The organism is Pseudomonas sp. AC211, assembly GCF_979258055.1.
The window spans coordinates 1,774,915-2,001,145 of record NZ_OZ409830.1; the positions used below are offsets into that span (position 1 = coordinate 1,774,915).

Sequence of the window (226,231 nt, forward strand, 5' to 3'; positions counted from 1 at the left end):
CGGCTTTCATCAAGGCGTCGTTGGGTTCCAGCACGCCGGTCATGGCCGGCTCGTGCGGCGGGGTCCAGGCCAGCGGGTCGATGGGGCTGGGTTTAATCAGCAGGTACACCACCACAATCACCAGCAGCAGGGCCACCAGGCCCAGAAACTTTTTCATGACATATCCTTGTTCTGATTATTGTCGGACAAAACGCCCGCAGCATAGGAGCGCCGCCAGTGCAGGGCAAGCCGTGAATCACCGCTCGAATCACCGGCCATAGCCGGGCTCGATATATACTGCGCGGCAAATTTAAGGAGAGGCATGTGGCCATCGAAATCAATTGGATCCCCGATGACGCCAGCTTGGCGCAGTTATGTGCCCAATGGCGACGTCTGCCCTATGTGGCCCTCGACACCGAATTCATGCGGGTCGACACCTTTTATCCCATCGCCGGCCTGCTGCAGGTGTGCGACGGAAGCCAGGTTTTTCTGATTGACCCGCTGCTGATTCAGAACTGGGATGCCTTTGCCGAGCTGCTGTCCGACCCTGCCGTGCTCAAAGTGCTACACGCCTGCAGCGAAGATCTTGAGGTTTTTTCCCGCCTCACCGGCACCTTGCCGCTGCCACTATTCGACACTCAGATTGCCGCCGCTTACTTGAATATCGGCTTCTCCATGGGCTACTCGCGCCTGGTGCAGAGCGTGCTGGACATCGACCTGCCCAAAGGCGAAACGCGCTCCGACTGGTTGCAGCGGCCGCTCTCCGAGACGCAAATCAGCTACGCCGCCGAAGACGTGCTTCACCTGGCCGAAGTGTTTCAAGCTCTGCGCGCGCGGTTGGCCCCGGACAAGTTCGACTGGGTGCTGGAAGACGGCGAAGAAATGGTCAGCAACCTGCGCCGCGAAATCGACCCCAACGAGGTGTACCGCGACGCCAAGCTCGGCTGGAAACTGCCGCCGGCCAAACTCGCCGTGCTGCGCGAGCTCTATGCCTGGCGTGAGCAGCAGGCGCGGCTGCGCAACCTGCCGCGTAACCGGGTGATCCGCGAGAACTCACTGTGGCCCATGGCGCGCACCCAGCCAGACAACCTTGTGGCGCTGGCGCGCATTGAAGACATGCACCCGAAAACCGTGCGCCAGGACGGCGAGTTTCTGCTCGGTCTGATCAAACAAGCCGCCGCCAAACCCGCTGAGCAATGGCCAGAGCCGCTGCCGGAGCCGCTGCCGGTGGAAGCGGCGGCCTTGCTGAAAACCTTGCGCGCCGTTGGCCAGCGTGAAGCCGAGCGCCTGGATATCGCGCCGGAAATCATGCTGCGCAAAAAAGTACTCGAGGCGCTGCTTAAAAGCGGTTACCCCAACGGCCCATACCAACTGCCCGAGTCCCTGCGCGGTTGGCGACGTGAATTGATGGGCCAGGAGCTGCTCGACAGCCTGGCGACCCATACCCAGGAACAACAGGCATGAAACAGATTTGCTCGATTTACCGCAGCCCGAAGAAAAACGAGATGTACCTGTATGTGCTTAAGGCCGATGCCTTGAAGAAGGTGCCAGAGTCATTGTTGGTGGCGTTTGGGCCGCCCAAGCATGCGTTTGATTTGGTGTTGAGTCCGGAGCGGCAGCTGGCGCGCGAGGATATTAATAAGGTGCTGGAGAATCTTGAGGGGCAGGGGTATCACTTGCAGATGCCGCCCGCGGAGGACGAGTACATTCAGCATCTACCCGAAGAACTCTTGCGCCGAAACGACCCGGTGTAACCGGGCGACCTCCTGGGCGTCGGCCAGGCGGCGTTGCGTCCTCACGCTAAATGCTCACGTACTCCGGACGCTCCGCTTCAACGCTCCGTTGCAGCGAGCTTCTGAGCGTCGGCCATGCCGCGTTGCGTCCTCGCTTTAAATGCTCACGTGCAGGAGCACGCTCCGCTTTAAAGCTCCGGGGCGCCTTGCCTGGCTCTAGCTCAGAAGCTCGGAAGGGGCCAAAGCGAAAGCAAAGGCAAAGGCAAAGGCAAAATCAACGTCAAAAGCCAGCGGAACTTGGCGAATCCATTTTTTAGGCGCTGCTTCAGGCAGCCCGTGTCTTAAGGTTTTTCTGTCACATGCGCGTTTTAGTTGCTGAACATGATCACGCTTTGTATGCGCAGTTGCTGCGCGGGGCTCAACCGGATCTGGAGCTGGTGGCCAGTGATGATCCAACCGAGTTGGCGCGCTTGGCGCCGGAGTGCGAGGTGTGGTTGGGGGAGCCGGGGTTGTTGGCATCGGTGTTGCGTAAGGGGCATGTGCCGCAGTGGTTTCAGTCGACCTGGGCGGGCATTACGCCGTTGTTGGCGAAGGATTTACCGACTAGCTATCGCCTGACGCGTGCGGTGGGAATTTTCGGGCAGGTGATGGCCGAATACGTGCTCACGTATATGTTGGCGCACGAGCGCGAGGTGTTGGCGCGGCTGGCGGCTCAGGTGGAGCGGCGTTGGGATAATCACGCGCCGCGCAGCCTGGCTGGGCGGCGGGTGCTGATTGTCGGTACGGGTGATATCGGCCTGAGCGTGGCGCAGTTCTTGGCGCCGTTTGGGGTCGAGTTGTATGGCGTGGCGAGTTCGTCACGTGAGCTGGCGCCGTTTAAGGAAGTGGCGGCGATGGATCAACTGCCGCGTTTAGTGGCGCAGGCGGATTACGTGATCAATCTGCTGCCTGATACGCCCAGTACGCACGATATTTACAACACGACACTGTTCGCTCAGTTCGTGCCGACGGCGTTGTTTATTAACGCCGGGCGCGGGGTGGCGGTGGTCGATGCGGACTTGGTGGCGGCGCTGCGGGATGGGCATCTGGCCGGCGCCATTATTGATGTGTGCCGTCAGGAGCCGTTGCCGGCGCGCCATCCGTTCTGGACTGCGTTCGGCTTGTTGCTCACCGGCCACAGTTCGGCGCCGACCCAGCCGCCGTTGATGGCACAGCTGTTTCTGGACAACTTGCAGCGCTTGCAAAGCGGCGAACCGCTGCGCGGCGAAGTGGACTTTTCCAAGGGCTATTAAGAGTGGTTCGCAGGCCCGTCAAACGGCCTGCAACCGTTTGGCAATGCGGCCTTGGCCGGTGCCGAGGCAGGCGCTAGACTGCCGGCCTTTTTCACCAGCCCGTACCTTGCCATGGCCGCCAAAGTCGAACCTTTCTGGAAACGCAAAACCCTCGATCAGCTCGACCAGGACGAGTGGGAGTCGCTGTGCGACGGTTGCGGCCTGTGCTGCCTGCAAAAGCTCGAAGACGAAGAAGACGGCAGCGTTTACTACACGCGCATCGCCTGCAAATTGCTCGACCTGAAAACCTGCCGCTGCAGCAACTACCCCAAACGCCGCGACTTTGTGCCCGACTGCATCCAGCTCACCCCCGGCCAGGCCAGCGAATTCCAGTGGCTGCCGCCGACCTGCGGCTATCGCCTGGTAGCCGAGGGCAAAGACTTGGAAAGCTGGCACCCATTGGTGTGCGGCGACCCGGAAATGGTCCACAACGCTGGCATTTCTCAGGTCGGCGCGATGCTCAGTGAGACGGCCGTCCCGGAAGATGACTGGGAAGACTATATGATCTTCCGCTCGGGCTGAGCCTGGCCCGTGGTCCCAGGCGACCCATTATTCATCTCGGTGAATCAAACAACCGAGGCCCGGTCATAGGGACGTACCGCGCCGCATCAACAAGGAATTGTCTGCAATGCCCAGCCTCCGTCATGCGTTTGTTTCCGCCGTTTTACTCCTCGCCAGCAGCCCGCTCTGGGCGGTGGAAAAAGTCGACCTCGATTACACCGTGCGTTTGCTGCCCGACAGCGACCAGGCCGAGGTGCGCCTGACCCTGGCCAAAGGCGAGGCGGTGCGCAGCCTGAGTTTCAACCTGGGCAAAAAGGGCTACTTCAGCGACTTCACCACCGACGGCACCTGGCAGCTCAACGCGGCGCAAGCGGGCGAGCAGCAGCAGGGCGTCTGGCAGCCGGGCAAAGGCAAAACCAGCCTCAGCTACCGCGTGCGCATCAGCCATCCGCGCCCGGCGGCCGACGGCAAAGCCACTCGCTACGACGCGCGCATGACCGCCGACTGGGCCTTGCTGCGCGGCGATGACTTGGTGCCCAGCGCGCGCCTGGACCAGCACGACGGCATCGAGTTGGTGTCGCGCCTGCAATTTGAATTGCCCAAAGGCTGGAAAAGCGTCGAAACCGGCTGGCCGCGCATTGGCAAAAACCGCTTTCGCATCGACAATCCCTCGCGCCTGTTCGACCGTCCGACCGGCTGGATGCTGGCCGGCAAAATCGGCACCCGACGCACCACCTTGGGCGAAACCGAAGTAACCGTCGCCGCGCCCGTGGGCTCCGGCGTGCGGCGCATGGACGTGCTGACGATGCTGACGTTCGTGTGGCCGCAGGTGCAGGCCGTATTCCCGCGCGACCCGGCCAAGCTGCTGGTGGTGGGTGCGGGCGACCCGATGTGGCGGGGCGGTTTGTCGGCGTCTAATTCGCTGTTTATGCATGCCGACCGGCCGTTGGTCAGCGAGAACGGCACCAGTTCGTTGGTGCATGAACTGGTGCACGTGTTCAGCCGCATCCGCGACACCGACAACAGCGACTGGATCAGCGAAGGTCTGGCTGAGTACTACGCCATCGAACTGCTGCATCGCGCCGGCGGCATGACCACCGAGCGTTACAAAGCGGTAAACGCCAACCTCAAACAGTGGAGCCGCAAAGTGGTGAGCCTGCGCGGCAACAGCGTCAGCGGCAAAACCACGGCCCGCGCTGTGCTCCTGCTGCAAGACCTCGACCGCGAAATCCGCAAAGCCACCGGCAACAAACGCTCGCTCGACGATGTAAGCCGCGGGTTGATGCGCATGGATGTGGTGAGCACCAAGGATTTTATCGGCGTTGCTGAAGATGTTATGGGTGGGGCGTCGAAGGTGTTGGATACGCCGTTGTTGAAGCAGGCTGATTAAAGAGCGTATCGCGACAGTTTTGGATGTATTGCACTAGGGCCGCGAAGTTGGGACAACCGGCACCGTCATTCCCGCGCAGGCGGGAATCCAGAAACTCAAACTGCCCTCGATGAAAACTGCCAACGCTGATATATAAGACTGGCCGATGGTTCTGCGAGATCGATTATTCTGAAAGAGAATCGGCGATTTCGAATATGTTAACTTCAAGACCCTTATCTTTTACTGCACGTTCAAACTGCTTGCGCAGGCTTTTTGGTATGAGTTCATATTCCTCTCTGGTCTTTCGGTCAAAGCTTCCTTGAAGGCCGACATAAAGGTCCAGTGCTTCAATCAGAGATTTTACGTCCTCTGGGAAGATGTTTTCGGAGCGAAATAAATTTAGAACTTCGACGTGTTTACGTATGACAGTGTTCTCTTCTAGATAAACGCATGCTGATAACCTATTCCATTTTTCGCGGAGTATCATTATTTGCGCCTGTCGTCGATTCAGAAAGTTTATATCTGAAGCCTGCAATTCTGGTTTTTTCTTTTCAGTGTTTTCGCACTCTACGGATTTCGAATTGTACTCCGCGAAGGCCTTGCGAAGGGAGAACATGTGTTTGTCTTTTAATTCGATCTCATCGTCCTGATTGGAAGCTCTCGCACTCATCGCTAGGGCGGCCAGGAATAATGCTAAGAGCATGGTTTTAATGCGCATCTTGTACGCACTTCCAAAAATCTCTCTCTTGACGAGTTATATCACCCGATAATATGAGATGGGCCGTTGCAACCCTAACCCTATCTTTGACTATTTTCGATACGCTGGCCACCGACTGCGAATATGTTTCAAAATCGAATTGCGATATCGAATAAGCGGAAGATAGTGGGTTGTTTTTGACAAATAGTTGGATTATCACGCCGCCCGACATGGATATGCTCAGAAAGCTGCCATTTCTATAAAAGCCTTCTATCTGTTCAAGTGTTTTTTTGCTGTCTCGGCCGAAATTTATGTCTTTGATACTGCAAAACATTTAGTAACTCCCTCTGGCCTTCATTAACAGAGGGGCAAGTTACAGCTGTCGGGGGCTTGAGAAAGTAGGACCACAAGCGTTGCGCTGTGGCCCGTTTTCTATATTTATTAGGATATTTCGGCGTGACAGTGGCGTTACCGTGCCAACAGCATTTTCAAGACTGAAACGACTTTCCGAAGAGGGTCCGGACTTGGTATTCAGCCCCTTCGCCATGCGGTCATACAGCACCACATTCACCGTCGCCGCCAAATTCATGCAGCCGTTGGTAGGGATGTAAATCACCTCTTCGCACCAGGCCAACACCTCTTTGCTCAGCGAGCCATCTTCGGGGCCGAAGATGTAAATGGCGCGATCGGGGTGGGTGTATTCGGTCAGCGGTTTGGCGCCTTCCACCAGCTCCACTGCCACCGGGGTACAGCCCAGCGGAATGATGCTTTGCAGGTCTTCGATGCCGATCAACGGGATGTCCTGGTGGACCATCTTGGTGTCGGTGGCGAATTCCTGTGCGCGGGCGTAGCGCTTGCCGGTGTAGAACACCGAGTTCACGCCGTAGCAGCCAGCGGCGCGCATGACGGCGCCGACGTTGTCCGGGGATTTTGGGTTGAACAACCCGATACAGCTGTAGCGACGATTAGCCACAAAACGCTCTCTTATTCTTTGCTTTTCAACAGCGCAGCCAGGTCGGCAAAGGCTTTGTGGGTGACTTTCGGCCCGGTCGGGCTGGCGGTGGAGCCTTCGCTGAAGTACTGCTGATCGGTGTAGCGCGAGTGTTCGTTGTCGTGACAGAACAGGCAGAGCAGCTCCCAGTTGGAGCCGTCTTGCGGGTTGTTGTCGTGGTTATGGTCGCGGTGGTGCACGGTCAGTTCGCTCAGGCGTTTGCCTTCGAACTCGCGTTGGCAGCGGCCGCAAATGTGTGGGTACATCTTCAGGGCTTTGGCCCGATAACCTTCTTCACGGCTGCGCTGGGCTTCGGCGATCAGCCGGTCGGTTTTAAGCGTGGCCGCCGATTTTTCAGTGCTCATGGGATGTCCTGTTCAGTCCAGGTTGAGAGTGCGGTAATGGTGAGCCCGGCGCGCGGGCTTCTCAAGGGCTTCAGCGTTTTTCCGCGATCCAGATGGTGTGGCGTGTGCCTTTGTTGCCGTGGGCATACACCTGCACTTCTTTCACCGCGAAACCGGCCTTGGCCACGCGCTCGGAAAACTTGCGGTCGGCGCTGGCCGACCACACGGCCAGAATGCCTTTGGGCCGTAGCGCGCGGTGGCAGCTGCCCAAGCCGGCGGCAGAGTAAAGCCAGCTGTTGCCTTTTTGCGTCAGGCCTTCGGGGCCGTTGTCGACGTCGAGCATGATGGCGTCGAAGCCTGCCGGTTCGCCTTGCAGTACATGGGCGACGTCGGCCAGGCGGATTTCGGCCCGTGGGTCGTCAATCGGCATGCCGGCTTTCAGACCAAGCGGGCCACGGTTCCACTCGATGACGCCGGGCACCAGCTCGGCCACCACCACCTGCGCAGTGGCGCCCAGGTTTTTCAGCGCAGCGGCCAGGGTGAAGCCCATGCCCAACCCGCCGATCAGCACTCGCGGCGCGGGGCGATGGGCGACTTGCTTGCATGGGATTTCGGCGAGCGCATCTTCGGAACCGTGCATGCGCGTGTTCATCAACTGGCCGCCGTCGCCACCCTGAATTTTGATCACGAAATCTTCGCCGTACTCGAACAGGCACAGCGCGCCGCCGTTTTCGGGAATGGGGGCGGTGTCGAGCAGAACGAAGCGTTTCATTGAGGGTGAGCCTTATGCGGGGCGCGTAGTCTAACGTCCACGTCACGGTTACGGAGGTGCGTTATGCAACTGTTTAGATTGATGGTGCTGGGGGCGGGCGTTATGGCCGCCGCCGCAACGATGGCTGCCACGCCGGGTTCACCTGGCACCGCCACGCCTAATCCTTACCAGACGATTCAGCCGCGCAACGTGCCGATGCCAGCGCCCGCCGCCCGGCCGACCACGCCCGGCGACTACAACCCGCGCACCGCGCCGCCCGCCAACACGGTTAACCCACGCGACAACGGCCTGCCACAAATGCAACAGGCGCCGAGCACGCCAAAGGTGAAGCCGGCTGAGCCGGTGAAGCCAAGGGTTGAGGAGTAGGCGCTCCTACAGGTGCCACTTTTGGGCTGGAAGACACCCGCCTTCCAAACCCCACCGTCATCCCCGCGTAGGCGGGGATCCAGAATTTCGGATGGAATACAGCGTGCGGGTGCCCACTTGTGTGGGAGCGGCTGGGCGGCATTCCGAATATCTGCGATTCCTGGGCGCGGTTAAATCAAGAGCATCGCGGCTAAAGCCGCTCCTACAGATTCCACTTTGACTGGTAGAACCCCACCGTCCATCACCCCGCCAGCCCCAACACCTTCAGCAGAAACGCATATTCCAACGCCACATCCTTGATCCCTTGATAGCGCCCACTCATGCCGCCGTGCCCGGCGCCGAGGTCGGTTTTCAGCAGCAGCAGGTTGTCGTCGGTCTTGTGCGCGCGCAGCTTGGCCACCCATTTCGCCGCTTCCCAGTACTGCACGCGGCTGTCGTTGTAGCCGGCCACGGCGAGCAGCGCAGGGTAGGCCTGGGCGCTGACGTTTTCGTACGGCGCGTAGCCCTTGATGCGCTCGAATACTTCGGGGTCGTTCGGGTCGCCCCATTCGTCGTACTCGGTAACGGTCAGCGGCAGGTCGGGGTTCTGCATGGTGTTCAGCACATCCACGAATGGCACTTCGGCGATGGCAGCGGCGAACAGGTCGGGCCGTTGATTGAGCACCGCGCCAATCAGCAAGCCGCCGGCGCTACCGCCGCTAATCGCCAGTTGGCTGCGGGTGGTGTAGCCCTCGGCGAGCACATGCTCGGCGCAGGCAATGAAGTCGCTGAAGGTATTGGCCTTGTGCTCAAGCTTACCGGCGCGGTACCAGGCTTCGCCCAGTTCGCCGCCGCCGCGAATGTGGGCGATGGCGAAGACAAAACCACGGTCCAGCAAGCTCAAGCGGGCATGGGAAAACCATGGGTCCAGGCTGGAACCGTAAGCGCCGTAGCCATACAGATAGAACGGCGCCGGTTTGCCCAACGTTTCCCGCCGAGCCACCAGGCTGATGGGGATTTGCGTGCCGTCACTCGCGGTCGCCCAAAGGCGCTGGCTGACGTACGCATCGGCGTCAAACACCCCTTCAACCGGCGTTTCTTTCAATACGATTTGCTCGCTATTGACCAGATGCAGCTGGCGCACCTGGGCCGGGCGGTTCAGCGCTTCGTAACGCAGCCGAATCACCTCGCTTTCGAACTCCAGGCTGTCCTGCACGTGCAGGCTGTACGCCGCGTCAGGCAGTTGCACCCGCGCGGGCGTTTGGCCCAGGCCGTGCACTTCCAGAATCGGCAGGCCACCTTCGCGCAGGCTGAGTACCAGGGCGCCGGCGTTGAGAGTGATGTCTTCGAGCATCACGGCCGGGTTATGGCCGATCAGTTCCTGCCAGTCGCTGCGCGCCGGCACGCCAGCGGTGGCGGCGTGGTACAGAGCGAAGTTGATGCCGGTCTGGTTGCTGCGAATGACCCAGCCCCATTGGCCCGCCTCGGCGCCGTGCACCAGGCGGCCATGGTCGACAAAGTATTCGTGGCCTTCTTCACGCGGGGCCAGGCAGGTGAAGGTGCCGTGCGGGGTGTCGGCGTCCAGCGCCCAGGTTTCGCAGGTGGTTTTGCTATTGAGCAGCACGAACAGCTGGCGCTCGGAGCTGCTGCGGTAGCAGTTGACGAAGAAACGCCCGTCGAGCTCTTCGAACACCTGCTCGGCGCCTTCGGTGCCCAGGGTGTAACGGTTCAGGCGGTAAGGGCGGTGGGTGTCGTCCAGTTCGCCGAAGAACAGCGTCTGGCTGTCGTTGGCCCAGGTCATGCTGCCGTCGCAGTCGTCGAAGGGCAGGGCGGTGATGGCGCCGCTGGCCAGCTCTTTGACGAACAGCTGATAAATCTCGTCGCCGCTGGTGTCCAGGCTGTAGGCGAGGCGCGTGTAGTCGGGGCTGACGCTAAAAGCGCCTAGCGATAGGAAGCCGCCGTTGGCCAGTTCGTTCGGGTCGAGCAGCAGCTCTTCGCTGGCGTCGTCCACGGTATGGCTGCCATCGGCCGGACGCGCGCAGCGGTAGTGGCGCGGGTATTCGTCGCCGGCGGTGGTGCGGGTGTAATACAGGTGCGGGCCCCAGGGCGAGGGCAGCGACAGGTCGGTCTCGCGGATCCGACCTTTGATCTCGGCGAACAACTGCTCACGCAGCTCGGCTTGTTCGGCCAGTTGGGCATCGAGGTAGGCGTTCTCGGCGTTGAGGTATTCGAGTACCTCGGGAGTGTCGCGGTTTTCCAGCCAGTGGTACGGATCGTTGCCGTTTTCGATGCGGGCGATAGGGGCTTGCGGCATACCAAAACTCCAGAGCAAAGGCGGCCGACGTCAGACGCGCCGGGCAGGAGAAAAGCCGCTATCATAAGCGCCCCTTCGCCAGCATCGCCACGAACCGCATGAACGAACACGATTACGTCCTCGCTTGGGGCCTGTATGCCATCGCTGCCCTGGGTTGCTTGCTGGTGAGCTTCCTGATGACCGGCTGGATGTGGCGCTACTTGCGCGAGCCGCTGCGGTTGGTCATCGCGGTGCTGCTATTCACACCCACTGTTGTCGACCCCGGCAAAGAATTGTATGCCCCGGCTGTAGCGGTGACTGCGCTCGATTTGCTGTTCAAAGTCGGCAGCAACATGTGGACCGCCGTTTCCGACCTGGCCATGTACGGCATGATCGCCGTGGTCGTTTATGTGCTGTTCGTGCTGATTCGTTGGCCCATCGAGCGGGCGTGGAACAAGCGCAAAGCCGCCAAGGCCGCGCCGGCACCGGTTGAAGAAGATGAACCAACCCTGCGCGAGCTGATGGAACGCGAGCCACAAGGCCAGCCTTATATCCGTCCCGCCGCCGACAGCCGCACCCAGCCCGCCAGTGGCAGTGGCGGCCGTCGTGAACGCATCGAACCGCGTCTGTAAGTCCCTGCCCAATCCAGTTGTCCGGAAGAGTTGAGCCATGTGTGAATTGTTGGGCATGAGTGCCAACGTACCGACCGACATCGTGTTCAGTTTTACCGGCCTGATGCAGCGCGGCGGCGGCACCGGCCCGCACCGCGACGGCTGGGGCATCGCCTTCTATGAAGGACGCGGCTTGCGCCTGTTTCAGGACCCACAAGCCAGCGTCGATTCGGAAGTGGCCAAGCTGGTGCAGCGCTACCCAATCAAAAGCGAAACCGTGATTGGCCATATCCGCCAGGCCAACGTAGGCAGGGTTTGTCTGGCCAATACACACCCGTTCGTGCGGGAACTGTGGGGCCGCAACTGGTGCTTCGCCCACAACGGCCAACTGGCCGACTTCGCCCCGGCGCCGAGTTTTTATTGGCCGGTGGGCGACACGGACAGCGAGGCTGCGTTTTGCGATTTGCTTAACCAGATTCGCAGCGCCTTTCCGCAGTCGGTGTCGGTGGAAATGCTCTTGCCGACCCTGGTGCGCGCCTGCACGGCGTACCGCACCAAGGGCGTGTTCAACTGTCTGTTGAGCGACGGTGACTGGTTGTTCGCTTATTGCTCGACCAAGCTGGCGCAAATCACCCGCCGCGCGCCATTCGGCCCGGCACGGTTGAAGGATGTGGATGTAATCGTCGACTTCCAGGCCGAGACCACACCCAACGACGTCGTCACCGTGCTGGCCACCGAGCCACTTACCGAAAACGAAAGCTGGACCTTGTACCAACCTGGCGAATGGAGCCTGTGGCGCCGCGGCGAATGTATCGCCAGCGGCCGCAGCTAAGCCGGGCGACGGACCCATCCAAGGAGCACAGGAGCAGGCATGTTCAGAAGTTATCTACGTTTGGTGTTGTTTGCCGTCGGCCTGCTGGTTGGCGTGCAGATTCCGGGCTTTATCAGCGATTACAGCCAGCGCATCGAAGCGCATTGGAAAGAGTCGGAGCAGAGCCTCAGCGGCTTCCGCCAGACCGCCAACCAATTCTTCAACGGCGACCTCGACGCCCTGGTCGCCCACTACCGCGCCAGCAACGACCCGGTGTTCGCCAGCGACGCCAATAGCCTGACCAACCTGCTGGTGCGCTCGCGCTTGCTGGACCGCGAATGGCAAGCCATGACCGGGCCGTGGTACGTGCGGGTATGGCATGTGGCGTTCAATCCCAACCCTGAATTGTTTAAGGAAACCTACGAGGGCTACCGCTACCAGGTGCTGCTGGCGCCGGAGGCGATTGCCTGGGGTATTTTCTGCGCGTTCGTGTTGGCGTTTTTGATCGAGCTGCTGGTGCTTGGGGCAGGGTGGACCTTGGGCGTGAACCGCACCCACAAGGTTACCCAGCATGAGCAGCGGCCCTGGCGGTAAAGCAATTTCTGTAGGAGCGGCTTTAGCCGCGATGCTTTTTAAGATCAACAGCATCGCGGCTAAAGCCGCTCCCACAAAAGAAGAACGGGCCCTTTCGAGGCCCGTTTTTTATTTCGACAAGAACTTCATCCCGTCTTCCAGCCCGCGAAGGCTCAAGGGATACATGTGGTCTTCCAGCAACTCGCGAACGATGTTGGTGGACGCCGTGTAGTTCCACGTGTCTTTGGGGTACGGGTTGATCCAGATGAGCTTTTTGTATTTCTCGCGAAAGCGCTGCATCCACACATAGCCCGGCTCTTCGTTCCAGTGCTCGACGCTGCCGCCGGCTTGGGTGATTTCGTAGGGGGCCATGGCGGCGTCGCCGACGAACACCACTTTGTAATCGGCGCCATATTTGTGCAGCAGGTCTTGCGTGGAAAAACGCTCCGAGGTGCGGCGCAGGTTGTTTTTCCACACCGATTCGTACACGAAGTTGTGGAAGTAGAAATACTCCAAATGCTTGAACTCGGTTTTGCACGCCGAGAACAACTCTTCGCAGACCTTCACGTGGGCGTCCATCGAACCGCCGATGTCGAACAGAATGAGCAGCTTCACCGCGTTACGCCGTTCCGGGCGCATCTGAATATTCAGCAAGCCGCCATCGCGGGCGGTGAAGTCGATAGTGCCGTCCAGATCCAGCTCATCCTGCGCGCCCTGGCGGGCAAACTTGCGCAGGCGACGCAGGGCCACCTTGATGTTGCGGGTGCCGAGCTCCACCTGGTCGTCGAGGTTTTTGTACTCGCGCTGGTCCCAGACTTTTACCGCTTTGCCCTGACGCTTGCCGGCATCGCCAACGCGAATGCCTTCAGGGTTAAAACCACCTGAACCGAACGGGCTGGTGCCGCCGGTGCCGATCCACTTATTGCCACCTTCGTGGCGTTCTTTCTGTTCTTCGAGGCGCTTCTTGAACTCCTCGATCAGCTTGTCCAGGCCGCCGAGCGACTCGATCTTGGCCCGCTCTTCGTCCGTCAGCGAACGCTCGAATTCCTTGCGCAGCCACTCATCAGGGATCAACGCCTCGATGTGCTGGTTAAGATTTTCCAGGCCCTTGAAATAGGCGCCGAAGGCACGGTCGAACTTGTCGAAATGGCGCTCGTCTTTGACCAAAATCGTGCGCGACAGGAAATAGAACTCGTCCATGTCGGCAAACGTCACGTTGTGCTTCAACGCATTGATCAAATCCAGCAGCTCACGCACCGAGACCGGAACCTTGGCGGCGCGCATTTCGTTGAATAGGTTGAGCAGCATGGCTGCGTCTCCGTTGGAGTTTCACTCGATCAGTCCCCTCGCCCCTCAGGGGAGAGGGCTAGGGTGAGGGGCTGCGGGCAACACGGTGTCGCTCCCGGCCCTCACCCCCAGCCCCTCTCCCGCAAGCGGGCAGAGGGGAGCACAGCAATTGACTTTGTTACCGGCCAGCGCGGCGGCTCATGAAGGCCAGGCGCTCAAGCAACTGCACATCCTGCTCGTTCTTCACCAACGCCCCCGCCAACGGCGGAATCGCCTTGGTCGGATCGCGTTCGCGCAATACCGCTTCGCCAATATTGTCGGCCATCAGCAGCTTCAGCCAATCCACCAATTCAGAGGTCGAAGGCTTCTTCTTCAGGCCCGGCACTTTACGCACGTCGAAGAACACATCGAGCGCTTCGGCCACCAGGTCTTTCTTGATGTTGGGGTAGTGCACGTCAACGATCTGCTGCAGCGTGGCGCGATCGGGGAAGGCGATGTAGTGGAAGAAGCAGCGGCGCAGGAAGGCGTCTGGCAGCTCTTTTTCGTTGTTCGAGGTAATGATGATGATCGGGCGCTTCTTGGCCTTGATCGTCTCGTTGGTCTCGTAAACGTAGAACTCCATCTTGTCGAGTTCTTGCAGCAAGTCGTTGGGGAATTCGATGTCGGCTTTGTCGATCTCGTCGATCAGCAGAATCACGCGCTCATCGCTCTCGAACGCTTCCCAGAGCTTGCCCTTCTTGATGTAGTTGCGCACGTCGTGAACTTTGTCGCTGTCCAGTTGCGAGTCGCGCAGGCGGCTTACCGCGTCGTACTCGTACAGGCCCTGGTGCGCTTTGGTGGTCGACTTCACGTGCCAGGTAATCAGCTTGGCGCCGAACGAGGCGGCCAATTGCTCGGCCAGCATGGTTTTACCGGTGCCCGGCTCACCCTTGACCAGCAGCGGGCGCTCCAGGGTGATGGCAGCGTTGACTGCCAATTTAAGGTCGTCGGTTGCGACGTAAGCCTGGGTGCCTTCGAACTTCATCGGAAAATCCTCAAACGGATAGCAGCAAGTTCCTATGGAACCTGGCGGTTTCAGTAGATGTAGACGCCGACTATAGCGCGGCCGTCCCACGGCTGTGAACGCGGACGCACTATTCAGTCACTGAATGGGCAGTCACCCCGACGAAGGTGTCAGTAATCGCCCGTCGGTTAGGGTCGGATTCATTCCTCGGTGGGTTTGCCTCGCTCATACCGGGCATTGAATGCCTGTACGAAGCCATTACGCAGAATCGCCAGGAATGCCTGAAAGGCGCTGACGTCTTGCTGGTGCACGTTGCCGCTGAGTTCGACGCGGGTGGCGAATTGGTCTTTCTGCTGGTTTTTCAGCACCGTTTCGCTGCCGCCGACCAGTGCTTCCCAAATCGAGCGGAAGAAGCCTTTGTCTTTTTCCTCAACGTCTTGCTGCCAGTTGAAAACATCGACATCGCGCAGCAGCGGTTTGATATAGCCGCTGAGCTGAGCTTTCTTGGCGTTCGCTTCGATCACCAGGTCGCCATGGCCGGCGTTAAAGTCGAATTTTCCGTAAGCGCTGGAGAAGTCGTTGAGTTTGCGCAGCTCAACGTCGCGGGCGCGCAGGCGGAATTGGAAGTCTTCGAAGTTCTCGTAGGGGTCGAACACGATGGTGCATTCCAGCGGCGCATGGCCCAACAACAGCGCCTTGCCTTCGAAGTGCGCGACGCGCTCGCCGTTTTTGTCAGCCACGTTGGTGAGGTTGTAGAGGCTGGCGTTGACCTCGGTGGCCTGCATATCCACCGGCGGGGTGGAGGTGAAGTTGTGGAAGCCCAGCTTGCCGTCTATTACGCGAACCTCATTAAGGGTGATCGGCAGCAATTTCTCTAGCTGCTCGCGCCAGTTCACGCCTTTACCGGTCTGCGTCGCGTCTTCGTTTTTGCCGCCATCGACGAAATTCAAAGTCGGCGCAATAAACATGACTTCAGCCACCACCGCGTGGTCATACCAGAGCGAGTGCCAGCTGACCGCGATGTCGATTTGTGGCGCTTCGAGCAGCGGAACCGGCACGTTGCCGTCTTCTTTATGAATGTTCAGGCCATTAATTTGATAAGCGCCGCGCCACCACGCCAGGTCTACATCGGTGATGTGGCCCTGGTATTCGCCCATGTCGGCGAGCTTGCCGTTGAGGTAGTCGCGCACCACGTAGGGCAGGGTGAAGTGCAGAACCAGCACCAGGACAATCAGTCCAATCAGGGTCCAGAGTGGCCAGCTGTAGCGTCTTTTCATGGGGTTGACTCCGATTTGCTGGCGGTTTGGCATCGCTCAAACGGCGTGCGTGGCTCGCCCGGCAATCTCGTTTGAAGTACTAGCTAGACTGTCCCCAGGCCGCTCGGGTTCGGATTTTTTCCGGCTGGACGCCTGCCCGTTGGCGGGCATAGGCTGTTTTTCTTTCGCATCAACCAAGGATTAGAGGATATGAGCCGCATCTACGCAGACAACGCCCAGTCCATCGGCAATACGCCGCTGGTATTCATCAACCGCCTGGGCCCCAAGGGCGTCACCATTCTGGCCAAGATCGAGGGGCGCAACCCCGCGTATTCGGTGAAGTGCCGCATCGGCGCCAACATGGTGTGGGACGCCGAAGAGCGCGGCGTACTCAAACCCGGCATGACCATTGTTGAACCCACCTCGGGCAACACCGGCATCGGCCTGGCGTTTGTCGCCGCGTCACGTGGCTACAAGCTGATGCTGACCATGCCGGCCTCCATGAGCCTGGAACGGCGCAAGGTGTTGAAGGCGCTGGGCGCTGAGCTGATGCTGACAGAAGCGGCGAAAGGGATGAAAGGCGCGATTGAAAAAGCGTCGGAAATCGCTGCCTCCGATACCAGCAAATACTTTATGCCGCAGCAGTTCGAGAACCCGGCCAACCCGGCGATTCACGAGAAAACCACCGGACCGGAAATCTGGAACGACACCGAAGGCGCCATCGACGTGCTGGTGTCGGGCGTCGGCACCGGCGGCACCATCACCGGTGTGTCGCGCTATATCAAAAACACCTGCGGCAAACCGATTCTCTCGGTGGCGGTGGAACCCAGCAGTTCGCCAGTGATTACCCAGGAACTCGGCGGCCACGAGTTGCGCCCGGCACCACACAAAATTCAAGGAATTGGCGCCGGCTTTGTGCCGAAAAACCTCGACCTGAGCATGGTCGACCGCGTGGAAACCGTCGGCGATGACGAAGCCAAAGCCATGGCGCTGCGGCTGATGCGCGAAGAAGGCATTTTGTGCGGCATTTCTTGCGGGGCGGCCATGGCAGCAGCGGTTCGCCTGGCTGAGCGCCCGGAAATGCAGAGCAAAACCATCGTCGTGATTCTTCCCGACTCCGGCGAGCGTTACCTCACCAGCATGTTGTTCAGCGACATGTTCGACGAGCAGGAACTCGTCCAATAAACCGGCGTTGGTTGGGCTGAGCGCCAGGCTTGGCCCAACCCAACCCACCCCTTACAAGGTGTGTTGCCCATGTTGCAGTCTGTCTCCCCGAAAAACGACATCACCCCCGAAACCAGCGCCACGCCAGAACCTCCCAAGCCCACCTCGGCGGGCATTTTCTCGCCGTTTGCGGTGCGCGCTTTTCGCATCATCTGGATCGCCAACCTGTTCGCCAACCTCGGCACCTGGGCGCAGTCGGTGGCCGCCGCCTGGGTCGTCACCGAAGCCCATGCCAGCGCGCCGATGGTGGCGATGATTCAAGTGGCGTCGGCCTTGCCGCTGGTGGTGCTGTCGATTGTGTCCGGGGTGCTGGCCGACAACCATGACCGGCGCAAAATCATGCTCATCGGTCTGACCTTCGAGCTCAGCGGCGCCACCTTTCTGACCGTCATCGCGTTCGCCGGGCTGCTCGATCCACTGCTTTTAATCGTCTCGATTCTGTGGATCAGCCTGGGCGGCGCCATCACCATTCCGGCCTGGCAAGCGGCGGTGAACGAGCAGGTGCCACCGACCATGGTGGGTAACGCGGTGCTGCTCAACAGCGTGAACTACAACGTGGCGCGCGCCGTGGGGCCCGCGCTCGGGGGGCTTTTGCTGAGCGTGACCGGCTCGGCCTGGGTTTTTCTCTTCAACTGTTTGTGCTACCTGGGCTTGATCGCGGCCATTTGGCAATGGCGGCGTCATGTGCCGGCTCGGCAGTTTCCGCCGGAGCACATTGGCGAGGGCGTCATCGCCGCGCTGCGCTTCACCCAGCATTCCAGCGTGACGCGCTTGGTGATGCTGCGCTCGTTCAGCTTTGGTCTGTCGGCCAGCTCAATCTGGGCACTGTTGCCGATTCTGGCGCACCGCAACCCCGAAGGTGACGCGTCGGTGTACGGCTATATGTTGGGCGCGCTGGGCATCGGTGCGATTGTCGGCAGTACGCTGGTCAATCGCGCTCGGCAACTGGTGGGCAGCAGCCGTTTGATCAGTTTTGCCGGCTTGTTGCTGGCGGTCATCGTGTTGCTGCTGGGCAGCGTCGATACCTTGTGGGTGCTGTATCCGGCGCTGTTGGTGGGCGGCGCCTGCTGGATTGCGGCGGTGGCCACGTACAACTCGGCGGTGCAAATTCTGGTGCCGGACTGGGTCAAAGCCCGCGCCCTGGCGCTGTACCAGACCGCGCTGTATGGCGGCCTGGCGTTGGGCTCGTTCTTGTGGGGGCACCTGGCGCAGACCATGGGGGTGCAGGGCGCGTTGCTGGCGGCCGGCTGCTTGATGCTGGCTTCGGCGCTGCTGCTGTACCAGTCGCGCTTACCCGAGTTGGACGCCAGCAATATCGCCCATGCGCCCGCTACCTTGCCCGGCCAGCCGACGTTTGTGTTCAACCCGGAGCGCGGCTCGGTGCTGGTGAGCATCGAATACCGCATCCCCACCGAGCGCACCCGCGAGTTTGTCAAAGCCGTGCAAGGCTTGCGCAGCCTGCGCTTGCGCAACGGCGCCGAGCGCTGGGCGATGTACCGCGACGTCAGCGATCAGGAGGTATGGCAAGAAGTGCTGGTGGTCGATAACTGGCTGCAACACTTACGCATGCTCGACCGCCTGACGCTGTTCGATAAAACCCTGATCGACAACGTGGTGCTGCTGCACAGCGGCGAAGAGCCGCCACGGGTGCGGCACGGCGTGAGTTACGAGTCGGGTAATTACGACAGCGTGCCGTAAGGCGTGCGCTCAGGAGGCTTTGGCGACTTTGGCTGGCTGTGTCGGTTTGACCACCAGCCACAGCGCCAGGCCGATCAGCACGCCGCCATATAAATAGGCCCACGACAGCGGCTCGCCGAGCAGCAGCACGCCCCACAACACGCCGAAAGGCGGCACGGCGAAGGTAACGGTGGAGGCTTTAATCGGGCCGATGTCGGTAATCAGGCGGAAATACAGCACATAGGCAAACGCCGTGCACACCAGACCAAGCCCGGCGAGGGACAGCCACACGGTGACGTCGCCCCAACTGGCCGGTGGTTGTTCAACCACGGCATAGCCGAATAGCGGCAACAGAAACAGCGTGGCGCCAAACATGCTGCCGCAGGCGGTGGCGCGGTTATCCAGCGGCACGCCGCCCAGCCATTTGCGCGTGAGAAAACCGGCGAAGCCGTAGCAGGTAGTCGCCACCAGGCAGGCGAGGGCGCCCCACAACAACTGCGCATCGAAAGCCACCGGGCCAGTGCGGGTGAGCAAACCGACGCCAAGCAACCCCAGCACCCCGCCCAGCGATTTGGTCGGCGTTGGCGGCTCGGCGAAGAACAGCATGCCGATGAGCACACCCATGAGCGGTGTGGTGGCGTTGAAAATAGAGGAATAGCCAGCGGGCAACACCATGGCGGCCAGGCAATACATGGTCGCGGGCAGGCCAGAGTTGATCACGCCCAACACCAGCAAGTGGCGCATTTTGCCGTGGAAATTCCACTGCACGCGCATCACCCAGAGAATCACGATCAAACCGACCGCTGCGAGCGCGACGCGAAAGAACGCGCTGGGCAATGGTCCGAGCACTGGCACGATCACCCGCATAAATAGAAAGCTGGCGCCCCAAATGGCAGCCAGACTCAGCAGGCGAACGTAATCTGCAAGTCTCACAACAGTCTCCAGCCTCGGATAAAGAGGCGAGAGTGTTGCCGCTGGGTCGGCGAATGGCAATCCGATTGTTGCGCTTGAATATGCCTACGCAGGGAAGTAAGACGTGCACACTTCCTACACGAGAATTAGCGCCATTACCCAATCGGAACGATTGCTTCAGGGCGTAGGGTCGGGCTCGGCATCGCCAGGGACTGCTTCGTCGTTCATGTCGGAAGGCAGCATGACCATGAGTTCATGCATGTCCACCATCAAGTAGCGACCGATGCGGCGGGTGGGCAGCACGCCTTGATCTACAAGGCGCTCAATGTGCGCTTGGCGCTTGGTTAAACCGGCGGCCTCGCAAAAACGCTTAACGCTTAAATAACGGGGGCATTCGCGGAACCATGCCTGGGTTAGCTGTATTTCTTTCATAGGGCTTCCTGCACCATCGCGACCTGTCAAAGCACCTGACAGGTTTGGTTTCCTTAATCTCTGTTCCGCATTCTATTACTAAAGGTTAGGGGTTTAATCCGGTTTGTACCTAACTGGTAGTAAAGATCGGAAATACGGTATCTCGACAGGAAGTACAGATGAACAATCAACGTTTTCTCTTCACCGCTGGCCAACGACTGCGCGGTTTGCGCGAGTTGATGGGCTTGAGCCGTCCAGCGTTTGAGAAATTGACGGGTATCGACAGGAAGCGCCTGGAAAATATTGAAAGCGGTCAGCAACGCATGCACGACATCGATTTTGAGAAAGTCTGCAGCCTGTATCCCGAATTCTCACGCTGGATCACTTACGGCGGTCCGGTGGATGGGGAGGTGGAGTTGAAGGTAGCGGATTCCGGGCAACTGAACGCGGTGTATCTGGTGCAGCGCAACCCGGCGCTACTGGAAAATCTAGGGCTGACGCTAGAAGACTGGACCCATCGCCACGAACCGCAGTTGCAATTGATCAGCGAAAGCGAGGCGCTGCAAGAGCGCCAGTCAGCACTTGAGGCGGAGCAGGGGAGCGACGTTGACGAAAAAGGTGCGGTGACCGACCCCGATAACGCTCAGCGCTGAGCGATCGTCTTCGCCAACTGACACAAATACGCCACCACATCCGGCGCGCCGGCCAGGCGCAAGCCTTCGCCCAAGGCGGTGGCTTCGGCGGAATGTTTGGGTAACAACAAGAACTCTGGCGCGCCGGGAGTACGCAACATGGCCAGCCGCGCGTAGGGCACGCCTTTGTCGAGCAACAGCCCCATGAACTGCGGATCGCTCCAGGCCTGCACGGGCATGGCCAGCATGTGATAACCGGCCTGCAGGGCGTGCAGTCCGGCTTCGTTGATGCGGTAGCGGGTCAGCTCGGCGGGCAAGGTCACGTCCAATCCCCGCAAACGTGCATAGGCAATGGCGCTGGCAAATGCCTCGTGGTGGTGCTCGCCGGCCCAATACACGCGATTGCCGACCCAGTCGGCCTGGCGCAGTACGATGCGCTCGCCGGCCAGAAAACGCGGAAGTGCGGTGCTGATAACTCTGACGAAATCTTTGTAGCTAATGATGCGTATGCCTTTACACGCCTCGCTGCTGGCGTACTGCTCGAAGCTGGCGAAGGGTGGGGCGCTGAGGTCGCTGCCGCACAGGCCGTCGATCAAGCGCAGGTCGAAGGCGTTGAGCTGCTGAGTGTCGTGCTCGACCACTTTGATCAGCATGGCGTGAGCCTCGGCTTTGTCTTCCTGCACCGGGCCGGAGAGCGCGTTACGCGGCAGGTCGACCAAGCGTTGCAGCGGTGCGCCGTTTTGCCACCAGATTTGCTCGCTGGGCTGCGGCAATACCTGAAACGGCAAACGCAGTTCGCTGGCACGTTGCAAGATATGCCGCGGCCCACGGCCACTCAAACCCAGGCGCTGCGCCAGGGCTGAAATGCGTTCGGTAAGGGAGGCGGGATGCTCGCTGGGACTCATGGCCAAATGCTAGTTCCTAGGTCATGCAAGCCAGTGTGGCAGACGATGTGCAAATGTGCCGGAGCAATTGTCCAACCCTGCATAACGGTCGTGCAGCCGGGCATGCCCAGCCAGCGGCCATGTGCCTGCGACCCAGTTGTGGTCTGTGGCAGTATTGCGGGAATCATTTGCGAGGTAGCCTCCATGCCAAGCCTGGAGTTGGATATTGCCCTATCTGTCGAACGTTTGCGCGCGGTCTATCAGGGGCAGGCCAACCGAATCCTGTTACGTAGCCGCGATGGTCGGCGTGTCAGCCTGCCGGCGCACCACTTGCGGCCTTTTCTGACCCACGACGGCGTCTACGGTTCATTCGAGCTGGAGTTTAACAGCGCCGGCGAGCTTGTCGCCCTGCGGCGTCTTACAGCAACGCGCTAGCGCCTCGCCGTGCAGCGCCGGGCAGGGCTATAATCGCCGACCTTTTTTCTCGAGCGAAGCCCGCCCATGTACACCCTGGCCCGCGACCTGCTTTTCAAACTCTCCGCAGAAACCTCTCATGAGTTGTCGATCGACATGATCGGCGCCGGCGGCCGCCTGGGCTTGAATGGCGTGTTCTGCAAACAGCCGGCGCGCGTGCCGGTGCGGGTGATGGGCCTGGATTTCCCCAACCCTGTCGGCCTCGCGGCCGGGCTGGACAAGAATGGCGACGCCATCGACGGCTTCGCCCAGTTAGGGTTCGGCTTTGTGGAAATCGGCACCGTGACGCCGCGCCCGCAGCCGGGCAATCCCAAGCCCCGCCTTTTCCGCCTGCCGCAAGCCGAAGCCATCATCAACCGCATGGGGTTTAACAACCACGGCGTCGACCATCTGCTGGCGCGGGTTCAGGCGGCGAAATTCAAAGGCGTGCTGGGCATCAACATTGGCAAGAACTTCGACACGCCGGTCGAGCGCGCCGTCCATGATTACTTGCTGTGCCTGGATAAGGTCTACGCCCACGCCAGCTACGTGACCGTCAACGTCAGCTCGCCCAACACCCCGGGCCTGCGCAGCCTGCAATTCGGCGACTCGCTCAAACAACTGCTCGAAGCGCTGCGCCAGCGCCAGGAAGACTTGGCCCAAGTGCACGGCAAGCGCGTGCCGCTGGCGATCAAGATTGCTCCGGACATGAGCGATGAAGAAATCGTCGAAGTGGCCAACGCCTTGGTGCAGGCCGGAATGGATGCCGTCATCGCCACCAACACCACCTTGAGCCGCGACGGCGTGCAAGGCCTGGAGCACGGTGACGAGGCGGGCGGGTTGTCCGGCGCGCCGGTGCGCGAAAAGAGCACCTACACCGTCCGAGCATTGGCCGCCGAGTTGGGCGGGCGTTTACCGATCATCGCTGCGGGTGGCATTACCGAGGGCAAGCACGCTGCCGAGAAAATCGAGGCGGGCGCGAGTCTGGTGCAAATTTATTCGGGCTTTATCTATAAGGGCCCCGCGTTGATCCGCGAAGCGGTGGACGCCATCGGGGCGATGCCCAAGGCCAAATAACCCAAAGGCGAAAAACGCAGCCAATAAAAAAAGGCCTCCTTAAAGGAGGCCCTGGGCTCTCGCCCGCCGTCCGGATGGGACGTGCATGGTTAAGCGGAGAGTAAATAAGTAGTCGGAGTTTCCCTGTTTAACCGACTGCGTTGAGTTCATTAAGCCTATGGATACCGGCGGTGCCGATCAGTCCGTCCCAGTTGTCACCGCGACCCTCTCGCCAGCCGTTGATCCAGGCTTGGCGCACGGACGGAAGAGTAAATGGACACAATTCACGAGATTTGCCATGGACGCCAAATTGATAGCCGCGCAAAAAAGCTCTTTCTAAAGGATCACGCTTAAGTCTTCTCATAGGGTGTTGCCCTCACTTGTTGACTGTTATGTCCTGGTTCGCCTCTTGACGAGGCCTGGCAGAAAGCCTCTGCCAGTGGAGCCCGCTGCCGGCGTTACGGGTCTCCTCCCAGCGCCGTTGCGACGTTGGGCTGAGTTGATTTCTATCGAATGCGGCGGGTGCTGGGAATGATCGTTTTGTCATAAGCACGTAACGTTTGTCGTGGTGCGGCCATAAGCAAACCGCTACGGTACGGCCTGCGCCAACGGGGCCGGGGCCGCAGCTGGAAATAACGGCGATTGGCCAGTGCGATATTTTCGCAGTTGCGATGTTCATCGATTCCGACGAAGGGTCTCGAATACGTTTTTTTGCGGTGTCCGTCGCCTTTTTTTGGTGTCGGATACCGCCGCCAAACCTGCAAGCAGGCGCGGCAAAGGGGTTGCGTCTAGGCTGCTTTCACACGGGCTGGCCTGGCAGCTCGAGCCGTAAGGCTCACCAAGCGCTTCATTTCGATGCGCGGGACCGGAGGGTAGAACCCCGGTTTTTAACCGGGCACGCAGCTCAACTGCGCGCCATTACGCTTAGGCACTGGAATACACATGTCGGATCGTTTCGAACTTTTTCTTACCTGCCCCAAGGGCTTGGAAGGCTTGCTCGCTGAGGAAGCCACCGCGCTGGGGTTGGAGGAAACCCGTGAACACACCTCGGCGATCCGCGGCTTCGCGCAGATGGAAACGGCCTATCGCCTGTGCCTCTGGTCGCGCCTGGCCAACCGCGTATTGCTGGTGCTCAAGCGCTTTCCCATGGCCAATGCCGACGACCTCTACGACGGGGTGCTGGACGTCGACTGGGCTGAGCACCTTGACGCGGCCGGCAGCCTGGCCGTCGAGTTCAGCGGCAACGGCTCGGGTATCGACAACACCCACTTCGGCGCCCTGAAAGTGAAAGACGCCATCGTCGACAAGCTGCGCACCAGCGCCGGCGAGCGTCCCTCCATCGACAAACTCAACCCGGACCTGCGCATTCACCTGCGCCTGGACCGTGGCGAAGCTATCCTCTCGCTCGACCTCTCCGGCCACAGCCTGCACCAGCGCGGCTACCGCTTGCAGCAAGGCGCCGCGCCGCTGAAAGAAAACCTCGCCGCCGCCGTGTTGATTCGCGCCGGCTGGCCGCGTATTGCCGCTGCCGGTGGCGCGCTGGCCGACCCCATGTGTGGTGTCGGCACCTTCCTGGTCGAAGCGGCAATGATTGCTGCCGATATCGCTCCCAACCTCAAGCGCGAGCGCTGGGGCTTTACCGCCTGGCTCGGCCACGTGCCGGCGCTGTGGAAAAAGCTGCACGCCGAGGCGCAGCAGCGTGCGGACGACGGGCTGGCGAAACAGCCGTCGTGGATTCGCGGTTACGAGGCCGACCCTCGCCTGATTCAACCGGCGCGCAACAACATCGAGCGCGCCGGCCTTTCCAACTGGATCAAGGTGTACCAGGGCGAAGTCGCCACCTTCGAGCCGCGCCCTGACCACAACCAGACCGGCCTTGTGGTGTGCAACCCGCCGTACGGTGAGCGTCTGGGGGACGAAGCCAGCTTGCTTTATCTCTACCAAAACCTCGGTGAACGCCTGCGCCAGGCGTGTATGAACTGGGAAGCGGCGGTGTTTACCGGCGCGCCAGATCTGGGCAAGCGCATGGGCATTCGTAGCCACAAGCAATACGCCTTCTGGAACGGCGCACTGCCCTGCAAGCTGCTGCTGATCAAGGTGCAACCCGAGCAATTCGTTACTGGCGAGCGCCGCACCCCTGAGCAGCGCGAGCGCGAGCGTGAGCAAGCGGCCCAGGGGCATGAAGTCGAGGCGCCGGCCAGCGCGCCAGTCGAGCAGGCACGCCTGAGCGAAGGCGGGCAGATGTTTGCCAACCGATTGCAGAAGAACCTGAAAACCCTGGGCAAATGGGCGCGCCGTGAGGGCGTGGATTGCTACCGTGTTTATGACGCGGACATGCCTGAATACGCCCTGGCTATCGATCTGTACCACGACTGGGTGCACGTTCAGGAGTACGCGCCGCCCCGCACCATCGACGCCGACAAGGCCCAGGGGCGGCTGTTCGACGCCCTGGCGGCCATCCCGCAGGCGCTCGGTATCGATAAGTCGAAGGTGGTGATCAAGCGTCGCGAGCGCCAGAGCGGCACCAAGCAGTACGAGCGCCAAGCCAGCCAAGGCACCTTTACCGAGGTCAGCGAAGGCGGCGTGAAGTTGCTGGTCAACCTCACCGATTACCTCGACACCGGCTTGTTCCTCGATCACCGCCCGCTGCGCCTGCGCATCCAGCGCGAAGCGGCCGGCAAGCGTTTCCTCAACCTGTTCTGCTACACCGCCACGGCGTCTGTGCACGCGGCCAAAGGCGGCGCGCGCACGACCACCAGCGTCGACCTGTCGAAAACCTACCTGGACTGGGCGCGGCGCAATCTGTCGCTGAACGGCTTCTCGGACAAGAACCGTTTGGAGCAGGGCGATGTGATGAACTGGCTGGCCGCAGACCGCGAGGAATACGACCTGATCTTTATCGACCCGCCGACCTTCTCCAACTCCAAGCGCATGGAAGGTGTGTTCGACGTGCAGCGCGACCACGTGCAGTTGCTGGACCTGGCCATGGCGCGGTTGGCGGCCGGTGGCGTGCTGTATTTCTCCAACAACTTCCGCAAGTTCCAGCTCGATGAAGGACTGGCGGCGCGGTATCAGGTGGAAGAAATTACCGCCAGCACGCTCGATCCGGACTTCGCCCGCAACGCGAAAATCCACCGCGCGTGGCGTTTGATGGCGAAGTAACGAATCTGACGCCCACAAAAAAGCCGCTCTGTTGAGCGGCTTTTTTGTGGGCGCTTACTGCGCGTCGAACGCTTGGCCGTTCACGCCTTGGCTGTCTGGCCCCATCAGGTACAGATACACCGGCATGATCTCTGCGGGCAGCGGATTGTTCATCGGGTTTTCGCCGGGGTAGGCGTGGGCGCGCATGTCGGTGCGGGTGGCGCCCGGATTGATGCTGTTGGCGCGCACGTTGGTGATGTCGGCCACTTCGTCCGCCAGCGTTTGCATCAGGCCTTCGGTGGCAAATTTCGAGACGCCATAGGCGCCCCAATAGGCCCGGCCTTTGCGTCCTACGCTGCTGGAGGTGAAGATCATCGACGCATCGGCAGACAGTTTCAGCAGCGGCAGCAAGGTGCTGGTGAGCATAAACATAGCGTTCACGTTCACCTGCATCACGCGCATGAAATTGTCGCCAGACAGCTGCTCCAGCGGCGTGCGCGGGCCAACGATGGACGCGTTATGCAGCACGCCGTCGATGTGGCCGAATTCGTTTTCGATCATCACCGCCAGTTCGTCGTACTGGTGCGCCAGCGCTGTTTCCAGGTTGAAGGGAATCACCACCGGTTGCGGGTGCCCGGCCGCTTCGATCTCGTCGTACACGGCGCTCAGATTGGCTTCGGTTTTACCGAGCAGCAGAACGGTGGCGCCATGGGCGGCGTAGGTTTTTGCAGCGGCGGCACCGATTCCACGGCCGGCGCCAGTCACGAGAATGGTACGGCCCTTGAGCAAGTCGGGGCGGGCGGAATAGTCGAACATCAGCAGTCTCTCTAGGAATAAGCCGGTCGGGCGCTGGGAAGCGGCCGACCGGGAATCAAACAGTCAGCAGCTACACAACGCCCGATCCAGCACGGCGCGCAGTTCGGACGGGTGATCAACCACCACGTCGGCGCCCCAATGGCGCGGGTTGTCGTCGGGATGGATATAGCCGTAGGTCACGGCTGCGGTTTTGGTGCCGGCGGAGCGGCCCGATTCGATGTCACGCAAGTCGTCGCCGATATACAGCACGCTCGCCGGGTCCAGGCCCAGGCGCGAACAGGCCAACAACAGCGGCTCGGGGTCCGGTTTGCTGTTAGTGACGTGATCTGGGCAAATCAGAATGGCCGAACGCTTGGCCAGGCCCAACTGTTCCATGATCGGCTCCGCGTAGCGCACCGGCTTGTTGGTGACCACGCCCCAAATCAGCTTGGCGTGCTCAATGTCGGCCAACAGCTCGGCGATGCCGTCGAACGGCTTCGTCAACACGGCGCAGTGGTCCTGATAGCGCTCCAGGAACTCCAGGCGCAGGGCTTCGAACTGCTCGGACATCGGGTCTACGTCAAAGGCGCGCAGCACCATGGCGCGGGCGCCGCCGGAGACGTGGTCGCGAATCAGCTTGTCTTCCATCGGCGGCAGGCCGCGGGCGGCGCGCATGGCTTGGGCGATGGCGATGAAGTCTGGCGCGCTGTCGAGCAGCGTGCCGTCCATGTCGAAAAGAACCGCTTGCAGGCGCATCAGGCCCCCTTCACGGTCTGGATCATGTAGTTGACGTCTACGTCGTTGGCCAGCTTGTAGTGCTTGGTCAGCGGGTTGTAGGTCAAGCCGATGATGTCTTTGACTTCCAGGCCGGCGGAGCGGCTCCACGCGCCGAGTTCGGACGGGCGAATGAATTTCTTGAAGTCGTGGGTACCGCGCGGCAGCAGGCGCATCAGGTATTCGGCGCCGACGATGGCGAACAGGTACGCCTTGGGGTTGCGGTTAATAGTGGAGAAAAACACCTGGCCGCCGGGTTTGACCATGGCGTAACACGCGCGAATCACCGAGGCCGGGTCCGGCACGTGTTCGAGCATTTCCAGACAGGTGACTACGTCGAACTGCTCGGGCATTTCTTCGGCCAGGGCTTCGGCGGTGCACTGGCGGTATTCCACCTGTATGCCGGATTCCAGCTGGTGCAAACGCGCGACGGCGAGCGGCGCTTCGCCCATGTCGATGCCGGTAACAGTGGCGCCGCGCTGGGCCATGGCTTCGCTGAGAATGCCGCCGCCGCAGCCGACGTCGAGCACTTTCTTGCCAGCTAGGTTGACCCGTTCATCAATCCAGTTCACCCGCAGCGGGTTGATGTCGTGCAGCGGCTTGAACTCGCTTTCGCGGTCCCACCAGCGGTGGGCGAGGGCGGAGAATTTGGCGATTTCGGCGTGGTCGACGTTGCTCATACAGGTTTCCTCAAATCGAATTCGGTGGCGGCCAGGGAGCCCTTGGTCATTTCAAGGGCGCGCGGCTGGTGGCGATTTTCTGGCCCCAGGCGCGGGCGCTGGCGTGCAGTTTTTCTTCGTCCATGCGGGTCAGGCGGCGGTTGTCGAGCAACTGCTTACCGCCGACCCAGACATGTTTGACGCTGTTTCGGTTGCTGGCATAGATCAATTGAGAGACCGGATCGTACACCGGTTGTTGCGCCAATTCGGTGAGGTCAAATGCCACGATGTCGGCGGCCTTGCCGATTTCCAGCGAGCCGATTTCATTTTCCAGGCCCAACGCGCGGGCGCCGTTCAAGGTAGCCATGCGCAGGGCACGGTGTACGTCTAGGGCGGTGGCGGAACCGGCCACGGCTTTGGCCAGCATGGCGGCGGTACGGGTTTCGCCGAGCAGGTCGAGGTCGTTGTTGCTGGCCGCGCCGTCGGTGCCAATGGCGACGTTGACCCCCGCTTGCCACAAGCGCTCGACTGGGCAAAAGCCGCTGGCCAGTTTCAGGTTCGACTCCGGGCAATGGATAACGCTGGCGTTACTTTCCACCAGCAACTGCAGATCTTCGTCATTTACCTGAGTCATGTGTACGGCTTGAAATCGCGGGCCGAGCAGATCGAGGCGAGCCAGGCGGGCCATCGGGCGCTCGCCATGCTGCTCCAGACTTTGCTGCACCTCAAAGGCGGTTTCCTGCACATGCATATGAATGCCGGCATCCAGCTCCTCGGCGAGCATGCGGATGTTTTCCAGCTTATCGTCGCTGACGGTGTACGGCGCGTGCAGGCCAAAGGCGACCTTGATGCGCGGATGCAAACGGAGGTCGTCGAACAGGTTCAGGCCCTTGCGCAGCGCTTCATCGGCGTCACGGGCGCCGGGGATCGGGAAGTTCAGCACCGGAATGGTGATCTGCGCGCGAATCCCGCTGGTGTGCACCAGCTCGCTTGCGACTTCCGGGAAAAAGTACATGTCGGAGAAACAGGTGATGCCGCCCTGCAACTGTTCAGCAATCGCCAGCTCGGTGCCGTCGCGAATAAAGGCTTCATCCACCCACTTGGCTTCGGCGGGCCAGATGTGGTCTTGCAGCCAATTCATCAGCGCTTTGTCGTCGGCCATGCCGCGAAACAGGCTCATCGCCGCATGACCATGAGCGTTAACCAGGCCTGGGCTGAGCAACATGCCCGGCAGCTCGCGCACCTCGGTCGCCGGATGGCGCAGGGCCTCGTCGCGCGGGGCGATCAAGGCGATGCGGCCATCGCGAATACCCAAACCGTGTTCCTGCAACACCACGCCGGCAGGCTCGACAGGCACCAGCCAGGTTGGCAGGAGCAGCAGGTCGAGCGGGGCGGCGGTGTTGGGCATGGCGGCATCCAGAGGCTATAACGATGGGCGTGTAACAGTAGGCTTTGACAGTATCGCCTACGTCTACGTAGGAAGTTGACTACGCCAGGCTCGGAACGCTGGCCTGGACGGGTTTTTGCGCTGACGAAGTATACCCGAGCGCCCAAGTGTGGGGCTCGCTATAATCCGCGGCTTTTCGCTTCCGAGTACGAGGATGGTCATGCGCGAGCAATTGTTGGCAGCAGAGAAGGTTACAGCCATCGATTGGCGGGATGGCGCGCTGTACCTGCTGGACCAGCGTGCGTTGCCTTTCGAGGAAACCTGGGTGCGCTTCGACTCGGCAGCCGGTGTCGCCCAAGCGATCAAAGACATGGTAGTGCGCGGCGCCCCGGCTATTGGTATTGCTGCCGCTTATGGCCTGGCGCTCGGTGTGCGGGCGCGAATGGCCGAAGGCGATGACTGGCAGATGGCGCTGGAAGAAGACTTCGAAACCCTCAATAACTCGCGGCCCACGGCGGTCAACCTGTTCTGGGCGCTGAACCGCATGCGTGAGCGCCTGTACCGCATCAAAGACAGCGACGATGCGTTGGCGATCATGAATGCCGAGGCCGAGGCCATTCACGAGAGCGACCGCGAGGCCAATCTGACCATGGCGCAATTAGGAGTCGACCTGATTCGCCGCCATCAAGGCAACCTGCAAACCTTGCTGACTCACTGCAACACCGGCGCCCTGGCCACTGGCGGCTTCGGTACGGCGTTGGGCGTGATTCGGGCGGCCTACCTGGATGGCTTGGTCGAGCGCGTGTATGCCGACGAAACCCGGCCGTGGCTGCAAGGCTCGCGCCTGACCGCTTGGGAACTGCTCAACGAAGGTATTCCGGTGAGCCTGAACGCCGACTCGGCGGCGGCGCATCTGATGAAAACCAAAGGCATCACCTGGGTAATCGTCGGCGCCGACCGCATCACCGCTAACGGCGATGTGGCCAACAAGATCGGCACCTATCAATTGGCCGTAAACGCCATGCACCACGGCGTGCGCTTTATGGTGGTGGCGCCGAGCTCGACCATCGACATGAACCTGGAAAGCGGCGACGACATTCCGATTGAAGAGCGCGCCGGCAGTGAGTTGCTGGAGCTGGCTGGCAAGCGGGTGGCGGCGGATGTGCCGGCGGTGAATCCGGTGTTCGATGTGACCCCGGCTGACCTGATCGATTTCATCGTTACCGAGAAGGGTGTGGTCGAGCGTCCGGACAAGGCCAAGATGGCCCTGCTCATGTGCCGCAAGCGTCTGCACTAACGCCTTCATTTATTAGCGTTTGTGCCCGTTCAGGTGATGTCATTTATATGGCCTCGCCTGACGCGCGGCCTGCGTTGCGGGGATAGGTTCAGGGCATCGGTTGTGGTACTCTCCGTCAGTTTTCAAGGGGGCCTGCCATGGCCACCCCAATTGCGCAGATCCATGCCATAACTCGTTGATTTGTCATGTGTCGTTGTGGCCTGAAGGCGGCAACGGCGAGCTCCCCGTCATTCAGGAAGAATGCGCGGAGTTTCACCAGAAAAAGGAACCAGGCTTCTCATGGGCGAACTGGCCAAAGAAATCCTCCCGGTCAATATCGAAGACGAGCTGAAACAGTCCTACCTCGACTACGCAATGAGCGTAATCGTAGGGCGCGCCTTGCCGGATGCACGTGACGGCCTCAAGCCCGTGCACCGTCGCGTTCTGTACGCGATGAGCGAGCTGGGCAACGACTGGAACAAGGCTTACAAGAAATCCGCCCGTGTGGTCGGTGACGTAATCGGTAAGTACCACCCCCACGGTGATACGGCGGTTTACGACACCATCGTCCGTATGGCGCAGCCCTTCTCCTTGCGCTACCTGCTGGTCGACGGCCAGGGCAACTTCGGTTCGGTAGACGGCGACAACGCCGCCGCCATGCGATACACCGAAGTGCGCATGACCAAGTTGGCCCATGAACTGCTGGCCGACCTCGACAAAGAAACGGTCGACTGGGTGCCCAACTACGACGGCACCGAAATCATCCCGGCCGTTATGCCCACCAAGATCCCCAACCTGCTGGTCAACGGTTCCAGCGGTATTGCCGTGGGCATGGCGACCAACATTCCGCCGCACAACCTCACCGAGGTTATCGACGGTTGCCTGGCGCTGATCGACAACCCCGAGCTGACGATCGACGACCTGATGCACTACATCCCCGGTCCGGACTTCCCGACCGCGGCGATCATCAACGGTCGTGCCGGCATCATCGAGGCCTACCGCACCGGTCGTGGTCGCATCCAGATTCGCGCCCGCGCCATGTTCGAAGACATCGACAAAGTCGGTGGCCGCCAGCAGATCGTGATCACCGAGCTGCCGTATCAGCTCAACAAAGCCCGCGTGATCGAGAAGATCGCCGAGCTGGTGAAAGAGAAGAAGCTCGAAGGCATCACCGAGCTGCGCGATGAGTCCGACAAAGACGGCATGCGCATCGTCATCGAGCTGCGTCGCGGCGAAGTGCCGGAGGTGATCCTCAACAACCTCTACGCGCAGACCCAACTGCAAAGCGTATTCGGCATCAACGTGGTGGCACTGATCGACGGCCAGCCGAAGATTCTGAACCTCAAGGATCTGCTTGAAGCGTTCATTCTTCACCGCCGTGAAGTGGTTACCCGCCGTACCGTTTACCTGCTGCGCAAAGCCCGTGAACGCGGCCATATCCTTGAAGGTCAGGCGGTTGCGCTGTCCAACATCGACCCCGTTATCGCGGTTATCAAGGCCTCGCCTAGCTCGGCTGAAGCCAAGGAAGCGTTGATTTCCCAGGCTTGGGAATCCAGTGCCGTGCAGGGCATGGTTGAAGCGGCTGGCGCCGAAGCGTGCCGCCCGCAAGACCTCGACCCGCAATATGGCCTGCGTGACGGTAAGTACTACCTTTCGCCGGAACAGGCTCAGGCGATTCTCGACCTGCGTCTGCACCGCCTGACCGGGCTGGAACACGAAAAACTGCTGGCCGAGTACAAAGAAATTCTCGACCAGATCGGCGAGCTGATCCGCATCCTGACCAGCGCCACGCGCCTGATGGAAGTGATCCGCGAAGAGCTGGAAGGCGTGAAGGCTGAGTTCGGCGACAAGCGTCGCACTGAAATTCTCGACACCCGTCTGGACCTGACGCTGGGTGACCTCATCACCGAAGAAGAGCGTGTGGTCACCATTTCCCACGGTGGTTATGCCAAGACCCAGCCGCTGTCGGCCTATCAGGCCCAGCGTCGCGGCGGTAAAGGCAAGTCAGCTACCGGCGTGAAGGATGAGGACTACATCGAGCACCTGCTGGTCGCCAACAGCCACGCTACGCTGTTGCTGTTCTCCAGCAAGGGCAAGGTGTACTGGCTGAAAACCTACGAAATTCCGGAAGCGTCCCGCGCTGCCCGTGGTCGTCCATTGGTCAACCTGTTGCCGTTGGACGAAGGTGAATACATCACCACCATGCTGCAGATCGACCTCGAAGCCCTGCAGAAAACCGCCGGCGCTGACGACGATCTGGACGACGCCGAAGACGTGATCGAAGGCGAAGTGGTGGAAGCCGAAGAGGCGGCGGAAGTCGAAGAAGTCGAAGGCGAGACCGCTGAGTGGGTGGCTGAGCCGACCGGCGAGTACATCTTTATGGCCACCGCTATGGGCACCGTGAAGAAGACGCCGTTGTCGCAATTCGCCCGTCCGCGTACCAGCGGCCTGATTGCTTTGAAGTTGAAAGAAGGCGACACCTTGATCGCAGCGGCCATCACCGACGGCGCCAAGGAAGTCATGCTGTTTAACGACTCCGGCAAGGTGATTCGCTTCGCTGAAAGCTCGATCCGCGTGATGGGCCGTGGCGCCCGTGGTATTCGCGGTATGCGTTTGGGCAAAGGGCAAACGCTGATTTCCATGCTGATTCCTGAATCCGGCGCGCAGATTCTCACTGCCTCCGAGCGCGGCTTCGGCAAGCGCACCGCGCTGAGCAAATTCCCACGTCGCGGTCGTGGCGGTCAGGGCGTTATCGCCATGGTCACCAAAGAGCGTAACGGCAAGCTCATCGGCGCCATTCAGGTGCAGGACGGCGAGGAAATCATGTTGATTTCCGATCAGGGCACCTTGGTGCGCACCCGTGTGGACGAAGTGTCCAGTTCGGGCCGTAACACCCAGGGCGTCACGCTGATCAAGCTGGCCTCTGACGAGACGCTGGTTGGCCTTGAGCGTGTGCAGGAGCCTTCGGAAGTGGAAGGGCAAGTGCTGGTTGGCGAAGACGGTGAAGTGCTGGAAGGCGCTGAGCTGGATGATGCCGACATCGATGCTGCTGACTTGCACAGTGCCGATCTGGACGACGCGATCGACGCGGTGTCCGACGACGCGGCCGAGGCGCCAAGCGAAGACTAAGCGGGCAGGGCGCGCTGCCTCCGGTGGCGCGCCTGACACCTGCACGAATGACAGCATGCACCGTCGCTCGGTTGACGGTGTAGAACGAGAGAGACTGACGTGAGCAAGCGAGCCTTTAACTTCTGCGCAGGCCCAGCCGCGCTTCCCGAAGCTGTACTGCAACGTGCTCAGGCCGAGCTCCTGGACTGGAATGGCAAAGGCCTTTCGGTCATGGAGATGAGCCATCGCAGCGATGACTACGTGGCCATTGCTGAGAAAGCCGAGCAAGACCTGCGCGACCTGCTCGCTATTCCGTCGAACTACAAAGTGCTGTTTCTGCAAGGCGGCGCCAGCCAGCAATTTGCCGAAATCGCGCTTAACCTGCTGCCAGAAGACGGCACGGCCGACTACATCGACACCGGTATCTGGTCGAAGAAAAGCATCGAAGAAGCGCGTCGCTACGGCAACGTCAACGTCGCCGCCAGTGCCAAGCCGTACGACTACTTCGCCATCCCTGGCCAGAACGAATGGCAGCTCACTAAAGACGCCGCTTACGTTCACTACGCCAGCAACGAAACCATCGGTGGTCTGCAATTCGACTGGATTCCGGAAACCGGTGACGTGCCGTTGGTGGTTGATATGTCTTCGGACATTCTGTCGCGCAACCTCGACGTGTCGAAGTTCGGCCTGATTTACGCCGGCGCCCAGAAGAACATCGGTCCGTCCGGTTTGGTCGTGGTGATCGTCCGTGAAGACCTGCTCGGCCGTGCTCGCTCCAGCACGCCGACCATGCTCAACTACAAAGTCGCGGCCGATAACGGCTCGATGTACAACACGCCAGCGACCTTCTCCTGGTACCTCTCTGGCCTGGTGTTCGAATGGCTGAAAGAGCAGGGCGGTGTCGCGGCGATGGAGCAGCGTAACCGGGCGAAGAAAGAGCTGCTGTACGGCGCCATTGACGCCAGCAATCTGTACAGCAACCCGATTGCCGTGAACGCGCGCTCGTGGATGAACGTGCCGTTCCGCCTCGCAGACGAGCGCCTGGACAAGCCATTCCTGGCCGGCGCCGACGCCCGTGGCCTGCTCAATCTCAAAGGCCACCGTTCGGTCGGCGGCATGCGCGCCTCTATCTATAACGCCGTCGGCCTCGATGGCGTTCAAGCGCTTGTTGCCTACATGGCGGAGTTCGAGAAGGAGCACGGCTAATGACAGGTGTACCTTCCGAGCACGAGCTCAAAGCGCTGCGGGTTCGCATCGATAGCCTCGACAAGCGAATCCTCGATTTGATCAGCGAGCGCGCCAGCTGCGCGCAAGAAGTGGCACGGGTGAAAATGGCCGCGCTGCCCGAGGGCGAGAAGCCGGTTTTCTACCGTCCAGAACGCGAAGCCTGGGTGCTCAAGCACATCATGGAACTGAACAAAGGCCCACTGCCAAATGAGGAAGTGGCGCGTTTGTTCCGTGAAATCATGTCGTCGTGCCTGGCGCTTGAGCAACCGCTGAAGGTCGCTTATCTGGGGCCGGAAGGTACTTTTACCCAAGCAGCAGCCATGAAGCATTTCGGCCATGCGGTGATCACCGTGCCGATGGCTGCCATCGACGAAGTGTTCCGCGAAGTGGCCGCTGGAGCGGTGAATTTCGGCGTGGTGCCGGTGGAAAATTCCACCGAAGGCGCGGTGAACAACACCCTCGACAGCTTCTTCGAGCACGACTTGGTGATTTGTGGCGAAGTAGAGCTGCGCATTCACCATCACTTGTTGGTCGGCGATGTCACCAAAACTGACCGCATCACCCGCATTTACTCCCACGCTCAGTCCCTGGCGCAGTGCCGCAAGTGGCTCGACGCGCACTATCCGAACGTCGAGCGCGTAGCAGTTTCGAGCAACGCCGAAGCCGCCAAGCGGGTAAAAAGCGAGTGGAACTCAGCGGCGATTGCCGGCGATATGGCCGCTGGCCTGTACGGCTTGAGCAAGTTGGCCGAGAAGATTGAAGACCGTCCGGATAACTCCACGCGCTTCCTCATTATCGGCAGCCAGGAAGTGCCGCCGACCGGCGACGACAAGACCTCGATCATCGCCTCGATGCGCAACCAGCCGGGCGCCTTGCACGAACTGCTGGTGCCGTTCCATGCCAATGGCATCGACCTGACCCGCATCGAAACGCGGCCTTCGCGCAGCGGCAAATGGACCTATGTGTTCTTTATCGACTTCGCCGGCCATCACCGTGATCCGCTGATCCGTGACGTGCTGGAAAAGATCAATCAGGAAGCGGTCGCACTGAAAGTATTGGGCTCGTATCCCAAGGCAGTGCTGTGACCTCCACGATTCTCTGAGGAGAACCCATGAGCAGTGATTTCCTCGCCCTGGCCCAGCCCGGCGTGCAAAAGCTTTCGCCTTACGTGCCGGGTAAACCGGTGGACGAGCTCGCCCGGGAGCTGAATCTGGACCCGGCCAGCATCGTCAAATTGGCCAGTAACGAAAACCCGCTGGGGCCAAGTCCGAAATCGCTGGAGGCCATTCGCCTGGCGGCCGCCGAATTGACGCGTTATCCCGACGGCAATGGCTTCGAATTGAAAGCTGCGCTGGCCGAGCGCTGCAGTGTGCAGACTAATCAAGTGACGCTCGGCAACGGCTCGAACGACATTCTTGAGCTGGTCGCCCGCGCGTATTTGGCGCCGGGCTTGAACGCGGTGTTCAGCGAGCACGCGTTCGCCGTTTATCCCATCGCCACCCAGGCGGTGGGCGCTCAGGCCAAAGTGGTGCCGGCGAAGGAGTGGGGGCACGACCTCGACGCCATGCTCGCGGCCATCGACGCCAACACCCGTGTGGTGTTTATCGCCAACCCGAACAACCCGACCGGCACCTGGTTTGATGCCGATGCGTTGCGTCGTTTCCTCGCCAAGGTGCCGGCGCATGCGTTGGTAGTGCTCGACGAGGCGTATATCGAATACGCCACTGGCGGAGCACTGCCGGATGGGCTGAATTTCCTCGCCGCGCACCCGAACTTGCTGGTGTCGCGCACCTTCTCCAAGGCGTATGGCCTGGCTGCGTTGCGCGTGGGCTACGGCGTATCGTCGCCCGCCATTGCCGACGTGCTAAACCGCGTTCGCCAGCCCTTCAACGTCAACAGCCTCGCCCAGGCGGCGGCCTGTGCGGCGCTGGGGGATGCGGACTACCTTGATGAAAGTCGCGCGCTCAACGACGCGGGTATGCAACAACTGGAGCAGGGCTTTCGGCAGCTCGGCCTGAGCTGGATCGCCTCGAAAGGCAACTTCATCGCCGTCGATCTCGGTCGCGAGGGCATGCCGGTGTATCAAGGCCTGCTGCGCGAAGGCGTGATCGTGCGTCCGGTTGCCAACTACGGCATGCCCAACTTCCTGCGCGTCACTATCGGCCTGCCGGCCGAGAACACGCGCTTTCTGGATGCGCTGACCAAGGTTCTTGCCAGTGGCTGATGTCATGGCGGCGCAACAGCGTGCACCTATGATCGAGCGCCTGGTGGTGATTGGCCTGGGCTTGATCGGCGGGTCGTTCGCCAAAGGCTTGCGCGAAAGCGGCTTGTGCCGCGAAGTGGTCGGCCTCGACCTTGACCCCGAATCGCGGCGCATGGCCGTGGAGCTGGGTGTGGTGGATCGTTGCGAAGCAGAATTGGCTGCCGCCTGTCAGGGCGCCAGTGTGATTCAGCTGGCGGTTCCTATTCTGGCGATGGAAAAGCTGCTGCGCGAATTGGCCAAGCTCGACCTGGGCGACGCCGTGCTGACCGATGTCGGCAGCGCCAAAGGCAATGTGGTGCGCGCGGCGCGTCTGGCCTTCGACGGTTTGCCGGCGCGGTTCGTGCCAGGTCATCCAATTGCCGGGTCGGAGCAGAGCGGTGTTGAGGCCTCGAATAGCGAGTTGTTCCGGCGTCATAAAGTCATTTTGACGCCGCTTGAGCAGACGGATTCGGCAGCGTTGAGCCTGGTCGACGCCCTGTGGCGTGCGCTGGGCGCCGACGTTGAACATATGGCGGTGGAGCACCACGACCAAGTGCTGGCCGCGACCAGCCACTTGCCGCATCTGTTGGCATTTGGGCTGGTCGACTCTCTGGCCAAACGCAGCGAGAACCTGGAGATCTTTCGTTACGCCGCTGGCGGCTTTCGCGACTTTACGCGAATCGCCGGCAGCGACCCGGTGATGTGGCATGACATCTTTCTCGCCAATCGCGAGGCGGTGCTGCGCACGCTGGACACTTTTCGCAGCGACCTCGACGCCCTGCGCGACGCGGTCGATGCCGGGGATGGGCATCAGCTTCTGGGCGTTTTCACTCGCGCTCGAGTGGCCCGTGAGCATTTCAGCAAAATTTTGGCCCGTCGGGCCTATGTGGACGCTATGAATACCAACGATCTGATTTTCCTGGCCAACCCAGGTGGCCGTTTGTCCGGCCGTATTCGTGTACCGGGCGACAAATCCATTTCCCACCGCTCGATCATGCTCGGCTCGCTGGCTGAAGGCGTGACCGAGGTGGAAGGTTTCCTCGAAGGCGAAGACGCCCTGGCGACCCTGCAAGCGTTCCGCGACATGGGCGTGGTCATTGAAGGTCCGCACCACGGCCGCGTGACCATTCACGGCGTTGGTCTGCATGGTTTGAAGGCGCCGCCCGGCCCGATTTATCTCGGCAACTCCGGCACGTCGATGCGTCTGCTGTCGGGCCTGCTGGCCGCGCAGCCGTTCGACGTCACCCTTACGGGCGATGCGTCGCTGTCGAAACGTCCGATGAATCGCGTGGCCAAGCCACTGCGTGAAATGGGCGCCTTGATCGACACCGCTGCTGAAGGGCGTCCGCCCATGACCATTCACGGCGGCCGTCGCCTGGGTGGCATGACCTACGAAATGCCGATGGCCAGTGCTCAGGTGAAATCCTGCCTGCTGCTCGCCGGTCTGTACGCTGCGGGCTCAACCACCGTGATCGAGCCTGCGCCAACGCGTGACCACACCGAGCGCATGCTGCGCGGCTTCGGTTACCCGGTGACCGTCGAAGGCAACAAGGCGACCGTTGAATCCGGCCACAAACTGACCGCGACGCACATCGAAGTGCCGGCGGATATTTCCTCCGCCGCTTTCTTCTTGGTCGCCGGTTCGATTGCCGAAGATTCCGAGTTGGTGCTGGAACATGTCGGCATTAACCCGACCCGTACCGGCGTGATCGACATCCTGCGTCTGATGGGCGCCGACATCACGCTGGAAAACCAGCGGGAAGTGGGCGGCGAGCCGGTAGCCGATTTACGCGTTCGCTCGGCCAAACTCAAAGGCATCGACATTCCGGAAGACTTGGTGCCGCTGGCCATCGATGAATTCCCGGTACTGTTCGTTGCTGCCTCGGTGGCTGAAGGGCGTACCGTTCTGCGCGGCGCGGAAGAGCTGCGGGTTAAAGAGTCCGACCGTATTCAGGTTATGGCCGATGGGCTGCTGGCGTTGGGCGCGAAGGTCGAGCCGACGCCGGACGGCATCATTATTGATGGCGGCACGTTGGGCGGCGGCGAAGTGCACAGTCATGGCGACCATCGCATTGCGATGTCCTTCAGCGTCGCTTCGCTGCGCGCTACGGCGCCAATCCGCATTCACGATTGCGCCAACGTCGCCACCTCGTTCCCCAACTTCCTCGGCCTGGCCGCGCAAGTGGGCATTCGTGTCGCTGAAGAGGGCAAATCATGAGCATTCAGGCGCCAGTCATCGCAATCGACGGTCCAAGCGGTTCGGGCAAGGGCACCATTGCCAGCTTGGTCGCCAAAAAGCTGGGCTGGAGCTTGTTGGATTCTGGTGCGCTGTATCGCTTGTTGGCATTCGCAGCGCGCAACCATGGCGTCGACCTGACTAATGAAGAAGCGCTGAAGCTGCTCGCCGCTCATCTGGATGTGCAATTCGTTGCCGCCGCCAATGGGCAGCCGCAACGCATCATTCTGGAAGGCGAAGAAGTCACCGACGCGATTCGCAACGAGCAGATTGGCGCCGGTGCTTCGCAAGTCGCCGCGCTAGGCGCCGTGCGGGATGCGCTGTTGCAGCGGCAACGTGCTTTCCAAGAAATGCCCGGCCTTGTAGCGGATGGTCGCGACATGGGCACCGTAGTGTTCCCTGACGCGCCGCTTAAGATTTTCCTGACCGCCAGTGCGGAAGAACGTGCTCGACGCCGGTACTTGCAGTTGAAGGCAAAAGGCGACGATGTTAATCTTGCGAGTCTGCTAGACGAGATTCGTCTGCGCGATGAGCGCGATACTCAGCGCACGGTGGCACCGCTCAAACCAGCGGCTGACGCCATTGTGCTGGATTCCACCGAACTCTCGATCGAGCAGGTGCTAGAACGCATTCTGAACGAAGTCGCCAATCGCGACCTCGCTGGATGACAGAGCAGGTCTGTGAGGAACCCAGTCTTTATCCCACACCCGGCTTTTAAACTAACGAAACCCACATTGTCTGGAGTGTGGATGCTGGGCGGGTTTATCCGTCCTAGATCAATCAGGAATTAACATGAGCGAAAGCTTTGCAGAACTTTTTGAAGAAAGCCTAAAAACCCTCGACATGCAGCCGGGCGCAATCATCACTGGTATCGTTGTTGATATCGATGGTGACTGGGTTACTGTCCACGCCGGTCTGAAGTCTGAAGGCGTCATCCCGCTCGAGCAGTTCTACAACGACGCTGGCGAGCTGACCATCAAGGTCGGTGACGAAGTACACGTTGCGCTGGACGCGGTTGAAGATGGCTTTGGTGAAACCAAGCTGTCCCGCGAAAAAGCCAAACGTGCAGAGTGCTGGATCGTTCTGGAAGCGGCTTTCGCAGCTGAAGAAGTGGTTAAGGGCGTTATCAACGGTAAGGTTAAAGGCGGCTTCACAGTCGACGTTAACGGCATCCGTGCGTTCCTGCCAGGTTCTTTGGTTGACGTTCGCCCAGTGCGCGACACCACGCACCTCGAAGGCAAAGAGCTGGAATTCAAAGTCATCAAGCTCGACCAGAAGCGCAACAACGTTGTCGTTTCCCGTCGCAGCGTCCTCGAAGCCGAGAACTCCGCCGAGCGTGAAGCTCTGCTGGAATCCCTGCAAGAAGGCCAGCAAGTCAAAGGTATCGTCAAAAACCTCACCGACTACGGCGCATTCGTCGATCTGGGTGGCGTGGACGGCCTGCTGCACATCACCGACATGGCTTGGAAACGCATCAAGCATCCATCGGAAATCGTCAACGTTGGCGATGAGATCGATGTAAAAGTGCTGAAGTACGATCGTGAGCGTAACCGTGTTTCCCTGGGCTTGAAGCAACTGGGCGAAGACCCATGGGTTGCTATCAAAGCGCGTTACCCAGAAGGCACTCGCGTGACTGCTCGTGTAACCAACCTGACCGACTACGGCTGCTTCGCTGAGCTGGAAGAAGGCGTTGAAGGTCTGGTACACGTTTCCGAAATGGACTGGACCAACAAGAACATCCACCCTTCGAAAGTCGTACAAGTTGGCGACGAAGTGGAAGTTATGGTTCTGGACATCGACGAAGAGCGTCGTCGTATCTCCCTGGGCATCAAACAGTGCAAAACTAACCCGTGGGAAGATTTCTCGGGTCAGTTCAACAAAGGCGACAAGATCTCCGGCACCATCAAGTCGATCACCGATTTCGGTATCTTCATTGGTCTGGATGGCGGCATCGACGGCCTGGTTCACCTTTCCGATATCTCCTGGAACGAAGTAGGCGAAGAAGCTGTACGCCGCTTCAAGAAAGGCGACGAGTTGGACACCGTGATCCTGTCGGTTGACCCAGAGCGTGAGCGCATCTCCCTGGGCATCAAGCAACTGGAAAGCGATCCGTTCTCCGAATACGTTGCTACCAACGACAAAGGCGCGATCGTTCGCGGCACCGTCAAAGAAGTAGACGCCAAGGGCGCTGTAATCACCCTGGCCGAAGGCATCGAAGCTGTACTGAAAGCCTCCGAAATCAGCCGCGACCGCGTTGAAGACGCCCGCAACGTGCTGAAAGAAGGCGAAGAAGTAGAAGCTAAAATCATCAGCGTTGACCGTAAGAGCCGCGTAATCAGCTTGTCGGTTAAGTCGAAAGACGTTGAAGACGAAAAAGAAGCCATCAAAGAAATGCGCAAGCAGGAAGTTGAAACTGCTGGTCCGACCACCATCGGTGATCTGATCCGCGCACAAATGGAAAACCAGAACTAAGTTCTGAGCTTCCGTTAAGAAAAAAGGCGACTTCGGTCGCCTTTTTTTGTTTTTGAATTCAACAAGCTGCAGCGTTCAGGGGGCTGTTCAAAGCGCTGCGGTCATGCTAAAACCTTTGCAAGCTGATCTAGTCGCTTGAAAACGAAGGGAAAATCATGACCAAGTCCGAACTGATCGAACGCATCGTCATCCATCAAGGCCTCTTGTCCCCAAAAGACGTTGAGTTGGCTATCAAGACCATGCTGGAACAGATGTCCCAAGCGCTGGCGACGGGAGATCGGATCGAGATTCGAGGATTTGGCAGCTTTTCACTTCACTTCCGTGCACCGAGAGTTGGGCGAAATCCCAAGACGGGGCAGTCAGTTCGGTTGGACGGGAAGTTTGTCCCGCATTTCAAACCGGGCAAGGAGTTGCGCGACCGGGTCAACGAAGACGAATAAAGCTGGCTTACCACAATAGCGCTCATTTCCCTCCCTGAAGCGCGGTACGCTGAACCGTTTGAATCGGATTCTGCAAAATAGATTGCCCTGTAAGGCTCGCGAGTTATTTACCGTTTGAGGTAGAATTCGGCCTTCGCAGGATGGTCCAAGCCCTACATTTTTCAGGCTTGTATGAAATGGATTTTTCAGTTAACACGTTGAAAAATCGACTGATTTCACAGGTGTGTGGCCTGCCTTTCTCTCCTGCTTAATTATTTCGCCGCCGCGACCGCCTGGTTTCGTCGCGAGTGTTCATAAGCATTGGCAGGTAAGGTTTTCATGAAAGCGGTAATTCTTGCAGGCGGCCTCGGCACGCGCATCTCTGAAGAGTCCCATCTCAAACCTAAGCCAATGATCGAGATCGGTGGAAAACCTATCTTGTGGCACATTATGAAAATTTACTCCTACTACGGAATAAATGATTTCGTGATCTGCTGTGGTTATAAAGGCTATGTAATAAAAGAGTACTTTGCTAACTACTTTCTTCATATGTCAGACGTAACGTTTGATATGTCTAACAACACCATGGAAGTTCACCAGCGCTATGTAGAGCCATGGCGAGTTACGTTGGTGAATACCGGTGAAGAAACGCTGACCGGCGGGCGACTTAAGCGCGTTCGCGAACATCTCGGCGATGAGCCTTTCTGCTTTACCTATGGCGATGGCGTTGCCGACGTCAACATTCGCGATCTCGTCGATTTCCATCTTGCCCACGGCAAACCTGCCACCGTAACCGCCATCCAGCCGCCTGGTAGATATGGCGCGCTGAACCTGCAGGGCGGGTCGGTGCAAAGTTTTCAAGAGAAGCCGGCCGGCGATGGTGCCTGGATCAACGGCGGCTATTTCGTCTTGAATCCCTCTGTCATCGATTACATAGCCAACGACCAAACTAGCTGGGAAGCTGAACCGTTAATGCGTTTAGCCAGCGAAGGTAATTTGATGGCCTACGAGCACAATGGCTTCTGGCAGGCGATGGACACGCTACGTGACAAGAACCACTTGGAAGACCTGTGGAGCAACGGCACTCCCCCTGGAAAGTGTGGGCATGAAAATTTTCGGTGATATCTACCGCGGCCGCAAAGTGCTGTTAACCGGGCACACCGGTTTCAAAGGCAGCTGGCTTGCCGCTTGGCTCACGGAGCTAGGTGCTGATGTGACCGGGTTCGCCCTAGAGGCGGGCACAAACCCCAGTCACTGGTCGCTGCTGAACAGTTCTGCCCGAGACATTACCGGCGACATTCGCGATGCCAAGGCGGTGCAGGACGTATTTATTCAAGTCCAGCCAGACATCGTTTTTCACCTGGCCGCACAAGCGTTGGTCCGCCGCTCGTATCGAGACCCGCTAGAAAGCTGGTCCACAAACGTGATGGGCACGGCCAATGTCCTCGAAGCCTGCCGCACGACCGCAAGCGTCACCGCCGTGGTCGTCATCACCACCGACAAGGTCTACGCCAATAACGAATGGCCGTGGGGCTATCGGGAAATCGACCGTCTCGGCGGCCACGACCCCTATAGCGCGTCCAAAGCCGCCAGTGAGCTAGTCGTGGAAAGCTACCGCAAGTCGTTCTGGTCCAGCGAAGGCGCGCCGTTGATGGCGTCGGCGCGAGCCGGCAACGTGATTGGCGGCGGCGATTGGTCTGAAGATCGGCTCATCCCCGACCTGGTCCGCGCCGTCGCAGCCAATACGTCGCTGGAAATCCGCTCGCCGCAGTCGACGCGGCCTTGGCAGCACGTATTGGACTGCCTGTCCGGCTACCTGCTCCTCGGTCAGCGTCTCTTGCTCGCGGATAAAACCGCCGCCGATGCCTGGAATTTCGGGCCAGCCCCCGAAGACAACCGCACCGTTGCCGACGTGTTGAAAAGCCTCCAGATACATTGGTCACAGATGGTCTGGCATACCTCGCAAGCCACGCAACCGCACGAAGCCAATCTGCTTTATCTGGACTGCGCAAAGGCTCATGCCCATCTCTCTTGGCGGCCGGTATGGACTATCACCGAAAGCCTGGCAATGACCGCTCAATGGTACAAACATCATCACACCACCGGCGTGGCGCTAACGGGCGAGCAACTCAAGCGTTACGTTGAAGCCGCGCGCGAAGCCGGCAGCGTCTGGGTCGAAGCATGATTGTCAGTCACACCAAAATCGACGGTCTTGTGGTCGCCCAACAACTTCCATTCGAGGATAACCGTGGCGCTTTCGGCCGGCTTTTCTGCGAACGGAGCCTCGCAGAGCAGTTGGGTTCTGAGCACATCGTGCAGATCAACCATTCCCGTACCCGTACAGTCGGGGCGGTAAGAGGTATGCACTTCCAGCATCCGCCCCACGCTGAAGTAAAAATGGTCCGCTGCCTGAAAGGGCGGGTTTGGGACGTGGTCTTGGATTTGCGCGCGAACTCGCCGACGTTCCTGCAATGGCACGCCGAAATGCTGACCCCGGAATCTGCGAATATGTTGGTGATTCCCAAAGGCTGCGCGCACGGGTTTCAAGTATTGGAAGCCGAGAGCGAGCTGCTTTACCTGCACACCGCTTTCTACGAGCCCGCGTCCGAAGGCGCCGTTCGTTTTGACGATCCTCTTGTCAACATCACGTGGCCGTTGCCGGTCACCGATTTATCACAGCGCGATACGAATCATCCGCTGCTAACTCCCGATTTTGCCGGACTGTATCTATGAACTGTCGTCACTGTGCCGAGCCGCTCCAACACACGTTCGTTGACCTCGGGTTCGCGCCGCCATCGAACGCCTACCTTAATGAGGCAGAACTCAGCGCGCCGGAAACTTACTTCCCGCTCAAACTGAAAGTGTGCAACCACTGCTGGCTGGTGCAGACAGAAGACTACGCCCAGGCCGATCTGTTCTTTTCCAAGGACTACGCCTACTTTTCCTCGACCTCCAGCAGTTGGCTGGAACACGCAGCGGCTTACGCCAAAGCCATGACCGAGCGTCTGGCCCTGGGTAAAGACAGCTTTATGATTGAAGTTGCATCCAACGATGGGTATCTGCTCAAAAACTTCGTGGCCAGCGACATTCCATGCCTCGGAATCGAGCCGACCGCCAGCACCGCTGCCGCTGCGGAACGTCTCGGTATTCCGGTGTTACGCGAGTTTTTCGGCGAAGCGCTGGGCGAGCGTCTGGCAAAAGAAGGACGCCAGGCGGACTTGATCGCCGGCAACAACGTTTATGCACATGTGCCCGACATCAACGACTTCACTCGCGGTTTAAAAGCCGCCTTGAAACCCGGCGGCACCATCACGCTGGAATTTCCGCACCTGATGCGCCTGATCGAACACACCCAGTTCGACACCGTCTACCACGAGCACTTTTCCTACCTGTCGCTGTACACCGTTTCGCAGATCTTCGCCGCGGCGGGCTTGTGCATCTACGACGTACAAGAGCTTCCAACCCATGGCGGAAGCTTGCGCATATTCGGCGCCCACACAGAACAGGCGCCCGCTACCAGCGCCGCCGTCGCTGCGGTACTGGAAGCCGAAGCAAGTGCCGGCCTGCAAAATCTGGCCGTGTACGAAAGCTTCCAACAGCGCGCGGATGAATTGAAAAATAACCTGCTGAGTTTCCTTATCGAACAAAAGCGAGCAGGGAAAAAAGTGGCCGCCTATGGGGCCGCTGCCAAAGGGAATACGTTGTTGAACTACGCCGGGGTTAAACCTGACCTACTGTCCTTCGTATGTGATGCAGCGCCCTCGAAGCAGGGGAAATATTTGCCTGGCAGTCATATTCCCGTTTTTGCCCCGGAAAAAATGATTACGGAGCGCCCGGATATCGTCGTGATTCTGCCGTGGAATATTGCAACCGAAGTTATGCAGCAGACCGGCTATATCCGTGAGTGGGGCGGTAAGTACGTCACTGCAGTTCCGACGCTGGAGTTAAAATGAGCGAACGCATCTATTACACCAAACCCTCAATCACCGAGCTCGAGGTTGAATACGCAACCGACGCTGCCAGGAATGGTTGGGGTGATCGTTGCTACGAATACATCTCCCGGTTCGAAGAAGCCTTTAAGGCACATCTCGGCGTTAAGTATGCGATCGCTACCTCCAGTTGCACTGGAGCGTTGCACATGGGCATGGCAGCGCTCGGTATTGGCCCTGGCGACGAAGTGATTATGGCGGACACCAACTGGATCGCCACTGCATCGCCGATTGTGCAGCTTGGAGCGACCCCGGTTTTCGTCGACATATTGCCCGACTCCTGGTGCCTGGACCCGGCCCAAGTGGAAGCGGCCATTACGCCTCGTACCAAAGCGATCGTCGCGGTACACCTTTATGGCAATCTTTGCGATATGGATGCGCTGCTAGCCATCGGCCTAAAACACAATATCCCGGTTATTGAGGATGCTGCGGAGGCGATAGGTTCCCAGTATCACAACAAGTCAGCTGGAAGCATGGGAGCGTTTGGCGCGTTCTCTTTCCATGGCACCAAAACCATGACAACGGGCGAGGGTGGCATGTTTGTCACCAATGACGCAGAGCTCTACGAAACTGTCCTGACTCTTTCCAATCACGGGCGCGCGCGAAATCAGACAAAACAGTTTTGGCCCGATATGGTTGGCTTCAAGTACAAGATGTCCAACATTCAAGCTGCGATAGGATGTGCCCAAGTCGAGCGCATTAGTGAGTTAATCGCTAGAAAGCGAGAAGTGATGAATTGCTATCGCGAGCTTCTAGGTAACCATGCAGACGTGTTTCTCAACCCCGAGCCTGCTGGAACAGTAATAGGTGCATGGATGCCAACTGCAGTATTCACACCTGATTGCGGTTTAACTTGTGCGATTCTCCAAGAAGACTTCGCACAAAAAAATATTGATGCTCGCGTTTTTTTTAGTCCCCTTTCAGGGCTTCCTATGTTTACCCGGCAACGAGAAAATGAAAACGCATGGTCCATACCTGCGCGAGCCATAAACTTGCCTAGTTATCATGACCTGACACGTGATCAGCAAAAAAGGATCGCAGATGTTCTGATTAGGCGGCTAGAACAATGAGCTCTACAGTTGAGCGAGTCATGATAGCGGGGATTGGCGGCGCGTCTTTAGGGACGGAGCTGCTTAAATGTTTAGATATGGCGGGTATATATGAGGCTTATGGATGTGACATTTCCCATACCGCTTATGGACTCTACGAACCCCGTTTCAAAGAAACGCTAGTTGTGAGTAGGGAAAATTATGTCGCGGACGTAATTAACGCTTGTGACAGCAGAGAAATTCGTTGGTTGATTCCGGGCGGAGAGCAGCCAATGGTGTTGCTAGGCGCGGAAGCGGATCAGCTACAGCGAGCGGGCATCACGTTACTAAGTAACTCCCAAGATGTGATCGCCACCTTTTCCGATAAAGATGCCACTTTCAAGTTGTTACAAAAAGCAAGTATCTCCATTCCGGTTACACGTGCGATCCAGTTAAAAGAAGATATTGAAGCAGTTGGTTTACCCTGCATTGTCAAGCCTGCCACCGGGTCCGGTGGTAGTGCGTCTGTTTTTTTTGCAGTGACACTTGATGAAGCGATGATCTATGCCGAGTTTATTCGGCGAAGCGGAAACACGCCTCTCGCCCAAGAATACGTTGACGACTCCGAGGGTGAGTTTACTGTCGGCGTACTCTCCTTACCGGATCGTACCGTTGCCGGCTCGATAGCTCTACGCCGCGCTTTTGATGCAAAGCTTTCAGTCTCTTATAAAGGGCGTGGCGGTCTTATTTCGAGCGGTTATTCGCAGGGGTATATCGATACGTTTTCAGATATCTGCGCTCAGGCAGAAAAGATCGCAGTTGCAGCTGGAAGTCGTGGGCCTATGAACATTCAAGGGCGTGTGCGTAACGGCGTGCTTATGCCGTTTGAGATAAATCCTCGCTTTTCGGCGTCTACATTTTTACGAGCCATGGCTGGATTCAATGAAGTTGACATACTTTTGCAATACCTTTCCAAAGGCAGCGTCCCAGCTAAGAAGGAAATAAAGCCGGGATTGTATCTGCGCAGCCTTACCGAAAGGTATATCGACGGTGAGGCCATGAGATGAGTATCCGCTGGATTAATTCCAATATTGGAACAGCTCCCGCTGTGGATGTCATCGGCTCCACAGAATATACCGTCATCGATGTACGAGACTTGGTAGATAAGCAAGGTAACAACGCTAGCACGGTTAAGGCGAAGATTGATGAAGGCGTTGCGTCGCTAAAGGCCGACTTTAAAACTGTAATTTGTTGCGATTATGGTATATCGCGCAGTAACGCGATCGCTGCTGGGGTTATTTCCGTCTATGAGAACATATCGCTAGAGTCTGCGATACGGAAAGTCCAAGACGCCACCGGAGAAAAGGAGATCAAACTGGAGCCGCTGGCTGCAGTTAGGGAGGCGCTCGGATCGGCTCGTAAAGTAAAAAGCGGGCTGACGCGTACCGTCTTAGTCACTGGCGGCAGTGGATTTGTAGGTCAGGCGCTGTTACCCCATCTGCGCGCGCTGTATAACGTTATCGCGCCAACGCGGGAACAGCTTGACCTAGAGGGAGGGAGTACTCAGCTCGAGTTGTTTATTGTTGAGCATTCAGTCGACTACGTAGTTCATTTGGCAAGTCCGCGGGTATACACCTCGAATGTTGCCTTAGGTTCGACTCTCACCATGCTGAGGAACGTCCTGGATGTATGCATTTCTCAAGATATCCATTTAGTATATCCTTCGAGCTGGGAGGTGTTTTCTGGTTACAGTGGAGTTTTACATGCCAGTGAGTCTCTTCCGGCTTATCCGAAAGGACCGTATGGAGATACAAAATATCTTGCAGAAAAGCTTATTGAATTGAGTGTTCAGTCTAGGGGGCTCAAATGCTCGATAATTAGATCTTCGCCTGTTTATGGTGAAGGATCGGATAAGCCAAAGTTCATATACAACTTTATAGATAAAGCCTTGCGCGGAGAGGAAATAGTTACGCACGTCTATAAAAACGGTGCGCCAGCCCTTGATTTAATGTCCATCGATGATCTTGTGAAAGCGATTTGCTTGACGGTCCAAAAAAGTTATCTTGGATATCTTAATATCGGTACTGGGTTGTTGACGAGTACTGCAAATGTCGCACAAATTGTAGTTGCTGCTTTGAGTAGTACGAGCGAAGTGAGAGGAGTTGCAGTGGACTCGCAAGTCGCTTCTATTTCGATGGATCATTCCCGAGCGGATAAACTATTAGGCTGGCGCCCGTCCATTTCGTTCGAGGTCGGTCTGCGACAATTGATTGCGAAGAGCAGGGTTATTAATGAGCAATTCTGAAGAGAAGAAACTACAAGAGTCTTTCACGTGGGCTCGGTCGCAAGTTTTCAGCGATTACAACAACATCCTGGGATATTACCAGGCGCAGAGTTGCTTAGAATATGCACGAGGCAAAAGTCTATTGGACATGCCGTGTGGGGACGGTGCTCTCACCTCTATGCTTGCACCTGCTTTCGAGAGAGTTGTCGGCGTAGATGCTTCCGGCACGCATCTTGAGTTGGCCCGGAAAAATTTATCAACGGCTGAGTTTCATGAGGCGTTGATTGAAGACTTCGAAACTAGCGAACGTTTCGACACGATCACGATGCTCAACATACTTGAACACGTCGTTGATCCTGTGGGCGTGCTGGAAAAAGCTGCCGGACTGCTATCAGAAAACGGGGTTTTACTGATACATGTTCCTAATGCACTTGCAATTAACCGCCGGTTGGCTGTTCTGATGGGCACACTAACCGAGTGTGAGGAGCTATCTCCTTTCGACATAAATGTGGCTGGGCATAGGCGTTCATACTCGTTGCAAACACTTTCCGAGGATATTGCGCGAGCCGGCTTGAAGATTACTGCAACTGGCGGCGTTTTTTACAAGATGCTCTCCACTCCGCAAATCGACTGGTTCCTGAAGAATGGGCTTTGGGAAGAGGGTGGATTTGGCTGGGGGCGAGTTGGTGCGGAGCCGCGGGACTGGCGTGCAGAATTTTGTCGCGCTTCCTACGAACTCGGCAAACAACACCCTGAGGACTGCAATGTCATTTATGCGTGCGTAACACGTTAAGAGAACTTTTGGCATATGTCTTTAACGATATATAAATATTTTGAGCGGCAAATTACATTTTTTTCCGAAGCGTTTGCCGGACAAGAGGGGCTGCTGCTGCCTTTCATTGAGGATTCTGCCAGCGAGGTGGACGCTATTGTTGAGAGTTACACTCCAGGCCGTACTGGATTCAACCCGGCGATATCGTGGCAATATGCGATTTTTCTTTATAAGCTTTCGAACAAGCTTTATAAGGCGGGAGTTAGCTCAGAACTGTTAAGCCCAATATTTTCTCTGAATAAAATGTTAAACGGAATAGACATTTTCTATGAGATTGAAATGCCTAAAAATTTCCTCCTTGGGCATACCCTTGGGTCTGTTTTTGCCAAAGCGGAATACGGTGAGTTTTGTGTGTTCCATCATGGGTGCACGGTAGGGCAAAAAAACTACACAAGACCTTCTTTGGGCGAGGGTGTGGTTATGTATCCTGGGTCTATGATCATCGGAGATTGTAAGGTGCGCAGTAATACAGTGCTTGCTCCGGGGGTACGATTGGTTGATAGCAATACTCCGGGAGATTGTTATGTATTCGAAGATGGAAAGGGAGGGGTGAAGTTTAAGGAGTTGACTGAATTTCATGCGGACAAGTTTTTTAGCAATAGATGATTTAGGCGCAGTGGCTTGGCTCGTTTAGTTTTTTTCAGGGCCAAGCTCAGGGTAACGAGCGTTAACTTTAATGTGTCATACTTCAGGTAATTGGCGCGGATTTTTCAGGGGATCGTTATGTTCCTTCATTGTGCGGGGAGTGGGATTAACATTAAGACAGCTAAGTGTGTTTGTGAAGTGTTTTGTCTCTGGGCGCTCAATTGAAGATGGTCGTTCTGTTCGTATGCTGTTTTTTTAAATTGGCGTATCCACATGTCTAATGTGAATTTAAATGTGTTTGCCAATCTTACGGGAAATGTCTGGGCAGCAATAGTAAGTCTTGCGTTTATCCCGCTTTATATTCGGCTAATGGGCGTCGAGGCATACGGCCTAGTCGGTATATTTCTTTCTCTTCAAGCTGTTTTTTCGGTTCTGGATCTGGGCTTGTCTCAAACTCTAAATAGAGAGCTCGCGAAACTTACAGTAGATGATAAAAGTAACAAGCTGATCCTCGATACCGTGCGAACATTAGAATGCATATATGTAATCTGTGCTGCGGTAATCGTCGCCACTATTATTTTGGCTTCTGGCTATATTGCTAGTAGCTGGTTGAACCCGGATGTTTTGAGTAAGGAGGATATTCAGGTTGCCATATCAATCATGGCAGCGGTCATAGGATTGCGGTGGCCGTTAACCTTGTATATTGGTGGGCTAAATGGACTGCAAAAACAGGTTTTCCTAAATGGTCTATTCGCTGTTTTCGCTACTTTTCAAGCTTTAGGCGCTGCTGTGGTGTTGTGGTTCGTCGACTCAACGGTTCAGGCGTTTTTTGTATGGCAGCTTATAATTGCTGCGATCCAGGTAGCAGCAGTGCGTTATGTGTTCTTTAGATTTTTACCAAGAGGCCAAGCACGGTTTTCACTCGAAGTGTTAAGTGGCATCTGGCGATTTGCGGCGGGAGTGACGGGCGTTACATTATTGTCTGTGCTATTGACGCAGTTGGATAAATTATTGCTTAGTAAGTTGTTGAGTTTGGAGAATTTTGGCTATTACGTATTCGCGTCGACCGCTGCTGCGGTAATTCTTAAGGTTAATGGTCCTCTATTTAACGCGTTTCTGCCCCGATTTGTTCAGGTTTTTGCAACGAAAAATGAGGTCGATTTGGCTCTCGCGTACCGAAACGGGTGCCAGCTCGCTGCAATTGTTATAGTTCCGATTGCATGTGTGCTTGCTTTTTTTTCATCTTCTGTATTGTTGCTGTGGACGCAGAATTCTACGTTGGTTGCTAATTCGGCATTTGTTTTTTCGCTACTAGTAATTGGAAATGCACTAAACGGCTTGATGGCCCTTCCGTATGCGTTGCAGCTTGCCAGCGGATGGACCCGACTCGCGCTTTATCAAAACTTATTACTCGTGGTGTTTTTTGCGCCCGCCGTGTATTTCTCTTCTACGCAGTGGGGTAGCGTCGGGGCCGCTAGCGCTTGGGCAGTTATGAACTTTGTAGCCATGTTAATTGGAATTCAGTTTATGCATTCCCGCTTGGTTCGGAGAGAAAAATTATACTGGCATGTTAATTCCGTGGTTTTCCCTATTGTCGCGGGAGGGCTAACGTGCACAGCAGTGGCGTTCATATTTTCCGGTAGGGAGACAGTTGCGATGCTTTATTTAAAGGTTTTTTTAGCGTCGGTGTGCAGTGTGATAGCTGTAGCATTGTCGCTGCCGCGAATTAGGTTTTTTTTGATTGCACGCTTTTTTTGCAAAAAAATCGATTGAGGTAAGTATGGAAAAATATACAGTTATTATTCCTACTAGAGACAGGGCGGAGACGCTGGAAAGTGCGTTGAAGACTTGCTTGTCTCAAGCGTATCCGAATTACGAGGTTATTGTTAGTGATAATTTTAGCTCCGATAGTACTCGGGAGGTCGTAGCTAAGTTTTCTGATGCAAGGTTGAAGTATATCAACCCGGGCCGTAGATTGAGCATGACGGAGAACTTCGAGTTTGCGCTCTCTCATGTGGGTGAAGGTTTCGTGATGTTTATAGGTGACGATGACGGTCTTCTACCTGACTCGATTAACTATGTGGCTGAAGTTCAAAAAAGATTTAACGTGTTGGCTATTTCCGGCCAAAGTGCCGAATATTGCTGGCCTAACTTCCCTGATATTAGCAGGGCGAATTTCTTAAGTTGGGCTAGTTCAAAGGAAAAGCTTGAGCTTCGGACGTCGCGCCGGTGGGTCCAACGATGCCTTAGTTTCAGGGAGCCTTACACCTTTGGAATGCCTAAGCTATATCACGGGTTCGTCCATAAAAGCGTAATCGATAAGGCTTTTTCGGCGGGGGCTTACTTTGCTTCTATCACACCGGATGCTTATTCTGCGTTTGCCACAGCATTCTTCGTAGACAAGTACGTTTTTAGTTTTAAGCCTTTTACTATCGGTGGCGCATCGGGCAAGAGTAACGGAGTTTCCGGCCTGGAAAAGAAAGGATCAAATAACGAAGCGAATAAGTATCTCAAAGAAAACACTCTCGAATTTCACTCGGACTATAAATTCACCTTTTCCCTAGAGGTGGTTATGGCTGAGACGTTTGCTCAGTTTTCAGACAGATTCCCGAATCTCACGCACGGGTTTGCCGTCGATAAAGAATCAATGCTTCGTTTTTCAGTAAGCACAGCTAATTCAAAAAACTATGAAGATGTGAAGGCGGCAGCAACAGTTATGGCTGAGAAATATTCTCTTGATCTGCGGCGCAGATCCTGCCGGTTCTTGTTTAAGAAGGCCGTTAGATTTTTCGACTCGTTGCTTCGTCGGGCGAAGACGGTAATGTTTGGTGCGAGAATTGCCGATTCATCTTTACTGGGCGTCAACAATGTTTATGATGCGTCTTTGTATATCCACAAGCGTTTCAAGTAGTGCCAGATCGTCTGTTTTCTAAATGAGCTCTTCGTTTGCAGGGATTCCGACTTTGCCTTCTGAAAGTCCAGTTGTTTGTGTTGTTGGCGCCTCCGGCTTTATCGGCCGCCACCTTGTGAGCGCGTTGACTGCTGCTGCCGTTGACTTCAGAGTTTTGACGCGTCAGTTGGCCCCGGATGGGCCGATGGCGCCGCGCTCCTATACGGGAGACCTGGTTGTTCCTGACAGCCTCGGTGCGTTCCTCGCGGGTGCAGATGTCTTAATAAATCTGGCGCAGCCTTCCAGTTCGGGTGACGGCGAACGCTTTCTTGAAGGTATGAGAAACCTGGCTGCGGCAGCGGAGTCTGCCGGCGTGCGGCGGGTTTTACACGTTAGTACTGCAATGGTAGTTGGCGTTCCTGAGTCCGATCGGGTTACCGAGTTTTGTGAGTGCAACCCGCAGACGGCTTATGAAAGGCAAAAGCTGTCTGCGGAAAAGGTTTTGCAGGGTAAGTTGGCTGGTCGTGTCGATCTCGGAATTTTAAGACCCACCGCCGTTTTCGGTGCGGGCGGTAAAAATCTCATAAAGTTAGCGGACAACCTCACCCGCCGAGGTTTTTTTTATCGAAACGTTCTTCGATTTATTCACGGCACCCGGCATATGCATTTAGTTAGCGTGGGCGACGTGGTCGACGCAATCGTTTTTTTAGCGCTTACCCCCAAGATGCTTGAGGGTAATGTCTTCTTGGTTTCGTCTGATGAAGAACCGGCCAACAACTATCAGGCTGTCGACGCTATTCTTGGCGCGGCTTTGGGGAAACGGGCTTGTCGGAGTTCATTTAGCCTTCCGCGGCCGCTACTCCGTTTTTTGCTTCGCGCTATAGGGCGTTCCCAGGCAAATCCCGCCCTTATTTATGACTCATCCAAAATCCGCCTGTGGGGTTTTAAAGCTTCGAGTGACTTTAACTCTTCTCTCGAAGAGTTTGCGAAGGCATATATGCAGGATATCAACTGATGAAGGTCTTGCACGTGGCTGACGGCATTGATCCTTCTTCGGGAGGCGGCACTGCAGAGCGAACTTTCCAGCTTGCCAAGGCGCTTCAACGAGCAGGTGTGAGCTGCACGGTGCTGTGCACGGACGAGGGGTTGGGCGCTAAACGCCGCGCCGAGCTTGAGGGAATTCAGTTGGTGGCCGTGCATTCGCTCCTTCATCGCTTTTTATTCCCCGCTATCTCCAACAGACGCATCGCCGCGCTGGTGGCAGAGGCTGATGTCATTCATTTCACTGGTCATTGGAGCGTTCTGGGCGCTCGGGTTTGTCTGGCGGCGCTGCGGTTGAATAAGCCCTATGTGTATTGCCCAGCAGGCGCTTTACGCATCTTTGGCCGGTCGGTTTGGATCAAGCGGATTTATAACCGGGTCGTGGGCCGCCGTATCGTGAACGGGGCGTCGCGTTGTTTTGCCGTGACGGAGTTGGAGCGCGAGCAGTTTCACGAATACGGGGTGACTGATGAGCGCATCGTGCTTCTGCCCAATGGCGTCGATCCCGACAGCACAGCGGTGCCCGATGTCGTTTCTTTCAAGGCGCGATATGCACTGGATGGTAAGCAGGTCGTGCTGTTTCTAGGACGGCTCAGTCCCATAAAAGGGCCGGATCTGTTGCTTGAGGCATTTGCTGCGATTGCCGAACGCCATCCTGATGCGGTGTTGGTTTTTGCCGGCCCGGACGATTCGCTGGGTCTGCAACTCAGGGCGCAGGCCCGTGACGTCGGGCTGTCCGAGCGGGTGCGCTTTGTCGGTTTTCTAGCCGGTCAGGCGAAGCAGGATGCCCTGGCTGCAGCCGACTTGTTGGCCGTGCCCTCGCGCCGTGAAGCCATGTCGTTGGTGGCGTTGGAGGCGGGCCTGCAAGGCACGCCGGTCATGCTTACCGACCAATGTGGTTTTGACGAAGTGCAAGGCGCTGGCGGCGGTTTGGTAGTGGCTGCCCAGGTCGATGCGTTAGCAGCGGGGCTCGATCAACTGCTTGGCGAGCCACAAGCATTGCCCGTTTACGGCGAAAAATTGCGACAGCTGGTGTTGGCTCAGTACACCTGGGATGTGCTGCTCGGCAGGGCTGGCCAGGTTTACGAACAACTCTCGGGCGTACCGTTTCAGCCGGCTTCGGCTCCAGTGAATAAGCAAAAGTGAGCCTGGCTTGAAGATCCTTATTTTGAGCCAGTACTTCTGGCCGGAAAGTTTCATCATCAACGATATCGTGCGCACGCTCGACGAGCAGGGGCACCAAGTGACCGTGGCCACGGGCAAGCCAAACTACCCGGACGGAAATGTGTTCGAGGGCTATCGGGCGTGGGGACTGCAACGCGAACGCTACCTCGACCGAGTCGATGTAGTGCGTGTGCCTCTCTGGCCGCGCGGGCAGGGCGGGGCGAAGAATCTGATTCTCAACTACCTGTCTTTTGTCGTCGCCGGCTTGTTTTGCCTGCCTTGGATGCTGCGCAAGCTCGAGTTTGACGCCATCGTGGTGTTCGCTCCGTCCCCGGTCACCCAAACGATTCCGGCGATTGCCTTGAAGTGGCTTAAAAAAGCCAAGCTGGCGTTATGGGTGCAAGACCTTTGGCCGGAAAGTCTCGCGGCGACTGGCTTCGTTAAAAACCCGCACGCACTCAAGGCTGTTGGTTGGGTGGTGAAGCGTATTTATCACCATTGCGACTTGTTGCTCGTCCAGTCCCGGTCGTTTATCGACTCGGTTGCCCACTACGCCGCTCGGGAAAAAATTCACTACTACCCCAATTCTATCGATGGCCAGTCGTCGACGGCCGAGATCGCGCTGGCTCCTGAGCTGACGGAACTACTCGATTCGCATTTTTGCGTCGTGTTCGCCGGCAATCTCGGTACTGCGCAGGCGCTGGATACCTTAGTGCAGGCCGCCGTGCAGTTGCAGGACGATCCGCAAATTCGCTTGGTTCTGGTTGGCAGTGGCAGTCGCTTGGGTTGGTTACAGGCGCAAAAGCAGCTGCTCAATCTCGATAACTTGGCACTGCCGGGACGCTTTCCGATGGAGGCTATGCCGGCAATATTCGCGCGGTCTTCAGCGTTATTGGTCTCGCTCACCAACGAAGACATTTTTTCCAAGACTATTCCCAGTAAAGTTCAGTCCTATCTGGCCTCGGGGCGGCCGATTATCGCGTCGCTTAATGGCGAAGGCGCCCAGGTCGTGGAAGAAGCGAGCGCGGGATTCACCTCGGCAGCGGAACAGGTATTGCCTTTGGTCGCCAATATTCGACGAATGAAAGCGCTCACGAAGGGCGAGCAAGACGCGATGGGACAATCAGGGAGAGAGTATTTTGAAGCAAATTTCAAAATGGATATGCAGGTGTCCCGTTTGGTTAACCTCCTTGGAGCGTAAGTTCTCGCTCCGCCGTTTTCTCGGGCCAAGCCGAGCAGCGAGCGTATGAGCCTGATCGTGTTTCCATTCGCCTTCATGGCCAATACGTTTGCCATGATGTTGGTGATGATTGGCTTGAGTGTGTTTGGCAAGCCGGAGCTGGCTGCTGATTTTGGTCTGATTCATGGCGCTACCGTGGCCATGTTTTATGCCTTTTCGGGCAATGCCCGAAGCCTGATATTGGGCGAGTCGGGGAAGATAAACGCGGCGCAGATTCTTCGTCTGCGCTTGATCATGCTCGTGCCCCTCGCGGTGTTGGCTTTTGTATTAAGCATCGGCGTTGTCGCCTTGAGCTGGGGGTTTGTTTTACTCCTCGTGTTGCGCCGGGCGTGCGAATGGGTGGCTGAGATCTTTCTCGGTGAACAGGAGTTACATCATCACCGGCGCGCCGCCGCGCTGTTCGCGCTGGTGCAAGGCGCGCTGAGCGCACTGCTGCTGTTGGCCCTGGTCCACGGCGGGCTAGAGGTGTTTCCGGTTCTGCTGATCTGGGCTATCTCGCCGCTATTCGGCAGTTTTGATGCCCAATTGGCCAAACGCTGCTTGGCTCGGACGGTAAGTCTGGTAGGCGCGGTGAAAGTGTTGATGCCACATGTGGGCTCGACGGCCATCATCGGCGTATCGGTGTATGTGTTTCGCTTATTTATCCTGTTAATTGCCGGCAAAGAAGAAACCGGTGATTTGTTCGCCAGTTTCGCAATGGGCGGAATTTTAGGCGCCGTTTTTTCTCAAGCACTTGGACCGACGATGGTTCGCCGCACCAACAATATGGGCGGTGGGCGTCTTAACCGGGTGTTTGGCAAGATCATGATTGGCTCCGCGCTGTTAGGACTCGTGCTGATCGTTGCTGTGAGCATTGCGCCCACGTCGCTGCAATGGACAAATAAAAGCCCGTTGTTCTGGCTCGCGGTAGGCTGTTCGCTCCTGGGCGGGCTGGTGATGGTACTGGCGCAGCGAATTCGTCTGGAGATCCTACAGAGCAGTGGGGGAGACGACGTCTTCGGTTCAGATATGCTTGCCAATTTGCTGCTGGTTTCAAGCATTCCGTTTTTCTATTACATTGCCGGGCCAACGTCGTTGGCGGCGCTGTATCTATTTGGAGCTGTACTTTCCCTAGGCTTTTATATGAGCGAACGGGAAGGATTATTAGGGAAGATAAAAATGTTCAAGGCGCATGAGCACCGAGTGCTGATTGTGTTGGCGATGTTGCTGTTTGTTCCGGTGTTTTTTCAGTTAAGCGCCGGACTGTACAGGACGGACATGCTTGGCGGCTCCGGGGGCAGCTTGGCGCTCCTGCCTATCCCGATATCGGTGTTTGCTTGTTACGGTGGCATCGTACTGCTAGGGAAATATTCCCAGGCCAGACTTTCCCTCACTTTCCTGTTTTTTGTTTTCATCTCCATGCTGCTGACGACCGCACTGTTAGTCGGCAGTGAGGGCAGCTATCAGGGCGCGAAGTTCATCTTGCTCGTGCAATTCATGCTGCCAATGTTCGCATTGGTGTTAGGCCAGCAATATGGTGCGCGAGTGGCGGCTACAGAGGCAGTCCCTGACGTTATCTTAGTGACGTTGATGGTCTTCGTTCCATTGCAGCTTCTAGCCACTTATCTCAGCGGTGCCTTTACACTTTCGTCTTCAGTGTTTGTTTTTAAGATCTATCAGCATCTCCAGTATGTGTCCGTTGTGTTTGCGGCCTTGTTTCTGGTCGCACTGTTTTCGCTTTTTGACAACGATAAACGTCGGCCCTGGCTTCTGCTGCTCGCTGCGGCGATGTCGATATATACACTGTTGTCAACTTCAATGCTCGGCACTGCCTTGCTGTTTGCGGGGCTCTTGGTCTTCTGCGTGCGTAACGTACTGTTGAAGCGCCATATTAAAATGTCGTTGTTCCTCGTGGTTCTCTCGTTGGGAAGTGCATTTGCGAGCTTCTTGTTTATTATCAAGGCCGAGTTTGTCCAATCCAAGCTGGGCGTATCCAGCGCAGGTGCATGGGAACACGCTCCGGCTAATGCTGTAGAACGACTCTCGTACTTACGTTTTTATCTAAGCGGTGTAGTAGAAAACGGGCAAAACTTCTTGCTGGGACACATGCAAGCCCCTGATCGGACGTTGTACCCCAGCGCGCATAACTATTATCTGGATCTGGTCTACAACTTCGGCTTTGTCGCCTTGCTGCCTTTTCTGGCGCTTATCGGATTTACCGTTTATTCCGTATTGCGGAACTTCGCAATGTTATGGCGGCGCCCCTATGTATTGAGCGTGGCAGGTGTCGTGCTGTTCCTGGTGCTGGTTGACAATGTATTCAAGGTCGGGATGCGTCAGCCTTATCCGGGCATTGTCACGTTCTTCTTTTGGGGCGTTTTACTAACAGCATTAAACTCGTTGCCTAAGATAGATAAAAAGGTGGAGGCGCGCGAGCTACCGCATCAGTGAATGCCGAAATTGCTTGGGCGGCATCGCTGTTTGTTTAGGCAAAATTATAACTATTAATTAATAAATGTAGCCGTGGATAGATATGAACTGGAACGTTGTTGTAAGAACAATATGGTTGCTCGTGATACTGGGTATTTCTGTAATCGGTGCTGTTGCGACAGCCGAATATCAAGGTAATGCCTGGATTTATCTTCTTTTTACAGCCCTCTCCTCGATGGTTTTGTTTTTTGGTTTTGGTCCGAAGGCGATTTTCTTCGATGGTTTCATCGGCGTGCTGCTCTGGATTGGTTTCTGGTTGAAGTTCAGCGTGCGGACAGCTTTTTTTTGACGGGCAATTTGCCATTCCTGTGGGTGCCTTCGATGGCTCACCGGCGTCTTTAGATCAGACGTTGATAACGGTGTCTTTTGCGCTCGCGGCGATTTTGCTTGCGCGTTTTATCCGTCAACTTTTTTTCAGTTATCCAAATGCATTGCCAGATATCGCGTACACAGGGTTGTACGCCTTTTACCGGCGCCACCGTGTGCTCGTGTTGGTGGCGTTTGTGCTGGGCGTGCTGGGCATTTGCGTCTCGAACGCCTGGTTCGGTATCTATCAGCGGGGGCTGGTCGCGAGAGTGAACCTGCCGTTCGGCTTGAATGGCGTGTATGCCTGGCTGCTGATGTTCGGGATGGCATCGGTTTCGGCGGTGCTATTGCGCTTTGAGTTTGAGCTGAACCGTGACCGTTATTGGATTGCCGTCACCATTGCCTTGCTGGAGACCACGCTGTCCAACATATCGTTGTGGAGCCGAGGCATGATTCTGAATGGCTCATCGCTGCTCTATGGTGCGATCTCTCAGTTCCGCCGAAGCGAACCGCGCATGCGCCTAGGATTGACGACGTTTGTAGGTATCGCGTTTGTAGTCTTTTTTGCAGCTTCAGTGCTCACTGTTAACTATCTGCGTGCGAACGCCTTTTATGCGGGCGCCTCAGAGGAACTGAGAAAGAACGCTGTTATGGAGCAGACATCGGCGCTTTTTCTGGACCGCTGGGTGGGTATTGAGGGGGTGATGTCGGTCGTAGGCGCTCCGGATAAAGGCTGGGCGGTTTTTCGTGAGGCTCTGCAGGAACGCTTCGATGAGGGCGCCAACGCGTTCTATGACCAAAAATTCATAGCCTCTCCCTACGATAATTCCCGCAACGATGCGCTGCATTTCGTTTCCTTGCCGGGCTATCTCGCGTTCCTCTACTATCCGGGGTCGATTTTATTTCTGGTCTGCGCGGTTTTCGCATTTTCCATCGTGGCCTCGATTTTCGAGTTTCTCGTCTATAAATTGGGCGGCAAGAATCTGGTTCTCTGTGCGCTTATTGCGCAGGTAATAGCATTTCGCTACACCAGTTTCGGCTATGTTCCGATCCAGAGTTACATGCTGTTTGGCTCGATTGTATTGAATGTTTTAATTCTTTTTTGCTTGGACAGAGTTTTGCGTTCGTTCTACAAAGTTTGAAACTTAAAGGGTAGTAAGTCATGGCTCGAGTTTTAGTATTGGGCGTTACCGGCATGCTCGGTAATGCAGTGTTCCGGGTGTTCAACGCAGATGCCCGGTTCGAAGTGTGGGGCACGCTGCGTAGCGGGGCGGCCCGTAGTCACTTTCCCGAGGCGAGCCATGCGCGACTGCGCACCGGTGTCGATGTGCTCGACCAGGACTCGCTCGTCGCCGCGCTGGCTGCCATCAAGCCGGATGTGGTGATCAACTGCGTCGGCCTGATCAAACAGTTGGCCGATGCCAAAGACCCGCTGACCGCGCTGCCTATCAACGCCATGCTTCCGCACCGCCTGGCGAAACTGTGCCAATTGGTCGGCGCGCGGCTTATCCACGTCAGCACCGATTGCGTTTTCTCGGGTAGCAAGGGCGGGTATCTGGAGAGTGACGTTTCAGACGCTGAAGACCTTTATGGCAAATCCAAGTACATCGGTGAGCTGACCGATATGCCGCATGCCGTCACTTTGCGCACGTCGATCATTGGTCATGAGCTGAACTCGAACTACGCGCTGATCGATTGGTTCCTTTCCCAGGAAGGCAGCGTAAAAGGTTTTTCGCGGGCGATTTTCTCCGGCCTGCCTACCGTCGAGTTGGCGCGCGTGATGAAAGACTTTGTTATTCCGCACACTCAGCTCAGCGGCTTGTATCATGTCGCCGCTGCGCCGATCGCCAAGCTGGATTTGCTGCGTTTGGTGGCCTCGCAGTATGGAAAACAGATTGAGATCCGCGCCGACGATTCGTTGGTAATCGACCGGTCGCTAAATGGTTCGCGCTTTAGCGCCGCCACTGGCTATGTCGCACCTGCTTGGCCCGAGCTTATTCGGGTTATGCACGCCGACAGCTAACTTGTTTTAGGTTGCGCTTCGCTCCCGGCATTTAACGCGGCGGGAGCGGGGCCGTATTGATCGTTTATTCGCGTGTTCGTTTGGCGACACGCTCATGCTCTGGAAGGTTTTATGTTCGACGACAAGGTGTTGATGATTACCGGGGGAACGGGTTCTTTCGGCCACACGGTACTCAAACGGTTTCTCAATACCAACGTGCGCGAAATCCGGATTTTCAGCCGCGACGAGAAAAAACAGGAAGACATGCGCATCGCCCTGGCCAACGACAAGGTCAAGTTCTACATCGGTGATGTGCGCAACTACGACAGCCTGGCCCAGGCCATGGTCGGCGTCGATTACATCTTCCACGCCGCTGCTTTGAAGCAAGTGCCCTCGTGCGAGTTCTACCCGATGGAAGCGGTGCGCACCAACGTCCTTGGTACTGAGAACGTGCTGAACGCGGCCATCGCCACGGGCGTGAAACGGGTTGTGGTGCTGAGCACCGACAAAGCGGTTTACCCCATCAATGCCATGGGAATTTCCAAGGCCATGGCGGAAAAACTCATGGTCGCCAAGTCGCGCATGATCCCGGCGAACGGCCCGGTGATTTGCGCGACGCGTTACGGCAACGTCATGGCCTCGCGTGGCTCGGTTATCCCGCTGTTTGTGGAGCAGATGCGTTCGGACGAACCGCTCACCGTTACCGACCCCGACATGACGCGATTCCTGATGTCCCTCGAAGACTCGGTTGATCTGGTGCTGCACGCCTTCGAACACGGTCAGCAAGGCGATCTGTTTATTCAGAAGGCGCCGGCGTCCACGGTGGGTGATCTGGCCCAGGCGCTGAAAGATCTGTTCGGCAAAACCAATACCGTGAAAGTCATCGGCACCCGTCACGGCGAGAAACTCTACGAGTCGCTGGTATCGCGCGAAGAAATGGCCAAGGCCGAAGACATGGGCCGCTACTACCGGATTCCGGCCGATAACCGCGACCTGAACTACAAAAAATATTTCGTCGAAGGCGAGCAGCGAATCTCCGAGCTGGACGATTACACCTCGCACAATACCGAGCGCCTGGATGTGGCGGGCATCAAGACGTTGCTGCTGAAACTGGATTACATCAAGGACGAACTCAATGCTTAAGGTTATGACCCTGGTCGGCACACGCCCTGAGCTGATCAAAATGAGCCGGGTGATCGCCGAGTTGGACCGCCAGGTTCAGCATGTGCTCGTGCATTCCGGCCAGAATTACGATTACGAACTCAACCAGGTCTTTTTCGATGACCTGGAAATTCGCAAGCCGGACCACTTTCTGGGTGCGGCAGGCGAAACAGCGGCTCAGACCATCGCCGAGGTGATCGCCAAATCCGACGCCATCTTCGAACTCGAAAAACCTGATGCATTGCTGCTCTACGGCGACACCAATACCTGCTTGGCGGTGATTGCCGCCAAGCGTCGCAAGATTCCGGTGTTCCACATGGAAGCGGGCAATCGCTGTTTCGATCAGCGCGTGCCGGAAGAGCTGAACCGTAAGGTTCTGGATCACCTCAGCGACATCAACATGGTGCTCACCGAGCACGCGCGCCGCTATTTGATCGCCGAAGGCATTCGCCCGGAAACCATCATCAAAACCGGCTCGCACATGCAGGAAGTGCTGGAGTACTACAAGCCCAAGATCGACCAGTCCGATGTGCTGGCCCGTACCGGTCTGGAGCAGGACAAGTTTTTTGTCGTCAGCGCGCACCGCGAAGAAAACGTCGATACCCCGGATAACCTGCGCGACCTGCTCGGCAGCCTGCGTGCCCTGGCGGATCAGTACGGCTTCCCGTTGATCGTGTCGACTCACCCGCGCACGCGCAAACGCCTTGAAGCCCTTGGCGAGTCGCTGGATCACCCGTTGATTCGCTTTGTGAAGCCGTTCGGCTTGCTGGATTACATCAAGCTTCAGCAGTCCGCGTTCTGTGTGCTCTCGGACAGCGGCACTATCACCGAGGAAGCGTCGTTGCTCAATCTTCCGGCCGTCACGTTGCGCAATGCCCACGAGCGTCCTGAGGGTATGGACCAGGGCACGCTGATCATGAGCGGTCTCAAGCGCGACTCGGTGCTCGATGCCGTGCGCGTGGTGACCAGCCAGCATTCGCGTGAGCGTCGGGCGATTCCGGTGGTGGCCGATTACGAAGGCGGCCCTGTGTCGCTGCAGGTTGTGCGCGTGGTGCTCAGTTACACCGATTACATCAACCGCAACGTGTGGCGCAAAGACTAAGCCTGGTTATGAATGTCTTATTAACCGGAGCAAGTGGCTTTGTGGGACGCGCGGTGCAGGAGCGCTTGTTGGCTGACGGCGTTCACGAGGTTCGCGCCGCATTTCGCGTGCTTCCTACGTCAACTCGGGATCGCCTTCAGGTGTGCCATGCGCCTGACCTCGGTCCGCAAGGCGACTGGCGTGAGGCGTTGTCGGGTATCGATGCGGTGATTCACTGTGCGGCCCGCGTGCACGTGATGCATGAGCAGAACGACGATCCGTTGGAAGCGTTTCGCCGCGTTAACGTGGCCGGCACCTTGCAGCTCGCTCGCCAAGCGGTAGAGGCGGGCGTTCGGCGCTTTATCTACCTCAGCTCCATCAAAGTGAACGGCGAGATGACCCGACCGGGCCAGCCTTTCCGTGCCGATGACCCTGCCACCGCAACCGACCCCTACGGCATTTCCAAATGGGAAGCCGAGGAGGGCCTGTTCGCGCTCGCCCGTGACACGGGGTTGGAAGTGGTGGTGGTTCGACCGCCCTTGGTTTACGGCCCGGATGTGCGCGCGAATTTTCTGAGCATGATGAATTGGCTCAAAAAGGGCGTGCCGTTACCGTTCGGTGCAATCCGAAATCAGCGCAGTTTGGTCGCCGTGGGCAATTTGGCGGACCTGCTGCGCGTGTGCCTGGATCATCCTGCTGCTGCTGGCCAACGGTTTCTGGTCAGTGATGGCGACGACCTTTCCACGTCTGAGTTGCTGCGCCAGTTGGGCGTTGCGCTGCGACGCCCAGCCAGGCTCGTGCCGGTGCCTCAGGCGTGGCTTGAAATGGCGGCTCGGGTGCTTGGGCGTGACGATATCGGCCGCCGACTGTGCGGATCGCTGCAAGTCGACATCGCAAAAACCCGCACGCTGTTGAATTGGACTCCACCGTTGACGGTGGAGCAGGCCCTGGCGCTGACCGCCACGCGCTTTTTGGATAGCCAAAGCCGATGAATATTTCTGTTGTATTGGCGGTGGTGGCTATCGCCTCGTTGTCACTGACCTGGGCGGTTCGCCGTTATGCCCTAGCCGCCAGCGTATTGGATATTCCCAACGCGCGAAGCTCCCACACCCAACCGACCCCACGCGGTGGCGGCGTGGCGATAGTGCTGAGTTTTCTCGTGGCGCTGCCACTGTTGGCGTGGCTCGCCGGCCTCGGTTGGTCGGCGGTTTGGGCCATGGTCGGCGGCGGTGGTTTGATTGCACTGGTAGGTTTTCTGGACGACCACGGGCACATCGCGGCGCGTTGGCGATTGCTTGCCCATTTCAGTGGGGCCGTCTGGGCCCTGGCCTGGCTCGGTGGCGCGGCGCCCTTCACGGTGTTTGGCACCACCTTCGACCTCGGCTGGATCGGCCATGGCCTGGCGGTTTTCTACCTGGTGTGGCTGCTCAATCTATTCAATTTTATGGATGGCATCGACGGCATCGCCGGGGTGGAAGCGGTCACCACGTGTGCCTCGGGGGCATTGTTGTATGCGGTGCTAGGGCGCTCCGACCAAGCGCTGATTCCGCTGCTGCTGGCCATCGCCAGCGCCGGTTTCCTGTACTGGAATTTCCCGCCGGCCAAAATTTTCATGGGCGATGCCGGTAGCGGTTTTCTAGGGTTGATGCTGGGTGTTTTGTCGCTGCAGGCCGCCTGGGTATCGCCGCAGTTGTTTTGGGCTTGGCTGATTTTGATGGCGGTATTCATTGTCGACGCCACTTGGACACTGCTGCGCCGCCTGGTTCGCGGCGACAAAGTGTACGAGGCGCACCGCAGTCACGCGTATCAATACGCCGCGCGCCTTCATGGTCGGCATTTGCCCATCACGCTGGCGGTGCTGCTGATTAACCTGGGTTGGTTGCTGCCATTGGCCTTTCTGGTGGCCACGGGCGTGCTGGATGGCCTGCTGGGCTTTGCGCTGGCGAGCGCACCGTTAATCTATCTGGCGATTCGCTACCATGCCGGGAAGCAAGAGTAATGAATACTATGGACGCAAGTGATCAGGGACGGACGTAACGTGGTGAGTCGCGAAGTAAAAAAACATATTCCGATGCGTGATCGCCTGGTAGGGCTGCGGCGTCGCTACAAGCGCCTTTTGCAAATAGCGGCCGACATCGTGCTGGTATGGGCGTCCCTGTGGCTGGCCTTTGTCGTGCGCCTGGGCATCGAGCGCCCAATCGACCCGTTCGGTGACTATGCATGGTTGTTCTTGATCGCACCGATCATTGCCATCCCCGTTTTTATTCGGCTCGGTATGTACCGGGCGGTGATGCGTTATTTCGGTAACGAAGCGCTTGTCGCGATTTTCAAGGCGGTGTCGCTGTCGGCGCTGGTGTTGGGCATGTACATCTACCTGTACCGCGCCGAGGTTCTGGTTCCGCGTTCGCTGGTGTTCAACTATTGGTGGCTCAGCCTGCTGATGATCGGCGGCCTACGTTTGTTCATGCGCCAGTATTTTCTGGGCGATTGGTTGCTGGCCGGGCAGCACGTGCCGTTTCTGCGCCAGGACGATGGTCTGTCGAAAGTCGCCGTGTATGGCGGCGGCGCGGCGGGTAATCAGCTGGTTGCGGCGTTGCGCATGGGCAAGGGCATGCGCCCGGTGGCTTTTATTGATGACGACGAGGGCATCGCCAACCGTGTGGTTGCCGGCCTCAAGGTTTACACCTCGCGCAATATTCAATTGATGATCGAGGAAACCGGCGCGCAAGAGGTGCTGCTGGCGATTCCGTCGGCGTCACGTTCGCGGCGCCGCGAGATTTTGGCGGCATTGGAAGCCTACCCGGTGCATGTGCGCACAGTGCCGGGCTTTATGGACTTGGCCAGCGGGCGCGTGAATGTCAGTGACTTGCAGGAGGTGGATATCGCCGACCTGCTGGGACGCGACCCTGTGCCGCCGCGCGCGGATTTGTTCGAGCGCTGCATCCGCAATCAAGTGGTCATGGTCACCGGAGCGGGTGGTTCGATCGGGTCGGAGTTGTGCCGTCAGATTCTGGTCTCCGCGCCCATGGCATTGGTGCTGTTTGAGCACAGCGAGTACAACCTTTACAGCATCCAGAGCGAGCTTGAAGGGCGTATTCGCCACGAGGGATTGAGCATCAAGCTCATACCGATTCTGGGCTCAGTGCGCAGTCCGGAGCGCTTGCTGGACGTGATGCGTACGTGGAGCGTGAACACGGTTTACCACGCTGCGGCGTACAAACATGTGCCGATCGTTGAGCACAACGTGGCCGAGGGCGTATTGAACAATGTGTTCGGCACGCTGCAAACGGCCCAGGCGGCAATGCAGGCGGGCGTGGAACATTTTGTGCTGATTTCCACTGACAAGGCGGTGCGTCCTACCAATGTGATGGGCAGTACCAAACGCCTGGCGGAAATGACACTGCAGGCCCTCAGTGCTGAAAAGCAGCCGGTGTTGCTGGGCTCGAAAAACGCTCAGGCCAACAGAACGCGTTTCACCATGGTTCGTTTCGGCAACGTGCTGGGCTCGTCCGGCTCGGTGATTCCATTATTCCGCGAGCAGATAAAACGCGGCGGGCCCATTACGGTGACCCACCCCAACATCACCCGCTATTTCATGACCATCCCCGAGGCCGCGCAGTTGGTCATTCAGGCGGGCTCGATGGGCCAGGGCGGCGACGTGTTTGTGCTGGATATGGGCTCGCCGGTGAAAATCGCCGAGCTGGCGGAAAAGATGGTGCATTTGTCCGGGCTGACGGTGCGCAATGAGCAAAGTCCCCACGGCGACATTGAAATCGAGTTCACGGGCCTACGCTCAGGTGAAAAGCTGTATGAAGAGCTGCTGATTGGCGACAACGTCAGCCCAACCGAGCACTCGATGATCATGCGAGCCAACGAAGAACACCTGCCCTGGGTGGTTTTCAAAGACGTGTTGGATGCGATCTTTCTGGCGGTCGAGCGTGACGATTATGAGCGAGTGCGAGAATTGCTCCGCGAGCACGTTAGCGGTTACCTACCAGAATGCGAAATCGTTGATTTGATTCATAAAAAGCGCCTGGAAACGCCCGCGCCGGGTGATTTGACACTCCACTGAGGCTGCCTCTAAGTTGGCCACCGCAGGGCGTATCGCGCCCTGCGTTACCCACTTAAGGAGCTTGATTATGCGTATCGGATACGTCTCTTCTCTGCTGTTTGCCACCCTCACGTTGTTCTCTGCCGGCACCTTTGCCGCTGAGCCAGTCAAAACCGAGCCCACCCAACCTGTTGCTTCTCAGCCGCTCAAAGCGCCTGAGGCGGGAACCGTCAACCTGAATACGGCCGACGCGGAAACGTTGCAGCAAGACCTCATCGGTATTGGTCAGGTCAAGGCGAAAGCGATCATCGACTATCGCGACGCCAACGGACCGTTTACGTCGGTAGACGAGTTGCTGGAAGTGAAGGGAATTGGCGCAGCAACCCTGGAGAAGAATCGCGCGAAGTTGAGCGTCGCCAACTAAGCGTTAAGCGGGAAATAAAAGAAGGCCGATCTCAGATCGGCCTTCTTTGTTTTCGGAGATAAAAAAGGGCGGCTTATAGCCGCCCTTTTTTTGCGCCGTGGCGATTAACCGCGAGCTTGCAAGGCCGCGATGCGATCTTCCAGCGGCGGGTGGGTCATGAACAGGGCTTTCAGGCCGCCTTTCACGCCACCGTTGATACCGAACGCGGTCAGGGTCTCAGACATGTGCACCGGCACGCCCTGTTCGGAGCGCAGACGCTGCAGGGCGCCGATCATCGCGCTGGTGCCGGCCAAGCGAGCACCGGCTTCGTCGGCGCGAAATTCCCGGCGACGCGAGAACCACATAACGATGACGCTGGCCAGAATGCCCAAGACCATTTCGGCGAAGAACGTGGCGATGTAAAAACCGATGCCGTTGCCTTCTTCGTTCTTGAGCAAAACCTTGTCGACGAAGTTGCCGAAGATCCGCGCGAAGAACATGACGAAGGTGTTCACCACGCCCTGAATCAGTGCCAGGGTCACCATGTCGCCGTTGGCAACGTGGCCAATTTCGTGGGCCAGTACGGCTTTCACTTCATCTGGCGAGAAACGCTCCAGCAGGCCCTGGCTAACGGCGACCAAAGCATCGTTGCGGTTCCAGCCGGTGGCGAAGGCGTTGGATTCGTAGGCCGGGAAGATGCCCACTTCTGGCATTTTGATACCGGCGTTGCGCGACAGCTCTTCCACGGTTTGCAGCAGCCACTGTTCGTGACGGGTGCGCGGTTGGCTGATGATTTGAGTGCCGGTGCTCATCTTCGCCATCCATTTGGACAGGAACAACGAGACCAGAGAACCGGCGAAACCGAACACGGCGCAGAAGACCAGCAAGCTGGTGTAATTCTGGCCAGTGAAGCGGTCCACCCCGAGCAGTTTGAGGGTGATGCTGGCGATTAACAGAACCGCCAGGTTGGTGGCCATGAACAACAGAATGCGCATCATGGTGTAAGGCTTCTCCTTTGAGCTAAGACGTTCGACTAGTGCGGGGTATATAAGGGCGGCCCCCGCGCTATACAACTCGGCGACTATTTCAAACTGTGTCGTTTGCGCCGGTCAGCGTGCTGGTAAACAGCAGGCGGGTGAGGCGTGCAATGCGCTCGCTGTGCTGCTGTTGCAACGCCTCTCGCAATTGGTGGGCGAGGGTGGAGTGCACGCGGCGAACACTGGGTGGCAACGCATCGCCATCGGCAACGGCATGGGGTACGCCGCGTGACAGCCGCAGGAAGCCTTTTTCGCTCAGCACCGCCTGGTCGAGCGCGTCGTAATGAATGGTCGACTCGTAGCGCAAATAGCCTTCATCAGCCAGCCACAGCAGGGCGCCGAGGCACGCTTGATGACGCTTGCTGGGCAGGCCGAATTCGTCCGCTTCTTCGCGGCCGATCAGGTCTTCGACGTACAGGCCCACCTTGCGCGGGAAGGCCTGGTACAGCAGCAGGAGGCCTGCTGCGGCATCTTTATAAAAGTCGTCGATTTGCAGGTCCATGGCGGCTTATTGGCTGTAGGTTTTGAGGAAGTTTCCAATGCGCCCGATGGCCTGGTCGAGGTCGTCAAGACGGGGCAGGGTGACCACCCGGAAGTGGTCTGGCCACGGCCAGTTGAACGCGGTGCCCTGAACCACCAGCAGCTTTTCCGAGAGCAACAAGTCGAGTACGAACTTCTCGTCGTTGTGGATCGGGCAGACTTTCGGATCGATTTTCGGGAAGGCATACAGCGCGCCCATCGGCTTCACGCAGCTGACGCCGGGGATGCTGTTGAGCAGTTCCCAGGTGCGATTGCGTTGCTCCAACAGCCGACCTTGCGGCAACACCAAGTCATTAATGCTTTGGTAGCCGCCCAGCGCGGTTTGGATCGCGTGTTGGCTCGGCACGTTGGCGCACAGGCGCATGTTGGCGAGGATGTCGATGCCTTCGATGTAGCTTTGGGCTTTTTGCTTTGGCCCGGAAATGGCCACCCAACCGGAGCGGAAGCCGGCGACGCGGTACGACTTCGACAGGCCATTGAAGGTCAGGCACAGCACGTCCGGCGCGAGCGAGGCGGTGGAGATGTGCACGGCCTCGTCGTAGAGAATCTTGTCGTAGATTTCATCGGAGAACAGCACCAGGTTGTGCTGGCGAGCCAGCTCGACCATGCCTTCGAGCACTTCTTTGGAGTACACGGCGCCGGTGGGGTTGTTCGGGTTGATGATGACCATGGCCTTGGTGTTCGGCGTGATCTTGGCCTTGATGTCGTCCAGGTCTGGCCACCAGTTGGCCTGCTCGTCGCACAGGTAGTGCACCGGATTGCCACCGGCCAGGCTCACGGCGGCGGTCCACAGCGGGTAGTCGGGCGCGGGAATCAGCACTTCATCGCCGTTGTTGAGCAAGGCTTGCATCGACATCACGATCAGCTCGGACACGCCGTTGCCGAGGTAGATATCTTCGATGCCAACGCCTTCAACTTGCTTCTGCTGGTAGTACTGCATCACTGCTTTGCGGGCGCTGAACAGGCCTTTGGAGTCGCTGTAGCCTTGGGCGGTGGGCAGATTGCGAATGACGTCCTGAAGGATTTCTTCCGGGGCTTCAAAACCGAACGGCGCCGGGTTGCCGATGTTCAGCTTGAGGATGCGATGGCCTTCCTCTTCCAGGCGTTTGGCGTGCTTGAGCACGGGCCCGCGAATGTCATAGCAGACGTTGGCGAGCTTGTTCGATTTGCTGACCTGCATGTGAGCGTCCTGAGTAAAGCGCTGACCCGAGACTGGGCAACGTGGCTTGGCAGCCTGTAACGCGGATGACAGACTGGCGTCTAAACACCTGTCTGCCGGACCTTGAAGTGCGGCAATCATACGTGTGGCCCGAACCTGGGAAAAGGTACAGGCCGGGCTTTTTTCAGCCAATGAGGTGACCCCCATGGACAAGCTTGAAAAACCGCTGGACGCCTGGCGCGAGGAGCTCTCGGACGAGCAGTTCCACGTTTGCCGCATGGGCGGTACCGAGCGTGCCTTCACCGGCAAATACCACGACGATAAAACCCCTGGCGTCTATCACTGCGCGTGCTGCGGCGCGGCGTTGTTCGACTCCGAAGCGAAGTTCGATTCCGGCACCGGCTGGCCGAGCTATTACCAGCCAGCATCGAACGCGGCGATCGCCAGCAAGGATGACTTCAGCCACGGCATGCACCGTATTGAAGTGACCTGCGCCAAGTGCGACGCGCACCTTGGGCATCTGTTTCCTGATGGTCCGCCACCTTCCGGGATGCGCTATTGCATCAACTCGGCTTCGTTGAAGTTGGAGCCGAGGTAGGGCGCTGATTTGTAGGAGCGGCTGGGCGGCATTCCGAAGCCGCGGTGCGTCGAAGAGCATCGCGGCTAAAGCCGCTCCTACAGAACCGAGTTGTGGTTATTTAAATTGCACACAATTCAATTGTTAACTATCTTGTCGGCCGACCATCCCTATTTGCGGAGCCCGCACCCATGAGCGACACCTTGTTCAGCATTCCCGCCACCACCATCAAAGGTGAGCAGAAAACCCTGGCCGACTTCGGCGGCAAGGCTGTTCTGGTGGTGAACACCGCCAGCAAATGCGGCTTCACTCCGCAATACAAAGGTCTGGAAGAGCTGTGGCAGACCTATAAGGATCAAGGCCTGGTGATTCTCGGTTTCCCCTGCAACCAGTTCGGCAAGCAAGAGCCGGGCAACGAAGGCGCCATCTCCGAGTTCTGCGAGCTGAACTTCGGCGTGAGCTTTCCCCTGTTCAAGAAGATCGACGTCAATGGCGCCGACGCCCATCCGTTGTTCGTGCAACTGAAAAAGCGCGCACCAGGTCTGCTCGGCAGCCAGGGCGTTAAGTGGAATTTCACCAAGTTTCTGATTGGCAAAGACGGCCAAGTGGTGAAGCGTTTTGCTCCGCTGACCAAGCCCGAAGAGCTGACCAGCGAGATCGAAGCGCTGCTCAAGTGAGCCTGGGTCGATGAGCCAACACGATGTTCTTCCAACGGCACCGCAGCTGGACGCCGCCACCGCGCTGCAGCTCGACAAGCAGCTGTGCTTCAAGCTGTACGCCGCCTCGCGCGCGGTGATTCGCGGCTACAAGCCGATGCTTGACCAGCTCGGGCTCACCTACCCGCAATACCTGGCCATGCTGGTGTTGTGGGAATGGCAGCAAACCCCGCCTGAGCAGCCGACGGTGAAGGCGCTCGGCGAGCGATTGCTGCTGGATTCCGGCACGCTCACGCCGTTACTCAAACGCCTGGAGCAGTTGGGCTTGGTGGTCCGGCAGCGCAGCGCTCGGGACGAACGCGAAGTGCATTTGGCCCTCACGGCTGAAGGTCTGGCGTTGAAGGCCCAGGTGCTGCCGCTCAAGCAGCGATTGCTGTGCGAAAGCGGGCTGGACCTGAATGAACTCGATGGCCTGCGCGAGCAGCTTGGCGGCTTGCTGGATCGCTTTATAACAGCGCCGTAGCGGGCAGCCACTGGTTCAGTAGCGCGAGCAATTCGTCGCGGCGGAACGGCTTGGCCAGGTAGTCGTTCATGCCGGCCGCCCTGCAACGCTCGCGCTCATCGGGCAGGGCGTTGGCGGTGAGGGCGATAATCGGCAGGTCGCTCCAGCGAGGCTGCTGGCGGATGCGCCGAGTCGCTTCATAGCCGTCCATCACCGGCATGTTGCAGTCCATCAGCACCAGGTCGATGGCCTCGCGTTCCAACACTTCAAGCGCCTCCACACCATTGATAGCCAACAGCACCTCGCAGCCAGCTTTGCTCAGCATGCCTTTGGCCACCAGTTGATTTACAGCGTTGTCTTCCACCAGCAGCACGCGCTTTTGCTCCAGAGCCGTCGGCGCGTTCGCGGGCGCTGGCGTGGAGACGGGCTCGCCGCCCGGTTCAAGAGAACGCTGTAAGGCTTTGTGCAGGGCGGCACGCGACAGCGGGCGCGGCAACTGCAGCACCGGCGCCAAGCTGGTGGCGAGGTCGCTGGGTAGAAAGCTGCCATAGGCGCTGATAAACAGTACCGTGTGGGCGAAGTGCTCGCGCAGGTTGGCCAGTTCTTCTGCGCGGTCGGTAATCACCAGGTCGGCGCTTTGCAGCGGTGGCGCCAAGCAGTCATCCAGGCGCTGATAGCTCAGCCCCCAACCCGGCAGAACCGTTTGCAGCAGCTCGGCCAAACCGGTCTGGGCGCCGCACAGCCCTACGACCCGCCCGCTCAGCGCCGGCAGCAAGGCCGGTGGTGCGGCCGCGGCCAGCGGCAGCTCAACGCAGAATTCGCTGCCCGCGCCCAACACCGATTTCAACGTCAGCTTGCCGTGCATGGCTTCACAGAGTTGGCGGGTAAGCGCCAGCCCCAGCCCAGTGCCGCCGTATTGCCGGGTGATGGTGACGCCGGCCTGGGCGAAGGGTTGGAAAATGCGCGCTTGGGCGTCTTCGGCGATACCGATGCCGCTGTCGGTCACGGTAATGCGGATGCCGGGGTCGGTGAAGGCGATGCGGATGTCGACGCGGCCGTTGTGGGTGAATTTCAGGGCGTTGGAAAGCAGGTTGCTGACAATTTGCCGAACCCGCGTCGGGTCGCCGAGCAGCAGGGCAGGCAGGCGCGGGTCGATCAGGCAGGTCAATTCAACATTGGCGGCGGCGTTTTGCGAGAGCAGGTTGGCGGTGTCTTCCACCAGTGTGGCGAAGTCGAACGGAATCGACTCCAGCTCCAGTTGCCCCGCTTCGAATTTGGACAAATCGAGAATGTCGTTAAGCAACTCCACCAGCACCTTGCCGGAGTTGTGGGCGATGCTCAGTTGTTGCCGTTGTTCGGCGCTCAGCGGGCTGTCCAGCGCCAAGCCGAGCATGCCCAGCAGGCCATTGAGCGGCGTGCGGATTTCGTGACTCATGTTGGCCAGAAACGTGGCGCGGGCCAGGGCCATCTGGTTCGCGCGGGCACGGGCGCTTTCCAGTTCCTGGTTGGAGAGGGTCAGGCGGGTGTTGCTGGCTTTGAGCTCGTTGGTGCGCGCGGAGATGATGTTTTCCAGCTCGCCCAGGTACTGCGTGAGTTGGTCTTCGGCTTTGCGCCGGTGCTCGACTTCCTCCGACAAACTCGACAGTTGCTGGTTGGTCACGTCGACCAAAATGCCGATTTCATCGTTTTCATGGCCAGACGGGCAGGGCAGCTTCTGCCGGGTTGGCCGGCGCAGGTCGCGGGCGCTGATGGCTTGAATCACGTCGGTGAGCGGCTTGGTCAGCATGAAATAAAACACCACCAGCAAAATCATCGACAGCAGCAGGCTATAGGCGAAGCCGCTCAGCAGCGTGACCAGCGCGCGTCGTAGAAAATTGCTGCCAAAGGCGAAGGTGTCGACTTCAAGGCGCAGCAGGCCGATGGTTTCGGTGGGCAAATGGTTAACGAATAGCGGGTCTTCGAAATGACGGCTCTGGCCGAACAGCCGGTCGCTGAACATCCGGTAGGGGCTGTTGATGCGCGAGCGGGTGGCGCTGGCCAGGCTGGTGCCGGTGTCGTCGATGATTTGCGCGTTGATCACAGCGGGTGAGCGCAGCAGGCCGGCCACCAGTTCCTGCGCCAGTTCGGTGTCAATGTTGTAGGCGATGCGCGTCGCCGGGTTATGGCTGATCTCCAACAGCGCGCGTATCTCGCGGTTGATCGAGGCGTCTTCGCTGGCATAATCGCTGCTCACCTGCAGCAGGCTGAGCAAGGTGCCGAGGATCAACGCCACGAGAACCGTCAGGCTGGCCTGTTTGAACGACAGGCGATGGGTGAGCGTTATATCCATAAGGTCGTGAACCAGCCTCGTCTCTGAGCATTGGGCAAGCATAGCTGAATAGATTTGCTGCTTGCCCGGCCCACATTGAGTTTCCCTTCGCAAAAAAGGAGTAAATCGTGGACTCCCGTTTGAATGCCTTTCTGGAGCGTGCCGACGCGGTGTTGGCGCGCCTCGACCCGTTGTTGCCGACCTTGCGTGTTGAGGTGGACTGGTCGCAGACCGTCGCCGCGCGCTGGCATCGCGAAGGCCGTGGCGGCTATTTGCAGCCGCTGGAAGTCAGCCTCGACTTGCGCCTGACCGACTTGATCGGCGTCGACACCCAGCGCGATCACTTAGCCCGCAACACTCGCCAATTCGTCGCCGGCTTGCCCGCTAACCACGCCTTGCTGTGGGGCGCGCGTGGCACCGGTAAATCGTCACTGGTGCGGGCGCTGTTGGCCGAGCTGGCGGGGCAAGGGCTGCGCTTGATCGAGATCGAGCGTGACTACCTGGCCGATCTGCCGCGCATTGTCGAGCTGATCGCCAAGCTGCCGCAGCGCTTCGTGTTGTTCTGCGATGACCTGTCGTTCGAAGCGGGCGAGGGCGACTACCGCGTACTCAAGAGCGTGCTCGACGGCTCGCTGGAGCGGGCGCCAGAAAACGTGCTGCTGTACGCCACCTCGAACCGCCGGCACTTGGTGCCGGAGAAAGAGAGCGACAACCTCGACAGCAAAATGGTCAACGGCGAACTGCACCCGAGCGAGGCGATTGAAGACAAAATCGCCCTGTCGGATCGCTTCGGTTTGTGGCTGTCGTTCTACCCGTTCACTCAGGAACATTTCCACGACGTGGTGCGCCACTGGATTGGTGTGTTGGCCAAGCAGGCCAACCTCGACTGGGCGTGGAGCGAAGAGCTCGGCGTACTTGCGGCCCGCTACGCCACCAGCCGTGGCAACCGTAACGGCCGTTGTGCCTATCAGTTCGCCCGCAATTGGGTCGGCCTGCAATTATTGGAGAAACAGTCGTGATCGATTTACAAAGCACCGGCGCTGGCCTGGAAGGCTACGGCCTGTTGGCGGCGCAGCTAGAAGCACTGCTGGCGGATGAGCGCGACTTTGTTGCCAATGCCGCGCAATTTTCCGCCTTCCTTTATACCCAGCTGGACGACCTCAACTGGGCCGGCTTCTACCTGAATAAACAGGAACAGCTGGTGCTTGGGCCGTTCCAGGGCCAGGTGGCTTGCGTGCGCATTCCATTCGGCAAAGGCGTATGCGGCGCGGCGGCGGCCAGCCTGCAAACCCAGCGGGTTGAAGATGTGCATGAATTCCCTGGGCATATCGCCTGTGACAGTGCGTCAAACAGTGAGCTGGTGGTGCCGTTGGTGAAAGAAGGGCGCCTGATCGGCGTACTGGACCTGGACAGCCCGAAGCTGGCGCGCTTCAGTGAGGCGGATCAGCGCGGGATTGAAGCGTTGGCGGCGATATTTTTGCGGTTGACTGAGTGCTAATGGCACACGCTCCTGGGCGAGCGGCCGGGTGGCATTCCTAGCTGCGATGGTTTCAACAGCATCGCGGCTGAAGCCGCTCCCACAGGAGCTTCGCAGGTTGGGTTAAGCGCAGCGCAGCCCAACGCATACCGCCAACAAAAAGCCCGGCATCGAGCCGGGCTTTTTTGTTGGCGGCTGAGCGCACTCAGTCGTACATGTTCTTTTTCTTCCAGTCTTCGTCGCCCATCGAGCTGATGCCCTCGTTGAGCTCGTTTGTTTCGTCGGCCGCCGGCTTGTTGCTTTCCAGGACCATGGCGTTGGCGCGTGCCAGTTGTTTTTCCAGCGTGCTCAGCGGTGCTTGATAACGCTTGGCGTCGGGTTGCTTGCGGATGTATTGCACGCCCCGTTCGAAGGCAAGGCGCGCATGGCCGGGTTGCCCTTGTTGCATGGCGCTCTGACCGGCAGTGGTAAACAGCTCGATGTGCACCTGCACCAGAATGTGCCGAACTTCTTCCAGCCAGGTTTTCGCTTCGGCGGTGGGCAGCAGTTTGTCTTGCGCGGCGCGGGTGATTTGCCCGTGGAGAATCTCCAGCACCACGCGCACGTCTTTGGCTTTGGCTTCGTTGACGATCGGTTGCGGCGGGTTACGCACTACCAGCGCATCGCCCTGGCCGATGAGGCCGCGCAGCTCTTCAATGCGGTCTTTAACGGCGGTCTGGCTCTTGTCGACGGCCAGCAAGCGTTCGGCAAATTGCAGCATCAACCGATTGAGCAGCTGCTTGAGGGCAGGGGACATGAACTGGCCGGGAAGGGAGTCGGAAACATCTGCACAACGGCGCAGACGATCGCCCAAGTCGGCCTTCTGACGGGCCTTCTCCAGTTTGCTGTTCTCTACCGTATGGTTGATGTAACCGATCACGAACAGAATCGCGATGCCCGCTACGATCAGTAGAGTGATTACGAGTGGGGACACCTTTAGAACCTCTCGACTGCTGGAGTTTCGGCCGAGTGTAGTGCCTATGTGCTATTGCGGATAGGCACCGACCAGCTTCTACACAGAAGTCATTGATTTAAATTAATTTTCACTCAAGTGTTGACGACCCTCAAAAGGCTCCCTAGAATTCGCGCCACTTCGCAGCGTAAGGCAATACGCAAGCGCAGCGAAGGTTGGAAAATGTGCGTCATGCACAACCTGTGTCCCCTTCGTCTAGTGGCCTAGGACACCGCCCTTTCACGGCGGTAACAGGGGTTCGAGTCCCCTAGGGGACGCCATTTTCCAGGCAGCAATACACCAAGTTGTAGATGCGGGAATAGCTCAGTTGGTAGAGCACGACCTTGCCAAGGTCGGGGTCGCGAGTTCGAGTCTCGTTTCCCGCTCCAAATTTTAAAGCAGTGCTGAAAGGCGTTGCTGGTAAAAAAGGTTGATGTCCCCTTCGTCTAGTGGCCTAGGACACCGCCCTTTCACGGCGGTAACAGGGGTTCGAGTCCCCTAGGGGACGCCATTCAAGCTGTAGATGTATTGCGGGAATAGCTCAGTTGGTAGAGCACGACCTTGCCAAGGTCGGGGTCGCGAGTTCGAGTCTCGTTTCCCGCTCCAAATAAACAAAAACGCCGCTCATTGAGCGGCGTTTTTGTTTGTGCGCGATTTGTGGTCGAAAAGCCCATTCGGTTTCCTGTGCGAGCGGCTTTAGCCGCGATCAGGCCGGGCCTGAAAACGGCGCCGCCTGGGCAATCGCATCGCGGCTAAATCCGCTCCCACAGGTGCCTGTTTTTGTAGGAGCCACCTTGGTGGCGAACCCTGGAAAAGGTGTCGGTTGCAGGGTTCGCCAGCAAGCTGGCTCCTACAAGAGTCCAGTCGGTTTTCTGTGAGCGTTTGCCTCAGTGCGTGCTGCCTTCGCGGGGAATCGCCAAAAATTGCTTCTCACGTTCCCAGTCGAACGGCTCGTCGTTCTGTTCGGCTTCGTAGCGACGCTCATCGAGCGCTTGGAACAAGGTGATTTCTTCGTCCGGCATAAAGTGCAGGCAGTCGCCACCGAAGAACCACAGCAAGTCGCGCGGCACCAGATGGGCGATTTGCGGGTAGCGGTGGATGACCTGGCACATCAAGTCCTGGCCCAGATAAAGGCTTTGCTCAGGCTCCTGCGGCAGCAGGGTGAGCAATTCGTCGAAGCGTTCCAGAAACAGCGCGTGGCTTTCTTCCGGAACCTGTTCGGCTTCGCCCAGCGCAACCAGAATGCCGCGCAGGTGGGTCAGCAGCGCCAAGTGATGGTCGAGATAGGGGCTGGACATGGGCGACTCCTCAGGAACAAAAACGGGCGCGAAGTATAGAAGCCTTCGCGCCCGTTGTCGTGTTGCCGCCTGGGGTGGGCGTTAGCGGATCTTGCCTTCGCCCAGGGTCAGTTCTTCTTTGGCGTAATCGTCCACGTCGATCACGCGACGCCGCGCCGCTTCCGCGTCACGCAGGTTCTGCGCTTCCTCGGCTTGCAGCACGCCGGCCGCCAGTGCCGCATCAATCAAGCTTTCGCCTGGCTGCGGCGTGAGACGACCTTCTTTCACCGCCACATGCAGCTTTTTATGCAGCCCATGGCTGGCGCCCAGCAGGTTCACCGCATGTTGCAGCGCGCCCACGGCGTCGGTCGGGTCGGTTGGGCGGAAGCAGCCGGCCAGCACCGCTTCCAGTGCCGGGTCGCCGGCAGGGCGGGTGAGAATGCCAGCAATCTCGGCATCCAGCGCATCCGATGGGCCCTTGTGGCGACGGCCGAACGGAAACACCAGCAAGCTCAGCGCGCAGCCAAAGAAGCCATTGGGGAAGTTTTCCAGCAAGTCGGCCAGCGCCTGCTCGGCTTTGCCCAGGCTTTCTTCCATCGCCCAGCTTACCGACGCACGCAAGTGCTCCGGGTAATCGAGGTCGTGGTAACGCTTGAGCGCTGCCGAGGCCAGGTACAGGTTGCTGAGCACATCGCCCAGGCGCGCCGACAAGCGTTCACGGCGTTTCAGCTCGCCGCCGAGCAGCATCATGCTGAAGTCCGCCAACATGGCGAAACCGGCGGCCAGGCGGTTAAGCGCACGGAAGTAGGGCTGGCTGAAGCTGTCGCCCGGCACGCGGCCGATTTTGCCGAAGGTCAGACTCAGAATCAGGCTGCTGGCGGCGTTGCTGAGGGCGAAACCAATGTGCTGCATCAGCAGTTCATCGAATTCCACCAGCGCACGGTCGCGGTCTTCGCGGCCGGCCAGGGCCATTTCCTTGAGCACGTACGGATGGCAGCGAATAGCGCCCTGGCCGAAGATCATCAGGTTGCGCGAGAGAATGTTCGCCCCTTCCACGGTGATGAAAATCGGTGCGCCTTGCCACGAACGGCCCAAGTAGTTGTTAGGGCCCATGATGATGCCCTTGCCGCCGTGCACGTCCATCGCGTGGCTGATGCACTCGCGACCGCGCTCGGTGAGGTGGTACTTGAGAATCGCCGAGAGCACCGAAGGTTTTTCGCCCAGATCGACCGCGTTGGCAGTCAGGATACGCGCGGCGTCCATCATCCAGGCGTTACCGCCGATGCGCGCCAGTGCTTCCTGAATACCTTCGAAGGCCGCCAGCGGCACGTTGAACTGCTCGCGCACCTGGGTGTACTGGCCGGTGACCAGGCTGGTGTATTTGGCCGCGCCGGTACCGACCGCTGGCAACGAAATCGAACGGCCTACCGACAGGCAGTTCATCAGCATCATCCAGCCTTTGCCCAGCATCGGCTCGCCGCCGATGAGGTAGTCCAGCGGTACGAAAACGTCTTTGCCGGAGTTGGGGCCGTTCATAAACGCGGCGCCCAGCGGCAAGTGGCGACGGCCGATTTCCACCCCAGGGGTGTCGGTCGGAATCAGCGCCAGGCTGATGCCCAGGTCTTCTTCGTCGCCGAGCAAGTGTTCCGGGTCGTAGGCCTTGAACGCCAGACCGAGCAGCGTCGCTACCGGGCCGAGGGTGATATAGCGTTTTTCCCACGTCAGACGCAGGCCAATCACTTCCTCGCCGTTCCACTGGCCTTTGCAGATGATACCGACGTCAGGCATTGCCCCTGCATCGGAACCGGCCAGCGGGCCGGTGAGGGCGAAGCAAGGAATGTCGTCGCCACGGGCCAGGCGTGGCAGGTAGTGCTGGCGCTGTTCGTCAGTGCCGTAGTGCAGCAGCAATTCCGCCGGGCCGAGCGAGTTAGGCACCATCACGGTGGAGGCCAGGTCGCCGCTGCGGGTCGCCAGTTTCATCGCCACTTGCGAGTGGGCGTAGGCCGAGAAGCCTTTGCCGCCGTACTCCTTGGGAATGATCAACGCAAAGAAGCCGTGCTCTTTAATGTGCTGCCAGGCCGCTTCGGGCAAATCCATGTGCTGGCCGATGTCCCAGTCAGTGACCATCGCGCACAGTTCTTCGGTGGGGCCGTCGAGAAACGCTTGTTCTTCGTCAGTGAGCGTTGCCTTCGGGTAGGCGAGCAGGGTGTTCCAATCCGGGCGGCCGCTGAACAGCTCGCCGTCCCACCAGACGGTGCCGGCTTCGATGGCGTCTTTCTCGGTTTCCGACATCGGCGGCAAGGTTTTCTGGAACCAGGCGAACAGCGGCGCGGTGAACAGCTTGCGGCGCAGTTCCGGCAGTACCAGCGGCACGGTGATGGCGATTAGCACCAGCCAGAGAATGGCCATCAGCCAGGTCGGTGCATGGCTGTAAATGCCCATGAGCACCAGGTAGACGGCGACGATGCCAATGGCAGGCAACGGCGAAAGGCGACGGTGGGCCAGAAAGGCCACGCCCAGCACCAGAACAACTAACCAGACAGCAAGCATGCAACGTCCTCCTTGGAACGGACCGGCTGAATGCCGACCGTGTCGAGCTTAGTAGGTGTGGCGAGAGAGGGACTGGCGAGAAGGGCGCCAAGCCAGGCTTGGCGTCATCGAATTGAACTCGGCACCCCCAGGAACCCAGGTGAGTGAACACCTTGCCCCGGCCGCTTCAGTGATAGTGACCACCCTCGCGTTGTTCAGTTCGCACTGGATAACGCCCGCGCACGCCGCGGCTGGCGTGACTGCGCAGTCAGTCTTTACTGATGCTAAGCGGGTGCAGGCGATGCGCTGGGGCAAAACCCCGGAACCATGAAGCGCCTCGATAGCTAACATCAATTTCCAAGTCTGTTTTCTTTGGCTCAGGCAGGTAGGATGCCTGAGCCAAAAAAAGCGAAATAGAAGGTAACAAACCGATGCTGACGATCTGGGGACGCAAGAATTCCGGCAACGTGCGCAAAGCGTTGTGGGCCGCCGAAGAAGTAGGGGTGCCCTACGAACGACGCGATGCAGGTGGCGCTTTCGGGGTGGTGAACGAACCGCACTACCGCGCCATGAACCCCAACGGTTTGGTGCCGGTGATCGAAGACGGCGACCTAGTACTGTGGGAATCCAACGCCATCGTTCGTTACCTCGCAGCCCAGTATGGCGACGGTGTGTTGTATCCACAGAACCCCGCCCAGCGCGCTGTTGGCGACAAGTGGATGGACTGGTCCACCTCGGTGTTTGCCGGCGCGTTCCGCGATTTGTTCTGGGGCACCGTGCGTACCGCGCCGGAACAGCGCGACGAAGCGCGTATCGCTGCCGCCTTGCAGCGCTGCGGTGAGCTGCTGGCCATGCCCAATGAGGCCTTGGCCAGCCAGCCGTATTTGTCTGGTGAGGAGTTCGGCATGGGCGATATTCCACTCGGCGCCGGCATTTACGCCTGGTTTGAAATGCCCATCCAGCGCCCCGATCTGCCTCATTTGCAGGCCTGGTACGAACGCCTGAAACAGCGGCCCGCGTACCAGACAGCGGTGATGACGGCGCTAACCTGATCAATAAAAAAACAACCTGGGAAGCGGTTTAGCAGTCCACTGCCCGTGGCGCTAAACTGCGCGGCCCGCCGTAACGCCTGAGAACACGGCGGCCGCGTCTCCCGCTCCAATTTTCTTATTCAAGTGTGTATTTCCTATGAGTTCTGCCCTGTCTATCCGTGGCCTGACCAAGACGTACGGCAACGGCTTCCAAGCACTGCACGGCATCGATCTGGACGTAGCCGAAGGCGACTTCTTCGCCTTGCTCGGCCCCAACGGCGCCGGTAAATCGACCACCATCGGCATTCTTTCCACGCTGGTGACCAAATCCAGCGGCACGGTCAACGTGTTCGGCCATGACCTGGACCGCGAGCCCTCGCAGCTCAAGCGTTGCCTGGGCGTGGTGCCGCAGGAATTCAACTTCAACCAGTTCGAAAAAGTCTTCGACATCGTCGTGACCCAGGCCGGTTACTACGGCATTCCCCAGCGCATCGCCAAAGAACGCGCCGAGCAATACCTGACCCAGCTTGGCCTGTGGGACAAACGCAACTCGGCCTCGCGTGAATTATCCGGCGGCATGAAACGTCGGCTGATGATCGCCCGCGCGCTGATTCACCAACCGCGCTTGCTGATCCTCGATGAACCCACCGCTGGCGTGGACATCGAATTGCGCCGCTCGATGTGGACCTTCCTCACCGAGCTGAACGAGCAGGGCATCAGCATCATCCTCACCACTCACTACCTCGAAGAAGCCGAACAGCTGTGCCGCAACATCGGCATCATCGACCACGGCCGCATCGTCGAAAACACCAGCATGCGCAGCCTGCTGAAAAAGCTGCACGTGGAAACCTTCCTGCTTGACCTGAAAGACTCGCTCACCGTGCTGCCCACCTTGCCCGGTTATCCCGCGCAGTTGATCGACGACCACACGCTGCAAGTGCAAGTGGAAAAAAGCCTGGGCATCAGCGAGCTGTTCCGCCAACTCGGCGAGCAGCACATTCAGGTGCTGAGCATGCGCAACAAAACCAATCGCCTGGAGGAGCTGTTCGTGTCCTTGGTGGAAAAAAACCTGGCGAAGGTGGCGGTATGAAACACGATTATTTGAACAACGAACTGCAAGCCAACTGGGTTGCCCTCAACACCATCGTCTACCGCGAAGTGCGCCGCTTTATGCGGATTTGGCCGCAAACGCTGCTGCCGCCAGCGATCACCATGGTTTTGTACTTCGTCATCTTCGGCAACCTGATCGGCCGGCAGATCGGCGACATGGGCGGCTTCACCTACATGCAGTACATCGTGCCCGGCCTGATCATGATGTCGGTGATTACCAATGCCTACGGCAACGTGGTGTCGAGCTTCTTCGGCAGCAAATTCCAGCGCTCGGTAGAAGAGCTGATGGTGGCGCCGGTGTCGCCGCACACCATTCTCATCGGCTACGTCATCGGCGGCGTGCTGCGCGGCCTGGCAGTGGGGGTGATCGTCACGATCCTGTCGCTGTTCTTCACCAAGCTGCAAGTGCACCACCTGGGCATTACCGTGCTGGTGGTGCTGCTGACCGCCACGGTGTTCTCGCTGTGCGGGTTTATCAATGCCGTGTTTGCGCGCAACTTTGACGACATCTCGATTATTCCGACCTTCGTGCTGACGCCGCTGACGTATCTAGGCGGGGTGTTCTATTCCATCAACCTGCTGCCGCCGTTCTGGCAAACCGTGTCGCTGGCCAACCCGGTGCTGCACATGGTTAACGCCTTCCGCTACGGCATTTTGGGCGTGTCGGATATCCGCATCAGCATTGCCATCGGCTTTGTGGTCGTGGCAACTACGGTGCTTTACATCGCCTGTGTGCAGTTGCTGAAGAGTGGGCGAGGCATGCGCCAGTAATCGCCTGCCTACCCCCGACGTACGTCCCAAGGCGCGGCAATTTGTATACAATTGCCGCGTTTTTTTTACCGTCAGGTCGCCGCCATGCATTCCGCCGTCGAACACTCCCCATTAGGCAAGGCCAGCGAATACATCGCTACCTACACGCCGTCGCTGCTGTACCCCATTCCCCGCGCGCCGAAATGGGCCGAGTTGGGCCTTACGGCTGAAACGCTGCCGTATCAGGGCGTCGATTTCTGGAATTGCTTCGAGCTGTCGTGGCTGTTGCCGTCGGGCAAGCCGGTGGTGGCAATTGGTGAGTTCGCGATTCCCGCCGACTCGCCCAACATCATCGAATCCAAGTCCTTCAAGCTGTACCTCAATTCCCTCAACCAGAGCGTGTTTGCCACGCCAGGCGAGTTGCAGGTGGTGCTGGAGAAAGACCTCAGCGCCGCCGCCGGCAAGCCTGTAGGCGTGCGTGTACGCAGTCTGGCGGAGGTGGAAGCCGAGGGCGTGACGGCGTTGCCGGGGCGCTGCATTGATGAGCTCGACGTCGCCATCAGCAACTACGCCCAGCCACAGCCCGAGCTGCTGCGTTGCGATACCAGTCGAGTGGTGGAAGAGAGCCTGCACAGCCATTTGCTCAAGTCGAACTGCCCGGTCACCGGCCAGCCGGACTGGGGCACTGTGGTGGTCAGCTACCGTGGTCCCGCGCTGGACGCGGCCAGTCTGCTGGCGTATCTGGTGAGCTTTCGCCAGCACGCGGACTTTCACGAGCAGTGCGTGGAACGCATTTTTCTTGATCTGCAACGCCTGCTGCAGCCGCAAAGCCTGACGGTATATGCGCGCTACGTGCGTCGTGGTGGGCTGGACATCAACCCATACCGCAGCCTCGGGCCCATTTCAGCGGACAATCGACGCCTCGTCCGCCAATAACCGGTCAGTTTTCATCTAGCACGAACGTACCCGTTGTTTCTCCCATCGCCGACGCTTTAGTCTTAGCCCCGACGACCATCGGGATAACAACAATGACTAAAACGTCCCCGTCAGCCGCGCCCTTGCGCGTGCTGATTATCGGTGCCGGCTTCGCTGGCATCGGCTTGGCAATTACCCTCAAGCGCGCCGGCATCGGCGATTTCGTCCTGCTGGAAAAGGCCGGCGACCTGGGCGGCACCTGGCGGGACAACCGCTACCCCGGCGCCGCCTGCGATGTGCCTTCCCATCTGTATTCCTTTTCTTTCGAGCCCAAAACCGACTGGACGCGCAAATTTGCGCCGCAGACGGAAATCTTCGCCTACCAGCAGCACTGCGCCGACAAGTACCAGTTGCGCCCGCATATTCGCTTCAACCGCGAAGTGGCCAGTGCCGTGTTCGACGCCGAAGCCGGTGTGTGGCAAGTCACCTGCACCGATGGCGAAACGTTTAGCGCTCAGGCACTGGTGAGCGCGTGCGGCCAACTGAATCGTCCGTTGCTGCCGCGCATCGCCGGGTTGCAGCAGTTCACCGGCGAAGCCTTCCACTCGGCCCGCTGGAACGCGGACTACGACCTCAGCGGCAAACGCGTAGCGGTAATCGGCACGGGCGCCAGCGCCATTCAATTTATTCCGCAAATTGCCCCGCAGGTGGCGCAGCTTCACGTGTTCCAGCGCTCGCCGGCGTATGTGCTGCACAAGCCAGATCGCGCCTATCGGCCCTGGGAAAGCGCCCTAATGCGCCGCCTGTCGTGGCTGCAAACCCTCGACCGGGGCCTCAAATACATCCAACACGAGGCGCGGGTGTTGGCGTTTACCGTGGTGCCCAAGCTGATGAAACCCATGCAGCTGCGCTTTCGCCTGCATTTGAACCGCAGCATTGCCGATCCTGCTTTTCGTCAGCGCCTGTCACCTGAGTACCCCATGGGCTGCAAGCGCATCCTTATCTCCAACGACTACTTTCCGGCCCTGGCGCGGGCCAACGTCGAGGTGGTGGGCGATCAGATCGAAGCGGTGACCGCCACCGGCATACGCACCGCCGACGGCCGCGAGCGCGAGGTGGACGCGATCATCTACGGCACCGGCTTCGCCGCCACCGATTTCCTCGCGCCCATGCACATCACCGGGCTCAACGGGCGCGACCTCAATGCCGCCTGGAAGGAGGGCGCCGAGGCCTATCTGGGCATTAGCGTCAGCGGCTTTCCCAACCTGTTCATCCTGTATGGCCCCAACACCAACCTGGGCCACAACTCGATCATTTACATGCTGGAAAGCCAATTCAGCTACGTGCTCGGCTGCCTGCAACAGTTGCAGCAGCATCAACTGCGCTACATGGACCTCAAGCCCACGGTGCAGGCGCAGTTCAACCAGTCGCTGCACAAGGCCATCGACCGCTCCATTTGGCAGCAGGGTTGCGACAGTTGGTACAAAACCGCCAGCGGCAAAAACACCAACAACTGGCCCGGTTTCACCTTTACCTACCGCCATCACACCCGTCGCCCGGAGCTTGCGAACTATGACTGCATTCGTTGAACCGCCGCGCTTGAGCCAGCGCCTGTTGGCCGCTGTGTTGCGCACCAGTTTGAAGGTGCTGTTTCGCGGGCTGATCCGCCCACCGATGCCTATCGCCGCCCAGCGCGCCATTCTGCGTGCTTTAACCGTTTCCACCGTCGCGCCCCGTGGCACTCGCCGTAGCGCCGAAATGCTGGCCGGGTTGCAATGCGAGTGGCAGCGGCCGGCTGAGCACAGCGAGCGGGTAATGCTGTATTTCCATGGCGGCGCTTATCTGATCGGTTCGCCCGCCACGCACCGCGCCATCACCGGCCATTTGGCCAGGCGCGGCAAGCTGGCCGTATGTGCGCTGGACTATCGCCTGGCGCCGGAACACCCGTTTCCAGCCGGGCTAAACGACGGCCTGGCCGCCTACGAGGCGCTGTTGGCAAAGGGTTATAGCGGCGAGCAGATCATGCTTGGCGGCGATTCCGCAGGCGGCAACCTGGCGCTCGGGCTGGCCTTGCGCATCAAGCAGGCGGGGCTGCCGCTTCCTGCGGCGCTGGTGTGTTTCTCGCCGCTGACCGATGCCACGCTCAGCCAGTTGCATCAGCCGCCAGCGGGCGATCCGTTGCTGAGCCTGGCCTGGATCCACCAGGCCGGCTCGCTGTTTTGCCCGCCGGGCGTAGACCGTCGTGACCCGTTTCTGTCGCCGGTATACGCCGATCTCAGCGGTTTGCCGCCGCTGCTTATTCAGGTCGGCGAAGACGAAGTGCTGCTCAACGACAGCCTGCGCCTTGCCGAGCGCGCCACCGCAGCCGGCGTGGATGTTCACCTGCAACGCTATCCAGGCTGCTGGCATGTATTTCAGGCTCACGCCGGCTTGCTGGACATCGCCGACGTGGCCATGGCGCGGGTGGGCAGCTTTATCCAGACGCGCTTTGCCGCTGTGGCGGCGCAAAAAGGTGCGTAACCCAGCCTGCACAAATGTGGGAAAGGCACTACGCTGGAAGAGGGCGTCCTTGCTGGGCGCCCGCTAGCACACGCTCTACGCCGCAGTACGCAAATGCAACAAGCCTCGGGTGATGGGTCTTTCGGATCTGTCGCGACGTCAGCGCAGTCAGCTGGCAGCAGCAATGGGAAAGCGGTCAAACCATCCATCGCATGTGAGGGGGTCGCATCATGAGCACAGCAAGCCATAACGACATCAGCAGCAATGTGTTGCGCCGGATGAAAGAGGGCGGCTTCGACTTTGCCCGCATCCACCCAATCGAGTTCTACGCCATTTTTCCCGACGAGGAGCGGGCCCGCATGGTGGCGAAAAAATTCCGCAGTGAAGTACTCAATGCCCAGGTGAGCGAGCGTGATGACGGCGCCTGGCACGTGTTGATCAGCAAAGTCATGTACGCCACCTATGACGGCATTGGTGCGTTCGAACATGATTTGGAGTCGATGGTCGCCCCGTTGGGTGGCGTGCTCGACGGCTGGGGTGTTACGCAGGAACTCAAAGGGTTGCGGGTCTGACCCGCCAATAACGAGGCGCCACACCGCGAATGCACCGGCCGGCCACAAGCGGGTCGGTGCCCGGCGACACTTTTCTGAAACGCTGACTCTGCCTCGGCACGAGGTTTGCCTGATCAGGTGGAAAAGAAAGAGGCGGTTCAGCGATGAGCGACATTCTGATTCTTACCCACGTCGACTATTGCCCGCCGGGCTACCTGGCGCGGGTGCTCGACGAGCGCCAGCTGGATTTTTCCGTCCTGCGCGCCGACCTTAACGAGCTTGACGATTTCGACCTTGAGCGGCCCAAAGCCGTGGCGATTATGGGCGGGCCCATGAGCGTCAACGATCCCTTGCCGTGGCTGGAAACCGAAATTGCCGCCGTGCAACGGTTTATCGCCCGCGACATTCCCCTGATTGGCCATTGCCTCGGCGGCCAACTGCTGGCCAGGGCGCTCGGCGCGCAAGTGCACCGCATGCCATACCGGGAAATCGGCTGGCAGCCGCTGTGGCAGGCCATCCAGACCGAGCCCAGCCCGTGGCTGGAACACCTGCCGGACGAATTCCCCATCTACCAATGGCACGGCGACACCTTTGACCTGCCACCCGGTGCCCAGCGCTTGCTTTCAAGTCCGTGGTGCCCAAACCAGGCGTTTGCCTGGGGCGAGAAGATTTTCGCCCTGCAAGGGCACCCGGAAATGACCGAAGAACTGGTGCAGCTGTGGCTGAACGACTTTGAGCATTTGCTGGACGAGACCCAGCCGAGTCAGCAGTCGAAACGCAAGATGCTTGAGGATTTGCCGGAGAAAGTGGCGGCGTTGAATGCGGTGGCGGAGGGGTTTTATCGGCGGTGGTTGGGGTTGGCGTTTGGGTGAGGTGGGGCGGGCGGGTATTTTTTTTGGGGATTTCGTGGTTTTGCGATTTGTCAGGCTGAACGGAGCAGTCACTCAAAACCACCGTCATCCCCGCGAAGGCGGGGATCCAGAGTCGCTCAGGGAAAGGCGATCCTTCCGGAATACTGGATTCCCGCTTTCGCGGGAATGACGGGTGTTTTGTTGGGGGGCTCCGTACTTCTGCGATTCGTCAGTAAGAACCAGCTCCCACAAAAAACCTCCGTCATCCTCGCGAAGGCAGCGGTCCGACGATTCGGGATCCAGAGTCGTTCAGGGAAAGGCGATCCTTCCGAAATACTGGATCCCCGCTTTCGCGAGGATGACGGAGGTCTAGTTTGGAATTTCTGTACACCTGCAATGCGTCAGTTGACACACGGCCATCCCTCAAAACCTCCGTCATCCTCGCGAAGGCGGCGGTCCGACGATTCGGGATCCAGAGTCGTTCAGGGAAAGGCGATCCTTCCGAAATACTGGATTCCCGCTTTCGCGGGAATGACGGAGGTTTAGTTTGGAATTTCTGTACACCTGCAATGCGTCAGTTGACACACGGCCATCCCTCAAAACCACCGTCATCCTCGCGAAGGCGGCGGTCCGACGATTCGGGATCCAGGCTTGCATGGCGAGCACCATTACCTGAACGAACCTGGAACCCCAACCGTCGACCGCGCCGATCCTCGAAGCCATCCCCCATATTTAATTGCAATCAACCCCAACTCCACTGGTCATAAGGAAACACCCAAGCGAAGCGGCTATCTTCAAGGGTGCCGCGCAACAGGGCGTGGCCACGCACGGTGCGTCAAGGAATGCGCGATTATGGTGCGCAGGGTAAGTGTCTTATTTTTAAGTGATTGATATCTAACGAATAAGACGGATGGCTCGGGCTTTGCAATACCTATGCACGTCCGGGTGACAAGGAGTACGGCATGACCCGCACCTTTTATGACGAGATGTACCTGGCGAACGGCGAATGCCGTCCGCATTACCGGGAGTTCGCGCGCTGGTTGGCCGACACCCCGGATGAGTTGCTGGCGCAGCGCCGCCGCGAAGCTGATCTGCTGTTTCACCGCGCTGGCATCACGTTCACCTTGTACGGCGACGACCAAGGCACCGAGCGGCTTATTCCCTTCGACATCATTCCGCGCAGCATTCCGGCCAGTGAGTGGCGCATTGTCGAGCGCGGCTGCATCCAGCGGGTGCAGGCGTTGAATATGTTTCTCGCCGACCTTTACCACGACCAACGCATCATCAAGGCCGGCATCATTCCGGCCGAGCAGGTGCTGGCCAACGAGGGTTACCAACTGGCGATGCAGGGGCTGAATCTGCACCGCGATCTGTACGCGCATATCTCGGGCGTTGACCTGGTGCGCGATGGCGATGGCACGTACTACGTGCTCGAAGACAACCTGCGGACCCCCAGCGGCGTGAGCTACATGCTCGAAGACCGCAAAATGATGATGCGCCTGTTCCCCGAGCTGTTCGCCGCCCAGCGCGTGCTGCCCATCGACCACTACCCCAATTTGCTGCTCGACACCCTGAAAAGCTCCAGCCCGCTGGATAACCCCAACGTGGTGGTGCTGACGCCTGGGCGCTTTAACAGTGCATATTTCGAGCACGCGTTTCTGGCCCGTGAAATGGGCGTGGAACTGGTCGAAGGCGCCGACCTGTTCGTGCGCGACGACAAAGTCTTTATGCGCACCACCGCCGGCGCCAAGCAGGTGGATGTGATTTACCGCCGTCTCGACGACGCCTTCCTCGACCCATTGGCATTCAACCCCGACTCCATGCTCGGTGTGCCGGGTCTGCTCTCGACCTACCGCAGCGGCAATGTGGTGCTGGCCAACGCCATCGGCACGGGCGTGGCCGACGACAAATCCATTTATCCCTACGTCGGCGAGATGATCCGCTTCTACCTCGACGAAGAACCGATTCTGAAAAACGTGCCGACCTTCCAGTGCCGCAAGCCGGTGGAGTTGCAGCACGTGCTGGCCAATCTGGAACACTTGGTGGTCAAGGAAACCCAAGGCTCCGGCGGCTACGGCATGTTGGTGGGGCCGGCGGCCAGCAAGGCGGAAATCGAAACCTTCCGCGCCCGGTTGATCGCTCGCCCCGAGGCGTACATCGCGCAACCGACGTTGTGTCTTTCAACGTGCCCGACCTTTGTCGAAAACGGCATCGCCCCCCGCCATATCGATTTGCGCCCCTTCGTGCTGTCCGGCAAAGACACCCGTGTAGTGCCAGGCGGCTTGACCCGCGTGGCGTTGCGAGAAGGGTCGCTGGTGGTGAACTCGTCGCAAGGCGGCGGCACCAAAGACACCTGGGTGGTGGAGGACTAATTATGCTGAGCCGCACTGCCTCTGACCTGTACTGGATGTCCCGTTACCTGGAGCGTGCCGAGAACCTCGCGCGCATGTTGGAAGTGAGCTATTCGCTGTCGCTGATGCCGCAAGACGGGCGCGGCAACGGCCTGGAAGAGCTGGCGCTGCCGCTGTTGATCACCGGCACGCTGGACGAATACCTGGAGCGTCACGGCCCCTTGCACGCCGAGCGCATGCTGCATTTCTTTGCGCTGGATTCGGAAAACCCGGCGAGCATCTACTGCTGCCTGCAAGCGGCGCGTACCAACGCCCATGCCGTGCGCGGGCGCATCACCGCCGACATGTGGGAAAACATCAACGCCACCTGGCTGGAGATTCGCGGCATCGCCGAGCAGGGCCTGGGGCGTTATGGCATCAGCCGCTTCTGCGAGTGGGCCAAGGAGCGTTCGCACCTGTTCCGCGGCGCCACCTTCGGCACCATCATGCGCGGCGACCCGTACCGCTTTATTCGCCTGGGCACGTTTATCGAGCGCGCGGACAACACCCTGCGCCTGCTCGATGCCCGCTACGAAATGCTGGGCGAAGACATCGACGAAAACGATGGCCGCCCGGCGCGCAGTTATTACCAGTGGACCGCCTTGCTGCGGGCGCTGTCGTCGTTCGAGGCATTTGCCGAGATCTACCGTGGCTCGCCCGGCACCCGCAAGGTGGCCGAGCTGCTGTTGCTGCGTCCCGATGTACCGCGTTCCTTGCGCTCGTGCATGGACGAACTGCACCTGATGCTCGCCAGCCTGCCCGGTGAAAACGGTCGGCCGGCGCAGCGTCTGGCGGCGGAGCTGGAGGCGCGCCTGCGTTACACCAGCATCAATGAAGTGCTCGACGAAGGCCTGCATGGCTGGCTCACCGATTTCATCCTGCTGGTGCGCAAGCTAGGCCAGGCCATTCAAACGTCTTACCTGGAGGTCGCATGAGACTCTCAATCAGCCATGACACCACCTATCACTACGAAGATCAGGTGCGTAACAGCATTCAATACCTGCGCATGACGCCGCACGACAGCGAGCGTCAGCAGGTGATCAGCTGGGAACTGAACCTGCCGCGCCCGGTGCGCGCGCAGGTCGATCCGTACGGCAATATTCTTCACGTGCTGACCCTCGACGAGCCCCACGAAAGCATTCTGCTCGGCGCCCGTGGCCAGGTGGAAATCGACGAGTCGAGCGAGTGCGAACACGAAGAGCAGTCGCCGCTGCCATTCTTGCGCACCACCCGACTGACCGAGGCCGACCAGGCGCTACGCGAGTTCGCCATGGTGCAATGCAACAGCCGCCGCGACCGTTCCTGCATGATCGATTTGATGCACGGCCTCAACGCCCGCATCCGCTACCAGCCAGACGTCACCGATGTGCAGACCAGCGCCGCCGAAGCCTTCGCTGGTGGCAAAGGCGTATGCCAGGACCAAGCCCATGCGTTTATCGCCTGCGCCCGTAGCCTGGGCGTTCCGGCGCGGTATGTGTCGGGTTATCTGTTCACCGACCGCGACGACCACCTGTCCAGCCACGCCTGGGCCGAAGCCTGGCTGGATGGCGCGTGGTACAGCTTCGACGTGACCAATTGCCTGGCCAAACCCGAGCGTCACCTGAAGTTGGCGGTTGGCCTGGATTATCTCGACGCTTGTCCGGTACGCGGCATGCGCCGTGGCGGCGGAGTGGAGCAAATGCACGCGCACGTGGAAGTGTCGCCTGTGCGGGTGCAGCAGCAATAACCTCATAAGCCGCGCAATAAGCGGTTAACTCCTAACGCCCGACGCGGTTTCGCCGCTCGGGCGTCCTTGCCTGTGTGGACTCTGATGACTTATTGCGTTGCTCTGAACCTGGCCGAAGGCCTGGTGTTTGTCTCCGACTCGCGCACCAATGCCGGTGTCGACCATATCGCCACGTTTCGCAAACTGCATGTGTTCGCCGTACCTGGCGAGCGCCTGATCGTGCTGCAAACCGCTGGCAACCTGGCCACCTCGCAAGCGGTGATCAATCTGCTGCGCACGCGCCTGAACCACGACGGCGTGCACCTCCATAACGTGGTCAACCTGTACGGCGCCACCACGCTGGTGGGCGACACCATGCGCGAAGTGATGGCCCGCGATGCCAACTCGCCGATGGCGGCGGGCGTGGACCTGAGCTGCTCGTTTCTGGTTGGTGGGCAAACCAGCGGCCAGCCGGCAGAGCTCTACAACATCTACCCGCTGGGCAATTTCATCTCCGCCTCCGACGACACGCCGTTCTTCCAGATTGGCGAAAGCAAATACGGCAAACCGATCCTCGACCGCGCCTTGAACTACCACACCGACCTAGACAAAGCCCTGCGCTGCGCGCTGGTGTCGTTCGACTCGACCATTCGCAGTAACTTGTCGGTCGGCTTCCCGTTGGACGTGGTCGTCTACAAAGCCGACAGCCTGCAAGTGCCAGCCGGATTTCGCGTGTTGGAGAGTGACCCGTATTTTGAAGGGGTGCGGCAGCAGTGGTCGCAGGGGCTGAGCCAGTTACTGGATGAGCTGCCGCCGTTGCCGCCGGAGTATTCGGCGTAGGGCCAACAGCACGGCCCCTCACCCCAGCCCTCTCCCGCAAGCGGGAGAGGGGGCTTTTTGCGGCGTATCGGCCTCACATCGTCAGTTCGGCCAAAGTCACCCCTCGCCCGCTTGCGGGAGAGGGGCCGGGGTGAGGGCAGCGGCAGACGCGATTGCTACGACCGCCAACCACCCCCCAACGCCTTGTACAACGCAATCGCCGCCTGCATCCGCGCTAACCGTAGTTGCACGCCACCTTCTTCGGCCTGAAACAACACACGCTGCGTTTCCAGCACGCTGAGCAAGGTCTCGGCGCCTGATTGGTAGCGGTTCTGCGCCAGTTCGAAAGCGCGCTGGGCGTGTTGGCGTTCCTGGTCTTGCCAGGTGCGTTGCTGGTCCAGTCCGGCGATGGCGGTGAGGGCTTTTTCGACGTCGGCCAACGCGGCGTCGATGGCGCCTCGGTAGCTGTGCAGCAGTTCTTCCTGACGAGCCTGGCTCAGGTCGCGGCCAGCGGCCAGTTTGCCGGCGTTGAAAATCGGTGCAGTGAGCCCGGCGGCGACGGTGTAGAACGGATTTTCCAACACATTCTTGAACGCATCGGCGCCCGTACCGAGGCTGGCGGTGAGGGTCAGGCTTGGCAGCATGGCGGCGCGCGCCACTTGCACATCGGCACTGGCGGCGGCCAGGCGCGCTTCGGCGCTGGCGATGTCGGGACGGCGGCTCAGCAACTCGCTCGGCACACCGGCTCCAATCTTCGGCCAATGAAGCTCGCTGAAGCGCTCATCGCCCATGGACAACCGCTGCACCGGCTGCCCCAACAGTTGGGCCAGACCGATGCGCGCTTCCATCGCTTGCTGGCGCAGCAGCGGCAATTGCCGTTGCTGCGCGGCGACCAGGCTGCCTTGTTGCGCCCGTTCCAGTTGAGTAGCGGCGCCGGCCTCGAAGCGTTGGTCGATAAGCGCGAGCACCTGCTCGGCGTTGGCCAGATTCTGCTCGGCGATACGCAGCTGTTCGATCAGCGCCAGGCTGCTGAGGTAGCTGCTGGCGACGCTGCTGAGCAGCGTGAGGCGCACGGTGTCGCGCTCAAACTCGCTGGCACGCAAGGACTGCCGTGCGCTGTCGCGGGCAGCGGCGCGGCCGCCCCAGAAGTCCACTTCATAACTGGCGCTGAGGCTGGCGGTGTAGGTGTCGAGGCGGCGGTCGTCGCCGTCGGTGTCGCGCTGGCTGTAGCCGTCGCCGCCGAGCAGCTCTTCGCGCGCCGCATCGAACCCGCCTTTTACGTCCGGCAGCAGCGCCGCGCCGGCAATGGTGCTGCTGGCGCGGGCCTGGCGAACGCGGGCTTCTGCTGCGGCGAGGTCGTGGCTGCTGCGTTCGGCTTGGGCGACTAGCGCGGCAAGCTGCGGGCTGCCAAACGCGTTCCACCAGTCGCGCTGAACGCCGTCGCCAGCGCTCGATGTATGAGGCGATGCCCATTGCGGCGGCGCGGGCGGCGGTTCGATAGCGGCAGGCGGCGTGCTGCATGCACCGATTGCCAGGCAAACGGGCAGCAGGGCAGGGAAGATGTTTTTCATGGGCTGGTCAGCGCCGTGACCGGGTCGAGCTGCGCGGCTTTGCGCGCCGGCATAAAGCCGAACACCACGCCGGTAATCAAGGCGCAGAAAAACGCTCCAGCCATGGCCAGCAGGGAAAACACCACCGCAATCTGGCTCAAGTGCAGCACGCCGCCGACCAGCAACGCCAAGGCGATTCCGGCAATGCCGCCCACCACCGAGAGCAACACCGCTTCGGTAAGAAATTGGCGAAGGATGTCGCGCTGCCGCGCCCCGGTGGCCATGCGAATGCCGATCTCGCGGGTGCGCTCGCGCACGGTCATCAACATGATGTTCATCACGCCAATACCGCCCACTAGCAGGGAAATGGCGGCGATGGCGCCGAGCATCAGCGACAGGCTGTTCTGCGTGCGCGCTTCGGCCTGAATCATGGCGGCGTTGTTGGTCAGCTGAAAATCGCGCACGCCACGGTGCAGGCGCAGCATCAGGCGGTCGATAGCCAGCTCGGCCTCGTGCACGCGTTTGGCGTCGGCGGCGGCGATCACCACGAATTCCGGGTTGTGTTTGCCGAACAGGCGAATGCTGGCGGTGGAGTAGGGCACCACGATTTGCTTGTCGCTGTCGTCATCGCCGGAGCTGGCGCCTTTGGCGCTGAGGATGCCGATGACTTGAAACGGCACGTTCTGAATGAGGATGTAGCGGCCAATCGGGTTGGCGACGCCAGCGAACAAGGCGTCGCGCACTTTCTGGCCGATGACTGCCACGGTGGCCGCGCGGTCTTCGTCGGCTTGGGTAAAGAAACTGCCCTGCGCCACCGGCCAATTGAGGATGGTGGGAAAGGCCACGCCATTGCCGCGGGTGTAGGCGTAGTAGTCGATATTGCCGTAGCGCACCACGGTGTCGCCGCCGTTTACCGGCATGATCTGCCGCACCTGTGGCAGGGTGCCGACGGCGGCCAGGTCGTCGAGGCTGACCACACCTTCCGGCGCGCGCGGCATGGGTGCGATGCCGGAGAGGTAAATAATGTTCGAGCCGAACGCGCCCATTTGCGCCATCACTTGCCGCTTGCTGCCCTCGCCAACGGCCAGCATCACCACCACCGACGCCACGCCAATAACGATGCCGAGCAAGGTCAGCGCGGTGCGAAAGCGGTTTACCCACATCACCCGCCACGCGGCCTTTAACGCGTCGACCACTTCGCCGCTGCACGAGGCGCTGCTGGTGCTCGGTTCGCGCAGGCGCTGTTGCAGCTGTTCGATTTGCGCTTGTCCTTGCGCGGCAGGCGCCGGACTGCTGGTGCTGTCGCTGATGATCACGCCGTCGCGCACTTCGATCACGCGGCGGGCACGGGCGGCGACGCCGCGGTCGTGGGTAATCAGCACCACGGCGTGGCCTTGCTCGGCCAGCTCGTCCAACAGCGCCATGACCTGCGCGCCGCTGTGGGTGTCGAGGGCGCCGGTGGGTTCGTCGGCGAGAATGATATGGCCGCCGTTCATCAACGCGCGGGCAATCGATACACGCTGCTGCTGGCCGCCGGACAACTGATGCGGGCGATTCTCCCGTCGGCTGCCCAGGCCCAGCCGCTCCAGCAGGGCGGCGGCGCGTGCCTGGCGTTCGCTGTGGCTGAGGCCGGCGTAGATGGCTGGCATCTCGACGTTTTCCTGGGCACTGGCTGACGGGATCAGGTGGTAGCCCTGAAACACAAAACCGAAGGCCTCGCGCCGCAGCCAGGCCAGCTCGTCGGCGGGCAGCTGGGCCACATCGATGCCACTGAATTGGTAACTGCCGGAAGTGGGGCGGTCGAGGCAGCCGATGATGTTCATCAGTGTCGATTTGCCTGAGCCGGAAGCGCCAACGATGGCAACGAATTCACCCGGATAAATCGCCAGCGACACGCCGCGCAGCACCTCGACCACCGGCGCGCCATGGCCGCCGTATTGCTTGCGGATGTCAGTGAGGGCGATTAGGGCAGTGGCGCAGCCGGTTTCCTCAGCCGGCACGCTCATTCTCCGGCCCCGGCTGGCGGGCCGATCAACAGCCGTTCGCCTTCTTCCAGGCCGGCAAGTAACTGCACCGACATGCGGTCGCGCAGCCCGGTGCGCACCTCGCGCGTTTCGATTTGACCGTTGCCATTGAGCACCAGCGCCTTGTACGTGTCCGGCGTGGCGGTGGCGTCTTGCAGCGCGGCCACGGGAATGGTCAGCACGTTGTCGGCCTTGCCGGCGACGAAGAACACCTGCGCGGTCATCTCGGCCATCAGCGCGCCGTCGGCGTTATCGACGTCGAGCAGCACGGTGTAGAGCACCACACGGCCGCCGCCGTCGGCATTGGGGCTGCCGCCGCCCTGGTTGGCTTGGTCCAGCGGCGTGGGCGGCAGCGGCAGCACTTGGCGCACCGTGCCGTTCCAGCGTCGGCCGTCGCCGCTGAGGGTGGTGAACCAGGCGTGCATGCCGGGCTTGATGCGACTGATATCGGCCTCGGACACCTGCGCCCAAACCGTCATGGGCGACAGCTTGGCGATGCGCATGATCAGCGGCGTTTGCTGCTGGGCATTGAGCGTCTGGCCCACGCGGGCATCGACGGCCACCACGGTGCCGGCCATGGGCGCGTAAATGCGCGTGTAGCCCAGCTCGGCTTCGTCGCTGCGCAGGCTGGCTTCGGCCTGGCGAATACGCGCTTGGAACATGGCGATACGGGCCTGGCTGGCGCGCACTTGGGCGGTGGCGATTTGCACGTCCTCGGTGCGGGTGGCGCCGCCTCGGGCGAGGTGTTGCTGGCGCGTGAGCTGCTGGTTGGCCAGCTCATTCTGCGCGCGCTGTTCGGCCAGTTCGGCTTTCAGTTGGTCGATCGAATAGCGGCTGGCGTCGACCTTGGCTTGCTGGGTGGAGGGGTCGATTTCCACCAGCAGTTGGCCTTCTTCAACGTGCTCGCCGGGCTCGGCATGCAGTTTCAGAATTTGACCGGAAGCCTGGGCGCCGACATCCACATAACGCCGTGGCTGCAAGGTGCCGAGTGCGCTCACGCTGCTCTCGATACTGCCGCGCGCTACCGCCACGGTGGCCAGCTCGTCGCTGCGAAACGGCAGCGCTTGCCAGGTGGCAACGGCCATCAGCGGCGTCAGGCAGAGCAGGGTGAGAACAAGGCGGCGGGGGGAGATCAGGGCGCTCATTGGCAGGCTCGTGAGGGTCTGCCAAATGAACGAGTGACTGCGCCGGAAATTTAGCCGTTAGAGCGGGGCGGGGCGGTTGCGAATCAGCGTGGTGCCATCGCTTTGTGGCTCCAGCTTGATCGGCAGCACTTTGGGCAACGCTTTCACCAGGCTGGCGACGTCGCGGGTGCTGTAGATGCCGCCGATGCGGATGTCGGCGGTGCTCTGGTCGGCGAGTAACAGCGGCTCGTCGAGGTAGCGATTGAGCAGCGGCACGGCCTCGCCAAGGGTGATGTCGTTGAGGATCAACTTGCCGTCGCGCCAGGCGAGGGCGGTGGCGGTGTCGACCGATTTCACCGTGGGCTTGAGGTCGCCCGGTTTGAAGCTGGCCTGCAGGCCTGGCGTGAGCGTGCTGTCGTTGCCTTGACGGTCGCTTTGCACACGCACCGAGCCTTCGGTGACGGTGACCACCACGCTGTTCTGGTATTTCCACACGTTGAAGCGCGTGCCGGTGACGGTGATCGAGCCTTCTCCGGCGGTCACCACAAAGGGGTGCTCGCTGTCGTGGGTGACGTGGAAATACGCCTCGCCGCTGCTCAGCCGCACGCGGCGCTGGTCGCGGTAGTTGCTGAAGCTGAGGTCCGAGTTGCTGTTCAGTTCGACTTCGCTGCCATCGCTCAGGGTGATGCGGCTGATGTTCTGCGCCGTGTCGAACTGCTCATAGGAATTGGGCAGCCAGCCCATCATCCAGCCGCCGTAAGCCGCCAACGGCAGCGCCACGATTGCCAGGGCGATGGCCCTCGCTTGCGGACGCCAGCCGCGACGGCGCGCGCGTGTCGGGCGGTTCGCGGCGCTTGCGGTCGCGTGCAGGGAAGGGCGTGGGGCGGTAACGGTAGCGCTGGCTGGGAGCTGCTCGCTGAGGTCCCAGATTTCCAGCATGGCGACGTATTCGATGGCGTGGTTGGGGTGCGCGTCGAGCCAGCACTTGAACTCCTCGCGTTCTTCTTCCGTGCAATCGGGCGCATGCATGCGCATACACCAATGTGCAGCCACCTCAACCAGAGGGTCGTCGTTGGCAGGGGAAGGCGCGTTGTTCATCAAGGAATACCGGTTACCGGGTACTGAAAAGGTGAAATCGCTGGCAGATGAGATTAGATGCTTGATGAGAATTATTATAAAATGAATAATTCCATACTGCCAGTATGACGGTCAGGGGTGGTCAACCTTATCGCAATGTTCGCCGTCACGTCTGTGGCCGGGAGTCGTTTTGGAGATTTATTACCGGGAGCTGGTGCGCTTTTTGAGCGCCAAGCTGGGGGACCGACACGTGGCGGCCGACGTTGCCCACGACGCGTACCTGCGTGTGATGGAGCGGGCCGGTCAAGCGCAAATCGAGTCGCCGCGCGCGTTTTTGTATCGCACCGCGCTTAACCTGGTCATCGACGAACACCGCCGCAACGCCCTGCGACGCACCGAAACCCTCGATGTACTCGACGAAGAAGAACAATTCTTCACCCCCTCGCCACACCGTGACCTGGCGCAAAATCAGCGCCTACAACTGCTGCAACGTGCCCTCGACGAATTGCCCGCTTTGTGCCGCGAAGCGTTTCTGCTGCGCAAACTCGAAGGCCTGAGCCACGACGAAATCGCCGAGCGCTTGAGCATTTCCCTGAGCCTGGTGGAAAAACATATCGTCAACGCCATGAAGCACTGCCGCGTGCGCATGCGCGAGTGGGATGCCGAATAAGCCGCCTGCCGTCCGCCAACACCCCAGCCCACAGCTTTCAACCACTCGCCTTTAAATTTCATTCCCCTGTCCTCGTTCCTACACAACAGGCGATCTCTGCTCGCCACCCGATTCGCTCGCCACCCGTTGTGCGTGGCTTTTCCAGAGGACACTGGACCATGACTCCATCCGTTGCACCTGCCGCCATTCACGACCTGATCGGCATTGGGTTCGGCCCGTCCAACCTGGCGTTGGCCATTGCCCTGCGTGAGCGGGCTCAGCATCAAGGCGCGCTGGATGTGCTGTTTCTGGACAAGCAGGCCGACTACCGCTGGCACGGCAATACGCTGGTGACGCAGAGCGAGTTGCAGATTTCCTTTCTTAAAGACCTGGTCACCTTGCGCAATCCCAGCAGCCCGTATTCGTTCGTGAACTACCTGCACGCCCACGACCGCCTGGTGGACTTCATCAATCTGGGCACCTTTTACCCGTGCCGCATGGAGTACAACGACTACCTGCGCTGGGTCGCCGCGCAGTTCAGTGAGCAGAGCCGGTATGGCGAAGAAGTGCTGGCCATCGAGCCGCTGCTGCACCACAACCGGGTCGAGTCGCTGCGCGTGGTGTCGCGTGACAGCCAGGGCGAAACCTTTGTGCGCCGGACCCGCGCCGTGGTGGTCAGCGCCGGCGGTACGCCGCGTATTCCCGAAGCGTTTCGTAGCCTCAAAGGCGAGCCGCGCGTGTTCCATCATGCCCACTATCTGGAGCGCATGGCGCAGCAGCCGTGTGTGGGCGGCAAGCCGATGCGCGTGGCGATTATCGGCGGCGGGCAGAGCGCGGCGGAGGCGTTTATCGACCTGAACGACAGCTTCCCTTCGGTGAAGGTCGACATGATTCTGCGCGGCTCGGCGCTAAAACCGGCCGATGACAGCCCGTTCGTGAACGAAGTGTTTTCTCCCGAATTTACCGACCTGGTCTTCAGCCAGACCGGCGCCGAGCGCGAGCGGTTTATCCGCGAGTACCACAACACCAATTATTCGGTGGTGGACATCGATTTGATCGAGCGCATCTACGGCATTTTCTACCGGCAGAAAGTCTCGGGCATTCAACGCCACGCGTTTCACCATTTGCGCACCGTGGAACGCGCCACCGTCCATGCCGACGGCATCGAATTGGCCCTGCGTCATAGCGCCAGCGGCGAATTGGACGTGCACCGTTACGACGCCGTGGTGCTCGCCACGGGCTACGAACGGCAAAGCCACCGCCAACTGCTGGAGCCGCTGGCGCCGTACCTGGGCGATTTCGAAGTGGACCGCGACTACCGCATCGTCACCGACGAGCGCTGCCAGGCGGCGGTTTACATGCAGGGCTTCTGCCAGGCCAGTCATGGGTTGAGCGACACCTTGCTGTCGGTGCTGCCGATCCGCGCCAACGACATCGCCAGTTCGTTGTACGGCTACCTCGGGCATCAGTCCTTGAGCGATGTGCAGCGCGCGCCGTTGTTTGCCACGGCGAGTTAATCCAGCAGCAACCCGACCTGGCGAATCTTCGGCAACTTGCGCACCACCAGCTGGTGCGAGCGTGTCAGCAGGTCTTGCAGTTCGGCGGTGCTGATGGTCTCCGTGCTGTCCAACCGAACCCAGTGAGCCCGCGCCAGATACGGCGCCGGGCTAAAACCTGGGCGGTCGACGTAGCCAAGAAACAGGTCGCTATCGACCTTGAAGGCGATGCCGCGACCGATAAAGTTGATCACCGCCACCATCTTGTTTTGCGCCACCGAAAAGACGCGGTTGTCGCCCCATTTCAGATCTTCGCGCACGCCCGGCAGTTGCAGCAGGAAGTCGGCGGTTTGGCTGGCGTTCATGTTCATCTCCTTTGCCGAGAGGGCGTTAAACCGGGTGCGGCCAGTCGCCGCGAAAGTGTTCGGTCACGTGGTCGAGCCAGGCGCGCACGGCGGGCAGCATGCCACGGCGGTGCGGGTACACGGCCTGCAGAAAGCCGCCCGGCAGCGCCCACTCCGGCAACAGACGAATCAGGCGGCCGTCAGCCAATTCCTGATGGCAGTTCATCAACGGCAGCATGGAAAAGCCCAGGCCGGCCAGCGCTGCGTTTTTGCGTACGGAAAAATCTTCGATGGCCAGGCGCGGTTCAAACGCGATTTCACGCTTATTGCCGTCAGCGTCCACCACCCGATAGCGCACCTTGCGGTCGGTATCTACGGCGCCGAGCACCGGCAGTTCGCGCAAGTCGTTCAGCTCATTGATCTGCCGACCAGCCAGCAGCGCAGGGGAGGCCACCAGCACGGCGACGGCGGGGCGCAGCTTGCGCGCGATCAGGTTGGGGTCTTCGTCGCCTTCATCGCGCACCCGCAGCGCCACGTCGAACCCTTCGGCCAGCACGTCGACGCGGCGGTTCACCAGCACCACCTCGAGTTGCACCTGCGGGTAGGTGCTGAGGAAGTCGTTGATGATCGGCGACAGGTACGACTCGGCCAGCGCAGTAGGGCACGACACCCGCACCCGGCCGCGCGGTTCGCTGGAGTGCGTGGCCACGGCTTCGTCGGCCATGTCAGCGGCGATGATCATGGTTTGGCAGTGGCGGAAGTAGTGTTCGCCGATTTCAGTCAGCGCCAAGGTGCGGGTGCTGCGTTGCAACAGGCGTGCGCCCAGGCGTTCCTCCAGCTCGGCAACGCGCCGCGAGAGTCGCGACTTCGGCACGCCGAGCAGGCGGCCGGCGGCGGCGAAACCGCCGGCTTCCACCACTTTGGCGAAATAGAACAGGTCGTTGAGATCTTGCATAGCGGGTTCTGGCTGTAGTCATCGTCCTATAGGTGGGACGAACTATCACATTTTTGCTGACTAATGCGCTATTGGAATCATCGGTAGGCTTAGCTCCATCGAATTTCAACCCACTTTTAACGCCGCTACGGCCCCCTTGATTCGGAGAACCACCATGAAACTTCTGCACCTCGACTCCAGCATCCTCGGCGACAACTCGGCCTCGCGCCACCTGAGCAAAGCCGTGGTCGACGCCTGGAAAGCGGCCGACTCCAGCGTTCAGGTGAGCTACCGCGACCTGGCCGCCGATGCTTACAGCCACTTCTCCGCTGCCACCCTGGTTGCCGGCGGTACGCCTGCCGAGCTGCGTGATGCGGCGCAAAAACACGAAGCGGAACTCGGCGAAGCGACGCTGAACGAATTCCTGGCCGCCGACGCCATCGTTATCGGTGCGCCGATGTACAACTTCTCCGTTCCAAGCCAGTTGAAAGCCTGGATCGACCGCATCTCCGTCGCTGGCAAAACCTTCGCCTACGACGAGAACGGCCCGAAAGGCCTGGCCGGCGGTAAAAAAGGTGATCATCGTTTCGACCGCAGGTGGCATCCATGCCGGTCAAGCCAGCGGCATCGCCCACGAAGACTACTTGCAGCTGCTGTTGCGCTTCCTCGGCATCACTGACATCGAAGTGGTGCGCGCAGAAGGCCTGGCTTACGGTGAAGAACCGCGCGCCAAAGCACTGGCCGCCGCCAACGAGCAAGTGGCGGGTCTGTTTGTAGCCGCGTAACGGCTGAACGGCACTGAGAAAAATCCCCGCTTCGGCGGGGATTTTTTTGGCACGCCACATGCTTTTGTCATCTCACTGTGTTTGCGAAGCGGCCGCTGCGGGTTCATGCTCGGCGCTGCGGCAGGCGAAAGTAGGCGGCGATGGTTTTGAGGAGGTGGGCGTGAGCACCTTTTTTGCGCGTGTGATGGTGGTAGTGCTCGGTTTAATGGCCGGCGCGTTGCCGGCTTCGGCCGGCACGGTGGGTTCGCGCCTGACCGTCGGCTTTCACCGCATGACCCTGCAAGATCCCCTCGACCAACAACCCATGCAGGCGGTGGCGTTCTACCCCGCGTATGCGCGCACGACGGTCAGCCAGATTGGCCCCTATCACATCGCCGCTGGCGAAGACGCGCCGGTCGCGCCCGGCCACTATCCGATGCTGGTGCTGAGCCACGGCAACAGCGGCAGCCCCCTCGCTCAACACGACCTCGCCACGTACCTGGCCAAACATGGTTTCGTCGTGCTGGCGGTGATTCACCCCGGCGACAACTACGCCGACCAAAGCCGCCTCGGCACGCTGAGCAATTTGTATGGCCGACCGATGCAGGTGTCGCAAGCCATCACCGACGCCCTGCAAGACCCCTGGCTTGAACCGTTTGTGGATGAGCAGCGCATCGGCATGATCGGCTATTCCGCCGGGGGCGAAACGGCGCTGATCGTCGGCGGCGCGCAGCCACAACAGCAGTTGCTGCGCGATTATTGCCAGGCGCATCCAGCAGACGAAGATGCGTGCCGCAGCCACGGCGAGCTGGTGGTCGACCGCGATGACCTGGTGGCCGAGAGCGACCCGCGCGTCAAAGCCCTGTTATTACTGGCGCCGCTGGGCCTGATGTTTGGCAAGGAAGAGCTGCAAGGCGTGCAGCTGCCGGTGCTCATGTACGCCGGTGATAACGACCAGTTGCTCTCCGTGGAAACCAACGCCCTGGCCCTCAGCCGCAGCCTGCCGCAACGGCCGAACTACCGCCTGCTCGATGGCGCGGGGCACTTCATTTTCATGTCGCCATGCTCGCCCGAGCAGGAACAGATGATGCCGATGCTGTGCAAAGACGCCGATGGCGTCGACCGCCAGCGCATTCACCGGCGCATGAACGCCGAGGCGGTGGAGTTTTTCAGCACCGTGCTGGGGCCGGATTTGCGCGACCACCAGGCTTCGTTGCACTAGCCCTGTTGCGGTGACTGTGCCCGTCGCGCCAGGCACAGGCTCAGGCTTAGCCCCGCCACGGCGAGCAGGGCGGCGGCGAGAAAAATGCCGTTATAGCCAACGCCATACGCCACCGCGCCCATCAGCGGGCCGGCAATTGCCAAGGCCAAATCGAAGAACACTGCGTAGGCGCTGAAGCCGGCGCTGCGGCTGCTGTCCGGCACACGCTTGATGGCCTCGACGCCCAGCGCCGGATACACCAACGACAACCCACAACCGGTCAACGCCGCCCCAGCCATTGCCCAGGCCGGCGTCGGTGCGTACCACAGCAGCAGCAAACCGAGGCTTTCGATGGCCATGCAGCTGATCGCCACGTTGTAGCCGCCGTAGCGCTTGATGGCGTCGATCAACAGCACCCGCGCGCCGATAAACGCCACGCCAAAGGCCGACAAACTATAGGCCGCGCCGCTCCAGCCTTTGCTGGCGAAATACAGGGCGACGAAGGTGGTCAGTGTGCCGTAGCCGATAGAGCCCAGCGCCAAGCCGACGCCATACGGCGCGATACGGCCCAGCACGGTGCTGAAGGGCAGGCGCTCGCCCTTGAGCACGGGGGCCGACGGGCGCTTCCAGATCAGCAGCAACCCCAGCGCTGCGACCGCCATCAGCGCGGCGCCCAGGGTCCAGTAACCCCACGCGTCGACCATCAGCACGCCGGCCGGCGCGCCGATGGCGATGGCGCCATACGCGGCGATGCCGTTCCAGGAAATCACCCGCGCGGTGTATTCCACGCCCACCCGGTTGATGCCCCAGCTAATGGTGCTCACGCCCAGCAACCCTTGCGTCACGCCCAACAGCAAACGCGCCGCCAGCATGATCGACAGGCTGACCAGCGGGTAAGCGCTGAGTTGCGTGGACAACAAGGTGAGCAGGCCGCTGACGGCGATGCCGCACAGCCCGTACACCAGCGCCGGCTTGGTGCCGAGACTGTCGGCCAGGCGGCCGGCCAGCGGGCGACTGAGCAGGGTGGCGAGGTATTGCGAAGCGATGGTCAGGCCGGCAATGACCGCGCCATAACCCAACTGGTCATGGACAAACCCCGGCACCACGGCAATGGGAATGCCGATGCAGAGAAAACCGAGAAAGGTAAAAAACACCACGGAAACAATTTGCCCCGTGATGGCCAGAGAGCTGGGCGCTTGGGTGTGCATGCTGAAAAACTTCGCCGGAAAACGTAGGGCAATGATGGCCAGTGAGCGGCGAGAAGGGAAGGTAGCTAACGGTTATTCCGGCCCACCGTTCTCCCGCCGATGCACGGCTGAGAACGGTGGGCGCGGGTTTACTTCGGGTTGTTGCGTTCGTGGCGGTAGGCGCTCACTGCCTCGTACACCGCTTTGCGCAAGCGGTTGATGCCGCCTAATGGCCGGTGCTCGGGCAGTGCGTGCCACGGGTTGAACGACTGGTTATCGCAGGCGAGGGTTTGTTCGGTGCTGTCGAAATCCTGCGCCGGTACTTTGATGGTGGCCACGGTTTCGAACGGCGAAACCTTCTCGCTCCATTCGATGCTGGTGTCTTCCAGCGGCATATAGAACGCCGGGTTCTGCCGTTGCACTTGCAGCTCGAAACACGCCGGCATGCGGTCCAGCGACAGCTGCTGGTACAGCGCGTCGTGGAGGAAATTCGGCATGTCGGTGTTCACTGCCGGCAAGGTGTACGCCGGGCAGCGCTGCGGTGCGGGCACCACGCGGTACTTGATGTTATGCGGCCCGAATTTGAACGGTGCAACCGAATCGTAAGTGGTGTCTACCGGGCTGTCGGGCGCGGGCGCCAGGGTTTTCAGGGCGATGGTCAGGTGGCGGATTTGCCACGTGCGCGGGTCCAGGCTGGGGAAGAATGCCAGCGCCGTTTTGCCATCGGCCTGGGCTTTGAAGTTGCTCTGGTATTCAGCCACGTCGCTGACGAAAAACGAGGGGTGGTTGAACATCACAAAGTCTTGCTCGCCCGCCACCGCAGGCGAGGTCATCAGCTTGGCGCCCGGTACGTCGAACAGCTTGATGGCCATGCCGCGGGCATCACGCACGCGGTCGAATTGCGGGTAGGCATTGCCGTTGGACAGGCGCATCAGCGCTTGCCAGGTTTTGCCCGGCTCGCTGAAAACGCCGTGGCGCAGTTCATCGTTGAGTTCCGGCAGCACGGTCACTTCGGCCTTTACGCAGCCATGGGCTTTGGCGTGGGCGTCGCGCAGTACGCGGGTCTGGTCTTTGTGCTGCTCCACCACGCGAATGGCATCTTCGATGATGCCGCGCGTCATGGCCGCTTCGCCGGGCGGAATCTGCTCCTCGGCCGACACCGGGCCGGAGAATTTCCAGGCGTAGTACAGCTCGGCAATGCCCCAGCCACCGAGGCCGACCACCGCCACAATCACCAGCAATTTGCCGAGCACACGGCCCAGCCAGAGCCAAAAGCGTTTAAGCATGAAGCGCGTCCTTATGTGTGTGTCCCACGGTAGGGATCATCCCTGGCAGCTTGGGCCTGGCGTCCAGGCGGCGGGTGTAACCGGTTGCAGCTGACTTTCCACCGGCGCATTGCCGAGCACCTTGAGGTATTCGATCAACGCCAGCCGCTCGTTCGGGCTCAGGCCTCGGCCAATCACGCCTTGCTGACGGCAGCCGTCGCGGAACTCATGGCCTTGGTTGCCGTTGCCGGTGACGCTGGTTTTGAACAGGAAACCGCCGTCGAATTTCTCGCTGCGGTAGCCGGCGCGCTCGGGGTCGTACTCGTGGTTGCCGACCCAGAATTCAGCCCGCCGCTCATACACCGGCGACAACAGTTCAAACAACGTGGGCACCGAGCCGTTGTGCAGGAACGGCGGGGTGGCCCAGATGCCGTCCAAGGGCCGCGCTTTGTAGCCGCGCTTCTCTTGAACGCCGATGGGCAGGCCATAGCCGTCCATTTTCCAGCGCTCTTCACCGCTGATGCCGGCGTCTTGGTACGCACGGTTTTCCACGTAAGCGGTGATATAGGCCAGGCCTTTGGCGCTGGAAATGCTGCGGAAATTCAGGTCTTCCAATTTGCCGTCGAACAGCTTCACGCCAAGCGTGCTGAGCTGCTCTTTGCTCCAGCCCAGCTTGCTGATGTTGAAGCGGTGGTCGGCGATGTTGTCGGCGGTCGTCGGGTCGGTGCCGACGATGCTGACTGGCACGATGCGCATCCGCCATTCCGGGTCGCGGGTGGGGGCCAGGCGTTTGTCCGGCGCTTTGGGATCCGGCGCGTGGCAGTAGGCGCAGTTTTCCTGATACAGCGCGCGGCCCTGGCTGGCCATTTCCAGATTGACCTTGCCCAGCACGGGCTCGGGCCAGGTCGGTGGTTTCAGCTGTTTCAGGGTTTCTTCCAGGGTGTAGAGATCACGCACCCGCACGCTGGAGGCGTAGCGTTCGGCCACGGGCACGCGGCCCTGGTTGTCTTCGAACAGCCGGACGGTGGCGCCCACGCCCAAGGCTTCGCCGATATTGCGCGCCATCGGTTGCATGGCCGAACCGTTCCACTGCACCCAGTCGAATTTCCAGATATCCCACAACTGCGGGTAGCTCACCGGGGCATTGCCGACGCGGTAGTTGCTGGGGTCGATGGCGTCGCCGAACACGCTGTTGGCGATGCGGCCGAAGGCGTCGGTGCGACCAAAGCCTTCTTCGGTGGGGTAGAGGCCGCGATGGGTGTCGTTCCAGGCTTGGGACAGAATGCGGTTGAGCGTGACCTTGAGGTCGGTGCGCAGTTGGTCGCGGCCTTCGGGGTACTTGTCGCCCAGCACGTTCTTGGCGAAGCGGGTGAATTTCAGCGGGTTGTAATAGGTGAACGCCAGGCTCATGCCGAGCGCCTGCCCGAAGCTGCCGCCTTTCAACGTGGGCACCGTGGACGCCAGCGAATGCAGGGCCGCGCCGCCGTCGATGCGCACCGAGTTGCCGTTGAAACGCAGCTCTCCGGTGTGGCACGCCGAGCAGGTGATATCCAACAGTTGCGCGCCGGTTTCTTCTTCTAGATGGCGAGCAAAACCAACCGGCAAATTTCCAGGGTTCAGCGAGGTGGGTTGTTGGTTCGGTTCGGTGAGAAAGCCAAAGCGGGCGAGGTAATCCGGGGTGGCGAATTTGTCTTCGGAGAAGGGCAGCTCCAGCGCGGTAAACCAGTCATAGCGCAGGCCTTTCACTTCCGTGCCCTGGGGCGTGTAGTAATAGGTTTGGCGCGCCTCGGGGCTCCACTGCTCCAGATAATGCAGCTGCGTGGGCGCTTGGTACGCCGGCAAATTCGGGTTGGCAATGTAGTAGAGGGCAATAGCCAGAACCGCCAAGACGGCGAGTACGACGAGAAGCAAAATCCGCTTCACAACCTTCATGGGTGACGGTCCTTGTGCATTGTTATTGGCTGAGCGTTTATGCCAAGCAATTACAGGCTTGGCAAGACGCTAATCACCTATTGTTCTTATGGCTTTGGGCAACCATTCATGCAGCGAGGCGGCGTCGCTTAGAAGAAATCCGTCCTAAGCGCGTCAAAAAACTTGCTACGGTTGAAAACAGGGCAGGAAAAGGATTGTTTTAACTCAGAAAATTAAAACGGATGCCAGGGAGCAGAACGCCATGCTCGATATGCTCGACAGAGACACCTCGCCAACGCTCGCCACGCTCGATGTCTACAAAAGCAACGCCGAACGCCAGGCGCTTTGCGACGCCTTGGCCCGTTACGGCGACAACATGAGTGTGGCCGCGCGCATGCTCGGCATTTCCAGGCCGACGTTTTATCGCCTGTTGCACAAACACCGGCTGCGCTGACGGCCTTGGCGGGCGGCGCGAACGGCGGGCTTAAGCCAACCTACGACGCATTGTTCGCAACCGTTCGGCTGCGCCAGGCCATCGGGTTCACCCCTTCGGTTCGGGTGAAGGTGCGGCAGAAGTGGGCTTGGTCGCAGAAGCCGCATTCGGCGCTGATCTGAGTGAGGGTCATGTCGGATTCTTGAATCAGGCGCTTGGCCTGGTTGATGCGCTGTTGGTGAATCCAGTCTTGCGGCGACATGCCGGTGCTGCGCTTGAAGGCGCGGGAGAAGTGACTGCGTGACAGCGCGCAGGCTTGCGCCAGTTGCGGCACGGTGATTTTTTCGCCAATCAGGTTGTGGATGAGCGCCTTGACCAGCTGTTCACGCCAGCGTGTAAGACCCCCGGTTACCAGCGTTTCGCCGTCCTTCTCGTCGCTGGGTGTGAGCGAGCGGCGGGACATCCAATGGATACTGGCCATGATCCTTCCTTTGTGCATGAAAACCTGACCTGAGTGTGGGCAGGTGCTGCACGGCGAACAAGGTTCAAGGAAGGCCGGTTCCGGCCAACGAGGTGCGCAATACGGACACCTCTAGCACGATGGTTTCAACCAAACTGCTGGCGGTACTGAACGGGTGTAAGGCCAAGCTTCTCGCTGAACAGAAAACGCATGTGTCGCGTACTGCCCAAGCCGGCCCGATAGGCCACGGTTTTCAGCGGCAAATCGGTGCTCTCCAGCAGGCTGCGAGCACGGTCGATACGGGCGTGTTGCAGAAATTCCATGGGCGTCATGTTCACTTCGCGGCTGAACACGCGGGCGAAGTGGCGTGCGCTCATGCCGGCCAGGCTGGCCATGCGCTCCACGGAAAAGTCTTCGTCAAGGTGGGCCAGCACATAGGTTTGCACCTGGTTGATGGGCGAATCCTGTTCGGCCAGCGCGGCCAACATGGGGCTGAACTGTGCCTGGCCGCCTTGGCGCTTCATGGCCACCAACAACACTTTGGCGACATCCACCGCCACCTTCTTGCCGTGGTCTTCGGCCACCACCGCCAACGCCATGTCGATGCCCGCCGTGACGCCGCCGGAGGTGAGCAAGCGGCGGTCTTTCACGTAAATCTGGTCGGTGCCCACGCGCGCTCTGGGGAACCGTTTAATCAGGCGGTCGGTGTAGTTCCAGTGCGTCGTGACCTGGTGATCATCAAGCAAACAGGCCTCGCCGAGAATGAACGCGCCGGTGCAGATCGAGCCGTACATTTTGCAGCGCTGAACCGCGACGTGCAGCCAGGCCGACACCTCGGGAAACCGCTCGTTGTAAGCGCCGGGGCCGCCGGGCACCAAGAGCAGGTCGTAGGGCTCGCAGCCGTCGGCGAGGGTCAGATTGGTCTGCACCGTCACGCCGTTGGAAGCGGGCACCTGGCGTTGCTCGGTGCCGATGGTCAGTAGCTTGTAGCAGTCCTGCTCCGGCAAAAACCGGTTCGCGACGGAGAAGACTTCGAACGGACCGGCCATGTCGAGCAGCAAAAAGTTGGGAAACAGCACCATCGCAACCGTTTTCATGGGCGTAACTCGCGGCTTGCTGAATGTAGGAAGAAACTTACAGCGAAGCGGCGCGCAAGGCACGAACCTTGTTGTTTTTAAAGGATATTTGCGACGAGCGTGGCGTCTTGATGGCACGGTTTTGAGGCGTGCGCCGCTCTGCTGCGCCACTTGGGGGCAGCGCGGCACCACAAACAAAACTGCAACTCTTTTTTAACCCGGCCGGTCCCAACTTCTGAGAGCCAGACAAGGCCCTACAGGGGGAAGCCAGCCATGTTTCGTGATTTCGATACCTGCATCGCCTGGACCGATGCCATGAAGGAAGGCCACAACTACGTGGGCCTGATCGAATACCAACCCAAACGCATGGGTGCCGAAGTGCGCGTGCTGTGGGTGATCGTGCCGGGCTGCGTGTGTGAGAACGAGGCGGAGACCGCTGCCGACAACATGCTGCGCGAGATCAGCGACATCACGCAGCTGGACCGCGTGACCTACAGCGACGGCGTGACGCTGTAGCACGGTTTGCGACAGCGCCTGAACACTTACTGAAGAATTGAGCGAGGAACGCCGGTCATGGCACGAGCCATCTGGAAAGGCGCCATCAGTTTTGGCTTGGTGCACATCCCCGTGGCGCTTAACTCCGCCACCGCCTCCCAGGGCGTCGACTTCGATTGGCTGGACAAACGCAGCATGGAGCCCGTGGGCTATAAGCGCGTGAACAAAGTCACCGGCAAAGAAATCGACCGCGAGAACATCGTCAAAGGCGTGGAGTACGAGAAGGGCCAGTACGTGGTGCTGAGCGAGGAGGAAATTCGCGAAGCGCACCCGGCGTCCACGCAAACCATCGACATTTTCTCGTTCGTCGACAGCGCAGAAATTCCCCTGCAGCACATTGACACGCCGTATTACCTCAGTCCCGACAAGCGCGGCGAGAAGGTGTATGCCTTGTTGCGCGAAACCCTGGCCAGCACCAAAAAAATAGCGCTGGCGCTGGTGGTTTTACATACCAAGCAGCACCTGGCGGCCTTGATGCCCATAGAAGACGCCATGGTTTTGGTGATGCTGCGCTGGCCCAGTGAGGTGCGCAGCCTGGCGAGCCTGGAACTGCCGGCTTCGGTGAGTAACGCCAAGCTGGCCAAGGGGGAGTTGGAAATGGCCAAGCGCCTGGTGGAGGACATGAGCGGCGAATGGTCCCCAAACGATTACCAGGACAGCTTCACCGACAAGATCATGCAGCTCGTAGAGCAGAAGGCGCAGCAGGGCAAGATCGAAGCGGTCGAGCAGGCGCCAGGCGAAGAAGGCCGGCGCACCGCCGACGTTATCGACCTCACCGAACTGCTCAAACGCAGCCTGGGTGGCAAGCCGTCGGCGAAGAAGGGCGCGGCGGCATCCAGCAAGGAGTCGGAAGAAGACGAGGCGCCCGTGCCACGAGCAAAAAGCTCGCGCAGCAGTGCGAGCAAAAGCACCGCGTCGAAAGCCAAAGCGCCTGCGCGCAAATCCACCAAAACCAGCAAGGCGAGTTAACGCGCCAAGGGCGGGGCCATGAGCGAACATAAACGCGCACAAACGTCCGAGGTCGTTGCGCCGAAAACCCCACGCCAAGGCATGCCTGCGGGCGAGGCGGCGAATCATCCGCACGGCGCAGATGACAAGGGCCGGCAACTGCTTGATGAGGTGTCGATCAGCCATCCCGAGCGGGTTATCGATGCGCAGAGCGGCACGCAAAAGTTTGCCTTTGCGCAGTTTTATCACGGCATCAGCGAGTGGATTCTTCCCCACCTCAAGGGCCGCCCGGTGTCGTTACTGCGCGCGCCCGACGGTGTTGAAGGCGAGCATTTTTTCCAGAAGCACGCCCAGCATCTGGCTATTCCACACATCACCCATTTGGACCAAGCAATCGACCCGGCGCATCCGCAGTTGATGCAAGTCGACAGCTTGCCGGCGCTGATTGGCGCGGTGCAGATGGGGTGCATCGAACTGCACACCTGGGGCGCCACCAGCGCGGCGGTGGAAACGCCAGACCGCCTGATTCTCGACCTCGACCCGGACCCCGCGCTGCCATGGAGTGCCATGGTCGAGGCGACGCAGGCGACCCTCGCATTATTGGATGTCGTGGGCTTGGAGGCCTGGCTGAAAACCAGTGGCGGGAAGGGCATGCACATTGTAGTGCCACTGCGAAAACAGGCCGGTTGGGACAGCGTGAAGGCGTTCGCGAAGGCCCTTGCGAACCATATGGCCAACCAAGCGCCGGAGCGCTTCACCGACAAAATGGGGCCGCAGAATCGGGTGGGGAAAATCTTTATCGACTACCTGCGCAACCAACGCGGCGCCAGCACCGCCAGTGCCTACTCGGTGCGCGCGCGTCCGGGCTTGCCGGTGTCGGTGCCGATTGAGCGGGACGAACTAGGCACGCTGCAAAGTGCTGCGCAATGGACCGTCGCCAACCTGCAGGCGCGACTTGAAGGTCTGCCGCGCGAGCCGTGGCACGACTACCACAACCGCCAAGGCCTCACCCGCGCGCAGTGGGGCCAGTTGGGCATCGAGCCTGTCTGACGCTATTGCTCGCTATCGGCTTGCACTTGCTTAAACAACTGCTGCTTGGCGCCTTGCAAAATGCGCTCGGACAACTGCGGATCGGCCACGCTGCGCGACAGCACCAATGCGCCTACAAGGGTTGAGAGCAGGGCGATGGCTTGCTCATCGGCATCTGGCCCTTCCAAGTGTTCTGCCAGTTTGCTGAAGCGGCTTTGCACCACGGCGTCGGTTGTGGGGCTGGCTTGGCCGCGCTGGCCCAGTTCGGCGCACATCGTAGTCAGTGGGCAGCCTTTGCCGGGGTGGGTGCGGTGGGTGTTGCTCAGGTAGTAGCGGATAAAGCTCTGCAGGGGCTGCGCTTCAGAGAAGGTTTTCTCGACGCCGTCGGCCAGTTTTTCCGCAGCCGCGCTGAGCGCTTGCTCAACCAGGTCATCCTTGGATTTGAAATGCGCATAAAAGCCGCCGTGGGTCAGGCCCAGCGCTTTCATCAGCGGTTGCAGGCCGGTGGCGCCGATGCCGTCGCGGCGAAAACGCTCCGACGCTTCGTCGATGATGCGCTGGTGAGTTTGTGCCTTGTGATCTTCTGAGTAACGCATGGCAACGCCCTCCAATAACGTGAAATGCCGGCCGTCATTCTAAACCAGCCGGCACCTGAACGTCAGACCGCTTCCAGCAACGTCGCCACGCCCTGGCCGCCGGCGATGCACTGGGTGGCAATGGCGAAACGCCCGCCCGTGCGTTTGAGCAGCGAGGCCGCTTTGCCGGTGATACGCGCACCGGTGGCGCCGAGCGGGTGACCCATGGCCAGCGCGCCGCCGTCGAGGTTGACCTTGGCCATGTCCAGGCCCAACTCGCGTACGCAGGCAATGGATTGGCTGGAGAAGGCTTCGTTGATTTCCACCAGGTCGATGTCGTTGATGCTCAGCCCTTCACGTTGCAGCAGCTTGCGCGTGGCGTGAAGCGGACCCATGCCCATGATTTCCGGCGCGCAGCCGGCCACGGCCACGGCGCGTACGCGGGCCAGCACATCAAGGTTCCAGCGTTTGGCAAAGGTTTCCGTGCAGACGAACACCGCTGCGGCGCCGTCGGTTAATGGCGAGGCGGTGCCGGCGGTGACGCTGCCGCCGAACGCCGGTTTGAGCGTGGCCAGTGCGTCGGCATTAGTGCCGGGGCGAATGCAGCCGTCTTCGCTGACCAGCCCTTCAGGCGTGGCGATGGGCACGATTTCGTCGGTGAAGTAACCGAGTTCGCGAGCCTTGGCGGCTTTGGCGTGGGAGTCGACTGCCATCAGCTCTTGCTCTTCGCGGCTGATGCTGTACAGGTTGGCGACGTTCTCGGCCGTCTGGCCCATCGACATATACGCCTGGGGGAAACTCTCAAGCAGTTTCGGGTTGGGCGAAATATTGAAGCCGCCCATGGGCACGCGGGTCATCGATTCCACGCCCGCGCAAATAAACGCCTCGCCGGCGCCGAGCAGAATTTGCCCAGCGGCGAAGTGCACGCCGGTCATGGACGAGCCGCAGAAGCGGTTGACGGTGGCGCCGCCCAAGGTGTCGGGCAGGCCAGCGAGAAAACTGGTGATGCGCGCGATGTTCATGCCTTGCTCGGCTTCGGGGTAGGCGCAGCCCATGATCAGGTCTTCGATTTCCCGTGGGTCGATGTCGAGGCGGCCAACCAGTTCTTTCACCACTTGGGCGGCGAGGTCATCGGGGCGCACATTGATCAGGCCGCCTTTACGCGCGAAGTGAAACGGCGAGCGGGCGTAGCCGGCGATTACGATGTTTTCCATGGTGCTTCTCCTGCGACGCGGCCTTAGCCGTGCATGTTCATGATCAAACAGGTGGTGGAGCCGGTGGCGTAGAGCTTGTCGTCTACGTCGTACAGGCGGCCTTCGGCGAGCGCGGTGGAGCGGCCGACGTGGATGATTCGCCCTTCAGCGCGAATCGGGCCGACAGCGGTGGTGACGGCGCGCACGTAGCTGATGCGTAAATCCGTGGTGGTGTAGCCCTGACCTTTGCTGAGCATGGTGTGAATCGCGCAGCCCATGGCCGAATCGAGCATGGTGGCGATGTAGCCGCCGTGCACGCTGCCCAGCGGGTTGTAGTGCATAAGCGAGGGATGGCCCTGGAAGATGAAATGGCCGCTGGACCATTCCATCGGCACCATCGCCATGGGCTCGTTAATGGGCGGCGAGGGCAGTTGGCCGCTGCCGATGCCATCGAAAAATTCCTGCGGGCTCATGCCGGCCACTTGCTTCAATGTCATGGTGTCGGGTGCCGCCAAACGCGCACGCAAATCGTCGGCAGCTGCCAGCCAAGCCTGGATTTTTTCCTCGCGGGACATGCTCATAAAGACCTCTCAAGCGTTAACGAACTAAAAGTATCAAGCCGCACTGGCATCACGCTTACAGCCTAAATTACACTCGTCATGTAAAACAATATGAAGGCCGTAATATAAGTGCCAAGCTCAGTGGCATAAACGCCATGCCCAGATTACAAAACCTGTAGGAGCGGCTTCAGCCGCGATGCTTTTCCGTCCACCAACGAATCAATTGCAGTCTTTACTGCTAAGAAATTTCCCAACCGGAGAACCAGCATGAGCAACTACGACGTAGTGGTAATTGGCGGCGGCCCAGGCGGCTACAACGCGGCGATTCGTGCCGGCCAGTTGGGCTTGAAAGTCGCCTGCGTGGAGGGGCGAGACACCCTGGGCGGCACCTGCCTGAATGTCGGCTGCATGCCATCGAAAGCGCTGCTGCACGCGTCCGAGTTATACGAGGCGGCCGTGGGCCCGGAATTCGCCAAGCTGGGCATTGAGGTGAAACCCACGCTCAACCTCGCGCAAATGATGAAGCAGAAAGACGAAAGCGTGACCACGCTGACCAAAGGCATCGAGTTCCTTTTTTCGCAAGAACAAAGCCGAATGGATTAAAGGCTGGGGCCGCATCGATGGGCCGGGCAGGGTGGTGGTCAAAGCCGCCGATGGCAGCGAGCAGGTGCTGACCGCCAAAGACATCGTCATCGCCACCGGCTCCGAGCCCACGCCGCTGCCAGGCGTGACCATTGATAACCAACGCATCCTCGATTCCACCGGCGCGCTGTCGTTGCCGGAAGTGCCCAAGCACCTGGTGATTGTCGGCGCCGGGGTAATTGGCTTGGAACTCGGCTCGGTGTGGCGCCGGCTCGGCAGCGAGGTCACGGTGGTCGAATACCTCGACCGCATCTGCCCGGGGCTGGATCAGGAAACCGGCAAAACCTTCCAGCGTTCCCTGGCCAAACAAGGCTTTTCATTCAAGCTCGGCAGCAAAGTCAGCAGCGCCACCGCCACGGCCACCGGTGTGACCGTGGAAATCGAACCGGCGGCTGGCGGCGAAAAACAAACCCTGGAAGCCGACTATGTGCTGGTCGCCATCGGCCGCCGCCCGTTCACCCAAGGCCTGGGCCTGGAAACCGTGGGTATCACGCCAGACAAACGCGGCATGTTGGAAAACCAGAAACACCGCTCGGGCGTGCCAGGCATCTGGATAATTGGCGACGTGACCTCCGGCCCGATGCTGGCGCACAAGGCCGAAGACGAGGCGATTGCCTGCATCGAACAAATCGTCGGCAAAGCCGGTGAGGTCAACTACGCGCTGATTCCAAACGTGATCTACACCAAGCCGGAAGTGGCGACGGTGGGCAAAACCGAGGAGCAGCTCAAGGCAGAAGGCCGTGCCTACAAGGTCGGCAAGCTTCATTCGCCGGCAACAGCCGGGCGAAAATCAACCATGAGAGCGAAGGTTTTGTGAAAGTGCTGGCCGATGAGCGCAGCGACGAAATTCTCGGCGTGCATCTCATTGGACCCAGCGTCAGCGAGCTGATCGGCGAGTATTGCGTGGCCATGGAATTCGCCGCTTCGGCTGAAGATATCGCCCTGACCTGCCACCCGCACCCGACACGTTCCGAGGCGCTGCGCCAAGCGGCCATGAACGTCGATGGTTGGGCCATGCAGGCTTGAACAAGGCACCTCAAGCGCAGCACTGATAAAACCTGCACTTGCCAGGCTGCTCGCGGACTAATGGCACATCAGCCTTTTACAAACCGCGAGCAGCCATGGCCGACCCCGCAATTGAAAACAAACTCTTCCTCGTCCTGCTGACCGCAGTAACGCTCGCCTTCGGCTGGATTTTGCTGCCGTACTACGGCGCCGTTTTCTGGGCAGTAATCCTGGCCATTTTGTTTAACCCGCTGCAGCGCCACCTCGCCCGTCGCCACCAAGGCTCACGCAACCTGACCGCCTTGGCCACGTTGCTGGTGTGCCTGTGCATCGCCATTTTGCCCGTGGTGTTCACCACCGCCTTGCTGGTGCAGGAAGCCGGCGAACTCTACAAACGTATCGAAAGCGGCGAGCTGGACATCGGCGCCTACATTTTCGAAATCAAACGTCACCTGCCCACCTACGTGCAGGGGCAGATGGACCGTTTCGGCATGGGCAGCCTCAACGGCCTCAAAGACAAAGCCATCAGCGGCGCCATGCAAGGCAGCCAAGCCGTCGCCAGCCAGGCGTTCACCCTGGGACAGAACACCTTCGAGTTTCTGATCAGCTTCGCGATCATGCTGTATTTGCTGTTCTTCTTTCTGCGCGACGGCCAGGAACTGGTGCGGCGTATCCGTAGCGCCATTCCGCTGAATGACGGGCAAAAGCGCCGGCTGCAATTGCGCTTCACCCGCGTGGTGCGCGCCACAGTGAAAGGCAACGTGCTGGTGGCGGTGACGCAGGGCGCGCTGGGCGGTCTGGCGTTCTGGTTTCTGGGCATTACCAGCCCGCTGCTATGGGCGGTGCTGATGGCGTTTTTGTCGCTGCTGCCGGCAGTGGGTGGCGGCATTGTCTGGGTGCCGGTGGCGGTTTACTTCCTCGCCACGGGCGCCATCTGGCAGGGCGTGGCGCTCAGCGTCTGGGGCGTGTTGGTGATCGGTATGGTCGACAACGTGCTGCGCCCGATTCTGGTTGGCCGCGACACCCGCATGCCGGACTACATGATTCTGCTATCGACCCTCGGTGGGCTCACGATCTTTGGCTTGAACGGTTTTGTGATCGGCCCGTTGATTGCGGCGCTATTCCTTTCTTGCTGGGGCATTTTCACCAGCGGCAATCAGAAAGTGCGCCTGCCTTCTTAAAAGCGACTAAAAGGCGCGCTGTCTTTAGGTAACTGCCCACTGGATGCAGCTGTCGGTCCTGCATTAACCGCTGCGGCTTGTCGAGAAGCTTGCGACCCTTTTTTGGAGGAGGGTCGCCATGACGTTAACCCTTTCAAAAGCGTTGGGCGGCCCGATTCCTCGGGCCGCGTTGCGTTCTTTCTTGCCACTGTTGCGAAGCCGCTTCGCAGTGGGGCAACTCACCTCTTTTCCTGTTGCAGCTGCGCAGAGAACCCCAGTTCCGGCGCCTGAGTTGCTTATCAGCGTGATCGTGCCCACCTACAACTACGCCCTCGTGCTGCCCAGAGCGCTGGATTCGGTGATAAGCCAATGGGGCGACGATATTGAGTTGCTTGTTATCGACGACGGCTCCGACGACCACACGCCGGACGTATTGCAGCGCTACACCCGCCGATTTGCTGGCTGTTTTCAGATAATCCGCCAAGACAATGCCGGAGCCGCAGCGGCGCGAAACCGCGGGGTGCGGGCGGCGCGCGGTGCCTATGTGCTGATGCTGGATGCCGATGATGAGTTGCTACCAGACGCCTTCAAAACCTTGCGCGAGGCGTTGCGCGCGGCGCCCTCGGCGGCCATGGTGCTGGGCGCTCAGGTTTCGGTGTATGCCGATGGCAGCCAACGCGTGAGGCTGCCCACACCCGTGACGGGCACGCCAGTGCAGCGGTGCCGCCGCTATCTGCTGCAAAAGCGAATTTCCATTTCCCATAGCCGCTGCCTATTCCGCCGCGATCTGCTGCTGCAACGCCCTTACCCGGAAACACTGCGCAGCGGCGAAGATGTGGCGGTGTTTGCCTATGTATTGGTGAGTGGCTCCGCCGTGACGACGACCCACCCTTTGGCTCGGGTTTATAAACACCGCGATAGCCTGCGCCACAGCCGAGCGGACGAAGAGTCGGTGGCCCAAGGCATGCTCCATGAAGTGTTTGCACAACTGCCGGACGAGTGCCAGCGCTTGCGCCAGCGTTATGCGGCTCAACGTTATCTGTCGCTGTTTCGAGCGGCGCTTGTAGTCGGTGATGGCTGTTCGGCGCGCCGCTTTTATCGGCAGGCCGTGACCCTGTCGTGTTGGCAAGCGCTGCGACCCGGCTACCTCAGTAAATTGCTGCGCATGGGATGGCGCTGACGCGGGCTGCGGCTCTGATTCTCGCCCCATAAAAAAGCCCGGCATGAGCCGGGCTTTTTTATGGGCGCTGCGCTTACGGCGTCAGCACCATGGTGGAGTGTTGCACCAGTTCCAGCAGCGGTTGTGGGTACACGCCGAGCACGAAGGCCAGCAGCGCCACGGCCAGCAGCATGATGCCGCCGGTACGCTGACCCCAGTTGAACGGTGCATCGTGCCGATGCAGGTTCGGTTCCACCAGGAACAAGGTGACCATCACGCGCAGGTAGTAGAAAACGCCGATCGCGCTGCCCAGCACCAAGGCGCCCAGCAGCCACCATTGTTGGGTTTGCACGCCAACCATAACCACCACGAACTTACCGATAAAGCCGGAGGTCAGCGGAATACCCGCCAGCGACAGCATCATCACGGTGAGCACGGCGGTCAGGTACGGACGGCGCCAGAACAGGCCGCGGTATTCGTACAGCGCGTCGGCATCGCGGCCGCTAAACGGGGTGGACATCAGTGTCACCACGCCAAACGCGCCGAGGCTGGTCAGCACGTAGGTGGCCAGGTACACGCCAACTGCTTCCACGGCCAAGCCTTTGCCGGCGATGACCGCGATCATCAGGTAGCCGAAGTGGGCGATGGAGGAATAACCCAGCAGACGCTTAAGGTTGTTCTGCAGCAGGGCGAGCAGGTTGCCGACCAGAATCGAAGCCACGGCGATCACCGACAGCACGGTGGTCAGCAGCCCTTCGTTGGCGGCCGGGGAGAGCAGGAACAAGCGAACCATCACCACGAACACGGCCACTTTACTGGCGGTAGCCAGGAACGCGGCCACGGGTGCGGGCGCGCCTTCGTAAACGTCGGGCGTCCATAGGTGGAACGGCACCAGCGACAGCTTGAACGCCAGGCCAACCAGCATCATGCCCATGCCCAACTGCGCCATGGCGCTTTGCGCGCCAGTGGCGGCCAGCTTGGCGCCGATACCGGCGAAGCTCAGGGTGCCGGCGTCGGCATACAGCAGGGCCATACCGAACAACAGGAACGCCGAACCGGCGGCCGAAAGCACCATGTATTTGATGCCGGCTTCCAGCGAGCGCTTGTTGAAGAACGCGTACGCGACCATGCCGTAGACCGGCACCGACAGCAGTTCCAGACCGATGAACAAACCGGCCAGGTGCTGGGCGCAGACCAGCACGATGCCACCGGCGGCGGCCAGCAGAATCAGCAGGTACAACTCGTCACGGTTGCCGGGGAAGCCGACCTTGTCATCGCCCATGTAGGCGTGAACCAGGGTCACGCAAGCGAGGGTCGAGACCAGAATCAGGCCGATGTAGAAGTTGGCGAAGTTGTCGACCAGCAGCAGGCTGGTGACCGCCAGCGGTGTGGCTTTGACGGCGGGAATGATCGACAGCAAGGCCAGGTTCAAACCCAGACCCGACAAGATGAAGGTCTGGCTGTGGTTGCGTCGCCAGGCGATGGCCAGCATCACCACCACGATGGTGGCGCAAACCACCAGCAGCGGGAGCAGGGCGAGCAGGTGTTGAGTCGTGAATTCCATAACGCGGCTTTCCATTACAGGCTACCGGCCCGATGCGAGTTGAGTGGAAGCGGTACCCAGCCAGTGTTGGATGCCCTGCATAGTGGCCGACGAGGTGTCCAGAATCGGCTGCGGGTAGACCCCAAGCAGAATCAGCAACACCGCCAGGCCCAGCACCATGAACATCTCACGGGCGTTCATGCCTCGCAGTACATCGTCAGACTTGGTCGGACCAAAGTAGGCACGGTGAATCATGATCAGCGAGTACACCGAGCCAAACACCAGGCCGGTTGCCGCCACGATGGTGAACCACGGGAAGGCTTTGAACGCGCCGACCAGAATCAGGAATTCGCCGACAAAGTTACCGGTGCCCGGCAAGCCCAGAGCCGCTGCAGCGAAGAACAGGCTGATGGCCGGCAGGTACGGCAGGCGTCCCCAGATACCGCCCATTTCGCGCATGTCGCGAGTGTGCAGGCGCTCATACAACTGGCCGCTGAGAATAAACAGCGCCGAGGCCGACAGACCGTGGGCAATCATTTGCACCACCGCGCCTTGCAAGGCGATCTGGCTGCCGGAGTAGATGGCAATCAGCACAAAGCCCATGTGCGACACGCTGGAGTAGGCGATCAGGCGCTTGATGTCGGTTTGAGCAAACGACAGCAGGGCACCGTAGATGATCGCAAACACGCCAAGGTACATGGCGATGTGAGCGAATTCGGCCGACGCATTAGGGAACAGCGGCAGGGCGAAACGCAGCAAACCATAGGCCGCGGTTTTCAACAGGATACCGGCCAGGTCGACCGAGCCTGCGGTTGGCGCTTGCGCGTGGGCGTCCGGCAGCCAGGAGTGGAAAGGCACCACCGGAAACTTCACTGCGAAGGCAATGAAGAAGCCGAGCATCAGCACGTATTCGGTGCCCTCCGACAGCTTGGTCTTCAGCAGGTCGGCGTAGTTGAAGGTGATCACGCCCGTGGCGTTGTAGTTGACGAACACCAGCCCAAGAATCGCCACCAACATGATCAGGCCGCTGGCCTGGGTGTAGATGAAGAACTTGGTGGCCGCATTGATGCGGGTGTTGCCTTTGCTGCCGCTGTGACCCCAGAGCGCGATGAGGAAGTACATCGGCACCAGCATCATTTCCCAGAAGAAGAAAAACAGGAACAGGTCGATGGCGAGGAACACGCCTACCACACCGCCGAGAATCCACAGCAGGTTGAGGTGAAAGAAGCCGACGCGGTTCTGGATTTCATTCCAGGAACAGAGCACGGACAGCACACCGAGCAAGCCGGTGAGCACGATCATCAGCACGGACAAACCGTCCATGGCCAAGTGAATGGTGATGCCGAAGCGCTCGATCCATTGCACCTTGAACTCGTGGGCCCAAACCGGCTCCGCACCTGGCGCGGGCGCCAGGCTGAAGTTACCGGTGGTCCACAGCCAGAGGCTCAGGCCGAACAGCAGCACCATGCTGAGCAGGGCGATCCAGCGCGGCAGGGTGTTGCCGAACCGTTCGGCCTGCCAGCACAGCAGGCCGCCGATAAAGGGAATCAGGATTAGCCAAGGCAGAATCATGACGGGCTGTTTTCCTTAATTCAAAATCAGAAGAAGGGCGAGCAGCAGCACGGCACCGCCGGCCACCGAGGCCGAGTACCAGCGCAGGTTGCCGGTTTCCGTACGGCTCATCAGGCTGTTACCCAGGCGTACCAAGCGCGGAACCACACCGATGCTGCTGTTGATGGGGTCGTTGCCCAGCAGGCGGGTGATCAGCAGGTACGGCTGCACGAACAGCTTGTCGTAGATCCAGTCGAAGCCCCACGCGGCGAACCACCAGGCCGAGAGCAATTTGCCCGGGCCGCTGTTGGCCACTGCGGTGGCGAAACGGCGCTTGCCGAGGAACAGCACGGCAGCCAGGGCGATACCGGCGATGGCGATCAGGCCCGACGACAGCTCCAGGCTGTGTTTGGCTTCGCCACCGGCGTGGCCGAAGCTTTGCGGCAGCACACCAGCCAGCGGCGGGCTGATGAGCGCGCCGATAAAGGTCGACAGCACGATCAGCACCGACAGCGGCAACCAGTGGCTGATGCCGTGACCGGCATGGGCCTCGGTTTTCGCCTCGCCGTGGAAGGCGATAAAGATCAGGCGGAAGGTGTACAGCGAGGTCATGAACGCACCGACCAGACCGGCGTACAGCAAACCGGTGTGGCCGCTGGCGAACGCTTCCCAAAGAATTTCATCCTTGGAGTAGAAGCCGGCGGTCACGAAGGGCAGGGCAGCCAGTGCGGCGCCGCCGACGATAAAGCTTGCGTAGGCCAACGGCAGCTTCTTCCACAGGCCGCCCATCTTGAAGATGTTCTGCTCGTGGTGGCAGGCGACGATCACCGAACCGGAGGCGAGGAACAGCAGGGCCTTGAAGAAGGCGTGGGTCATCAGGTGGAAAATCGCTGCGTCCCAGGCGCCAACGCCCAGGGCCAGGAACATGTAGCCGATCTGGCTCATGGTCGAGTAAGCGAGGATGCGCTTGATGTCGGTTTGTACCAGTGCCGCGAAGCCGGCGAGTACCAGCGTCACGCCGCCGACGATGCCAACCAGCTCCAGCACTTCCGGCGCCAGCAGGAACAGGCCATGGGTGCGGGCAATCAGGTACACGCCAGCGGTCACCATGGTGGCCGCGTGAATCAGCGCGGAAACCGGAGTAGGGCCGGCCATTGCATCGGCGAGCCAGGTTTGCAGCGGCAACTGAGCCGATTTACCTACCGCGCCACCCAGCAGCATCAGGGTTGCCCACCACATCCAGGTATCCCCGGCCTGCAGTTTTTGCGGCGCCAGAACCAGCAGCTCTTGGATGTTCAACGTGCCCAGGTGCTGGAACAGCAGGAACAGGCCGATGGCCATGAACACGTCGCCGATACGGGTGACGATAAAGGCCTTGAGTGCGGCGTTACCGTTGTTGCGGTTGCTGTAGTAGAAGCCGATCAGCAGGTAACTGCACAGGCCCACGCCTTCCCAACCGAAGTACAGGAACAGCAAGTTATCGCCCAGAACCAGGAACAACATGCTGGTGATAAACAGGTTGGTGTACGAGAAGAAGCGCGAGTAACCGGCTTCACCGCGCATGTACCACGAGGCGAACAGGTGAATCAGAAAGCCTACGCCGGTGACGACGCCCAGCATGGTCAGCGACAGGCCGTCCAGGTACAGGGTGAAGCTCGGGGCGAAGCCGTCTACCGACATCCATTGCCACAGCACCTGGCTGTACACGCCGCCTTCTGGCGGGTTGACGTTGAATTGGTAGATCAGAAAGGCGGTGGTCAGGGCCGACAGGCCAACGGAGCCCACGCCGATCAGCGCCGAGACGTTTTCCGACCATTTGCCGCGCGAGAACGACAGCAGCAGCCAGCCGATAAGGGGGAAGGTAAATGTCAGGAATAAAAGGTTCATCCGCGCATCTCGCTGGCAGCGTCGATATCGAGGGTGTGGAAGCGGCGGTAGAGCTGCAACAACACGGCCAGGCCGATGCTGGCTTCGGCGGCAGCCAAGGTCAGCACCAGAATGAACATCACTTGCCCGTCAGGCTGTGCCCAGCGGCTGCCGGCCACGATAAAGGCCAAACCGGCGGCGTTCATCATGATTTCCAGGCTCATCAGCACGAACAGAATGTTGCGGCGCACCATCAGGCCTACCAGGCCGAGACAGAACAGCACACCCGCTACGGCGAGGCCGTGTTCCAGGGGGATCGAATTCATCATTGGATTTCCTTCGCCTCTTGACGGCCGAGGTGGAACGCGGCGACTACCGCTGCCAACAGCAGCATGGAGGCCAGCTCAACAACCAGCAGGTACGGGCCAAACAGGCTGATGCCCACGGCTTTGGCGTCAACGGTGGTCAGGCCGATGGCGCCGGCGCTCGGGTTGCCGAACAGCACGTAGAGCAATTCAGCCAGCAGCAACAACGCCAGCAGCGCCGGGCCGAACCAGATGCCGGGCTTGAGCCAGACACGCTCCTGATCGGCGGCAACAGGGCCGAGGTTGAGCATCATCACCACGAACACGAACAGCACCATGATGGCGCCGGCATACACGATGATTTCCAGCGCACCGGCAAACGGCGCGCCGAGGCTGAAAAAGGTCATCGATACGGCCAGCAACGAAATGATCAGGTAGAGCAGGGCGTGAACCGGGTTGGTGTTGGTGATCACTCGAAGAGTGGACACCACCGCCACGCCGGACGCGAAGTAGAAAGCGAATTCCATAGTCAGATTCCCACGACGGATACAGGCAGCCAACGGCCGGTCGCCAAATTCAGAGTCAGTTGAGCGCGCATTACGGCAGCAACCCCTTGACGTTGATCGGCTCGGCTTCGTTTTGCGCCGCGCCCTTCGGCTTGCCAGCAATGGCCATACCGGCCACGCGGTAGAAGTTGTAGTCCGGGTTTTTACCGGGGCCGGAAATCAGCAGGTCTTCTTTCTCGTACACCAGATCCTGACGCTTGAACTCAGCCATTTCGAAATCCGGCGTGAGCTGGATCGCGGTGGTCGGGCAGGCTTCTTCGCACAGGCCGCAAAAGATGCAGCGCGAGAAGTTGATGCGGAAGAATTCCGGGTACCAGCGACCGTCGTCGGTCTCGGCTTTCTGCAGGGCAATACAGCCCACCGGGCAAGCCACGGCGCACAGGTTGCACGCTACGCAGCGCTCTTCACCATCGGGGTCGCGGGTCAGCACGATGCGGCCGCGGTAGCGCGGCGGCAAGTACACGGGCTCTTCGGGGTACTGCAAGGTGTCGCGTTTGCGGAAGGCATGGGAGAACACCATCACCAGGCTGCGAAGCTGGGTATAGGTGCCATGCACAACGTGGAGCACATACTTAAGCATGGTCATTCTCCGTTACTGAGCCACGCCGGCCGGGGTGTTGAGCAACACCACGGCAGCGGTCACCAGCAAATTGATCAGGGTCAGCGGCAGGCAGAACTTCCAGCTGAAGTCCATCACCTGGTCATAGCGCGGGCGCGGAATCGAGGCGCGCAGCAAGATGAACAGCATGATGAAGAAGCCGGTTTTGAGCGCGAACCAGAGGAATGACAGCGACGGCAGAATGTCGAACGGACCGTGCCAACCGCCGAAGAACAGCGTGACCAGCAGGGCCGAGATCAGCACGATGCCGATGTACTCACCGACAAAGAACATGCCCCATTTCATGCCGGCATATTCGATGTGGTAACCGTCGGCCAGCTCTTGCTCGGCTTCCGGTTGGTCGAAGGGGTGACGGTGGGTAACAGCCACGCCCGCGATAAAGAACGTACAGAAGCCGAAGAACTGCGGAATGATGAACCACAGGTTTTGCGCCTGGTATTCAACGATGTCGCGCATGTTGAACGAGCCCACCTGCGCCACGATGCCCATCAGCGACAGGCCCATGAACACTTCGTACGACACGGTTTGTGCCGAGGCACGCAGGCTGCCGAGCAGGGCAAACTTGTTGTTACTCGACCAACCGGCAAACAGCACCGCGTACACCGACAAACCGGCCATGGCGAAGAAGAACAGCAGGCCGATGTTCAGGTCTGCCACGCCCCAGGTCGGGGTGATCGGGATGACCGCGAAGGCAATCAGCAAGCAGCTCATGGCCACCACCGGCGCCAAGGTGAAAATCACCTTGTCGGCGAACGGCGGCGTCCAGTCTTCCTTAAAGAACATTTTGATCATGTCGGCGGCGATCTGGAACGCACCGAACGGACCCACACGGTTCGGACCGTAACGGTCTTGCCACAGGGCCAGCAGGCGACGTTCCACCCAGCTCAGCAACGCGCCGCACACCACCACGGCGAGCAGCACGACGATGGCTTTGAGCACGGCGATGATCACGTCGATCACTTCAGGCGTGAACCAACTCATTGCGCGGCCTCCTGCAGCGAATCAGCGGTTTTGCCAGCAATCGCGGCGGGGATGCCTGCCAAACCAACCGGCAACGCAACGATGCCCGCACTCAGCTCTTCGCTGACGCGCAGCGGCAGACGCAAGGTCTGGCCAGCTACGTTGAGGCTGACCAGCGCGCCTTCGTTCACGCCCAAGCGGGCAGCTTCCGAAGCGGCAACGGCAACGTAGGCCTCAGGAATGCGCTGCTGAACCGGCGCGGCGCGCGAGGAGTTCTCTTCGCTGCCGAACAGGTGATGAACCGGCACAACCTGCCAGGTGCCTGGCGCCGGGTTGAATGCGCCCGGTGCAGTGGCAAACCAGCTGAGGCCATCGCCTTTGCTTTCGATCAGGCGCGTGCCTGGGTCGCCAGCACGCAGGTGACCGCCGACTTCGTCCTGGAATTTGTTCCAGGCTTGCGGCGAGTTCCAGCCCGGCGACCAGGCGAACGGCACTTGCTGACGCGGTTCGGCGGAGCCCGAGTAGCCTTCCATGGAGAAGGCGAAGGCCGTGTCTTTGTCTTGCGAGGCGCGCGGTTCGTGCACGCTGATATTGGCGCGCATCGATGTGCGACCGCTGTAACGCAGCGGCTCACGGGCCATTTTCAGGCCTTTGATGCGGAACGAGGCGCCCGGCGCGGCGTCGACGATACCGGCCAGCAGGGGCGTGCTGGCAGCGGTGGCGGCGGTCACTTGGTCGAGCTGCGTCCAATCCACGTTCTGGCCGAGCAGGGTGCTGCGCAAGGCGTGCAACCAGCGCCAGCCTTCGTGAACCAGAATGCTTGGGTCGTAATAGGTCGGATCAAACACTTGGAAGAAGCGCTGGGCGCGGCCTTCCTGGCTGACCAGCGTACCGTCGCCTTCGGCGAAGCTCGCCGCTGGCAACACCAGATGGGCGCGGGCCGTGGTGTCGGTTTGCTGGTGATCGGCAACGATGACGACTTTGGCGGCGCTCAGTGCGGCGTCGACCAGCGCTTTGTCGGCGCGGGTGTACAGATCGTTTTCCAGCACCACGATGGCGTCGGCTTTGCCGTCGACCACAGCTTGCAGCGCGGCGTCGGCAGAGTCGCCGCCGAGCATGGCCAGGCCCAGGCTGTTGGCTTCGCTGACCACCAGGCTCAGAGAGCCGTTTTTCTCGCGCAGCTTGAGGGCCTTGGCGATGTTGGCGGCGGCTTCGATCAAGGCTTTGTTGCCCAGCGAGGTGCCGGCAATTACCAGCGGACGTTTGGCTGCCAGCAGGCTGTCGGCGATGCGCTGGGCCAGTTCCAGGGCTTCGGCGTCCAGACCGGCAACGGCCGGAGCGCTGGCGTCGATGGCGTGAGCGACTGCAAAGCCGATGCGCGCCAGGTCATCCGGTGCGGCGTGCACGCATTCTTCGGCCACGTCGTCGAGCTTGGTGGCGTCGAGGCTGGCAATAAACAGCGGGTTCAGCGCGTGCTGGCCGATGTTCTGCACAGCGGCATTGAGCCACGGTTGAATCTTCATGGCTTCGGCCATGTCTTCGGCCTTGCCTTTCACCGACTGGCGCAAGGCGAGGGCGAGGCGGGCGGCGGTTTGCGTCAGGTCTTCACCGAGCACGAATACAGCGTCGTGGTCTTCGATGTCGCGCAGGGTCGGAATCGGCAACGGGCTGTTTTGCAGCACGTTCAACACCAGGCGCAGGTTGTCCAGTTCTACAGCGCCGATGCCGGAGTAGAAGTGCTCGGCACCGACCAGTTCGCGCAGGGCGAAGTTGCTTTCCAGGCTGGCGCGCGGCGAGCCGATGCCGACGATGTTGCGACCGCGCAGCAAGTCGGCGGCGTTGTCCAGCGCTGCGTCCACGCTCAGCTTCTGATTGCTGGCGGCCAGCAGCGGCTGACGCGGACGGTCGGTGCGGTTGACGTAGCCATAGCCAAAGCGACCACGGTCGCAGAGGAAGTACTGGTTCACCGAGCCGTTGTAGCGGTTTTCGATGCGACGGATTTCGCCGTAGCGCTCGCCGGGGCTGATGTTGCAGCCGCTTGAGCAACCGTGGCAGATGCTCGGCGAGAACTGCATGTCCCACTTGCGGTTGTAGCGCTCGGAGTGGGTTTTGTCGGTGAACACACCGGTGGGGCAGACTTCGGTGAGGTTGCCGGAAAACTCGCTTTCCAGAACGCCGTCTTCAACGCGACCGAAGTACACGTTGTCGTGGGCGCCGAATACGCCGAGGTCCGTACCGCCGGCATAGTCCTTGTAGAAACGTACGCAGCGGTAGCAGGCGATGCAGCGGTTCATTTCGTGCGCAATGAACGGGCCGAGTTCCTGGTTCTGGTGGGTACGCTTGGTGAAGCGATAACGGCGCTCGTTGTGGCCGGTCATCACGGTCATGTCTTGCAGGTGGCAGTGGCCGCCTTCCTCGCACACGGGGCAGTCGTGCGGGTGGTTGGTCATCAGCCATTCAACGACGCTGGCGCGGAAGGCCTTGGACTCTGCGTCGTCGATGGAAATCCAGGTGTTGTCGGTGGCGGGGGTCATGCAGGACATGACGATGCGACCACGGGTGTCGTTTTCGTCGGTGTACTGCTTCACCGCGCACTGGCGGCAGGCGCCGACGCTACCGAGCGCCGGGTGCCAGCAGAAGTACGGAATGTCGAGCCCGAGGGACAGACAGGCCTGTAACAGGTTGTCTGCTCCATCGACTTCGAGCGCTTTGCCGTCTACGTGGATAGTGGCCATAGTTCAAGTTTCTTCGTTGGCCCGTTTGTTCAGGGGTGAAAGCCGCATCTGCTGCGGTTTTCGCCACGCTCAACTGGCGGGCTTGGCTAATAGAATCACGGTTCGATGGGGCCAGAGTTCTAGATAAGCGTTCTCTGGCCGCCGTCGTAAAAACGTTAGGCGCTGACGAACTGCGTCGGCGCCACCGGCGTGCTGATTCGGGAAATACCCGCTTCGAACTCCGGTCGGAAATATTTGATTGCGCTGCCCAGCGGCTCCACGGCGCCCGGTGCGTGTGCACAGAACGTTTTGCCTGGGCCGAGGAAGTTGACCAGGCCCTCGAGGGTTTCGATATCGCCGGGCTGGCCATGACCTTTCTCAATGGCGCGCAAGACTTTCACGCTCCACGGCAGGCCATCGCGGCACGGCGTGCAGAAACCGCACGACTCGCGGGCGAAGAACTCTTCCATGTTGCGCAGCAGGGCAACCATGTTGACCTTGTCGTCCACCGCCATGGCCAGGCCGGTGCCCATACGGGTGCCGACCTTGGCGATACCGCCGGCGTACATTTGCGCATCCAGGTGTTCGGGCAACAGGAAGCCGGTACCGGCACCGCCGGGTTGCCAGGCTTTCAGGGTGAAGCCGTCGCGCATACCGCCGGCGTAGTCTTCAAACAACTCACGGCCAGTGACGCCGAATGGCAGTTCCCACAGGCCTGGGTTTTTCACCTTGCCGGAGAAGCCCATGAGCTTGGTGCCCATGTCTTCGCTGCCCGGCCGGGCGAGGCCCTTGTACCACTCGACGCCGTTGCCAACGATGGCCGGCACGTTGCACAGGGTCTCGACGTTGTTCACGCACGTCGGCTTGCCCCACACGCCGACAGCGGCCGGGAAAGGCGGCTTCGAACGCGGGTTGGCGCGGCGACCTTCAAGGGAGTTGATCAGCGCGGTTTCTTCACCGCAGATGTAGCGACCGGCACCGGTGTGCACGAACAGTTCGAAGTCGAAACCGCTGCCCAGAATGTTCTTGCCCAACAGGCCGGCAGCCTTGGCTTCAGCCACGGCGCGGTTGAGGTTGGTGGCCGCATCAACGTATTCGCCACGCAGAAAAATGTAGCCGCGATAGGCCTTGAGCGCGCGCGCACTGATGAGCATGCCTTCGATCAGCAAGTGCGGCAGCTGCTCCATGAGCATGCGGTCTTTCCAGGTGTTGGGTTCCATTTCATCCGCGTTGCACAGCAGGTAGCGGATGTTCATGGATTCGTCTTTAGGCATCAGCCCCCACTTCACGCCCGTGGGGAAGCCGGCACCGCCACGGCCCTTGAGGCCGGAGTCTTTGACGGTTTGCACGATGTCGTCTTGCGACAGGTCGGCGAAGGCTTTACGCGCGGCGGCGTAGCCGTCTTTGGCCTGGTATTCCTCAAGCCACACGGGCTGCGCGTCGTCACGCAGGCGCCAGGTCAGCGGGTGCGTTTCCGCGGTGCGGGCAATGCTGTTGGCCGGCCCGAAGGAGGTCAGGCGGGTGGTCGAAGCGGACGTCATACGTAAGCCTCCAGCAGTTCTGCTACGCCATCGGGTTGCACGTCGCCAAAGGTGTGGTCGTCGATCATCAGCGCCGGGGCCTTGTCGCAGTTACCCAGGCAGCACACCGGCAGCAGGGTGAAGCGGCCATCGGCAGTGGTTTCGCCGAGGCCGATGCCCAGCTGTTGCTGGATGCTGCTGACTACCGACTCATGGCCGCCGATGTAGCAGACCATGCTGTCGCACACGCGGATGATGTGACGGCCAACGGGCTGGCGGAAAATCTGGCTATAGAAAGTGGCAACGCCTTCGACGTCGCTGGCCGGAATGCCGATGATCTCGCCGATGGCGGCGATGGCGCCATCTGGCACCCAACCACGGGCTTTCTGAACGATCTTCAGCGCTTCGATGGAGGCCGCGCGGGAGTCTTCGTAGTGGTGCAGCTCATGTTCGATGGCCGTGCGCTCGGCATCGCTGAGGGTGAAACGGTCGGTTTGAATCAGCGTGGTGGTAGTCATAGTTAGCGGTCCACGTCAGCCATAACGAAGTCGATACTGCCCAGGTACGCGATCAAGTCCGCGACCATGCTGCCGCGGATTACCGAAGGAATCTGCTGCAGGTGCGGGAAGCTTGGCGTACGAATGCGGGTGCGGTAGCTCATGGTGCCGCCGTCGCTCGTCAGGTAATAACTGTTGATGCCCTTGGTCGCTTCGATCATCTGGAAGCTTTCGTTGGCCGGCATGACCGGGCCCCAGGAAACTTGCAGGAAGTGGGTGATCAAGGTTTCGATGTGCTGCAACGTGCGCTCTTTCGGCGGCGGCGTGGTCAGCGGGTGATCCGCTTTGTACGGGCCAGACGGCATGTTGCGCAGGCACTGGTCGATGATTTTCACGCTCTGGCGCATTTCTTCCACGCGCACGATGCAGCGGTCGTAGGCATCGCCGTTCACTGCCAGCGGCACTTCGAACTCGAAGTTTTCGTAGCCCGAGTAAGGGCGCGCTTTACGCAGGTCGAAGTCCAGGCCGGTGGAACGCAGGCCGGCGCCGGTGACGCCCCATTCCAACGCTTCCTTGGTGTTGTACTGGGCAACGCCAATGGTACGGCCACGCAGAATGCTATTTTTCAGCGCTGCTTTTTCGTATTCGTCGAGGCGCTTGGGCAGCCATTCAACGAAGTCTTTCACCAGCTTTTCCCAGCCGCGCGGCAGGTCGTGCGCAACGCCGCCGATGCGGTACCAGGCCGGGTGCAGACGGAAACCGGTGATGGCTTCGATCACGGTGTAGGCGCGCTGACGGTCGGTGAAGGTGAAGAACACCGGGGTCATGGCGCCGACGTCTTGAATGTACGTACCGAGGAACAAGAGGTGACTGGTGATGCGGAAGAACTCGGCCATCATGATGCGGATGACGTCGACCTTTTCCGGCACCTTGATGCCAGCCAGCTTCTCGACCGAAAGCACGTACGGCAGGTTGTTCATCACACCGCCGAGGTAGTCGATACGGTCGGTGTAAGGAATAAAGCTGTGCCAGGACTGACGCTCGGCCATCTTCTCGGCGCCACGGTGGTGGTAACCCACTTCCGGTACGCAATCGACGATTTCTTCACCGTCCAGCTGCAGCACGATACGGAACGCACCGTGGGCCGAAGGGTGGTTGGGGCCGAGGTTGAGGAACATGTAGTCCTCGTTCTCGTTGCCGCGTTTCATGCCCCAGTCTTCCGGGTTGAAGCGTGCGGCTTCTTCTTCCAGGTTCTGCTTGGCAACCGACAGACTGAACGGATCGAACTCGGTGGCGCGCGCTGGGTAGTCTTTGCGCAGCGGGTGACCCTGCCAGGTCGGCGGCATCATGATGCGGGTCAGGTGCGGGTGACCGGCAAAGGTCACGCCATACATGTCCCACACTTCGCGCTCGTACCAGTTGGCGTTCGGCCAGATGTTGGTCACGGTCGGCAGGTTCAGGTCGCCTTCGGACAGCGCGACTTTGAGCATGACGTCGCTGTTCCGCTCGATCGACATCAGGTGGTAGAACACCGTGAAGTCGGAACCTGGCAAACCACGACGCTGAGTGCGCAGGCGTTCGTCGACGCCGTGCAGGTCGTAGAGCATGACGTAGGGCTTGGGCAGCTGACGCAGGAAGGTCAGCACCTCGATCAGCCGCTCACGCGCCACCCACAACACCGGCATGCCGGTGCGGGTTTGCTGGGCGGTAAACGCATCTGCGCCGAAGCGCGTGTTCAATTCGGTGACGACGTCTTGGTCGTCTGCCTTGTAAGGCGGGATGTACAGAGCGGTGTCTGCAGTCATGGTCTCGGTCGCTATCAGTCAACGTAAAGGGTGAATCCGGCGGACTTTCTGGGTAAGAAAAAGCTAGATCACACTTCGTCGGGGCTGCGCAGGTTGGTTACCTGAATACGCTGTTCACGGCGCTGTTCCTTTTGCGACGGCATGTCGGCGCGGTAAACGCCTTGTTCGCCAACGACCCAGGAAAGTGGGCGACGCTCCTGGCCAATCGATTCTTGCAGCAGCATCAGCGCTTGCAGGAATGCTTCAGGGCGAGGAGGGCAGCCGGGCACGTAAACGTCCACGGGCAGGAATTTGTCCACCCCTTGAACGACAGAGTAAATATCGTACATGCCGCCGGAATTCGCGCAGGCGCCCATGGAGATAACCCACTTGGGCTCGAGCATTTGCTCGTACAAGCGCTGGATGACCGGAGCCATTTTGATGAAGCAGGTGCCTGCAATCACCATGAAGTCGGCCTGGCGGGGTGACGCACGAATTACTTCGGCGCCAAACCGGGCGATGTCATGGGGAGCGGTGAAGGCAGTCGTCATCTCCACGTAGCAGCAGGACAGACCGAAGTTGTACGGCCAGAGGGAATTCTTGCGCCCCCAGTTGACCGCGCCATTCAGCACGTCCTGCAGTTTGCCCATGTAGATGTTTTTGTGGACTTGATCCTCTAGAGGATCGGAAACGGTCTCCCGCTCGCCGATCGGATACTGCTCATTAGGCGCATCCGGGTCGATTCTGGTGAGTTTGTATTGCATCGCCAAAGCCTCATTGTTTTAGCTTCGCCTGCCGCTTGCGACGACCTTCGGGAGCCCAATCAAGAGCACCGATGCGCCATAGGTAGACAAGACCTGCCAACAGAATTGCTATAAAAACTGTAGCTTCAATAAAGCCGGCCCATCCGCTTTCACGAATAGATACCGACCAGGCGAAGAGAAAGAGGGCTTCAACGTCGAAGATCACGAAGAGCATCGCGACCAAATAGAATTTTGCCGACAGGCGCAGGCGAGCGCTGCCGGTGGGCAACATGCCGGATTCGAACGGCTCGTTTTTAACCCGGCCCCACGCCTTGCCACCGAGCAGGCTGGAGACGCCGAGCATAAAGGCGCAAAGGCCGATAACGCCCAGCAGGAAAATGGCAAAGCCCCAGTTGTGGGACATGGTCGCGACAGCTTCAGCAGGCATGCCGGTACTCCTTAGACAAGCATCGGCGGAATCATGGGAGATGAAAGTTGCCGGTTGTAATCCATAGCCAGCAATCTAATTTTCGTAATTTTATGCGTGTCTGCCTTCGTAAGTAAATTTTTCCTTATAAAAAATTAACTTACGGGCCAACATCTTAGCGGCGCAAATCGCGCAAAGCCCGTGGCGTCGGGGTTATGACGCGTTCTACGTCGTTAGTCGAACATCCGCTTTTTTATTGTTAATGACAGCAAATTGTGCTGTAGATGATATTCGTTATTGTTTGGGCGTTAAATCGGAAACGCCCTACGTCGAAGAAGGGTAGTTGCTGTTAGCGCAGAAGCGAGCAAAGCGTTAGGGAAGTTGGCGCTTGAGTGAGGGGCGAGAGAGGAGTGGGTGCTTGAGTTTCGGCTTGCCATCCACCGAGACGGTAGTTTTCGGAGTAAGCGACATTTTTTCTGGCATAAAAAAAAGGCGAGCCTGAGCTCGCCTTTTCTTTACACCCCAGGCCTAAGCCTAGTGAGCCGTTCCGTGAATCAATGGAATTGGTTCATGGTGTTGTCTTTACCGCTTGCCTTCAGAGCCGCTTCGCCAGCGAAGTACTCTTTATGGTTGTCGCCGATGTCGGAGCCAGCCATGTTCTGGTGCTTGACGCAGGCGATGCCTTGACGCAGTTCCTGACGCTGAACGCCTTTCACGTAAGCCAGCATGCCTTGGTCGGCGAAGTAGCCTTTTGCCAGGTTGTCGGTGGACAGCGCAGCAGTGTGGTAGGTCGGCAGGGTGATCAGGTGGTGGAAGATACCAGCCTGTTGCGAACCGTCGCGTTGGAAGGTGCGGATCTTCTCGTCTGCAACCTGAGCCAGTTCGGTTTCGTCGTAATCGACGCTCATCAGCTTGGCGCGGTCGTAAGCGGAAACGTCTTTGCCTTCAGCAACGAATGCATCGAACACTTGTTGACGGAAGTTCAGGGTCCAGTTGAAGGACGGGCTGTTGTTGTAGACCAGCTTGGCGTTCGGGATCACTTTGCGGATCTCGTTAACCATGGCAGCGATCTGGCCAACGTGTGGCTTCTCGGTTTCGATCCACAGCAGGTCAGCGCCGTTCTGCAGCGAGGTGATGCAGTCCAGGATGCAGCGAGCTTCGCCGGTGCCAGCGCGGAACTGGAACAGGTTGGAAGGCAGGCGCTTAGGACGCAGCAGTTTGCCGCCACGGTTCAGAACCACGTCGCCGTTGTTCAGCTCGTTGGCCGACACTTCTTCGCAGTCCAGGAACGAGTTGTACTGGTCGCCCAGGTCGCCCGGCTCTTTGGTCACAGCGATTTGTTTGGTCAGGCCGGCACCCAGGGAGTCGGTACGGGCAACGATTACGCCGTCGTCTACGCCCAGTTCCAGGAATGCGTAGCGAACTGCGTTGATCTTGGCCAGGAAGTCTTCGTGCGGAACGGTCACTTTGCCGTCTTGGTGGCCGCACTGCTTCTCGTCAGAAACCTGGTTTTCGATCTGGATGCAGCACGCACCCGCTTCGATCATTTTCTTGGCCAGCAGGTAGGTGGCCTCCGGGTTACCGAAACCAGCGTCGATGTCGGCGATGATCGGTACGACGTGAGTTTCGTAGCCGTCGATCTGAGCCTGAATTTCGTCTGCTTTCACTTTGTCGCCAGCGGCGCGGGCAGCGTCCAGGGCGGTGAACAGCAGATCCAGCTCACGGGCGTCAGCCTGGCGCAGGAAGGTGTAGAGCTCTTCGATCAGGCCCGAAACAGCGGTCTTCTCGTGCATGGATTGGTCTGGCAGCGGGCCGAAGTCCGAACGCAGAGCAGCAACCATCCAGCCGGACAGGTAGAGGTAGCGCTTGTCGGTAGTCTTCAGGTGCTTCTTGATCGAGATCAGCTTCTGCTGACCGATGAAGCCGTGCCAGCAGCCCAGGGACTGGGTGTAGACGGAGGAGTTAGCGTCGTACTCAGCCATGTCTTTGCGCATGATAGCGGCGGTGTACTTGGCGATATCCAGACCGGTTTTGAAGCGGTTCTGAGCGCGCATACGAGCGACGGACTCAGGGTTGATCGCACTCCAGCTGTTGCCGGCGGTTTCTTTCAAAGCGGCTACGGCTTTGATGTCATCTTGATAAGCAGACATGGTCAATCCTTCAAAGTTGATTGGTTGAGCACGACACTTCCCTTTCAAAACCGACAAGCAACGCGGTCTTTCAGTGGGCGGTGTACTGCAGCGCAACGAAATTATCGACTGAGACGAGATTGAAGCTGAGGAGGGGGCAGAGGGGGCGAACAGTTCGATGGTGTTGGCGTTGGCACTTGCTGGTTCGTGGAAACCGATGGGTGTCGCTGCTGTGACCAACTGGCCGTTTCGTTAAACGCTTCCCCGTCCCTCAGGACAACTTCGTTCCAGTCGCAATCTCGTCGAACTGCCTTTTGAGCGGTAAAACACGAATCGAATCTACGGTAAGCAGGTTGCGATCCGGAGACCTCCGTTAGGGGTCTCTGATTAGCGGGAGCGGGGCCATCATGCCTTTGCAAAAAGACTTCGTCAAACGTTTTGTAGTGCTTTTTTCTTACTACTACATATTGTTCGACGAGCGACTGGCGGGTCACGTTTTCCAGCTGTTAGGTTGCCCTGATCAGTCCAGGGCATCGACCTTCAGGCGCAGCGTCATGCCTTCGCGACCCTGGGTGGAGCGGCGCTGAATAAAGCCGCTCTGATCGGACTGCGAGCTTTCATTCACACCGCCGATGGTGATCCATTCGCCCAGGCGGCCGGTCACTTTGGTGTTGGTATTTTGAATGTCGATCGCGCCTTGCTGGGTTTGGCTGAGGCGGTCGTTATTGTTGTTGATACTGACGTGCACCACATCGCCGGTGAGGCTGGCGGTCACGTAAAAGCCACGGGTCACGTTGCGGTATTCGGTGTTGTTGTAAACCCGCCCATAGCCGTCGACGCTCGAGCTGGTCAGCGGCACGCTCTGGCCCACTTGAATCAGCGCCGGGTAGCCTTCCGTGGTCTGCACTTGCTGGGTGCCGCCGCCCCGGCTTTGGGTGCTGCGGTGGATGATGCGTACTTGGTCGCGACCATTCACTTCGCCACGTCCCGACTGAATTTCCACATTGCCAGCATTGGCCGAGCCGTTCACCGAGTAACCCTGGTCGTTCATCTGGTTGCTGTCGGTGGTGTCGACACTGATGAGCAAGCGCCTCGGTTGTTTGTCGATCTGCTTGAGCAGGTCGCGAACTTCCTGAAGTTTGGCGGGCGGGGCGTTGACGACCAGTTGGTTGCCGTAGTTGCTGGCCCGGCCTTCGTTGCCCAGCACGGATTGCACCACGGGCAATACGTCGTCGGCAGTGCGGTAGTTCAGCGGCATTACTTCGGTAGCCGCCAGCACCGGCAGGCTGACAGTCAGGCACAGGGCGGCAAACAGCGAGCGCAGGGTCATACCAGAAGACTCCGAAGGTCGAGGTCGGTGACGCTAACGTCCCAGGCCTGATCGAATTTGTTTTGTAGCACGCGCACCTGGCTTGGATCGTTGTACAGCGCGTAGCCGGCCAGTTGCTCGAGTTTGGGGCGCATCAGCATGCCGTTGGTGTCGGCGAGCAAATACGCCACTTCATCGTTGCTGTAGCTGGGGTTGAGCTTACGAATGTGCAGGTTGCTAGGCAGGCGCCGCGATAATTGCAGTAAACGATGGCCGTCTTTCACGGCGTTGCTCGGGTCGTTAACCAGAATGCGCAGCCGATTCTTCGGATTGGCCAGCAAGAACTGCGTGCAGGCCTGTTGCACGCTGCTGTGGTGATAAAGCCAGCGTTCGAGGTCAGGGGTATAGATGCACAGGCTGCGTTGCGCCTGTTGAAGCAAGGCCAAGGCGTGCGCTTGGGCTTGTTCGGCGTGAGTGAAATGCTGGAGTTGACGCGGCCCGTCGAGATGAAACGGGGCCGGTTCGCGACGCTCCGGTTCGGCCAGCAAAGGCGCCGGATTGTGCACCGTAAAACTGCCGGGCGAGACGAACTCGATGGCCGGCAGTTCTTCCGCGACACCGTCCGTGGCGTCTGTTGGCGGAGCGTCTTTATCGATCATCCTGACCTCACTGACTGATGCGTTTCATCTCTACGTGGGGGATGCCAGCGTCGAGAAATTCGCCGCTGACTACGGTAAATCCTAGACGCTCATAGAAGGCCGTGGCGTGAACCTGGGCGCTGAGCATTTGTTCTTTCAGACCCCGGCGCTCGGCTTCCTGGATAACGGCCTTCATCAGCTGTTCACCGACTTTCAAACCGCGCCAGTCTTTCAATACCGAAACCCGGCCGATATGGCCGTCGGGCAGCAGGCGCGCGGTGCCAATCGCGTAATCGCCATCAGCAGCCAGAAAATGCACGGCTTCGACATCTTCGGCGTCCCATTCCAACTCCGGCGGCACCGCTTGTTCAGCAATAAACACGGTTTCGCGAATGCGGCGCAGGTCTGCGTTGTCTTTCTGCCAGCTGGCGAGCCTTACCTGAACGTTGCTACTCATCTGCAAACTCCAAACTTCCTTGTTTCACCAGTTCGAGGACGAGGTTACGCCCTTCATCGTCGGCCAACCATTGGCCCAGGTTTTCCAGGTGCAGCACGTCGGCGGCACAAATCAGTTTCAGCAATTCGCGGAGGCCGGCCGACAACAAACGGCTTTGTCCACTGGCGAACAGCACAAGATCTTCGCCTACTTCTGACCAAGCCAGGCGCGCGCTCGGATTGCGGATAAGCATGGCGCCGTTTTCGATTTGGTCGAGCAGCTCTTCTTCGTCCAGTTCAGTGCCAGCAACCAGTTCTGGATAGCGCGGTTCGGTCATGAATTGGCCGAACCAGGTCATCAGCAAACGCTCGTCACCCATGTGTTCGTTAAGCAGGGCTTTGAGACGGTCGAGCGAGTCGCGCTGAATCTGATGCGGGTCGCTGGCAGGGGCGGCGCCGGCATCGCTGTAGCGTTCTTCGTCCGGCAGGAACTGGCTGAGAAAGTCGGTGAAATGGGTCAAGACTTCTGCGGCGCTAGGGGCGCGGAAACCCACGGAATACGTCATACAATCATCCTCGGCGGTGCCATAGTGAGCCAAACGTGGCGGCAGATAGAGCATGTCGCCGGGCTCCAACACCCATTCGTCGGTCTGTTCAAAGTTGGCCAGAATGCGCAGGTCCGCATGCTCAAGCATGGGGCTATCCGAGTCGCACATCTGGCCGATTTTCCAGCGCCGGTGTCCCTGGCCCTGGAGAAGGAAAACGTCGTAATTGTCGAAATGCGGGCCTACACCGCCGCCCGGCGTGGCGAAGCTGATCATCACATCGTCGATGCGCCAGCTCGGCAGGAAACGAAAGTGCTGCAGCAGCTCGGCCACTTCCGGCACGAACTGGTCGACGGCTTGCACCAGCAGGGTCCAGTCGCGCTCGGGCAGGGTGGCGAATTCATCTTCGTTGAACGGGCCGCGGCGCAGCTCCCAAGGGCGTTCGCCGTGCTCAAGCACCAGGCGCGATTCAACTTCTTCTTCCAGCGCCAGGCCGGCCAATTCGTCGGCAGAGATAGGGCTTTCGAAATCGCTGATGGCCTGACGGACCAGCAAGGGTTTCTTCTGCCAGTAGTCGCGCAGGAATTCACGAGCGGTGATGCCACCGAGCATCTGAAGCGGAATATCAGGATTCATCGCTAAGCCTTTGAAAGTCATCTGAGCCCGTAAATAAAAACGCCCGGCACTGCCGGGCGTGCAACTGGGCAATATCGGTTAGATACGTTTGGCCTGAGCGGCAGCGTTGCCCGCGTAGCCAGCCGGGGTGAGGGCGCGCAGCTGAACCTTGGCGTCGGCTGGAATATCCAGACCGTCGATAAAGGTTTGCAGGGCTTCGGCGCTGATGCCTTTGCCGCGCGTCAGCTCTTTGAGTTTCTCGTACGCGTTTTCGACGCCGTAGCGGCGCATTACGGTTTGCACCGGTTCGGCCAGCACTTCCCAGCACGCGTCGAGGTCGGCAGCGATGCGCTGAGCATTGAGCTCCAGCTTGCTGATGCCTTTAAGAGTGGCTTCGTAGGCGATCACGCTGTGGGCGAAACCAACGCCCAGGTTGCGCAGTACGGTGGAGTCGGTGAGGTCGCGCTGCCAGCGGGAGATTGGCAACTTGCTCGCCAGGTGCTGCAGCAGCGCATTGGCGATGCCCAGGTTGCCTTCGGAGTTTTCGAAGTCGATCGGGTTGACCTTGTGCGGCATGGTCGACGACCCAATTTCGCCAGCAATGGTGCGCTGTTTGAAATAGCCGAGGGAGATGTAGCCCCAAATATCACGGTCGAAGTCGATCAGGATGGTGTTGAAGCGGGCAACCGCGTCGAACAGCTCGGCAATGTAGTCGTGCGGCTCGATTTGCGTGGTGTAGGGGTTGAAGCTTAGGCCCAGCTCTTGCTCGATAAAGGCGCGGGCGTTTTCTTCCCAATCGACCTGCGGGTAGGCCGAGAGGTGCGCGTTGTAGTTGCCCACGGCGCCGTTGATTTTGCCCAGCAGGGGAATGGCGGCAACTTGAGCGATTTGGCGCTCCAGGCGGTACACCACGTTTGCCAGCTCTTTGCCCAGCGTGGTCGGCGAGGCCGGTTGGCCGTGGGTGCGCGACAGCATCGGCACGTCGGCAAAGCGGTGAGCCAGCTCGCGGATGGCGTCGGCCAGTTGCTGCATCAGCGGCAGCAGCACGGTGTCGCGGCCTTCGCGCAGCATCAGCGCGTGGGAAAGATTGTTGATATCTTCGCTGGTGCAGGCGAAGTGGATGAACTCACTCACCGCAGCCAGTTCTGGCAGCTTGGCGACTTGTTCTTTAAGCAGGTATTCCACGGCTTTTACGTCGTGGTTGGTGGTGCGCTCGATTTCCTTGACGCGCTCAGCGTGCTCAACCTGGAAGTTGTCGACCAGTGCGTTAAGCAGGGCGTTCGCTTCGGTGGAAAACGGTGCGACTTCCGGAACGCCGGTATGCGCGGCCAGGCGCTGGAGCCAGCGAACCTCGACCATGACGCGGAAACGGACCAGGCCGTATTCGCTGAAGATTGGGCGCAGAGCGCTGGTTTTGCTGGCGTAACGGCCATCAACGGGGGATACCGCGGTGAGCGAGGAGAGCTGCATGGGGCGTTCTCGGACAGTCGGGCGACGAAAAGGGGCGCGAATTATACATAGAAAAACCTTACCTGACCCGCGCGCAGCGAACTGCTCTGTCGGGTTTTTCGGTGAGGCGTGGAACAGCGCGGTGCTGTGGGAGCGACTTCAGTCGCGATGCTTTTGAGATCACGAGCATCGTGGCTGAAGCCGCTCCTACGGGTATGGAAGTGTTTATCCGCGAACCAGCGGGTAAAGCTCTTTCAGCAATTTGCGACGGTTAATCACCAACTGCCAGCGATGGCCGCCCAGTTGACGCCACAGGCGTGCCGAGCGAATGCCAGCAAGCAACAGGGCGCGAATTTTTGCGGCATTGCTCGGTTGTTGAAGGTTGCGCATGTCGCCGTGCACTTGAATGCGTTGGCGGAAGGTGCTCAGCGTGTCCTGATACAGGCCGCCGCTCGCGGCAATTACGTTTTCGTGCACGAGACCGAAGTGCTGAACCTGCTGTTGAATCTGGTCGAGGCGTTTGCCGATGGTTTCCAGCATGTCGTCGCGCTTGGCCAGCTTGCGTTCCAAGCCCAGCAGCGCCAAGGCGTAGCGCAGCGGTTCGCGTTGCAGGGTGGTGGGGTCGCGCTCCAGGGCACTAAGCAGCGCGCGGTAGCCATTGCGCAGGTTGATGTCGTCGCCGCCGTAAACGTCCAGGGTGGTTTTCGGATCGCGGACCATCAAACTTCCGAGCATGCAGCTCAAAGCGCCTTCGCTGATCTGCCCGGTGCGTGCCACTTGGTCGACCAGAAACGCCGCCTCAAACACGCCGCCCAGGGCAACCAGTTGTTCCTGAATCGGCGTCATGCGCGCTTTTCCTTACTGCTCCAAGGTTGCGCCACTTCTATTACCCCGCCGCCCAGGCAGACGTCACCGTCATAAAACACCACCGACTGGCCCGGCGTAACGGCACGCTGCGGCATGGCGAATACAGCGCGGTAACCCTCGCTGGTTTTCTCCAGCGTGCACGCCTGGTCGCCCTGGCGATACCGCACTTTCGCGGTCAAGGCGCGTGGGCTGGTGAGGTCGATGGGGTTGACCCAATAGATATCGGAGCAGAGCAGGGCGCTGGAAAACAGCCACGGGTGTTCATTGCCCTGGCCGACCACGAGCACGTTGCGTTCGAGGTCTTTGATCAGCACGTACCACGGCTCTTCGCCGGCGTCTTTCAAGCCGCCGATGCCCAGGCCCTGACGCTGGCCGATGGTGTGGTACATCAAGCCGTGGTGACGCCCAATGATTTCGCCTTCGGTGGTTTCGATATTGCCGGGTTGTGCCGGCAGGTATTGCTTGAGGAAGTCGCTGAAGCGGCGCTCACCGATAAAGCAGATGCCGGTTGAGTCCTTCTTCTTGGCCGTTGCCAACTGATGTTTTTCGGCGATGGCGCGCACTTCCGGTTTTTCCAGTTCGCCGACCGGGAATAACGTCTTGGCCAGCTGCTCACCGCCCACGGCGTGCAGGAAGTAGCTTTGGTCTTTGTTCGGGTCGAGGCCTTTAAGCAGTTCGGTGCGCCCGTCGATATCGCGGCGACGCACGTAGTGGCCGGTGGCAATCAGGTCGGCACCGAGCGACAGCGCGTACTCAAGGAAGGCTTTGAATTTGATTTCCCGATTACAGAGGATGTCCGGGTTGGGCGTGCGTCCGGCTTTGTATTCGGCCAGGAAATGCTCGAACACGTTGTCCCAGTATTCCGCAGCGAAATTGGCAGTGTGCAGCTTGATGCCGATTTTGTCGCACACCGCTTGCGCATCGGCCATGTCGTCCATGGCGGTGCAGTATTCGGTGCCGTCGTCTTCCTCCCAGTTTTTCATAAACAGGCCTTCGACCTGATAGCCCTGCTCCAGCAGCAGCACGGCGGAAACGGAGGAGTCGACACCGCCGGACATGCCGACGATCACGCGAGTAGAGGAATTGTCACGCATAGGAGTTTGGATGCAGGGCTTTTCGGAAAAACGCGATTCTATCAGGGCAGCCGGCTCAGTGGTGATCGACGCTAGTCACGCAGCAGGGCGAGAGGGAAGCGTTCGCCGCCCAGGTAGTCGTCGATGCAGCGCAACACCAACTCGCTGCGCCAGCGCTCCGGTTGGGCGGCCAGTTCCTCGCGGGTTAGCCATTGCGGGCCGATGATGCCGTCGTCGAGCTGGTAGTTGTCGCGCTGTTGCAGCGCCTTGGCGGCGAAGCACACACGCTGGTAGGTCACGCCGTTGCTGGGGGCTGTGTATAGATAGATGCCGGTGACGGCAGTGAGCTCAACGTCCCAGCCGGTTTCTTCGAGCGTTTCGCGAATAGCGGCCTGCATGAGACTTTCGTCGGCTTCCAAGTGGCCAGCAGGCTGATTAAATACAGCGCGGCCGCCTGCGGTTTCTTCCACCATCAGGAAACGACCCTGATCTTCGACGATGGTCGCGACGGTAACGTGAGGGGTGAAACGCATGAGTAACTCCTGTGCGATCAGCGCGCGCTTTGGTTTCAGGCGGGCGGCGAAAAAGGCAATATCGGGGCAAGCTGCTAGGCTAAAAAGCGCCTCTGCTACCGGGTAAATGTAGTAGCGATGTAGTTTGACTACAGAGATAGGTCAGGTGCCGTAATAACGCGGCCTGCAGCGGGTGTTTAGTCCGACAATCTCAAGAAAAGTGCGTGACTTTCTGTAGAAATACTACAAGAATGGCCCGCCTTTCCGAGACCAATTCAAGTTCCATATCGCCGCGCCATCCGCGTGGCGGGATGTCAGACCACGAAAGCAACGGAGTCCAGCATGGGATACCAAAAGATCCAGGTGCCAGCAACCGGTGACAAAATCACCGTCAATGCCGATATGTCCCTGAATGTACCGAACAACCCAATCATTCCTTTCATTGAAGGTGATGGCATCGGGGTTGATATCAGCCCAGTGATGATCAAAGTCGTCGATGCAGCCGTAAACAAAGCCTACGGCGGCGAGCGCAAGATCTCCTGGATGGAAGTTTACGCTGGCGAGAAAGCCACCCAGGTTTACGACCAAGACACCTGGCTTCCGAAAGAAACACTCGAAGCCGTTCGTGATTACGTTGTATCGATCAAAGGTCCTCTGACCACTCCAGTTGGCGGCGGCATCCGTTCCTTGAACGTGGCCCTGCGTCAGGAGCTCGACCTCTACGTTTGCCTGCGCCCAGTGCGTTGGTTCACCGGTGTTCCTAGCCCGGTTAAAAAACCACAAGACGTTGACATGACTATCTTCCGCGAAAACTCGGAAGACATTTATGCCGGTATCGAGTGGAAAGCCGGCTCGCCGGAAGCTGAAAAAGTCATCAAGTTCCTGAAAGAAGAAATGGGTGTTACCAAAATCCGTTTCGACCAAGACTGCGGCATCGGCGTCAAGCCGGTTTCCAAGCAGGGTACTCAGCGTCTGGTGCGTAAAGCACTGCAGTACGTGGTTGATAACAACCGCGACTCGCTGACCATCGTGCACAAAGGCAACATCATGAAGTTCACCGAAGGTGCCTTCAAAGATTGGGGCTACGAAATCGCCAAAAACGAATTCGGTGCAGAGCTGCTGGATGGCGGCCCATGGATGCAGTTCACCAACCCGAACACCGGTAAGAAGGTTGTGGTTAAAGACGCCATCGCCGACGCCATGCTCCAGCAAATTCTGCTGCGCCCGGCTGAGTACGATGTGATCGCGACCCTGAACCTGAACGGTGACTACCTCTCCGACGCCCTGGCGGCCGAAGTAGGCGGTATCGGTATTGCTCCGGGCGCTAACCTGTCCGACAACATTGCCATGTTCGAAGCCACTCACGGCACCGCGCCGAAGTACGCTGGTAAAGACCAGGTGAACCCAGGTTCGCTGATTCTGTCCGCCGAAATGATGCTGCGTCACATGGGCTGGACCGAAGCTGCCGATCTGATCATCGACGGCGTTAACGGGGCGATCTCCGCCAAAACCGTGACCTACGACTTCGAACGTCTGATGGACGGCGCTAAGCTGCTGTCTTGCTCGGCGTTCGGCGATGCCATGATTTCTCACATGTAATATGAGCGTTTAGGCACAAAAAAAGGCCGGTCCATGACCGGCCTTTTTTATTGCCCATTGAAATTGGCCCCAAGGGGCCAAATATCAGGCTTCGGAGGTAACCGCTTGTGGCTGTGATACAGCGACTGGCGGCGCGTCCGCGGTTTGGGTGATGGAGCTGATGTTGACAGCATGCAGGCCCTTGGGACCCTGAATGATGTCAAAGCTGACCGGCTGGCCTGCTTTAAGGGTTTTGTAACCGTCCATCTGGATAGCCGAGTAGTGGGCGAACAGGTCCTCATCTCGGCCGTCAGCCAGGATAAACCCATAGCCCTTGGCGTTGTTGAACCACTTGACCTTACCGCTAAGCATGCTGATGTCCCTCTGCAAATACACCCACCACTGGGGTATTATCCGTTACGACTCCGCGCTGGAATCATCCGCTTTGGTAAGCGCGCGGACCCTGATACCCTCGATTGGGTATTCTCTGTTTGTAACACTGATTTACTGATAGTCAAGGCGACGGCACGACCGTCTGCGAAGTCGGTCAAAAACTGTCTGTCGTCCCACTCCTACAATTACGAACCTTTCATCCCACATGCGTGTAAGTAGCCAGATTCGACTAACATTCAATCAGGACCATCCCGAGCCGCATGAGGATGACGCCTCGGGCGTGGCCCTGCAGGAAGCTAAGCCTGCGTTGCAGGCACCACCGATGTACAAGGTGGTCCTATTCAACGACGACTACACCCCCATGGATTTCGTTGTCGAAATTCTTGAAGTGTTCTTCAGTTTGAACAGGGAAGTGGCAACCAAAATCATGCTGACCGTTCATACAGAGGGACGGGCAGTGTGTGGCGTGTATACCCGCGATGTTGCGGAGACCAAGGCAATGCAGGTCAACCAATACGCGAGAGAAAGCCAACACCCGCTACTCTGTGAGATAGAGAAAGACGGTTAATTGCGACTGCTTGGTTATGAGGTGAAGCTATGTTGAATCGAGAGCTCGAAGTCACCCTCAATCTGGCCTTCAAGGAGGCCCGCACCAAGCGTCATGAATTCATGACGGTTGAGCACCTCTTGCTGGCCCTGCTGGACAACGAGGCAGCCGCCTCAGTCCTGCGTGCGTGCGGAGCGAACCTGGACAAGCTGCGCCATGACCTCCAGGAGTTCATCGACTCCACCACGCCCCTGATCCCCCAACACGACGAAGAGCGCGAAACCCAACCAACTTTGGGCTTCCAGCGCGTTCTGCAGCGCGCGGTCTTCCACGTGCAAAGTTCGGGCAAGCGTGAGGTGACGGGCGCCAACGTGCTGGTGGCTATTTTCAGCGAACAGGAAAGTCAGGCCGTATTCCTGCTCAAGCAACAAACTGTCGCGCGAATCGATGTGGTCAACTTCATCGCGCACGGCATTTCCAAAGTTCCAGGCAACGCCGATCACACCGACAGCGATCAGGAGATGCAGGACGAAGAGGGCGGCGAAGCGTCTTCGTCGAGCAATCCGCTCGATGCCTATGCCAGTAACCTCAACGAAGCTGCACGTTTGGGCCGCATTGATCCGCTGGTAGGCCGTGAAAACGAAGTGGAACGTGTTGCGCAGATTCTTGCGCGGCGCCGCAAAAACAATCCATTGCTGGTGGGCGAAGCAGGCGTTGGTAAAACCGCCATCGCTGAGGGCCTGGCCAAGCGCATCGTTGACGGCCAAGTACCGGATCTGTTGTCCGATAGCGTGGTTTACTCGCTCGATCTCGGCGCCTTGCTCGCTGGCACCAAATATCGCGGCGATTTCGAGAAGCGCCTGAAGGCGTTGCTCAACGAATTGCGCAAACGTCCCCATGCCATTCTGTTCATCGACGAAATCCACACCATTATTGGTGCGGGCGCGGCGTCTGGTGGCGTCATGGATGCATCGAATCTGCTCAAGCCAATGCTGTCTTCGGGCGAGATTCGCTGTATTGGTTCGACGACGTTCCAGGAGTTCCGCGGAATCTTCGAGAAAGACCGCGCCTTGGCGCGTCGCTTCCAGAAAGTTGACGTTACCGAGCCGTCGGTTGAAGACACCATTGGCATTTTGCGTGGCCTCAAAGGACGCTTCGAGCAGCATCACGGCCTCGAGTACAGCGATGAGTCGCTGCGTGCCGCCGCCGAGCTCGCCTCGCGCTATATCAATGACCGTCATATGCCAGACAAGGCCATCGACGTCATCGACGAAGCGGGCGCGTTCCAGCGCTTGCAGCCAGTCGAGAAGCGCGTGGCGCGAATCGAGGTGGAGCACGTCGAGGATATCGTGGCGAAAATCGCGCGCATTCCCCCCAAACATGTCTCCAGCTCCGACAAAGAGCTGTTGCGTAACCTTGAGCGCGATTTGAAGTTGACGGTATTTGGTCAGGACGCTGCTATCGATTCGCTGGCAACGGCGATCAAGCTCTCGCGTGCGGGCCTCAAGTCGCCGGATAAACCGGTCGGTTCGTTCCTGTTCGCCGGTCCCACCGGTGTCGGTAAAACCGAGGCGGCGCGGCAATTGGCCAAAGCCATGGGTATCGAACTGGTGCGTTTCGACATGTCGGAATACATGGAGCGCCACACGGTTTCCCGCTTGATTGGTGCGCCTCCAGGTTACGTCGGTTTCGATCAGGGCGGCCTGCTAACCGAAGCCATCACCAAAATGCCGCATTGCGTATTGCTGCTCGATGAAATCGAAAAGGCGCACCCGGAAGTCTTCAACTTGCTGCTGCAAGTGATGGACCACGGCACGCTGACTGATAACAACGGCCGCAAGGCGGACTTCCGCAACGTCATTTTGATCATGACCACGAACGCCGGTGCCGAAACGGCTTCGCGGGCCTCCATTGGTTTCACCCATCAGGACCACTCGACCGACGCCATGGAAGTGATCAAGAAGAGCTTCACGCCGGAGTTCAGAAACCGCCTGGATACCATTATCCAGTTTGGTCGCCTGAGCCACGAAGTGATCAAAAGCGTGGTCGACAAGTTCCTCACCGAGCTGCAAGCGCAACTCGAGGACAAACACGTCACGCTGGAAGTCAGCGACGCGGCGCGCAACTGGCTGGCAACGGGTGGCTACGACTCGCAAATGGGCGCACGCCCAATGGCGCGTCTGATCCAGGACAAGATCAAACGTCCGCTGGCAGAAGAAATTCTGTTTGGCGAGCTGGCCGAACACGGCGGTGTGGTGCACATCGATGTGGCCGACGGCGAGATGACGTTCGACTTCGAAACGACAGCCGAAATGGCTTAGCCCGGTAAGGCTTGTCGGGGAAATGGTCTGCCATTTCCTCGGCTCGCTACATAAACCGCACCAACAAAAATGCCCAGCAGTTGCTGGGCATTTTTATTTAACTGGCTTAGCGCGCGCGGTAAGTAATGCGGCCCTTGCTCAGGTCGTACGGCGTCAACTCAACACGTACTTTGTCACCGGTAAGAATACGAATGTAGTTCTTGCGCATCTTTCCGGAGATATGCGCGGTTACGACGTGCCCATTTTCCAACTCCACGCGAAACATGGTGTTAGGTAGGGTGTCGACGACAGTGCCTTCCATTTCGAAGCTGTCTTCTTTCGACATGCAGTAAAGCCCTCGGTTACCAATGAATGGCCCGGTGCAACTGGCGCCAGGCAAAAGCGGCGTGCATTGTGCCCGAAAACAGGGCCCGTCGCCAAGGTATTCAGGTGAGGGTTATCCAGCGTTGATTGACGAACAGCTCAATGGGGCGGTATTGGGTCTTGTAATTCATCTTCCGGCAGCTCTTGATCCAGTAACCCAAATACACCGCATGCAGCCCGATACGGCGGGTTTCGGCGATCTGCCAAAGGATGGCGAAGCGCCCGAGGCTGCGGCGTTCTTCGGTGGGGTCGTAGAAGGTGTAAACCGCTGAAAGGCCGTTCGGCAACACGTCGGTGACCGCGATAGCGACCAGCCGGCCGTCCAGGCGGAACTCATAGAAGCGCGAGAAGGGCAGGTCGCGCACAAGGAAGGTCGTGAATTGGTCGCGGTTCGGCGGATACATGTCGCCGTCCGAATGGCGCTGTTCGATGTATCGGGCGTATAGCGCGTAATACTCTTCATTGAAGTTCGGCCGAACGGCGCGCACCTGCAGATTTTCATTACGTTTGAGAATGCGCCGTTGCTGGCGGGTCGGCTGGAAAAGGGCGGCGGGAATGCGCGCCGGAACGCACGCGGTGCAGCCTTGGCAGTGCGGGCGATACAGGTGATCGCCGCTGCGGCGAAAACCCATTTCCGAAAGCTCGGCGTACACATCCACATCCATGGGCTGGCTGGGATCGAGGAACAGCGTGGTGGCTTGTTCTTCGGGCAGGTAGCTGCAGGGATGCGGTTGAGTGGCATAGAACTTAAGGCGCGCCAGCTCGGTCATGATCAACACTCTTGAGAGCCTGGGGTTAAGTGTATGCCAGGGTTTCGGACTCGACTAGGCGACCCAGTCGGCTGTGGTCGGCTGATCCAAATGACGCTTCAGAAAATCGGCAAATTCGGCCCGCGCAATGGGTCGCGCACCGAAGCTATGCAAGTGTTGGGTGGGCATCTGGCAGTCGATCAAAACAAAACCCCAGGCTTTGAGATGTTCGACCAGCGTGGCAAAGCCGACTTTCGAGGCGTTATCCGCATGGCTGAACATCGACTCCCCGAAAAACAGCTGCCCCATTGCCAGCCCATACAGCCCGCCGACCAGTTTGCCGTCGTCCCGCACTTCCACCGAATGGGCGAAACCCTGCTGATGAAGCTTCAGGTAGGCCGCTTGCATGGCATCGGTAATCCAGGTGCCATCGGCGTAACTGCGCGGGCCAGCGCAGGCGCTGATGACGGCAGCGAAGTCTTTATCAAAGGTCACCTGATAGCGGCCCTGACGCATCACCTTGGCCAGGCTGCGCGACACGTGCAATTCGCTAGGAAACAAAACGGTGCGTGGGTCGGGCGACCACCACAAAATTGGTTGTCCCTCGGCGAACCAGGGAAAGCAGCCGTGCCGGTAGGCGGCGACCAAACGTTCGGCACTGAGATCTCCCCCGGCAGCCAATAAGCCTTCAGGGTCGCGCAGCGCTTTTTCCAGCGGTGGGAATTCGTAGGTGTTTCGTTGCAGCCAAGTGAGCATGGTCAGGCCCGGCCGGGGGAGAGGAGGGCGGACCAAAGGGCCCGCCGCTTAACGCTTACAAGTCCAGATATTTCTCGGCATCGAGGGCGGCCATGCAGCCTGCGCCGGCCGACGTGATGGCTTGGCGGTACACGTGGTCTGCCACATCACCGGCGGCGAATACGCCTTCGATGTTCGTAGCGGTGACGTTCCCTTCGCTGCCGCCTTTGATCAGCAAGTAGCCGTCACGCATATCCAACTGGCCGGTGAACAGGTCGGTGTTCGGCTTATGGCCGATGGCGATAAATACGCCAGCCAGCGCCAGTTCCGAGGTTTCGCCAGTGTGGCTGTCGCGCAGGCGCACGCCCGTCACGCCTTTGTTGTCGCCCAGCACTTCGTCCAAATTCTGGTTCCAGTGCAGGCGCATGTTGCCGTTGGCGGCTTTGTCGAAGAGTTTGTCTTGAAGAATCTTCTCGGCGCGCAGCTTGTCGCGGCGGTGGATCAAGTGCACTTCTTTAGCGATGTTCGACAGATACAGCGCTTCTTCCACGGCGGTGTTGCCGCCGCCAACAACCGCGACCACCTGGTTGCGGTAGAAGAATCCGTCGCAGGTCGCGCAAGCCGAAACGCCCTGGCCGGCGAACGCTTCTTCAGACGGCAGGCCCAAGTACTGAGCCGAGGCGCCGGTGGCAATAATCAGTGCGTCGCAAGTGTAAGTGCCGCTGTCGCCTTTGAGCGTGAATGGCTTGCTCTGCAACTCGGCGGTATGGATGTGGTCGTAGACAATCTCGGTGTCGAAGCGCTCGGCGTGTTTCTGCATGCGCTCCATCAAGGCCGGACCTGTCAGGCCTTCGACGTCGCCGGGCCAGTTGTCCACTTCAACGGTGGTCGTCAGTTGGCCGCCGGGTTGAATACCAGTGATGACCAAAGGTTTGAGGTTGGCGCGCGCGGCGTACACGGCAGCGCTGTAACCGGCAGGGCCGGAGCCCAGGATGATCAGCCGCGAATGCTTGACTTCACTCATAAAAAGACCCCATAAGCCTTTGTCACAAAAGAGAATGCGTGCTCCAATTGGGCCGCACGAAAGATGCTGGCGGCTATGCTACACCGAAGCAGCAGAGCCCCGCAAAACGCGCCAGAGGCAAGGCCGGGCGCGTGGCAAGAAGCGGGTAAATCCGTACAATGGCCGAGTTTTCGCCGCCAATCGTTTAGTTGGACGCGCCACAAGCGCAGGAAAAGACGCGTTTTGAAGAATTCCACCACCACCGCTCAAGCACCCGTCTGGCGTCAGCAATTGCACTACCGACTCAAGGAAGGTGCGCTGATCGCCCTCGGTGCGCTCTGCCTCTATCTGTGGATGGCACTGCTCACCTACGACCAGAACGATCCGGGCTGGACCCACACCAGCAACGTGGTGCAAGTGCAGAACGCCGCCGGCCGCGCCGGCGCCTGGTTCGCCGACATCCTGTTCATGGCCCTCGGCTATTTCGCTTATCTGTTCCCCGGTCTGCTGGTGATCAAAACCGTGCAGGTGTTCCGCAACCGCCACGAGCCGTGGCAGTGGAATGGCTGGTTGTTCTCCTGGCGCCTGATCGGCCTGGTGTTCCTCATTCTTTCTGGCGCGGCCCTGGCCTACATTCACTTCCATTCCGGTTCTTCCATGCCCGCGTCGGCTGGCGGCGCGCTGGGTGAAAGCCTTGGCCGCCTCGCTGTCGTCGCCCTGAACGTGCAGGGCAGCACCTTGCTGTTTATCGCCTTGTTCCTGTTCGGCCTGACCGTATTCAGCGACCTGTCGTGGTTCAAGGTGATGGACGTCACCGGCAAAATTACCCTTGATCTGTTCGAGCTGATCAACAGCCTGATCACCAATTGGTGGAATTCGCGCGTCGAGCGCAAGCAATTGGTGGCCCAGCTTCGCGAGGTCGATGACCGCGTCAGCGAGGTGGCCGCGCCCGTGGTTCATGACCGCCGCGAGCAAGCGAAGGTCAAGGAACGCATCATCGAGCGCGATGAAGCCTTGAGCAAACACATGACCGAGCGCGAAACCCGTCCCGCGCCGGTTATCACGCCGCCTGCTGCGCCGAAAGCCGCCGAGTCGAGCAAGCGTGTGCAGAAGGAAAAGCAGGTTTCGCTGTTCGTCGACAGCGCCGTGGAAGGCACCTTGCCGCCCATTTCCATCCTCGACCCGGCAGAGAAAAAGCAGAAAAAGTTCTCGCCGGAATCGCTGGAAGCCATGTCGCGACTGCTCGAAATCAAGCTCAAGGAGTTTGGTGTCGAAGTGGTCGTGGAGTCCGTGCATCCGGGTCCGGTGATTACCCGTTTCGAAATCCAGCCGGCTGCCGGTATCAAGGTCAGCCGTATTTCCGGCCTGGCCCGTGACCTGGCCCGTTCGCTGGCCGTGATGAGCGTGCGGGTGGTGGAAGTCATTCCCGGCAAAACCACTGTCGGCATCGAGATTCCCAACGAAGACCGCCAGATCGTGCGCTTCTCCGAGGTGCTGTCTTCGCCTGAGTACGACGACGCCAAGTCACCCGTTACCTTGGCGCTGGGCCACGACATTGGCGGCCGTCCGGTGATTACCGACCTGGCGCGCATGCCGCACTTGCTGGTTGCCGGTACCACCGGTTCGGGTAAGTCGGTGGGCGTGAACGCCATGATCCTGTCGATTCTGTTCAAGTCCGGCCCGGAAGATGCCCGACTGATCATGATCGACCCGAAAATGCTTGAGCTGTCGATCTACGAAGGCATTCCGCACCTGCTGTGCCCAGTGGTCACCGACATGAAGGAAGCGGCCAACGCCTTGCGTTGGAGCGTTGCCGAGATGGAGCGCCGCTACAAGCTGATGTCCAAGCTGGGCGTGCGTAACCTCGCGGGCTTCAACCGCAAAGTGAAAGACGCCGAAGAAGCCGGCGAGCCGATTCCGGACCCGCTGTACAAGCGTGAAAACATCCACGACGAAGCGCCGCTGTTGAAAACCTTGCCGACCATCGTGGTGGTGGTCGACGAATTCGCCGACATGATGATGATCGTCGGCAAGAAGGTTGAAGAGCTGATCGCCCGTATCGCGCAGAAAGCCCGTGCGGCGGGTATTCACCTGATTCTCGCTACTCAGCGTCCGTCGGTGGATGTGATCACCGGTCTGATTAAGGCAAACATCCCGACGCGCATGGCGTTTCAGGTGTCGAGCAAAATCGACTCACGAACCATCCTCGACCAAGGCGGCGCCGAACAACTGCTGGGCCACGGTGACATGCTCTACCTGCCGCCCGGCACCGGGCTGCCAATTCGCGTGCACGGCGCGTTCGTATCCGATGAAGAAGTTCACCGCGTGGTGGAAGCCTGGAAACTGCGTGGCGCCCCGGATTACATCGACGACATTCTTAATGGCGTGGAAGAGGCCGGCAGCGGCTTCGACGGCGGCAGTGGCGGCGGTGGTGAAGGCGGCGAAGGCAGTGAAGACGATCCGCTCTACGACGAAGCCGTTCGGTTTGTCACCGAAAGCCGCCGCGCCTCGATTTCTGCGGTGCAACGTAAGCTGAAAATCGGCTACAACCGCGCTGCCCGTATGGTCGAAGCCATGGAAATGGCCGGCGTGGTAACCGCCATGAACACCAATGGCTCGCGTGACGTAATTGCCCCGGCGCCGATTCGCGACTGACGCGCCCGTTTCCCTATTTGTGTGACCAATGACGAGGATTTACATGCGCCTGATCCGCTTGCTGTTGCTGGCTGCCCTGGCTGTCGCCGCGATTCCCGCGTATGCCGACGACGAAGCCGCCGTGCAAAAGCTGACTCAATTGCTTAACCAGGCCCAAACCATCACCGCGCGCTTTTCCCAGCTGACCCTTGATGGCGGCGGCACTCAGCTGCAGGAAACGGCCGGCGAACTGGCGCTTAAACGCCCCGGCCTGTTCCGCTGGCACACCGACGAGCCACAGGAACAACTGCTGGTGTCGAACGCTGAAAAAGTCTGGCTGTACGATCCAGACCTGCAACAAGTCACGATTCAAAAGCTCGACCAGCGCCTGACCCACACGCCCGCCTTGTTGCTCTCGGGCGATGTGTCTGAAATTCGTCAGAACTTCGACATCAGCTTTAAAGAAGCCGGCGACGTGGTGGATTTCACCCTCAAGCCGAAGGCCAAAGACACGCTGTTCGACAGCCTGCGCTTGTCGTTCCGCAAAGGCGTGATCAACGATATGCAGCTGATCGACAGCGTCGGCCAGCGCACCAATATCCTGTTCCTGAGCGTGAAAATGAATCCGGTCGTCGACGCCAAGCAGTTCACCTTTGAAGTGCCGGCCGGCGCCGATGTGATTCAGGAATAACTGCGGTTCACCCCTAACGAGACGCTGCGCCCCGCCATGGATCTGTTCCGCAATACCCCCGTCGCTCAACCCCTGGCTGCCCGTTTACGCGCAGCCAGCCTGGACGAGTACGTCGGTCAGGAGCATTTGCTGGCGCGTGGCAAGCCGTTGCGCGAAGCGCTGGAGCAGGGCGCGCTGCATTCGATGATTTTCTGGGGCCCGCCCGGCGTGGGGAAAACCACCTTGGCGCGGCTGTTGGCGCAGGTCTCGGATGCGCATTTCGAGACCATTTCCGCCGTGCTCTCGGGCGTTAAGGAAATTCGCCAGGCGGTGGAAGTCGCCCAGCAGCACGCCGCGCAATATGGCCGCCGCACCATTCTGTTTGTTGACGAAGTGCATCGCTTCAACAAGTCGCAGCAGGATGCGTTTCTGCCCTATGTCGAAGACGGCACGCTAATCTTTATCGGCGCCACCACGGAAAACCCTTCGTTTGAACTGAACAACGCCTTGCTCTCGCGGGCGCGTGTTTATGTGCTGAAGAGCCTCGACGAAGAAGCCCTGCGCAAATTGGTTCACCGCGCCCTGACCGATCCTAAAGGGCTCGGTGATCGCCACCTGAACTTGCCGGACGAAAGCTTCAAAATCCTGCTCGCCGCCGCCGATGGTGACGGCCGGCGCCTGCTGAATTTCCTCGAAAACGCGGCCGACCTGGCGGAAGACAACGGCGAGTTGAGCGTCGACTTGCTGCAAAATCTGCTGGGCGACAGCCGTCGTCGTTTCGACAAAGGCGGCGAAGCGTTCTACGACCAGATTTCCGCACTGCACAAATCGGTGCGCGGCTCCAGTCCGGACGGCGCCTTGTACTGGTTCGCGCGCATGCTCGATGGCGGTTGCGATCCGCTGTACATCGCCCGGCGCGTGGTGCGAATGGCCAGCGAAGACATCGGCAACGCCGACCCCCGTGCGCTGACCCTGTGCCTGAACGCCTGGGATGTTCAAGAGCGCCTCGGCAGCCCCGAAGGTGAACTGGCCGTGGCGCAGGCCATTGTCTACCTGGCCTGCGCGCCGAAAAGTAACGCGGTGTACAACGCCTTCAAAATGGCCATGCGCGACGCGGCGGAGCAGGGCTCGCAAGAAGTCCCGCTGCACCTGCGCAACGCACCGACCAAGCTGATGAAAGAACTGGGTTACGGCGACGAGTACCGCTACGCCCACGACGAGCCCGAGGCCTACGCCGCTGGCGAAGATTACTTCCCCGACGCGCTCGAGCCGCGCCGCTACTACCAGCCGGTGCCGCGTGGCCTCGAACTGAAAATTGGCGAAAAGCTCAAGCACCTGGCGGCGCAAGACCAAGCCAGTCCTCGGCAGCGGAGAAAATCATGATCCGTCTGATTTTGGCGGTGGCCGTAGGCGGCGCCGCCGGCACGCTGTTGCGTTTTGCCACTGGCAGCTGGATTGCGGCAAATTGGCCGCAGCATTTCAGCCTCGGTACGTTTCTGGTCAACATCGTTGGCTGCCTGCTTATTGGCCTGCTGTATGGTTTCTTTTTGCTCCGCCCGGAACTGCCGATAGAATTGCGCGCAGGTCTGATCGTCGGCTTCCTTGGGGGCCTGACGACGTTTTCTTCCTTTTCCCTCGACACACTGCGCCTGCTTGAAAATGGGCAATTGCCGCTGGCCCTGGGCTACGCGGCGCTCAGTGTGTTCGGCGGCTTGCTTGCCACCTGGGTGGGCTTGTCCCTGACCAAACTCTGATGATGAGAGACAACCATGCTTGATCCGAAACTGATCCGTAGCGAACTGCACGCCATCGCCGAGCGCCTCGCCACCCGTGGCTTCCAGCTGGATGTCTCACGCATCGAGGCCCTCGAAGCGCAGCGCAAAACCGTGCAGAGCAGCACTGAGCAGTTGCAGGCCGAGCGCAACGCCCGTTCAAAATCCATCGGTCAGGCCAAAGCCCGGGGCGAAGACATCGCGCCACTGATGGCCGACGTCGATCGTATGGCCGCCGAGCTGAGCGCCGGCAAAATCGAACTGGACAAGATTCAGGCCGATCTAGATGCCATCTTGCTGGGCATTCCCAACCTGCCCCACGAATCGGTGCCGGTGGGTAAAGATGAAGACGACAACGTCGAAGTGCGCAGTTGGGGCACGCCGACCACCTTCGATTTCGAAATCAAAGACCACGTCGCCCTGGGCGAATTGCATGGTTGGCTGGACTTCGAACGCGCGGCCAAACTGTCCGGCGCGCGTTTCGCCTTGCTGCGCGGCCCTATCGCCCGCCTGCACCGCGCCCTGGCGCAATTTATGATCAACCTGCACACCGGCGAGCACGGGTACGAAGAGGCGTATACACCTTACCTGGTGCAGGCGCCTGCTTTGCAGGGCACGGGCCAGTTGCCGAAATTCGAAGAAGACCTGTTCAAAATCAGCCGTGAAGGCGAGGCCGATCTGTACCTGATTCCGACGGCCGAGGTGTCGCTGACCAACATCGTCAACGGCGAAATTCTCGACGCCAAGCAGCTGCCATTGAAGTTCGTCGCCCACACGCCGTGCTTCCGTAGCGAGGCCGGTGCTTCGGGCCGTGATACCCGCGGCATGATCCGCCAGCACCAGTTCGACAAAGTCGAGATGGTGCAAATCGTCGAGCCAAGCACCTCGAACGCGGCGCTGGAAGAACTCACCGGCAACGCCGAGAAAGTGCTGCAACTGCTGGGCTTGCCGTACCGCGTTCTGGCGCTGTGCACCGGCGACATGGGCTTTGGCGCGGTGAAAACCTACGACCTAGAAGTGTGGGTGCCAAGCCAGGACAAATTCCGCGAAATTTCTTCGTGCTCCAACTGCGGCGACTTCCAGGCGCGCCGTATGCAAGCCCGCTGGCGCAACCCGGAAACCGGCAAGCCGGAGCTGGTGCACACCTTGAACGGCTCGGGCCTGGCGGTCGGTCGCACCTTGGTGGCTGTGCTGGAGAACTACCAGCAGGCCGACGGCTCCATTCGCGTACCGGACGTGCTCAAACCTTACATGGGCGGCATCGAGGTGATCGGCTAAATGGAATTTCTGCCGCTGTTTCATAACCTGCGCGGGCAACGCGTGCTGGTGGTTGGCGGCGGCGAAATCGCCTTGCGCAAATCCCGTCTGGTGGCCGACACCGGCGCCGTGTTGCGCGTGGTCGCGCCGTACATCGACAGTCATCTGGCAGCGCTGGTGGCATCCAGTGGTGGCGAGCAGTTGCTGCGAGGCTACGAAGCGGCTGACATGAACGGCTGCACGCTGGTGATTGCCGCCACGGACGACGAGCCGCTTAACGCCCAGGTGTCGCAAGACGCCCGCGCGCGCGGCATGCCGGTCAATGTGGTGGATTCTCCGGCACTGTGCAGCGTGATCTTTCCCGCTATTGTCGACCGATCGCCGTTGCTGGTGGCAGTGTCTAGCGGCGGCGATGCGCCGGTGCTGGCACGGCTGATCCGCGCCAAGCTGGAAACCTGGATTCCCGCCGCCTACGGCCAACTGGCCGGCCTGGCGGCACGCTTTCGCGCGCAAGTGCGCGAACGCTTTCCCGATTTGCAGCAACGCCGTGTGTTCTGGGAAGAGGTGTTCCAGGGCCCGATAGCCGAACGCATGTTGGCCGGGCAGGGCAGCGAAGCCGAAGCACTGCTGCAATCGCGACTGGATGGCGAGACGGGCACGGTGAAAGGCGAGGTTTATCTCGTTGGCGCCGGGCCGGGCGATCCCGACCTGCTGACCTTTCGCGCGCTGCGACTGATGCAGCAAGCCGACGTCGTGTTGTATGACCGCCTGGTAGCGCCCGCCATTGTCGAGCTGTGCCGTCGCGACGCTGAGCGCATCTACGTCGGCAAACAGCGCGCCGAGCATGCGGTGCCGCAGGAACAGCTCAATCAGCAACTGGTGACGTTGGCCAAACAAGGTAAACGCGTGCTGCGCCTCAAGGGTGGCGACCCGTTTATTTTCGGTCGCGGTGGCGAGGAAATCGAAGAGTTGGCGGCCCATGGCATTCCGTTCCAGGTGGTGCCGGGCATTACTGCGGCGAGCGGCTGCGCTGCCTACGCCGGCATCCCGCTGACCCACCGCGACTATGCGCAGTCTGTGCGTTTCGTGACCGGCCATTTGAAAGACGGCAGCACCGATTTGCCCTGGTCCGACCTCGTCGCGCCTGGGCAAACGCTGGTGTTCTACATGGGGTTAGTGGGCTTGCCGTCCATTTGCGAGCAGCTTGTGCTTCATGGTCGTAGCAGCGACACCCCAGCCGCGCTGATTCAGCAAGGCACCACCCAGAACCAGCGCGTTTTCACCGGCACCCTGGGCAACTTGCCGCAACTGGTGGCCGAGCACGAAGTGCATGCGCCGACGCTGGTGATCGTCGGTGAGGTGGTGACGTTGCGGGACAAGTTGGCGTGGTTTGAAGGCGCGCAGTCCCAAGTCTGAAGCCAGCCCTGCGGACTGAAATCCAAAAGCATCGCGGCTAAAGCCGCTCCCACAGAGGTGCGAACGCCTGGCTCCTGTAGGAGAGGCTTTAGCCTCGATTTCCCGGAAAAGGAGCTCTCCGGATAATGGCGCGGTTGCAGCATCGAGGCTAAAGCCGCTCCTACAGACAGCGGGTGCAAACGGTCTAGAACCGCTCCCGATCATGCGCCCGCATGAAATTCTGTTGCGGCCCTTTGGGCACGATGCCCGTCGGGTTGATGGTCAGGTGACTCGCGTAGTAGTGGTGCTTGATGTGCTCGAAATCCACGGTCTGCGCCACGCCCGGCCACTGATACAGCTCGCGCAGCCAGTTGGACAGGTTCGGGTAATCCTCAATGCGCTTGAGGTTGCACTTGAAGTGGCCGTGGTACACCGCGTCGAAGCGAATCAGCGTGGTGAACAGCCGCCAGTCTGCCTCGGTGATTTGCTCGCCGGTCAGGTAGCGTTTCTCGCTCAGCAGGGTTTCCAGCGATTCCAGCGTGGCGAACAGGCCGTCGAAGGCTTCTTCGTAGGCTTGCTGCGTGGTGGCAAAGCCGGCGCGGTAAACGCCGTTATTCACATTGGGATAGATGAGCTCGTTCAGCGCATCAATCTCGCTGCGCAGGGCTTCGGGGTAGAAATCCAGTTCGTTGCCGGTCAGCCCGTTAAAGGCTGAGTTGAACATGCGGATGATTTCCGACGATTCATTGCTGACGATGCGCTTGAGCTTCTTGTCCCACAGTACGGGCACCGTCACGCGGCCGGTGTAGTGGGCGTCGTCGGCGATGTAGCGCTGGTACATGAGGCTTAGGTCGTCCAGTGCATCGCCGCTGGAGCCGTGGGTGGTGTCGAAGGTCCAGCCGTTTTCACGCATCAGCCAGCTGACCACGGAAACGTCGATGAGATCTTCCAGGCCTTTCAGCGCGCGGAAAATCAGGGTGCGGTGGGCCCAAGGGCAGGCCAGGGACACGTACAAATGGTAGCGACCGGCTTCGGCTTTAAAGCCACCTTCGCCGCTGGGGCCGGCTTCGCCGGTCGCGGTCACCCAGTTGCGGCGCTGGGCGTTTTCACGCTTGAAGCGGCCGCCGTCCTCGGTGTTGTACCACTGGTCTTGCCATTGGCCGTCGACTAACAAACCCATCATCAAATCCTCAGCTATTTTGCGTTGGAGCTGAGTCTATTCCGATCAGTTCGAACGAATAGCGCAAAAGTCGCCTGGGAATGATCGACTAAATCGATTTGTTGCGCTTCTGCCAGAAGATTTCGGCTTTAGCGAATGCTTCGTCACGTGGCGTATTCAGCCCACGTAGCGCCAACGCCATGGTCGCCATGACGGCTAGCCGGCCGTAATTGTCTTCAACTTCGCCTCGCCAGAAGGCGGCCAAATGTTCCGGATCCAAACGCTCGGGTTTGACGTGGCGCTGGGGCGACAACGGCGGCCATTCTTCATCCCAACTGCTGCCGCCCTCGGTGCCGTAAAGGTGCGACGTGGCGTCGGGGTTCATCTCGATTTCGCCGCCGTCGCCCTTGATCACGATGGCTTTGTCGCCCAGCAATTGGCTGGCGTCGCGATGCGCGGCCTGATAGCCCGGATGGAAAATACTCTGCAGGCCGCAGCGGGCGTTGAGCGGGTTTAGCACGCGGGCTAGGGAGTGGATGGGCGAGCGCAAGCCGAGGGTGTTGCGCAGGTCGATCATGCGTTGCAGTTGCGGCATCCAGTCTTGCAGCGGGAAGAAGGCGAGGTTGTGCTGAGCCAGGGCCTGTTCGGTCGCTGCCCAGTCGCGGCACAAGGTGATGCCGAGTACGTCGAGCACTTGTTCGCTGTACATGCGGCCGGCCGTGTGAGCGCCGCCACCATGCATCAGGATGCGCACGCCGTTGTTGGCCAGGCATTTGGCGGCGAGCAAGTACCACGGCAAATGGCGCTTTTTGCCGGCGTAGGAAGGCCAGTCGAGGTCAACCTGAATGGCCGGGGCGTTCAGCCGCGCGCGTACGGCCTGGGTAAAGCCGGCCAATTCCTCCGGGCCTTCCTCCTTGTGGCGCATCAGCATCAGAAACGCACCGAGCTGGGTGTCTTCGACCTTGCCGTCGAGGAGCATGCCCATGGCCTCGCGGGCTTCTTCCTGGGTCATGTTGCGCGCGCCGCGCTTGCCCTTGCCGAGAATGCGCACGTAGTGGGCGAACGGGTGCTCGGCGGGGGTTACGAGGGTCAGCGGTTGGGCGGTCATAGGCAATTCGTCGGCTTCGGCAGGCCCGCCAGTTTGGCGGCGAGTTTGGCTGGAGTGCCTTTGAACAGGCGATTGAGGTGCAGGCTGTTGCCCTTGTCGGCGCCCAGCTTCAAGGCGGCAAATTTGATCAGCGGCCGCGTTGCCGGCGACAGCTGAAATTCGGCATAGAAGTCACGTAGCAGATTCAACACTTCCCAGTGCTCGGGGCTCAGGGCGATGTCTTCCTGTGCGGCCAGCGCTTCGGCGGCGGCAGGTGACCAATCATGGTGGTTCGCCAGGTAGCCGTCTTTGTCGAGGGCGATGGCGCAGTCTTCAACGATCAGTTCGTTCATAGCCAGGTGTTGACCTTGGCGAAGGCGGTGCAGCATTCGACGAAGCCGGGGTAGTCGAGCGCTTTTACGCGCGGCGGCAGGGCAAGGTGGCGGGCGTGCAAATCTTCCTCCAGCGCGTAAAGCGAAATGCTCTCGGGCATCAGGCTTAGTGCCTGCCATTGCGCCGTGTCGGGCTGCAACGCGTAGGTGGCATCGCCAGTGAGTAAAACGCCGTCGCCAGGACCGAGCAGACGCAGGCAACTGACCAGGCGGGAGTCGCTGAAGGGCGAGTGAGAGAGCATGTGCAGGGTGGCCATTAGAGCGTGATCACCTGGTCGTGTTGGGCGATTAGAACGGTGAGGGCGCTGTCGTCTAGCGCTTCCACTGCGGGGCTCAACGGTTGGCCGCTCAGGCCGCGCTCGTCGAGGCTGCGGGTGGACGCGTACAAAGCGTCGACACCAAACAAGGGCAGCGCTTGCAGGTTGGCGGTGAGGTCTTTTTGTTGCACCGCAACGGCCTGCTGAGCGGATTGCAGCTGGAACACGCCATCGTCGAGAAACAGCAGGCTGATGGGCAAATCGAACGCGCCGCCCGCCAGGGCAATGTCCAACGCTTCACGCGCACCGGGGCCGGACCACGGGGCCTGGCGGCAAATAATCAGCAAAGACTTGGACACTTCACGGCCCTCCGAAGCAGACGAGGCGGTCAGCGAGTTGCGCCGCTTCATGCAACTGGCCCAGGCCGGAAAGCTCCCACGGCTTGGCCAGGCTGGCGGCGCTGCGTTCGCTAGCGTTGGGCTTCTTCTTCGTTCAACACGCCGCGGCGCAGGGCGGCGGCGATGCACACCACGCCGTCGAGGGTGTGGGTGGCAATGAAGGTTGACCAGGCGGCAGCGGTGTCCAGTTCGTCCTGCGGGGAAACCGGCGTGGCGGCGGCGCTGTAGACACCGTCCTGATAAAAGAACACCCGCACAATCTCGTGACCGCCGGCCAGCACCGCCTCGGCGAAACGCAAAGCGCGTCGTGATGAGGGCGCGTGGGGCGCAGAGAACAGGGCGATAGCGAATTTCATGGCGCTGACCGATCAGAAAAAACAGGCGGAATAATACGGCGCTTTGCCGATTTCAGACATAAAAAAGCCCGCCGAAGCGGGCTTTTTCTACGACGCCTGAATCAGTCGTCGCTGCTCATGATGCCGAAAATTTGCAGCAGGCTGATGAACAGGTTGTAGATCGAAATGTACAAGCTGACGGTCGCCATAATGTAGTTGCGCTCGCCGCCATGAATGATCTGGCTGGTCTGGAACAGGATGCAGGCCGACGAGAACAGCACGAACGCCGCGCTGATTGCCAACTGCAGACCGCTGATCTGGAAGAACATGCTGACCAGCACCGCGCCGAGCAATACGAAGAAACCGGCGGTGATAAAACCGGCCAGGAAGCTCATGTCTTTACGGGTGGTGAGCACATAAGCCGACAAGCCGCAGAACACCAGAGCGGTCATGGCGAAGGCCGAGCTGATCAGCTCCGGACCGTTGGCCATACCCAGATAACGGTTAAGGATCGGACCGAGCGTGTAACCCATGAAGCCGGTAAGGGCGAAGGTGGAAACCAGACCCCAGGCGGAATCACGCAGTTTTACGGTGAGGAAAAACAGACCGTAGAAGCCGATCAGAACGACGAAAATATTGGGATAGGGAACGCGCATCTGCTGGGCAAAAAACGCAACCACGCCACTGAAGGCGAGGGTGAGGGCCAGCAGCCCGTAGGTGTTGCGCAGTACGCGGCTGACTTCTTGCTGCTCGACCTGCGCGTGGCCGAGTGCGTAATCTTGTTCGTGCATGGCGACACTCCTGAATAGACGGCTTGTTGGGTTCCGTGACCGTAGTCTTGGCGATCATAACAGAGCACTTGTAGCTGCCAACCCGCAGAGTTTGACAGTGTGTTTCCTTCCGGTATGATTCGCCCGCACTTCGGAGGTGTGGCCGAGCGGTTTAAGGCAGCAGTCTTGAAAACTGCCGACTGTAACAGGTCCGTGAGTTCGAATCTCACCGCCTCCGCCATCTGAAAACGAAAAGCCCCGCGCAACGCGGGGCTTTTTTTGCCGGCGTTTTAGCTTAGCGAGAGGCGCTGGTTGGGGCGCAGCCGGTGCTTGGGCCGCCTGTCAGCGACTCCACGTTGTCGAGGACCTTGTTGCCCTGATCAACCTTCTGCGCATGCTCGGCGGCCTGGACGCGTTGTGCGTAACCGGCAGAATTGCCGCTCAGGTTTTGCTGGGTTTCCAGCACCGAGTTGGTGATGGCCAATAGGCTGCGACCGGTTGAGATCAAGTCGGCCGTGGTATTCGGTGCGCATGGGCCGTTCGCCGTTTGTACGTTGTTCAGGCCTTGGGTTTGGGTGTTTTGCGGCAAGCAGCCGGCGAGCGTGGCCAGCACGGGCAAAACGAACAATGCGCTCAGTGTTCCCTTGATCTTCATTTGCAGTTCCCTCTGGTTTGCCGGGTTATCGGAGACCGGGCCTCGACCGAATGCCGAAGCGAAGGCAGGAAGTCTATGAGCGCCCTGTAGGCACGAGGAATAGTACGGGTGTACTACGGCGCTCGGCCCTGCAAGCCTGCTAGCGTCTTGTCCTCAAGGATGCGACCGCTTAGGGTGAGGGGCATCTGTTCAGTCGGTTTTGCAAGGATTGCTTATGCCTACGCGCGCGCGTCGCCCGTACGACACCGAACGCGCCCAGGCGGCGGTGCGTTTGATCATTACGCCGATCACTGTCAGCTACATGTTTTGGGTGTATTTCCAATCCATCATCGACCGTGAGCTTGCCTGGCTGGTCGCCTGCTTCGGTTTGTTGTTCTTTGCGCTGTCGTTGCTGCTGTGGTGGGACATCTGCCGGCGGCCCGGCGAGCACCCGGTGCGGCGCGCCTTTACGCTGCTCACCGACTTCAGTTGCATTACGCTGACCATGGCGGTGGGCGGCGCCGCCATGTTGCCGGTGTACGGCATTCTGCTATGGGTGACGGTTGGCTACGGCTTGCGCTACGGGCCACGCTATTTATTGGTGGCGACGGCCATGGCGATAGCGTCGCTGGCCATTACCGCCAGCAGCTCGGCGTACTGGCAGGCGCAACCGTTCATGACCATTACGCTGATCATCACCACGCTGATGGTGCCGGGTTATATGTACGCGCTGCTCAAGCGCGCCCACGAAGCCGCCGAGGCTGAGCGCGCGGCGAACCAGGCCAAGTCGCAATTTCTGGCGCAGGCCAGCCACGATTTACGTCAGCCCATTCACTCGATAAGCCTGTTTACCGCTTGCCTTCGCGATGGCCGGCTAGACGCTGAGCAACAGCGCCTGGTGGACAACGTCGACAAGTCGCTGCACAGCGTCTCTCGCCTGTTTCGCACAATTCTTGACATGTACTCGCTGGACAGCGGTCGCGTCACGCCGCACCCCGAAACCCTGGCGCTGCACACCTTGCTGCAGCAACTGGTGCAGCAGAACGCCGAGGCCGCGCGCTGGGCGGGCGTGGCGATCCGCGTTCATTGCCCGCCGACCTACGTTCACGCCGACCCCGGTTTGCTCACCACCATGCTGCAAAACCTGCTCACCAACGCGCTGAAATATGCGCCGGGCCGGCCGTTGCTGATTGGCTGTCGACGGCGCGGTGACCAGCTTTGCATCGAAATGTATGACAAAGGCATCGGCATCGCCGAAGCGCATCTGGGCAGCATTTTCGACGAGTTCTACCGCGTGCGTCAGGCCCGTGGCAAAGACGTGGAGGGCATGGGGCTGGGGCTTGCCATCGTCAAACGCCTGGGGCAACTGATGGGGTTGTCCATCCGCATTCGCTCCACCGTGGGCAGCGGAACCGTAGTGGCGATCGACGGCCTGGAGCCGGTTTCGGTACCCGCCGTCCATAGCTCTGCGGCGCCGCTTCGGCCTGTGGCATCGCCAATGCTCGGCGGCTTGCGCGTGTGCTTGATTGAGGATGACGACAACGTGTTGTTGGCGACCGCCACCTTGCTGCAGAAGTGGGGCTGCAACGTGGACAGTTACACCTCGATTCCGCGCAGCCATAACCCCTACGACCTGGTGATCACCGATTTCGATCTGGATACCGAGGCGTCCGGCGCGGACTGCATCACCTATGTGCGCCAACTTAGCGGGCGCAATATTCCGGCGATCATCGTCACCGGCCACGACGTGCGGCGCGTGCAGGAAGCGGTGAATGATCCGGCCATTCCGGTGCTGCCAAAACCGGTTCATCCGGCGGAGCTGCGGTCGCTGCTGGTGGCGCTGAAACTGGCGGAGCAGGCGTCGTAGCCTTCAGTTAAGCCCGGCTTTTGCCGCGAGTGCAGCGGCGGCGGTGCGCGTCGTCACGTCCAGAATGTGCAGCAGGGAAGACACATGAATGCGCACCGTGAACGGCGAAATAGCCAGCTCCCGCGCAATTTCTTTGTTGGACAGACCGCGAGCCACTAGCACCAACACTTCCCGTTGTCGCGGTGTCAGTTGATCCAGCACGCTGCCATGTCTGATAAACGCTGGTAGCCCGGCAGGCCCAGTGGCCAAAACGAATTCCCCCGCACGTACCGCCAGCAGCGCTTGGACGATTTCATCAGGCGGCGTGGCTTTGCCGATAAAACCATCGGCGCCAGCGGCCATCACCTCATCGATCAGCCCTCGGTCGTCGACCATCGAGACGATGACGATGGAACTGCGCTTGAAGGACGTCCGCAATGCGCTGATCGCTTGCGGCGACTGCCCGGGAAACAGCAGGTCGAGCAAGAAAATGCTAGGTGCTGGGCCGTCATGAGCCAGCCGCAGTACATCGGCCATATCGCTGGCTTCTTGCACGGCTGCCTGGGGGAAGACGCGCTGCACGATACGGCTCAGGCCATCGCGAAACACCGGGTGATCGTCGGCGACAATGATGCGTTCAGGTGGCGACAGGGGCGCGGTATTGGCGTTGTCAGTCATACCCGAAGCCTAAAGTCATATTTCGAGCAGCGCCACCTCCGGGCTTCAAGGATGCGCGACGGCGCTAGTTTTGCGTGGCAAACGCGCGCACGCGTCCAAGATTCTGGCGTTGGCTATTTGACTGATATGCGCCAAGCTAGGCCATGTAAGGAGATTTTGTTAAGGTGTCCGCCTTCCCATAAGACCGCTTCGCCAAGCGGCTTTGACGCGCAAGAGGTGTCGCTTGATTAGGGTGCTAGTGGTCGATGACCACGATCTGGTTCGAACCGGTATTACGCGCATGCTCGACGATATCGACGGCCTTCAGGTTGTCGGTCAGGCCGACTCGGGGGAGGAGTCGCTGAAGAAGGCGCGCGAGGTCAAACCGGACGTCGTCCTGATGGACATCAAAATGCCAGGCATCGGCGGTCTTGAAGCCACCCGCAAGCTGCTGCGCAGTCACCCCGATATGAAAGTCATCGCCGTCACAGTCTGTGAAGACGACCCGTTTCCGACGCGTTTGCTGCAAGCCGGCGCGGCAGGTTATCTGACCAAGGGCGCGGCGCTGGAAGAGATGGTCCAAGCCATTCGTATGGTGTTTGGCGGGCAGCGTTACATCAGCCCGCAAATTGCCCAGCAGCTGGCGCTGAAATCGTTCCAACCACAAACCAGTGGTTCGCCGTTCGACCTATTGTCTGAGCGGGAAATCCAAATCGCGTTAATGATCGCCGGTTGCCAAAAAGTACAAACCATTTCCGACAAGCTCTGCCTCTCACCGAAAACCGTGAACACCTACCGCTATCGCATTTTCGAAAAGCTGGAAATCACCAGTGACGTAGAGCTGGCCTTGTTGGCGGTGCGTCACGGGATGGTCGATGCCACCAGTTGAAATGAGCGAACCGTTTGACGCCAGCGCGTTTCTGGCGACCAGCAGTGGCCGCCCCGGCGTGTATCGAATGTTCGATGCCGAGGCGAAGCTGCTGTATGTGGGCAAAGCCAAGAATCTGGAAAAACGCCTGGCCAGTTACTTCCGCAAAACCGGACTGGCGCCGAAGACCGCTGCCCTGGTGGCCAAGATCGCGCAGATCGAAACCACCATCACCGCCAACGAAACCGAAGCGCTGCTGCTTGAGCAAACCCTGATCAAGCAATGGCGGGCCGCCGTACAACATTCTGTTGCGCGACGACAAATCCTATCCCTACGTGTTCTTGTCCGATGGTCCGTTCCCGCGCCTGAGCATTCACCGTGGGGCCAAGAAGCTGAAGGGTCGCTACTTCGGTCCATACCCCAGCGCCGGTGCGATCCGCGAAAGTCTGAGCCTGCTGCAGAAGACTTTTCTGGTCCGCCAGTGCGAAGACAGTTACTTCAAAACCGCACCCGTCCGTGCTTGCAGTACCAGATCAAACGCTGCAAGGGGCCGTGCGTGGCCGGCTTGGTGACGGCTGAGGAATACGCTGAAGACGTGCGTCATTCGGTGATGTTCCTGGAAGGGCGCAGTAATGCGCTTACCGACGAGTTGTCTACCGGCATGGAACAGGCAGCGATGAATTTGCAATTCGAGCGGGCGGCCGAATTGCGCGATCAAATCGGCTTGCTGCGCCGAGTTCAGGACCAGCAAAGCATGGAGGGCGGCAATGGCGATGTCGATGTGATTGCCGCGATGGTCAATCCCGGCGGTGCCTGCGTGCATCTGATCAGCGTGCGGGGTGGTCGCGTGTTGGGCAGTAAAAATTTTTACCCGCAGGTCGCGATTGAGGAGGGCGTGGGGGAGGTGCTCGCCGCGTTCCTTGCGCAGTATTACCTCGGCAGCCATGAGCGCGATCTACCGGCCGAGTTGATCGTCAACACCGACCATGAAGACTTCCCCGTGCTTATCGAAGCGATTCAATCGCTGCGCGGCCGTGAGTTGGCGATCAGCTACAAAGTTCGCGGCACCCGAGCGAAGTGGCAGCAGTTGGCGGTGACCAACGCCGAGCTGGCGCTGGCTTCGCGCCTCGCTGACCGTCAGCACATCGCCGCCCGCTTCGAAGCCTCTGGCGCAGGCGCTGAACATGGATGAAATTCCCCAGCGCATGGAGTGCTTCGACATCAGCCACTCCAGCGGCGAAGCGACCGTGGCTTCGTGCGTGGTGTTTGGGCCGAGGGGCCGCTGAAGTCCGACTATCGGCGCTACAACATTGAAGGCGTTACCGGCGGCGACGACTACGCGGCGATGCATCGGGCGCTGACGCGGCGTTTCAGCAAGATCAAAGACGGCGAGGGCAAGTTGCCCGATATCCTCTTGGTCGATGGCGGTAAGGGCCAGCTGTCGATGGCGCGCGAGGTCTTGCAGGAGCTGGCTGTGCCGGACCTGATTCTGCTCGGCGTGGCCAAGGGCGTAACGCGCAAACCCGGCCTGGAAACCTTGTACCTGAACGACGCGGCCCACGAATTCACCTTGCCCGGCAACTCGCCGGCGCTGCATTTAATTCAGCAGATCCGCGATGAATCGCACCGCTTCGCCATCACCGGTCACCGCGCCCGGCGCGGCAAGACACGGCGCACGTCGAATCTGGAAGAAGTGCCAGGCGTTGGGCCGAAACGCCGCCGCGAGTTACTCAACCACTTCGGCGGACTGCAGGAATTAAAGCGCGCCAGCAGCGATGAGATTGCCAAAGCGCCTGGAATTAGTAAAAAGCTCGCCGAGTCGATTTATGCGGCCTTGCACAGCGAGTAGAATGCCCGCTCACCTCGCAGCCTAGTTGTGCCGATGAATATCCCCAACCTGCTTACCGTTCTGCGCGTTCTGCTGATTCCGATCTTCCTGTTGCTGTTTTATCTACCGTTTTCCTGGAGCTACCTGGCGGCCAGCGCGGTATTTGCAGTGGCAGCGGCGACTGATTGGCTGGACGGTTATTTGGCCCGCAGATGGGAGCAGAGCACCCCGTTTGGCGCTTTTCTCGATCCGGTAGCCGACAAATTGATGGTCGCCGTGGCCTTGGTGGTGCTGGTGGAAGAGCACCACACCATTTGGCTGACCCTGCCGGCAGCGATCATCATCGGGCGCGAAATCGTTATCTCGGCCTTGCGCGAATGGATGGCCGAGCTCGGCGCTCGCGCGCATGTTGCGGTGTCGAACCTGGGCAAATGGAAGACCGCGGCGCAGATGCTGGCCCTGGTTATTCTGCTGGCGAGCCCGCCGTCGGAAACCGTGCGAGTGGTGATTGGCTTTGCTCTGCTGATCGTCGCGGCGGGGCTGACGTTGTGGTCGATGGTGCATTACCTGATCGCCGCCTGGCCGCACCTGAACCCCAATCGGAATAAATAAAGTTTTTTGAATCAAGGGGTTGACGGGATGTTTGGTTTCTATAGAATGGCGCCCGTCACCAAGACGCGGGAATAGCTCAGTTGGTAGAGCACGACCTTGCCAAGGTCGGGGTCGCGAGTTCGAGTCTCGTTTCCCGCTCCAGTTTGTTGACGTTGACGCCGCAGTTTGCGGCGTCTTCGTTTTGAGGCCGAGTAGCAAAATGGTTATGCCGCGGATTGCAAATCCGCTTACGCCGGTTCGATTCCGACCTCGGCCTCCATTATAGAAAGGCCCGTAGCTCGTTGATCTACGGGGTTTTTTCTTTTTAGGGCTGACCAATTCCTACATGCCTTGAAGCTTGCCTCACGCACGATGGCTGTATATATTCCGCCCTCGTTCTGTGCCGCAGCACCGCCATTGGCCGCTGCCACACACCATCGCCCGGATGGCGAAATTGGTAGACGCAAGGGACCTAAAATCCCTCGTTCTTTGAACGTGCCGGTTCGACCCCGGCTCCGGGCACCACTTCCAACACAAGGCTTATCCGCAGCGATGCGGGTAGGCCTTTGCTGTTTCTGACGCCCGCTGGTTTTATGGCACGGTCGTACGCTTAAATTCGCCTCTTCCTACACAAATCCGACATTGCGACTACGATCAGATGGCATGGCCAGGTGGGCCATGGACAGTGCCATCTACGGATCGAGGTGCAGCGTGGCGAAAGTTTTGATTGCTGACGACCATGAGGTTATCCGCATGGCTACACGGATGATGTTGGAAACCGCAGGTCACGAGGTGATTGGTGAGGCCAGCAACGGCGTTGAGGTGGTAAGCCTTTACGCAGTCTCTCGCCGGATCTGGTCATTCTGGACATGGACATGCCGCAGCTTGATGGCTTCGCCGTGCTTCAGCGGGTTCACGCGCAGGCCAATCCGCCCAAAATCATTGTGTTCTCGGGCCTGGATGCCAGCCGCTACGCGGTTCGTTGTGCGAGCCGGCGCGTCGGGGTTCGTAGCTAAAGACAGCGACTTGAAGCAGCTCACCAACGCCGTGCAAACGGTGATGTCGGGCTACAAGTTGTTTCCGTCACCGAGTATTCCTCGGTCGATGGCAGCGGTCAGTTGGCTTCGGAGAAGGAGTTGTTGGAAACCCTGTCCGACCGCGAAATGACCGTGCTGCGTAGCCTGGCGACGGGCCATCGGATCAAGGACATCGCCGATGAGCTGCTGCTGAGCGAGAAAACCGTGAGCACGTACAAAAGCCGACTCATCAGCAAGCTTCAGGTCGGCAACATTCTCGAACTGGTCGAACTGGCCAAGCAGCAACAATCTGATCTGAAACCCACCCCGCACGGCGCGCTTCTTAGTCGAACGCGCCGTTGAGCACCTCATAAATAATGCCGGTGGCGATGGCGACCAAAATCAGGTCGGTGCCGACTTGCCGCCATTCATAACCCTCGTAGCGCGGCAGCTGACCGAGCAGGCGACCGTCGAGTTTTTTGGCGATGCCCGGTGGCAGCGGTTTGCCGCGGGCGAGGTTCTTCTGAATGCCGGGGGCAGGCGGCTGGGCCTGGGCCCAATAGTCGCGGTGGCCGCCCAGCAGGCCGTAGATAGAGTTGCGGTCCACGCTGGGGCCGCCGCCATGCCCTTCGTTACCGCCGCCGTCCTTATTCTTCCCGCCCTGCGCATGTTCGCCACCATGGCCGTTGCCGTTGTTTTTGCCCTTGCCGTTGCCAGGGTCGGCGAGTGCCGCGGAAACAGAACCCATCGCCAGGGTCAGGCAGGCGAATAAAGGCGATCGATTTGTGTGCTTTGAACATGGCAGCGTTCTCTAAAGGGAAGGGCAGGGGCTGGACAATTCGAGCTTAGCTGAGCCGCAACGCACCGTCGTCAGGCCCTTAAGCGACAGCCGTCAATTGCCGCAGAGCCGCCTGTAAAAGCTCAAATGCTTCTGTCCGCCGCGCTGCAGTTCGCGCTCAGTCAGCCAGTGCTGCGCGTGGTTTTCCAGCCGCTGCAAAAAAGCGCGGCCAGAGACCAGGCGTGGCGGCGTGGGCCAGAATAACGCATAGGCGCGCCTGGCTGCGCGGCTTGCACGCGCCGAGCGAGCACATGGCCGCCCAGGAGTGAGCGCTTCCAGCACATACGCCGCGCCCCCAGCACCACGCTTTCAAGCCGCGCTGCTGCGCGCCGACAGCGGCGCAACGGGGCGGCAGCTGAGTGCTGCGAGGTCCGCACGCAGGGCATCGCTGCGCCGACGCTGCGGCCAATCGTCGGTGCCGGGGAAACGCTCGATGCCGTTCTGTTCCAAGCAGTATTCGAGGCTGAACAGCGCAGCAGCGTGGGCTTGCAGAAAGTGGCGATAACCGTCGGCAGTTTCCACAGACAGCGCCGAGAAGGCGTCATCAACCTCTTGATGCAGCCGGCACCGGCCTCGCGTAGGCGTGCGCGCACGTTATCCATGCTTGGGCACCACGGCGCGCAAGGCTTGCAGAATCTTGCGCACCAGTTGCTCTTCGGTAAACGGCTTTTGGATCACCGGGCTGTCGCCGAGGCCCACGGAGTCGAGTTCGGCATAACCGCTGATAAACATGATCGGCAGCTGAGGTTGCTGCACCGCCACCACCCGGGCCAGTTCGCCGCCGTTCATGCCGGGCATGGCGAAGTCGACGAGTAGTAAATCCACCTCTACGCTGGTCAACAAGTGCAGCGTGTGGGCGCCCGGACTCTGCTTCCCGGTGACTTCAAATCCCAGGCGCCGAAGCATCTGCGCCGTGACGTCGCGTACCGAAGGGTCATCGTCGACCAGCAAAATGTGGTGCTCGCCGCAGAGCAACTGCTGGGCTGTCGCCCGCCTGATCGGCCGCCACCGGGTTGAGAACTTGCGGTTCGGCAAGCGTGGCAAATACACCTGCACCGTGGTGCCCACGACCCACTTCGGTGAAAATCCGTGACGCCGCCACCCCGATTGCTTGGCAGGCAAACCGAACACCTGCGCCAAGCTCCAGGCCGGAGCCTTTACCCACTTCCTTGGTGGTGAAGAAGGGTTCGAAGGCTTTTTGCAGCACTTCCTGCAGCTCCATGCCGGTTCCGGTGTCCGATACCGACAGCATCACGTAGTCGCCGGGCCCACGGTTCTTGGCGCTCTGTGCTGGCTGGCTGATGGTGACGTTGGCGGTGGCCAGCACCAACTGTCCGCCGTCTTTCATGGCGTCGCGGGCGTTGATCGCCAGATTCAGGATGATCGTGTCGATCTGCGTTGGGTCGACCAAGGCGTGCCAGAGGTCGGACTGCGCCTGAATCGCCACGCTAATGCGCCCGCCCAGCGTGCTTTTGAGCAAGGTGTGCAGGTTGCTCAAGGTTTCGTTGAGGTTCAGCGGCGCGGGCGCCAATTGCTGACGACGGGCGAAGGCCAGCAGCTGGCTGGTCAATGTGGCACCGCGCTCGCCAGCGGTACGGATATGGTTAACCCGCCGCAGGCTGGTTTCAGGCGCCACGCCGCGTTCCAGGTCGCGCTGCAAGAACGTGGCGCTGGTCAGAATCACGGTCAACAGGTTGTTGGAATCGTGCGCAACGCCAGCGGTGAGGTTGGCTAACCGCCTCCAGGCGTTGCATTTGCCGGAGCGGTTGCTTCAACTTTTTCCCGTTCCTGAATCTGCTTGCGCAACGCGGCGTTGGCGTCGGCCAGCTTGTCGATGCTGGCGATTTCGCTGGTGATATCCCGGCCTGCCACGTAGGCACGGCCGCCGTCTGGCACCGCGCTCCAGGAAATCCAGCGATAACCGCCGTCACAGTGACGCAAGCGGTTGACGAAGCGGTCCGCCACCTTGCCGCGCCGCACGGTGGCCATCGCCACACGGCTGCTGCGCACGTCGTCAGGATGGGTCAGGGCGACCAAGGGCAGCCCGAGCAATTCATCCTGACGCCAACCGAGGATGCTCTGCCAGGCGGGGTTAACTGCCAGCGTGATGGAATCGAACCCTGTCACAGCGAGCCAAGTCGCGGGACAGCTCCCACGTGCGGTCACGTTCGCGGGTCCGCTCTTGCACGCGCTCGCCGAGTGTTTCGTTCATTTGCTTCAGCGCTTCGGTGGCGGCGCGCTGCTCGGTGATGTCCATCACCACGCCGACAAAGCGCGTGCACTGCGCGCCTTCAAAGAATGCCTGGCCACGCATTTCCAGCCAGCGCTCGCGGCCGTCCGACAAATGAATGCGGTAGGGCGTGGCGAAATCGGGGTGATGCGGGTCGCTGGTCACCGCTTGAATGCGTGCCCGCAGCGCCGGCAAATCGTCGGGGTGGCAGAGGCGTTCGAACACGCTCATGTCCAGCGTTTCGTCGGCGTCCAGCCCGCACATGGCGCGGTAGCGGTGGTCGCAGCGCAGTTCGCCGCTGCTGGGCTCGTAATCCCACATGCCCAGGCCAGCCGCTTCCACGGCCAGACGGGCGCGCACGCCAACCTCCTGCAACGCCTGCTCCGCCTGCTGCCGACGGCGCCGCTCATTCACTTCCGCCAGGGCGCGGTTGACCGCCTTGGGCAGTAGCGAGAGGTTTTGTTTGAGCACGTAGTCGACGGCGCCGGCGCGCATCATGTTGACGGCGTTTTCTTCGCCGTACACACCGGAAAGGGAAGATAAAAGGCGTTTGCGCGGCCAAACGCCGGGCTTCCTGCAACGCCTGGCTGCCGGAGAACCCCGGCAGAATGAAGTCGGCCAGAATCAGATCAAACTCGCGTCGCTCCAGGGCTTCAACGACACCAATCTGGTCGTAGACCAATTCGACATCGAGGGTGTAACCACTGCGCTCCAGTGCTAACTGAGCCAGTTCCGCATCGTGCGGGCTGTCCTCAATCAACAAAATACGGATGTGTGTTGACGCGGGCATCAAGGTTCCTAGGTCAGTCGTGCTGGTCGTCGTGCTTGCGGGTGCGGTTCAGACGCAACGAGCCGGGCGGTGGTTCATTGAGAACGGCCCAGAAAATCCCCAGATCGGAAATCGCCGCCACGAAGTCTTTGAATTCCACCGGCTTGACCACATACGCGTTCACGCCCATTTCATAGGCGCGCATCAGATCGGGTTCCTCGCGAGAGGAGGTCAGCATGACCACCGGAATGCTGCGCAGCGCCGGGGTTTCGCGCACGGTTTTGAGCACTTCCAGACCGTCGACCTTGGGCAACTTCAAGTCGAGCAACAGCACGGCCGGATTGCCGTCTGCGCGGCTCTCGTAATCACCACGTCGCAGCAGGTAATCCAGCGCTTCGGCGCCGTCGCGTTTAATCACAACATCGTTGGCCAACTGGCTGCGCTCCAGCGCGACCAGAGTCAGTTCCAGATCGTTGGGGTTGTCTTCCAACGAGAAGGATGGGTTTGAGCATCAGTCTTTCCGGTCATCAAGTGGAGTGTTGTAAGTCAGTCGGGGTAGAGGCGAAATAGAACGTGGCGCCATGGTCGATACGGCCTTCGGCCCACACGTGGCCGCCATGGCGTTCGATGATGCGGCGCACACTTTGGCCAGGCCAATGCCGGTGCCTTCGAACTCTTCCATGCGATGCAAACGCTGGAATACACCGAACAGCTTGTTGCTGTACTGCATGTCGAAGCCGACGCCGTTATCGCGGATAAACACCACGATTTCATCAGCGCGCTGCTCAGCGCCCATCTCGATCACCGCCTTGTCGCGGCGGCTGGAATACTTGAGGGCATTGCTGACCAGATTGCGCAGCACCATGTGAATAAAGGCGGCGTCGGCTACCACGACGGGCAGCGGCTGGATGCGCCACTCTACGTCGCGTTGCTCGTAGTCGGGGCGCATTTCCTCGCGAATGGAACTGACCAGCGCGCCCAGATCTACGTCCGTCATGTGCAGCGCGGCGCGGCCCATTTGCGAGAAGCTCAGCAGGTTGTCCACCAGCACGCCGGCGAAACGCGCGGCATCGCTGATGTTCACCAGGAAACGCTTGCCGCGCTCGCTCAGCTGCTGACCTTCAAGCTCACCGAGCAGTTCGGTGTAGCCGGCGATGTGGCGCAGCGGCGCGGCAGTCGTGGGACACGCTGTACGAGAACGACTCCAGCTCTTTGTTGCTCTCGCGCAGTTCGCCAGCCAGCATCGCCATCTCTTCGGCCTTGCGCAGCACGATGCCCAGCACGGCGTTGCGCAGCTCCGCGCACCTTCGCATTCAGCCGCGTCCCACGGCGCGCAGTACCCGCGCAGCTCTTCGCGCCAGGTGTCGAAACTGTTGCGCGGGGAAAGGGCGCCGCTGGTTAAATCCAGTGTTTTATTCGGCTGCCCGGCCCATTTCACTGTCTGCACGCGCTCGGGCCGGAACCACATCAGGTAATGAGCGTGCAGCTTGGAAATCGACACCGCCAGCACGCCGGCACTGTGAGCCGCCAGGTGCGGTAAATGCGGCACATCGCGACCGAGATTGTCGCTGCTGAACAAAAGGCCGCCCTTCTGGCCCCCGAGCCACGTGGCCAGCTCCATGATGTGTTCGTCGGCCGGCGCGTTGCCGACCGTGACGCACGTATCGGCCGTCACCACGGCGGCGCCTTGGGCCTGGGCGAACGCCAGCACCACGTCGGGCAAGCGCTGGAAGCCTTCGGTCACGCTGTCGTAATCGGCCATACCGGCCAACAGCCGCACGACCAGATGGCGCAATTCCAACTTGCGGTGCGCCAACTCAGCCGCTTCGCTGGCGTCGATTTGCAACGCCAGAATGCGCGCCAACAACTCACAGGTGGTGCGGGTTTTGTGGCTGAGCAGACGCGGCTCGCTGTCATGACACGAGATCAACCCCCACAGGCGATCGCGCACCACAATCGACACCGACATCGAGGCCAGGGTGCCCATGTTGCGCATGTATTGCAGATGCACCGGCGACACGCTGCGCAGCGAGGCGAAGCCCAAATCCAGCGGCTGCTGATCGACCGGGTTCAACGCGGGAATCAGGGGCGAGGGCGTGTAATTGGCATCGGGAATCAGCCGAATCAGGTTCTTGCAATACAGCGCGCGGGCCTGGGCCGGGATATCCGAGGCGGGGAACTGATGGCCCAGGTAGCTGGCGTAACCCGGCTCGGCGCGTTCGGCCAGCACGTCACCATTGCCGGCTTCATCGAACCGGTAGGCTTTGACGCGGCCAAAGCCGGTAATCCGGCTCAACTCATTGACCGCCAACTGGCAGATGGCCTCGATGGTGTTCGCCGCATGCAGCTCGGCAACAAAGGTGCGCATCAAGGGATACAGAACACCGTAAGCCTCGCCAGCATTGCTGGCCTGCTCGAATTCGAGAATCAGCTGATCGTCGTTGCGATGGCCCATCAGCGCGAACGAGCAGGCCTGTGCCGTGCCCATAACAAAACGCACATCGCCAAGATGGAAGGGGTTGCGGTCTTCATCCGAGAGCCCGGCGAGCCGCGCCGGTAACTCCGGCTCATCGATCAGCTCGCTCAGCGATAAACCCAGCAGGCTCTGCGCCTCGAGCCCAAGCCACTGGCGGACGTTTTCACTGACCTGTTGCACTGCCAAGTCCGTTGCCGCGACCACGATCAAAAATCCATGGGGCTGAATGCCGCCGGGAATATGGATCGGTTCGTCGGCACAGCGCGCTACGGCGTCGGTCAGCGAATCAGGGACGGGGGTGTTCATGGTGCATCCTTTCAGACCAGTGCCACGAGAAATGGGCCGGCAATACGGCTTGGCCCAATTCAGAGCGGCGGCTGCAGAAAATGGTTCGAGAAATTTTCGACGGTGCGATTGGCGGTTATTTTGCCTCAGCCCAACCCGTTGACTGCCAGTAGCCACTGGGGGTTCAGACGCGGCTGGTCGGTTTCCAGTCCGAGCGCCTGCATGGCTTCTTTATGGGCGGCAATTTCAGCGGTTACCTGGCTGAGCGAACTGGTATTGGCTTCCAGCAGGTACATCTGCGTCAGGCCCTGGTGGTAGAAACGCAGCAACTTCATGGCCTCCGGGTTCTGCGCGTTTACGCCGGCCTCCACGTCGTGCATCACATTGGTCACGCTCATCAGCGCGCGCTTCAGACGCCAGCCATACACCGCTGCGCTCATCCACGGCTGCGACCACAACTTGACCTTGAACAGTGCGGCGCACAGCACCACCGCCAACGCCACGCCGCCGGCATTCCAACGGAAATTGTCGCCGCCCGGCGTGCCAAACAGCAGCACCGCCAGGCTGGACAACAGCATGGCCATGGCCACGAATATCACCGCCACGATCACCGTGCTGCGGCGGGTTTGCTGGCGATAGGTGGCAGGGTCGAAGGGTTGGATTTCAAACATGAGGGGAGAGGGCTCTAGGCGAATGCGGCGGGTATTATCGCCTTAGAGCGGGCGAGCGGGGAGAGAGGACGAGGCGAGTTGCTGAATAAAAGAAGGGCTGCGGCGAAGTTCAGCGCCCCGCATTCGCTCCTCGTACCAACCGGCTGATCGCCTCGCGTTCGCTGATCTGCGTCGGCATCTTCAGGGTGACAAGGTGACCATCCATAAGCTGAATGGCCAGTTCGGTTTCAAAGTGCAGGCCGTTTTCGTCGAGGGTGGCGTAGGTCACGCCATAGGCGTTTTTACCGGTTTCGCTGAACATGCTGCCCATGGCGTTCTCCTTGTTGAGCCGCGTTGCATTAATGACGTGCAGGTTTTTGTTCGGTTTTTGCCGGGGCAGGGGTTTTGTCGCTGTGGCGATACAGCTCGGCATTCAAGTGGCTGGCAAAGGCCGAGGCGGCTACAAGGCTGGCGATGGCTCCGAATTTGTTCATGGCGGTTTTCCTCATGCTAGGGGGGCGGTGTTGCCCGATGGGTTGCATGATTGCCGAGCGTCGCAGCGGCCAGAAGTGAAAGGGCACGATGGTGACTATCGAAGCCAGTGATACAGCGCAGCGGCGCTATCGAGCCAGCGATATGGACGCGCGGCCTTGCTCAGGAAAATGGGTCAGTTCGTAAAATTTTATTGACGACAACGGCCGCCGCATTTCCCACTGTGGATTCACAATTAAAACCGCGAAAGCGAGATAAGCCGTGGTTTATGGGTTTCCTTGCGCGCGCCGCTATGTTAAATAAAACAAACAGCTGGCCATAACCTACATCGCTTCAGGAAATCCCTTATGTCGTTACGTATCTGCATTCTGGAAACAGACATTCTGCGTCCGGAACTGGTTGACCAATATCAGAGCTATGGCCGGATGTTCGAGCAGCTCTTCGCTCGCCAGCCAATTGCCGCCGAGTTCGTCACCTACAACGTGGTGGAGGGCAACTACCCGGCAGATGACGAGCGCTTCGATGCCTATTTGGTCACCGGCAGCAAAGCCGATTCGTTTGGCACGGATCCCTGGATCGAAACCCTCAGAACTTACTTGCTCGACCGCTATCAGCGCGGCGACAAGCTGCTGGGCATTTGCTTTGGCCATCAGTTGTTGGCGCTGCTGCTGGGCGGTAAAAGCGAGCGGGCGCATCAGGGCTGGGGCGTCGGTACCCACCGCTACCAAGTGGCCGAGCAGCCGAGCTGGATGACCCCTGCGATGGATGAGTTGACCTTGCTCATCAGCCATCAGGACCAAGTCACCGCGTTGCCCAAAGACGCGACGGTAATTGCTTCCAGCGCGTTCTGCCCCATCGCCGCGTACCGCATCAATGACCAGGTGCTGTGCTTCCAGGGGCACCCGGAATTTATTCACGATTATTCCCGCGCCTTGCTGGAAATTCGCCAGCAGCACCTGGGCGAAGAAATCTATAAGTCCGGTATCGACAGCTTGCAGCACGACCATCAAGGCGCGGCTGTTGCCGAGTGGATGATGCGTTTCGTCGCGCAAGACAAAGGCGGCGTTGCCGGCCTGATCCATCGAGGCTAAAGCCTCTCCCACGGATTGTTCGTTGCTGTGGGAGTAGCTTTATCCTCGAGCTGTTTGCGCCTGTTCAGCCCGCCCGCCGTACCAATTATCAAAATCCCCGCTCATTTTTTCCTCCCTACGGTCACAAAATTAAGCGCGGCGTTTCGTTGCCGTCGCCTTTTGAAGACCAGAGGAAAACGCAGCACGATGGGCTATCTCGATCTTTTGCAGTGGCCGGCCATGGCCGTCACGGTAATAGCCGCCTGGCTGATTGGCGCACGAAGCGCGCGCCGCCGGATGATGGGGTTTTGGGTTTTTATTCTGAGCAATGTGTTGTGGGTGATCTGGGGCTGTATACCCACGCGTATGCGCTGATCTTGCTGCAGTTCTGCCTGTGCGCCATGAACTGCCGGGGCCTGAAGAAAAAATGCCGACACAGTCACACAGCCGTAACGCCGGGTTGGCAGTTTTTTTCAGCAGCTATAGTCAAGACTTACTGCCGAAATACATGAGGCCCGTTTTATGGACTGGCTCGTCACTTATAAATACAACAACGTGGAGCGCCACCTGCAGTTGCAGGCCCGCACTGTGCCCAACATTCAGGTGGTCGCGTTTCGCGCGGTGACGGAGGTGTTCGGCGAGAAGCCGCCGGTGGCGAAGGTCGCCGGGCAGCCGGTACTGGAGTGGGTGAGGGCGTGCGGTGTGGATATCACTGACGTGATCTTGCTGCGTCGCAACAGCCGCGAGCGCAAGCCTGACGCAGAAGATCAGGGCGCGGGTGCCCAGTCGCAAAAAAAGGCTGAAGCGCCTCCCGGTCATGCAACTGTTGCCAGCCATGCGGAAGAGGCTTCAGCCTCGATGTTGCGAACTTACTTAATGCTGCGAACTAAATTCCGTGTCCGCTAAACCTGCTTAGCAAGCGACCGCTTTCTGCACGCGGCGTTGACGCAATTCCTGATTCGAACGGCGAGCCAGGGTTTTCGCTTTGGTCACGTGAATCGGACCTTCAACGTAGGTCGGCAATTCGCGCTCAACCCAAGCCGCCTCATCCCCGCGCCAGCGCAGCAGGCCAGCCTCGATTTTAATTTCACGGTGCAATTCACGAATCAGCGTGTGCATGCGTGCTTGGCTCAGCAGCTCTTCGCTTTTGATTGCCTTGCACAGCGGCTTGCCGTTCTGCCCAACCAGGGACAGCAGCAAAGAACCGTCTGGACGAGGTTTGATGGCAACAGTGTGCTGAGGAAACGCGTCGAAGAATTCTTTGATGGCCAGTTGCATTCCATGTACTCCATTGATTCTTTTGCAGATGGAGTGAATAGAGCAGATGCCGTGCCAGAAAATTCGTACGAGAAAAACAGAATAAAATCAGTAGCTTAGATATTTTTCCGAGCGCAACGGTCGTGCACTTTGCATGATCGGGCAAAACCCGATCTTGCAAAGTGCAATTTCAGCTCGCGTCGTTTAGCTGAAGGGTTGCTGAAACGGGGTTTTCACCGGCACGTCCGGCCCAGCTTCATCGGGCACGAACGTCTGCGGTTGATAGCCGCGTGGCGCCGGTTTGCGTGGCACGCGCTGCGCCACTTCGGGCAGGTGTTTGAGCTGATACCTCGGCGGTGCCGGATGACGCGCACGGCCTAGGCCGCGGTAGATGGCGACGGCGCCCAAGACGATGTCAGCCGCGCCGAGCACGCCCTTCACGGCCATGCCTTTGCGAATCAGCAACGCGCCGCCGGCGACGGCAAGCAAACGTTCGAGATAACCCGGATTAGCCATTGGTGAACTCCTCAGGACGCTTTCTTCAGGGCCGACACCAGCTCGGCTTTGCGCATGCTTGAGCGGCCCGGAATGTTCATGTCCCGCGCACGCATCATCAGGTCGGCCTTGCTTTGCTCTTCCAGCTTCTGCCCTGGGCGGGGCGCGCCATGCTTAGTGGCGACGGCCTGGCGCGCCGACGATTTGCGCGCCGCGCTCTTGGCGCCCGGCGCCTTGCGCTGCCCGGAGCCGCCGGCCTTTTCGCCGCCACCGGACTGTTTATTCACCGTGGCCCAGGCGCGGCCTTCAGCTTCGCCTTTAGACACACCTTTGGCTTCGTAGCTTTCTTCGATGTGCTCGGCCTTGCGCTTTTGCTCGGCCGTGTACTTGTCTTTACTTCCGCGCGGCATGATTTCTCTCCTCATGATGCGGGGCTGTAGCAAGCCCGTTACAGGTTCTGAGCGAGGGCCGTTGCCGGGAGTTCAGCTTTTTCCGCAAACGGTTCGCTGAGGGCAAAATTGGTTGAACTCTCACGCGCAATCACACACCTATTCTGTAGGGGACCGGTCTGCCCATCGCTCAAACGCCAGTGTTGCGCGCAACCGGATGGTCGACTGGCTTCGATCATTGGTAACGGTTCCCTGCACATTTCACCCCTTGCAACCGGCCATTTATTGCAACCGGTTGGAGCGGGTCTGGGAAACAGGAAACGGGGACGAGGAGCGAAGGACATGAAAAGAGATTGGGAGCTGTTGCGCGAAATGCTGCTGGAAATCGAGAGCCTGCAAAAGGGCCATCATTTCTTCCCCCACCGCATCGACGGGCACTCCAGCGACAGCGTCAGTTATCACCTGCACCTGCTTGAGCAGGCTGGCCTGGTGGAATGCGCAGACCACCGTCCGCTCAGCGGCGAGCTGGTGCGCATCGGTAAATCGCTGACCCTCACCGGCCACGATCTGCTCGACCTGATCCGTGACGACAACCTGTGGATGGTCAAGAAAGCCTTCCTCACCGAGCACCTGGGCGGCATCACCATCGACGCCCTCAAATCGACCATGGCGCTTTACCCAAGCGACAGCGGCAGCTCATTCAATGTCTCCCGCCACGCACAGAACGACGCCGTCTTTAATTAACACGGCAACCCGTTTTCATTCGGTAGCAGTGGCGGCTTTGAGCCGGCCGCTGGCTGCCGCTTTCACTCGCGCTCAACTCAGCTGACCGAGGCACGCCCATGTCCGCCGATCGCACGTCGCAAGACGAGGCCACGTTCAACTCCACTGGCACTCAGTCTGACAACCCAAGCTCCAGCACTTCATCCAGCGCCGACGTTCAGGCCTTCAAGCAAAGCATTCTGGCCAAACTCAAATACGCCGTCGGCAAAGACCCAGGCAATGCCTACATCCACGACTGGTTTGAAGCCATCGCCCTGGCCGCCCGTGATCACCTGGTCGACAACTGGGAAGAAGCCGAAGCGCGGGTCGATCGCAAGCCGCAAAAGCGCGTGTACTACCTCTCGCTGGAATTTCTGATCGGCCGATTGCTTGTTGATTGTCTGAGCAACCTGGGCCTGCTGGAAACGGCACGCGAGGCGCTGGCCGAGCTGGACGTCGACATCGAGCGCATCCGCGAAGTCGAGCCCGATGCCGCGCTCGGCAACGGCGGCCTCGGGCGACTGGCCGCGTGCTTTATCGAAAGCATGGCCACGCTCAACATCGCCGGCCATGGCTACGGCATTCGCTACGAGCACGGTCTGTTCAAGCAGGTGATCAGCGACGGCTGGCAACACGAACACACCGAGACCTGGCTCGACTTCGGCAACCCGTGGGAATTCGAGCGGCCGGAAGTGAGCTACAACGTCGGCTTCGGCGGCAGCGTTAATACCGTTACCGAGCGCAACGACGTGCCGCGCCAACACTGGCAGCCCACCGAAATTATCCGCGCCATCGCCTACGACACCCCCGTGGTTGGCTGGCGCCGCGCTGGCGTCAGCACCTTGCGGCTGTGGCGGGCGAGGGCGCTGGAAGACCTGCAATTGGAACGCTTCAACGCCGGCGACCACTTGGGCGCCGTGGCCGACGTGGTGCGTGCCGAAAGTATTTCGCGCGTGCTGTATCCGGCTGACAGCACCGAGGCTGGCCAGGAACTGCGCCTGCGCCAGGAATTCTTCTTCGTTTCCGCCTCGCTGCAAGACTTGCTGCACCGCCACATGCGCCTGCATGGCGACATTCACTCGCTGCCGGAAAAAGTCGCCATTCAGCTCAACGACACCCACCCGGCCATCGCGGTGGCCGAGTTGATGCGCCAGTTGGTCGACGTGTACCGCATCGAATGGTTTGCCGCCTGGGAATTGTCCGTCGCGACCCTGTCGTACACCAACCACACCTTGCTGCCCGAGGCGCTTGAGTCGTGGCCGGTGTCGTTGATGGAGCGCCTGTTGCCTCGGCACATGCAGATCATTTACCTGATCAACGCGCACCACATCGACTCGCTGCGGGCCAAAGACATCCACGACTTCGACCTGCTGCGCTCGGTGTCGCTGATTGAAGAAGAACACGGGCGCCGCGTGCGCATGGGTAACCTCGCGTTCCTCGGCTCGCACAGCATCAACGGCGTGTCGGCGCTGCACACCGACCTGATGCGCGAAACCGTCTTCCGCGATTTGCACAACCTGTACCCCGACCGCATCCGCAATAAAACCAACGGCGTAACCTTCCGCCGCTGGCTCTACCAGGTGAACCCGCAGCTTACCCAGCTGCTCATCGAAAATATCGGCGATGGCGTGCTCGACAGCCCGGAAACCTCGCTGATCAAGCTCGAACCGTTCGCCGACAAACCGGCGTTCCGCAAACAGTTCGTCGCCCAGCGCCAACACAGCAAAGCGGCGCTGGCGCGGTTGGTAAAAGAGCGGCTGAACATCGACCTCAACCCCGAGGCGATTTTCGATGTGCAGGTCAAACGCATTCACGAATACAAACGCCAACTGCTGAACCTGCTGCACACCGTGGCGCTGTATCAGGCGATTCGTAACGAGCCGACCACCGATTGGGTGCCGCGCGTGAAAATCTTCGCCGGCAAGGCAGCCGCCAGTTATCACCAGGCCAAACTGATCATCAAACTGGCCAACGACATCAGCCGCACCATCAACGACGACCCGACCGTGCGCGGCTTGCTCAAGGTGGTGTTCATTCCGAACTACAACGTCAGCCTGGCGGAAACCATCATTCCGGCGGCCGACTTGTCGGAACAGATCTCCACCGCCGGCATGGAAGCCTCTGGCACCAGCAACATGAAATTCGCGCTGAACGGTGCGCTGACCATCGGCACGCTCGACGGCGCCAACGTGGAAATGAGCCAACTGATCGGCCAGGAACACATGTTCATCTTCGGCATGACCGCGCAGGAAGTGAAAGCGCGCATGAGCAATGGCGACTTCGACACCATCCATGTGATCCAGCAATCACCGCGACTGAACGCGGCGCTGGAAGCCATCAGCAAAGGGGTATTCTCGCCGGATGATCCAGAGCGCTATGTGGGCCTGATCGATGGCCTGGTGCACCACGACCGCTACATGCTTTGCGCGGACTTCGACTCGTATTGGGATGCGCAGCGCAAAGTCGACGAGTTGTGGCAGCAGCCCAACCAATGGTGGCGGTCGGCGGTGCTGAATACTGCACGGACAGGCTGGTTCTCCTCGGACCGGACCATTCGTGAGTACGCCGAGGATATTTGGAAGGCGATGCCTCCCAAGAAGTGAGGGTTAAAAGCATCGCGGCTAAAGCCGCTCCCACAGAAATCGCACAATCTGTGGGAGCGGCTTTAGCCGCGATAGGTTTTATCAGGCGACGGACATTCGCCCCAGCCCGCGGTTAACGTCCGCCTTTGATCAGGCTTTGTGATCCACCCCGCAGCGCAGCGGAGGGCGAAGCTCGAGGCTAGACGTTTTGGCTTCTTTGCGCCGATCTACCGTGTACGGCTTGAAATACTGGATTTCCGCCTGCGCGGGAATGACGGTGGTCTTTGAAAGCTCCTCCGTCATCCCCGCGCAGGCGGGGATCCAGAGTTTCACGGCTATTAGCCCGCCCCAGAGCGCCGCCGCTCAAAAAAATCGCGGCTTCAGCCGCGATTTTTCTCACCTGGTGAGCAACCTCAGCTCACCAAAACCCAGCAGGATGTTGCTTAGCAATGTAATCCGGCTGCAACCCAAACGCCGTCTGAAAAAACGTCGCCAACCGCGTATGCAACACCATCTGATTAATCGACGCCAACTTCCCCTGCTGCACCCGCCGTTGGTTGCTATCAGCATAAAAATCCTCATGCAACACCCGTTGCTGCTCAGGCTCAGCCGTGATGCAACAACTGTTGAAACCCGACTCACCCTGACCCTCCGGGTACGCCACCAACAGACACAACCCCGGGCTGGCTTTTTCCGGCCCATGCAGCTCAACGCGCACCTCCAACCCCGCGCCTTGCGCGTAGGCTTTCGCCTCCTCGAACAAAGGCACGGCGCATTCGTGCATGAGCGTCATAAACGCATCCAGAAAGGCTTGGCTATCGACTGCCTGGCTATCCATCCTGCACGCGCTCCTCGATCAATGCCCGATTCGGGCCGGTTTGTGCCGCATCGGCGCGGGCCGGGGCCGGTTGGGCTGGGGCGACCGGCTCGGTTGCCGGGCGTGGTGACGACGGGCGATGCGCAGCATCCCCCACAAAGCGGCCGCTGCCACCAGCAGCCAGGTTCCGATCAGTAGCAACACAACGCTTTCAGGTGGCATACGGTCCTCCTGCAGCCCCTGCGGCTGCGGCATAACGTCGACATCAACGGGATTGGGTGCAGTGGTGGGCTGCGCATGAATGCGGATGCGCTGGTGCATGTGCTCGGCGTGGCACACCTCGTCGATCACTTGGCTGACGAAGCTGCTGAGTGCGTCGCCTTGCACCTCGGCGGTTGGCGTCGAACAACGTCCACACCACAGGGCTCGCTGTCAGGCGCTCTTTCAGGTGGCCGAGGGGCTCGGTCAGGCCGTCGTCGCCGCCGTCCAGCCAGGTGAAGTCGCCGAGCAGCAGCAGGCGTTTCACGCCGGCGACCGGCAAGCCATCGAGCAGGGCGGTGACGGCTTTGAAGGTGCTTTCGAATTGGTGGTCGTGGTCGGAGGCGGGCAGCACGACGATGACCGCGTCGCGCCCGGCGATGCTGTGGCTGACGCTGATGGCGTCGTACAAATCGCCCTGAATGGTGCTCAGGCCCGGGCGGGCGTTTACGGCGTTCAGGTCATCCAGAATCAGTGTGGTCTCGAACTGGCGCGCCAAGGCTTCAACCATCAACGCGTTTCCAATGCTGCTTTGAGCGCCGTATACAGCGAGTTTTACGGCAGGCGTTTCGAGATTTTTCATCTAGGCGATTCTCGTGATGGTGGTGGGTGTCGCGAATTGGAAAGCAGGTGCGGATATCAGCCGTTGGACGCGTGCTGACGCCCCGGCTCGTTGGGTCCGCCAGGTTGCCCGGCAGAAACCGTAACCTCGGTGATATCGCTGCTCTTGACTGAACTGTGCAGCGACTCCACATGCCGACGGGCCTGGGTTTCGGTGAACGCCTCGGTGTCGCTTTGCACCTCCACGCTCTTGGCTTGGCCGTGAAGCTGGTAATGCACCACAAACGAATAGTTGCCGCTCATCTTGAGAGTTTCTCCAACGGTGGCAGGTATTAACTTTGGCCGCTTGGCGGGGCAAAGGGTTCAGCTTTATTTGCCAAGCGGTAAAGGCGGCCAACGGGTCGGTTACACGCGCGTAACGGCGGCGTAAATGTCGCCATCAGCGAAAAATGGTTAAACCAATGCGGGTGCGCGAAAGTCGATTGAAGGGAGACATGCACAAACACGCTCGGCCGTGACGTACGGCGTACTCGCGGGGTGATCCGCAGGAGGTGCTGATATGACCTTTGTCTGCTTTCTAAAAGGCTGTAACTGGCTGGAACCTACCCATGAGCTGTTCGGCAACGAACTGCTGCTATGCCAATGCTGCCTCACGTTGCGGCGCGCATCGGTATTTGCCCGAAGGCCTACCGAGCGCCACGGGCGAGGGCGGTCACGGCGGCGCCGCTTGAACACCTGGGAGACGATTCTCGCCACCGTGATTGGCGAGTTTTCCGACCTTAACGATGTCGCCCACACCACCCGCGTCACTCTGCGCATGGCGCTCGCCACGTTGCTCGGCGGCGTGCTTGGCTGGGAACGCGAGCAGCAAGGCAAGTCGGCCGGCGTGCGCACGCACATGCTCGTCGCCTTGGGCAGTGCGCTATTTGTGATGGCGGCTGAGCAAATGGGTGCCGAGGACGACGCCATGAGCCGCGTCATGCAAGGCGTGGTCGCCGGTATCGGCTTTCTGTGCGCCGGCACCATTCTCAAAGGACGTTCGCCCAACGAGGTCAAAGGCCTGACCACGGCGGCTGGTATCTGGCTAACGTGTGCGATTGGCATCACGGTCGGACTGGGCCGCGAGGCCACGGCGTTGCTGGGTACGGTCTTCGGCTTGATTGTGCTGAATCTGGTGCCGCACCTGATGAGCCGGCTGGAGAAGGACAGCCCGGAACAGGGTCAACTCACGCAAGAGGACGAAGAACCGCCGAAGTAAGCGGGCTTAGAGCGGCGTCGCGGTCTTGCGCCGCAACACCAGCAAAAACTGGCGCTTGCCGGTGGTCCAGACCAGGGTTTGAAAATCCCCCTCACGAAGCCCGGCCTTGTTATAGGCATTGGCCTGATGCACCGCATTACCGTCGGCGAGGGTTTGCGCCACCACCACTTCGCTCATCACCACACCTCCGGGCGTGCCGGGTTGCAAACTGGGCGTGACCGCAATCGAATAGCCCACCCGCAGCGGCTGCGGCTGATTCACCAGGGTGCCGTTCTTGCGCACCGCCTGATCGCGCTGGGTATCGACAAACGTCGACACGGTTGCCGAACTGCCAAGCGTTGCTACAAACGGCTGTAACGGCTGCAAGGCGTAGTTATTGGCACCGGCAATGCGATCCACCAAACCCTCGGCGGCCACCTCGGCTGGCCCGTGCAACAAGCCTGCTTCCCGGTTCGCGCGCGCCTCCAGGTTGGCCACCGGGGATTTCACCTCCGCCAATACCGCGCGCCATTCAACCTGAGAGACGGGCGAAGGAATGGGGGCGGGCGCGTTGGGGTCGAGGGCGGCGGCAGATGCCATCGAAGTGAACAGCAGGCCGAGCAGGGCAATCAGAGATTTCATTAACAACGTCGCCGCAAGGGAGGAGGGGAGACTATAGCGGGCATCCCCTTTTCCAGGAATCGCGGCTAAAGCCGCTCCCACAGGGCCGAGGTTTTCTGTGGGAGCGGCTGGGCGGCATTCCGATTAGCCGGGATGCTTTTGGTCGTACACCCGGCTCCTGCCCAACGCTGCCAACCACCGCCTATCCATCTGAATTACAAGCCCTTTTACCCCAGCCACCGCCTGTGTAAAATCCCGCGCCCCGACCAGAGGAGACACACCGTTGGCCACCCATTACTCGCCGTCCCCGGACACCATTGCCTGCGGCCGCACCGGCGCCAGTCTCGAAAGTGCTGCCGATCTCAGCCAGGTCACCTGCAAGCTGTGCCTTCGCGCCGCCGAAAAGGCCGCCGCCGAACCGGTGCGTAAAACCCCAACCCTGGCCGAACTGCGCGCTGCTGCCAAAGCCGAAAAAGCGGCCACCAGCGAAGACGGCCAAGCAGTCGCCGCCGTGGCCAGCGAACCCAAGCCGGTCGCCGTCGTAGCCGCTGCAAAGCCTGCCGAAGCCAAACCCGTTGCGAGCAAACCTCAGCCCGTAGCAAAGCAGGAATCTGCGCCCAAAGCCGCCGCCGCGCTCAGCCCGCGTGCCGCCTGGCATCAGCGCCTGCAACAACTGCCCGGCCGCAACCGCCTGCCACGCGGCGTCGCTAAGCAACGGTTTATCTAACCCGCACAGGCCGGCGCTTCAGTAGCCGCCACGGCGAACTGCCCGAGCGCGGCCACTTCGCCGATCACCAGCACGGCTGGGGCCTTCAACTCAAACGCCAACGCGGCCTCGTGCAGGCCCGCCAACTGGCTGCGGCACTCACGCTGGTGCGGCAGCGAGGCGTTTTCGATCATCGCCACCGGCGTGTGCGCCGGCAGGCCGCCAGCCAGCAACTCGCGCTGCACCTCGGCCAGTTTCGCGACCCCCATGTAAATCACCAGCGTGGTGCCGGTTTGCGCCAGGGCGTGCCAGTTCAGGCTGCTGTCGTCTTGCGTGTGAGCGGTCACCAACGTCACCCCGCGCGCGACGCCGCGCAAGGTCAGCGGAATGCCGCATTGGGTGGCGCCAGCCAGACCGGCGGTGATGCCGTTGACCAATTCCACTTCGATGCCATGGGCGCCAAGCCAGTCGGCTTCCTCACTGCCTCGGCCGAAAATGCATGGGTCGCCGCCTTTCAGGCGCACCACGCAATAGCCCTGGCGGGCGTAACGCAGCATCAGCCGGTGAATAAATTCCTGCGGCGTAGACCGGCAGCCGCCGCGCTTGCCGACCGCGATCACCTTGGCGTTAGGGCAATGCTCGAGCACGGCCGGATTGACCAAGTCGTCAATCATCACCACCTGCGCCGCGTTCAGGGCGCGCACGGCTTTAAGGGTCAATAACTCCGGATCACCAGGACCGGCGCCCACCAACCAGACTTTTGCGCTCATAGGAATTTCCTCCAGCAGGTCAGGCGAAACGCGCTGCGCGTTTTTGTAGGAGCGAGCTTTCTCGCGAATGCGTTCCTGAATCGTGTCGTCATGTGTGTAACACCCACACCAGCAGCCCGATATTGATCAGCAGCGAAACCAACGCCAGCCCGCGCCACACCTTCAGCGGTTCGCGCTCCAGCAACGGGCGCGGGCGGGCAGGGTTGGTGTTCGCCTTGTTGCAAGGCCAGCAGCCATTCTTCAGCGGTTTCAAAACGCTGGGCCGGGTCGTTGGCCAGGGCTTTTTCCAGGTTGTGTACCAGCCATTCCGGCAGGTCTGGCCGGTAGCGACTGGCCGCAACCGGTACACCAAAACGCGGGCGCTGAAAGGCTTCGATTTCACCGTGCGGGTAATGCCCGGTGAGCAGGAAGTACAAGGTCACGCCCGCGCTGTAGAGATCTTGCGCCACGCTCGGGGCGGCGCCGGCATAGGCTTCCGGGGCGATGAAGCTGGGGGTGCCGGGCAGCTCGCCGTTGTCCTGCGGCGACAGGCCAGGGCAGTAGGCGAGGCCGAAATCCAGCACCCGCAGTTCACCGTCGCTGCTGAGCAGCAGATTTTCCGGCTTGATGTCCCGATGCAGGATATTGCGCCGGTGCAGCATGCCCAGCGCCCGTAACAGGCGCGAGGCGATTTCCAGCCATTGGTTAAGGCCGAAGTTGCCGTGCAGGTTGAAGTGCTCGGCCAACGTGATGCCTTCGTGTTCGCGCATCAGGTAGTACAGGTGCTGACGCTGATTGGCGTGGTGCACCTCGGGAAAGTAACGACCGGCAACCCGGCGCAGAAACCACTCTTCCTGCAACAAGGCTTGCCCGGCGTTGCTGTCACTGTCCCGGCTGGCTGGCAGGGTTTTCAGCAGCCAGGGATATTGCGGCGCGTTGTTGCCAGTGGCATGTACGCGGTAAACCAGCGACTGACGGCTTTGGCCCACCAGGGCCTCGACCTTCCAGCCTTCAAACAATTGCCCAGGCTTGAGCGCCGGCGGCACTGGCCATTGCTCAACTTGCCCGAGCATATCGCCCAGGCTCGCTTCGCCCAGTTTCTCAACCCGCACCAGTACAGCGCTGGCGTTGTCCTGGCTGCCGGCCTTGTGCGCGGCGGTCACCAGCGCCTGGCTGGCGGCCTGCAATTGGGTTTCGTCACGCAAGATGCCGGCAATCGACGCCTCGCTGAGGGTCGCCCAGATGCCGTCGCTGACCAACAGAAAACTCTCGCCCTGGCGCAGTTCGCCGTCCAGGTAATCGACCACCACATGCTGTTCCAGGCCCATCGCGCGCTTGAGCACATGCTGCATGCCCGGCTGACCCCACACATGGTCTTCGCTGATGCGCTGCAACTGCCCGGCGAACCAGCGATACACGCGGCAATCGCCAATATGCGCCAGGGTAAATTGCTTGCCGCGCACCACCAGCGCACTGAGGGTGGTGAGCAGCGGCTGCCCGCCACCGTTGGCGTGCAACCAGCGATTCTGTGCCAGCAGCAAACGGTCCAGCGCCTGCGCCACGCCCCAGGTTTCCGGGGTGGCGTAGTAATCGAGCGCCAACGCTTGCAACGTGGACCGCGCGGCCAGACCGCCGTCCGCGCATTGGCTGACGCCGTCGGCCAGGGCAAACAGATAACCCTTGCTGGCAGCCAGGGCCGGGGCGGGCGTGACCAGGCGCACAGCGTCCTGATTCTCGGCCTGTGGTCCGCTGGCGCTCGCTTCGGCGTAGCTCAATTGCAGGCTCATGGCGTGTGCTTAAACGCGTGCGGCGGTGAAGGCGGCCGAACCCCAGGTGGTTCTCCAGCGGCGTTTCACCCCGTGCAGACCAAACCAGGCCACTACGCCGAGGCTGGCGAACAGCCACAGACCCAACTGGTAGTCACCGGTGTTTTGCTTGATTGCGCCCAGACCGGCCGCCAGCAAGAAACCGCCAATGCCGCCGGCCATGCCGATCAGGCCGGTCATGACGCCAATTTCCTTACGAAAGCGCTGCGGCACCAGTTGGAACACCGCGCCATTGCCGGCACCCAGGCCGAGCATCGCCGCCACGAACAGCGCCAATGCCGCCACCGAACTGGACAGGTGGAAACCCACCGCCGCGATGCAGATGGCTGCTACCGCGTACATGCCCAACAGCGTGCGAATGCCGCCAAAGCGGTCGGCCAATGCACCGCCGAGTGGACGCATCAGGCTGCCACCGAACACGCAGGCCGCGGTGTAATAACCGGCGGTCACTGGGTTAAGGCCGTACTGATCGTGGAAATAGCCGGGCAGGGCGCTGGCCAGGCCGATAAAGCCGCCGAAGGTGACGCTGTAGAAAAACATAAACCACCAGCTGTCACGGTCGCCCAGGGCCTTGAAGTAGTCGGCCATGGATTTTGGTTTCGCCCGGTTCGGTGCATTGCGCGCCACCAAGCTGAAGGCGACGAGGGTGAGCACCAACGGAATCAGCGCCAGGCCGAACACGTTGGTCCAGCCAAACGCCGCCGCCAACACTGGCGCAGCCAGCGCGGCGAGCACCGTGCCCGAGTTACCGGCGCCGGCAATGCCCATGGCCTTGCCCTGGTGCTCAGCCGGATACCACTGCGACGCCAGCGGCAACGCCACCGCGAACGAAGCGCCTGCCATGCCCAGGAAAACACCCAACAGCAGCGCTTGCTCATAACTATGAATGCCCAACTGCCAAGCGACCGCCAAGGCGCCGATGACAATGATCTGGCCAAAAATGCCCGCCGTTTTCGGCGACAGCTGATCGGCCAACATGCCCATCACAAAGCGCAACAGCGCACCGGCCAGAATCGGCGTAGCCACCATAAAACCGCGCTGTTGAGTGGTGAGCTGCAAGTCGGTGGCAATCTGCACCGCCATTGGGCCGAGCAGGTACCAAACCATAAAGCTCAAATCGAAATACAGGAACGCCGCAAACAGCGTGGGGGTGTGCCCGGCTTTCCAGAAACTGTTGTTGTTCATTGAACACCTCATCTGCAAAAGGAAATGTGTTTGCAGGTGGGCTGCCGCTGCCGGTTGCACCACCTCCCCGAAACCGGGGCCAAAAACGCAAAAAACGCCGCATTCCGCCGGGCACTTGGGCCTAGGGAATAGCGACGCCTTTGTCGTGGTGGGCAAACCGCCGTTGGCTACCTGTGAGGATGTATGAGCAGGTTGTGTGCCAGGTTGGGTGGGAGGCTCTGGGATGGGGGTTTGGTGGGGTTTTGGCGGATAAGCGTGTTTTGTTGTGCTGCGTTTTGGAGCGCTGGACTCGGTGTGCGCACCAACGCGTACGATTTGAGATTCTGGATTCCCGCCTGCGCGGGAATGACGGTGTTCTCCCAAACACCGCCGTCATCCTCGCGAAGGCGGCGGTCCGACGATTCGGGATCCAGAGTTTCGGAGGAGACGCTGGTGCTGCGGCGAAAGGGTCGTCAGTACTGAAAATCTGCTCCGCGGGCGCGTCTGGTGCGGGGTGCGCAGCATCGTGTACGACTTGAGATTCTGATCCCCGCGTGCGCGAGGATGACGGTGCCCTCTCCAACACCTCCGTCATTCCCGCGCAGGCGGGAATCCAGAATTTCGGAAGGGACGCCGGTGCTGCGGCGAAAGGGTCGTCAGCACTGATCTACTCCGCGGGCGCGTCTGGTGGGGGGTGCGCAGCATTGTGTACGACTTGAGATTCTGGATCCCCGCGTGCGCGAGGATGACGGTGCCCTCTCCAACACCTCGGTCATCCTCGCGAAGGAGGGAATCCAGAGTATCGGAGGAGACGCTGGTGCTGCGGCGAAAGGGTCGTCAGCACTGATCTGCTCGCGGGCACGTCTGGTGCGGGGTGCGCAGCATCGTGTACGACTTGAGATTCTGGATCCCCGCGTACGCGAGGATGACGGTGCCCTCCAACACCTCCGTCATCCTCGCGTACGCGGGGATCCAGAGTTTCGGAAGAGACACCGGTGCTGCGGCGAAAGGATTAATTCAACATCTCACTCATCGCAATAATCTGCTCCGCCACCTGAATCAACTTCTGCTGCCGACTCATCGCCTGCCCACGCATCAACGTATAAGCCTCATCCTCATTGCAGTCTTTCATCTTCATCAGCAGCCCCTTGGCCAGTTCCACGCGTTTGCGTTCGGCCAGTTGCTGGTCGCGGGCGTGCAGTTGGGCGCGTAGGGTCTGGTCGCTTTCGAAGCGGGCCATGGCCACGTCCATGATCGGCTGCAGACGCTGGGCGTGAATGCCTTCGACGATGTATGCGCTCACGCCGGATTTGATCGCCTGGCGCATCACGTCCGGGTCGTGCTCGTCGGTGAACATCACGATGGGTCGGGCTGGTCGCGGCTGACCAGCACCACTTGCTCCATCACGTCGCGGCTCGGCGATTCGGTGTCGATCAGCACCACGTCGGGGCGCACGGCTTCCACGCGGGCGGGCAGGTCGATGGTCAGGCCGGATTCGTCGATCACCTCGAAACCGGCTTCGCTCAGGGCGGCACGCAGGCGCCCGACTTTCTTGGAGGTGTCGTTGATCAGCAGAATTCGCAACATGGCTGGCGGCTCCGCTTACTGATCGCTAAGGGCATGCAGGGCAAAGCTGCGGGCGTAGGCGGCGGGGTCGCTGCCGTCCCATACGCTGCCGTCGAGCAACTGACTGCTGCGCATTGGCGAGGCCGGTACGGTGATTTCCAGACTGCCGGCCGCTCGGCTGTAGAGTTCAAGCTGCTGCACCTGTTGCGCCACGGCTAAGTAATCCGGGTCTTCGCGCAGCAGGCCCCAGCGGCGGAACTGGGTCATAAACCACATACCGTCCGACACGTACGGGAAATTCGCCGCGCCGTGGGCGTGGAAGCGCAGGGCGTGGTCGTCGTGCCAGCTGGCGCCCAGGCCGTCGCTGTAACGGCCGAGCAGGCGCGGTTCGATGCTCGTGACCGGCGCATCGAGAAACTTCGCTGGCGCTAAGCAGTTGCGCCGTGCTGCGGCGGTTTTCCGGGCTCTCTTCAATAAAGCGGCTGGCTTCCAGCACGGCCATTACCAACGCGCGCGCGGTGTTGGGGTATTGCTCGACAAACTCGCGGGTGCTGGCCAGCACTTTTTCCGGGTGGTCCGGCCAGATCGCCTGGCTGGTGGTCACGGTAAAGCCTTGCTCATGGGCGATGGCGTGCGCGCCCCAGGGTTCGCCCACGCAGAACCCATCGATACGCCCGGCTTGCAAGTGCGCGAGCATTTGCGGCGGCGGCACCACCACGCTGTTCACATCCTGCAGCGGATGAATGCCCTGGCTCGCCAGCCAGTAGTACAACCACATGGCGTGGGTGCCGGTGGGGAAGGTTTGCGCGAAGGTCAGTTTTGAGCCGCTTTGGTGCGCGCGCACATTCAGTGCACTGGCAGTGGTCACGCCGGCTTCTTTCAGCGGTTGCGAGAGGTTGATGCTCTGGCCGTTCTGGTTCAGGCCCATGAGCACCGCCATGTCGGTAGCCGGCGCACCGCTGATGCCCAATTGCAGGGCGTAGACCATGCCGTACAGGCTGTGGGCCGCGTCGAGTTCGCCGCACAGCAGCTTGTCGCTGAGGCCGGCCCACGAGCTTTGGCGCTTGAGGTTGAGGGTCAGGCCGTAGGGCTGGGCAAAGCCCTGCGTGGCGGCGACCACCACCGAGGCGCAATCGCTGAGCGGCATAAAGCCCAGGTTCAGCACGTTCTTTTCCGGCGCATCGCTGCCGGCCACCCAGGCGAGGGCGTGAAGGGCATCGAGGGGATTGCTTGAATCGCTCATGGCGCTGTTCCCGTATTGCAAAAAAAAGCGCCGTAGCGTCCGGCCTGGAGGCCAGTTGCGCACGACGCCGTTGTCATGACTGGGGTTGGCCTGATGGTGGCCTTTACGCAGAAGAGAGCAAACGTTGTGCCGGATATTGGGCTCGGCTTGAGATTCTGGATCCCGGATCGCCGGACCGCCGCCTGCGCGGAAATGACGGTGAACACTGTGGGAGCGGCTTTAGCCGCGATTGGCAGGGCCTGCAAATCAACAGCATCGCGGCTAAAGCCGCTCCCACAGGTGATATGTGCGGCTAGTACACATCCCGCAAATACCGCCGATCCTTGCTCATCCCACTCACATACAACGTAGCCGCCCCAGCGGTCATTTTGCCGTGCACCTGCACGATCTTTTTCAGCGCCGCGTCCACGTCTTTAGCCATGCGGCTGGCGTCGCCGCACACGCACACGTAGGCGCCTTGTTGCAGCCATTGCCAGATCGCGGCGCCTTCTTCGAGCATGCGTTGCTGCACGTAGATCTTCTCGGCCTGGTCGCGCGAGAACGCGGTGTCCAGGCGCGTGAGCAGGCCGCTGCGTTGCCAGGTGCGCAGTTCGTCGTGGTAGTAGAAGTCGCCCACGGCGCGCTGTTCGCCGAAGAACAGCCAGTTTTTTCCGTTGCCGCCTTGTGCCTGACGCTCCTGCAAAAACGCGCGGAACGGGGCGATGCCGGTGCCGGGGCCGATCATGATCAGCGGCGTGGCCGGGTCTTGCGGCGGGCGGAAGTGGGTGGAGCGTTGCAGGAAGATGCGCACGCCCGTGTTGGCGGCGCGGTCGGCGAGAAAGGTCGAGCACACGCCGCCACGGGCCTGGCCTTGATGCTGGTAACGCACCACGGCGACGGTCAGGTGCACTTCGTTTGGCGTCACCGTTGGGCTGGAGCTGATGGAGTACAGCCGTGGTTGCAAGGGCTTGAGCAGGCGCGCCAGTTGCTGGGCGTCGAGGGCGATGGGGTATTCGCGCAGCAGCGTGGGCACTTGCCGACCCCAGAGCCAGTCTTGCAGCGCCGCCTGATTGCCTTCGTGCAGCAGTTCGTCGAGGAACGGACTGCCGTTGTGCCCGGCCACGCGGCGCAGCAGGTCGGGGCTGATGCGGGCGATTTCCAGGTGCTCGGTCAGGGCTTCACGCAGCGGCATGGACGCCTGATTGTCGAGTTCGACCGGGCTGTCGCCGTCGAGCCTGAGCGTGGCGAGCAATTCCTCGACCAGCGCCGCGTCGTTGCTGGGCCACACGCCCAGGGCGTCGCCGGCCTGGTAGGGGAAGTCGTGGCCGCTGAGGTCGAAGGCCAGATGGCGGGTTTCTTTTACTGAGCCGGCGCCGTTGAGCACTTGGTTATGTACCAGGCGGGTCCGCAACGGGTTGGCGCGGTTGAAGGTGCTGCTTTCGCTCGGTGTCGGGCGCAGTACGGTGGGCGCGGCGCTGTTGCTGGCGAAGCGGCTGCACAGCTGCATCAGCCATTGCTCGGCGGGGGCGTGGAAGTCCGGCTCGCATTCCAGGCGCGGCTGCAAGCGCTCGGCACCAAGGGCGGCCAGGCGTTCGTCGAGCTTGCGACCGAAGCCGCAGAATTGCTGGTAACTCGAATCGCCCAACGCCAGCACGCTGAAACGGCTGTTAACCAGGGCGTCGGCCTCGGCACTTTGCAGGCTGTGCCAGAAGTCGCTGGCGTTGTCGGGCGGGTCGCCGTCGCCAAAGGTGCTGGTCACCAACAGCACGCCGGCGGCGTTGCGCAGGTCGTCCAGCTTGGCCTCGTCCATGGCTTCGTACTTCGCCCGCTGACCGGCGCTGCCCAGGCGTTCGGCGCAGGTGGCGGCGAGGGTCTCGCTGTTGCCGGTTTGCGAAGCCCAGAGCACCAGCCACGGCGCCTCGCCGCTGTCAGTTTCGGCGCTGGGCGCTTCAGCGGCGCGGGAGAACAAACCGGCCAGCAGGCCATTCACCAACAGCCGGTTGTTCGGCGCAAAGGGGGCGCTGGCGGGCAGCGTCGGCACGCCGGCCTGGCGTGCTTCCACGTTGCGCAGGCCGAGCAGAAAGCCTTGCATATACAGCTGCTCTTCGCTGGCCAGTGCCAGTGGGGCCGGGCCGTCGAGGTTGAGCTGGCGGGCGAATGCGTCGAGGGTCATCGGAGCAAATTCCTTGGCGGAGGGCGAGGGCAGCGCTTCGTCTGGTGGGCTGATGGGGTGCAAGGCGACCGCGCAGAACTTGAACGCCGGCTGCAGGGAAATAGGGTCGATGGCGTCGCTGGTTACGGCGTTGATGGCCAACTGCTCGCCAAACACATCGTTCCAGTGGAATGGCGCAAAGCAGTTGCCCAATTGCACGCGGTCGCTGACCACTGCTGGCAACACCGCGCGGCCACGCCGTGAGCGAATTTCCACCTTGCTGCCGGCGCGAATGCCCAACCGCGCGGCGTCGCTGGGGTGAATTTCCACGAACGGGCCGGGGTTGAGTTTGTTCAGGCTCGGCACCTTGCCGGTCTTGGTCAGCGTGTGCCATTGGTGTTGCACGCGGCCGGTGTTGAGCACCAGCGGGAAGTCGTCGTCGGGCAGTTCGGCGGGCGGCAGATAGGGGCGGGCGAAGAACTGCGCTTTGCCGGTTGCGGTGGGAAACCGCAGGGTCTGTTCGTTGCGGTAGCGGATGGGGTTGCGCTCGCTTGCCGCCTCGCTCGCGCACGGCCATTGCACCGGCGCCTGCTGCAAGCGGGCGTAGCTGGCGCCGCGAATGTCGTAGCCGGTGCCGGGGTTGGCGGCTTGTTTGATTTCCTCGAACACCTGCTCAGCGCTGGTGTAGCTGAAGGCCTCGCTGTAGCCCATGGCGCAGGCGACGCGGGCGATCAGTTGCCAGTCGGGCAGGGTGTCGCCGGGCGGCTGCACGGCGGCCTGCATGAGGGTGAGGTTGCGCTCGGAGTTGATCATCACGCCCTCGGCTTCGGCCCACAGCGCGCCGGGCAGCAGAATGTCGGCGTAACGGTTGGTTTCGGTGTCGAGGTAGGCGTCCTGGGTGATCACCAGTTCGGCGGCTTGCAGCGCCTCGATCACCGTCTGCCGATTGGGCGCGCTGGCCACCGGGTTGGTGCAGATGATCCAGCAGGCCTTGATCGCCCCGGATTTCATCTGCTCGAACATCGCCACCGTGCCGTCGCCGGCTTCAGCGTGAATGGCGCCGGGCGCCAGTGCCCACAGCTGTTCGATGAACTGGCGGTCTTCAGCGATTAATGCCGAGCGTTGGCCGGGCAAACCGGGGCCCATATAGCCCATCTCGCGGCCGCCCATGGCGTTGGGCTGGCCGGTGAGGGAAAACGGTCCGCTGCCCGGCCGGCAAATGGCGCCGGTGGCCAGGTGCAGGTTGCACAGCGCGTTGGTGTGCCAGGTGCCGTGGATGCTCTGGTTCAGGCCCATGGTCCAGCAGCTCATCCAGTTGGCGGCTTCGCCAATCCATTGCGCGGTCTGGCGAATATCGGCTTCGGCGAGGCCAGTGATTTCGGCGACGTAGGCGGGCGTGTACTGGGCGAGAAAATCTTCCATCACCTCCCAGCCTTCGGTGAAGGATTCGATAAAGGCTTTGTCGCTGTGGCCGTTGGCGACCAGCAGGTGCAGCAGGCCATTGAGCAGGGCCAGGTCGGTGCCCGGGCGAATTTGCAAAAACAGATCGGCCTTGTCGGCCGTGGCGCTGCGGCGTGGGTCGATGACCACCAGTTTGGCGCCGGCCTTTAAGCGGTCGAGCAGGCGCAGGAACAAAATCGGGTGACAGTCGGCCATGTTCGAGCCAATCACCACAAACACATCGCTGTGCTCGAAATCGTCGTACGAGCCGGGCGGGCCGTCGGCGCCGAGCGACAGTTTGTAGCCGCTGCCAGCGCTGGCCATGCACAGCCGCGAGTTGGATTCGATATGCCGGCTGCGGATAAACCCTTTGGCCAGTTTGTTCGCCAGGTACTGCGCTTCCAGCGACATTTGCCCGGACACATACAAGGCCACGGCGTCTGGCCCGTGCGTGTCGATGATGCTGCGCAAGCGGTTGGCGGTGGCGTCGATGGCTTGCTCGATGCCCACACGCACCGGGTCGCGGTTGCGTTCCTGGCGCATAAAGGCGTGCTCCATGCGCCCGCTGTTGGCCACCGCTTGGCCGCAGGTGCTGCCCTTGGTGCACAGCCGGCCGGCGTTGGTGGGGTGCTGTTTGTCGCCCGACACTTTGACGATCAGGTTGTTTTCCACCTGCATGACAATGCCGCAGCCCACGCCGCAATAAGGGCACACGCTGCGTACGCTTTTGCTGGTGATGATGTCGCCCATGTCATTCCCCGCTGAAACGAAAAAGGCGCCATGCAGCGCACCGTTTTTCAACGGGGCTGCATGGCGCCTTTGCCTGAAAGTGCGGCCACCGACGTTGATGGCCTTTGCGTGTGTGTAGCAATGGCTGGGCCAACACCCTCGCGAGCCCTTGCACGACCCTGTGGGAGCGGCTTTAGCCGCGATGCTTTGGCTGTTAAGAGCATCGCGGCTAAAGCCGCTCCTACAGGGTTTCTTGGGTCCGAATTGGGGCGTTAGCGCCGCACCCGCACTGTTTTGGCTCCAGATCCGGGCGCATCAAAGAGACCACGCCATCGCACAAAAGCCCCACGCCACGGCCTCTGCGCCGCTGTTGTTTTCCTTCTGGCACAACCACTGCATACGTGACTGCAACCCCGCCGCGTTGCTGCGTGTGGGATGCCCTGTCGATCAATGGCGATCGTCTGGCCGCAACCGGCCCGGGTAATTACATGACTGCAGGGCTCAAGGGCCGGCAGCACGAACAGGCAAAGGCGCCTGGAACCTTTTTGGTTCCGGGCGCTTTTTTTGCTTCGACAAAACCGCGTTGGCTCTGGCAGGTACGTCTATGAACAGCACAAATGAACTGCAAACCCTGGTGGTAATCGGCAACGGCATGGTGGGCCATCACTGTGTCGAGCAACTGGTGGAGCGGGGGCGCCCTGGCGCATTACCGCATTGAGGTGTTCAGCGAAGAACCGCTGCGCGCCTATGACCGTGTGCATTTGTCTGAGTACTTCGGCGGCCGCGATGCCGAGTCGTTGGCCTTGGGCGAGGCCGCGCTGTATCACACGCCCGGCGTGACCCTGCACCTGGGCGTGCCGGTGCTGGAAATCGACCGCGCTCGCCAGGAAGTGATCACCGCCAACGGCTGCGTGCCGTACGACCACCTGGTGCTGGCCACTGGTTCCTATCCGTTCGTGCCGCCGATTGAAGGCGCGGCCGGTGACTCGCGCTTGGTCTACCGCACCCTGGCCGATCTGGACACCATTCAGGCAGCGGCGAAAAACGCCCGGCGTGGCGTGGTAGTCGGCGGCGGCTTGCTGGGCCTGGAAGCGGCGAATGCGCTGAAGTCCCTCGGCCTTGAAGCCCATGTGGTGGAATTCGCCCCGCGCTTAATGCCGGTGCAACTGGACGACCACGGCGGCCAGGCGCTGAAAGCGCGCATCGAAGAACTGGGCGTCAGCGTGCACCTGTCGCGCGGCACCCAGTCGATCACGCCGGGCAGCGACTACCGCTACCGCATGAACTTCGCCAATGACGAATTTCTGGAAACCGACCTGATCGTGTTTTCCGCCGGCATCCGCCCGCAAGACGCCCTGGCCAAAGCCTGCGAGCTGGAGCTGGGTGCCCGTGGCGGCATCGCCATCGACAGCCAGTGCCGCAGCAGCGATGCACGCATTTTCGCCATCGGCGAACGTGCGGCGTGGAACGGCAGCATCTTCGGTCTGGTCGCGCCGGGATATCAAATGGCGCGCAGCGTGGCCGCGCAACTGTGCGACGCGGTGGGCTTGAGCGATGACAGCGCCCAGCCATTCCTCGGTGCCGACATGTCGACCAAGCTGAAACTGCTGGGCGTGGACGTGGGCTCCATCGGCGATGCCCATGGCGCCACCCAAGGTGCGCGCAGTTACCGGTTTATCGACGAAGCCACCTCCACCTATCGGCGCCTGATCGTCTCGGCTGACGGCAAACAGGCGCTCGGCGCCGTGCTGGTGGGCGACAACAGCTACTACGACACGCTGCTGCAATACGTGCAGAACGGCATCACCTTGCCGGCCGATCCGGCCAGCCTGATCTTGCCGCAAGGCGCCGCCGCACCGGCCCTTGGCGTGGACGCGTTGCCGGCCAGCGCCACCGTGTGCTCGTGCCATAACGTCAGCAAGGGCGCGATCTGCTGCGCCATCGACAACGGTTGCAGCGACCTCGCCGGCCTCAAGTCGCAAACCAAGGCGGCCACCGGTTGCGGCGGTTGCGCGGGCTTGCTCAAGCAAGTGTTCGAGCACGAACTGACCGCGCGCGGTGTGGTGGTCGACAAGAGCCTGTGCGAGCACTTCGCCTACACGCGCCAAGAGCTGTACTCGCTGGTGCGCGTGGGCGGCATCGAAACCTTTGAAGACATGCTCGCCCGCCACGGCAAAGGCCATGTCGGCTGCGACATCTGCAAGCCTGCCATCGGCTCGATTCTCGCCCTCGTGCTGGAACCGGCCCATTCAGGAGCCGTGGCTGGTGCCGCTGCAAGACACCAACGACACCTTTATGGCCAACATGCAGAAGAACGGCACCTACTCGGTGGTGCCGCGTATTCCGGTGGCGAGATCACCCCGGACGGCTTGATCGCCATCGGCGCGGTGGCGAAAAAGTACGACCTGTACACCAAGATCACCGGCGGTCAGCGCATCGACCTGTTCGGCGCGCAGTTGCACGAGCTGCCGGATATCTGGGGCGAACTGATTGCCGCCGGCTTTGAAACCGGCCACGCCTACGGCAAGTCGACCCGCACCGTGAAGAGCTGCGTCGGCAGCACCTGGTGCCGCTACGGCGTGCAGGACAGCGTGAAAATGGCGCTGTTTATCGAAGACCGCTACAAGGGCCTGCGCTCGCCGCACAAGCTCAAGTTCGCCGTGTCCGGCTGCACCCGCGAATGTGCCGAAGCGCAGAGCAAAGACGTGGGCGTGATCGCCACCGAGAAGGGCTGGAACCTGTACATCAGCGGCAACGGCGGCATGCGCCCACGCCACGCCGAACTGTTCGCCACTGACCTCGATGACGAGACGCTGATCCGCTACATCGACCGCTTCCTGATGCTCTACATCCGCACCGCCGACAAGCTGCAACGCACCTCGGTGTGGCGGGAAAGCCTGGAAGGCGGGCTGGATTACCTCAAGGCCGTGGTCATCGACGACAGCCTGGGCCTGGCCGCCGAGCTGGAGGCGCAGATGCAGCTGGTGGTCGACCGCTACGAATGCGAATGGGCAAATGCCCTGAAAGACCCGGAAAAACTCAAACGCTTCCGCACCTTCGTCAATGCCAAGGGCGGCGACCCGGATATTCACTTCGTCAAAGAGCGCGGGCAGATTCGCCCGATTCAGCTCGACGAACTCAAGCTGATCAATGCAGTGGAGGTGGTGTGATGCAGGCCATGGCACGGGAACAAGGTTGGACCGGCGTGTGCGCGCGGGCGGATTTGGTGGCGAATTCCGGTGTGGTGTCGCTGGTGGACGGCGTGCAGGTGGCGCTGTTTTACCTGCCCGATGGCGAGCAGATATTCGCCGTGGAAAACCGCGACCCGTTGTCGGGCGCCAATGTGATTGGCCGCGGAATTATCGGCAGCCTGGCGGGGGATCTGGTGGTGGCGGCGCCGTTGTACAAGCAGCACTTCCGCTTGCAGGACGGCACCTGCCTGGAATACCCGGAGCAAGCGTTGAAGGTGTGGCCGGTGCGGGTGAGTGGGGACGTGGTGGAGGTGTTTTTTGGCTTAACGGCCCCCTCATCCCAACCCTCTCCCGCGAGCGGGAGAGGGGCTTAACCGTGTATGCCGCGCCACCTCGGTCAATTCCCCTCTCCCGTTTACGGGAGAGGGGCTAGGGGTGAGGGCCGAATCCACGACCGTTCCGACTCCCGCCCAGATTTAAATTGTCTCAGAGTTCTATAACTCATCCAGCGTGCCACCCAGGCGGACAATCCCATCAAACGGCTCATCCTCTCCATCCTCTGCCTGGCCGCGCTAAGCCCGGTGCAGGCCGCCACGCCCGTGCTCACCATCGCCACCAGCGAGCTGCCGCCTTTCGTCAGTGCCAACCCGAAAAACAGTTTTCTCACCGAGCTCTTGCCGGAGGTGGGCAAGGAAATGGGGGTGAAGTTCGCCTTCCGCTTTATGCCGTGGCCGCGCTGCGAGCGCGAGACGGATGAGGCCAAGGTGTGGGCGACCATGCCGTATGTGCCGACGCCGGAGCGCGATGCCAGGTTTCTGTTCTCGCAGCCGCTGTATGCCAAGAAAACCTTGTTTTTCTATTACAGCCCGACAGATCAGGGCTATCCGCGCACGTTTGAAGCGTTGAGTGAATTGCAGGAATACCGAATCGGCGGCGTGCGCGGTTATTACTACGAGGCGCTGCTGGCTGAGGCCGGTTTACAGGTGGAGTCGGCGACCAGCGAGGAGTCCAGTTTCAAAAAGCTGCGCGCCGGGCGCGTAGACCTGGCGCCGGCGGTGGACGTGGTCGGCTGGGACGTGATTCGCAAGCATTTTCCAGCCGAGGATCACGCCAGCTTTCGTACGCTGGAAACACCGCTGGCGGTCGGCCACAACTACCTGATGACCTCGCGCAATTACCCGCAGACCGAAGCGTTGCTCGAGCGCTTCAATCAGGCGCTGGCCAAGCTGCGGCGCAACGGTGTGTACAAGGCCATCGCTGAACGCCATGGCCTTAGCGTGGACAACTAGCCCGGCTTGGTTGACTCGCGACGGCCGTAATCTTGGGTGATGCGGTCGATGATCACGGCCAGCGCCACGATGGCCAGGCCGGCTTCCACGCCACGGCCGACATCCAGGGTTTGAATGCCCACCAGCACTTCTTCACCCAGCCCGCGTGCGCCAATCATCGAGGCGACCACCACCATCGACAGCGCCATCATCACCGTCTGGTTCAGCCCGGCCATGATGCTCGGCAGCGCAAGCGGCAGCTCGACATTGCGCAGCACTTGCCAGCGCGTAGCACCCAGGCAACGTGCGGCTTCGCGCACCGAGGTGTCGACCTGCCGCAAGCCCAGGTCGGTGAGGCGAATCAGCGGCGGCAGCGCGTAGATGAGGGTGGCGAAAATCGCTGGAATCTTGCCCAGGCCAAACAGCATGAGCACTGGAATCAGGTACACGAAGCTGGGCAGCGTCTGCATCACATCGAGCACCGGCATGATCACTCGCCGCGCCGTGGGCCGGAAGGCGAGCAGCACGCCGATGGGCACGCCGAGCAGCACGCACAAGCCGGTGGCCACCAGCACCAGGGCGCAGGTTTGCAGCAGCTTGTCCCACAGGCCGACCACGCCGATCAGAAACATCAGCGCCACCAGCGCCAGCGCCCGTTTCCAACTGCGTCCGGCATGCCAGGCGAGGGCGAATACCACTATCAGCAGCAGCCACCAGGGCAGGGCGCGCAGGCCGCTTTCCAGCCAGGGTGACGCCCAGCAACAAGGTGTCCGCCACTTGCCGCAGCTGGTCGCCATAGTTGACGACCAACCCATCCACCAGGCGATTGACCGGCTCGGCGATGGAGTGGTGCAGGCTTTCGGGAAAGCCTGAACTCACAGCGCCGCCTCGACCTTGCTGCGTGCTTGGTCACTGACCCACGCCTGCCACACCTGCGGATTGGCTTTTAGAAACGCTTCGGCGGCGGCGCGGGGCGATTGGCGCTGTTCGCTCATGCTGGCCAATGTGCTGTTGAGCAGGGCGATGGGAAAGTCGACCTTTTCAAACATCGCCACCAGCTCGGGGGTGTTGCTCACGGAACGGCGCCGACACGCCAATCGACAAGCGCGCCGCCAGTGAACGGCTGCCGCGCGGGGTGGGGTTTTTGCTGTCGGTGAGGGTTTTCCAGGCGTCGGCGTCGAAGGCCGGTTCTTCCAGGCGCACCAGCTTGTAGCGGCCCATCAACGGGGTGGGCGACCAGTAATAGAACAGCACCGGTTTGCCCCGGCGAATGGACGAGGTGATTTCCGCATCCAGCGCAGCACCCGAGCCGGTGCGGAAGTTCACGTAGCTGTCGGTCAGGCCATAGGCTTTGAGTTTTTGCGTGTTCACCACTTCCGAGGTCCAGCCGGCGGGGCTGTTGAGGAAGCGGCCTTTTTCCGGTTGCTCGGCGTCGCGAAACACCTCGGCGTAGCGGGGCAGGTCGCTGACTGAACGCAAGTCCGGCGCTACGGCTTTGATGCCTTTGGCGGCGTCGCCGTGAATCACATAGTCAGGCACCCACCAGCCTTCGTCGGCATTTTTGACGATGTCGCCCAGGCCAAACACTTTGCCTTCAGCCTCGGCCTTGACCCAGGCGGGGCTGCGGCCGGCCCATTCTTCGCCGATCACCTGAATGTCGTTGCGCGCCAGGGCCACTTCCAGGCTGACGGTGCTGCCAGGCTGGGTGTCGGTCTTCAAGCCGTAGCCTTTTTCCACCAGCACACGCAGCACTTCGGTAATCAGGCTGCCGCTTTCCCAGGTGAGGTTGCCGAAGTAAATCGGCTTTTGCTCGGCTGCGCGTGCCGTTGGCATTAACAAGGTGAAAGCCAGTGCAGCGCCGCCCAGCCAGCGAGTAATCGAATGCATCGCGCGTTCCTTTTGTGCGGAGAGTCGTTGCGAACTCGGTGGGCGATTTCTTTTACGCCTGACGGTTTTTGAACACGCCGCTGAGAACAAATTCATAGCGTTCGGGGCGGATATAAAAGGTGGTGCGGTCGCAGCACTGCTGCTCGTCAAACCATGAGGTGCGCTGCATCACCAACAGCGCCGTGCCGCGTTTGATGCCCAGGTGCTCGGCCAGTTTTTTGTCGGCCTCGCGGGCGCGAATGGCCATGTCGGCGCGCACCACGGGTTTGCCGGTGACGCGTTCCAGCACCGAGTACAGCGGCTCTTGTTCGACGCTGGGCCAGTCGACGTCAGCCAGCTCGGCGGTGAGGTAGCTGCGGGCGAAGGCGATGGGTTCGTCGTCCACAGTGTGCAAGCGCTCGACCATCACGCAAGCCTCGCTGAACAGCGCGGTCAGCTCGTCCGGCACCGCCACGCGGCGATGGGCGAGCAGGCGCATGGTCGGCGCCAGGCCTTGCAAGACCAGCGAGTCGTGAAAGCTGCGCAGGGCGTCGAGGTCGTGGCGCACCTGTTGCGCGGCCACGAACGTGCCTTTGCCTTGTTTGCGCTCCACCACGCCGTCATCGCCCAACTTGGCGAGGGCCAAACGGATGGTCACGCGGCTGACCTGGAAGCGCTCAACTAACTCCGACTCCGACGGCAATTTGCCCAGCGCGCCGAAGTGGCCTTGCTGGATTTCAGCCAGCAATTGGTGAGCGATCTGCTCGTAAAGCGAGGTGGAACTGTCGCGTTGCAAGGTCACGGTGAGAAGTCCTGAGCGCGAGAAGCAGGGCAGTCGGCCGCTTGCTTCTAAGGTTATGAATTTTCAGTCTTGGGGCTAACTTGTATTAATACGTATTATGATGACCACAGACAGTATAAATGACCTTACGGCGCCTGCCATGTCCCGATTCCAGACCCAACTCGCCATGCCACAATTCGCCATGCCACAGCCCGCCTTGCAAGTCGATGCCGCGCATTTCGCCTACCCCAACGGCCACGTGGTGTTCCGCGACTTCAGTCTGAGTGCCAAGCCAGGCGAGTTCGTGGCCATTCTCGGGCCGTCCGGTTGCGGCAAAAACCACCTTGCTCAACCTGCTTTCCGGGTTCCAGCAACCCCAGGCCGGACGTTTGCTGGTGCACGGCGAAGCGGCGCGCCCGGAGTTGCCGGCGCTGGGTTATGTGTTCCAAAGCCCGCAGCTGTTTCCCTGGCTAAGCGCGCTGGAAAACGTACGTTTCGGCTTGCGTGTGGCCGGTGAGCAGAATGTGGCGGCGCAGCGTGAAAAGGCGCTGCATTACCTGCGGTTGGTCGGCCTGGAAGCGGCTGCCGAGCGCTTGCCGCGTCAGCTGTCGGGCGGCATGCAGCAGCGCGTGGCGCTGGCCCGCACGCTGGCGCTGGAGCCGCAGGTACTGCTGATGGACGAACCGTTCGCCGCGCTCGATGCCATCAGCCGCAACAGCATGAATGAAGAAACCCTGCGGCTCTGGGCCGAGCTGGGCCAGACCGTGTTGTTCATTACCCACGACATCGACGAAGCGGTGTTTCTCGCCGACCGGTGGTGGTGCTGAACATTGCCCCAGGGGGCGTTCACAGCGAGCTCGCCATCGACTTGCCGCGCCCCCGCACTAACCGTGACACCCGCCGCTTGCCGGCTTTTCTCGACTATCGCAACGAGCTGATGGAACGCATCGGCGACGTCATGGCGCAGTCGCCGTCGCTTCCTGAACTCACTTCCTGATATCGAGAATTTCATGATCAAAGCACTGCTGTTGCCCGTCGCGCTGGCGGCTACTTCCTGGCTGGGCGGCGCCCACGCCGCTGAACCGCTGCGTATCGGCTACGTGATGGCCATGGCCAATGCGCCGGTGATCGTCGCCGAGAAACAGGGCTATTACCGCGACGAAGGCTTGGCGGTGGACATCAAAGCGTTGGGCGACGGTCCGGTGATTCAACAGGCGCTCGCGGCCCACGAATTGGATGTGGCCTACGTCGGCACGCCGCCGGTGTATCAGTGGTACGCACGCGGTTTGAAGAGCGTGATTCTGGCCAAGGTCAACTACGGCCAGGCCGCCGTGCTGACCCGCAGCGACAGCCCGATCAAAAGCCTCGCCGAACTCAAAGGCCACAAGCTGGCCGGGGTGAAAAAGGGCAGCGGCATGGACGTATTGCTGCGCGGCTACGTGCTCAAAGAAAACGCCAAGCTGGAACCGGACACCGACGTCGAAATCGTCGACATGCCGCCCGGCAATATGAACGCGGCGCTGGAGCGCGGCATTGTCGATGCGGCCTTCAGCTGGGAACCCTTTGTCAGCCAGGCGCTGCTGCGTGGCTCGTCGCGACTGTTGCTCGACGTGAACCAGGCGCTGCCCAACTACCCGTGGTACGTGGTGATCGGCCTGCCGGAAACCCTGCAGCAACGCCCCGATGACGTGGTGAAACTGCTGCGCGCCCACCGCAAGGCCATCGCCTTTCTCAACGAACACCCGGCTGAGGCCAACGCAATCATTGCCGAGGCCTTCAAGCTGGAAACCGTGCAGCGCGCCGACGGCAGTACCGTCAGCGGCGTGGAAATCGTCGCCGAAGCGCGCAAGCGTCTGGGCTGGTCAGCCGAGCTGCAAGCCTCGGACCTGGCCTTTATTCAGCGGCTGATGAACTACTCCAACGAGCTGAAATTCATGGACGCACAGATTCCCCTCAAGGATCTGGTGGACACCTCGTACCTGCAAAAAGCCTCGCGTTGAGCCCAGCCATGAAACGCACCTTGTCACTGCCAACACCGAACTGGGGCTGGGCCTCGCTGCCGTTTCTGCTGCTGGTGTGGATTGCCCTGGCCAGCCGCTTTCCCAGCTACGTGCTGCCGCAGCCCTGGACCGTGGCAGGCGAAGCGCTGCGCTGGATTGACGACGGCTCGCTGTGGAAGCAGTTCAAGGCCAGCGTGCTAGAGGAACTGGCCGGCTTTTTCAGTGCGGTGCTGGTGGCCGTGGTGTTGGGCGGGGCGGCGGGTTTGTCGCGGCGTTTTCGCGATTTCATCTCGCCGCTCAACAGCCTGTTTATGGCCATTCCGCCGATTGCCTGGGCGCCGCTGATTCTGATCATTTTCGGCTTTGGTTTTTTCTCCATCGTGCTGGTGATTTTTATCGCCGCCGTGTTTCCCATGGCCGTGACCATTCAGGAAGGCGTGCTCGGTATTCGCGACGGCGAAGTACGCGCCGCGCGCACCCTGGGCGCCAATCGCTGGCAGTTGCTGGGCCTGGTGTATTTGCCGGCGTCGCTGCCGTTTCTCACCGCCGCGTTGCGCATTGGTTTCAGCCAGGGCTGGCGTGCGCTGGTGGCCGCCGAAATGATCGGCGCCTCGCAAGGCATCGGCTGGATGGTGTCGATGGGCGGGCAAATCGGCAACAGCAGCCAGGTGCTGCTGGGCATCGTGCTGATCGGCTTGCTCGCCTGGCTGATGGAAGCCCTGGTGTTCCGCCGTATCGAGCGTCACTACCAAGCGTGGCGCGCCGCCTGAACAGGCGCGCCGCTGCATTCTTTTTTGATCAAGAGGACTTACCGTGAGCCAGACGTTCGATCCCCGTGAAGCCGGTGAATACACCGCCCCCGTCGGCCTGTATGCGCGCAACAAGGCGCGGCCGTTTCTGGGCAGTATCCGTTGCGACCGCCAGACTCTGGTGGCCGGCCAGTGGGACGAAATCACCTTCGTGTACGAGGTCGGCGCCAGCGGCCTGGCCGACGGCGCCTGGCTCAAATTGGCGTTCAAATTCTATTCGGACTGGGCGCTGTTCCAGACTTCCGACCCTACCGCTGCCAACTACGTGAGCGCCGAATACCAGGCGGGCGAGTTGGTGCCAGGGCAAAGCCCGGCGACCGTGCAGCACCTGAACGTGCGCTTCGATCAGAAGGGCCACGAGCGGCCGTTTCAGAAAGCCATCCTGATCGACATCGTGGACGGCTATCTCAACCCTGGCGACCGCATCGTTATTCGCATCGGCGACCGTCGCCAGGGCGGGGCGGGCACGCGGGTGCAGAGCTTTGTCGAAAAAGACTTCCGCCTGCGCCTGTTTATCGACCCGCTGGGCAGCTCGAAATTTGCCGAAGTGCCGGGCGATTTGCTGCTCGATATCGTGCCCGGCGTGCCGGAGCGCCTGCTGGTGATCGTGCCGCGTCTGGTGGGCCAGGGGCAGCCGTTCGATGTACTGATTCGCGCCGACGACGCCTGGGGCAATACCTGCCGCAACCTGCCATTGACCGGCACGCTGCTGCTTAACGGCCCGCGCGGCAGCAGCCTGGCGCTGCCGATCACCCTGGCGGGTGAAGGCTGGGCGGTGGTTCGTGTGCCGGCGCTGAAGCTGGAGGAGGTGGGCGAGTGGTCCGTGAGTGTGCAGCCCGACGAGGCGGGCATCGGCCCGGCGCAGGCGTACATCAACGTCGACGAAGCGGGCGCCGGCATTCGCCCGCTGTACGCCGATTTGCACGTGCATTCCGATGACACCGTGGGCACCAACGACACGCTTTATAACCTCAGCTACGGCCGCGACGTGGCCGGCCTCGATGTGCTGGGCTACACCGCCAACGATTTCAACATCACCGAAAAACGCTGGGACGCCGCCGTGGCGCTGATCGGCGAACTCAACGAGCCGGGGCGCTTCGTCTGCTACCCAGGCACCGAGTGGTGCGGCAACTCCTGCGCCGGTGGCGACCGCAACGTGGTGTTCCTGCACGACGGCAAGCCGGAGTTTCCCTTCGACGCCCAAGGGCGTCTGGTGCGCTCGTTCGAATGGAATGAATTCACCGCCGGCACCATCAAACCCGGCGCCTGGCCGGTGGACGAGCTGTACGCGGCCTACGCGAAAAATCCCGAAGGGCATCTGATGATGCCGCACGTGGGCGGGCGTCGTTGCAACCTGGACTGGCATCACCCCGAGCTGGAACGCCTGATTGAAGTGGGCTCGGCCTGGGGCCAGTTTCACTGGGTGTATGCCGAAGCCTTGCAGCGCGGTTATCGCGTTGGCGCGGCGGCCAACAGTGACGAGCACCAGGGCCGTTGCGGCGGCGGCGTGCCGGCTACCGCCGTGTTTGGTTCGCGCGGCGGCCTCACCGGCGTAATCGCCGACAGCTTCGACCGCGCCGGCGTCGGCAAAGCGCTGCGCGCCCGGCACACCTTTGCCACCACCGGCGAGCGCAGCGTGGGCGTGGTGAAGGTTGGTGAGCGGTTGATGGGCGACGTGCTGCGCGCCGAACCGGGACAAACCCTGGACTACCGCCTGCTTGGCGATGCCGGCTGGGAGCAGGTGGAATTGTTTGATGGCGAGCAGTGCATCTGGTCGCGCAACCTGCATGAAGAAGCCGGGCTTTCCAGCCGCCGCGTCCGGGTTCGTCTGGGCGGCGCGCGGATCAAAGACCGTTACCGCGGCGCGTACTGGAGCGGCGAAATCGAGATCACCGGCGCGGTTATCAATGGCTTCAACTTCCTCGGCGCCGATCACCCGGAGCAAACCGTATGGCGCAAAAACGCCACCACGCTGGCCTTTCGCACCGACACCAATGGCGACACCGACAGCCTGGAAATCGAGCTGTCGCAACTGGCCGGCGCGCGCATCAGCCTCACCAGTCGCGTGGACGCTTACGTGAAAGTGGGCGATGCGTTGCAGCCCCATCCCCATGTGCATGCGCCGACCGTGGAGGTGCAGGTGTCGGGCGAGCAGTTGCTGGAGCAGGGCGCCGTGGTGGAAAAACTGCCGGGCGCGGAACTGCAAGTGGCGCTGGAGCGCATCACCGAGCAGCCGTTGCCGCGCGAGGTGCAGGGCAGTATTGGGCTCGACGAACTGGCGCTGGACCCGGCGCGCGAGCACCCGCTGTTTATCACCGCACGCCAGCGCGACCAGTCGCGGGTTTGGACGTCGGCGGTGTTTGTCAGCGTGTAAGGCGCGCGGTCAGTCTTTAAAGGCATCGTCCAGCGGCACGCGGTAGCCGGTGGCCAGGCGATTGGTTTCGTTGGCCATGCCGATTACCGCCTGCAGCTCGCCGAACATCTCGTCGGTCATGCCCGCTTTGCGCGCGCTCGCGGTGTGCGAGCCGATGCAATACGGGCAGTTGTTGGTCACGCTGACGGCGACGTAAATCCGTTCTTTGGTCAGGGCGTCCAGCGCGCCCGGGGCCATCACCTGCTTGAGGCTCTGCCAGGTGCGCTCCAGGGTGTCGGGGTGCGCGGCGATGCATTTCCAGAAGTTATTGACCCGATCAACCTGACGCGTTTGCTTGATGTCGTCGTACACCGCCCGTACGCGCGCATTGGCATTTTCATATTCGATTAAGTGCTTGGACGTCATGTTCTTATTCCTAATATTTTTTGCGTTGAGCCGAAGGGAAACTACCGTCTGCTCTAACGCTATCAAGGAGAGAAACCGATGTCATTGCGCATTCTGGCGTTAGCCGCCACCGCCTTACTGCCCCTGTACACCGCCACGGCCAGCGCCGCCGAGCCGGGTTTATGGAACGTGTACGCGTCGCTGAAGAGTCATAAATGGGTCGACCTGACCCACAGCTACAACGAGCAGATTCCGCACTGGAAAGGCTTCGAGCCGGCGCAGCGCAAAACCCTGTACACCATTGAGAAAGACGGCTTCCAGGTGGACCTGTATTCCCATGTGGGGCAGTGGGGCACGCACGTTGATCCGCCCGCGCATTTCCACACTGGCCTGCGCACCGTTGACCAGATTCCGGTAACCGAGCAGCTGCTGCCTTTGGTGGTGCTGGACATTCACCAGCAGGTGCAGAAGAACCCGGACTACACCGTCACCCTCGACGATGTAAAAGCCTGGGAAAAACGCCACGGCGCCATTCCCGCCGGCGCGTTTGTGGCGCTGCGTAGCGACTGGTCCAAGCGCTGGCCGAGCCAGGACAAGATTCAAAACCTCGACGACAAAGGCGTGGCCCACTATCCGGGCTGGAGCAAAGAGGTGTTGGTGTACCTGTACGAAACGCGAAAAATTACCGCCTCCGGCCATGAGACAACTGACACCGATCCCGGCATCGCCACCAGCAAAGACGACTACTCGCTGGAGTCGTACATCCTCGGCAAGAACCACTACCAGATCGAGCTGCTCGATAACCTCGACCAAGTGCCGGAGGCCGGTGCGCTGGCTGTGGTGAGCTTTCCGAAAATCGAAAAGGGCAGCGGTTTTCCGGCGCGAGTGTTTGCCATCCTGCCGTAAGCACCGGGGTTTCAGCCGGCTTTAAACGCCTGGATTTATAAAATCGCTTGGTATGACGCTCTGCCTTAAATAGAATCAATCTCATTTGTTTCGTAGGCAGAGCCTCTCGCTATGACTGAAGTCGCCTCAACGCCGCAGCACATGCCGGAGCCCGGCCTGACCGCGCTGTATCGCGAGCACCGCACGTGGCTGGAAAGCTGGTTGCGACGCCGCGTCGGCAACGCGTGGGATGCGGCGGATATCAGCCAGGACACCTTCCTGCGCGTGCTCTCCAGCGCGCAACCGCTGGCCGATTTACGCGAGCCGCGTGCCTATCTGCTCACCGTCGGCAAGCGCCTGCTGAGCAACTTCTACACCCGCCGCAGCCTGGAACAGGCGTATCTGGAGGCGCTCGCGCAGCTGCCACAAGAATGCGTGCCGTCACCGGAACAGCGCTGGCTGCTGCTGGAAACCCTGCACGCCTTGGACGAACTGCTCGATGGCCTGGCAGCGCCGGTGCGTCGTGCGTTTTTGTTAAGCCAACTGCATGGCCTCGGCTACCGCGACATCGCCGAACAGTTGGGCATTTCCGAGCGCACGGTGAAGCGCTACATGGCCCAGGCCTACGAACACTGCCTGCTGGTGGAGCTGTGATGCGCGCCTCGCCGGCAAGCGAAGCCGTCGACGTGGCCTGCGCTGCCGCGCGCTGGCTGGCATTGCTGGAGTCGGGCGCCGCCACCGAAGACGATCATCGCCGCCTGCAACAGTGGCGCAACAGCCATTCCCACCACGAAGCCACCTGGCAGAAAGCCCAATTGCTGCGCGAACGTTTCAGCGGCGTGCCGCCCGAGCTGGCCATGGCCACGCTGGACCGCCCGGACCTGGCTCGCCGCGCCGCGCTCAAACGCGCCTTGGCGGTGGCGGCGCTGGTGCCCACCGGCTGGCTGATCCGTCGCCAGTTGCCGCTGGACGTCTGGAGCGCCGACCTGCACACCGCCATCGGCGAGCGCAGCAGTCGGCTGCTCGCCGATGGCAGCACCGTTGAGCTAAGCACCGACAGCGCCGTGAACGTCGACCTGGCCACCCGCACCGTCACCTTGCTGCGCGGTGAGCTTGCCCTGACGGTGCCCGGCAACCAGGCGCTCACCGTGCAATTGCCGTACGGGCAACTGTCGGTCGCCAACAGCGAGCTGTGCGTGCGCCGCAATGAGCACGCCTGCCACGTGTTGGTTTACGGCGGCGAGGTCAGCGTGCAGCCGTTGCACGGCGCGCCGCTGGTGCTGCGTGCAGGGCAGCAGGTGGACATGAACATCGGCGGCATCAGCCCGGTGCGGCGCTTTGAGGCGTCGCAGCCGGGTTGGCGCGACGGCGTGCTGGTGGCCGAAAACCAGGCGCTGGGCGATTTTCTGCGCGAGCTGAGCCGCTTTCGACCCGGGCTGTTGCGCTGGTCGCCGGAGCTTGAAGGGCTGCGCGTGACCGGCAGTTTCCGCCTCGACAACACTGACACGGTGCTGGCGCTGCTCGCCGCCACCTTGCCGGTCGAGGTGCAATCGCGCACCCGCTATTGGGTCACGCTGCTGCCGAAAAAAGCGCCGCTCAAAAATAATGTGGGCTGAGGCTGTCCCTTTTTTTCATCTCGCCGGTCATTCCAGGCAAGTGAATTGAATCGAGAGCGATCCTCCATGTCCGTCGTCCAGCCTCATCGTCCCAACCGTCTGCCTTTCGCCTTGCGCCCGCTGTCGCAACTGGGCCTGATTCTCAGCCTGGCCGGCGCGCTGCACGCCGTGCCCAGCCTGGCCGACGACGCTCGCCACAGTGTGCAGATTGGCGCTGGCAGCCTGAGCAGTGCGCTGACCCGCTTCGCCAGCCAGGCCGGCGTCAATCTTTCCGTCGACCCCGCGCTGGTCAGCGGCCGCAATAGTTCCGGCCTGTCCGGTAACTATGGCGTGGAGGAAGGGTTTGCGCGCTTGCTGCAAGGCAGCGGCTTGCAGTTGCAGCAAGCGGGCGAGGGCGCCTACACCGTGGTGCCAGCTGCGCCCGTGGGCAGCGCCGTGGAAATTGCGCCCACCAGCATCACCGGCGGCCAGCACGCCGCCGAGGCTGAGCGCTATGCCGGTGGCCAGATCGCCCGTCGAGGCTCGCAAGGTTTGCTCGGCTCGCGTGACTTTATGGAAACGCCGTTCAGCATGACCACCTACACCAGCGAGGCGGTGAAAAATCAGCAGGCGCGCACCTTGAACGACCTGGTCGCCAGCGACCCGTCCGTGCGCGCCACCAACCCGGCTGGTGGGCGCTTCGAGCAGTTCACCATTCGCGGGTTCAGCCTGTTCAACAGCGACGTTTCCTATAACGGCCTCTACGGCATCTTGCCGACGTACTCCATCGACATGGAAATGGCCGACCGCGTCGACGTACTCAAAGGCCCGAGCCAACTGGTCAATGGCATCTCGCCGCGCGGCAGCGTTGGCGGTGGCATCAACGTGGTGGCCAAGCGCGCCGACGACAAACCGCTGACCGAATTTACCGGCAGTTACGCCTCCGACAGCCAGGTCGGTGGCGCCGTGGACATTGGTCGGCGCTTCGGCGAAGGCAACCAGTTCGGCCTGCGTTTCAACGGCGTGAAACAGTCCGGCGACACCGAATGGGATCACCAGAGCGTCGACCGTGAAATGGCCGTGTTGGGCCTGGACTTTCGCGGCGACCGCCTGCGCCTTTCCACCGACATCGGCCACACCGAGCGTGACACCGACGCCCCACAGGAGCGCGTATTGATTGGCGCGGCGGCGAAGGTGCCGGACGCCGACGATGTGCGCCACAACTATGCGCAGTCGTGGACAAAGGCACGCACCGAAGACACCTTCGGCGCAGTGAACGCCGAGTACGACTTCAGCGATTCGTTAATGGCCTACGGCGCCGTGGGTGCGCGGGAAAGTAACCACGACTTCCTGCGTCACAACGTGCCGGTCAGCAACGACGCCGGTGCCTTTGTGGTCCAACCGCGCGACTTTACCCGCGACGAGTCGGTCCGCACCGCCACTGCCGGCGTGCGCAACTGGTTCGACACCGGCCCGGTCAGCCATGAGCTGAATCTGTCGGCCAGCTACTTCTACATGGACTTCACCAACGGCGGCGCGCGCTACGCCAACGCCACCAGCAACCTCTACAACCCGGTGCAAACCCCGACACCCACCAGGCCGATTCGCGCCGACGCCGAGGTGTACACCGAGAACCGCTTCAGCGGCGTGGCGCTGTCGGACACCCTGGGCTTTTTCGACAACCGCTTACTGCTCACCCTTGGCGCGCGCTGGCAGCGGGTGCAAGTGGACGACTGGAGCAACGACGTAAAAGGCGATACCGCCTACGACGAAGAGAAGGTCTCGCCCTCCGGTGGCGTGCTGTACAAACTCACCGACGAGCTGTCGCTGTATGCGAACTACATGGAAGGCCTGAGCCAGGGCAAGATCGCGCCGTCCACGTCAGTGAACACCGATGAAATCTTCCCGCCGTTTATCAGCCGTCAGGTGGAAGTGGGCGCCAAGTACGACCTCGGCAGCTTCGCCCTGACCGCCGCCGCGTTCCGCATCAAACAGCCCGCCTACGAAACCAACGCCACCTCGCGGGTATTCGGTCCCAACGGCAAGCGGGAAAACAAAGGCATCGAACTCAGTGTGTTTGGCGAGCCGCTGCAAGGCTTCCGCCTGATGGGCGGGTTGATGTACATCGACAGCGAACTGACCGGCACCGTCGGCGGTGTGGCAGACGGCAACCGCGCCCCGGCCACCCCGGAATACAACGTCAACCTCGGCGCCGAATGGGACGTGCCTGGCGTGTCGGGCCTGACCCTCACCGCGCGTGGCATTCACTCCAGCTCGCAGTACCTCGACCAAGCCAACAGCAAGCAAATCGACGGCTGGGAACGCTACGACATGGGCGCGCGCTACGCCTTCAAAGCAGCCGAAAAAGACATCACCCTGCGCGCCGGCATCGAAAACGTCATGAACGAGCGCTACTGGGCCTCGGCCGGCGCTTCCGACGACAGCGAGCCTGGGCTGAGCATGTCGACGCCTCGCACTTACCTGGTCTCGGCCACCATCGGTTTCTAACTGCTGTTTACGGCGCAACTGTTTACCAGCGGCGCCGGCTAAACAGACTTTTTGCGGAAAAGCAGGCGCGATGATCGCTATTTGACCGTACCCACCTTCGCCAGCGCGAAACGCTACATGTAGCGTGCTATGCACAGAGTTATGCACAGATAGTGTGGATATCTAGGATGAGTGCCGCGCTGTTGGCGGGCCTTAAAAGGGTTGCGGAAGGTCCGCTAATCGTGCTCGGAGGGATCCTGCTCAACGTGGTTGGCGCGCAGCCAGGCAAGGCGTTGATGGAGTTGGGCGGCGAAGGTGCGGGCGGCCAATTCTTCCTGAAAGGTCACACCCCGATAGCCGATACGCACGCGCCAGCATTGCTGCCCGCGGAGCTTCACATACTCGACATGCACGTTGTTCATCACCGCTCCCTGTTCGCGGCCCACGGCGCCGCAGCGCGAAGAGTAACGGGGCGGGTGCGGGCTCGCAATTGCACTAAAGGCGACAGTGGCAATGCGGCGCGATGTTTTTAATGCGCTTGCAGGCCCGGCCAATCGCGGCTAAAGCCGCTCCCACAGATTGTGCGTTCCCACAGATGGTGCGCTCCCACAGATTGTGCGTTCCCTGTGGGAGCGGCTTTAGCCGCGATTCCTGCAAACGCTAAAGCTGCAGCGGTTTAGTACACCCACACTTCCACGCGGCGGTTTTTGATGCGGCCGTTTTCGGCGCTGTTGGCGGCCACCGGAAGCTCGTCGCCGAGGCCGTCGATGTCGCGGAACATTACGCCTTGTTTGGCCAGTTCACGGCGCACGGTCATGGCGCGCAGTTTCGACAGCAACGCGGCACGCGAAGGGTCGGCTTTGGGGTCGCCGAAGCCGAGCAGCACGACCTGACGGTTGAGCTTGTTGTTGTCTCGCAGGTAGTCCATCACGCGCTGCAGGTCGTAGTGCGATTTGTTGTCGAGGTTGGCGCTGCCTTCCTGGAAGCGGAAGTTCACCGACAGGCGCTGGGCGTCGCGGGCCAGGTCTTGGTAGTTCTTCGGCATGTCGGCGGTGGGCGCCACTTTGATCGCTTGCACGGTCTGGGCGATAAAACCGGTTTTGGCGACGATGGCCTGGCCTTCGGGGCTCTGGGCGAATTTCACCAGGGCGTCGGCCCATGGGTTTTTCACCTCGGGCGGCAGGTAGAAGAACAGCCGGCGCGACAGCGGATAGTCTTCGGTGGCGATCAGGCTGGTGGACGGCGGCATGGCCTGCGAGTCGCCGTCGGCGATGGCCACGGCTTTGGCTTGGCGGATGTAGGGCAGGCCGATAAAGCCGATGCCGGCCGGGTCTTTGGCCACTTCATCGGACAGCTGTTCGCTGGACTCAAAACGCTTGGCGCCGGGGCTCAGGGTTTTGCCGTGGCTGGCCAGTACCAGTTCCTTGAAGGTGTCGTAGGTGCCGGAATTGTCGTCGCGGGCGTACAGGTGAATGGCGCCGCCACGGCCGCCCAGGGCTTCCCAGGTTTTCGCGTCGCCGGAAAAAATCTGCGCCAGTTGCTCGGTGCTCAACGCACTAAGCGGGTTGCTGGGGTGCAGGATGATGGCCAGGCCGTCGATGGCGATGATGTGTTCGGCGCCACGGCCTTTCAAATCACCCAGGCCGGCGAGGTCGGCGTATTCGCTGTCTTTGATCGGACGTGACGAAGCGGCCAGGTCGGCGCTGCCGTCTTTGAGGGCAACAAAGCCGGTGCCCGAGCCATGGGCGGCGACGATGATGACCACGTTCTGGCCTTTGGCGTTCTGGCCGCTGAGGCGCTGTTCGTTGTCATTGCCGGTGGGTTCGGCGCGCACGTTTTTCAGGCCCTGTTGTTCCAGCAAACCTTTAACCAGGGCGGGGCCCAATTTCGCGCCGATGGTGTTGGAACCCTGGATGCGCAACGCCGGCGCGTCGCCCGCAGTGGCGGGTAGCGCGGCGAATATGGACCACGGCAAGGCGTAGCAGATAAAACCCAGAACCAGGAAGGTGACGGTGCGAATCCAAGTATCACGTTCGGTTACAGCAGGGGCGCGCGGCATGCGGCAGGACCTTATTCTAGAGCGGTGGAAAGTGCCCGGAGAATAAGTCGGAAAGGTTGCAGGAAAGTGACAGCGGGTGCGCCTTTGCCGTGCGAAAGCAAAGGCACAAACACGCCAATCAGAACGACTTGCTGACGCTCGCTACCACCGTGGCGCCGCAGGTGTCGGTAAAGCCGTAATTGCTCGCGCACTGATCGTCCGAGAGGTCGGTGTCGATGTAGCTCAGGCCCCATTTCAGCTCGAACAGCTCGTAGCTGAGTTTGGCTTCCCACTCGCGGTATGAATCGCTGCCGGTGCCATTTCGCGACCAGTACAACGGGTCTTTGAAGTCCATGCGGCCGTAGCGCAGCAGCAGGCCGACGTCGGCGGGCAGGGTGGTTTCGTAGCCAACGTAGGTATAGAGGGTGTCTTGGTCTTTGCCGACGATGTTGGGCGCGTCGTTGGAGTAGTAGGCCGCCGCCTTGAAGCCATAGGCGCTGAGGATGCCGTAGGCCTCGCTCTGGTTGAATTGGCCTTCTTTGGGATAGGCGTATTTGAGGTAGCCCACGTCCAGGCTCACGTCTTCGGTCGCCTGCCAGAACCAGCCGGCGTAGTAGTCCACTTCTTGCCGGGTTTTCAGGCCGAAACCGAAGTCCACATTCGAAGTCCAGGCACCGGCGTACAGGCCGCTGCTGTGCAGCAGCGTGGCGCCCGCTTGGGCGGCGGGGTCGTTCTGGGTTTGCGAAATGCCACGGGTGCGGTAGTCGCTGGCCAGGGTCAGGTCGACCTGCACGGCGAAGTCGTCATTCAACGGTATGGCGGCTTGGCTGAGGAGCGGAAACAGGGCGAGGCCTGCGAGCAAAACGTGCTTCATGGTGTGATCCCGACGTTGTTTTTTTTAGGTAGGAGCGACCTCTGTCGCGAACCCTGGAAACGCCGCAAGCGAGGTTTTCAGGGTTCGCCAGCAAGCTGGCTCCTACAGGGACGGTGCGGCTGTTTTTGCTTCGGCGGCGTACACCTGCTTGCCGGCGAAATACGTCGCCAGCACCTGCGTTTCGCCCAAGGCTTTGGCGTCCACGGTGAACACGTCACGGTCGAGGATGACGAAGTCGGCGGCCTTGCCGGCTTTCAGCGAGCCGATCTGTTTTTCCAGGCCGATGGTGCGCGCCGCATTGAGGGTGTAGGCGTAGAACATGGTGTCGCGGTCGATGCGTTCGTCGGCGTTGAGCACGCCTTCAACGCCTTCGCGGCTGATGGCTTGGGCGATGGCTAGCCAAGGGCTCGGACTCGACACCGGCCAGTCGCTGGCGCCGGCGATGGTGGCGCCTTGTTTAAGCAGCGAGTGCGCCGGGTATTGGTAGCGGAAGGCAAACGCGCTGACGTAGGGCTTGACCATGTCGATGGTGTATTCGTCGCCAGCGGCCCACAGCAACTGCATGGCGGCGATCACGTTCAGCGGTTTGAAGCGGGCAAATTCTTTCGGATTGACCAGCTGCAAGTGCGTAATCGAATGGGTGATACCGCTTTGCCGGTCTTTGCGCGCCTGCTCGATGCCGTTCAGCGATTCACGCACCGCGCGGTCGCCGATGGCGTGGATGTGCACCAGCCAGCCGCGGGCGTCGATGGCGCTGACCAGCTCGCCGAAATGCGCCGGGTCGATCAACAGCTCGCCGCGTTTTTGCGAGTTGTTGTACGGGTCAATCAAGGCCGCGCTTTGTGCCGGGTATTCGAGCACGCCGTCGGCGAAAATCTTGATGCCGGGCAGCGTCAGGTTGGGGATGCCTTGGAATTGGTCATGCACCTTGGCCAGCACATCGAGGTCGCTCGGCCGGCTTTTGCCGTTGGCCACCAGCAGCGCAGCGACGTGGGCCGTCAGCTGGCCTTTTTCTGAAAGGGCTTTGTACACCGGCAACACGCCTACGGATTTTTCCGTGGGCTTCATGGCAAACACCGCTTCGCCAGGCGCGGCGTTGGCGGCGGGGTCCATCCAGGCGGTGATGCCCAGGCTGTTGTTGTAGGTCACGGCGGTTTGCCCCGCCTTGAACATCACGGCCTCGCTCGGCGGCGGCAGCACAGCGGCGGCACGGTCCCAGCCGGCGTCTACCAGAAAGCCGTTGGGTTCGCCGTTGGCGCGTTTGCCCACGGTGTCGGCTTCGGCGGCCGGCAGCTTTTTGATCAGCGCGGCGTCGATGCCGGCGCGCTTGAGCATGGCGGCGTTGATCCAGCCGGTGTGGTGATCGCTGCCCATAAAGGCGATGGGTTGGTCGGCCCATTCGCCAGCGTTGAAGCGTTCGCGCAGGGCTTCGGCCTGCGCCCAGTAGGCCGAGTTCATGCCCGCTACAACGAGCACCGCGCCGTGCCCGGCTTTGCCGTTGGCGCGCCAGCCTTGCAGGCGTTTTTCCAATTCTTCAAGGGGTACGACTTCATCGGCCATATTCGCCGAGGCCATCTCCAGACCGCCGAACACGGCGTGGGAGTGGGCGTCGATCATGCCGGGCATGAGGGCTTTGCCGCCGAGGTCAATGACGGTGGTGGTGCTGTCGGCAAGCGCTTGGATCTCAGCGTCGCTGCCCACTTGCAAAATTTTGCCGTTCTCCACGGCCACAGCTTGCGCCTTGGGCGCGCTGCTTTCGGCGGTGAACACCTTGCCGTTGAACAACACCAGATCAGCAGCCGCCATCGATTCCATCGAGGAAAAAGCCACCGCCAACGCCAGCAGGTTCGGAATGAACCTTTTCATGGGAAACCCCTTGTATTTATTGGTCTGGTGGCGAGACTAGCGGTTGCGCTTGGCGGGCAGAACGGCTGCGCCGCGCAAAACCCTTTTGCCTGACAGGAAAAACTGTATGGACAAGCTCAGTGCCCTCGGCATGTTTGTGGCCACTGCCGAACACGGCAGTTTCAGCCGTGCGGCCGAGCAGTTAGGCAAAACGCCGTCGGCGCTGACCAAGGCCGTCAGTCACTTGGAAGCCGAATTGGGCAGCCGCCTGTTCGAGCGCAGCACGCGGCGCACGGTACTGACCGAAGCAGGGCGGTTGTACTCGGAAACAGCACGGCAAGTGCTGCAGCGCCTGCATGAAGTGGGTGAGGAAATTGGCCAGTTGCAACACGGGCTGCACGGCAATTTACGCATCACCGCGCCGCTGGCGTTTGGGCGCGCGTTTCTTGATGAAGTGTGCGCAGGCTTTCTCACGGTGTACCCGCAACTGACCCTGCACATCGATTTGTGCGATGCCTTTGTCGACCTTGTGGAAAGCGGCTATGACCTGGCGTTGCGTGAAGGCCACAGCGATTTGCCCGGCCTGATTGCTCGCCGTGTGGGGCGCAATCGCATTTTTATCTGTGCCAGCCCGGCCTACCTGGAACGACATCCCGAGCCGCTGACGCCGAGCAGCGTCAGTGAGCACCAATGGCTGGTGTATCAGCACCCGGCGCTGGACAAGTATCAATGGTTTGTCGAGCGCGACGGCCAGCGCCTGACCCTGGCGCACCCAACCAATACGCGGCTGCGCAGCGACAACTATGACCTGTTGTTGGCCAGCGCCCTGGCCGGCGCCGGCCTGCTGCATACGCCGGAATGGAGCGTGGTGCCGTACCTGGCCGAGGGCCGTTTGGTACGCGTGATGGCGGATTACGACATCGATCCCGACGCCTTCGGCCCGCACATTCTGGCGGTGTACCCCAGCCACCGCCGCGCCACCGGCAAGGTGCAGGCGTTTATTGATTTTCTCGCTGCGTTTCTGGCCCAGCGTGGGTTGGATGGAACGGCTTAGAAGAAGCGAGTGACGCTGACTTTGGCGTTGCGGCCTTGGCTGCGCACGCTGTCGCCGCTCAGTTGCGGGATGTAGTCCTTGTTGAAAATGTTGTCGACGGTGAGGTTTACCTC

Annotated in this window: 196 protein-coding genes, 8 tRNA genes and 19 pseudogenes (2 of these 223 running past the window's edge); 120 read left to right on the forward strand and 103 right to left on the reverse strand. The window is 60.3% G+C overall.

From position 1 onward, the window contains the following. Positions 1-157, reverse strand: the start of a protein-coding gene (locus ACZZZP_RS08535; RefSeq protein WP_122497834.1) for an SMP-30/gluconolactonase/LRE family protein. Its footprint begins 905 nt before the window's first position; 157 of the gene's 1,062 nt are visible here — the first part of the coding sequence; its start codon is at positions 155-157; its stop codon lies beyond the left edge, outside the window. Positions 158-303: 146 nt separating this feature from the next. Between ACZZZP_RS08535 and rnd the strand changes: the two genes are divergently transcribed. The 5 genes from rnd (at position 304) to ACZZZP_RS08560 (ending at position 4,934) form a co-directional block, all read left to right on the forward strand. Then, on the forward strand, positions 304-1,443 hold the full coding sequence (gene rnd, locus ACZZZP_RS08540; RefSeq protein WP_463382415.1) for a ribonuclease D: 1,140 nt from the start codon (positions 304-306) through the stop codon (positions 1,441-1,443). Beyond that, a complete protein-coding gene (locus ACZZZP_RS08545) occupies positions 1,440-1,733 on the forward strand; it encodes a YcgL domain-containing protein (protein ID WP_122453333.1) in 294 nt (97 codons plus the stop codon). Before rnd ends, ACZZZP_RS08545 begins: the two co-directional genes overlap by 4 nt. Positions 1,734-2,071: 338 nt before the next feature. Then, entirely contained in the window at positions 2,072-3,004 is a 933-nt protein-coding gene (locus ACZZZP_RS08550; RefSeq protein WP_463382416.1) for a D-2-hydroxyacid dehydrogenase, read from the forward strand. A gap of 111 nt (positions 3,005-3,115) precedes the next feature. Further along, a complete protein-coding gene (locus tag ACZZZP_RS08555; RefSeq protein WP_122497842.1) occupies positions 3,116-3,565 on the forward strand; it encodes a YcgN family cysteine cluster protein in 450 nt (149 codons plus the stop codon). A 106-nt stretch (positions 3,566-3,671) separates the two neighbouring features. After that, on the forward strand, positions 3,672-4,934 hold the full coding sequence (locus ACZZZP_RS08560) for a hypothetical protein (RefSeq protein ID WP_463382417.1): 1,263 nt from the start codon (positions 3,672-3,674) through the stop codon (positions 4,932-4,934). A gap of 163 nt (positions 4,935-5,097) precedes the next feature. On the opposite strand, the gene ACZZZP_RS08565 is transcribed toward ACZZZP_RS08560, so the two are convergent. The 4 genes and pseudogenes from ACZZZP_RS08565 to ACZZZP_RS08580 form a co-directional block, all read right to left on the reverse strand. After that, a complete protein-coding gene (locus tag ACZZZP_RS08565; RefSeq protein ID WP_463536440.1) occupies positions 5,098-5,631 on the reverse strand; it encodes a hypothetical protein in 534 nt (177 codons plus the stop codon). 493 nt (positions 5,632-6,124) lie between these two features. After that, positions 6,125-6,583: pseudogene (locus tag ACZZZP_RS08570) on the reverse strand (RNA methyltransferase); the annotation flags it as partial. 11 nt (positions 6,584-6,594) lie between these two features. After that, positions 6,595-6,966, reverse strand: coding sequence for a YajD family HNH nuclease (locus ACZZZP_RS08575; RefSeq protein WP_108099891.1), 372 nt, complete (start codon positions 6,964-6,966; stop codon positions 6,595-6,597). A gap of 70 nt (positions 6,967-7,036) precedes the next feature. Continuing rightward, positions 7,037-7,717, reverse strand: a complete 681-nt coding sequence (locus ACZZZP_RS08580) for a spermidine synthase (RefSeq protein ID WP_463382419.1) — start codon at positions 7,715-7,717, stop codon at positions 7,037-7,039. 63 nt (positions 7,718-7,780) lie between these two features. On the opposite strand from ACZZZP_RS08580, the gene ACZZZP_RS08585 reads away from it, so the two are divergent. After that, complete coding sequence (locus tag ACZZZP_RS08585) at positions 7,781-8,083, forward strand: hypothetical protein (RefSeq protein ID WP_463382420.1); 303 nt, start codon at positions 7,781-7,783, stop codon at positions 8,081-8,083. Between the two features lie 241 nt (positions 8,084-8,324). Here ACZZZP_RS08585 and ACZZZP_RS08590 read toward each other — a convergent pair whose 3' ends face one another. After that, positions 8,325-10,376 (reverse strand): S9 family peptidase, encoded by a 2,052-nt coding sequence (locus ACZZZP_RS08590; RefSeq protein WP_463382421.1) that lies wholly within the window; start codon positions 10,374-10,376, stop codon positions 8,325-8,327. A gap of 98 nt (positions 10,377-10,474) precedes the next feature. On the opposite strand from ACZZZP_RS08590, the gene ACZZZP_RS08595 reads away from it, so the two are divergent. From ACZZZP_RS08595 to ACZZZP_RS08605, 3 genes are read left to right on the forward strand one after another with little or no spacing between them, the layout of a single operon-like run. Then, positions 10,475-10,987: an MFS transporter gene (locus ACZZZP_RS08595; protein WP_463382422.1), complete on the forward strand. Its 513-nt coding sequence runs from the start codon at positions 10,475-10,477 to the stop codon at positions 10,985-10,987. A gap of 37 nt (positions 10,988-11,024) precedes the next feature. After that, positions 11,025-11,798 (forward strand): class II glutamine amidotransferase, encoded by a 774-nt coding sequence (locus ACZZZP_RS08600; RefSeq protein WP_463382423.1) that lies wholly within the window; start codon positions 11,025-11,027, stop codon positions 11,796-11,798. Between the two features lie 39 nt (positions 11,799-11,837). Continuing rightward, entirely contained in the window at positions 11,838-12,371 is a 534-nt protein-coding gene (locus ACZZZP_RS08605) for a DUF2937 family protein (RefSeq protein ID WP_463382424.1), read from the forward strand. Positions 12,372-12,479: 108 nt separating this feature from the next. Here the strand turns inward: ACZZZP_RS08605 and ACZZZP_RS08610 are convergent, their stop codons facing one another. The 3 genes from ACZZZP_RS08610 to ACZZZP_RS08620 form a co-directional block, all read right to left on the reverse strand. Next, positions 12,480-13,658, reverse strand: a complete 1,179-nt coding sequence (locus ACZZZP_RS08610) for a vWA domain-containing protein (protein WP_122453321.1) — start codon at positions 13,656-13,658, stop codon at positions 12,480-12,482. A 157-nt stretch (positions 13,659-13,815) separates the two neighbouring features. Next, positions 13,816-14,661: an AAA family ATPase gene (locus ACZZZP_RS08615; RefSeq protein WP_122453320.1), complete on the reverse strand. Its 846-nt coding sequence runs from the start codon at positions 14,659-14,661 to the stop codon at positions 13,816-13,818. A gap of 179 nt (positions 14,662-14,840) precedes the next feature. Beyond that, positions 14,841-15,950 carry a DUF748 domain-containing protein gene (locus ACZZZP_RS08620; protein ID WP_463382425.1) on the reverse strand — a complete coding sequence of 370 codons (1,110 nt, stop codon included), beginning with the start codon at positions 15,948-15,950 and terminating at the stop codon, positions 14,841-14,843. Between the two features lie 156 nt (positions 15,951-16,106). On the opposite strand from ACZZZP_RS08620, the gene cysK reads away from it, so the two are divergent. Next, positions 16,107-17,081 (forward strand): cysteine synthase A, encoded by a 975-nt coding sequence (cysK, locus tag ACZZZP_RS08625; RefSeq protein ID WP_463382426.1) that lies wholly within the window; start codon positions 16,107-16,109, stop codon positions 17,079-17,081. A 69-nt stretch (positions 17,082-17,150) separates the two neighbouring features. Beyond that, positions 17,151-18,818 carry an MFS transporter gene (locus ACZZZP_RS08630; RefSeq protein WP_463536441.1) on the forward strand — a complete coding sequence of 556 codons (1,668 nt, stop codon included), beginning with the start codon at positions 17,151-17,153 and terminating at the stop codon, positions 18,816-18,818. A gap of 9 nt (positions 18,819-18,827) precedes the next feature. Here ACZZZP_RS08630 and ACZZZP_RS08635 read toward each other — a convergent pair whose 3' ends face one another. Both ACZZZP_RS08635 and ACZZZP_RS08640 read right to left on the reverse strand, forming a co-directional pair. Beyond that, on the reverse strand, positions 18,828-19,730 hold the full coding sequence (locus ACZZZP_RS08635; RefSeq protein WP_463536442.1) for a DMT family transporter: 903 nt from the start codon (positions 19,728-19,730) through the stop codon (positions 18,828-18,830). Between the two features lie 156 nt (positions 19,731-19,886). Then, positions 19,887-20,141 (reverse strand): MerR family transcriptional regulator, encoded by a 255-nt coding sequence (locus tag ACZZZP_RS08640; RefSeq protein ID WP_122497869.1) that lies wholly within the window; start codon positions 20,139-20,141, stop codon positions 19,887-19,889. Positions 20,142-20,299: 158 nt separating this feature from the next. Between ACZZZP_RS08640 and ACZZZP_RS08645 the strand changes: the two genes are divergently transcribed. After that, positions 20,300-20,773 carry a helix-turn-helix domain-containing protein gene (locus ACZZZP_RS08645; protein ID WP_122497871.1) on the forward strand — a complete coding sequence of 158 codons (474 nt, stop codon included), beginning with the start codon at positions 20,300-20,302 and terminating at the stop codon, positions 20,771-20,773. On the opposite strand, the gene ACZZZP_RS08650 is transcribed toward ACZZZP_RS08645, so the two are convergent. After that, positions 20,764-21,657, reverse strand: coding sequence for a DUF6685 family protein (locus ACZZZP_RS08650; RefSeq protein WP_463382428.1), 894 nt, complete (start codon positions 21,655-21,657; stop codon positions 20,764-20,766). The genes ACZZZP_RS08645 and ACZZZP_RS08650 overlap by 10 nt on opposite strands. 183 nt (positions 21,658-21,840) lie before the next feature. Here ACZZZP_RS08650 and ACZZZP_RS08655 point away from each other — a divergent pair, with 183 nt between their 5' ends. Beyond that, positions 21,841-22,071 carry a DUF2835 domain-containing protein gene (locus ACZZZP_RS08655; protein WP_463382429.1) on the forward strand — a complete coding sequence of 77 codons (231 nt, stop codon included), beginning with the start codon at positions 21,841-21,843 and terminating at the stop codon, positions 22,069-22,071. A gap of 66 nt (positions 22,072-22,137) precedes the next feature. Further along, on the forward strand, positions 22,138-23,166 hold the full coding sequence (locus tag ACZZZP_RS08660; protein ID WP_463382430.1) for a quinone-dependent dihydroorotate dehydrogenase: 1,029 nt from the start codon (positions 22,138-22,140) through the stop codon (positions 23,164-23,166). 127 nt (positions 23,167-23,293) lie between these two features. Here the strand turns inward: ACZZZP_RS08660 and rmf are convergent, their stop codons facing one another. Continuing rightward, positions 23,294-23,509: a ribosome modulation factor gene (gene rmf / locus ACZZZP_RS08665; RefSeq protein ID WP_122453312.1), complete on the reverse strand. Its 216-nt coding sequence runs from the start codon at positions 23,507-23,509 to the stop codon at positions 23,294-23,296. A gap of 578 nt (positions 23,510-24,087) precedes the next feature. Between rmf and rlmKL the strand changes: the two genes are divergently transcribed. After that, entirely contained in the window at positions 24,088-26,307 is a 2,220-nt protein-coding gene (rlmKL, locus tag ACZZZP_RS08670) for a bifunctional 23S rRNA (guanine(2069)-N(7))-methyltransferase RlmK/23S rRNA (guanine(2445)-N(2))-methyltransferase RlmL (protein WP_463536443.1), read from the forward strand. Positions 26,308-26,361: 54 nt separating this feature from the next. Here the strand turns inward: rlmKL and ACZZZP_RS08675 are convergent, their stop codons facing one another. The 4 genes from ACZZZP_RS08675 to ACZZZP_RS08690 all read right to left on the reverse strand — a co-directional run bounded on the left by ACZZZP_RS08675 (position 26,362) and on the right by ACZZZP_RS08690 (position 29,922). Then, positions 26,362-27,102, reverse strand: coding sequence for a YciK family oxidoreductase (locus ACZZZP_RS08675; protein ID WP_122497877.1), 741 nt, complete (start codon positions 27,100-27,102; stop codon positions 26,362-26,364). A 63-nt stretch (positions 27,103-27,165) separates the two neighbouring features. Next, complete coding sequence (gene mupP / locus ACZZZP_RS08680; protein ID WP_463382431.1) at positions 27,166-27,837, reverse strand: N-acetylmuramic acid 6-phosphate phosphatase MupP; 672 nt, start codon at positions 27,835-27,837, stop codon at positions 27,166-27,168. Continuing rightward, positions 27,837-28,535, reverse strand: coding sequence for a bifunctional 2-polyprenyl-6-hydroxyphenol methylase/3-demethylubiquinol 3-O-methyltransferase UbiG (gene ubiG, locus ACZZZP_RS08685; protein WP_463382432.1), 699 nt, complete (start codon positions 28,533-28,535; stop codon positions 27,837-27,839). The genes mupP and ubiG overlap by 1 nt, the downstream gene beginning before the upstream one ends. 46 nt (positions 28,536-28,581) lie before the next feature. Further along, positions 28,582-29,922 carry a TRZ/ATZ family hydrolase gene (locus ACZZZP_RS08690; protein ID WP_463536444.1) on the reverse strand — a complete coding sequence of 447 codons (1,341 nt, stop codon included), beginning with the start codon at positions 29,920-29,922 and terminating at the stop codon, positions 28,582-28,584. A gap of 199 nt (positions 29,923-30,121) precedes the next feature. Between ACZZZP_RS08690 and mtnA the strand changes: the two genes are divergently transcribed. From mtnA to ACZZZP_RS08855, 33 genes and pseudogenes are all read left to right on the forward strand, one after another. Next, positions 30,122-31,198, forward strand: coding sequence for an S-methyl-5-thioribose-1-phosphate isomerase (gene mtnA, locus ACZZZP_RS08695; RefSeq protein ID WP_122497884.1), 1,077 nt, complete (start codon positions 30,122-30,124; stop codon positions 31,196-31,198). Positions 31,199-31,477: 279 nt separating this feature from the next. Then, positions 31,478-34,306 (forward strand): DNA gyrase subunit A, encoded by a 2,829-nt coding sequence (gyrA, locus tag ACZZZP_RS08700; RefSeq protein WP_463382433.1) that lies wholly within the window; start codon positions 31,478-31,480, stop codon positions 34,304-34,306. 99 nt (positions 34,307-34,405) lie between these two features. Then, positions 34,406-35,491, forward strand: coding sequence for a 3-phosphoserine/phosphohydroxythreonine transaminase (serC, locus tag ACZZZP_RS08705; protein WP_463382434.1), 1,086 nt, complete (start codon positions 34,406-34,408; stop codon positions 35,489-35,491). Beyond that, entirely contained in the window at positions 35,491-36,597 is a 1,107-nt protein-coding gene (gene pheA / locus ACZZZP_RS08710) for a prephenate dehydratase (RefSeq protein ID WP_122497890.1), read from the forward strand. The genes serC and pheA overlap by 1 nt, the downstream gene beginning before the upstream one ends. 26 nt (positions 36,598-36,623) lie before the next feature. Further along, positions 36,624-37,736 (forward strand): histidinol-phosphate transaminase, encoded by a 1,113-nt coding sequence (gene hisC / locus ACZZZP_RS08715; protein WP_463382435.1) that lies wholly within the window; start codon positions 36,624-36,626, stop codon positions 37,734-37,736. A gap of 28 nt (positions 37,737-37,764) precedes the next feature. Next, the gene (locus ACZZZP_RS08720) at positions 37,765-39,972 is read left to right on the forward strand and encodes a bifunctional prephenate dehydrogenase/3-phosphoshikimate 1-carboxyvinyltransferase (RefSeq protein ID WP_463384677.1); all 2,208 of its coding nucleotides are present in this window, start codon (positions 37,765-37,767) and stop codon (positions 39,970-39,972) included. After that, on the forward strand, positions 39,969-40,658 hold the full coding sequence (gene cmk, locus ACZZZP_RS08725; protein WP_122497896.1) for a (d)CMP kinase: 690 nt from the start codon (positions 39,969-39,971) through the stop codon (positions 40,656-40,658). The genes ACZZZP_RS08720 and cmk overlap by 4 nt, the downstream gene beginning before the upstream one ends. 124 nt (positions 40,659-40,782) lie before the next feature. Beyond that, positions 40,783-42,462 carry a 30S ribosomal protein S1 gene (rpsA, locus tag ACZZZP_RS08730; RefSeq protein WP_122453300.1) on the forward strand — a complete coding sequence of 560 codons (1,680 nt, stop codon included), beginning with the start codon at positions 40,783-40,785 and terminating at the stop codon, positions 42,460-42,462. A 155-nt stretch (positions 42,463-42,617) separates the two neighbouring features. Beyond that, complete coding sequence (ihfB, locus tag ACZZZP_RS08735; protein WP_463382436.1) at positions 42,618-42,902, forward strand: integration host factor subunit beta; 285 nt, start codon at positions 42,618-42,620, stop codon at positions 42,900-42,902. 318 nt (positions 42,903-43,220) lie between these two features. Next, a pseudogene (gene rfbF / locus ACZZZP_RS08740) lies at positions 43,221-43,990 on the forward strand (glucose-1-phosphate cytidylyltransferase). Next, positions 43,987-45,066: a CDP-glucose 4,6-dehydratase gene (gene rfbG, locus ACZZZP_RS08745; RefSeq protein WP_463382437.1), complete on the forward strand. Its 1,080-nt coding sequence runs from the start codon at positions 43,987-43,989 to the stop codon at positions 45,064-45,066. The pseudogene rfbF and the gene rfbG overlap by 4 nt, the downstream one beginning before the upstream one ends. Further along, the gene (locus tag ACZZZP_RS08750) at positions 45,063-45,614 is read left to right on the forward strand and encodes a dTDP-4-dehydrorhamnose 3,5-epimerase family protein (protein WP_463382438.1); all 552 of its coding nucleotides are present in this window, start codon (positions 45,063-45,065) and stop codon (positions 45,612-45,614) included. Before rfbG ends, ACZZZP_RS08750 begins: the two co-directional genes overlap by 4 nt. Further along, positions 45,611-46,834, forward strand: a complete 1,224-nt coding sequence (locus ACZZZP_RS08755; RefSeq protein ID WP_463536941.1) for a methyltransferase domain-containing protein — start codon at positions 45,611-45,613, stop codon at positions 46,832-46,834. The genes ACZZZP_RS08750 and ACZZZP_RS08755 overlap by 4 nt, the downstream gene beginning before the upstream one ends. After that, positions 46,831-47,940 (forward strand): DegT/DnrJ/EryC1/StrS family aminotransferase, encoded by a 1,110-nt coding sequence (locus ACZZZP_RS08760; protein WP_463382439.1) that lies wholly within the window; start codon positions 46,831-46,833, stop codon positions 47,938-47,940. The genes ACZZZP_RS08755 and ACZZZP_RS08760 overlap by 4 nt, the downstream gene beginning before the upstream one ends. Positions 47,941-47,960: 20 nt before the next feature. Further along, a complete protein-coding gene (locus ACZZZP_RS08765) occupies positions 47,961-48,965 on the forward strand; it encodes an ATP-grasp domain-containing protein (RefSeq protein ID WP_463382440.1) in 1,005 nt (334 codons plus the stop codon). After that, on the forward strand, positions 48,962-50,203 hold the full coding sequence (locus ACZZZP_RS08770; protein ID WP_463382441.1) for an NAD-dependent epimerase/dehydratase family protein: 1,242 nt from the start codon (positions 48,962-48,964) through the stop codon (positions 50,201-50,203). Before ACZZZP_RS08765 ends, ACZZZP_RS08770 begins: the two co-directional genes overlap by 4 nt. Continuing rightward, complete coding sequence (locus ACZZZP_RS08775; RefSeq protein ID WP_122497908.1) at positions 50,190-50,975, forward strand: class I SAM-dependent methyltransferase; 786 nt, start codon at positions 50,190-50,192, stop codon at positions 50,973-50,975. The genes ACZZZP_RS08770 and ACZZZP_RS08775 overlap by 14 nt, the downstream gene beginning before the upstream one ends. A 15-nt stretch (positions 50,976-50,990) precedes the next feature. Beyond that, positions 50,991-51,620, forward strand: a complete 630-nt coding sequence (locus tag ACZZZP_RS08780; protein ID WP_122497910.1) for an LbetaH domain-containing protein — start codon at positions 50,991-50,993, stop codon at positions 51,618-51,620. A gap of 252 nt (positions 51,621-51,872) precedes the next feature. Next, a complete protein-coding gene (locus ACZZZP_RS08785; RefSeq protein ID WP_463536445.1) occupies positions 51,873-53,372 on the forward strand; it encodes a lipopolysaccharide biosynthesis protein in 1,500 nt (499 codons plus the stop codon). A 7-nt stretch (positions 53,373-53,379) separates the two neighbouring features. Beyond that, positions 53,380-54,510, forward strand: a complete 1,131-nt coding sequence (locus ACZZZP_RS08790; protein ID WP_463382443.1) for a glycosyltransferase family 2 protein — start codon at positions 53,380-53,382, stop codon at positions 54,508-54,510. Positions 54,511-54,562: 52 nt separating this feature from the next. Then, the gene (locus tag ACZZZP_RS08795; protein WP_463536446.1) at positions 54,563-55,504 is read left to right on the forward strand and encodes an NAD-dependent epimerase/dehydratase family protein; all 942 of its coding nucleotides are present in this window, start codon (positions 54,563-54,565) and stop codon (positions 55,502-55,504) included. After that, positions 55,504-56,676: a glycosyltransferase gene (locus ACZZZP_RS08800; protein ID WP_463382445.1), complete on the forward strand. Its 1,173-nt coding sequence runs from the start codon at positions 55,504-55,506 to the stop codon at positions 56,674-56,676. Before ACZZZP_RS08795 ends, ACZZZP_RS08800 begins: the two co-directional genes overlap by 1 nt. 7 nt (positions 56,677-56,683) lie before the next feature. Further along, positions 56,684-57,895 (forward strand): glycosyltransferase family 4 protein, encoded by a 1,212-nt coding sequence (locus ACZZZP_RS08805; protein WP_463382446.1) that lies wholly within the window; start codon positions 56,684-56,686, stop codon positions 57,893-57,895. Positions 57,896-57,940: 45 nt separating this feature from the next. Beyond that, on the forward strand, positions 57,941-60,364 hold the full coding sequence (locus ACZZZP_RS08810; protein WP_463382447.1) for a hypothetical protein: 2,424 nt from the start codon (positions 57,941-57,943) through the stop codon (positions 60,362-60,364). A gap of 82 nt (positions 60,365-60,446) precedes the next feature. Continuing rightward, complete coding sequence (locus ACZZZP_RS08815; RefSeq protein WP_463536447.1) at positions 60,447-60,692, forward strand: hypothetical protein; 246 nt, start codon at positions 60,447-60,449, stop codon at positions 60,690-60,692. 19 nt (positions 60,693-60,711) lie between these two features. Next, entirely contained in the window at positions 60,712-61,851 is a 1,140-nt protein-coding gene (locus tag ACZZZP_RS08820; RefSeq protein WP_463536448.1) for a hypothetical protein, read from the forward strand. Between the two features lie 20 nt (positions 61,852-61,871). Then, positions 61,872-62,732, forward strand: a complete 861-nt coding sequence (locus tag ACZZZP_RS08825) for a dTDP-4-dehydrorhamnose reductase family protein (protein ID WP_122497925.1) — start codon at positions 61,872-61,874, stop codon at positions 62,730-62,732. 111 nt (positions 62,733-62,843) lie between these two features. Next, positions 62,844-63,854 carry a polysaccharide biosynthesis protein gene (locus ACZZZP_RS08830; RefSeq protein WP_463382450.1) on the forward strand — a complete coding sequence of 337 codons (1,011 nt, stop codon included), beginning with the start codon at positions 62,844-62,846 and terminating at the stop codon, positions 63,852-63,854. Further along, on the forward strand, positions 63,847-64,974 hold the full coding sequence (gene wecB / locus ACZZZP_RS08835; protein WP_463382451.1) for a non-hydrolyzing UDP-N-acetylglucosamine 2-epimerase: 1,128 nt from the start codon (positions 63,847-63,849) through the stop codon (positions 64,972-64,974). Before ACZZZP_RS08830 ends, wecB begins: the two co-directional genes overlap by 8 nt. Positions 64,975-64,982: 8 nt before the next feature. Then, a complete protein-coding gene (locus tag ACZZZP_RS08840) occupies positions 64,983-65,945 on the forward strand; it encodes a UDP-glucose 4-epimerase family protein (protein ID WP_463382452.1) in 963 nt (320 codons plus the stop codon). Next, positions 65,942-66,952 carry an MraY family glycosyltransferase gene (locus ACZZZP_RS08845; protein WP_463382453.1) on the forward strand — a complete coding sequence of 337 codons (1,011 nt, stop codon included), beginning with the start codon at positions 65,942-65,944 and terminating at the stop codon, positions 66,950-66,952. Before ACZZZP_RS08840 ends, ACZZZP_RS08845 begins: the two co-directional genes overlap by 4 nt. A gap of 72 nt (positions 66,953-67,024) precedes the next feature. Next, complete coding sequence (locus ACZZZP_RS08850) at positions 67,025-69,025, forward strand: polysaccharide biosynthesis protein (protein ID WP_463384678.1); 2,001 nt, start codon at positions 67,025-67,027, stop codon at positions 69,023-69,025. Between the two features lie 67 nt (positions 69,026-69,092). Continuing rightward, entirely contained in the window at positions 69,093-69,428 is a 336-nt protein-coding gene (locus tag ACZZZP_RS08855; RefSeq protein WP_122497935.1) for a ComEA family DNA-binding protein, read from the forward strand. 104 nt (positions 69,429-69,532) lie between these two features. Here ACZZZP_RS08855 and htpX read toward each other — a convergent pair whose 3' ends face one another. From htpX to ACZZZP_RS08870, 3 genes are all read right to left on the reverse strand, one after another. Further along, on the reverse strand, positions 69,533-70,405 hold the full coding sequence (gene htpX, locus ACZZZP_RS08860; RefSeq protein WP_122497937.1) for a protease HtpX: 873 nt from the start codon (positions 70,403-70,405) through the stop codon (positions 69,533-69,535). An 88-nt stretch (positions 70,406-70,493) separates the two neighbouring features. Further along, a complete protein-coding gene (locus tag ACZZZP_RS08865) occupies positions 70,494-70,946 on the reverse strand; it encodes a hypothetical protein (protein ID WP_122497939.1) in 453 nt (150 codons plus the stop codon). Between the two features lie 6 nt (positions 70,947-70,952). Continuing rightward, complete coding sequence (locus ACZZZP_RS08870) at positions 70,953-72,164, reverse strand: pyridoxal phosphate-dependent aminotransferase (RefSeq protein ID WP_122497941.1); 1,212 nt, start codon at positions 72,162-72,164, stop codon at positions 70,953-70,955. Between the two features lie 184 nt (positions 72,165-72,348). On the opposite strand from ACZZZP_RS08870, the gene msrB reads away from it, so the two are divergent. From msrB to ACZZZP_RS08885, 3 genes are all read left to right on the forward strand, one after another. Next, on the forward strand, positions 72,349-72,741 hold the full coding sequence (gene msrB / locus ACZZZP_RS08875; protein WP_463382454.1) for a peptide-methionine (R)-S-oxide reductase MsrB: 393 nt from the start codon (positions 72,349-72,351) through the stop codon (positions 72,739-72,741). Between the two features lie 170 nt (positions 72,742-72,911). Next, positions 72,912-73,397, forward strand: a complete 486-nt coding sequence (locus ACZZZP_RS08880; RefSeq protein WP_122497943.1) for a glutathione peroxidase — start codon at positions 72,912-72,914, stop codon at positions 73,395-73,397. Between the two features lie 10 nt (positions 73,398-73,407). Next, complete coding sequence (locus tag ACZZZP_RS08885; RefSeq protein ID WP_463382455.1) at positions 73,408-73,899, forward strand: MarR family winged helix-turn-helix transcriptional regulator; 492 nt, start codon at positions 73,408-73,410, stop codon at positions 73,897-73,899. On the opposite strand, the gene ACZZZP_RS08890 is transcribed toward ACZZZP_RS08885, so the two are convergent. Continuing rightward, the gene (locus ACZZZP_RS08890) at positions 73,883-76,249 is read right to left on the reverse strand and encodes a hybrid sensor histidine kinase/response regulator (RefSeq protein ID WP_463382456.1); all 2,367 of its coding nucleotides are present in this window, start codon (positions 76,247-76,249) and stop codon (positions 73,883-73,885) included. The two genes, ACZZZP_RS08885 and ACZZZP_RS08890, sit on opposite strands and share 17 nt — an antisense overlap. A 65-nt stretch (positions 76,250-76,314) precedes the next feature. Here ACZZZP_RS08890 and ACZZZP_RS08895 point away from each other — a divergent pair, with 65 nt between their 5' ends. Both ACZZZP_RS08895 and ACZZZP_RS08900 read left to right on the forward strand, forming a co-directional pair. Next, positions 76,315-77,205, forward strand: coding sequence for an ATP-binding protein (locus ACZZZP_RS08895; protein WP_122497949.1), 891 nt, complete (start codon positions 76,315-76,317; stop codon positions 77,203-77,205). Beyond that, the gene (locus tag ACZZZP_RS08900) at positions 77,202-77,684 is read left to right on the forward strand and encodes a GAF domain-containing protein (RefSeq protein ID WP_463382457.1); all 483 of its coding nucleotides are present in this window, start codon (positions 77,202-77,204) and stop codon (positions 77,682-77,684) included. Before ACZZZP_RS08895 ends, ACZZZP_RS08900 begins: the two co-directional genes overlap by 4 nt. 184 nt (positions 77,685-77,868) lie before the next feature. Here the strand turns inward: ACZZZP_RS08900 and ACZZZP_RS08905 are convergent, their stop codons facing one another. Continuing rightward, positions 77,869-78,636, reverse strand: coding sequence for a hypothetical protein (locus ACZZZP_RS08905; protein ID WP_122497953.1), 768 nt, complete (start codon positions 78,634-78,636; stop codon positions 77,869-77,871). 223 nt (positions 78,637-78,859) lie between these two features. Between ACZZZP_RS08905 and ACZZZP_RS08910 the strand changes: the two genes are divergently transcribed. The 4 genes from ACZZZP_RS08910 (at position 78,860) to ACZZZP_RS08925 (ending at position 79,260) form a co-directional block, all read left to right on the forward strand. Beyond that, positions 78,860-78,935, forward strand: a tRNA-Glu gene (locus ACZZZP_RS08910). Positions 78,936-78,967: 32 nt separating this feature from the next. Next, positions 78,968-79,043 (forward strand) — tRNA-Gly (locus ACZZZP_RS08915). 46 nt (positions 79,044-79,089) lie between these two features. Continuing rightward, positions 79,090-79,165, forward strand: a tRNA-Glu gene (locus ACZZZP_RS08920). A 19-nt stretch (positions 79,166-79,184) separates the two neighbouring features. After that, positions 79,185-79,260 (forward strand) — tRNA-Gly (locus ACZZZP_RS08925). Between the two features lie 281 nt (positions 79,261-79,541). Here ACZZZP_RS08925 and ACZZZP_RS08930 read toward each other — a convergent pair. Both ACZZZP_RS08930 and ACZZZP_RS08935 read right to left on the reverse strand, forming a co-directional pair. Further along, positions 79,542-79,952 (reverse strand): PA2817 family protein, encoded by a 411-nt coding sequence (locus ACZZZP_RS08930; protein ID WP_122453276.1) that lies wholly within the window; start codon positions 79,950-79,952, stop codon positions 79,542-79,544. Positions 79,953-80,033: 81 nt separating this feature from the next. After that, the gene (locus ACZZZP_RS08935; RefSeq protein WP_463382458.1) at positions 80,034-82,481 is read right to left on the reverse strand and encodes an acyl-CoA dehydrogenase; all 2,448 of its coding nucleotides are present in this window, start codon (positions 82,479-82,481) and stop codon (positions 80,034-80,036) included. 410 nt (positions 82,482-82,891) lie between these two features. Here ACZZZP_RS08935 and ACZZZP_RS08940 point away from each other — a divergent pair, with 410 nt between their 5' ends. The 12 genes from ACZZZP_RS08940 to ACZZZP_RS08995 all read left to right on the forward strand — a co-directional run bounded on the left by ACZZZP_RS08940 (position 82,892) and on the right by ACZZZP_RS08995 (position 95,102). Beyond that, entirely contained in the window at positions 82,892-83,512 is a 621-nt protein-coding gene (locus tag ACZZZP_RS08940) for a glutathione S-transferase family protein (RefSeq protein WP_463382459.1), read from the forward strand. Positions 83,513-83,648: 136 nt separating this feature from the next. Further along, the gene (locus ACZZZP_RS08945; RefSeq protein ID WP_463382460.1) at positions 83,649-84,581 is read left to right on the forward strand and encodes an ABC transporter ATP-binding protein; all 933 of its coding nucleotides are present in this window, start codon (positions 83,649-83,651) and stop codon (positions 84,579-84,581) included. An 11-nt stretch (positions 84,582-84,592) separates the two neighbouring features. Further along, positions 84,593-85,372, forward strand: coding sequence for an ABC transporter permease (locus ACZZZP_RS08950; RefSeq protein WP_463536942.1), 780 nt, complete (start codon positions 84,593-84,595; stop codon positions 85,370-85,372). Positions 85,373-85,456: 84 nt separating this feature from the next. After that, positions 85,457-86,287, forward strand: a complete 831-nt coding sequence (gene queF / locus ACZZZP_RS08955) for an NADPH-dependent 7-cyano-7-deazaguanine reductase QueF (protein WP_463382461.1) — start codon at positions 85,457-85,459, stop codon at positions 86,285-86,287. Between the two features lie 92 nt (positions 86,288-86,379). Further along, positions 86,380-87,855, forward strand: a complete 1,476-nt coding sequence (locus tag ACZZZP_RS08960) for a flavin-containing monooxygenase (RefSeq protein ID WP_463382462.1) — start codon at positions 86,380-86,382, stop codon at positions 87,853-87,855. Beyond that, positions 87,839-88,786, forward strand: a complete 948-nt coding sequence (locus tag ACZZZP_RS08965; RefSeq protein ID WP_463382463.1) for an alpha/beta hydrolase — start codon at positions 87,839-87,841, stop codon at positions 88,784-88,786. The genes ACZZZP_RS08960 and ACZZZP_RS08965 overlap by 17 nt, the downstream gene beginning before the upstream one ends. 209 nt (positions 88,787-88,995) lie before the next feature. After that, positions 88,996-89,337 (forward strand): ribonuclease E inhibitor RraB, encoded by a 342-nt coding sequence (locus tag ACZZZP_RS08970; RefSeq protein WP_122453269.1) that lies wholly within the window; start codon positions 88,996-88,998, stop codon positions 89,335-89,337. 143 nt (positions 89,338-89,480) lie between these two features. Then, complete coding sequence (locus ACZZZP_RS08975; protein ID WP_463382464.1) at positions 89,481-90,188, forward strand: type 1 glutamine amidotransferase; 708 nt, start codon at positions 89,481-89,483, stop codon at positions 90,186-90,188. 941 nt (positions 90,189-91,129) lie between these two features. Beyond that, positions 91,130-92,539 (forward strand): circularly permuted type 2 ATP-grasp protein, encoded by a 1,410-nt coding sequence (locus ACZZZP_RS08980; protein WP_122453267.1) that lies wholly within the window; start codon positions 91,130-91,132, stop codon positions 92,537-92,539. Between the two features lie 2 nt (positions 92,540-92,541). Next, positions 92,542-93,492, forward strand: coding sequence for an alpha-E domain-containing protein (locus ACZZZP_RS08985; RefSeq protein WP_122497968.1), 951 nt, complete (start codon positions 92,542-92,544; stop codon positions 93,490-93,492). Continuing rightward, entirely contained in the window at positions 93,489-94,283 is a 795-nt protein-coding gene (locus tag ACZZZP_RS08990) for a transglutaminase-like domain-containing protein (protein ID WP_122497970.1), read from the forward strand. Before ACZZZP_RS08985 ends, ACZZZP_RS08990 begins: the two co-directional genes overlap by 4 nt. An 84-nt stretch (positions 94,284-94,367) precedes the next feature. Continuing rightward, positions 94,368-95,102, forward strand: coding sequence for a peptidase (locus tag ACZZZP_RS08995; RefSeq protein ID WP_463536449.1), 735 nt, complete (start codon positions 94,368-94,370; stop codon positions 95,100-95,102). Positions 95,103-95,257: 155 nt separating this feature from the next. On the opposite strand, the gene ACZZZP_RS09000 is transcribed toward ACZZZP_RS08995, so the two are convergent. From ACZZZP_RS09000 to ACZZZP_RS09015, 4 genes are read right to left on the reverse strand one after another with little or no spacing between them, the layout of a single operon-like run. Next, positions 95,258-96,652, reverse strand: a complete 1,395-nt coding sequence (locus tag ACZZZP_RS09000) for an efflux transporter outer membrane subunit (protein ID WP_463382466.1) — start codon at positions 96,650-96,652, stop codon at positions 95,258-95,260. Further along, positions 96,649-98,631, reverse strand: a complete 1,983-nt coding sequence (locus ACZZZP_RS09005; RefSeq protein ID WP_463382467.1) for a MacB family efflux pump subunit — start codon at positions 98,629-98,631, stop codon at positions 96,649-96,651. Before ACZZZP_RS09005 ends, ACZZZP_RS09000 begins: the two co-directional genes overlap by 4 nt. Before the next feature lie 2 nt (positions 98,632-98,633). Continuing rightward, positions 98,634-99,800, reverse strand: coding sequence for an efflux RND transporter periplasmic adaptor subunit (locus ACZZZP_RS09010; protein ID WP_463536450.1), 1,167 nt, complete (start codon positions 99,798-99,800; stop codon positions 98,634-98,636). A 57-nt stretch (positions 99,801-99,857) separates the two neighbouring features. Further along, entirely contained in the window at positions 99,858-100,877 is a 1,020-nt protein-coding gene (locus ACZZZP_RS09015) for a FecR family protein (RefSeq protein WP_463382469.1), read from the reverse strand. Between the two features lie 169 nt (positions 100,878-101,046). On the opposite strand from ACZZZP_RS09015, the gene ACZZZP_RS09020 reads away from it, so the two are divergent. Both ACZZZP_RS09020 and ACZZZP_RS09025 read left to right on the forward strand, forming a co-directional pair. Next, positions 101,047-101,526, forward strand: a complete 480-nt coding sequence (locus ACZZZP_RS09020) for a sigma-70 family RNA polymerase sigma factor (protein WP_463382470.1) — start codon at positions 101,047-101,049, stop codon at positions 101,524-101,526. A 158-nt stretch (positions 101,527-101,684) separates the two neighbouring features. Continuing rightward, positions 101,685-103,022 (forward strand): lysine N(6)-hydroxylase/L-ornithine N(5)-oxygenase family protein, encoded by a 1,338-nt coding sequence (locus ACZZZP_RS09025; RefSeq protein ID WP_463382471.1) that lies wholly within the window; start codon positions 101,685-101,687, stop codon positions 103,020-103,022. On the opposite strand, the gene ACZZZP_RS09030 is transcribed toward ACZZZP_RS09025, so the two are convergent. Further along, positions 103,019-103,366 carry an MmcQ/YjbR family DNA-binding protein gene (locus ACZZZP_RS09030; RefSeq protein WP_463382472.1) on the reverse strand — a complete coding sequence of 116 codons (348 nt, stop codon included), beginning with the start codon at positions 103,364-103,366 and terminating at the stop codon, positions 103,019-103,021. The two genes, ACZZZP_RS09025 and ACZZZP_RS09030, sit on opposite strands and share 4 nt — an antisense overlap. 25 nt (positions 103,367-103,391) lie before the next feature. Next, entirely contained in the window at positions 103,392-104,300 is a 909-nt protein-coding gene (locus tag ACZZZP_RS09035; RefSeq protein WP_122497987.1) for a LysR substrate-binding domain-containing protein, read from the reverse strand. Positions 104,301-104,454: 154 nt separating this feature from the next. Here ACZZZP_RS09035 and ACZZZP_RS09040 point away from each other — a divergent pair. Together ACZZZP_RS09040 and ACZZZP_RS09045 are read left to right on the forward strand one after the other, a co-directional pair. Then, positions 104,455-105,064 (forward strand): annotated as a pseudogene (locus ACZZZP_RS09040) (FMN-dependent NADH-azoreductase). Between the two features lie 184 nt (positions 105,065-105,248). Continuing rightward, entirely contained in the window at positions 105,249-106,265 is a 1,017-nt protein-coding gene (locus ACZZZP_RS09045) for an alpha/beta hydrolase family protein (protein ID WP_463384679.1), read from the forward strand. Here ACZZZP_RS09045 and ACZZZP_RS09050 read toward each other — a convergent pair. The 3 genes from ACZZZP_RS09050 to ACZZZP_RS09060 all read right to left on the reverse strand — a co-directional run bounded on the left by ACZZZP_RS09050 (position 106,262) and on the right by ACZZZP_RS09060 (position 110,628). Beyond that, on the reverse strand, positions 106,262-107,452 hold the full coding sequence (locus tag ACZZZP_RS09050) for an MFS transporter (RefSeq protein ID WP_463382474.1): 1,191 nt from the start codon (positions 107,450-107,452) through the stop codon (positions 106,262-106,264). The two genes, ACZZZP_RS09045 and ACZZZP_RS09050, sit on opposite strands and share 4 nt — an antisense overlap. Positions 107,453-107,580: 128 nt before the next feature. Continuing rightward, positions 107,581-108,717 (reverse strand): catalase family protein, encoded by a 1,137-nt coding sequence (locus ACZZZP_RS09055; RefSeq protein ID WP_463382475.1) that lies wholly within the window; start codon positions 108,715-108,717, stop codon positions 107,581-107,583. A 36-nt stretch (positions 108,718-108,753) separates the two neighbouring features. Continuing rightward, complete coding sequence (locus ACZZZP_RS09060) at positions 108,754-110,628, reverse strand: di-heme-cytochrome C peroxidase (protein WP_463382476.1); 1,875 nt, start codon at positions 110,626-110,628, stop codon at positions 108,754-108,756. 277 nt (positions 110,629-110,905) lie between these two features. On the opposite strand from ACZZZP_RS09060, the pseudogene ACZZZP_RS09065 reads away from it, so the two are divergent. Then, positions 110,906-111,061: pseudogene (locus ACZZZP_RS09065) on the forward strand (helix-turn-helix domain-containing protein); the annotation flags it as partial. Between the two features lie 40 nt (positions 111,062-111,101). Here ACZZZP_RS09065 and ACZZZP_RS09070 read toward each other — a convergent pair. Continuing rightward, on the reverse strand, positions 111,102-111,503 hold the full coding sequence (locus ACZZZP_RS09070) for a helix-turn-helix domain-containing protein (RefSeq protein WP_241000679.1): 402 nt from the start codon (positions 111,501-111,503) through the stop codon (positions 111,102-111,104). Positions 111,504-111,646: 143 nt separating this feature from the next. Beyond that, a complete protein-coding gene (locus ACZZZP_RS09075) occupies positions 111,647-112,597 on the reverse strand; it encodes a GlxA family transcriptional regulator (RefSeq protein ID WP_463382477.1) in 951 nt (316 codons plus the stop codon). A gap of 252 nt (positions 112,598-112,849) precedes the next feature. Between ACZZZP_RS09075 and ACZZZP_RS09080 the strand changes: the two genes are divergently transcribed. The 3 genes and pseudogenes from ACZZZP_RS09080 to ligD all read left to right on the forward strand — a co-directional run. Continuing rightward, entirely contained in the window at positions 112,850-113,092 is a 243-nt protein-coding gene (locus tag ACZZZP_RS09080; protein WP_122498001.1) for a hypothetical protein, read from the forward strand. Between the two features lie 57 nt (positions 113,093-113,149). After that, positions 113,150-114,100: a non-homologous end joining protein Ku gene (gene ku / locus ACZZZP_RS09085; RefSeq protein WP_463382478.1), complete on the forward strand. Its 951-nt coding sequence runs from the start codon at positions 113,150-113,152 to the stop codon at positions 114,098-114,100. A 150-nt stretch (positions 114,101-114,250) separates the two neighbouring features. Next, positions 114,251-115,129, forward strand: a pseudogene (gene ligD / locus ACZZZP_RS09090) (non-homologous end-joining DNA ligase); the annotation flags it as partial. Positions 115,130-115,131: 2 nt separating this feature from the next. Here ligD and ACZZZP_RS09095 read toward each other — a convergent pair. The 3 genes from ACZZZP_RS09095 to ACZZZP_RS09105 all read right to left on the reverse strand — a co-directional run bounded on the left by ACZZZP_RS09095 (position 115,132) and on the right by ACZZZP_RS09105 (position 117,457). Continuing rightward, positions 115,132-115,704, reverse strand: a complete 573-nt coding sequence (locus tag ACZZZP_RS09095) for a TetR/AcrR family transcriptional regulator (protein ID WP_463382479.1) — start codon at positions 115,702-115,704, stop codon at positions 115,132-115,134. A 62-nt stretch (positions 115,705-115,766) separates the two neighbouring features. Continuing rightward, the gene (locus ACZZZP_RS09100) at positions 115,767-116,897 is read right to left on the reverse strand and encodes a thiolase family protein (protein WP_463382480.1); all 1,131 of its coding nucleotides are present in this window, start codon (positions 116,895-116,897) and stop codon (positions 115,767-115,769) included. Between the two features lie 23 nt (positions 116,898-116,920). Further along, complete coding sequence (locus ACZZZP_RS09105; RefSeq protein ID WP_463382481.1) at positions 116,921-117,457, reverse strand: PaaI family thioesterase; 537 nt, start codon at positions 117,455-117,457, stop codon at positions 116,921-116,923. Between the two features lie 246 nt (positions 117,458-117,703). Here ACZZZP_RS09105 and ACZZZP_RS09110 point away from each other — a divergent pair, with 246 nt between their 5' ends. The 4 genes and pseudogenes from ACZZZP_RS09110 to ACZZZP_RS09125 all read left to right on the forward strand — a co-directional run bounded on the left by ACZZZP_RS09110 (position 117,704) and on the right by ACZZZP_RS09125 (position 121,423). Then, positions 117,704-118,039 carry an FAD-dependent oxidoreductase gene (locus tag ACZZZP_RS09110; RefSeq protein ID WP_463536451.1) on the forward strand — a complete coding sequence of 112 codons (336 nt, stop codon included), beginning with the start codon at positions 117,704-117,706 and terminating at the stop codon, positions 118,037-118,039. A 34-nt stretch (positions 118,040-118,073) separates the two neighbouring features. Then, a pseudogene (locus tag ACZZZP_RS09115) lies at positions 118,074-119,104 on the forward strand (FAD-dependent oxidoreductase). A 95-nt stretch (positions 119,105-119,199) separates the two neighbouring features. After that, positions 119,200-120,264, forward strand: coding sequence for an AI-2E family transporter (locus tag ACZZZP_RS09120; RefSeq protein WP_122498015.1), 1,065 nt, complete (start codon positions 119,200-119,202; stop codon positions 120,262-120,264). Between the two features lie 271 nt (positions 120,265-120,535). Next, positions 120,536-121,423 (forward strand): glycosyltransferase family 2 protein, encoded by an 888-nt coding sequence (locus ACZZZP_RS09125; RefSeq protein WP_463536452.1) that lies wholly within the window; start codon positions 120,536-120,538, stop codon positions 121,421-121,423. 73 nt (positions 121,424-121,496) lie between these two features. Here ACZZZP_RS09125 and nuoN read toward each other — a convergent pair whose 3' ends face one another. The 22 genes from nuoN to ACZZZP_RS09235 all read right to left on the reverse strand — a co-directional run bounded on the left by nuoN (position 121,497) and on the right by ACZZZP_RS09235 (position 146,090). Continuing rightward, on the reverse strand, positions 121,497-122,966 hold the full coding sequence (gene nuoN / locus ACZZZP_RS09130) for an NADH-quinone oxidoreductase subunit NuoN (RefSeq protein WP_122498019.1): 1,470 nt from the start codon (positions 122,964-122,966) through the stop codon (positions 121,497-121,499). Between the two features lie 21 nt (positions 122,967-122,987). Continuing rightward, positions 122,988-124,517 (reverse strand): NADH-quinone oxidoreductase subunit M, encoded by a 1,530-nt coding sequence (gene nuoM, locus ACZZZP_RS09135; protein ID WP_122498021.1) that lies wholly within the window; start codon positions 124,515-124,517, stop codon positions 122,988-122,990. A gap of 15 nt (positions 124,518-124,532) precedes the next feature. Then, positions 124,533-126,383, reverse strand: coding sequence for an NADH-quinone oxidoreductase subunit L (gene nuoL / locus ACZZZP_RS09140; protein ID WP_463382484.1), 1,851 nt, complete (start codon positions 126,381-126,383; stop codon positions 124,533-124,535). Beyond that, positions 126,380-126,688 (reverse strand): NADH-quinone oxidoreductase subunit NuoK, encoded by a 309-nt coding sequence (gene nuoK, locus ACZZZP_RS09145; RefSeq protein WP_122453234.1) that lies wholly within the window; start codon positions 126,686-126,688, stop codon positions 126,380-126,382. The genes nuoL and nuoK overlap by 4 nt, the downstream gene beginning before the upstream one ends. After that, positions 126,688-127,194, reverse strand: coding sequence for an NADH-quinone oxidoreductase subunit J (nuoJ, locus tag ACZZZP_RS09150; RefSeq protein ID WP_122498025.1), 507 nt, complete (start codon positions 127,192-127,194; stop codon positions 126,688-126,690). Before nuoJ ends, nuoK begins: the two co-directional genes overlap by 1 nt. 70 nt (positions 127,195-127,264) lie before the next feature. Then, entirely contained in the window at positions 127,265-127,813 is a 549-nt protein-coding gene (gene nuoI, locus ACZZZP_RS09155; protein ID WP_122498027.1) for an NADH-quinone oxidoreductase subunit NuoI, read from the reverse strand. A 12-nt stretch (positions 127,814-127,825) separates the two neighbouring features. Continuing rightward, a complete protein-coding gene (nuoH, locus tag ACZZZP_RS09160; RefSeq protein WP_122498029.1) occupies positions 127,826-128,833 on the reverse strand; it encodes an NADH-quinone oxidoreductase subunit NuoH in 1,008 nt (335 codons plus the stop codon). Continuing rightward, on the reverse strand, positions 128,830-131,547 hold the full coding sequence (gene nuoG / locus ACZZZP_RS09165) for an NADH-quinone oxidoreductase subunit NuoG (RefSeq protein ID WP_463536453.1): 2,718 nt from the start codon (positions 131,545-131,547) through the stop codon (positions 128,830-128,832). The genes nuoH and nuoG overlap by 4 nt, the downstream gene beginning before the upstream one ends. Before the next feature lie 155 nt (positions 131,548-131,702). Continuing rightward, the gene (gene nuoF / locus ACZZZP_RS09170; protein ID WP_463382485.1) at positions 131,703-133,067 is read right to left on the reverse strand and encodes an NADH-quinone oxidoreductase subunit NuoF; all 1,365 of its coding nucleotides are present in this window, start codon (positions 133,065-133,067) and stop codon (positions 131,703-131,705) included. Further along, the gene (gene nuoE, locus ACZZZP_RS09175; protein WP_122453228.1) at positions 133,064-133,564 is read right to left on the reverse strand and encodes an NADH-quinone oxidoreductase subunit NuoE; all 501 of its coding nucleotides are present in this window, start codon (positions 133,562-133,564) and stop codon (positions 133,064-133,066) included. Before nuoE ends, nuoF begins: the two co-directional genes overlap by 4 nt. 2 nt (positions 133,565-133,566) lie before the next feature. Further along, a complete protein-coding gene (gene nuoC / locus ACZZZP_RS09180) occupies positions 133,567-135,348 on the reverse strand; it encodes an NADH-quinone oxidoreductase subunit C/D (protein WP_122498035.1) in 1,782 nt (593 codons plus the stop codon). 68 nt (positions 135,349-135,416) lie between these two features. Beyond that, positions 135,417-136,091, reverse strand: coding sequence for an NADH-quinone oxidoreductase subunit B (locus ACZZZP_RS09185; protein ID WP_122498037.1), 675 nt, complete (start codon positions 136,089-136,091; stop codon positions 135,417-135,419). Between the two features lie 10 nt (positions 136,092-136,101). After that, positions 136,102-136,494, reverse strand: coding sequence for an NADH-quinone oxidoreductase subunit A (locus ACZZZP_RS09190; protein WP_463384681.1), 393 nt, complete (start codon positions 136,492-136,494; stop codon positions 136,102-136,104). A gap of 557 nt (positions 136,495-137,051) precedes the next feature. Beyond that, entirely contained in the window at positions 137,052-138,647 is a 1,596-nt protein-coding gene (locus ACZZZP_RS09195; protein WP_122498041.1) for an isocitrate lyase, read from the reverse strand. Positions 138,648-139,146: 499 nt separating this feature from the next. Beyond that, positions 139,147-139,956 carry a secretin N-terminal domain-containing protein gene (locus tag ACZZZP_RS09200; RefSeq protein ID WP_463382486.1) on the reverse strand — a complete coding sequence of 270 codons (810 nt, stop codon included), beginning with the start codon at positions 139,954-139,956 and terminating at the stop codon, positions 139,147-139,149. After that, a complete protein-coding gene (locus ACZZZP_RS09205) occupies positions 139,953-140,594 on the reverse strand; it encodes a DUF7931 domain-containing protein (protein ID WP_463382487.1) in 642 nt (213 codons plus the stop codon). Before ACZZZP_RS09205 ends, ACZZZP_RS09200 begins: the two co-directional genes overlap by 4 nt. Positions 140,595-140,601: 7 nt before the next feature. Continuing rightward, the gene (locus ACZZZP_RS09210) at positions 140,602-141,030 is read right to left on the reverse strand and encodes a GNAT family N-acetyltransferase (RefSeq protein WP_463382488.1); all 429 of its coding nucleotides are present in this window, start codon (positions 141,028-141,030) and stop codon (positions 140,602-140,604) included. Continuing rightward, a complete protein-coding gene (locus tag ACZZZP_RS09215; RefSeq protein ID WP_463382489.1) occupies positions 141,023-142,189 on the reverse strand; it encodes a ribosomal protein uL16 3-hydroxylase in 1,167 nt (388 codons plus the stop codon). Before ACZZZP_RS09215 ends, ACZZZP_RS09210 begins: the two co-directional genes overlap by 8 nt. A gap of 78 nt (positions 142,190-142,267) precedes the next feature. Next, positions 142,268-143,638 (reverse strand): adenylosuccinate lyase, encoded by a 1,371-nt coding sequence (gene purB, locus ACZZZP_RS09220; protein WP_122453219.1) that lies wholly within the window; start codon positions 143,636-143,638, stop codon positions 142,268-142,270. A gap of 204 nt (positions 143,639-143,842) precedes the next feature. Continuing rightward, positions 143,843-144,463, reverse strand: a complete 621-nt coding sequence (gene hflD, locus ACZZZP_RS09225) for a high frequency lysogenization protein HflD (RefSeq protein ID WP_122498057.1) — start codon at positions 144,461-144,463, stop codon at positions 143,843-143,845. Continuing rightward, positions 144,460-145,578, reverse strand: coding sequence for a tRNA 2-thiouridine(34) synthase MnmA (gene mnmA / locus ACZZZP_RS09230; protein ID WP_463382490.1), 1,119 nt, complete (start codon positions 145,576-145,578; stop codon positions 144,460-144,462). The genes hflD and mnmA overlap by 4 nt, the downstream gene beginning before the upstream one ends. Positions 145,579-145,649: 71 nt before the next feature. Next, on the reverse strand, positions 145,650-146,090 hold the full coding sequence (locus tag ACZZZP_RS09235; RefSeq protein WP_463382491.1) for an NUDIX hydrolase: 441 nt from the start codon (positions 146,088-146,090) through the stop codon (positions 145,650-145,652). A 321-nt stretch (positions 146,091-146,411) separates the two neighbouring features. Between ACZZZP_RS09235 and icd the strand changes: the two genes are divergently transcribed. Beyond that, complete coding sequence (gene icd / locus ACZZZP_RS09240; protein ID WP_122498063.1) at positions 146,412-147,668, forward strand: NADP-dependent isocitrate dehydrogenase; 1,257 nt, start codon at positions 146,412-146,414, stop codon at positions 147,666-147,668. Positions 147,669-147,752: 84 nt separating this feature from the next. Here icd and cspD read toward each other — a convergent pair whose 3' ends face one another. Next, positions 147,753-148,019 (reverse strand): cold shock domain-containing protein CspD, encoded by a 267-nt coding sequence (gene cspD, locus ACZZZP_RS09245; protein ID WP_122498065.1) that lies wholly within the window; start codon positions 148,017-148,019, stop codon positions 147,753-147,755. Positions 148,020-148,245: 226 nt separating this feature from the next. Here cspD and clpS point away from each other — a divergent pair, with 226 nt between their 5' ends. Beyond that, positions 148,246-148,608: an ATP-dependent Clp protease adapter ClpS gene (gene clpS, locus ACZZZP_RS09250; RefSeq protein WP_122498067.1), complete on the forward strand. Its 363-nt coding sequence runs from the start codon at positions 148,246-148,248 to the stop codon at positions 148,606-148,608. 29 nt (positions 148,609-148,637) lie between these two features. Next, positions 148,638-150,908 (forward strand): ATP-dependent Clp protease ATP-binding subunit ClpA, encoded by a 2,271-nt coding sequence (gene clpA, locus ACZZZP_RS09255; protein WP_463382492.1) that lies wholly within the window; start codon positions 148,638-148,640, stop codon positions 150,906-150,908. Positions 150,909-151,014: 106 nt separating this feature from the next. On the opposite strand, the gene infA is transcribed toward clpA, so the two are convergent. The 4 genes from infA to trxB all read right to left on the reverse strand — a co-directional run bounded on the left by infA (position 151,015) and on the right by trxB (position 153,779). Continuing rightward, positions 151,015-151,233: a translation initiation factor IF-1 gene (gene infA, locus ACZZZP_RS09260; RefSeq protein WP_002553999.1), complete on the reverse strand. Its 219-nt coding sequence runs from the start codon at positions 151,231-151,233 to the stop codon at positions 151,015-151,017. A 100-nt stretch (positions 151,234-151,333) separates the two neighbouring features. Then, a complete protein-coding gene (locus ACZZZP_RS09265) occupies positions 151,334-152,041 on the reverse strand; it encodes an arginyltransferase (protein WP_122498071.1) in 708 nt (235 codons plus the stop codon). A gap of 54 nt (positions 152,042-152,095) precedes the next feature. Further along, positions 152,096-152,776: a leucyl/phenylalanyl-tRNA--protein transferase gene (aat, locus tag ACZZZP_RS09270; RefSeq protein ID WP_463382493.1), complete on the reverse strand. Its 681-nt coding sequence runs from the start codon at positions 152,774-152,776 to the stop codon at positions 152,096-152,098. 55 nt (positions 152,777-152,831) lie between these two features. After that, on the reverse strand, positions 152,832-153,779 hold the full coding sequence (gene trxB / locus ACZZZP_RS09275) for a thioredoxin-disulfide reductase (protein WP_122453209.1): 948 nt from the start codon (positions 153,777-153,779) through the stop codon (positions 152,832-152,834). Positions 153,780-154,001: 222 nt separating this feature from the next. Between trxB and ftsK the strand changes: the two genes are divergently transcribed. The 6 genes from ftsK to cysG are packed head-to-tail and all read left to right on the forward strand — an operon-like array spanning position 154,002 to position 161,507. Beyond that, positions 154,002-156,413, forward strand: a complete 2,412-nt coding sequence (ftsK, locus tag ACZZZP_RS09280) for a DNA translocase FtsK (protein WP_463382494.1) — start codon at positions 154,002-154,004, stop codon at positions 156,411-156,413. A 43-nt stretch (positions 156,414-156,456) separates the two neighbouring features. Beyond that, on the forward strand, positions 156,457-157,083 hold the full coding sequence (gene lolA / locus ACZZZP_RS09285; protein ID WP_463382495.1) for an outer membrane lipoprotein periplasmic chaperone LolA: 627 nt from the start codon (positions 156,457-156,459) through the stop codon (positions 157,081-157,083). A gap of 36 nt (positions 157,084-157,119) precedes the next feature. Beyond that, positions 157,120-158,445, forward strand: a complete 1,326-nt coding sequence (locus ACZZZP_RS09290) for a replication-associated recombination protein A (protein WP_463382496.1) — start codon at positions 157,120-157,122, stop codon at positions 158,443-158,445. Continuing rightward, entirely contained in the window at positions 158,442-158,816 is a 375-nt protein-coding gene (gene crcB / locus ACZZZP_RS09295) for a fluoride efflux transporter CrcB (protein WP_463382497.1), read from the forward strand. Before ACZZZP_RS09290 ends, crcB begins: the two co-directional genes overlap by 4 nt. Before the next feature lie 15 nt (positions 158,817-158,831). Next, positions 158,832-160,112, forward strand: coding sequence for a serine--tRNA ligase (gene serS, locus ACZZZP_RS09300; protein WP_122453205.1), 1,281 nt, complete (start codon positions 158,832-158,834; stop codon positions 160,110-160,112). Next, complete coding sequence (gene cysG / locus ACZZZP_RS09305) at positions 160,113-161,507, forward strand: siroheme synthase CysG (protein WP_463382498.1); 1,395 nt, start codon at positions 160,113-160,115, stop codon at positions 161,505-161,507. A 184-nt stretch (positions 161,508-161,691) separates the two neighbouring features. Here the strand turns inward: cysG and ACZZZP_RS09310 are convergent, their stop codons facing one another. The 7 genes and pseudogenes from ACZZZP_RS09310 to ACZZZP_RS09340 form a co-directional block, all read right to left on the reverse strand. Next, positions 161,692-162,666, reverse strand: a complete 975-nt coding sequence (locus ACZZZP_RS09310) for a glutathione S-transferase family protein (protein WP_463382499.1) — start codon at positions 162,664-162,666, stop codon at positions 161,692-161,694. 88 nt (positions 162,667-162,754) lie between these two features. Beyond that, complete coding sequence (locus ACZZZP_RS09315) at positions 162,755-163,753, reverse strand: glycosyl transferase family protein (protein WP_463382500.1); 999 nt, start codon at positions 163,751-163,753, stop codon at positions 162,755-162,757. Then, a complete protein-coding gene (locus tag ACZZZP_RS09320) occupies positions 163,750-164,085 on the reverse strand; it encodes a TusE/DsrC/DsvC family sulfur relay protein (protein WP_122498089.1) in 336 nt (111 codons plus the stop codon). The genes ACZZZP_RS09315 and ACZZZP_RS09320 overlap by 4 nt, the downstream gene beginning before the upstream one ends. Beyond that, a complete protein-coding gene (gene tusB, locus ACZZZP_RS09325) occupies positions 164,082-164,381 on the reverse strand; it encodes a sulfurtransferase complex subunit TusB (RefSeq protein WP_122498091.1) in 300 nt (99 codons plus the stop codon). The genes ACZZZP_RS09320 and tusB overlap by 4 nt, the downstream gene beginning before the upstream one ends. Continuing rightward, the gene (tusC, locus tag ACZZZP_RS09330) at positions 164,381-164,740 is read right to left on the reverse strand and encodes a sulfurtransferase complex subunit TusC (protein WP_463382501.1); all 360 of its coding nucleotides are present in this window, start codon (positions 164,738-164,740) and stop codon (positions 164,381-164,383) included. Before tusC ends, tusB begins: the two co-directional genes overlap by 1 nt. A gap of 1 nt (position 164,741) precedes the next feature. Next, positions 164,742-165,135: pseudogene (tusD, locus tag ACZZZP_RS09335) on the reverse strand (sulfurtransferase complex subunit TusD). Positions 165,136-165,236: 101 nt separating this feature from the next. Then, the gene (locus ACZZZP_RS09340) at positions 165,237-165,905 is read right to left on the reverse strand and encodes a Bax inhibitor-1/YccA family protein (RefSeq protein WP_122498097.1); all 669 of its coding nucleotides are present in this window, start codon (positions 165,903-165,905) and stop codon (positions 165,237-165,239) included. Positions 165,906-166,037: 132 nt separating this feature from the next. On the opposite strand from ACZZZP_RS09340, the gene ACZZZP_RS09345 reads away from it, so the two are divergent. Next, positions 166,038-166,125: transfer RNA gene (locus tag ACZZZP_RS09345), tRNA-Ser, on the forward strand. A 54-nt stretch (positions 166,126-166,179) separates the two neighbouring features. Here ACZZZP_RS09345 and ACZZZP_RS09350 read toward each other — a convergent pair. Next, positions 166,180-166,539: a hypothetical protein gene (locus tag ACZZZP_RS09350; RefSeq protein WP_463382503.1), complete on the reverse strand. Its 360-nt coding sequence runs from the start codon at positions 166,537-166,539 to the stop codon at positions 166,180-166,182. Between the two features lie 214 nt (positions 166,540-166,753). Between ACZZZP_RS09350 and ACZZZP_RS09355 the strand changes: the two genes are divergently transcribed. Beyond that, positions 166,754-168,385, forward strand: coding sequence for an ATP-binding response regulator (locus tag ACZZZP_RS09355; protein ID WP_463382504.1), 1,632 nt, complete (start codon positions 166,754-166,756; stop codon positions 168,383-168,385). Between the two features lie 3 nt (positions 168,386-168,388). Here ACZZZP_RS09355 and ACZZZP_RS09360 read toward each other — a convergent pair whose 3' ends face one another. Next, complete coding sequence (locus tag ACZZZP_RS09360; RefSeq protein ID WP_463382505.1) at positions 168,389-169,042, reverse strand: LuxR C-terminal-related transcriptional regulator; 654 nt, start codon at positions 169,040-169,042, stop codon at positions 168,389-168,391. Between the two features lie 223 nt (positions 169,043-169,265). Here ACZZZP_RS09360 and gacA point away from each other — a divergent pair, with 223 nt between their 5' ends. The 8 genes and pseudogenes from gacA (at position 169,266) to ACZZZP_RS09400 (ending at position 173,687) form a co-directional block, all read left to right on the forward strand. Continuing rightward, entirely contained in the window at positions 169,266-169,910 is a 645-nt protein-coding gene (gene gacA / locus ACZZZP_RS09365; protein WP_122498105.1) for a response regulator transcription factor GacA, read from the forward strand. A gap of 1 nt (position 169,911) precedes the next feature. Next, positions 169,912-171,738, forward strand: a pseudogene (gene uvrC, locus ACZZZP_RS09370) (excinuclease ABC subunit UvrC). A gap of 33 nt (positions 171,739-171,771) precedes the next feature. Next, on the forward strand, positions 171,772-172,329 hold the full coding sequence (gene pgsA, locus ACZZZP_RS09375) for a CDP-diacylglycerol--glycerol-3-phosphate 3-phosphatidyltransferase (RefSeq protein ID WP_122498109.1): 558 nt from the start codon (positions 171,772-171,774) through the stop codon (positions 172,327-172,329). A 65-nt stretch (positions 172,330-172,394) separates the two neighbouring features. Continuing rightward, a tRNA-Gly gene (locus ACZZZP_RS09380) sits at positions 172,395-172,470 on the forward strand. Positions 172,471-172,514: 44 nt separating this feature from the next. Then, positions 172,515-172,588: transfer RNA gene (locus ACZZZP_RS09385), tRNA-Cys, on the forward strand. Between the two features lie 159 nt (positions 172,589-172,747). Next, positions 172,748-172,833 (forward strand) — tRNA-Leu (locus ACZZZP_RS09390). Positions 172,834-173,156: 323 nt separating this feature from the next. Beyond that, a pseudogene (locus tag ACZZZP_RS09395) lies at positions 173,157-173,324 on the forward strand (response regulator); the annotation flags it as partial. Between the two features lie 102 nt (positions 173,325-173,426). After that, on the forward strand, positions 173,427-173,687 hold the full coding sequence (locus ACZZZP_RS09400) for a response regulator transcription factor (RefSeq protein WP_463536454.1): 261 nt from the start codon (positions 173,427-173,429) through the stop codon (positions 173,685-173,687). On the opposite strand, the gene ACZZZP_RS09405 is transcribed toward ACZZZP_RS09400, so the two are convergent. The 8 genes and pseudogenes from ACZZZP_RS09405 to ACZZZP_RS09440 all read right to left on the reverse strand — a co-directional run bounded on the left by ACZZZP_RS09405 (position 173,668) and on the right by ACZZZP_RS09440 (position 181,066). Then, complete coding sequence (locus tag ACZZZP_RS09405) at positions 173,668-174,072, reverse strand: anti-virulence regulator CigR family protein (protein WP_463536455.1); 405 nt, start codon at positions 174,070-174,072, stop codon at positions 173,668-173,670. The two genes, ACZZZP_RS09400 and ACZZZP_RS09405, sit on opposite strands and share 20 nt — an antisense overlap. A 399-nt stretch (positions 174,073-174,471) precedes the next feature. Further along, complete coding sequence (locus tag ACZZZP_RS09410; protein ID WP_463536456.1) at positions 174,472-174,684, reverse strand: heme oxygenase-like domain-containing protein; 213 nt, start codon at positions 174,682-174,684, stop codon at positions 174,472-174,474. Positions 174,685-174,756: 72 nt separating this feature from the next. Further along, positions 174,757-177,182 (reverse strand): annotated as a pseudogene (locus ACZZZP_RS09415) (hybrid sensor histidine kinase/response regulator). A 13-nt stretch (positions 177,183-177,195) separates the two neighbouring features. Next, a pseudogene (locus tag ACZZZP_RS09420) lies at positions 177,196-177,673 on the reverse strand (response regulator). Next, positions 177,673-179,943, reverse strand: a pseudogene (locus ACZZZP_RS09425) (ATP-binding protein). Before ACZZZP_RS09425 ends, ACZZZP_RS09420 begins: the two co-directional pseudogenes overlap by 1 nt. Before the next feature lie 125 nt (positions 179,944-180,068). After that, positions 180,069-180,593, reverse strand: coding sequence for a DUF3087 domain-containing protein (locus ACZZZP_RS09430; protein ID WP_463536457.1), 525 nt, complete (start codon positions 180,591-180,593; stop codon positions 180,069-180,071). Between the two features lie 109 nt (positions 180,594-180,702). Further along, complete coding sequence (ptrC, locus tag ACZZZP_RS09435; protein ID WP_463382512.1) at positions 180,703-180,903, reverse strand: type III secretion system co-regulatory protein PtrC; 201 nt, start codon at positions 180,901-180,903, stop codon at positions 180,703-180,705. Positions 180,904-180,931: 28 nt separating this feature from the next. Next, positions 180,932-181,066 carry a hypothetical protein gene (locus ACZZZP_RS09440; RefSeq protein WP_277342771.1) on the reverse strand — a complete coding sequence of 45 codons (135 nt, stop codon included), beginning with the start codon at positions 181,064-181,066 and terminating at the stop codon, positions 180,932-180,934. Between the two features lie 345 nt (positions 181,067-181,411). Between ACZZZP_RS09440 and ACZZZP_RS09445 the strand changes: the two genes are divergently transcribed. The 3 genes and pseudogenes from ACZZZP_RS09445 (at position 181,412) to ACZZZP_RS09455 (ending at position 183,040) form a co-directional block, all read left to right on the forward strand. Next, entirely contained in the window at positions 181,412-182,155 is a 744-nt protein-coding gene (locus ACZZZP_RS09445; RefSeq protein ID WP_463536458.1) for an amidotransferase, read from the forward strand. Positions 182,156-182,341: 186 nt separating this feature from the next. Next, positions 182,342-182,646: pseudogene (locus ACZZZP_RS09450) on the forward strand (hypothetical protein). 10 nt (positions 182,647-182,656) lie between these two features. Further along, entirely contained in the window at positions 182,657-183,040 is a 384-nt protein-coding gene (locus tag ACZZZP_RS09455; RefSeq protein WP_463536459.1) for a hypothetical protein, read from the forward strand. Positions 183,041-183,046: 6 nt separating this feature from the next. Here ACZZZP_RS09455 and ACZZZP_RS09460 read toward each other — a convergent pair whose 3' ends face one another. The 3 genes from ACZZZP_RS09460 to ACZZZP_RS09470 form a co-directional block, all read right to left on the reverse strand. Next, complete coding sequence (locus ACZZZP_RS09460) at positions 183,047-183,412, reverse strand: DUF3509 domain-containing protein (protein WP_122498252.1); 366 nt, start codon at positions 183,410-183,412, stop codon at positions 183,047-183,049. A 183-nt stretch (positions 183,413-183,595) separates the two neighbouring features. Beyond that, positions 183,596-183,907: a hypothetical protein gene (locus ACZZZP_RS09465; RefSeq protein ID WP_463382514.1), complete on the reverse strand. Its 312-nt coding sequence runs from the start codon at positions 183,905-183,907 to the stop codon at positions 183,596-183,598. An 11-nt stretch (positions 183,908-183,918) separates the two neighbouring features. Beyond that, positions 183,919-184,296: a Rho termination factor N-terminal domain-containing protein gene (locus ACZZZP_RS09470; protein ID WP_122498256.1), complete on the reverse strand. Its 378-nt coding sequence runs from the start codon at positions 184,294-184,296 to the stop codon at positions 183,919-183,921. 321 nt (positions 184,297-184,617) lie between these two features. On the opposite strand from ACZZZP_RS09470, the gene ACZZZP_RS09475 reads away from it, so the two are divergent. The 3 genes from ACZZZP_RS09475 to ACZZZP_RS09485 all read left to right on the forward strand — a co-directional run bounded on the left by ACZZZP_RS09475 (position 184,618) and on the right by ACZZZP_RS09485 (position 188,634). Continuing rightward, complete coding sequence (locus tag ACZZZP_RS09475) at positions 184,618-185,019, forward strand: DUF2513 domain-containing protein (protein WP_163016749.1); 402 nt, start codon at positions 184,618-184,620, stop codon at positions 185,017-185,019. A gap of 98 nt (positions 185,020-185,117) precedes the next feature. Beyond that, entirely contained in the window at positions 185,118-187,640 is a 2,523-nt protein-coding gene (locus ACZZZP_RS09480) for a glycogen/starch/alpha-glucan phosphorylase (protein WP_463382515.1), read from the forward strand. 220 nt (positions 187,641-187,860) lie between these two features. Beyond that, positions 187,861-188,634, forward strand: a complete 774-nt coding sequence (locus ACZZZP_RS09485; RefSeq protein WP_463536460.1) for a hypothetical protein — start codon at positions 187,861-187,863, stop codon at positions 188,632-188,634. Positions 188,635-188,701: 67 nt separating this feature from the next. Here ACZZZP_RS09485 and ACZZZP_RS09490 read toward each other — a convergent pair whose 3' ends face one another. Together ACZZZP_RS09490 and ACZZZP_RS09495 are read right to left on the reverse strand one after the other, a co-directional pair. Continuing rightward, positions 188,702-189,277, reverse strand: a complete 576-nt coding sequence (locus ACZZZP_RS09490; protein WP_463536461.1) for an NAD(P)H-binding protein — start codon at positions 189,275-189,277, stop codon at positions 188,702-188,704. A gap of 56 nt (positions 189,278-189,333) precedes the next feature. Then, positions 189,334-189,558 carry a hypothetical protein gene (locus ACZZZP_RS09495; protein ID WP_463382517.1) on the reverse strand — a complete coding sequence of 75 codons (225 nt, stop codon included), beginning with the start codon at positions 189,556-189,558 and terminating at the stop codon, positions 189,334-189,336. Between the two features lie 256 nt (positions 189,559-189,814). On the opposite strand from ACZZZP_RS09495, the gene ACZZZP_RS09500 reads away from it, so the two are divergent. Continuing rightward, a complete protein-coding gene (locus ACZZZP_RS09500) occupies positions 189,815-190,513 on the forward strand; it encodes a PSPA7_2676 family Cys-rich small protein (RefSeq protein ID WP_463536462.1) in 699 nt (232 codons plus the stop codon). 6 nt (positions 190,514-190,519) lie between these two features. On the opposite strand, the gene ACZZZP_RS09505 is transcribed toward ACZZZP_RS09500, so the two are convergent. Next, positions 190,520-191,134 carry a hypothetical protein gene (locus ACZZZP_RS09505; RefSeq protein ID WP_463382518.1) on the reverse strand — a complete coding sequence of 205 codons (615 nt, stop codon included), beginning with the start codon at positions 191,132-191,134 and terminating at the stop codon, positions 190,520-190,522. 262 nt (positions 191,135-191,396) lie between these two features. On the opposite strand from ACZZZP_RS09505, the gene ACZZZP_RS09510 reads away from it, so the two are divergent. After that, positions 191,397-191,840, forward strand: a complete 444-nt coding sequence (locus ACZZZP_RS09510) for a hypothetical protein (protein ID WP_463536463.1) — start codon at positions 191,397-191,399, stop codon at positions 191,838-191,840. On the opposite strand, the gene cobA is transcribed toward ACZZZP_RS09510, so the two are convergent. The 6 genes and pseudogenes from cobA to ACZZZP_RS09540 form a co-directional block, all read right to left on the reverse strand. After that, entirely contained in the window at positions 191,837-192,589 is a 753-nt protein-coding gene (gene cobA / locus ACZZZP_RS09515; protein ID WP_463382520.1) for a uroporphyrinogen-III C-methyltransferase, read from the reverse strand. The genes ACZZZP_RS09510 and cobA overlap by 4 nt on opposite strands. A gap of 88 nt (positions 192,590-192,677) precedes the next feature. After that, a pseudogene (locus ACZZZP_RS09520) lies at positions 192,678-194,355 on the reverse strand (protein kinase domain-containing protein). 9 nt (positions 194,356-194,364) lie between these two features. After that, complete coding sequence (locus tag ACZZZP_RS09525) at positions 194,365-195,579, reverse strand: nitrate/nitrite transporter (protein ID WP_463382521.1); 1,215 nt, start codon at positions 195,577-195,579, stop codon at positions 194,365-194,367. Between the two features lie 991 nt (positions 195,580-196,570). Further along, positions 196,571-197,145: pseudogene (locus ACZZZP_RS09530) on the reverse strand (ANTAR domain-containing response regulator). 15 nt (positions 197,146-197,160) lie between these two features. Continuing rightward, positions 197,161-198,367: pseudogene (locus ACZZZP_RS09535) on the reverse strand (CmpA/NrtA family ABC transporter substrate-binding protein). Positions 198,368-198,659: 292 nt separating this feature from the next. Further along, positions 198,660-202,676: a molybdopterin-dependent oxidoreductase gene (locus ACZZZP_RS09540; RefSeq protein ID WP_463536943.1), complete on the reverse strand. Its 4,017-nt coding sequence runs from the start codon at positions 202,674-202,676 to the stop codon at positions 198,660-198,662. A 659-nt stretch (positions 202,677-203,335) separates the two neighbouring features. Between ACZZZP_RS09540 and nirB the strand changes: the two genes are divergently transcribed. The 3 genes from nirB to ACZZZP_RS09555 all read left to right on the forward strand — a co-directional run bounded on the left by nirB (position 203,336) and on the right by ACZZZP_RS09555 (position 207,147). Beyond that, positions 203,336-205,837 (forward strand): nitrite reductase large subunit NirB, encoded by a 2,502-nt coding sequence (nirB, locus tag ACZZZP_RS09545; protein ID WP_463536464.1) that lies wholly within the window; start codon positions 203,336-203,338, stop codon positions 205,835-205,837. Beyond that, on the forward strand, positions 205,837-206,232 hold the full coding sequence (nirD, locus tag ACZZZP_RS09550) for a nitrite reductase small subunit NirD (RefSeq protein WP_463536465.1): 396 nt from the start codon (positions 205,837-205,839) through the stop codon (positions 206,230-206,232). Before nirB ends, nirD begins: the two co-directional genes overlap by 1 nt. 225 nt (positions 206,233-206,457) lie before the next feature. After that, positions 206,458-207,147, forward strand: coding sequence for a substrate-binding periplasmic protein (locus ACZZZP_RS09555; RefSeq protein WP_463382525.1), 690 nt, complete (start codon positions 206,458-206,460; stop codon positions 207,145-207,147). Here the strand turns inward: ACZZZP_RS09555 and ACZZZP_RS09560 are convergent. The 3 genes and pseudogenes from ACZZZP_RS09560 to ACZZZP_RS09570 all read right to left on the reverse strand — a co-directional run bounded on the left by ACZZZP_RS09560 (position 207,144) and on the right by ACZZZP_RS09570 (position 209,794). Then, positions 207,144-208,005, reverse strand: a pseudogene (locus ACZZZP_RS09560) (ABC transporter permease). The gene ACZZZP_RS09555 and the pseudogene ACZZZP_RS09560 sit on opposite strands and share 4 nt — an antisense overlap. After that, positions 208,002-209,013, reverse strand: a pseudogene (locus tag ACZZZP_RS09565) (ABC transporter substrate-binding protein). Before ACZZZP_RS09565 ends, ACZZZP_RS09560 begins: the two co-directional pseudogenes overlap by 4 nt. 52 nt (positions 209,014-209,065) lie before the next feature. After that, positions 209,066-209,794: a GntR family transcriptional regulator gene (locus tag ACZZZP_RS09570; protein ID WP_463382528.1), complete on the reverse strand. Its 729-nt coding sequence runs from the start codon at positions 209,792-209,794 to the stop codon at positions 209,066-209,068. A 166-nt stretch (positions 209,795-209,960) separates the two neighbouring features. On the opposite strand from ACZZZP_RS09570, the pseudogene ACZZZP_RS09575 reads away from it, so the two are divergent. The 4 genes and pseudogenes from ACZZZP_RS09575 to ACZZZP_RS09590 all read left to right on the forward strand — a co-directional run bounded on the left by ACZZZP_RS09575 (position 209,961) and on the right by ACZZZP_RS09590 (position 214,956). Then, positions 209,961-210,770, forward strand: a pseudogene (locus ACZZZP_RS09575) (ABC transporter ATP-binding protein). Between the two features lie 13 nt (positions 210,771-210,783). Further along, complete coding sequence (locus ACZZZP_RS09580; RefSeq protein WP_463382530.1) at positions 210,784-211,773, forward strand: ABC transporter substrate-binding protein; 990 nt, start codon at positions 210,784-210,786, stop codon at positions 211,771-211,773. Positions 211,774-211,793: 20 nt separating this feature from the next. Next, positions 211,794-212,543: an ABC transporter permease gene (locus ACZZZP_RS09585; protein WP_463384684.1), complete on the forward strand. Its 750-nt coding sequence runs from the start codon at positions 211,794-211,796 to the stop codon at positions 212,541-212,543. Positions 212,544-212,586: 43 nt separating this feature from the next. After that, the gene (locus tag ACZZZP_RS09590; protein ID WP_463382531.1) at positions 212,587-214,956 is read left to right on the forward strand and encodes a CehA/McbA family metallohydrolase domain-containing protein; all 2,370 of its coding nucleotides are present in this window, start codon (positions 212,587-212,589) and stop codon (positions 214,954-214,956) included. A gap of 9 nt (positions 214,957-214,965) precedes the next feature. Here ACZZZP_RS09590 and ACZZZP_RS09595 read toward each other — a convergent pair whose 3' ends face one another. Further along, positions 214,966-215,361: a carboxymuconolactone decarboxylase family protein gene (locus ACZZZP_RS09595; RefSeq protein ID WP_463536466.1), complete on the reverse strand. Its 396-nt coding sequence runs from the start codon at positions 215,359-215,361 to the stop codon at positions 214,966-214,968. Between the two features lie 78 nt (positions 215,362-215,439). Here ACZZZP_RS09595 and ACZZZP_RS09600 point away from each other — a divergent pair, with 78 nt between their 5' ends. The 4 genes from ACZZZP_RS09600 to ACZZZP_RS09615 all read left to right on the forward strand — a co-directional run bounded on the left by ACZZZP_RS09600 (position 215,440) and on the right by ACZZZP_RS09615 (position 220,328). Continuing rightward, positions 215,440-216,246 carry a cyclase family protein gene (locus tag ACZZZP_RS09600; protein ID WP_463382533.1) on the forward strand — a complete coding sequence of 269 codons (807 nt, stop codon included), beginning with the start codon at positions 215,440-215,442 and terminating at the stop codon, positions 216,244-216,246. A gap of 141 nt (positions 216,247-216,387) precedes the next feature. Beyond that, complete coding sequence (locus tag ACZZZP_RS09605; RefSeq protein WP_463384685.1) at positions 216,388-216,879, forward strand: sigma-70 family RNA polymerase sigma factor; 492 nt, start codon at positions 216,388-216,390, stop codon at positions 216,877-216,879. Beyond that, complete coding sequence (locus ACZZZP_RS09610; protein ID WP_463536467.1) at positions 216,879-217,841, forward strand: FecR domain-containing protein; 963 nt, start codon at positions 216,879-216,881, stop codon at positions 217,839-217,841. The genes ACZZZP_RS09605 and ACZZZP_RS09610 overlap by 1 nt, the downstream gene beginning before the upstream one ends. 66 nt (positions 217,842-217,907) lie before the next feature. Beyond that, entirely contained in the window at positions 217,908-220,328 is a 2,421-nt protein-coding gene (locus tag ACZZZP_RS09615; RefSeq protein ID WP_463382535.1) for a TonB-dependent siderophore receptor, read from the forward strand. Positions 220,329-220,543: 215 nt separating this feature from the next. Here ACZZZP_RS09615 and ACZZZP_RS09620 read toward each other — a convergent pair whose 3' ends face one another. The 4 genes from ACZZZP_RS09620 to ACZZZP_RS09635 form a co-directional block, all read right to left on the reverse strand. After that, the gene (locus ACZZZP_RS09620) at positions 220,544-220,729 is read right to left on the reverse strand and encodes a hypothetical protein (protein WP_122498311.1); all 186 of its coding nucleotides are present in this window, start codon (positions 220,727-220,729) and stop codon (positions 220,544-220,546) included. Between the two features lie 254 nt (positions 220,730-220,983). Further along, positions 220,984-222,366: a substrate-binding domain-containing protein gene (locus ACZZZP_RS09625; protein WP_463382536.1), complete on the reverse strand. Its 1,383-nt coding sequence runs from the start codon at positions 222,364-222,366 to the stop codon at positions 220,984-220,986. 118 nt (positions 222,367-222,484) lie between these two features. Continuing rightward, on the reverse strand, positions 222,485-223,219 hold the full coding sequence (locus ACZZZP_RS09630; RefSeq protein ID WP_463382537.1) for a TorF family putative porin: 735 nt from the start codon (positions 223,217-223,219) through the stop codon (positions 222,485-222,487). 102 nt (positions 223,220-223,321) lie between these two features. Further along, positions 223,322-225,085 (reverse strand): amidohydrolase, encoded by a 1,764-nt coding sequence (locus tag ACZZZP_RS09635; protein WP_463382538.1) that lies wholly within the window; start codon positions 225,083-225,085, stop codon positions 223,322-223,324. Between the two features lie 106 nt (positions 225,086-225,191). On the opposite strand from ACZZZP_RS09635, the gene ACZZZP_RS09640 reads away from it, so the two are divergent. Beyond that, positions 225,192-226,118: a LysR family transcriptional regulator gene (locus ACZZZP_RS09640; protein ID WP_463536468.1), complete on the forward strand. Its 927-nt coding sequence runs from the start codon at positions 225,192-225,194 to the stop codon at positions 226,116-226,118. Here ACZZZP_RS09640 and ACZZZP_RS09645 read toward each other — a convergent pair. After that, positions 226,115-226,231: the 3' portion of a TonB-dependent receptor gene (locus ACZZZP_RS09645; RefSeq protein ID WP_463382540.1), read on the reverse strand. The gene runs 2,406 nt beyond the window's last position; only the last 117 of its 2,523 coding nucleotides appear in the window; the start codon falls outside the window, past its right edge — the gene reads right to left on this strand; its stop codon occupies positions 226,115-226,117. The two genes, ACZZZP_RS09640 and ACZZZP_RS09645, sit on opposite strands and share 4 nt — an antisense overlap.

Excerpts from the sequence above, each read along its gene's own strand:
- mupP (WP_463382431.1), bottom strand. The coding sequence starts at position 27,837 with ATGCGCCTGCAAGCGGTTCTTTTCGACATGGACGGCACGCTGCTCGAC.
- rfbG (WP_463382437.1), top strand. The coding sequence starts at position 43,987 with ATGAAAATTTTCGGTGATATCTACCGCGGCCGCAAAGTGCTGTTAACC.
- ACZZZP_RS08720 (WP_463384677.1), top strand. The coding sequence starts at position 37,765 with ATGATCGAGCGCCTGGTGGTGATTGGCCTGGGCTTGATCGGCGGGTCG.
- mtnA (WP_122497884.1), top strand. The coding sequence starts at position 30,122 with ATGCGCGAGCAATTGTTGGCAGCAGAGAAGGTTACAGCCATCGATTGG.
- pgsA (WP_122498109.1), top strand. The coding sequence starts at position 171,772 with ATGAATATCCCCAACCTGCTTACCGTTCTGCGCGTTCTGCTGATTCCG.
- ACZZZP_RS09475 (WP_163016749.1), top strand. The coding sequence starts at position 184,618 with ATGAAAAGAGATTGGGAGCTGTTGCGCGAAATGCTGCTGGAAATCGAG.
- ptrC (WP_463382512.1), bottom strand. The coding sequence starts at position 180,903 with ATGGGCAGCATGTTCAGCGAAACCGGTAAAAACGCCTATGGCGTGACC.
- nuoF (WP_463382485.1), bottom strand. The coding sequence starts at position 133,067 with ATGACGTCCGCTTCGACCACCCGCCTGACCTCCTTCGGGCCGGCCAAC.
- ACZZZP_RS09105 (WP_463382481.1), bottom strand. The coding sequence starts at position 117,457 with ATGAGCATGTCCCGCGAGGAAAAAATCCAGGCTTGGCTGGCAGCTGCC.
- infA (WP_002553999.1), bottom strand. The coding sequence starts at position 151,233 with ATGTCGAAAGAAGACAGCTTCGAAATGGAAGGCACTGTCGTCGACACC.
- ACZZZP_RS09075 (WP_463382477.1), bottom strand. The coding sequence starts at position 112,597 with ATGAAAACGGTTGCGATGGTGCTGTTTCCCAACTTTTTGCTGCTCGAC.
- ACZZZP_RS08650 (WP_463382428.1), bottom strand. The coding sequence starts at position 21,657 with ATGAGTCCCAGCGAGCATCCCGCCTCCCTTACCGAACGCATTTCAGCC.
- ACZZZP_RS08930 (WP_122453276.1), bottom strand. The coding sequence starts at position 79,952 with ATGTCCAGCCCCTATCTCGACCATCACTTGGCGCTGCTGACCCACCTG.
- htpX (WP_122497937.1), bottom strand. The coding sequence starts at position 70,405 with ATGATGCGCATTCTGTTGTTCATGGCCACCAACCTGGCGGTTCTGTTA.
- ACZZZP_RS09120 (WP_122498015.1), top strand. The coding sequence starts at position 119,200 with ATGGCCGACCCCGCAATTGAAAACAAACTCTTCCTCGTCCTGCTGACC.
- ACZZZP_RS08850 (WP_463384678.1), top strand. The coding sequence starts at position 67,025 with ATGCGTGATCGCCTGGTAGGGCTGCGGCGTCGCTACAAGCGCCTTTTG.
- ACZZZP_RS09235 (WP_463382491.1), bottom strand. The coding sequence starts at position 146,090 with ATGCGTTTCACCCCTCACGTTACCGTCGCGACCATCGTCGAAGATCAG.
- ACZZZP_RS09030 (WP_463382472.1), bottom strand. The coding sequence starts at position 103,366 with ATGAACGCCAGCCAAACCGCCGACTTCCTGCTGCAACTGCCGGGCGTG.
- ACZZZP_RS08600 (WP_463382423.1), top strand. The coding sequence starts at position 11,025 with ATGTGTGAATTGTTGGGCATGAGTGCCAACGTACCGACCGACATCGTG.
- ACZZZP_RS09630 (WP_463382537.1), bottom strand. The coding sequence starts at position 223,219 with ATGAAGCACGTTTTGCTCGCAGGCCTCGCCCTGTTTCCGCTCCTCAGC.
- ACZZZP_RS08815 (WP_463536447.1), top strand. The coding sequence starts at position 60,447 with ATGAACTGGAACGTTGTTGTAAGAACAATATGGTTGCTCGTGATACTG.
- ACZZZP_RS09360 (WP_463382505.1), bottom strand. The coding sequence starts at position 169,042 with ATGACTGACAACGCCAATACCGCGCCCCTGTCGCCACCTGAACGCATC.
- wecB (WP_463382451.1), top strand. The coding sequence starts at position 63,847 with ATGCTTAAGGTTATGACCCTGGTCGGCACACGCCCTGAGCTGATCAAA.
- ACZZZP_RS08825 (WP_122497925.1), top strand. The coding sequence starts at position 61,872 with ATGGCTCGAGTTTTAGTATTGGGCGTTACCGGCATGCTCGGTAATGCA.
- ACZZZP_RS08845 (WP_463382453.1), top strand. The coding sequence starts at position 65,942 with ATGAATATTTCTGTTGTATTGGCGGTGGTGGCTATCGCCTCGTTGTCA.
- ACZZZP_RS08970 (WP_122453269.1), top strand. The coding sequence starts at position 88,996 with ATGAGCACAGCAAGCCATAACGACATCAGCAGCAATGTGTTGCGCCGG.
- ACZZZP_RS08840 (WP_463382452.1), top strand. The coding sequence starts at position 64,983 with ATGAATGTCTTATTAACCGGAGCAAGTGGCTTTGTGGGACGCGCGGTG.
- ACZZZP_RS09445 (WP_463536458.1), top strand. The coding sequence starts at position 181,412 with ATGTCGTTACGTATCTGCATTCTGGAAACAGACATTCTGCGTCCGGAA.
- ACZZZP_RS08645 (WP_122497871.1), top strand. The coding sequence starts at position 20,300 with ATGAACAATCAACGTTTTCTCTTCACCGCTGGCCAACGACTGCGCGGT.
- crcB (WP_463382497.1), top strand. The coding sequence starts at position 158,442 with ATGATCCGTCTGATTTTGGCGGTGGCCGTAGGCGGCGCCGCCGGCACG.
- hisC (WP_463382435.1), top strand. The coding sequence starts at position 36,624 with ATGAGCAGTGATTTCCTCGCCCTGGCCCAGCCCGGCGTGCAAAAGCTT.
- nuoL (WP_463382484.1), bottom strand. The coding sequence starts at position 126,383 with ATGAACCTTTTATTCCTGACATTTACCTTCCCCCTTATCGGCTGGCTG.
- ACZZZP_RS09320 (WP_122498089.1), bottom strand. The coding sequence starts at position 164,085 with ATGAACGAACTGATCGTTGAAGACTGCGCCATCGCCCTCGACAAAGAC.
- ACZZZP_RS09045 (WP_463384679.1), top strand. The coding sequence starts at position 105,249 with ATGGTGGTAGTGCTCGGTTTAATGGCCGGCGCGTTGCCGGCTTCGGCC.
- ACZZZP_RS08790 (WP_463382443.1), top strand. The coding sequence starts at position 53,380 with ATGGAAAAATATACAGTTATTATTCCTACTAGAGACAGGGCGGAGACG.
- ACZZZP_RS09405 (WP_463536455.1), bottom strand. The coding sequence starts at position 174,072 with ATGGGTTCTGTTTCCGCGGCACTCGCCGACCCTGGCAACGGCAAGGGC.
- nuoM (WP_122498021.1), bottom strand. The coding sequence starts at position 124,517 with ATGATTCTGCCTTGGCTAATCCTGATTCCCTTTATCGGCGGCCTGCTG.
- serS (WP_122453205.1), top strand. The coding sequence starts at position 158,832 with ATGCTTGATCCGAAACTGATCCGTAGCGAACTGCACGCCATCGCCGAG.
- ACZZZP_RS08780 (WP_122497910.1), top strand. The coding sequence starts at position 50,991 with ATGTCTTTAACGATATATAAATATTTTGAGCGGCAAATTACATTTTTT.
- mnmA (WP_463382490.1), bottom strand. The coding sequence starts at position 145,578 with ATGCGTGACAATTCCTCTACTCGCGTGATCGTCGGCATGTCCGGCGGT.
- ACZZZP_RS08755 (WP_463536941.1), top strand. The coding sequence starts at position 45,611 with ATGAACTGTCGTCACTGTGCCGAGCCGCTCCAACACACGTTCGTTGAC.
- ACZZZP_RS08800 (WP_463382445.1), top strand. The coding sequence starts at position 55,504 with ATGAAGGTCTTGCACGTGGCTGACGGCATTGATCCTTCTTCGGGAGGC.
- cysK (WP_463382426.1), top strand. The coding sequence starts at position 16,107 with ATGAGCCGCATCTACGCAGACAACGCCCAGTCCATCGGCAATACGCCG.
- ACZZZP_RS08580 (WP_463382419.1), bottom strand. The coding sequence starts at position 7,717 with ATGAAACGCTTCGTTCTGCTCGACACCGCCCCCATTCCCGAAAACGGC.
- ACZZZP_RS09455 (WP_463536459.1), top strand. The coding sequence starts at position 182,657 with ATGGACTGGCTCGTCACTTATAAATACAACAACGTGGAGCGCCACCTG.
- ACZZZP_RS09610 (WP_463536467.1), top strand. The coding sequence starts at position 216,879 with ATGCGCGCCTCGCCGGCAAGCGAAGCCGTCGACGTGGCCTGCGCTGCC.
- ACZZZP_RS09070 (WP_241000679.1), bottom strand. The coding sequence starts at position 111,503 with ATGTCCCGCCGCTCGCTCACACCCAGCGACGAGAAGGACGGCGAAACG.
- ACZZZP_RS08975 (WP_463382464.1), top strand. The coding sequence starts at position 89,481 with ATGAGCGACATTCTGATTCTTACCCACGTCGACTATTGCCCGCCGGGC.
- ACZZZP_RS09310 (WP_463382499.1), bottom strand. The coding sequence starts at position 162,666 with ATGGGTTTGTTAGTCGACGGCCAATGGCAAGACCAGTGGTACAACACC.
- ACZZZP_RS09035 (WP_122497987.1), bottom strand. The coding sequence starts at position 104,300 with ATGCAAGATCTCAACGACCTGTTCTATTTCGCCAAAGTGGTGGAAGCC.
- nuoC (WP_122498035.1), bottom strand. The coding sequence starts at position 135,348 with ATGACTGCAGACACCGCTCTGTACATCCCGCCTTACAAGGCAGACGAC.
- ACZZZP_RS09640 (WP_463536468.1), top strand. The coding sequence starts at position 225,192 with ATGGACAAGCTCAGTGCCCTCGGCATGTTTGTGGCCACTGCCGAACAC.
- ACZZZP_RS08995 (WP_463536449.1), top strand. The coding sequence starts at position 94,368 with ATGACTTATTGCGTTGCTCTGAACCTGGCCGAAGGCCTGGTGTTTGTC.
- tusB (WP_122498091.1), bottom strand. The coding sequence starts at position 164,381 with ATGGCCACCCTGCACATGCTCTCTCACTCGCCCTTCAGCGACTCCCGC.
- ACZZZP_RS08560 (WP_463382417.1), top strand. The coding sequence starts at position 3,672 with ATGCCCAGCCTCCGTCATGCGTTTGTTTCCGCCGTTTTACTCCTCGCC.
- ACZZZP_RS09025 (WP_463382471.1), top strand. The coding sequence starts at position 101,685 with ATGACTCCATCCGTTGCACCTGCCGCCATTCACGACCTGATCGGCATT.
- ACZZZP_RS08890 (WP_463382456.1), bottom strand. The coding sequence starts at position 76,249 with ATGCTTGCCCAATGCTCAGAGACGAGGCTGGTTCACGACCTTATGGAT.
- pheA (WP_122497890.1), top strand. The coding sequence starts at position 35,491 with ATGACAGGTGTACCTTCCGAGCACGAGCTCAAAGCGCTGCGGGTTCGC.
- ACZZZP_RS09480 (WP_463382515.1), top strand. The coding sequence starts at position 185,118 with ATGTCCGCCGATCGCACGTCGCAAGACGAGGCCACGTTCAACTCCACT.
- ACZZZP_RS08990 (WP_122497970.1), top strand. The coding sequence starts at position 93,489 with ATGAGACTCTCAATCAGCCATGACACCACCTATCACTACGAAGATCAG.
- aat (WP_463382493.1), bottom strand. The coding sequence starts at position 152,776 with ATGCTCACTTGGCTGCAACGAAACACCTACGAATTCCCACCGCTGGAA.
- ACZZZP_RS09315 (WP_463382500.1), bottom strand. The coding sequence starts at position 163,753 with ATGACCGCCCAACCGCTGACCCTCGTAACCCCCGCCGAGCACCCGTTC.
- ACZZZP_RS08605 (WP_463382424.1), top strand. The coding sequence starts at position 11,838 with ATGTTCAGAAGTTATCTACGTTTGGTGTTGTTTGCCGTCGGCCTGCTG.
- gyrA (WP_463382433.1), top strand. The coding sequence starts at position 31,478 with ATGGGCGAACTGGCCAAAGAAATCCTCCCGGTCAATATCGAAGACGAG.
- ACZZZP_RS09355 (WP_463382504.1), top strand. The coding sequence starts at position 166,754 with ATGCCTACGCGCGCGCGTCGCCCGTACGACACCGAACGCGCCCAGGCG.
- nuoE (WP_122453228.1), bottom strand. The coding sequence starts at position 133,564 with ATGACTACCACCACGCTGATTCAAACCGACCGTTTCACCCTCAGCGAT.
- ACZZZP_RS09615 (WP_463382535.1), top strand. The coding sequence starts at position 217,908 with ATGTCCGTCGTCCAGCCTCATCGTCCCAACCGTCTGCCTTTCGCCTTG.
- lolA (WP_463382495.1), top strand. The coding sequence starts at position 156,457 with ATGCGCCTGATCCGCTTGCTGTTGCTGGCTGCCCTGGCTGTCGCCGCG.
- nuoJ (WP_122498025.1), bottom strand. The coding sequence starts at position 127,194 with ATGGAATTCGCTTTCTACTTCGCGTCCGGCGTGGCGGTGGTGTCCACT.
- ACZZZP_RS08565 (WP_463536440.1), bottom strand. The coding sequence starts at position 5,631 with ATGCGCATTAAAACCATGCTCTTAGCATTATTCCTGGCCGCCCTAGCG.
- ACZZZP_RS08760 (WP_463382439.1), top strand. The coding sequence starts at position 46,831 with ATGAGCGAACGCATCTATTACACCAAACCCTCAATCACCGAGCTCGAG.
- ACZZZP_RS09265 (WP_122498071.1), bottom strand. The coding sequence starts at position 152,041 with ATGACCGAGCTGGCGCGCCTTAAGTTCTATGCCACTCAACCGCATCCC.
- ACZZZP_RS08980 (WP_122453267.1), top strand. The coding sequence starts at position 91,130 with ATGACCCGCACCTTTTATGACGAGATGTACCTGGCGAACGGCGAATGC.
- ACZZZP_RS08595 (WP_463382422.1), top strand. The coding sequence starts at position 10,475 with ATGAACGAACACGATTACGTCCTCGCTTGGGGCCTGTATGCCATCGCT.
- ACZZZP_RS09010 (WP_463536450.1), bottom strand. The coding sequence starts at position 99,800 with ATGAGCGCCCTGATCTCCCCCCGCCGCCTTGTTCTCACCCTGCTCTGC.
- ACZZZP_RS08985 (WP_122497968.1), top strand. The coding sequence starts at position 92,542 with ATGCTGAGCCGCACTGCCTCTGACCTGTACTGGATGTCCCGTTACCTG.
- ACZZZP_RS08660 (WP_463382430.1), top strand. The coding sequence starts at position 22,138 with ATGTACACCCTGGCCCGCGACCTGCTTTTCAAACTCTCCGCAGAAACC.
- cysG (WP_463382498.1), top strand. The coding sequence starts at position 160,113 with ATGGAATTTCTGCCGCTGTTTCATAACCTGCGCGGGCAACGCGTGCTG.
- ACZZZP_RS09505 (WP_463382518.1), bottom strand. The coding sequence starts at position 191,134 with ATGAAATCTCTGATTGCCCTGCTCGGCCTGCTGTTCACTTCGATGGCA.
- ACZZZP_RS08770 (WP_463382441.1), top strand. The coding sequence starts at position 48,962 with ATGAGTATCCGCTGGATTAATTCCAATATTGGAACAGCTCCCGCTGTG.
- ACZZZP_RS08555 (WP_122497842.1), top strand. The coding sequence starts at position 3,116 with ATGGCCGCCAAAGTCGAACCTTTCTGGAAACGCAAAACCCTCGATCAG.
- nuoH (WP_122498029.1), bottom strand. The coding sequence starts at position 128,833 with ATGAGTTGGTTCACGCCTGAAGTGATCGACGTGATCATCGCCGTGCTC.
- ACZZZP_RS08885 (WP_463382455.1), top strand. The coding sequence starts at position 73,408 with ATGAGCCAACACGATGTTCTTCCAACGGCACCGCAGCTGGACGCCGCC.
- icd (WP_122498063.1), top strand. The coding sequence starts at position 146,412 with ATGGGATACCAAAAGATCCAGGTGCCAGCAACCGGTGACAAAATCACC.
- nuoG (WP_463536453.1), bottom strand. The coding sequence starts at position 131,547 with ATGGCCACTATCCACGTAGACGGCAAAGCGCTCGAAGTCGATGGAGCA.
- ACZZZP_RS08880 (WP_122497943.1), top strand. The coding sequence starts at position 72,912 with ATGAGCGACACCTTGTTCAGCATTCCCGCCACCACCATCAAAGGTGAG.
- ACZZZP_RS09205 (WP_463382487.1), bottom strand. The coding sequence starts at position 140,594 with ATGATCGATAAAGACGCTCCGCCAACAGACGCCACGGACGGTGTCGCG.
- ACZZZP_RS08855 (WP_122497935.1), top strand. The coding sequence starts at position 69,093 with ATGCGTATCGGATACGTCTCTTCTCTGCTGTTTGCCACCCTCACGTTG.
- clpS (WP_122498067.1), top strand. The coding sequence starts at position 148,246 with ATGCGTGTAAGTAGCCAGATTCGACTAACATTCAATCAGGACCATCCC.
- ACZZZP_RS08640 (WP_122497869.1), bottom strand. The coding sequence starts at position 20,141 with ATGAAAGAAATACAGCTAACCCAGGCATGGTTCCGCGAATGCCCCCGT.
- ACZZZP_RS09000 (WP_463382466.1), bottom strand. The coding sequence starts at position 96,652 with ATGAAAAACATCTTCCCTGCCCTGCTGCCCGTTTGCCTGGCAATCGGT.
- nuoK (WP_122453234.1), bottom strand. The coding sequence starts at position 126,688 with ATGAATTCGATCCCCCTGGAACACGGCCTCGCCGTAGCGGGTGTGCTG.
- cmk (WP_122497896.1), top strand. The coding sequence starts at position 39,969 with ATGAGCATTCAGGCGCCAGTCATCGCAATCGACGGTCCAAGCGGTTCG.
- ACZZZP_RS09350 (WP_463382503.1), bottom strand. The coding sequence starts at position 166,539 with ATGAAGATCAAGGGAACACTGAGCGCATTGTTCGTTTTGCCCGTGCTG.
- ACZZZP_RS08775 (WP_122497908.1), top strand. The coding sequence starts at position 50,190 with ATGAGCAATTCTGAAGAGAAGAAACTACAAGAGTCTTTCACGTGGGCT.
- ACZZZP_RS09495 (WP_463382517.1), bottom strand. The coding sequence starts at position 189,558 with ATGAGCGGCAACTATTCGTTTGTGGTGCATTACCAGCTTCACGGCCAA.
- ACZZZP_RS08945 (WP_463382460.1), top strand. The coding sequence starts at position 83,649 with ATGAGTTCTGCCCTGTCTATCCGTGGCCTGACCAAGACGTACGGCAAC.
- rmf (WP_122453312.1), bottom strand. The coding sequence starts at position 23,509 with ATGAGAAGACTTAAGCGTGATCCTTTAGAAAGAGCTTTTTTGCGCGGC.
- ACZZZP_RS09195 (WP_122498041.1), bottom strand. The coding sequence starts at position 138,647 with ATGTCTGCTTATCAAGATGACATCAAAGCCGTAGCCGCTTTGAAAGAA.
- ACZZZP_RS09190 (WP_463384681.1), bottom strand. The coding sequence starts at position 136,494 with ATGTCCCACAACTGGGGCTTTGCCATTTTCCTGCTGGGCGTTATCGGC.
- cspD (WP_122498065.1), bottom strand. The coding sequence starts at position 148,019 with ATGCTTAGCGGTAAGGTCAAGTGGTTCAACAACGCCAAGGGCTATGGG.
- ACZZZP_RS08655 (WP_463382429.1), top strand. The coding sequence starts at position 21,841 with ATGCCAAGCCTGGAGTTGGATATTGCCCTATCTGTCGAACGTTTGCGC.
- queF (WP_463382461.1), top strand. The coding sequence starts at position 85,457 with ATGCATTCCGCCGTCGAACACTCCCCATTAGGCAAGGCCAGCGAATAC.
- ACZZZP_RS09525 (WP_463382521.1), bottom strand. The coding sequence starts at position 195,579 with ATGAACAACAACAGTTTCTGGAAAGCCGGGCACACCCCCACGCTGTTT.
- ACZZZP_RS08935 (WP_463382458.1), bottom strand. The coding sequence starts at position 82,481 with ATGCTTGCTGTCTGGTTAGTTGTTCTGGTGCTGGGCGTGGCCTTTCTG.
- ACZZZP_RS08940 (WP_463382459.1), top strand. The coding sequence starts at position 82,892 with ATGCTGACGATCTGGGGACGCAAGAATTCCGGCAACGTGCGCAAAGCG.
- ACZZZP_RS09635 (WP_463382538.1), bottom strand. The coding sequence starts at position 225,085 with ATGAAAAGGTTCATTCCGAACCTGCTGGCGTTGGCGGTGGCTTTTTCC.
- ACZZZP_RS09625 (WP_463382536.1), bottom strand. The coding sequence starts at position 222,366 with ATGCCGCGCGCCCCTGCTGTAACCGAACGTGATACTTGGATTCGCACC.
- ACZZZP_RS09580 (WP_463382530.1), top strand. The coding sequence starts at position 210,784 with ATGATCAAAGCACTGCTGTTGCCCGTCGCGCTGGCGGCTACTTCCTGG.
- cobA (WP_463382520.1), bottom strand. The coding sequence starts at position 192,589 with ATGAGCGCAAAAGTCTGGTTGGTGGGCGCCGGTCCTGGTGATCCGGAG.
- ACZZZP_RS09110 (WP_463536451.1), top strand. The coding sequence starts at position 117,704 with ATGAGCAACTACGACGTAGTGGTAATTGGCGGCGGCCCAGGCGGCTAC.
- ACZZZP_RS09440 (WP_277342771.1), bottom strand. The coding sequence starts at position 181,066 with ATGAACAAATTCGGAGCCATCGCCAGCCTTGTAGCCGCCTCGGCCTTT.
- ACZZZP_RS09080 (WP_122498001.1), top strand. The coding sequence starts at position 112,850 with ATGTTTCGTGATTTCGATACCTGCATCGCCTGGACCGATGCCATGAAG.
- nuoI (WP_122498027.1), bottom strand. The coding sequence starts at position 127,813 with ATGCTTAAGTATGTGCTCCACGTTGTGCATGGCACCTATACCCAGCTT.
- ACZZZP_RS09340 (WP_122498097.1), bottom strand. The coding sequence starts at position 165,905 with ATGCACGAACAAGATTACGCACTCGGCCACGCGCAGGTCGAGCAGCAA.
- ubiG (WP_463382432.1), bottom strand. The coding sequence starts at position 28,535 with ATGAGCAACGTCGACCACGCCGAAATCGCCAAATTCTCCGCCCTCGCC.
- ACZZZP_RS09620 (WP_122498311.1), bottom strand. The coding sequence starts at position 220,729 with ATGAACAACGTGCATGTCGAGTATGTGAAGCTCCGCGGGCAGCAATGC.
- ACZZZP_RS09185 (WP_122498037.1), bottom strand. The coding sequence starts at position 136,091 with ATGCAATACAAACTCACCAGAATCGACCCGGATGCGCCTAATGAGCAG.
- ACZZZP_RS09430 (WP_463536457.1), bottom strand. The coding sequence starts at position 180,593 with ATGTTTGAAATCCAACCCTTCGACCCTGCCACCTATCGCCAGCAAACC.
- ACZZZP_RS09200 (WP_463382486.1), bottom strand. The coding sequence starts at position 139,956 with ATGACCCTGCGCTCGCTGTTTGCCGCCCTGTGCCTGACTGTCAGCCTG.
- ACZZZP_RS09050 (WP_463382474.1), bottom strand. The coding sequence starts at position 107,452 with ATGCACACCCAAGCGCCCAGCTCTCTGGCCATCACGGGGCAAATTGTT.
- ACZZZP_RS08810 (WP_463382447.1), top strand. The coding sequence starts at position 57,941 with ATGAGCCTGATCGTGTTTCCATTCGCCTTCATGGCCAATACGTTTGCC.
- ACZZZP_RS09600 (WP_463382533.1), top strand. The coding sequence starts at position 215,440 with ATGTCATTGCGCATTCTGGCGTTAGCCGCCACCGCCTTACTGCCCCTG.
- ACZZZP_RS08865 (WP_122497939.1), bottom strand. The coding sequence starts at position 70,946 with ATGGACCTGCAAATCGACGACTTTTATAAAGATGCCGCAGCAGGCCTC.
- ACZZZP_RS09470 (WP_122498256.1), bottom strand. The coding sequence starts at position 184,296 with ATGCCGCGCGGAAGTAAAGACAAGTACACGGCCGAGCAAAAGCGCAAG.
- ACZZZP_RS08630 (WP_463536441.1), top strand. The coding sequence starts at position 17,151 with ATGTTGCAGTCTGTCTCCCCGAAAAACGACATCACCCCCGAAACCAGC.
- ACZZZP_RS08590 (WP_463382421.1), bottom strand. The coding sequence starts at position 10,376 with ATGCCGCAAGCCCCTATCGCCCGCATCGAAAACGGCAACGATCCGTAC.
- ACZZZP_RS08965 (WP_463382463.1), top strand. The coding sequence starts at position 87,839 with ATGACTGCATTCGTTGAACCGCCGCGCTTGAGCCAGCGCCTGTTGGCC.
- ACZZZP_RS09595 (WP_463536466.1), bottom strand. The coding sequence starts at position 215,361 with ATGACGTCCAAGCACTTAATCGAATATGAAAATGCCAATGCGCGCGTA.
- ACZZZP_RS08870 (WP_122497941.1), bottom strand. The coding sequence starts at position 72,164 with ATGCAGGTCAGCAAATCGAACAAGCTCGCCAACGTCTGCTATGACATT.
- ACZZZP_RS08610 (WP_122453321.1), bottom strand. The coding sequence starts at position 13,658 with ATGCTGCTCAACCTATTCAACGAAATGCGCGCCGCCAAGGTTCCGGTC.
- rpsA (WP_122453300.1), top strand. The coding sequence starts at position 40,783 with ATGAGCGAAAGCTTTGCAGAACTTTTTGAAGAAAGCCTAAAAACCCTC.
- nuoN (WP_122498019.1), bottom strand. The coding sequence starts at position 122,966 with ATGGAATTCACGACTCAACACCTGCTCGCCCTGCTCCCGCTGCTGGTG.
- ACZZZP_RS08765 (WP_463382440.1), top strand. The coding sequence starts at position 47,961 with ATGATAGCGGGGATTGGCGGCGCGTCTTTAGGGACGGAGCTGCTTAAA.
- nirD (WP_463536465.1), top strand. The coding sequence starts at position 205,837 with ATGCAGGCCATGGCACGGGAACAAGGTTGGACCGGCGTGTGCGCGCGG.
- trxB (WP_122453209.1), bottom strand. The coding sequence starts at position 153,779 with ATGAGTGAAGTCAAGCATTCGCGGCTGATCATCCTGGGCTCCGGCCCT.
- ACZZZP_RS08620 (WP_463382425.1), bottom strand. The coding sequence starts at position 15,950 with ATGCCAAACCGCCAGCAAATCGGAGTCAACCCCATGAAAAGACGCTAC.
- ACZZZP_RS09290 (WP_463382496.1), top strand. The coding sequence starts at position 157,120 with ATGGATCTGTTCCGCAATACCCCCGTCGCTCAACCCCTGGCTGCCCGT.
- ACZZZP_RS08750 (WP_463382438.1), top strand. The coding sequence starts at position 45,063 with ATGATTGTCAGTCACACCAAAATCGACGGTCTTGTGGTCGCCCAACAA.
- ACZZZP_RS08585 (WP_463382420.1), top strand. The coding sequence starts at position 7,781 with ATGCAACTGTTTAGATTGATGGTGCTGGGGGCGGGCGTTATGGCCGCC.
- clpA (WP_463382492.1), top strand. The coding sequence starts at position 148,638 with ATGTTGAATCGAGAGCTCGAAGTCACCCTCAATCTGGCCTTCAAGGAG.
- ACZZZP_RS09055 (WP_463382475.1), bottom strand. The coding sequence starts at position 108,717 with ATGCTTAAACGCTTTTGGCTCTGGCTGGGCCGTGTGCTCGGCAAATTG.
- ACZZZP_RS09215 (WP_463382489.1), bottom strand. The coding sequence starts at position 142,189 with ATGAATCCTGATATTCCGCTTCAGATGCTCGGTGGCATCACCGCTCGT.
- ACZZZP_RS09605 (WP_463384685.1), top strand. The coding sequence starts at position 216,388 with ATGCCGGAGCCCGGCCTGACCGCGCTGTATCGCGAGCACCGCACGTGG.
- ihfB (WP_463382436.1), top strand. The coding sequence starts at position 42,618 with ATGACCAAGTCCGAACTGATCGAACGCATCGTCATCCATCAAGGCCTC.
- ACZZZP_RS08785 (WP_463536445.1), top strand. The coding sequence starts at position 51,873 with ATGTCTAATGTGAATTTAAATGTGTTTGCCAATCTTACGGGAAATGTC.
- ACZZZP_RS08545 (WP_122453333.1), top strand. The coding sequence starts at position 1,440 with ATGAAACAGATTTGCTCGATTTACCGCAGCCCGAAGAAAAACGAGATG.
- ACZZZP_RS08615 (WP_122453320.1), bottom strand. The coding sequence starts at position 14,661 with ATGAAGTTCGAAGGCACCCAGGCTTACGTCGCAACCGACGACCTTAAA.
- ACZZZP_RS09015 (WP_463382469.1), bottom strand. The coding sequence starts at position 100,877 with ATGAACAACGCGCCTTCCCCTGCCAACGACGACCCTCTGGTTGAGGTG.
- purB (WP_122453219.1), bottom strand. The coding sequence starts at position 143,638 with ATGCAGCTCTCCTCGCTCACCGCGGTATCCCCCGTTGATGGCCGTTAC.
- ACZZZP_RS08675 (WP_122497877.1), bottom strand. The coding sequence starts at position 27,102 with ATGTTCGACTATTCCGCCCGCCCCGACTTGCTCAAGGGCCGTACCATT.
- ACZZZP_RS09100 (WP_463382480.1), bottom strand. The coding sequence starts at position 116,897 with ATGGAAAACATCGTAATCGCCGGCTACGCCCGCTCGCCGTTTCACTTC.
- rlmKL (WP_463536443.1), top strand. The coding sequence starts at position 24,088 with ATGTCGGATCGTTTCGAACTTTTTCTTACCTGCCCCAAGGGCTTGGAA.
- ACZZZP_RS09490 (WP_463536461.1), bottom strand. The coding sequence starts at position 189,277 with ATGAAAAATCTCGAAACGCCTGCCGTAAAACTCGCTGTATACGGCGCT.
- ACZZZP_RS09060 (WP_463382476.1), bottom strand. The coding sequence starts at position 110,628 with ATGAAGGTTGTGAAGCGGATTTTGCTTCTCGTCGTACTCGCCGTCTTG.
- ACZZZP_RS09465 (WP_463382514.1), bottom strand. The coding sequence starts at position 183,907 with ATGGCTAATCCGGGTTATCTCGAACGTTTGCTTGCCGTCGCCGGCGGC.
- ACZZZP_RS09460 (WP_122498252.1), bottom strand. The coding sequence starts at position 183,412 with ATGCAACTGGCCATCAAAGAATTCTTCGACGCGTTTCCTCAGCACACT.
- ACZZZP_RS08830 (WP_463382450.1), top strand. The coding sequence starts at position 62,844 with ATGTTCGACGACAAGGTGTTGATGATTACCGGGGGAACGGGTTCTTTC.
- ACZZZP_RS08575 (WP_108099891.1), bottom strand. The coding sequence starts at position 6,966 with ATGAGCACTGAAAAATCGGCGGCCACGCTTAAAACCGACCGGCTGATC.
- ACZZZP_RS08690 (WP_463536444.1), bottom strand. The coding sequence starts at position 29,922 with ATGCCCAACACCGCCGCCCCGCTCGACCTGCTGCTCCTGCCAACCTGG.
- ACZZZP_RS09500 (WP_463536462.1), top strand. The coding sequence starts at position 189,815 with ATGACCTTTGTCTGCTTTCTAAAAGGCTGTAACTGGCTGGAACCTACC.
- ACZZZP_RS09210 (WP_463382488.1), bottom strand. The coding sequence starts at position 141,030 with ATGAGTAGCAACGTTCAGGTAAGGCTCGCCAGCTGGCAGAAAGACAAC.
- msrB (WP_463382454.1), top strand. The coding sequence starts at position 72,349 with ATGGACAAGCTTGAAAAACCGCTGGACGCCTGGCGCGAGGAGCTCTCG.
- hflD (WP_122498057.1), bottom strand. The coding sequence starts at position 144,463 with ATGACGCCGATTCAGGAACAACTGGTTGCCCTGGGCGGCGTGTTTGAG.
- ACZZZP_RS08960 (WP_463382462.1), top strand. The coding sequence starts at position 86,380 with ATGACTAAAACGTCCCCGTCAGCCGCGCCCTTGCGCGTGCTGATTATC.
- ku (WP_463382478.1), top strand. The coding sequence starts at position 113,150 with ATGGCACGAGCCATCTGGAAAGGCGCCATCAGTTTTGGCTTGGTGCAC.
- ACZZZP_RS08550 (WP_463382416.1), top strand. The coding sequence starts at position 2,072 with ATGCGCGTTTTAGTTGCTGAACATGATCACGCTTTGTATGCGCAGTTG.
- ACZZZP_RS09095 (WP_463382479.1), bottom strand. The coding sequence starts at position 115,704 with ATGCGTTACTCAGAAGATCACAAGGCACAAACTCACCAGCGCATCATC.